190 protein-coding genes, 2 tRNA genes, 2 rRNA genes and 2 pseudogenes (1 of these 196 cut by a window edge) are annotated in these 227,428 nt (G+C 73.6%); 96 read left to right on the forward strand and 100 right to left on the reverse strand.

Annotated features, from left to right (window positions below; translation table 11 throughout):
• Together ACFVVA_RS03795 and rrf are read left to right on the forward strand one after the other, a co-directional pair.
• A 23S ribosomal RNA gene (locus ACFVVA_RS03795) occupies window positions 1-377 on the forward strand; the annotation flags it as partial.
• An 81-nt stretch (window positions 378-458) separates the two neighbouring features.
• Window positions 459-575, forward strand: a 5S ribosomal RNA gene (gene rrf / locus ACFVVA_RS03800).
• A gap of 63 nt (window positions 576-638) precedes the next feature.
• Here the strand turns inward: rrf and ACFVVA_RS03805 are convergent.
• A complete protein-coding gene (locus tag ACFVVA_RS03805) occupies window positions 639-1,100 on the reverse strand; it encodes a GNAT family N-acetyltransferase (RefSeq protein ID WP_359910530.1) in 462 nt (153 codons plus the stop codon).
• A 99-nt stretch (window positions 1,101-1,199) separates the two neighbouring features.
• The gene (locus ACFVVA_RS03810) at window positions 1,200-1,991 is read right to left on the reverse strand and encodes a VOC family protein (protein WP_387685380.1); all 792 of its coding nucleotides are present in this window, start codon (window positions 1,989-1,991) and stop codon (window positions 1,200-1,202) included.
• A 182-nt stretch (window positions 1,992-2,173) separates the two neighbouring features.
• Between ACFVVA_RS03810 and ACFVVA_RS03815 the strand changes: the two genes are divergently transcribed.
• The 3 genes from ACFVVA_RS03815 (at window position 2,174) to ACFVVA_RS03825 (ending at window position 7,203) form a co-directional block, all read left to right on the forward strand.
• Entirely contained in the window at window positions 2,174-4,411 is a 2,238-nt protein-coding gene (locus tag ACFVVA_RS03815) for an ATP-dependent RecD-like DNA helicase (RefSeq protein WP_387685383.1), read from the forward strand.
• Window positions 4,412-4,636: 225 nt separating this feature from the next.
• The gene (locus ACFVVA_RS03820; RefSeq protein WP_359910538.1) at window positions 4,637-5,926 is read left to right on the forward strand and encodes a citrate synthase; all 1,290 of its coding nucleotides are present in this window, start codon (window positions 4,637-4,639) and stop codon (window positions 5,924-5,926) included.
• Window positions 5,927-6,483: 557 nt separating this feature from the next.
• Complete coding sequence (locus ACFVVA_RS03825) at window positions 6,484-7,203, forward strand: SDR family NAD(P)-dependent oxidoreductase (RefSeq protein ID WP_387685386.1); 720 nt, start codon at window positions 6,484-6,486, stop codon at window positions 7,201-7,203.
• A 69-nt stretch (window positions 7,204-7,272) separates the two neighbouring features.
• Here ACFVVA_RS03825 and ACFVVA_RS03830 read toward each other — a convergent pair whose 3' ends face one another.
• The gene (locus tag ACFVVA_RS03830; protein ID WP_387685388.1) at window positions 7,273-9,531 is read right to left on the reverse strand and encodes a heavy metal translocating P-type ATPase; all 2,259 of its coding nucleotides are present in this window, start codon (window positions 9,529-9,531) and stop codon (window positions 7,273-7,275) included.
• 66 nt (window positions 9,532-9,597) lie between these two features.
• Window positions 9,598-9,816 carry a heavy-metal-associated domain-containing protein gene (locus ACFVVA_RS03835; RefSeq protein ID WP_380550273.1) on the reverse strand — a complete coding sequence of 73 codons (219 nt, stop codon included), beginning with the start codon at window positions 9,814-9,816 and terminating at the stop codon, window positions 9,598-9,600.
• A gap of 182 nt (window positions 9,817-9,998) precedes the next feature.
• Here ACFVVA_RS03835 and ACFVVA_RS03840 point away from each other — a divergent pair, with 182 nt between their 5' ends.
• On the forward strand, window positions 9,999-11,171 hold the full coding sequence (locus ACFVVA_RS03840) for a PP2C family protein-serine/threonine phosphatase (RefSeq protein WP_387685390.1): 1,173 nt from the start codon (window positions 9,999-10,001) through the stop codon (window positions 11,169-11,171).
• Window positions 11,172-11,508: 337 nt separating this feature from the next.
• Here the strand turns inward: ACFVVA_RS03840 and dhaL are convergent, their stop codons facing one another.
• Both dhaL and dhaK read right to left on the reverse strand, forming a co-directional pair.
• Window positions 11,509-12,135, reverse strand: coding sequence for a dihydroxyacetone kinase subunit DhaL (gene dhaL, locus ACFVVA_RS03845; protein ID WP_387685392.1), 627 nt, complete (start codon window positions 12,133-12,135; stop codon window positions 11,509-11,511).
• Between the two features lie 20 nt (window positions 12,136-12,155).
• On the reverse strand, window positions 12,156-13,148 hold the full coding sequence (gene dhaK / locus ACFVVA_RS03850) for a dihydroxyacetone kinase subunit DhaK (protein WP_359910555.1): 993 nt from the start codon (window positions 13,146-13,148) through the stop codon (window positions 12,156-12,158).
• Between the two features lie 157 nt (window positions 13,149-13,305).
• Between dhaK and dhaM the strand changes: the two genes are divergently transcribed.
• Entirely contained in the window at window positions 13,306-13,698 is a 393-nt protein-coding gene (gene dhaM / locus ACFVVA_RS03855; RefSeq protein WP_359910558.1) for a dihydroxyacetone kinase phosphoryl donor subunit DhaM, read from the forward strand.
• A 45-nt stretch (window positions 13,699-13,743) separates the two neighbouring features.
• Here dhaM and ACFVVA_RS03860 read toward each other — a convergent pair whose 3' ends face one another.
• Window positions 13,744-15,456: a bifunctional 3'-5' exonuclease/DNA polymerase gene (locus ACFVVA_RS03860; protein ID WP_387685394.1), complete on the reverse strand. Its 1,713-nt coding sequence runs from the start codon at window positions 15,454-15,456 to the stop codon at window positions 13,744-13,746.
• Between the two features lie 242 nt (window positions 15,457-15,698).
• Here ACFVVA_RS03860 and ACFVVA_RS03865 point away from each other — a divergent pair, with 242 nt between their 5' ends.
• Complete coding sequence (locus ACFVVA_RS03865; RefSeq protein ID WP_387685396.1) at window positions 15,699-17,723, forward strand: M3 family metallopeptidase; 2,025 nt, start codon at window positions 15,699-15,701, stop codon at window positions 17,721-17,723.
• 54 nt (window positions 17,724-17,777) lie between these two features.
• Here ACFVVA_RS03865 and ACFVVA_RS03870 read toward each other — a convergent pair whose 3' ends face one another.
• Together ACFVVA_RS03870 and ACFVVA_RS03875 are read right to left on the reverse strand one after the other, a co-directional pair.
• Window positions 17,778-19,235, reverse strand: a complete 1,458-nt coding sequence (locus ACFVVA_RS03870; protein ID WP_387685399.1) for a cellulase family glycosylhydrolase — start codon at window positions 19,233-19,235, stop codon at window positions 17,778-17,780.
• Between the two features lie 119 nt (window positions 19,236-19,354).
• The gene (locus ACFVVA_RS03875; RefSeq protein WP_387685401.1) at window positions 19,355-19,978 is read right to left on the reverse strand and encodes a TetR family transcriptional regulator; all 624 of its coding nucleotides are present in this window, start codon (window positions 19,976-19,978) and stop codon (window positions 19,355-19,357) included.
• Window positions 19,979-20,112: 134 nt separating this feature from the next.
• On the opposite strand from ACFVVA_RS03875, the gene ACFVVA_RS03880 reads away from it, so the two are divergent.
• Entirely contained in the window at window positions 20,113-21,339 is a 1,227-nt protein-coding gene (locus ACFVVA_RS03880) for an acyl-CoA dehydrogenase family protein (RefSeq protein ID WP_387685403.1), read from the forward strand.
• Between the two features lies 1 nt (window position 21,340).
• Here the strand turns inward: ACFVVA_RS03880 and ACFVVA_RS03885 are convergent, their stop codons facing one another.
• The 3 genes from ACFVVA_RS03885 to ACFVVA_RS03895 form a co-directional block, all read right to left on the reverse strand.
• Complete coding sequence (locus ACFVVA_RS03885) at window positions 21,341-21,952, reverse strand: phosphatase PAP2 family protein (protein ID WP_387685405.1); 612 nt, start codon at window positions 21,950-21,952, stop codon at window positions 21,341-21,343.
• Window positions 21,953-22,043: 91 nt separating this feature from the next.
• Window positions 22,044-22,853: an enoyl-CoA hydratase/isomerase family protein gene (locus ACFVVA_RS03890; protein ID WP_387685407.1), complete on the reverse strand. Its 810-nt coding sequence runs from the start codon at window positions 22,851-22,853 to the stop codon at window positions 22,044-22,046.
• A 35-nt stretch (window positions 22,854-22,888) separates the two neighbouring features.
• Window positions 22,889-23,578 (reverse strand): TetR family transcriptional regulator, encoded by a 690-nt coding sequence (locus ACFVVA_RS03895; RefSeq protein WP_359910581.1) that lies wholly within the window; start codon window positions 23,576-23,578, stop codon window positions 22,889-22,891.
• Window positions 23,579-23,765: 187 nt separating this feature from the next.
• Between ACFVVA_RS03895 and ACFVVA_RS03900 the strand changes: the two genes are divergently transcribed.
• On the forward strand, window positions 23,766-25,370 hold the full coding sequence (locus tag ACFVVA_RS03900) for an MFS transporter (protein WP_387685411.1): 1,605 nt from the start codon (window positions 23,766-23,768) through the stop codon (window positions 25,368-25,370).
• Window positions 25,371-25,473: 103 nt separating this feature from the next.
• Here ACFVVA_RS03900 and ACFVVA_RS03905 read toward each other — a convergent pair whose 3' ends face one another.
• Window positions 25,474-26,028: a GNAT family N-acetyltransferase gene (locus ACFVVA_RS03905; RefSeq protein WP_387685413.1), complete on the reverse strand. Its 555-nt coding sequence runs from the start codon at window positions 26,026-26,028 to the stop codon at window positions 25,474-25,476.
• A gap of 75 nt (window positions 26,029-26,103) precedes the next feature.
• Between ACFVVA_RS03905 and ACFVVA_RS03910 the strand changes: the two genes are divergently transcribed.
• A complete protein-coding gene (locus tag ACFVVA_RS03910; RefSeq protein WP_359910590.1) occupies window positions 26,104-26,709 on the forward strand; it encodes a TetR/AcrR family transcriptional regulator in 606 nt (201 codons plus the stop codon).
• A gap of 278 nt (window positions 26,710-26,987) precedes the next feature.
• Here the strand turns inward: ACFVVA_RS03910 and ACFVVA_RS03915 are convergent.
• Window positions 26,988-27,063 (reverse strand) — tRNA-Arg (locus tag ACFVVA_RS03915).
• A 657-nt stretch (window positions 27,064-27,720) separates the two neighbouring features.
• On the opposite strand from ACFVVA_RS03915, the gene ACFVVA_RS03920 reads away from it, so the two are divergent.
• The 5 genes from ACFVVA_RS03920 (at window position 27,721) to ACFVVA_RS03940 (ending at window position 33,389) form a co-directional block, all read left to right on the forward strand.
• On the forward strand, window positions 27,721-28,332 hold the full coding sequence (locus tag ACFVVA_RS03920; RefSeq protein WP_387685416.1) for a single-stranded DNA-binding protein: 612 nt from the start codon (window positions 27,721-27,723) through the stop codon (window positions 28,330-28,332).
• A gap of 357 nt (window positions 28,333-28,689) precedes the next feature.
• The gene (locus ACFVVA_RS03925; RefSeq protein WP_387685418.1) at window positions 28,690-30,144 is read left to right on the forward strand and encodes a Cys-Gln thioester bond-forming surface protein; all 1,455 of its coding nucleotides are present in this window, start codon (window positions 28,690-28,692) and stop codon (window positions 30,142-30,144) included.
• 272 nt (window positions 30,145-30,416) lie between these two features.
• On the forward strand, window positions 30,417-32,081 hold the full coding sequence (gene ettA, locus ACFVVA_RS03930) for an energy-dependent translational throttle protein EttA (RefSeq protein WP_359910599.1): 1,665 nt from the start codon (window positions 30,417-30,419) through the stop codon (window positions 32,079-32,081).
• A 142-nt stretch (window positions 32,082-32,223) separates the two neighbouring features.
• Window positions 32,224-32,667: an acyl-CoA thioesterase gene (locus ACFVVA_RS03935; protein WP_387685420.1), complete on the forward strand. Its 444-nt coding sequence runs from the start codon at window positions 32,224-32,226 to the stop codon at window positions 32,665-32,667.
• Between the two features lie 29 nt (window positions 32,668-32,696).
• Window positions 32,697-33,389, forward strand: a complete 693-nt coding sequence (locus ACFVVA_RS03940) for a hypothetical protein (protein WP_387685422.1) — start codon at window positions 32,697-32,699, stop codon at window positions 33,387-33,389.
• Between the two features lie 119 nt (window positions 33,390-33,508).
• Here the strand turns inward: ACFVVA_RS03940 and ACFVVA_RS03945 are convergent, their stop codons facing one another.
• From ACFVVA_RS03945 to ACFVVA_RS03990, 10 genes are all read right to left on the reverse strand, one after another.
• Entirely contained in the window at window positions 33,509-33,913 is a 405-nt protein-coding gene (locus ACFVVA_RS03945; protein ID WP_387685424.1) for a globin, read from the reverse strand.
• 90 nt (window positions 33,914-34,003) lie between these two features.
• On the reverse strand, window positions 34,004-35,140 hold the full coding sequence (locus ACFVVA_RS03950; protein ID WP_359910609.1) for an ABC transporter permease: 1,137 nt from the start codon (window positions 35,138-35,140) through the stop codon (window positions 34,004-34,006).
• Entirely contained in the window at window positions 35,137-36,054 is a 918-nt protein-coding gene (locus tag ACFVVA_RS03955) for an ABC transporter ATP-binding protein (protein WP_359910612.1), read from the reverse strand. Before ACFVVA_RS03955 ends, ACFVVA_RS03950 begins: the two co-directional genes overlap by 4 nt.
• A gap of 168 nt (window positions 36,055-36,222) precedes the next feature.
• Window positions 36,223-37,383 (reverse strand): FHA domain-containing protein, encoded by a 1,161-nt coding sequence (locus tag ACFVVA_RS03960; protein ID WP_387685427.1) that lies wholly within the window; start codon window positions 37,381-37,383, stop codon window positions 36,223-36,225.
• A 346-nt stretch (window positions 37,384-37,729) separates the two neighbouring features.
• Window positions 37,730-39,085 (reverse strand): VWA domain-containing protein, encoded by a 1,356-nt coding sequence (locus ACFVVA_RS03965; RefSeq protein ID WP_387685430.1) that lies wholly within the window; start codon window positions 39,083-39,085, stop codon window positions 37,730-37,732.
• 108 nt (window positions 39,086-39,193) lie between these two features.
• Entirely contained in the window at window positions 39,194-40,546 is a 1,353-nt protein-coding gene (locus tag ACFVVA_RS03970; RefSeq protein ID WP_387685432.1) for a protein phosphatase 2C domain-containing protein, read from the reverse strand.
• A 3-nt stretch (window positions 40,547-40,549) separates the two neighbouring features.
• The gene (locus tag ACFVVA_RS03975) at window positions 40,550-43,219 is read right to left on the reverse strand and encodes a tetratricopeptide repeat protein (RefSeq protein ID WP_387685435.1); all 2,670 of its coding nucleotides are present in this window, start codon (window positions 43,217-43,219) and stop codon (window positions 40,550-40,552) included.
• A gap of 5 nt (window positions 43,220-43,224) precedes the next feature.
• Window positions 43,225-44,592: a hypothetical protein gene (locus ACFVVA_RS03980; RefSeq protein ID WP_387685437.1), complete on the reverse strand. Its 1,368-nt coding sequence runs from the start codon at window positions 44,590-44,592 to the stop codon at window positions 43,225-43,227.
• 277 nt (window positions 44,593-44,869) lie between these two features.
• Complete coding sequence (locus tag ACFVVA_RS03985; protein WP_387685440.1) at window positions 44,870-45,823, reverse strand: glutamate ABC transporter substrate-binding protein; 954 nt, start codon at window positions 45,821-45,823, stop codon at window positions 44,870-44,872.
• A 20-nt stretch (window positions 45,824-45,843) separates the two neighbouring features.
• Window positions 45,844-47,376 carry a hypothetical protein gene (locus tag ACFVVA_RS03990; RefSeq protein ID WP_387685442.1) on the reverse strand — a complete coding sequence of 511 codons (1,533 nt, stop codon included), beginning with the start codon at window positions 47,374-47,376 and terminating at the stop codon, window positions 45,844-45,846.
• Between the two features lie 336 nt (window positions 47,377-47,712).
• Between ACFVVA_RS03990 and ACFVVA_RS03995 the strand changes: the two genes are divergently transcribed.
• On the forward strand, window positions 47,713-48,288 hold the full coding sequence (locus ACFVVA_RS03995; protein WP_359906674.1) for a nucleosidase: 576 nt from the start codon (window positions 47,713-47,715) through the stop codon (window positions 48,286-48,288).
• 142 nt (window positions 48,289-48,430) lie between these two features.
• On the opposite strand, the gene ACFVVA_RS04000 is transcribed toward ACFVVA_RS03995, so the two are convergent.
• Window positions 48,431-49,351: a sigma-70 family RNA polymerase sigma factor gene (locus ACFVVA_RS04000; protein WP_387685887.1), complete on the reverse strand. Its 921-nt coding sequence runs from the start codon at window positions 49,349-49,351 to the stop codon at window positions 48,431-48,433.
• 367 nt (window positions 49,352-49,718) lie between these two features.
• Between ACFVVA_RS04000 and ACFVVA_RS04005 the strand changes: the two genes are divergently transcribed.
• Window positions 49,719-50,249 (forward strand): hypothetical protein, encoded by a 531-nt coding sequence (locus tag ACFVVA_RS04005; RefSeq protein ID WP_387685444.1) that lies wholly within the window; start codon window positions 49,719-49,721, stop codon window positions 50,247-50,249.
• Here ACFVVA_RS04005 and ACFVVA_RS04010 read toward each other — a convergent pair.
• The gene (locus ACFVVA_RS04010; protein WP_387685446.1) at window positions 50,239-50,835 is read right to left on the reverse strand and encodes an isochorismatase family protein; all 597 of its coding nucleotides are present in this window, start codon (window positions 50,833-50,835) and stop codon (window positions 50,239-50,241) included. The genes ACFVVA_RS04005 and ACFVVA_RS04010 overlap by 11 nt on opposite strands.
• 72 nt (window positions 50,836-50,907) lie before the next feature.
• Here ACFVVA_RS04010 and ACFVVA_RS04015 point away from each other — a divergent pair, with 72 nt between their 5' ends.
• Window positions 50,908-51,867, forward strand: coding sequence for a GlxA family transcriptional regulator (locus tag ACFVVA_RS04015; protein WP_387685448.1), 960 nt, complete (start codon window positions 50,908-50,910; stop codon window positions 51,865-51,867).
• An 81-nt stretch (window positions 51,868-51,948) separates the two neighbouring features.
• On the opposite strand, the gene ACFVVA_RS04020 is transcribed toward ACFVVA_RS04015, so the two are convergent.
• Both ACFVVA_RS04020 and ACFVVA_RS04025 read right to left on the reverse strand, forming a co-directional pair.
• On the reverse strand, window positions 51,949-53,535 hold the full coding sequence (locus tag ACFVVA_RS04020; protein ID WP_387685450.1) for an AMP-binding protein: 1,587 nt from the start codon (window positions 53,533-53,535) through the stop codon (window positions 51,949-51,951).
• A gap of 201 nt (window positions 53,536-53,736) precedes the next feature.
• Complete coding sequence (locus ACFVVA_RS04025; protein ID WP_387685452.1) at window positions 53,737-54,252, reverse strand: hypothetical protein; 516 nt, start codon at window positions 54,250-54,252, stop codon at window positions 53,737-53,739.
• 136 nt (window positions 54,253-54,388) lie between these two features.
• Between ACFVVA_RS04025 and ACFVVA_RS04030 the strand changes: the two genes are divergently transcribed.
• A complete protein-coding gene (locus tag ACFVVA_RS04030) occupies window positions 54,389-55,090 on the forward strand; it encodes an alpha/beta hydrolase (protein ID WP_387685454.1) in 702 nt (233 codons plus the stop codon).
• A gap of 119 nt (window positions 55,091-55,209) precedes the next feature.
• Here ACFVVA_RS04030 and ACFVVA_RS04035 read toward each other — a convergent pair whose 3' ends face one another.
• From ACFVVA_RS04035 to ACFVVA_RS04055, 5 genes are all read right to left on the reverse strand, one after another.
• Window positions 55,210-56,082, reverse strand: a complete 873-nt coding sequence (locus tag ACFVVA_RS04035) for a ribosome-inactivating family protein (RefSeq protein WP_380357627.1) — start codon at window positions 56,080-56,082, stop codon at window positions 55,210-55,212.
• A gap of 190 nt (window positions 56,083-56,272) precedes the next feature.
• Window positions 56,273-57,199 carry a ribosome-inactivating family protein gene (locus ACFVVA_RS04040; protein ID WP_387685456.1) on the reverse strand — a complete coding sequence of 309 codons (927 nt, stop codon included), beginning with the start codon at window positions 57,197-57,199 and terminating at the stop codon, window positions 56,273-56,275.
• Window positions 57,200-57,826: 627 nt separating this feature from the next.
• Entirely contained in the window at window positions 57,827-58,690 is an 864-nt protein-coding gene (locus ACFVVA_RS04045) for an alpha/beta hydrolase (protein WP_387685458.1), read from the reverse strand.
• Window positions 58,691-58,807: 117 nt separating this feature from the next.
• Window positions 58,808-59,368: a hypothetical protein gene (locus ACFVVA_RS04050; RefSeq protein ID WP_387685460.1), complete on the reverse strand. Its 561-nt coding sequence runs from the start codon at window positions 59,366-59,368 to the stop codon at window positions 58,808-58,810.
• Window positions 59,369-59,380: 12 nt separating this feature from the next.
• Window positions 59,381-59,791 carry an ATP-binding protein gene (locus tag ACFVVA_RS04055; RefSeq protein ID WP_387685462.1) on the reverse strand — a complete coding sequence of 137 codons (411 nt, stop codon included), beginning with the start codon at window positions 59,789-59,791 and terminating at the stop codon, window positions 59,381-59,383.
• A gap of 188 nt (window positions 59,792-59,979) precedes the next feature.
• Here ACFVVA_RS04055 and ACFVVA_RS04060 point away from each other — a divergent pair, with 188 nt between their 5' ends.
• Both ACFVVA_RS04060 and ACFVVA_RS04065 read left to right on the forward strand, forming a co-directional pair.
• Entirely contained in the window at window positions 59,980-60,927 is a 948-nt protein-coding gene (locus ACFVVA_RS04060; RefSeq protein ID WP_387685464.1) for a Scr1 family TA system antitoxin-like transcriptional regulator, read from the forward strand.
• On the forward strand, window positions 60,884-61,027 hold the full coding sequence (locus ACFVVA_RS04065; RefSeq protein ID WP_387685467.1) for a DUF397 domain-containing protein: 144 nt from the start codon (window positions 60,884-60,886) through the stop codon (window positions 61,025-61,027). The genes ACFVVA_RS04060 and ACFVVA_RS04065 overlap by 44 nt, the downstream gene beginning before the upstream one ends.
• A 69-nt stretch (window positions 61,028-61,096) precedes the next feature.
• Here ACFVVA_RS04065 and ACFVVA_RS04070 read toward each other — a convergent pair whose 3' ends face one another.
• Window positions 61,097-61,687, reverse strand: a complete 591-nt coding sequence (locus tag ACFVVA_RS04070; protein WP_387685469.1) for a CGNR zinc finger domain-containing protein — start codon at window positions 61,685-61,687, stop codon at window positions 61,097-61,099.
• A 97-nt stretch (window positions 61,688-61,784) separates the two neighbouring features.
• On the opposite strand from ACFVVA_RS04070, the gene ACFVVA_RS04075 reads away from it, so the two are divergent.
• The 5 genes from ACFVVA_RS04075 (at window position 61,785) to ACFVVA_RS04095 (ending at window position 65,640) form a co-directional block, all read left to right on the forward strand.
• Window positions 61,785-62,852 carry an alcohol dehydrogenase catalytic domain-containing protein gene (locus tag ACFVVA_RS04075; RefSeq protein ID WP_387685471.1) on the forward strand — a complete coding sequence of 356 codons (1,068 nt, stop codon included), beginning with the start codon at window positions 61,785-61,787 and terminating at the stop codon, window positions 62,850-62,852.
• A gap of 6 nt (window positions 62,853-62,858) precedes the next feature.
• Window positions 62,859-63,857 carry an alpha/beta hydrolase gene (locus ACFVVA_RS04080; RefSeq protein WP_387685473.1) on the forward strand — a complete coding sequence of 333 codons (999 nt, stop codon included), beginning with the start codon at window positions 62,859-62,861 and terminating at the stop codon, window positions 63,855-63,857.
• Between the two features lie 117 nt (window positions 63,858-63,974).
• A tRNA-Leu gene (locus ACFVVA_RS04085) sits at window positions 63,975-64,058 on the forward strand.
• A gap of 134 nt (window positions 64,059-64,192) precedes the next feature.
• Window positions 64,193-64,792 carry a hypothetical protein gene (locus ACFVVA_RS04090; protein WP_387685475.1) on the forward strand — a complete coding sequence of 200 codons (600 nt, stop codon included), beginning with the start codon at window positions 64,193-64,195 and terminating at the stop codon, window positions 64,790-64,792.
• An 11-nt stretch (window positions 64,793-64,803) separates the two neighbouring features.
• Window positions 64,804-65,640 carry an aldo/keto reductase gene (locus ACFVVA_RS04095; protein ID WP_387685477.1) on the forward strand — a complete coding sequence of 279 codons (837 nt, stop codon included), beginning with the start codon at window positions 64,804-64,806 and terminating at the stop codon, window positions 65,638-65,640.
• A 161-nt stretch (window positions 65,641-65,801) separates the two neighbouring features.
• Here ACFVVA_RS04095 and ACFVVA_RS04100 read toward each other — a convergent pair whose 3' ends face one another.
• Both ACFVVA_RS04100 and ACFVVA_RS04105 read right to left on the reverse strand, forming a co-directional pair.
• A complete protein-coding gene (locus ACFVVA_RS04100) occupies window positions 65,802-66,071 on the reverse strand; it encodes a hypothetical protein (protein ID WP_387685479.1) in 270 nt (89 codons plus the stop codon).
• 331 nt (window positions 66,072-66,402) lie between these two features.
• Entirely contained in the window at window positions 66,403-66,672 is a 270-nt protein-coding gene (locus tag ACFVVA_RS04105) for a hypothetical protein (RefSeq protein ID WP_387685481.1), read from the reverse strand.
• 670 nt (window positions 66,673-67,342) lie between these two features.
• Between ACFVVA_RS04105 and ACFVVA_RS04110 the strand changes: the two genes are divergently transcribed.
• Entirely contained in the window at window positions 67,343-70,303 is a 2,961-nt protein-coding gene (locus ACFVVA_RS04110) for an AAA family ATPase (protein WP_387685483.1), read from the forward strand.
• Between the two features lie 48 nt (window positions 70,304-70,351).
• On the opposite strand, the gene ACFVVA_RS04115 is transcribed toward ACFVVA_RS04110, so the two are convergent.
• The 3 genes from ACFVVA_RS04115 to ACFVVA_RS04125 form a co-directional block, all read right to left on the reverse strand.
• Window positions 70,352-71,647, reverse strand: coding sequence for a hypothetical protein (locus ACFVVA_RS04115; RefSeq protein ID WP_387685485.1), 1,296 nt, complete (start codon window positions 71,645-71,647; stop codon window positions 70,352-70,354).
• Complete coding sequence (locus tag ACFVVA_RS04120) at window positions 71,647-72,867, reverse strand: hypothetical protein (protein WP_387685487.1); 1,221 nt, start codon at window positions 72,865-72,867, stop codon at window positions 71,647-71,649. Before ACFVVA_RS04120 ends, ACFVVA_RS04115 begins: the two co-directional genes overlap by 1 nt.
• 352 nt (window positions 72,868-73,219) lie before the next feature.
• Complete coding sequence (locus ACFVVA_RS04125) at window positions 73,220-73,504, reverse strand: hypothetical protein (RefSeq protein ID WP_380545651.1); 285 nt, start codon at window positions 73,502-73,504, stop codon at window positions 73,220-73,222.
• A 235-nt stretch (window positions 73,505-73,739) separates the two neighbouring features.
• Here ACFVVA_RS04125 and ACFVVA_RS04130 point away from each other — a divergent pair, with 235 nt between their 5' ends.
• Together ACFVVA_RS04130 and ACFVVA_RS04135 are read left to right on the forward strand one after the other, a co-directional pair.
• Window positions 73,740-74,960 (forward strand): histidine kinase, encoded by a 1,221-nt coding sequence (locus ACFVVA_RS04130; protein WP_387685489.1) that lies wholly within the window; start codon window positions 73,740-73,742, stop codon window positions 74,958-74,960.
• Complete coding sequence (locus tag ACFVVA_RS04135) at window positions 74,957-75,649, forward strand: response regulator (protein WP_387685491.1); 693 nt, start codon at window positions 74,957-74,959, stop codon at window positions 75,647-75,649. Before ACFVVA_RS04130 ends, ACFVVA_RS04135 begins: the two co-directional genes overlap by 4 nt.
• A gap of 105 nt (window positions 75,650-75,754) precedes the next feature.
• On the opposite strand, the gene ACFVVA_RS04140 is transcribed toward ACFVVA_RS04135, so the two are convergent.
• The gene (locus ACFVVA_RS04140) at window positions 75,755-77,185 is read right to left on the reverse strand and encodes an amidase (protein WP_387685493.1); all 1,431 of its coding nucleotides are present in this window, start codon (window positions 77,183-77,185) and stop codon (window positions 75,755-75,757) included.
• Window positions 77,186-77,347: 162 nt separating this feature from the next.
• Between ACFVVA_RS04140 and ACFVVA_RS04145 the strand changes: the two genes are divergently transcribed.
• The 6 genes from ACFVVA_RS04145 to ACFVVA_RS04170 all read left to right on the forward strand — a co-directional run bounded on the left by ACFVVA_RS04145 (window position 77,348) and on the right by ACFVVA_RS04170 (window position 84,647).
• Window positions 77,348-77,977: a TetR/AcrR family transcriptional regulator gene (locus ACFVVA_RS04145; protein ID WP_387685495.1), complete on the forward strand. Its 630-nt coding sequence runs from the start codon at window positions 77,348-77,350 to the stop codon at window positions 77,975-77,977.
• 164 nt (window positions 77,978-78,141) lie between these two features.
• A complete protein-coding gene (gene aroA, locus ACFVVA_RS04150) occupies window positions 78,142-79,389 on the forward strand; it encodes a 3-phosphoshikimate 1-carboxyvinyltransferase (RefSeq protein WP_387685497.1) in 1,248 nt (415 codons plus the stop codon).
• A gap of 108 nt (window positions 79,390-79,497) precedes the next feature.
• On the forward strand, window positions 79,498-80,520 hold the full coding sequence (locus tag ACFVVA_RS04155; protein WP_387685499.1) for an RNA ligase family protein: 1,023 nt from the start codon (window positions 79,498-79,500) through the stop codon (window positions 80,518-80,520).
• Window positions 80,521-80,731: 211 nt separating this feature from the next.
• Complete coding sequence (locus ACFVVA_RS04160; RefSeq protein WP_387685501.1) at window positions 80,732-81,784, forward strand: alpha/beta hydrolase; 1,053 nt, start codon at window positions 80,732-80,734, stop codon at window positions 81,782-81,784.
• A 201-nt stretch (window positions 81,785-81,985) separates the two neighbouring features.
• Window positions 81,986-82,897, forward strand: a complete 912-nt coding sequence (locus tag ACFVVA_RS04165; RefSeq protein ID WP_387685504.1) for a diiron oxygenase — start codon at window positions 81,986-81,988, stop codon at window positions 82,895-82,897.
• A 58-nt stretch (window positions 82,898-82,955) separates the two neighbouring features.
• Entirely contained in the window at window positions 82,956-84,647 is a 1,692-nt protein-coding gene (locus tag ACFVVA_RS04170; RefSeq protein ID WP_387685506.1) for an FAD-dependent oxidoreductase, read from the forward strand.
• A gap of 698 nt (window positions 84,648-85,345) precedes the next feature.
• On the opposite strand, the gene ACFVVA_RS04175 is transcribed toward ACFVVA_RS04170, so the two are convergent.
• The gene (locus tag ACFVVA_RS04175; RefSeq protein ID WP_387685508.1) at window positions 85,346-86,398 is read right to left on the reverse strand and encodes an alpha/beta hydrolase; all 1,053 of its coding nucleotides are present in this window, start codon (window positions 86,396-86,398) and stop codon (window positions 85,346-85,348) included.
• A 113-nt stretch (window positions 86,399-86,511) separates the two neighbouring features.
• On the opposite strand from ACFVVA_RS04175, the gene ACFVVA_RS04180 reads away from it, so the two are divergent.
• Entirely contained in the window at window positions 86,512-87,132 is a 621-nt protein-coding gene (locus ACFVVA_RS04180) for a TetR/AcrR family transcriptional regulator (RefSeq protein WP_387685510.1), read from the forward strand.
• 113 nt (window positions 87,133-87,245) lie between these two features.
• On the opposite strand, the gene ACFVVA_RS04185 is transcribed toward ACFVVA_RS04180, so the two are convergent.
• The 6 genes from ACFVVA_RS04185 to ACFVVA_RS04210 all read right to left on the reverse strand — a co-directional run bounded on the left by ACFVVA_RS04185 (window position 87,246) and on the right by ACFVVA_RS04210 (window position 97,801).
• Window positions 87,246-87,659 carry a PPOX class F420-dependent oxidoreductase gene (locus tag ACFVVA_RS04185; RefSeq protein WP_387685512.1) on the reverse strand — a complete coding sequence of 138 codons (414 nt, stop codon included), beginning with the start codon at window positions 87,657-87,659 and terminating at the stop codon, window positions 87,246-87,248.
• A 34-nt stretch (window positions 87,660-87,693) separates the two neighbouring features.
• Window positions 87,694-92,454 carry a DNA repair ATPase gene (locus ACFVVA_RS04190; protein WP_387685514.1) on the reverse strand — a complete coding sequence of 1,587 codons (4,761 nt, stop codon included), beginning with the start codon at window positions 92,452-92,454 and terminating at the stop codon, window positions 87,694-87,696.
• A 128-nt stretch (window positions 92,455-92,582) separates the two neighbouring features.
• Window positions 92,583-94,613, reverse strand: a complete 2,031-nt coding sequence (locus ACFVVA_RS04195) for a flotillin family protein (protein WP_387685517.1) — start codon at window positions 94,611-94,613, stop codon at window positions 92,583-92,585.
• Between the two features lie 90 nt (window positions 94,614-94,703).
• Window positions 94,704-95,453, reverse strand: coding sequence for a hypothetical protein (locus ACFVVA_RS04200; protein ID WP_387685519.1), 750 nt, complete (start codon window positions 95,451-95,453; stop codon window positions 94,704-94,706).
• 376 nt (window positions 95,454-95,829) lie between these two features.
• Complete coding sequence (locus tag ACFVVA_RS04205; RefSeq protein ID WP_387685521.1) at window positions 95,830-96,945, reverse strand: PucR family transcriptional regulator; 1,116 nt, start codon at window positions 96,943-96,945, stop codon at window positions 95,830-95,832.
• An 88-nt stretch (window positions 96,946-97,033) separates the two neighbouring features.
• The gene (locus ACFVVA_RS04210; protein WP_387685523.1) at window positions 97,034-97,801 is read right to left on the reverse strand and encodes a GntR family transcriptional regulator; all 768 of its coding nucleotides are present in this window, start codon (window positions 97,799-97,801) and stop codon (window positions 97,034-97,036) included.
• Between the two features lie 396 nt (window positions 97,802-98,197).
• Between ACFVVA_RS04210 and ACFVVA_RS04215 the strand changes: the two genes are divergently transcribed.
• Both ACFVVA_RS04215 and ACFVVA_RS04220 read left to right on the forward strand, forming a co-directional pair.
• On the forward strand, window positions 98,198-98,953 hold the full coding sequence (locus ACFVVA_RS04215) for a tyrosine-protein phosphatase (protein ID WP_387685525.1): 756 nt from the start codon (window positions 98,198-98,200) through the stop codon (window positions 98,951-98,953).
• A gap of 227 nt (window positions 98,954-99,180) precedes the next feature.
• Window positions 99,181-99,744 carry a DUF4291 domain-containing protein gene (locus ACFVVA_RS04220; RefSeq protein WP_387685527.1) on the forward strand — a complete coding sequence of 188 codons (564 nt, stop codon included), beginning with the start codon at window positions 99,181-99,183 and terminating at the stop codon, window positions 99,742-99,744.
• Window positions 99,745-99,753: 9 nt separating this feature from the next.
• On the opposite strand, the gene ACFVVA_RS04225 is transcribed toward ACFVVA_RS04220, so the two are convergent.
• Together ACFVVA_RS04225 and ACFVVA_RS04230 are read right to left on the reverse strand one after the other, a co-directional pair.
• The gene (locus ACFVVA_RS04225; RefSeq protein ID WP_387685529.1) at window positions 99,754-100,599 is read right to left on the reverse strand and encodes an ABC transporter permease; all 846 of its coding nucleotides are present in this window, start codon (window positions 100,597-100,599) and stop codon (window positions 99,754-99,756) included.
• The gene (locus ACFVVA_RS04230) at window positions 100,596-101,507 is read right to left on the reverse strand and encodes an ABC transporter ATP-binding protein (RefSeq protein WP_387685531.1); all 912 of its coding nucleotides are present in this window, start codon (window positions 101,505-101,507) and stop codon (window positions 100,596-100,598) included. Before ACFVVA_RS04230 ends, ACFVVA_RS04225 begins: the two co-directional genes overlap by 4 nt.
• Before the next feature lie 134 nt (window positions 101,508-101,641).
• Between ACFVVA_RS04230 and ACFVVA_RS04235 the strand changes: the two genes are divergently transcribed.
• Window positions 101,642-102,928, forward strand: a complete 1,287-nt coding sequence (locus ACFVVA_RS04235; RefSeq protein ID WP_387685533.1) for a sensor histidine kinase — start codon at window positions 101,642-101,644, stop codon at window positions 102,926-102,928.
• Complete coding sequence (locus ACFVVA_RS04240) at window positions 102,925-103,590, forward strand: response regulator transcription factor (RefSeq protein WP_359914785.1); 666 nt, start codon at window positions 102,925-102,927, stop codon at window positions 103,588-103,590. Before ACFVVA_RS04235 ends, ACFVVA_RS04240 begins: the two co-directional genes overlap by 4 nt.
• A gap of 152 nt (window positions 103,591-103,742) precedes the next feature.
• On the opposite strand, the gene ACFVVA_RS04245 is transcribed toward ACFVVA_RS04240, so the two are convergent.
• The 9 genes from ACFVVA_RS04245 to ACFVVA_RS04285 form a co-directional block, all read right to left on the reverse strand.
• Window positions 103,743-104,843 carry a hypothetical protein gene (locus ACFVVA_RS04245; protein WP_387685535.1) on the reverse strand — a complete coding sequence of 367 codons (1,101 nt, stop codon included), beginning with the start codon at window positions 104,841-104,843 and terminating at the stop codon, window positions 103,743-103,745.
• Window positions 104,844-105,202: 359 nt separating this feature from the next.
• On the reverse strand, window positions 105,203-105,889 hold the full coding sequence (locus ACFVVA_RS04250; protein ID WP_387685537.1) for a hypothetical protein: 687 nt from the start codon (window positions 105,887-105,889) through the stop codon (window positions 105,203-105,205).
• A 148-nt stretch (window positions 105,890-106,037) separates the two neighbouring features.
• Window positions 106,038-107,057: an N-acetylglucosamine kinase gene (locus ACFVVA_RS04255; protein ID WP_387685539.1), complete on the reverse strand. Its 1,020-nt coding sequence runs from the start codon at window positions 107,055-107,057 to the stop codon at window positions 106,038-106,040.
• A 172-nt stretch (window positions 107,058-107,229) separates the two neighbouring features.
• Window positions 107,230-108,510 carry a 6-phospho-beta-glucosidase gene (locus tag ACFVVA_RS04260; protein WP_387685889.1) on the reverse strand — a complete coding sequence of 427 codons (1,281 nt, stop codon included), beginning with the start codon at window positions 108,508-108,510 and terminating at the stop codon, window positions 107,230-107,232.
• Window positions 108,511-108,518: 8 nt separating this feature from the next.
• Window positions 108,519-109,445 (reverse strand): carbohydrate ABC transporter permease, encoded by a 927-nt coding sequence (locus ACFVVA_RS04265; protein WP_387685541.1) that lies wholly within the window; start codon window positions 109,443-109,445, stop codon window positions 108,519-108,521.
• Between the two features lie 20 nt (window positions 109,446-109,465).
• Window positions 109,466-110,479, reverse strand: a complete 1,014-nt coding sequence (locus tag ACFVVA_RS04270) for a carbohydrate ABC transporter permease (RefSeq protein ID WP_387685543.1) — start codon at window positions 110,477-110,479, stop codon at window positions 109,466-109,468.
• 25 nt (window positions 110,480-110,504) lie between these two features.
• On the reverse strand, window positions 110,505-111,860 hold the full coding sequence (locus ACFVVA_RS04275; protein ID WP_387685545.1) for an ABC transporter substrate-binding protein: 1,356 nt from the start codon (window positions 111,858-111,860) through the stop codon (window positions 110,505-110,507).
• Window positions 111,861-111,964: 104 nt separating this feature from the next.
• Complete coding sequence (locus ACFVVA_RS04280) at window positions 111,965-113,155, reverse strand: ROK family protein (protein WP_387685547.1); 1,191 nt, start codon at window positions 113,153-113,155, stop codon at window positions 111,965-111,967.
• A gap of 245 nt (window positions 113,156-113,400) precedes the next feature.
• Window positions 113,401-114,576 carry a mechanosensitive ion channel family protein gene (locus ACFVVA_RS04285; RefSeq protein WP_387685549.1) on the reverse strand — a complete coding sequence of 392 codons (1,176 nt, stop codon included), beginning with the start codon at window positions 114,574-114,576 and terminating at the stop codon, window positions 113,401-113,403.
• A 494-nt stretch (window positions 114,577-115,070) separates the two neighbouring features.
• Between ACFVVA_RS04285 and ACFVVA_RS04290 the strand changes: the two are divergent.
• Window positions 115,071-115,574: pseudogene (locus ACFVVA_RS04290) on the forward strand (HNH endonuclease); the annotation flags it as partial.
• 316 nt (window positions 115,575-115,890) lie between these two features.
• Here the strand turns inward: ACFVVA_RS04290 and ACFVVA_RS04295 are convergent.
• On the reverse strand, window positions 115,891-119,856 hold the full coding sequence (locus tag ACFVVA_RS04295) for a beta-N-acetylglucosaminidase domain-containing protein (RefSeq protein ID WP_387685551.1): 3,966 nt from the start codon (window positions 119,854-119,856) through the stop codon (window positions 115,891-115,893).
• Window positions 119,857-120,237: 381 nt separating this feature from the next.
• On the opposite strand from ACFVVA_RS04295, the gene malQ reads away from it, so the two are divergent.
• Window positions 120,238-122,400: a 4-alpha-glucanotransferase gene (gene malQ / locus ACFVVA_RS04300; RefSeq protein WP_387685553.1), complete on the forward strand. Its 2,163-nt coding sequence runs from the start codon at window positions 120,238-120,240 to the stop codon at window positions 122,398-122,400.
• A 20-nt stretch (window positions 122,401-122,420) separates the two neighbouring features.
• On the forward strand, window positions 122,421-122,651 hold the full coding sequence (locus ACFVVA_RS04305) for a hypothetical protein (RefSeq protein ID WP_387685556.1): 231 nt from the start codon (window positions 122,421-122,423) through the stop codon (window positions 122,649-122,651).
• Between the two features lie 99 nt (window positions 122,652-122,750).
• Here ACFVVA_RS04305 and pepN read toward each other — a convergent pair whose 3' ends face one another.
• Together pepN and ACFVVA_RS04315 are read right to left on the reverse strand one after the other, a co-directional pair.
• Complete coding sequence (gene pepN / locus ACFVVA_RS04310) at window positions 122,751-125,330, reverse strand: aminopeptidase N (RefSeq protein ID WP_387685558.1); 2,580 nt, start codon at window positions 125,328-125,330, stop codon at window positions 122,751-122,753.
• Window positions 125,331-125,574: 244 nt separating this feature from the next.
• The gene (locus ACFVVA_RS04315; RefSeq protein ID WP_387685560.1) at window positions 125,575-127,239 is read right to left on the reverse strand and encodes a PQQ-binding-like beta-propeller repeat protein; all 1,665 of its coding nucleotides are present in this window, start codon (window positions 127,237-127,239) and stop codon (window positions 125,575-125,577) included.
• A gap of 482 nt (window positions 127,240-127,721) precedes the next feature.
• Here ACFVVA_RS04315 and ACFVVA_RS04320 point away from each other — a divergent pair, with 482 nt between their 5' ends.
• The 3 genes from ACFVVA_RS04320 to ACFVVA_RS04330 all read left to right on the forward strand — a co-directional run bounded on the left by ACFVVA_RS04320 (window position 127,722) and on the right by ACFVVA_RS04330 (window position 132,827).
• Complete coding sequence (locus ACFVVA_RS04320; RefSeq protein WP_387685562.1) at window positions 127,722-128,900, forward strand: ROK family protein; 1,179 nt, start codon at window positions 127,722-127,724, stop codon at window positions 128,898-128,900.
• A gap of 344 nt (window positions 128,901-129,244) precedes the next feature.
• Window positions 129,245-131,152, forward strand: a complete 1,908-nt coding sequence (gene dxs / locus ACFVVA_RS04325) for a 1-deoxy-D-xylulose-5-phosphate synthase (RefSeq protein WP_359910914.1) — start codon at window positions 129,245-129,247, stop codon at window positions 131,150-131,152.
• Window positions 131,153-131,300: 148 nt separating this feature from the next.
• Complete coding sequence (locus tag ACFVVA_RS04330) at window positions 131,301-132,827, forward strand: ArnT family glycosyltransferase (RefSeq protein ID WP_387685565.1); 1,527 nt, start codon at window positions 131,301-131,303, stop codon at window positions 132,825-132,827.
• A gap of 188 nt (window positions 132,828-133,015) precedes the next feature.
• Here the strand turns inward: ACFVVA_RS04330 and ACFVVA_RS04335 are convergent, their stop codons facing one another.
• From ACFVVA_RS04335 to ACFVVA_RS04355, 5 genes are all read right to left on the reverse strand, one after another.
• Window positions 133,016-135,163 carry a 3-hydroxyacyl-CoA dehydrogenase NAD-binding domain-containing protein gene (locus ACFVVA_RS04335; protein ID WP_387685567.1) on the reverse strand — a complete coding sequence of 716 codons (2,148 nt, stop codon included), beginning with the start codon at window positions 135,161-135,163 and terminating at the stop codon, window positions 133,016-133,018.
• A 2-nt stretch (window positions 135,164-135,165) separates the two neighbouring features.
• Window positions 135,166-136,410, reverse strand: a complete 1,245-nt coding sequence (locus ACFVVA_RS04340) for a thiolase family protein (protein ID WP_387685569.1) — start codon at window positions 136,408-136,410, stop codon at window positions 135,166-135,168.
• A gap of 273 nt (window positions 136,411-136,683) precedes the next feature.
• A complete protein-coding gene (locus ACFVVA_RS04345; protein WP_387685571.1) occupies window positions 136,684-137,928 on the reverse strand; it encodes an HRDC domain-containing protein in 1,245 nt (414 codons plus the stop codon).
• A gap of 439 nt (window positions 137,929-138,367) precedes the next feature.
• Entirely contained in the window at window positions 138,368-139,084 is a 717-nt protein-coding gene (locus tag ACFVVA_RS04350; RefSeq protein ID WP_049651279.1) for a response regulator transcription factor, read from the reverse strand.
• A gap of 320 nt (window positions 139,085-139,404) precedes the next feature.
• A complete protein-coding gene (locus tag ACFVVA_RS04355; protein ID WP_387685574.1) occupies window positions 139,405-140,067 on the reverse strand; it encodes a DUF3000 domain-containing protein in 663 nt (220 codons plus the stop codon).
• Between the two features lie 236 nt (window positions 140,068-140,303).
• Here ACFVVA_RS04355 and hemE point away from each other — a divergent pair, with 236 nt between their 5' ends.
• Entirely contained in the window at window positions 140,304-141,317 is a 1,014-nt protein-coding gene (gene hemE / locus ACFVVA_RS04360; RefSeq protein WP_359914397.1) for a uroporphyrinogen decarboxylase, read from the forward strand.
• Window positions 141,318-141,353: 36 nt separating this feature from the next.
• Here hemE and ACFVVA_RS04365 read toward each other — a convergent pair whose 3' ends face one another.
• Window positions 141,354-141,794: a DUF523 domain-containing protein gene (locus tag ACFVVA_RS04365; RefSeq protein ID WP_359914356.1), complete on the reverse strand. Its 441-nt coding sequence runs from the start codon at window positions 141,792-141,794 to the stop codon at window positions 141,354-141,356.
• 234 nt (window positions 141,795-142,028) lie between these two features.
• Here ACFVVA_RS04365 and hemG point away from each other — a divergent pair, with 234 nt between their 5' ends.
• Window positions 142,029-143,459 carry a protoporphyrinogen oxidase gene (gene hemG, locus ACFVVA_RS04370; protein WP_387685577.1) on the forward strand — a complete coding sequence of 477 codons (1,431 nt, stop codon included), beginning with the start codon at window positions 142,029-142,031 and terminating at the stop codon, window positions 143,457-143,459.
• Window positions 143,456-144,175 carry a hydrogen peroxide-dependent heme synthase gene (gene hemQ / locus ACFVVA_RS04375; RefSeq protein WP_387685579.1) on the forward strand — a complete coding sequence of 240 codons (720 nt, stop codon included), beginning with the start codon at window positions 143,456-143,458 and terminating at the stop codon, window positions 144,173-144,175. Before hemG ends, hemQ begins: the two co-directional genes overlap by 4 nt.
• Window positions 144,176-144,235: 60 nt before the next feature.
• Here the strand turns inward: hemQ and ACFVVA_RS04380 are convergent, their stop codons facing one another.
• The 4 genes and pseudogenes from ACFVVA_RS04380 to ACFVVA_RS04395 all read right to left on the reverse strand — a co-directional run bounded on the left by ACFVVA_RS04380 (window position 144,236) and on the right by ACFVVA_RS04395 (window position 148,323).
• On the reverse strand, window positions 144,236-144,850 hold the full coding sequence (locus ACFVVA_RS04380; RefSeq protein ID WP_387685581.1) for a hypothetical protein: 615 nt from the start codon (window positions 144,848-144,850) through the stop codon (window positions 144,236-144,238).
• 44 nt (window positions 144,851-144,894) lie between these two features.
• Entirely contained in the window at window positions 144,895-145,677 is a 783-nt protein-coding gene (locus ACFVVA_RS04385; RefSeq protein WP_387685583.1) for a TIGR04222 domain-containing membrane protein, read from the reverse strand.
• Between the two features lie 92 nt (window positions 145,678-145,769).
• Entirely contained in the window at window positions 145,770-146,855 is a 1,086-nt protein-coding gene (locus ACFVVA_RS04390; protein ID WP_387685586.1) for a TIGR04222 domain-containing membrane protein, read from the reverse strand.
• Between the two features lie 74 nt (window positions 146,856-146,929).
• A pseudogene (locus tag ACFVVA_RS04395) lies at window positions 146,930-148,323 on the reverse strand (DUF692 domain-containing protein).
• A 327-nt stretch (window positions 148,324-148,650) separates the two neighbouring features.
• Here ACFVVA_RS04395 and ACFVVA_RS04400 point away from each other — a divergent pair.
• From ACFVVA_RS04400 to ACFVVA_RS04430, 7 genes are all read left to right on the forward strand, one after another.
• Window positions 148,651-149,610 carry a GNAT family N-acetyltransferase gene (locus tag ACFVVA_RS04400; protein WP_387685588.1) on the forward strand — a complete coding sequence of 320 codons (960 nt, stop codon included), beginning with the start codon at window positions 148,651-148,653 and terminating at the stop codon, window positions 149,608-149,610.
• Window positions 149,611-149,844: 234 nt separating this feature from the next.
• Window positions 149,845-150,855: an MBL fold metallo-hydrolase gene (locus ACFVVA_RS04405; protein ID WP_387685590.1), complete on the forward strand. Its 1,011-nt coding sequence runs from the start codon at window positions 149,845-149,847 to the stop codon at window positions 150,853-150,855.
• An 87-nt stretch (window positions 150,856-150,942) separates the two neighbouring features.
• The gene (locus ACFVVA_RS04410; RefSeq protein ID WP_387685593.1) at window positions 150,943-152,928 is read left to right on the forward strand and encodes an ATP-binding protein; all 1,986 of its coding nucleotides are present in this window, start codon (window positions 150,943-150,945) and stop codon (window positions 152,926-152,928) included.
• Window positions 152,925-153,356, forward strand: coding sequence for a roadblock/LC7 domain-containing protein (locus tag ACFVVA_RS04415; RefSeq protein ID WP_387685596.1), 432 nt, complete (start codon window positions 152,925-152,927; stop codon window positions 153,354-153,356). Before ACFVVA_RS04410 ends, ACFVVA_RS04415 begins: the two co-directional genes overlap by 4 nt.
• Complete coding sequence (locus ACFVVA_RS04420) at window positions 153,353-153,706, forward strand: DUF742 domain-containing protein (RefSeq protein ID WP_387685598.1); 354 nt, start codon at window positions 153,353-153,355, stop codon at window positions 153,704-153,706. The genes ACFVVA_RS04415 and ACFVVA_RS04420 overlap by 4 nt, the downstream gene beginning before the upstream one ends.
• Before the next feature lie 70 nt (window positions 153,707-153,776).
• Window positions 153,777-154,349 carry an ATP/GTP-binding protein gene (locus ACFVVA_RS04425; RefSeq protein ID WP_359914400.1) on the forward strand — a complete coding sequence of 191 codons (573 nt, stop codon included), beginning with the start codon at window positions 153,777-153,779 and terminating at the stop codon, window positions 154,347-154,349.
• Window positions 154,346-155,539: a cytochrome P450 gene (locus tag ACFVVA_RS04430; RefSeq protein ID WP_387685601.1), complete on the forward strand. Its 1,194-nt coding sequence runs from the start codon at window positions 154,346-154,348 to the stop codon at window positions 155,537-155,539. Before ACFVVA_RS04425 ends, ACFVVA_RS04430 begins: the two co-directional genes overlap by 4 nt.
• A gap of 121 nt (window positions 155,540-155,660) precedes the next feature.
• Here the strand turns inward: ACFVVA_RS04430 and msrB are convergent, their stop codons facing one another.
• The 4 genes from msrB to ACFVVA_RS04450 all read right to left on the reverse strand — a co-directional run bounded on the left by msrB (window position 155,661) and on the right by ACFVVA_RS04450 (window position 158,944).
• Window positions 155,661-156,071 carry a peptide-methionine (R)-S-oxide reductase MsrB gene (gene msrB, locus ACFVVA_RS04435; protein WP_380630987.1) on the reverse strand — a complete coding sequence of 137 codons (411 nt, stop codon included), beginning with the start codon at window positions 156,069-156,071 and terminating at the stop codon, window positions 155,661-155,663.
• 36 nt (window positions 156,072-156,107) lie between these two features.
• The gene (gene murC, locus ACFVVA_RS04440) at window positions 156,108-157,496 is read right to left on the reverse strand and encodes a UDP-N-acetylmuramate--L-alanine ligase (protein WP_387685893.1); all 1,389 of its coding nucleotides are present in this window, start codon (window positions 157,494-157,496) and stop codon (window positions 156,108-156,110) included.
• A gap of 143 nt (window positions 157,497-157,639) precedes the next feature.
• The gene (locus tag ACFVVA_RS04445; RefSeq protein WP_359915318.1) at window positions 157,640-158,101 is read right to left on the reverse strand and encodes an indole-3-glycerol phosphate synthase; all 462 of its coding nucleotides are present in this window, start codon (window positions 158,099-158,101) and stop codon (window positions 157,640-157,642) included.
• Window positions 158,102-158,152: 51 nt separating this feature from the next.
• A complete protein-coding gene (locus tag ACFVVA_RS04450; RefSeq protein ID WP_387685606.1) occupies window positions 158,153-158,944 on the reverse strand; it encodes a pyrimidine reductase family protein in 792 nt (263 codons plus the stop codon).
• A gap of 126 nt (window positions 158,945-159,070) precedes the next feature.
• On the opposite strand from ACFVVA_RS04450, the gene zapE reads away from it, so the two are divergent.
• The 6 genes from zapE to ACFVVA_RS04480 all read left to right on the forward strand — a co-directional run bounded on the left by zapE (window position 159,071) and on the right by ACFVVA_RS04480 (window position 164,866).
• A complete protein-coding gene (gene zapE, locus ACFVVA_RS04455) occupies window positions 159,071-160,117 on the forward strand; it encodes a cell division protein ZapE (RefSeq protein WP_387685895.1) in 1,047 nt (348 codons plus the stop codon).
• Between the two features lie 3 nt (window positions 160,118-160,120).
• Complete coding sequence (locus ACFVVA_RS04460; RefSeq protein WP_387685609.1) at window positions 160,121-160,270, forward strand: hypothetical protein; 150 nt, start codon at window positions 160,121-160,123, stop codon at window positions 160,268-160,270.
• Window positions 160,267-160,575 carry a helix-turn-helix domain-containing protein gene (locus ACFVVA_RS04465; protein ID WP_380668710.1) on the forward strand — a complete coding sequence of 103 codons (309 nt, stop codon included), beginning with the start codon at window positions 160,267-160,269 and terminating at the stop codon, window positions 160,573-160,575. The genes ACFVVA_RS04460 and ACFVVA_RS04465 overlap by 4 nt, the downstream gene beginning before the upstream one ends.
• Window positions 160,576-160,619: 44 nt before the next feature.
• On the forward strand, window positions 160,620-162,710 hold the full coding sequence (gene uvrB / locus ACFVVA_RS04470; protein ID WP_387685612.1) for an excinuclease ABC subunit UvrB: 2,091 nt from the start codon (window positions 160,620-160,622) through the stop codon (window positions 162,708-162,710).
• 266 nt (window positions 162,711-162,976) lie between these two features.
• The gene (locus tag ACFVVA_RS04475) at window positions 162,977-163,555 is read left to right on the forward strand and encodes a TerD family protein (RefSeq protein WP_359915324.1); all 579 of its coding nucleotides are present in this window, start codon (window positions 162,977-162,979) and stop codon (window positions 163,553-163,555) included.
• A 330-nt stretch (window positions 163,556-163,885) separates the two neighbouring features.
• Window positions 163,886-164,866: a TerC family protein gene (locus ACFVVA_RS04480; protein ID WP_387685615.1), complete on the forward strand. Its 981-nt coding sequence runs from the start codon at window positions 163,886-163,888 to the stop codon at window positions 164,864-164,866.
• A gap of 119 nt (window positions 164,867-164,985) precedes the next feature.
• Here ACFVVA_RS04480 and ACFVVA_RS04485 read toward each other — a convergent pair whose 3' ends face one another.
• Window positions 164,986-165,639 (reverse strand): MBL fold metallo-hydrolase, encoded by a 654-nt coding sequence (locus tag ACFVVA_RS04485; protein ID WP_359912905.1) that lies wholly within the window; start codon window positions 165,637-165,639, stop codon window positions 164,986-164,988.
• Window positions 165,640-165,684: 45 nt separating this feature from the next.
• A complete protein-coding gene (locus tag ACFVVA_RS04490; protein ID WP_387685617.1) occupies window positions 165,685-166,437 on the reverse strand; it encodes a maleylpyruvate isomerase family mycothiol-dependent enzyme in 753 nt (250 codons plus the stop codon).
• Window positions 166,438-166,716: 279 nt separating this feature from the next.
• Between ACFVVA_RS04490 and uvrA the strand changes: the two genes are divergently transcribed.
• The 11 genes from uvrA (at window position 166,717) to ACFVVA_RS04545 (ending at window position 179,784) form a co-directional block, all read left to right on the forward strand.
• Complete coding sequence (uvrA, locus tag ACFVVA_RS04495; RefSeq protein WP_359912911.1) at window positions 166,717-169,629, forward strand: excinuclease ABC subunit UvrA; 2,913 nt, start codon at window positions 166,717-166,719, stop codon at window positions 169,627-169,629.
• Window positions 169,630-169,749: 120 nt separating this feature from the next.
• Window positions 169,750-170,187 carry a Rieske (2Fe-2S) protein gene (locus ACFVVA_RS04500; protein ID WP_387685619.1) on the forward strand — a complete coding sequence of 146 codons (438 nt, stop codon included), beginning with the start codon at window positions 169,750-169,752 and terminating at the stop codon, window positions 170,185-170,187.
• A gap of 84 nt (window positions 170,188-170,271) precedes the next feature.
• Window positions 170,272-172,341 carry an excinuclease ABC subunit UvrC gene (uvrC, locus tag ACFVVA_RS04505; protein WP_387685621.1) on the forward strand — a complete coding sequence of 690 codons (2,070 nt, stop codon included), beginning with the start codon at window positions 170,272-170,274 and terminating at the stop codon, window positions 172,339-172,341.
• A 118-nt stretch (window positions 172,342-172,459) separates the two neighbouring features.
• A complete protein-coding gene (gene rapZ, locus ACFVVA_RS04510; RefSeq protein WP_359912919.1) occupies window positions 172,460-173,344 on the forward strand; it encodes an RNase adapter RapZ in 885 nt (294 codons plus the stop codon).
• A 63-nt stretch (window positions 173,345-173,407) separates the two neighbouring features.
• Window positions 173,408-174,505 (forward strand): uridine diphosphate-N-acetylglucosamine-binding protein YvcK, encoded by a 1,098-nt coding sequence (gene yvcK, locus ACFVVA_RS04515; RefSeq protein ID WP_380548970.1) that lies wholly within the window; start codon window positions 173,408-173,410, stop codon window positions 174,503-174,505.
• Window positions 174,496-175,476 (forward strand): DNA-binding protein WhiA, encoded by a 981-nt coding sequence (gene whiA, locus ACFVVA_RS04520; RefSeq protein WP_049649611.1) that lies wholly within the window; start codon window positions 174,496-174,498, stop codon window positions 175,474-175,476. The genes yvcK and whiA overlap by 10 nt, the downstream gene beginning before the upstream one ends.
• A 326-nt stretch (window positions 175,477-175,802) precedes the next feature.
• On the forward strand, window positions 175,803-176,810 hold the full coding sequence (gene gap / locus ACFVVA_RS04525) for a type I glyceraldehyde-3-phosphate dehydrogenase (protein ID WP_387685624.1): 1,008 nt from the start codon (window positions 175,803-175,805) through the stop codon (window positions 176,808-176,810).
• A gap of 154 nt (window positions 176,811-176,964) precedes the next feature.
• Window positions 176,965-178,176: a phosphoglycerate kinase gene (locus ACFVVA_RS04530; protein WP_387685626.1), complete on the forward strand. Its 1,212-nt coding sequence runs from the start codon at window positions 176,965-176,967 to the stop codon at window positions 178,174-178,176.
• A 5-nt stretch (window positions 178,177-178,181) separates the two neighbouring features.
• The gene (gene tpiA / locus ACFVVA_RS04535; RefSeq protein ID WP_359912928.1) at window positions 178,182-178,967 is read left to right on the forward strand and encodes a triose-phosphate isomerase; all 786 of its coding nucleotides are present in this window, start codon (window positions 178,182-178,184) and stop codon (window positions 178,965-178,967) included.
• 87 nt (window positions 178,968-179,054) lie between these two features.
• Complete coding sequence (secG, locus tag ACFVVA_RS04540; RefSeq protein ID WP_359817184.1) at window positions 179,055-179,291, forward strand: preprotein translocase subunit SecG; 237 nt, start codon at window positions 179,055-179,057, stop codon at window positions 179,289-179,291.
• Between the two features lie 205 nt (window positions 179,292-179,496).
• Window positions 179,497-179,784: an RNA polymerase-binding protein RbpA gene (locus ACFVVA_RS04545; RefSeq protein WP_223245297.1), complete on the forward strand. Its 288-nt coding sequence runs from the start codon at window positions 179,497-179,499 to the stop codon at window positions 179,782-179,784.
• A gap of 91 nt (window positions 179,785-179,875) precedes the next feature.
• On the opposite strand, the gene pgl is transcribed toward ACFVVA_RS04545, so the two are convergent.
• The 5 genes from pgl to tkt form a co-directional block, all read right to left on the reverse strand.
• Complete coding sequence (pgl, locus tag ACFVVA_RS04550) at window positions 179,876-180,664, reverse strand: 6-phosphogluconolactonase (protein WP_387685628.1); 789 nt, start codon at window positions 180,662-180,664, stop codon at window positions 179,876-179,878.
• Window positions 180,661-181,761 (reverse strand): glucose-6-phosphate dehydrogenase assembly protein OpcA, encoded by a 1,101-nt coding sequence (opcA, locus tag ACFVVA_RS04555; protein ID WP_387685630.1) that lies wholly within the window; start codon window positions 181,759-181,761, stop codon window positions 180,661-180,663. The genes pgl and opcA overlap by 4 nt, the downstream gene beginning before the upstream one ends.
• Entirely contained in the window at window positions 181,758-183,347 is a 1,590-nt protein-coding gene (gene zwf, locus ACFVVA_RS04560) for a glucose-6-phosphate dehydrogenase (protein ID WP_359912954.1), read from the reverse strand. Before zwf ends, opcA begins: the two co-directional genes overlap by 4 nt.
• 61 nt (window positions 183,348-183,408) lie before the next feature.
• Window positions 183,409-184,551, reverse strand: a complete 1,143-nt coding sequence (gene tal, locus ACFVVA_RS04565; protein ID WP_387685632.1) for a transaldolase — start codon at window positions 184,549-184,551, stop codon at window positions 183,409-183,411.
• An 89-nt stretch (window positions 184,552-184,640) separates the two neighbouring features.
• Window positions 184,641-186,740: a transketolase gene (gene tkt / locus ACFVVA_RS04570; protein ID WP_387685634.1), complete on the reverse strand. Its 2,100-nt coding sequence runs from the start codon at window positions 186,738-186,740 to the stop codon at window positions 184,641-184,643.
• Window positions 186,741-187,203: 463 nt separating this feature from the next.
• Here tkt and ACFVVA_RS04575 point away from each other — a divergent pair, with 463 nt between their 5' ends.
• Window positions 187,204-188,151, forward strand: coding sequence for a heme o synthase (locus ACFVVA_RS04575; protein WP_387685636.1), 948 nt, complete (start codon window positions 187,204-187,206; stop codon window positions 188,149-188,151).
• 50 nt (window positions 188,152-188,201) lie between these two features.
• Here ACFVVA_RS04575 and ACFVVA_RS04580 read toward each other — a convergent pair whose 3' ends face one another.
• Window positions 188,202-188,843, reverse strand: coding sequence for a DUF2461 domain-containing protein (locus tag ACFVVA_RS04580; RefSeq protein ID WP_387685638.1), 642 nt, complete (start codon window positions 188,841-188,843; stop codon window positions 188,202-188,204).
• Window positions 188,844-188,915: 72 nt separating this feature from the next.
• Between ACFVVA_RS04580 and ACFVVA_RS04585 the strand changes: the two genes are divergently transcribed.
• Window positions 188,916-189,248, forward strand: coding sequence for a hypothetical protein (locus tag ACFVVA_RS04585; protein WP_387685640.1), 333 nt, complete (start codon window positions 188,916-188,918; stop codon window positions 189,246-189,248).
• 70 nt (window positions 189,249-189,318) lie between these two features.
• On the opposite strand, the gene ACFVVA_RS04590 is transcribed toward ACFVVA_RS04585, so the two are convergent.
• Window positions 189,319-190,290, reverse strand: a complete 972-nt coding sequence (locus tag ACFVVA_RS04590; RefSeq protein WP_387685643.1) for a heme A synthase — start codon at window positions 190,288-190,290, stop codon at window positions 189,319-189,321.
• Between the two features lie 245 nt (window positions 190,291-190,535).
• On the opposite strand from ACFVVA_RS04590, the gene ACFVVA_RS04595 reads away from it, so the two are divergent.
• Together ACFVVA_RS04595 and ACFVVA_RS04600 are read left to right on the forward strand one after the other, a co-directional pair.
• Window positions 190,536-191,846, forward strand: a complete 1,311-nt coding sequence (locus ACFVVA_RS04595) for a choice-of-anchor A family protein (protein WP_387685646.1) — start codon at window positions 190,536-190,538, stop codon at window positions 191,844-191,846.
• A 373-nt stretch (window positions 191,847-192,219) separates the two neighbouring features.
• Window positions 192,220-192,897, forward strand: a complete 678-nt coding sequence (locus ACFVVA_RS04600; RefSeq protein WP_387685648.1) for an LAETG motif-containing sortase-dependent surface protein — start codon at window positions 192,220-192,222, stop codon at window positions 192,895-192,897.
• Between the two features lie 73 nt (window positions 192,898-192,970).
• On the opposite strand, the gene ACFVVA_RS04605 is transcribed toward ACFVVA_RS04600, so the two are convergent.
• Together ACFVVA_RS04605 and ACFVVA_RS04610 are read right to left on the reverse strand one after the other, a co-directional pair.
• The gene (locus ACFVVA_RS04605) at window positions 192,971-193,747 is read right to left on the reverse strand and encodes an ABC transporter permease (protein ID WP_387685651.1); all 777 of its coding nucleotides are present in this window, start codon (window positions 193,745-193,747) and stop codon (window positions 192,971-192,973) included.
• A gap of 20 nt (window positions 193,748-193,767) precedes the next feature.
• Window positions 193,768-194,694, reverse strand: coding sequence for an ABC transporter ATP-binding protein (locus tag ACFVVA_RS04610; RefSeq protein ID WP_387685653.1), 927 nt, complete (start codon window positions 194,692-194,694; stop codon window positions 193,768-193,770).
• A 163-nt stretch (window positions 194,695-194,857) separates the two neighbouring features.
• Between ACFVVA_RS04610 and ACFVVA_RS04615 the strand changes: the two genes are divergently transcribed.
• Genes ACFVVA_RS04615 through ACFVVA_RS04650 form a run of 8 tightly spaced genes read left to right on the forward strand, consistent with a single transcriptional unit; the run spans window position 194,858 to window position 201,648 of the window.
• Window positions 194,858-195,700 (forward strand): helix-turn-helix transcriptional regulator, encoded by an 843-nt coding sequence (locus ACFVVA_RS04615; protein WP_387685656.1) that lies wholly within the window; start codon window positions 194,858-194,860, stop codon window positions 195,698-195,700.
• A 9-nt stretch (window positions 195,701-195,709) separates the two neighbouring features.
• A complete protein-coding gene (gene sufB / locus ACFVVA_RS04620; RefSeq protein ID WP_387685659.1) occupies window positions 195,710-197,125 on the forward strand; it encodes a Fe-S cluster assembly protein SufB in 1,416 nt (471 codons plus the stop codon).
• A 56-nt stretch (window positions 197,126-197,181) separates the two neighbouring features.
• Complete coding sequence (gene sufD / locus ACFVVA_RS04625; RefSeq protein ID WP_387685661.1) at window positions 197,182-198,411, forward strand: Fe-S cluster assembly protein SufD; 1,230 nt, start codon at window positions 197,182-197,184, stop codon at window positions 198,409-198,411.
• A gap of 5 nt (window positions 198,412-198,416) precedes the next feature.
• Complete coding sequence (locus ACFVVA_RS04630; RefSeq protein WP_359905302.1) at window positions 198,417-198,734, forward strand: bifunctional 3-phenylpropionate/cinnamic acid dioxygenase ferredoxin subunit; 318 nt, start codon at window positions 198,417-198,419, stop codon at window positions 198,732-198,734.
• Between the two features lie 6 nt (window positions 198,735-198,740).
• On the forward strand, window positions 198,741-199,505 hold the full coding sequence (gene sufC / locus ACFVVA_RS04635) for a Fe-S cluster assembly ATPase SufC (protein WP_380548925.1): 765 nt from the start codon (window positions 198,741-198,743) through the stop codon (window positions 199,503-199,505).
• Entirely contained in the window at window positions 199,502-200,761 is a 1,260-nt protein-coding gene (locus ACFVVA_RS04640; protein ID WP_387685665.1) for a cysteine desulfurase, read from the forward strand. Before sufC ends, ACFVVA_RS04640 begins: the two co-directional genes overlap by 4 nt.
• 19 nt (window positions 200,762-200,780) lie before the next feature.
• Complete coding sequence (sufU, locus tag ACFVVA_RS04645; RefSeq protein WP_380548922.1) at window positions 200,781-201,233, forward strand: Fe-S cluster assembly sulfur transfer protein SufU; 453 nt, start codon at window positions 200,781-200,783, stop codon at window positions 201,231-201,233.
• Window positions 201,234-201,255: 22 nt separating this feature from the next.
• Window positions 201,256-201,648 carry a metal-sulfur cluster assembly factor gene (locus ACFVVA_RS04650; protein ID WP_387685667.1) on the forward strand — a complete coding sequence of 131 codons (393 nt, stop codon included), beginning with the start codon at window positions 201,256-201,258 and terminating at the stop codon, window positions 201,646-201,648.
• A 162-nt stretch (window positions 201,649-201,810) separates the two neighbouring features.
• Here the strand turns inward: ACFVVA_RS04650 and ACFVVA_RS04655 are convergent, their stop codons facing one another.
• The 3 genes from ACFVVA_RS04655 to ACFVVA_RS04665 all read right to left on the reverse strand — a co-directional run bounded on the left by ACFVVA_RS04655 (window position 201,811) and on the right by ACFVVA_RS04665 (window position 203,437).
• Window positions 201,811-202,701 carry a hypothetical protein gene (locus ACFVVA_RS04655; protein ID WP_387685669.1) on the reverse strand — a complete coding sequence of 297 codons (891 nt, stop codon included), beginning with the start codon at window positions 202,699-202,701 and terminating at the stop codon, window positions 201,811-201,813.
• A gap of 144 nt (window positions 202,702-202,845) precedes the next feature.
• On the reverse strand, window positions 202,846-203,277 hold the full coding sequence (locus ACFVVA_RS04660) for an NUDIX domain-containing protein (protein ID WP_387685671.1): 432 nt from the start codon (window positions 203,275-203,277) through the stop codon (window positions 202,846-202,848).
• A gap of 34 nt (window positions 203,278-203,311) precedes the next feature.
• A complete protein-coding gene (locus ACFVVA_RS04665) occupies window positions 203,312-203,437 on the reverse strand; it encodes a hypothetical protein (RefSeq protein ID WP_387685674.1) in 126 nt (41 codons plus the stop codon).
• Between the two features lie 6 nt (window positions 203,438-203,443).
• Between ACFVVA_RS04665 and ACFVVA_RS04670 the strand changes: the two genes are divergently transcribed.
• Together ACFVVA_RS04670 and ACFVVA_RS04675 are read left to right on the forward strand one after the other, a co-directional pair.
• Window positions 203,444-203,680 carry a hypothetical protein gene (locus tag ACFVVA_RS04670; protein ID WP_387685676.1) on the forward strand — a complete coding sequence of 79 codons (237 nt, stop codon included), beginning with the start codon at window positions 203,444-203,446 and terminating at the stop codon, window positions 203,678-203,680.
• Window positions 203,677-204,207 (forward strand): GNAT family N-acetyltransferase, encoded by a 531-nt coding sequence (locus ACFVVA_RS04675; protein ID WP_387685678.1) that lies wholly within the window; start codon window positions 203,677-203,679, stop codon window positions 204,205-204,207. Before ACFVVA_RS04670 ends, ACFVVA_RS04675 begins: the two co-directional genes overlap by 4 nt.
• A gap of 397 nt (window positions 204,208-204,604) precedes the next feature.
• Here ACFVVA_RS04675 and ACFVVA_RS04680 read toward each other — a convergent pair whose 3' ends face one another.
• Window positions 204,605-205,939: an MFS transporter gene (locus ACFVVA_RS04680; RefSeq protein WP_387685680.1), complete on the reverse strand. Its 1,335-nt coding sequence runs from the start codon at window positions 205,937-205,939 to the stop codon at window positions 204,605-204,607.
• 361 nt (window positions 205,940-206,300) lie between these two features.
• Between ACFVVA_RS04680 and ACFVVA_RS04685 the strand changes: the two genes are divergently transcribed.
• Window positions 206,301-207,929, forward strand: a complete 1,629-nt coding sequence (locus tag ACFVVA_RS04685) for a hypothetical protein (protein ID WP_387685683.1) — start codon at window positions 206,301-206,303, stop codon at window positions 207,927-207,929.
• A 40-nt stretch (window positions 207,930-207,969) separates the two neighbouring features.
• Here ACFVVA_RS04685 and ACFVVA_RS04690 read toward each other — a convergent pair whose 3' ends face one another.
• Window positions 207,970-208,473: a VOC family protein gene (locus tag ACFVVA_RS04690; protein WP_387685685.1), complete on the reverse strand. Its 504-nt coding sequence runs from the start codon at window positions 208,471-208,473 to the stop codon at window positions 207,970-207,972.
• A 136-nt stretch (window positions 208,474-208,609) separates the two neighbouring features.
• Between ACFVVA_RS04690 and ACFVVA_RS04695 the strand changes: the two genes are divergently transcribed.
• Together ACFVVA_RS04695 and ACFVVA_RS04700 are read left to right on the forward strand one after the other, a co-directional pair.
• A complete protein-coding gene (locus tag ACFVVA_RS04695; protein ID WP_387685687.1) occupies window positions 208,610-210,007 on the forward strand; it encodes a hypothetical protein in 1,398 nt (465 codons plus the stop codon).
• A 203-nt stretch (window positions 210,008-210,210) separates the two neighbouring features.
• The gene (locus ACFVVA_RS04700) at window positions 210,211-211,701 is read left to right on the forward strand and encodes an alkaline phosphatase PhoX (protein WP_387685689.1); all 1,491 of its coding nucleotides are present in this window, start codon (window positions 210,211-210,213) and stop codon (window positions 211,699-211,701) included.
• On the opposite strand, the gene ACFVVA_RS04705 is transcribed toward ACFVVA_RS04700, so the two are convergent.
• On the reverse strand, window positions 211,689-213,332 hold the full coding sequence (locus ACFVVA_RS04705; RefSeq protein WP_387685691.1) for a PucR family transcriptional regulator: 1,644 nt from the start codon (window positions 213,330-213,332) through the stop codon (window positions 211,689-211,691). The two genes, ACFVVA_RS04700 and ACFVVA_RS04705, sit on opposite strands and share 13 nt — an antisense overlap.
• 437 nt (window positions 213,333-213,769) lie before the next feature.
• Between ACFVVA_RS04705 and pruA the strand changes: the two genes are divergently transcribed.
• Together pruA and ACFVVA_RS04715 are read left to right on the forward strand one after the other, a co-directional pair.
• Window positions 213,770-215,398: an L-glutamate gamma-semialdehyde dehydrogenase gene (gene pruA / locus ACFVVA_RS04710; RefSeq protein WP_387685693.1), complete on the forward strand. Its 1,629-nt coding sequence runs from the start codon at window positions 213,770-213,772 to the stop codon at window positions 215,396-215,398.
• Between the two features lie 162 nt (window positions 215,399-215,560).
• Window positions 215,561-216,490, forward strand: coding sequence for a proline dehydrogenase family protein (locus ACFVVA_RS04715; protein ID WP_359905370.1), 930 nt, complete (start codon window positions 215,561-215,563; stop codon window positions 216,488-216,490).
• 64 nt (window positions 216,491-216,554) lie between these two features.
• Here ACFVVA_RS04715 and ACFVVA_RS04720 read toward each other — a convergent pair whose 3' ends face one another.
• Window positions 216,555-217,115: a Uma2 family endonuclease gene (locus tag ACFVVA_RS04720; RefSeq protein ID WP_387685696.1), complete on the reverse strand. Its 561-nt coding sequence runs from the start codon at window positions 217,113-217,115 to the stop codon at window positions 216,555-216,557.
• Between the two features lie 152 nt (window positions 217,116-217,267).
• Between ACFVVA_RS04720 and ACFVVA_RS04725 the strand changes: the two genes are divergently transcribed.
• Window positions 217,268-217,960, forward strand: coding sequence for an RraA family protein (locus tag ACFVVA_RS04725; protein ID WP_387685698.1), 693 nt, complete (start codon window positions 217,268-217,270; stop codon window positions 217,958-217,960).
• Between the two features lie 5 nt (window positions 217,961-217,965).
• Here ACFVVA_RS04725 and ACFVVA_RS04730 read toward each other — a convergent pair whose 3' ends face one another.
• From ACFVVA_RS04730 to ACFVVA_RS04745, 4 genes are all read right to left on the reverse strand, one after another.
• Window positions 217,966-218,454 carry a GNAT family N-acetyltransferase gene (locus tag ACFVVA_RS04730; protein WP_387685898.1) on the reverse strand — a complete coding sequence of 163 codons (489 nt, stop codon included), beginning with the start codon at window positions 218,452-218,454 and terminating at the stop codon, window positions 217,966-217,968.
• A gap of 100 nt (window positions 218,455-218,554) precedes the next feature.
• The gene (locus ACFVVA_RS04735; protein WP_387685701.1) at window positions 218,555-219,520 is read right to left on the reverse strand and encodes an SGNH/GDSL hydrolase family protein; all 966 of its coding nucleotides are present in this window, start codon (window positions 219,518-219,520) and stop codon (window positions 218,555-218,557) included.
• 172 nt (window positions 219,521-219,692) lie between these two features.
• Window positions 219,693-221,033: a TerD family protein gene (locus ACFVVA_RS04740; protein WP_387685900.1), complete on the reverse strand. Its 1,341-nt coding sequence runs from the start codon at window positions 221,031-221,033 to the stop codon at window positions 219,693-219,695.
• A 169-nt stretch (window positions 221,034-221,202) separates the two neighbouring features.
• On the reverse strand, window positions 221,203-222,555 hold the full coding sequence (locus ACFVVA_RS04745; protein ID WP_387685703.1) for a hypothetical protein: 1,353 nt from the start codon (window positions 222,553-222,555) through the stop codon (window positions 221,203-221,205).
• A 329-nt stretch (window positions 222,556-222,884) separates the two neighbouring features.
• Between ACFVVA_RS04745 and ACFVVA_RS04750 the strand changes: the two genes are divergently transcribed.
• Window positions 222,885-223,385 (forward strand): SsgA family sporulation/cell division regulator, encoded by a 501-nt coding sequence (locus ACFVVA_RS04750; protein ID WP_359905384.1) that lies wholly within the window; start codon window positions 222,885-222,887, stop codon window positions 223,383-223,385.
• Window positions 223,386-223,443: 58 nt separating this feature from the next.
• Here ACFVVA_RS04750 and ACFVVA_RS04755 read toward each other — a convergent pair whose 3' ends face one another.
• The 3 genes from ACFVVA_RS04755 to ACFVVA_RS04765 form a co-directional block, all read right to left on the reverse strand.
• On the reverse strand, window positions 223,444-224,880 hold the full coding sequence (locus ACFVVA_RS04755; protein ID WP_387685705.1) for a GAF domain-containing protein: 1,437 nt from the start codon (window positions 224,878-224,880) through the stop codon (window positions 223,444-223,446).
• Between the two features lie 194 nt (window positions 224,881-225,074).
• Window positions 225,075-226,286, reverse strand: coding sequence for a M48 family metalloprotease (locus ACFVVA_RS04760; RefSeq protein ID WP_387685707.1), 1,212 nt, complete (start codon window positions 226,284-226,286; stop codon window positions 225,075-225,077).
• Window positions 226,283-226,747 carry a BlaI/MecI/CopY family transcriptional regulator gene (locus ACFVVA_RS04765; protein WP_387685709.1) on the reverse strand — a complete coding sequence of 155 codons (465 nt, stop codon included), beginning with the start codon at window positions 226,745-226,747 and terminating at the stop codon, window positions 226,283-226,285. The genes ACFVVA_RS04760 and ACFVVA_RS04765 overlap by 4 nt, the downstream gene beginning before the upstream one ends.
• Before the next feature lie 115 nt (window positions 226,748-226,862).
• Between ACFVVA_RS04765 and ACFVVA_RS04770 the strand changes: the two genes are divergently transcribed.
• On the forward strand, window positions 226,863-227,428 hold the 5' portion of the coding sequence (locus tag ACFVVA_RS04770; protein WP_359905395.1) for a DedA family protein. Its footprint extends 103 nt past the window's final position; 566 of the gene's 669 nt are visible here — the first part of the coding sequence; it begins with the start codon at window positions 226,863-226,865; its stop codon lies beyond the right edge, outside the window.

Raw genomic sequence — 227,428 nt, forward strand, 5'->3', positions numbered from 1 at the left:
GGGCTGGAGTAGGTCCCAAGGGTTGGGCTGTTCGCCCATTAAAGCGGTACGCGAGCTGGGTTTAGAACGTCGTGAGACAGTTCGGTCCCTATCCGCTGTGCGCGTAGGAGTGTTGAGAAGGGCTGTCCCTAGTACGAGAGGACCGGGACGGACGAACCTCTGGTGTGCCAGTTGTCCTGCCAAGGGCATGGCTGGTTGGCTACGTTCGGGAGGGATAACCGCTGAAAGCATCTAAGCGGGAAGCCTGCTTCGAGATGAGCACTCCCACCTCCTTGAGAGGGTAAGGCTCCCAGTAGACGACTGGGTTGATAGGCCGGATATGGAAGCCCTGTGAGGGGTGGAGTTGACCGGTACTAATAGGCCGAGGGCTTGTCCTCAGTTGCTCGCGTCCACTGTGTTGTTCTGAAACAACGACCCGCCCGAATTTTGTCGGGTGTGCGGTGACAGTTTCATAGTGTTTCGGTGGTCATAGCGTGAGGGAAACGCCCGGTTACATTCCGAACCCGGAAGCTAAGCCTTACAGCGCCGATGGTACTGCAGGGGGGACCCTGTGGGAGAGTAGGACGCCGCCGAACAATTATTCAGAAGAACCCCCATCCGGGATCCGGATGGGGGTTCTTCGCGTTTCCCGGCGATTGTCAGAGCTTGAGTTTGAACCCGACGTGCGAGGCAGTGAAGCCGAGCCGCTCGTAGAAGCGGTGCGCGTCCGTGCGCGTCGCGTCGGAGGTGAGCTGGACGAGGTCGGCGCCGAGTTCCCGGGAGCGGTCGACGGCCCAGCGGATGAGGTCGGTGCCCAGTCCGCTGCCGCGTTCCTCGGCGTGGATGCGGACGCCCTCGATGATGGTTCGGGTGGCGCCGGCCCGGGAGAGGCCCGGGACGACGGTGAGCTGCAGGGTGCCGACGGTGCGGCCGGCCCGGTCGGCGACGACCAGGTGCTGGTGGGGGTCGCCGTCGAGGCGGGCGAAGGCGGCGCGGTAGGGGGTGAGGTCGTCGGGGCTCTCGCGGGTGGCGCCCAGAGGGTCGTCGGCCAGCATGGCGACGATCGCCGGCAGGTCGTCGGCGGTGGCCCGTCGGATCGTCAGAACAGCCGTTTCAGTCATGATCAGAGACTAGAAGCATGTGCCGAGGCCACCACACCCTGTCTACGCCCGTAGCACCCCTTCACGGCCCTTCTGAAGGGCCGTGGGCCCCATCGGCCGTCACTCCCCGGGCTTGGTGCTGGTGATGACGGCGAAGACGGCGCCGTGCGGGTCGGCCAGTTGGGCCAGACGGCCGACGCCGTGCACGTCCATGGCCGGGATCCGTACGGTCGCGCCGAGGGTGGCGGCGATGGCGAGGCTGGCGTCGGTGTTGGGGACCTCGAAGTAGGGGAGCCAGTGCGAGCCGGTGCCGCGCGCGGTGTGTTCGGGGCCGAGCTGCATGATGCCGCCGTGGGCGTCGTCGGTGCCGCCGCCAGCCGGGGTGAGGACGGTGTACATCACCTCGCCGAGCGGGACGTCCTGCTCCTGCCAGTCGAAGACGGCGCGGTAGAAGGACTTGGCGCGTTCGGCGTCGACGCTGTAGCACTCGGCCCAGCAGAGGCTGCCCTCCTCGGTGACGAGGTCCAGGCCGCGGGTGTCGTGCGGCTGCCAGACGGCGAAGTCGGCGCCGGTCGGGTCGGTGCAGCCGGCCATCCGGCCCGCGGTGAAGACGTCGAAGGGGGCGTAGCGGACGCGGCCGCCGGCCTGTTCGACCAGGGCGGTGGTGCGGTCGGCGTCCTCGGTGGCGAAGTAGAGCGTCCAGCCGGGCGGGGTCGCCTCGTCGGGGAGCGGGCCGAGGGCGGCGACGGTCCGGCCGTCGAGCTGGAAGAAGCCGTAGCCGCCGGCCTCGGGGCCGGCGGAGTCGAAGGTCCAGCCGAACAGCGTGGTGTAGAAGTCGACGGACGCGCGGGTGTCGGGGCTGCTCAGGTCGAGCCAGTCCGGGGAGCCGGGGCGGAAGTCGGTGTTGAGCATGGCGGCACTGCTCCTCGGACGGGGCCCGGGCGGGCACGGTCGACGGCGGTCCCCCTCGGTTCCTCCCAGCCTGGCACCTCGGCCGGGGCGGTGCACGGCAGGCAACGGTTCCGGGGCTGTCGGTACGGGGCGGTACGGTGCGTAGCGGCATTGATCCACCCGTACCGGTCGAAGGGGGTCCGGTGAGCAAGCAGGCGGCGCAGTCCGGGCAGCAGGTGCCGAGCCAGCTCGCGCAGGTCGAGGGCGTGCTGGAGCGGATCACCTATGCCAACGAGGAGACCGGCTACACGGTGGCCCGGGTGGACACCGGGCGGGGCGGGAACGACCTGCTGACGGTGGTGGGCGCGCTGCTGGGGGCGCAGGTCGGCGAGTCGCTGCGGCTGCACGGGCGGTGGGGTTCGCACCCGCAGTACGGGCGGCAGTTCACGGTGGAGAACTACACCACGGTGCTGCCCGCCACGATCCAGGGGATCCAGCGGTACCTGGGCTCGGGGCTGATCAAGGGGATCGGGCCGCGGTTCGCCGAGCGGATCGTGGAGCGCTTCGGGGTGGAGACCCTGGAGGTGATCGAGAACGAGCCGGGCCGGCTGATCGAGGTGCCGGGGCTGGGGCCGAAGCGGACGAAGAAGATCGCGGAGGCCTGGGAGGAGCAGAAGGCCATCAAGGAGGTGATGGTCTTCCTGCAGGGAGTCGGGGTGTCCACCTCACTGGCCGTGCGGATCTACAAGCAGTACGGCGACGGCTCGATCGGGGTGGTGCGCAACGAGCCCTACCGGCTGGCCTCGGACGTGTGGGGCATCGGCTTCCTGACGGCGGACCGGATCGCCCAGGCGGTGGGCATTCCGCACGACAGTCCGGAGCGGGTGAAGGCGGGCCTGCAGTACGCGCTGTCGCAGAGCACCGACCAGGGGCACTGCTTCCTGCCGGAGGAGCGGCTGATCGCGGACGGGGTGAAGCTGCTCCAGGTGGACGTCGGGCTGGTGATCGACTGCCTGGCGGAGCTGGTGGCGGCGGAGGGGGTGGTGCGCGAGGCGGTCCCGGGGGAGGGCGGCGAGCCGGTGACGGCGGTGTACCTGGTGCCGTTCCACCGGGCGGAGATCTCGCTGGCCAACCAGTTGGTCCGGCTGCTGCGGTCGGACGCGGACCGGATGCCGTGGTTCGGGAACGTGGACTGGCCGGTGGCGCTGGAGTGGCTGGCGAAGCGGACCGGGGCCGAACTGGCGCCGGAGCAGGAGCAGTCGGTGCGGCTCGCGTTGACCGAGAAGGTCGCGGTGCTGACGGGCGGTCCGGGGTGCGGCAAGTCGTTCACGGTGAAGTCGATCGTGACGCTGGCGCTGGCGAAGCGGGCCAAGGTGGTGCTGGCGGCGCCGACCGGCCGGGCGGCGAAGCGGCTGGCGGAGCTGACCGGGGTGGAGGCCTCGACCGTGCACCGGCTGCTGGAGCTGAAGCCGGGCGGGGACGCCGCGTACGACCGGGACCGGCCGCTGGACGCGGACCTGGTGGTGGTCGACGAGGCCTCGATGCTGGATCTGATCCTGGCGAACAAGCTGGTCAAGGCGGTGGCGCCGGGGGCCCACCTGCTGTTCGTGGGGGACGTGGACCAGTTGCCCTCGGTGGGCGCCGGGGAGGTGCTGCGGGATCTGCTGGCCGAGGGCGGGCCGATCCCGTCGGTGCGGCTGACCAGGATCTTCCGGCAGGCCCAGCAGTCCGGCGTGGTGACCAACGCGCACCGGATCAACGAGGGCAGGCCGCCGCTGACGGACGGTCTGGCGGACTTCTTCCTGTTCGCCGAGGACGACGCGGAGCGGGCGGCCGGGCTGACGGTGGACGTGGTGGCGCGCCGGATCCCGCAGAAGTTCGGCTTCGACCCGCGCCGGGACGTGCAGGTGCTGGCGCCGATGCACCGCGGCCCGGCCGGCGCGGGGAACCTGAACACCCTGCTCCAGGCGGCGGTGACGCCGGCCCGGGAGGGGCTGGCCGAACGCCGCTTCGGCGGGCGCACGTTCAGGGTGGGGGACAAGGTCACCCAGATCCGCAACAACTACGACAAGGGGCGCAACGGCGTCTTCAACGGCACAGTGGGAGTGGTGACCGCCCTCGCTGTCGACGACCAGCGGCTGACGGTGCTCACCGACGAGGACGAGGAGGTGTCGTACGACTTCGACGAACTGGACGAGCTGGCCCACGCGTACGCGGTGACGATCCACCGCTCGCAGGGCAGCGAGTACCCGGTCGTGGTGATTCCGGTCACCATGTCCGCTTGGACGATGCTCCAGCGAAATCTGCTCTACACCGCTGTGACCAGGGCGAGGAAACTGGTGGTGCTGGTGGGGTCACGCAAGGCGATCGGGCAGGCGGTCCGGGCCGTCAGCGCAGGTCGGAGGCACACCGCGCTCGATCATCGGCTGACAGCTGGATGATTATCCAACGGGATGGTTGCCTCTAATGTTCTCTTGACGTGAAGAGATTTACGGCAGAGCCTAGGGTGGTGCCGATCTTGTCCGGTTCGTACCGGCTGCGGCGGCAGGTTTTGTAGGGGCGGGCCCTTTCGGGCCACCCCGGGTGCGCGACTGTCCTCCGGATGGGGGATGGTAGAGACAGTCAGGGCACCTTGGAAGAGGATTCATTTCGTCGGTGAGGAAGACGTGAGCGACAACTCGGTAGTACTGAGGTACCAGGACGGCGAGTACGAGTACCCCGTCGTCGAGAGCACTGCGGGCAACTCCGGCTTCGACATCTCGAAGCTGCTCCCGCAGACCGGCCTGGTCACCCTGGACAACGGCTTCGGTAACACCGCCGCGTACAAGTCCGCGATCACCTTCGTGGACGGTGACAACGGCATCCTGCGGTACCGCGGCTACCCGATCGAGCAGCTCGCCTCCGATGGCGGCTTCATCGAGACCGCGTACCTCCTGATCAACGGCGAGCTGCCCAACGCGGACCAGCTGGCGGAGTTCAACCGCGAGATCACCCAGCACACCCTGCTGCACGAGGACGTCAAGCGCTTCTTCCAGGGCTTCCCGCGGGACGCCCACCCGATGGCCATGCTGTCCTCGGTCGTCGGCGCGCTGTCCACGTTCTACCCGGAGAGCCACAACCCGTTCGACGCGGCCCAGCGCCACCTGTCGACGGTCCGCCTCCTCGCCAAGCTGCCGACGATCGCCGCGTACGCGTACAAGAAGGCGATGGGCCAGCCCTTCGTCTACCCGCGCAACGACCTGAGCTACGTCGAGAACTTCCTGCGGATGACCTTCGCCGTCCCCGCCGAGGACTACGAGCTCAACCCGGTCGTCGTCAACGCGCTGGACAAGCTGCTCATCCTGCACGCGGACCACGAGCAGAACTGCTCGACGTCCACCGTGCGCCTGGTCGGCTCCAGCCACGCCAACCTGTTCGCCTCGATCTCGGCCGGCATCTCGGCCCTGTGGGGCCCGCTGCACGGCGGCGCCAACCAGGCCGTGCTGGAGATGCTGGAGAGCATCCAGAAGGACGGCGGCGACGTCGACGCCTTCATCACGAAGGTGAAGAACAAGGAAGCCGGCGTCAAGCTGATGGGCTTCGGTCACCGGGTCTACAAGGCCTTCGACCCGCGCGCCGCCCAGGTCAAGCTGCTCGCGCACGAGGTCCTCGGCCAGCTCGGCAAGAGCGACGAGCTGCTGGACATCGCGCTCAAGCTGGAGGAGCACGCCCTCAAGGACGACTTCTTCATCTCGCGCAAGCTGTACCCGAACGTGGACTTCTACACCGGCCTGATCTACCGCGCCATGGGCTTCCCGACCAGCATGTTCACCGTGCTGTTCGCGCTCGGCCGGCTGCCGGGCTGGATCGCCCACTGGCACGAGATGATCAACGACCCGACCAGCCGGATCGGCCGTCCGCGCCAGATCTACACCGGCACCGCGATCCGCGACTACGTCCCGCTGGACGCCCGCTGACCGTGGCGGAGCCGACCACCGGCCCGCGCGGAAGCTGAGAGGGGCCCGGCCGCTGTCGAGCGGCCGGGCCCCTTCGCGTCCCGGTGGCGCGCCCGAGGGCCCGCGCGGGGACGGAACCGTACGGCGCACGACTCCGGGGTCGGCCGCAGCCGGGGACGGCCGCTCAAAGCGTCCCAGGCCCGCCAGAACCCCGGCGTCGTGCGCGAAGGCCGTCGGGTTCGACGACCGTTCCCGGGGCCCGCCGGAGCCCCGTCGGCGACAGTTCTGGAAGCGCGGGGACACATTGCCGTTCAGCGTGTCCCCGCCCATCGGAAAAACTGCCGCACTACCAACCTAAGACGTATCAGGGTGCGAGAAGTTACGCCCGGGGGGTGTGAGCTGCCTCTCGCCACGCTCCGTGTGCGCGTCGTACCACGCCCATATCACACCTTCGCTCGCGCGGGACGTCACCCTCCCCGCAGTCACGGCAACCGAGCGTGATAGGAATCGTGGCATTCCGGTACGGACCGTCGCGCACATTCGCCGCGCGACGGCGGAACTGGGGAGGGAGTGCGCAGATGGCCAGGAACGTCGTCGTCACCGGCGGTGGCACGGGAATCGGGTACGAAGTCACGCGGCGGTTCGTCGAGGCCGGCGACCACGTGGTGATCGTGGGGCGCCGCCGGGCGGTCCTGGAGAAGGCCGCGGCCGACCTCGGACCGAACGTCACCCCGCTGGTGTGCGACCTCGCCGACCCGGACGCCGTCGAGGCCGCGCTCGCCGAACTGCCCGAGCGCATCGACGTCCTGATCAACAACGCCGGCAGCCGCGAGACCGTGGTCGGCGGCGGGCCGCACGCCCTGCTGGCGCGCTGGCGCGGCGACTTCGAGCGCAACGTGCTGACCGTGGTGCTGCTCACCGAGTCGGTCCGCGACCGGCTCACCCCGGGCTCCGGCCGGGTGGTCACCGTCAGCTCCATCGCCGCCCTGCGCGGGGCCGGCTCGTACGGCGCGGCGAAGGCCTCGCTGCACGCCTGGAACCACTTCCTGGCCGCCCAGTTGGGCACCTCGGGCATCACCGCCAACATCGTCGCGCCGGGCACCGTCGCGGGCACCGAGTTCTTCGGGCCGCGGCTGGACGAGGCCGAGGTCGCCCGCCGGGCCGCCCGCACCCTGCTCGGGCGGATCGGCGAGAGCGGCGAGGTCGCGGCGGCGGTGCACTTCCTGGCCTCGCCCGAGGCCGGGTTCATCACCGGCGAGATCCTGCACTGCAACGGCGGCGAGCTGCTGGGGCGTTGAGCCGCCGGGCGTCGAGACGGACGGCGGGCCCCGACCGGTAACCGGTCGGGGCCCGCCGCACGTACGGGCTCAGGCGGGCCGGAAGCGGCGCAGCCGCAGGCTGTTGGTGACCACGAAGACCGAGGAGAAGGCCATCGCGGCCCCCGCGATCACCGGGTTGAGCAGGCCGGCCGCGGCCAGCGGGATCGCCGCCACGTTGTAGCCGAAGGCCCAGAACAGGTTGCCCTTGATGGTGCCGAGGGTCCTGCGGGAGAGCCGGATGGCGTCGGCCGCCGAGCGCAGGTCGCCGCGGACCAGGGTGAGGTCGCCGGCCTCGATGGCGGCGTCGGTGCCGGTGCCCATGGCCAGGCCCAGGTCGGCCTGGGCGAGCGCGGCGGCGTCGTTGACGCCGTCGCCGACCATCGCGACGACCCTGCCCTCGGCCTGCAGCCGCTTGACGGTGGAGACCTTGTCCTCGGGGAGCACCTCGGCGAACACGTGCTCCGGCGCGATGCCGACCTCGGCCGCCACGGCCGCGGCCACCGCCCGGTTGTCGCCGGTGAGCAGCACCGGGGTCAGGCCCAGCCCGCGCAGCCTGCCGATCGCCTCGGCGCTGGTCGGCCTGACCGCGTCGGCGACCTCCAGCACGGCCCGCGCCTCGCCGTCCCAGCCGACCGCGATCGCGGTGCGGCCGGCCGCCTCGGCGGCGGACTTGGCGCGGGCCAGGGAGGGCGGCAGGTGCTGTGCGCGGTCGGCCAGCAGGGCCTCACGCCCGGCGACCACCGTGCGGCCCGCCACGACCCCCTCCACGCCCCGTCCGGGCACGTTGCGGAAGTCCGTGACGGCGGGCAGTTCGCCGGCCTCGGCGGCGGCCTCGGCGACCGCCCGGGCGATCGGGTGCTCGGAGGCGTGCTCGACGGCGCCGGCCAGGCGCAGCGCCTCGGCCCGGTCCACGCCCTCGGCGGTGTGCACGGCGACCAGGGCCATCCGGCCGGCGGTGACGGTGCCCGTCTTGTCGAGGACGACGGTGTCGACCCGGCGGGTGGTCTCCAGCACCTCGGGGCCCTTGATCAGGATGCCGAGCTGGGCGCCGCGGCCGGTGCCGACCATGAGCGCGGTCGGGGTGGCCAGGCCCAGGGCGCACGGGCAGGCGATGATCAGCACGGCGACGGCGGCGGTGAAGGCCTCGGTGGGGCTGTCGGTGGCCAGCAGCCAGACCACCAGGGTGGCGAGGGCGATCAGGATGACGACCGGGACGAAGACGGCGGAGATCCGGTCGGCCAGCCGCTGGGCGGCGGCCTTGCCGTTCTGGGCCTCCTCGACCAGCCGGGCCATCCGGGACAGCTGGGTGTCGGCGCCGACCCGGGTGGCCTCGACCACCAGCCGCCCGCCCGCGTTGACGGTGGCGCCGGTGACGGCGTCGCCGACGGTGACCTCGACCGGGACGGACTCGCCGGTGAGCATCGAGGCGTCCACGGCCGAGGCGCCCTCGACCACCACGCCGTCGGTGGCGATCTTCTCGCCGGGGCGGACCACGAAGCGGGTGCCGACCGTCAGCCGGTCCACCGGCAGCCGTACCTCCCGGCCCGCCCGCAGGACGGCGACGTCCTTGGCGCCGAGGTCGAGCAGGGCGTGCAGCGCGGCGCCGGCCCGGCGCTTGGAGCGGGCCTCCAGGTGGCGGCCGAGCAGGATCAGCACGGTGACGGCGGCGGCGGTCTCCAGGTAGAGCGTGGCGGAGGCGTCGGTGTCGCCGACGGACAGCGAGAAGGCGTGGTGCATCCCGGGCAGGCCGGCGTGGCCCAGGAACAGGGCCCAGCAGGACCAGCCGAAGGCGGCCAGGGTGCCGAGCGAGACCAGGGTGTCCATGGTGGCGGCGCCGTGCCGCAGGTTGGTCCAGGCAGCGCGGTGGAAGGGCAGGCCGCCGTAGACCACGACCGGGCCGGTGAGCGCGAAGGCCAGCCACTGCCAGTTGTCGAACTGGAGGGCCGGCACCATCGACAGCAGGACCACCGGGACGCTGAGGACGGTGCTGATCAGCAGCCGGTCCCGCAGGGTGTCGGGGCGTCCGGTCGGAGCGGTCCGCTCGGGTTCGGGGGCGGCGGGCGCCGGCGGCGGGGGGACCTCGGCGGTGTAGCCGGTGCGCTCGACGGTGGCGATCAGCTCCTCGACCGTGGTGCCGGGGCCGAAGTCGACCCGGGCCTTCTCGGTGGCGAAGTTGACGGTGGCCTCGACGCCGTCCATCCGGTTGAGCTTCTTCTCGATCCGGGCGGCGCAGGAGGCGCAGGTCATCCCGCCGATCGACAGCTCGACCCGGTCCCGGGCCCCGAGGTCCGGGGTGGACGTGCTCATGCGGATCAGCTCCTCGGTCGGGCGGCCGGCGGGGGCGCCGCGGCGGCCCCCACCGTGCCGGGTGGGTCAGGCGCTGCGGCCGACCAGCTCGTAGCCGGCCTCGTCGATCGCGGCGCGCACCTGCTCGTCGTCCAACGGGGCGGCGGAGGAGATCGTCACGGTACCGGCCGTGGAGTCGGCGGCGACCCCGGTGACCCCGGCCAGGGCGGAGACCTCCTCGCTGATCGCCTTCTCGCAGTGGCCGCAGCTCATGCCGGACACGGTGTAGGTGATGGTGGTGGACATCGGAGGCCTCCGGGAGGTCCGGGCGGCCCGGGTGTTCGTCCGGGACGCGGCGCTGGCAACGACTCTTGCGACAACACCATACCCCTCCAGGGTATTCCCGGAGACGGCGGGGCGGAATGCTCCGCAGCGCGGGGAGCCGGGCCGGTCGGGCCTCCTCCGTGATCGTCCCTTATGTTCGATATGTGTTTCCGCTCCGCCGCGCCCAGTCTCCCTCGGCCCCCACGGCAGCCGGACTGCCGCCGGACCGGCAGCGCGGCGCCCTGCTCGCCGCCGACCTCCAGGACGTCCCGTTCTGGCGGCGCGCCACGCCCGCGCTGATCGCCGTCCTGCTGGTCGGGCTCGCGGACTTCCTCTCCGGCAAGGACCGCTACCTGGCCCCGCTGATGACCGTGGTGCCGACCATCGCGGCGCTGACCCTGAAACCCCGCGAGCTGCTCCTGGTCTGCGCGTTCGGGCTGGTCACCGTGTTCGGGCTCAGCCACTACGACGAGGTCGACAACATCAACGACGCCCGCTTCCTGTACGGGGCGATGGTCAGCTACGTCGTCCTGACACTGTTCTCGGCCTGGGTCGCCAAGATCCGGATGCGGCGCGCGGCGGCCTTCGCGGCCGTCAGCTCCGTCGCCGAGGCCGCCCAGCGGGCGCTGCTGCAACTGCCCGGGCCGACCGTCGGACCGCTGCGGCTCGCGGTGCGGTACGTGTCGGCGGCGGACGCCTCACGGATCGGCGGCGACCTGTACTCGGTGCTGGAGACGCCGCACGGCACCCGGGTCGCGGTCGGGGACGTCCGGGGCAAGGGACTGGCGGCGGTGCAGACCGCGGCCGTGGTGCTGGGCGCGTTCCGCGAGGCGGCGTACGACGAGGCCGGGCTGCGGGGCGTCGCGGCGCGGATCGAGGCCAGCGTCGAACGGCACGTGCCGGACGGGGAGTTCACCACGGCACTGTTCGCGGAGTTCCGTACGCCCGGCGCGATGGAACTGCTGCAGTACGGCCACGTGCCGCCGATCCGGGTGGACCCCGAGGGGCGGGCGCAGGTGCTGCACGCGCCCGACCCCTGGGTGCCGCTGGGCCTCGGCCGGCTGGCGACGGGGGAGCCGACCACCTGGAGGCAGCCGTTCGCCGAGGAGGACGTGCTGGTGCTCTGCACGGACGGGGTGATCGAGGCGCGGCACCGCACGAGCGGGGAGTTCTACCCGCTGGCGGAGCGGGTCGGGCCGCTGGTGGGGGGAGCCGCGCGCTCGGCGGGGGAGCTGGAGGCCGCGGTGGGCCGGGTGTACGCGGACCTGCTGGCGCACACCGGCGGGGAGCTGCGGGACGACGCGTTGCTCCTGCTGATCGCGCGGACGGACGGGTGAGGGGCCCTGCGGGGCGGGCTTGTGGGTGGGGGCTTTCGGGAGGGTGGGGGCGGGGCGGCTCCGGGGGTGGCCGCTCCGAGGGGCTGGATGATTTTCAGACTGCCGACTTTGGGGGTGGGGGTTGGCCGCCGTTGGCAGTCTGAAAATCACCCGCAACGCCCCTCTCCGGGCCACCCCCTGCGCCGCCCCTTCCGCAGCGCGTCCCTCTCGCTGGGTTGGGTGAGGGGGGAGGTGGGTCGGGGGAAGAGGGGGGAGGTGGGTCGGGGGAAGAGGGGGGAGGTGGGTCGGGGGAAGAGGGGGGAGGTGGGTGGGGGTGGTTGCTGTGGGTGGGTGAGGGTCAGGCGGCGGTGACGTCGGCGAGGGTGCGGAAGACGAGGGCCGTGGAGGTGGCGCCCGGGTCCTGGTGGCCGATGCTGCGTTCGCCCAGGTAGGAGGCGCGGCCCTTGCGGGCCCGGAGGGGGACGGTGTCGCGGGCGCCCTGCTCGGCGGCGTCGGCGGCCGCGGCGGCCGAGGCGGGGAGGCCGGCGCCGGTGGCGGCCGCCGCGCGGAACGCGGCGACGGCCGGGGTCCAGGCGTCCACGATGGTCTTGTCGCCGGGTTCGGCCTTGCCGAGGAGGCGGACGGCGTCCAGGCCCGCCGACAGGGCCTCGGCGACGTCGGCCGGACCGGCCGGTTCGGGCAGGGCGGCGCCGATGGCGCGGAAGGCCTTGCCGTAGAGCGGGCCGGAGGCGCCGCCGACCTTGGAGATGAGCGTGCTGCCGGTCCTGGTGAGGACGGCGCCGGGGCCGGCCGGCCGGAGGCCGTCCAGGGCGGTCAGGGCGGCGGCGAAGCCGCGCCGGAGGTTGCTGCCGTGGTCGCCGTCGCCGATCGCGGAGTCCAGCTCGGTGAGCCGGGACTGCTCCTTCTCGACGGCCGCGGCGATCGCTCGGATCCAGGCCTCGGCCAGCGGGGTGTCGAAGTCCATCGGGTCTCCTTCGGTGCGGCTCAGCGCTTGAGGGCGGGGGTGTCGACCGGGGCGTCCCAGAGTTCCAGCAGCTGGGCGTCGGCCTTGGTGAGGGTGAGCGAGAAGCCCGCCATGTCGAGGCTGGTGACGTAGTTGCCGACCAGGCTGCGGGCCACCGTGATGCCGCGCTCGGCGAGCCTGGCGGCGACCTCGCCGTAGACCACGTACAGCTCCAGCAGCGGGGTCGCGCCGAGGCCGTTGAGCAGGGCGATCACCTCGTCGCCCGGGGTCAGGTGGTGGTCGGCCAGGACGGTCTCGACCACCTCGGCGGCCAGCTCGCGGGCCGGGCGGAGCTTCTCCCGCCGGCGGCCGGGCTCGCCGTGGATGCCGACGCCGACCTCGATCTCGTCCTCGGGCAGGTCGAAGCCGGGCTTGCCGGCGGCCGGGACGGTGGCCGCGGTGAGCGCGATCGCGAAGGAGCGGGAGGCGGCGTTGACCCGCTCGCCCAGGGCGGCGACCTCGTCCAGCGGGGCTCCGCGCTCGGCCAGCGCGCCGGCCGTCTTCTCCACCAGCACGGTCGCGCCGGTGCCCCGGCGCCCGGCCGTCCAGGTGGAGTCCTCGACCGCGACGTCGTCGTTGACCAGGACGGTGCGGACCTCCAGGCCCTCCTCGGCGGCGAGTTCGGCGGCGAGCTCGAAGTTCATCACGTCGCCGGTGTAGTTCTTCACCACGAAGACCACGCCGGCGCCGTTCTCCACGGCCTTGGCGGCGGCCAGCATCTGGTCCGGGACGGGCGAGGTGAACACCTCGCCGGGGCAGGCGGCGTCGAGCATGCCCGGGCCGACGAAGCCGCCGTGCAGCGGCTCGTGGCCGGAGCCGCCGCCGGAGATCAGCGCCACCTTGGGGCCGGCCGGGCGGGCGGCCCGGGTGATCACCCGGTTGGGGACGTCCACCGCCAGCTCCGGATGGGCGGCGGCGATTCCGGCCAGCGCGTCCTCCAGGACGCTCTCCGGGGTGTTGATCAGCTTCTTCAACGCTCTTCGCTCCCTTGGTGACCGGGGTGAGGACGCCACGGCGGTCGATGCCGTGGACCCGACGCTACGCCAGACGGGGGTGGGGGGCACGGGGTGCGACACGCGGGATTCCGATCACTCTCCCGGAGCAGTCGGTTCCGGCCGTAAGGTCGGCCGCATGAGTGAGAACGTGGGCATTGTTCTGGTCTCGCACAGCGCCCGGCTCGCGGAGGGGCTGCGCGAGCTGCTCGGCGAACTCGCCCCGGACGGCGTGCGGGTGGTCGTCGCGGGCGGAACCGAGGACGGCGGGCTCGGCACCAGCTACGACCTGATCGCCGGGGCGATCGCGCGGGCCGACGCCGGGGCGGGCGTGGTCGTGCTGCCGGACCTCGGCAGCTCGGTGCTCACCGCCGTCACGGTGCTGGAGGACGAGCCGCGCCCGGGCGTGCGGCTGGCGGACGCGCCGTTCGTGGAGGGCGCGGTGGCCGCCGCCGTCACCGCCTCGACCGGGGCGGACCTGGCCGAGGTGGTCGCGGCGGCCGAGGACGCGCGCGGGTTCAGGAAGCTCTGAGCGTCCGGCGTCCGCTCACCCGGCGTCCGCTCACGTGGAGTCCGCTCACTTGGCGTCCGCGTAGCAGTCCACCACCGCCGTGCTGAGCGGGAAGCGCACCGGGGTGTCGCCGAAGACCAGCCGGCGGGCCTCGTCGGCCGCCTCGGCGACGGCGGCGGCCACCTCGTCGGCGAGGTTCGCCGGGGTGTGCACGATCACCTCGTCGTGCTGGAAGAACACCAGGTGCGGGCGGTCCGCCGGGCCGGACGCCGGCAGGTCGTTCAGCCGGCGGCGCAGCGCGGCGAGCAGGGCCAGCGCCCAGTCGGCGGCGCTGGCCTGGATGACGAAGTTGCGGGTGAACCGGCCGCGGGCGCGGGCGGTGCGGCCGCCGGCCTCGCCCGCGGCGTCCCCCTCGGTGAGGTCGAGGAAGTCGGCGGAGGCCGGCGGGCAGACCCGGCCGAGCCGGGAGGCGACCAGGCCGCCGTCCTCGCCGGTGCGGGCGGCGGCCTCGACGTAGCCCATCGCGGCGGGGTAGCGGCGGTGCAGGGTGTTGAGCAGCGGGCCGATGTCGCCGCTGGTCTGGCCGTACATGGCGCCGAGCAGGCCGAGCTTGGCCTTGTCCCGGTCGCCCTGGAAGGCGTGGGCGGCGAGCGCCTCGTACAGGTCGCCGCCGGCGGCGGTGCGGGCCAGCCCGGCGTCCTGGGAGAGCGCGGCGAGCACCCGGGGCTCCAGCTGGGCGGCGTCGGCGACGACCAGCAGCCAGCCCGGGTCGGCGACCACGGCGCGGCGCAGGATCCGCGGGATCTGCAGGGCTCCGCCGCCGCGGCTGGCCCAGCGGCCGGAGACCACGCCGCCGACCACGTACTCGGGCCGGAAGCGGCCGCCGCGGGCCCAGGCGTCCTGCCAGGCCCAGCCGTGCGCGACGTGGATCCGGGACAGCTCCTTGTAGCGGACCAGCAGCTGCGCGGCCGGGTGGTCGATGCCCTTGAGCTCCCAGGAGCGGGTGGAGCCGAGCTGGATGCCCGCCTCGGCGAAGGCGCGCAGCACCTGGGTGTGGGAGTCGGGGTTGAAGGGCTTGGCGCCGAGCGCCTGCTGGAGGTCGACGGCGAGCTCGGCGAGGATCCTGGGCTGGGTGCCGGGGACGGTCGGGCGGGGGCCGAGCAGCTCGGTGAGCAGGTGGTCGTGGACGTCGGCCCGCCAGGGCAGGCCGTCGTGGGCCATCTCGGCGGCCACCAGGGCGCCGGCCGACTCGGCGGCGACGAGCAGCCGGAACCGCTGCCGGGCGCCCGGGTCGGCGAGGGCGGCGATCCGGCGCTGCTGTTCGGCGTGGACGGCGACCACGGCCGCCAACGGGTCGGCGCCGGGCGGCAGTTGCAGCCGGTCGGGGGCGAACAGGGTGTCCTGGCCGTCGTCGGCGTCGGACAGGCCCGGTTCGGGCAGGTCCGCCGGGACGGGCAGGCCGCGCAGCCGGGCCCAGGCGGCGCCGAGCGACCGGGGCGCGCCGAACCGGCCCTCGTGCGCCAGCAGCAGCGCCTCGACCAGCCGCAGGTCGTGGCAGCGGGCGAGCCGGTCGGGCAGCTTCGGCAGCAGCGGGGCGTACCCGGAGTCGGTGGCGGCCCAGACCCAGCGCGGATGGTCGGCGGCCTCCCGGGCGGCGACGGCGGTGGCGAGGTCGCGGACGGTCTCCGGCGGGCCGAGCGGGGCGCCCGCGTCGTCCAGTGCCTGGAGCCGGCCGCCGGGGCCGTGCGGGTCGGGCGCGAGGGCGGTCCTGGGTGCCACGGGGGCTGCTCCTCTCCGGCGCGCGGTCGGGCGTGCGGGGACGGGTACGGGGGGTGCGGGCCCGCGGGCGGGCGCGCGGCGGCCCGCGACCGACGGGCCCGCGCCGTCGACGTTAACGGGTGGGTGTGACAACGCGCGGCAGGCGGGCACGGCGGCGCCCGGCGGGACGGGCCCCGGCGGGGTGTCCGCAGGGGTGGAGAACCGCGTGGGCAGGGCGGGTGACACGGCGTAGGGTTCGCGAAATGACCGAGAACCCGTTCTTCCAGGCCAGTCCGCTGGTCTACGAGCTCCCGCCGTTCGCCGAGATCCGCGAGGAGCACTACCTGCCCGCGTACGAGCGGGGAATGGCCGAGCAGCTGGCCGAGATCGCGGCGATCACCGCCGACCGGGGCCTGCCGACCTTCGAGAACACCCTGGTGGCCCTGGAGCGCTCCGGGGAGCTGCTGCGCCGGGTCGACGCGGTGTTCCGCAACCAGTCCTCCTCGGACACCACCGACGTGCTGGACGAGGTGGAGGCGAAGGTCAGCCCGCTGCTCGCCGTCCACCACGACGCCATCCACCTGGACCTCGCGCTGTTCGCCCGGATCGAGGCGCTCCACGAGGCCCGCGCCGGGCTCGGACTGGACCCGGAGTCGCTGCGGCTGCTGGAGCGCCGGTACACCGCCTTCGTGCGCTCCGGTGCCCGGCTGGGCGAGGCCGAGCAGGCCCGGCTGCGCGAGCTGAACGCCGAACTCGCGGCGCTCGGAACGACGTTCCAGCAGAACGTGAACGCCGCCACCCGCTCCGCCGCGCTGGTGCTGGACTCCGCCGACGAACTGGCCGGACTGTCCGAGGGCGCCGTCGCCGGGGCCGCGGAGAACGCCCGGGTGCTCGGCCGCCCGGGCGGCTACGTGCTGAGCCTGCGGAGCACCTCCGGCCAGGCCGAACTGGCCCGGCTCGACGACCGCTCGGTGCGCGAGCGGCTGCTGGCCGCCTCGCTCGGCCGGGGCGCCGAGGACAACGGCCCGCTGGCGATCCGGATGGCGGCGCTGCGCGCCGAGCGGGCCGCGCTGCTGGGGTACCCGAGCCACGCCGCGTACGTGGTGGCGGACGAGACGTCCGGCACCGTCGAGGCGGTCTCCGGCCTGCTGTCCCGGCTGGTCGGCCCGGCCGTGGCGATGGCCCGGCGGGAGGCCGGGGAGCTGGCCCGGGCGGCCGCCGCGGACGGGATCGGGGAACTCGCCGCGCACGACTGGGCGTACTACTCGGAGAAGGTCCGGCAGAGCTCCTACCAGGTGGACGCGGCGGTGCTGCGCCCGTACTTCGAGCTGGAGCGGGTGCTGCGGGACGGCGTCTTCTTCGCCGCGAACCTGGCGTACGGAGTGAGCTTCACCGAGCGGCCGGACCTGACGGCCCACCACCCGGACGCCCGGGTCTTCGAGGTGTTCGAGGAGGACGGCAGCCCGCTGGGCCTGTTCATCGGCGACTTCCACGCCCGGGCGTCCAAGCGCGGCGGCGCCTGGATGGACGCGCTGGTCTCCCAGTCCGGGCTGACCGGGCAGCGGTCGGTGGTGCTGAACAACCTCAACATCCCGCGTCCGGCGCCCGGCGAGCCGGTGCTGATGGACTGGGACGAGGTGCGCACGCTGTTCCACGAGTTCGGGCACGCGCTGCACGGGCTGTTCTCGGACGTGCGCTACCCGCTGTTCTCGGGCACCTCGGTGCCCCGGGACTTCGTCGAGTTCCCCTCGCAGGTCAACGAGATGTGGATGGTCCGGCCCGAGGTGCTGGCCAACTACGCCCGCCACCACGCGACCGGGGAGCCGCTGCCGGCCGAGCTGGTCGAGCGGATGACGGCGGCCGAGGGCTTCGGGCAGGGCTTCCGGACGGTCGAGTACCTGGCGGCCACGCTGCTGGACTGGGCCTGGCACACCGTGCCGCAGGGCGAGGAGATCGCGGACGCCGAGGAGTTCGAGGCGCGGGCGCTCGCGGCGGCCGGGATCGCGGTGGACGCGATCCCGCCGCGCTACCGGACGGCGTACTTCCAGCACATCTTCTCCAGCGGCTACAGCGCGGCGTACTACGCGTACATCTGGTCGGAGGTGCTGGACGCCGACACCGTGCAGTGGTTCGAGGGCAACGGGCGCCCGGTGCGGGAGAGCGGCGAGCTGTTCCGGCGGGAGCTGCTGGCGCGCGGGTTCAGCCGGGACCCGCTGGAGTCCTTCCGCGCGGTGGTCGGCCGGGCGCCGGAGACCGGGCCGCTGCTGGCCCGCCGGGGACTGGCATGACCGTCCCGCTCGGTACGTTCACGCAGCTCGGTACGTTCACGCCGCTCGGCCCGATCATCGAGCGGTGAGCGTGACCGTCACGGTTGTGCCCCGGGGGGCGTGCGGGAGCCGGACGCGTACGGTTCCCGCCCGCCCGCCGGTCGGCTGTTCGACCTCGACCCGGGCGCCGGCGGGGGCGACGGTGACACCGGCCCCGTGCGGGAACGCGGCCGGGGGCAGCAGGATCTCGCTGCCGCGCCCGGTGCCGTCCGAGCGCCAGCCCACGGTGGTGGCGGCCGTCCGGACCTCGGTGCCCGCGACGGCCACCGGGTACGGGCCGAAGGCGGGTTCGTCGCCGGGGGCGGGGCGTCCGGCCGGGTCGAGCGCGCAGTAGCCGCCGTTGCCCCGGCACCAGTACCACATCGTCCAAGCCTCGGCGAAGCCGTCCATCGCGGCGACCTGACGGCGGACCAGCTCGGCGTTGCCCGGGGTGCGGGAGTTCGGCGGGCCCCACTCGCCGACCAGGACGGGCAGGCGGTGGGCGGCCGGGTAGCCGGTGATCGCGGCGGTGTACTGCTCCACGAAGCCGCCGGCCGGGTCCCAGTCGGCGCCGCCCTCGACCGCGGTGTCGTAGAAGTGCGGCGCGTAGCCGAGCCGGGGTGCGCCGGGGCGCGGGTCGGCGAAGCCGGGCAGTTGGGTGGGCACGCCCTGGCCGACCAGCACGGTCGGCTCGACGAACAGCCAGGAGCGGGAGTCGACCCGGCGCACGGCCGTGATCAGGCGGCGGTACATGTCGGCGAGCCGGCCCTGTTCCAGGGCGGCGGAGGCGGCGGCCAGCACGGCCGGATCGCTCGGGTCGCCGTCCACCGGGCCGAACGGCTCGTTGAACAGGTCGTAGCCCAGCAGTGAGCTGTGGCCGCGCAGTTCGCGGGCGAGCCGGGTGTAGAAGTCGGCCTGCCAGGCGCGCAGGTCGGGGTCGTCGTAGAGGTGCCGGAAGGCGGCCTGGACGGCGGGCTGGAAGTAGCCGGCGAACCAGTCGTCCGGGTCGGGGGTGAACGGCAGGTCGTCGTCGCGGGTGGCCCAGACGGGTACGCCGTTGGTGCCGCCGCCGAACTTCGGCCCGTAGACGTCCTGGTGGAAGTCGATCAGGACCAGCAGGCCCAGCCGGTCGGCCCGGTCGAGGAGCCGCTGCACGCGGTGCAGTTCGGCGGGGTCGAGGCGGCCGCGCTCGGGCTCCAGCCTCGTCCAGGAGACCGGCAGCCGGACCAGGGTGAAGCCCTGGGCGGCGACGGAGTCGAGGTCGGCGGGGGTGGCCTCGGCGTACTTGTCGAGGTTGAAGCCGCGCAGCCGCAGGTGGCGGCCCTGGGCGTCGGTGAGGGAGGTGCGGCCGTCGGCGGCGGTGGCCGTGCCGGTGGGGAAGCGGTCCGGGGCGGGGGAACGGCCCGGCTGCCCGCCGTGGGCCGAGGCCGGGACGGCGGTGAGGACGGCGGTGGCGGCGAGCAGCAGGGCGACGGCGGTGCGGCGCAGGCGCATCGGGGACCTCGCACGGCAGGGGTGGGGGTGGGGCCCGATGATGCCCGGACTGTCGTGCGCGGCACAAGAGTTCGGTCGGCGGACGCTGTCGGGCGACCGGGTGACCGGGTGGCCGGGCTTCAGTCGGCGGTCGGCTCGGGCGCGGTCGGCGGGACGGCGGTCGGCAGGTCCGCGGCGGCGGCGAGCCGGCCCCAGAGCAGGTCGGCCAGCGCCTGCACCATCCGGGTGCGGGAGCAGGGCCTGGTCTCCAGCCACCAGTCCCCGGCGGCCAGCACCATGCCGGTGATGCCGCGGCCCCAGGCCTCGGCGAGCAGGTCGCGGTCGGCGCCGAGGTCGACCTGGCTCCGCACGGCCCGGGTGATCTCCTCGGCGATCTGCTTGAGCGCGGGGGCGAGCGCGTTGCCCGCGCTGCTGGGGTCGCCGGGCTCGGGGTGGGTGAGCAGCCGGTAGACCTGGGGGCGGGCCTCGATGCCGGCGAGGTAGGTGTCCAGGACGTGTTCGACCCGGTCGCGGCGTTCCAGCGGCTCGGCGAGGGCGGCCCGGACGGCGGCCAGCAGCCCGCCGGTGTGGCGTTCGGTCAGGGCTCTGATCAGGCCGTTCCGGTCGCCGAAGTGGCGGTAGAGGATCGGTTTGGTGATCCCGGCCTCGGCGGCGATGGCGTTCATGCTGGCGCCCGGCCCCTCGCGCTGGATGACCCGGTCGGCGGCGTTGAGCAGCTGCTCGCGGCGGGGCTCTCGGGACATGCGCTGCTCCTCGGGATCGGGTTCGGCGGGGTCTGCCTGGGCGTTGACACCGGTTACCAATCAGTAGCAGACTCCCACGATGTTACCCGAGGTAACACCCCGGTCGGCCGCACACGTCTTCGGAGGCAGGCACCATGAGCAGCACGTTCTCGCTGGACCCGGGCGCGGACCAGCTCGCCGTACGCGACTGGCTGCACGGCTTCGCCGCCGACGTGATGCGCCCGGCCGCGGCCGAGTGGGACGAGCGCGAGGAGACCCCCTGGCCGGTCATCCAGGAGGCCGCCAAGCTGGGCATCTACTCGCTGGACTTCTACGCCCAGCAGTACTTCGACCCCTCCGGCGTGGGCATCCCGATCGCCATGGAGGAACTGTTCTGGGGCGACGCCGGCATCGGGCTGTCCATCGTCGGCACCACCCTGGCCGCCGTCGCGGTGCTGGCCAACGGCACCGACGAGCAGATCGGCACCTGGACCCCGCAGATGTTCGGCACGCCGGAGGACGTCAAGGTGGCGGCCTTCTGCTCCTCCGAGCCGGACGCTGGCTCGGACGTCTCGGCGCTGCGCACCCGGGCGGTGTACGACGAGGCCGCGGACGAGTGGGTGCTGAACGGCACCAAGACCTGGGCCACCAACGGCGGGATAGCCGCCGTCCACGTGGTGGTCGCCACCGTCGACCCGGCGCTCGGTGCGAAGGGCCAGGCCTCCTTCGTCGTCCCGCCCGGCACCCCCGGACTGAGCCAGGGTCAGAAGTTCAAGAAGCACGGCATCCGCGCCTCGCACACCGCCGAGGTCGTGCTGGACGGCGTCCGGGTGCCCGGCAGCTGCCTGCTCGGCGGCAAGGAGAAGCTGGACGAGCGGCTGGCCCGGGCCCGCGAGGGCGTCAAGCGCCCGGGGGGCCGGGGCAACGCGGCGATGGCCACCTTCGAGGCCTCCCGCCCGGCCGTCGGCGCGCAGGCGATCGGCATCGCCCGGGCCGCGTACGAGGTGGCGCTGGACTACGCGAGGACGCGCGAGCAGTTCGGCCGGCCGATCATCGACAACCAGGGCGTGGCCTTCCAGCTCGCCGACATGAGGACCCGGATCGACGCGGCCCGGCTGCTGGTCTGGCGGGCCTCCTGGATGGCGGCCAACAACCAGCCCTTCACGGCGGCCGAGGGCTCGATGTCCAAGCTGTACGCCGGTGAGACCGCCAAGTACGTGACCGCGCAGGCGATGCAGATCCTCGGCGGCAACGGCTTCACCCGGGAGTACCCGGTGGAGCGGATGCACCGGGACAGCGCGATCTACTCGATCTTCGAGGGGACCAGCGAGATCCAGCGGCTGGTGATCGCCCGGGCGATCTCGGGGGTGCCGATCCGCTGACTCAGCGGGCCAGCCAGAAGGTGAGCCCGGCGGTGAGCGCGCCCACCACCGCGCCGACGACCGTCTGCGCGGTGGTGTGGTCCCGCAGCACCACCCGGGACCAGCCGATCGCCGGAACCAGTGGAGCGAGCAGCAGCCAGAGCGGGCCCAGTGCGATGGCGAGGCAGACCACCGCGCCGGTGGCCACGGCGGTGTGGACGGAGACCTTCCACCAGGCGGTGATCACCAGGATCGGGACCAGCGAGGCGAACATCGCCAGGACCAGCGCCGTCAGGTCGGCCGGGGCGTCCAGTCCGATCATCACCGCGAAGCTGAGCAGCACCGAGCCCATGATGAGCGGGAAGACGGTCAGCCGCCGCTGCCGGTGGCCGACGTGGCGGTCCGCCACGGTGCCCTTGCGCATGCCGTGCCGGATGATCAGGGTCGGGACGACGGCGGCGAAGAGGATGGCGAACAGCGCCCAGCCGATGCCCGGCAGGCCGTAGCGGAGGCCGCCCAGCACCGGGAGCAGCGCGACGATCACGTTCTTCGGCTCCAGGCCGTCGGTGATCCGGCGGGCCCAGATCGTCCGGCTGGTGGGGGCGGCGGGCGCGGCCTCGGCCTCGGTCGTCATCGGGGTGGGTGCTCCGGGGGCGTGAAGGGGCGGACGGGTTGGACGGGTTGGACGGCTTCCGGTCGTACAGGTGATGGTGGTGCGGCCCGGCTCAGAACCGGGCGGGGCGGCCCTCCAGGAAGGCCGTCAGGCCCTCGCGGATGTCCGAGCCCTCCCGGGCGCGGAGCAGCCAGGGGGCCAGGACCTCGTCCGCCCGCTCGGGCGGGGCGTCCAGGACGGCCTTGGCCGCGCCGATGGTCTGGGTCGAGCGGAGGGTCAGCACCCGGGCGAAGTCCAGTGCGGCGGCGTCCAGTTCGGCGTCCGGCAGGACGCGTTCGGCGAGGCCCAGCGGCAGGGCGTCCCGGCCGGCCACCAACTCGCCGGAGAACAGCAGGTACTTGGCCCGGGCCGGGCCGATCAGCCGGGACAGCCGTACGGTCGGCACCGCCGAGTAGACCACGCCGAGCTTGGCCGGGGTGATCCCGAGCCGGGCGTCCTCGGCGACGAACCGCAGGTCGCAGGCGACGGCGAGCTGGCAGCCGCCGCCGACGCAGGCACCGTGCACCACGGCGAGGGTCGGGTGCGGGAAGGCCGCCAGCGCCTCCTCGGCGGCGACGTTGGTCGCGTGGTAGGCCTCCGCGTGGTCCGGATCGCCGTACACCTCGGAGAGTTCGGCGATGTCCGCGCCCGCGCTGAAGGTGTTGCCGGCGCCGGTGAGCAGCAGGACGCGTACGCCCTTGTGGCCGGCCAGTTCCTCCAGCACCTTGGGCAGCGCCTGCCAGATCGCCAGGGTCACCGCGTTGCGGCGGTGCGGGCGGGCGAACTCCAGGACGGCGACGCCGTCCTCGCCGACGTACGCGTTGAGGCCTTCGGCCTGCGCGGGCAGGGCGGAGCGGTCCCGCGTGAGCAGCGGCTGGTCCATGCGCACCTCCGGTCGGTCGTGGTGCGCCAACTCTCTCAGGCGGCGCGGGTGCAGTAGTCGCCGAGGCCGTGTTCGAGCAGGGCGAAGGCGCGGCGGGCCTCCTCCAGTGCGGTGGGCAGGGCGTCGGCGGCCCGCTCGCCGGCGAGCATCCGCCGGTGGTTGGCGGCGATCAGCGCGACCCGGACGGCCAGCGCCTGGGCGGTGGCGACCCGGGCGGTGAGCTCGTCGTGGGCCGGGTCCTGGGCGATCAGTTCGGCGGAGAGCGCGGCGTGCGCCAGCAGGTCGAAGCCGTGGGTGGCCCGGGCGGTCAGTGCCGGGGTGCGGTGGATCAGCCGGACCACGTCGAGCACGATCCGGTCGTCGTTCAGCCCGGAGGCCGGGTCGAAGCGTTCCAGCGCGGCGAGGAACTGCTCGCGCAGCGCCGTCGCCGCGGAGCTGCCCGGGGCGCGGTCGCGCACCGCCCGGGCGGGCTCGTCGAGGTGCTGCTCCATCGGGCGCATGACCAGCTCTTCCTTGGTGGGGAAGTAGTTGAAGACGGTCATCTTGGACACCTCGGCGGCGGCGGCGATCTCCGCGACCGAGACCTGGTCGAAGCCGCGCTCGGTGAACAGCGCGATGGCCGTGCGGAAGATCCGCATGCCGGTCTGGAGCTTCTTGCGCTCGCGCAGCGGGAGCGCGTCCAGGTCGACGTCGGAGCCGGGGTCCTGTGCGGGTCGCATCGCCATGCTGGGGACTGTACCAGGCTCAAATGTTGACCGGTCCGAAAGATTGGCCGGGATGAAAGATTGCCCAGGCTGAAAGATTGGTCGAGATGAAGAATTGACCGGGTACAAAAATGCTGCCATGGTGAGGACGCGCCGCCGGCCGTCCCGGCCCCGACGCGAACTCGACCGACCCTGGGGGGACTTGACCATGGCCACCGCCGTACCCGCACCGCCCGGCGCCACCGCGCCGATGACACCCGGCCGACGCAAGGCGGGCATGCTGCTCTGCCTGGTCACGATCGTGCTGGCCGTGCTCGACATGAACATCGTCTCGGCGGCCACCGTGCCGATCGTCCGCGACCTCGACCCGGTCCACGGCGTCGACCGGCTGCCCTGGCTGATCAGCGCGTTCGCCCTCGCCGCCACCGCGCTGCTGCCGCTCTACGGCAAGCTGTGCGACTCCTACGGCGCCAAGCGCGTGCTCCTCGGGGCGGTCGCCACCTTCACGCTCGGTTCGGCGCTGTGCGGAGCGGCGCAGTCGATGGGCCAGCTGATCGCCTTCCGGGCCGTCCAGGGCATCGGCGGCGGCGGGCTGATGAGCGTCACCATGGTCGTCATCGCCCAGTTCAAGGAGCCGGGCGGGCGCGCCAACGCCAAGGGCAGCGCCATGGGCGGGATCGTCGCGGGACTGGGCATGTCGGTCGGCCCGCTGGTCGGGGGGCTGCTCGCCGACCACGTCAGCTGGCGCTGGATCTTCTACGTCAACCTGCCGCTCTGCCTGGTGGTGCTGGTCGGTGTCGCCCTGGTGATCAGGCTGCCCAGGGCGACCGGCCGCGGCGGCCTGGACTTCCTCGGCTCCGCCCTGGCCGCGGCGTTCGCGGTCGGGCTGCTGCTGGTCACCGAGTGGGGCGGCAAGGACTACGCCTGGACGTCCCCGGTGATCCTCGGGCTGGCCTTCGGCACGCTCGCCGCGTTCAGCCTCTTCCTGTGGCGCCAGGCCGTCGCCGCCGCGCCGGTGCTGCCGCTGTCGCTGTTCCGGATCCCGGTGGTGCGGCTGGGCTTCGCGATCCAGGGCCTGGTCGGAATGGGCATGATCGGCGCGATCGTCCAGGTGATGCTCTACCTCCAGCTTGCCCGGGGCGTCGCGCCGACCACCGCCAGCCTGTACCTGATCCCGATGGCGGCCGGGATGACGGTCTCCGGCCTGGCCGTCGGCCGGCTGCTCGCCCGGGGCCACTCGCTGGGGACCTTCCTGCTGGCCGGCGCGGGCTGTGCGGCGCTCGCCCTGCTGCTGCTCGGCCTGAGCGGGCCGACCACCGCGCTGCCCGCGGTGATGGCCGAACTCGCCCTGCTGGGCTGCGGGTTGGGTCAGCTGATCGGCCAGCTGATCGTGGTGGTGCAGCAGGCCGCGCCGGTGCACCAGCTGGGCGTGGCGACCACCGGCATCCGGTTCTTCCAGAACCTCGGCAACGCGCTGGGGGCGGCGGTGTTCGGCACCGTGCTGACCAGGGTCTTCGCGGACGGCGAGCAGGGCCGGCCGCTGGGCGCCGTCCGGACGCTCACCGGGGCCGCGCGCGAGCACGCGGTGCGCAGCTTCACCGACGCCGTGGACGTGGTCTTCCTGTCGGCCGGCGGGGTGCTGGTGCTGGTGCTGCTGCTGGTGTGGCGGCTGCGGGTGGTCGGCGGCGCGGCCCTGGACGGGGACGCGGCCCAGGATGCGGATGCGGTCCCGGGTGTGGGTGCGGGCGAGGCCGCCGAGCCGCCGGCCGGGGTGGCGGCGGAGCGTCCGGCGGTCGGGGCCCGGGCGGCCTGAGCGAGGGGTTCGAGCGGGGCGGCGTCCGAGCTGGACGGTGTCCGAGCGGCGGGGCCCGGTGGCACGGAGGTGTCCACCGGGCCCCGCCGCTGTCGCGGGCGGCTCAGCCCTTGGCCGCGGCCGTCCACTCGGAGGCCAGGATGGCCCAGATCTCCTTGTCGTAGCGGACCCCGTTGTACGGGTACCACTCGCGCAGCACGCCGTCGCGGGTCATGCCGACCCGCTCGGCGACGGCCCGGCTGCGGGCGTTGACGGAGGAGCACCACCACTCGGCGCGGTGCATGCCGCGGGTGGCGAAGGCGTAGTCGAGCAGCAGCTTGACGGCGGCGGTGATCAGCCCGTGGCCCTCGCCGGCCGGTTCCGTCCAGGCGCCGATCTCGCAGACGCCGGACCGGGCGTCGAAGCTCACGAACATCACGCCGCCGACCAGCGTGCCGTCCAGCCAGATGCCGTAGATCCGCTTCTGGTCGGCGTTCTGGCCGTCGGAGTAGCGCTGGAGGGTGGCGCGGGCGGAGTCCAGGTCGACCGAGAAGGTCGCCCAGGGGATCCACGGGTCGGTGTGGGCGCGGGCGCGGTCGAGGTGGGTCAGGAACTCGGGGGCCTGCCAGGGCTCCAGCGGGCGCAGTTCGGCGTTCTCGGTGAGCGGTACGGCAAACACGGGCGGCCTTTCACGGGTGGTGCTGAGGTTGGCGGAACCATTCATAACAAACGTTTGGTATGTACGATAGCCCCCATGACACCGGCCCGTGGAGACCATGACGCCCGACGCTCGGATGTTTCCGAGGGGGTGTGGCGGGTGCTCTCCACCCGGGGCTTCGAGGGGCTGACCCTGCGCGCGGTGGCCGCCGAACTGGGTGCCTCCACCGGGATGCTGACGCACTACTTCCCGAACAAGCGGGCGCTGCTCAGCCATGCGCTGGAGGAGCTGGACCGGCGCTCGCTGGCCCGGCCCCGGCGCACCGACCCGGCCGACGGCCCGCCGCCGGCCGGGCTGGCCCGGGTGCGGGCCTCGCTCCTGGACGTGCTGCCGCTGGACGGCGAGGCCGCGGCCGACAACCGGATCTGGGTCGGCTCCTGGGACCACGCCCTGGCCGACCCGGAGCTGGCGGCCGCGCACGCGGGCCGCTACGCGCGCTCGCGCACCGCGCTCACGGCGCACGTCGCGGACGCCCAGAGGCTGGGGGAGCTCCCGGCGCAGGCCGACCCGGCGGCGCTCGCCGCGGGGGCGCAGGCCTTCGTGCTGGGTCTGGTGGTGCAGGCGCTGTTCGCTCCGGAGGAGTTCCCGGCGGAGCGGCAGGCGGAGCTGCTGGACGCCTATCTGGCCGGGCTGGCGGGCTAGGCGGGCCCGAGCCGGAGTGCGCCGGTCCGGTCCGGTCGGGGTCGACTCGGCCGTCGAAGGCGGCGCATGCTCCGGCCTGTGCGGGGCGGGGGATTCGCCGGGAATTCCGGTTGTTCCGATTGACCCCGTTTTCGGTCCTGTTTCACGGCGGCCGCGATACGCATCGTCACGAGTTCTGCGCGAAGGGTGCGCGGAACGGTTGGTGTACGGGATGACCGGGTGGTCCGGAACGAACACGGATGGTGTTCGTCGGAGCGGTGGCCTGGGCAATTGCCGGATGGTGCCCCCAGCAGGATTCGAACCTGCGACCTACCGCTTAGAAGGCGGGTGCTCTATCCGCTGAGCTATGGGGGCGGGACGGGCGGCGCCCTGGCGGGCGCGACCGTGGCCGGGATCGGGCTGGCGGGCGCCGGGGCGCGCGCTGTCCGGCCCCGTACCTGAGGGTGGGGGTGGGGGTGGTGGGCCCTCGCCCTGTCGGGGACAGGATAAGGGTGACCGCTTCCCCGGCCGGGTGCGACGACACCGCCGTTGGTGTGTCGGTTCGGTGGAGCGGTCCGATAATCGCAGGTGAAGGCCGTGAGTGCAGCGGTCTGGGAGTGTTCCGCGCCGGACGTTGTGCAGTCGTTACGGGGCTGCCTCCTCACCCGTTATGGATTCGGCACGGAGAATGTGCCGCCGACGGAGCGGGTGGGGGGCCTTTATCGCCGTTGCGCCGGTCGGATGACGTGCGCGGACGGCCGTCCGGGTGCGTTCCGGATCCTGTTCCCCGGTGGCTTCCGGGGCGTGCCGGCGGGGCGGCGAGCAGCGGGTTTGTTGTCATGGCCGCGAAGATTCGGGCCATGCAGAGGCTGCGGGAGGCTGAAATTCACCCCTGCGAGTGACAAAAGTTTCCACAGGCCCGAGTTATCCACAGGATTTCGGAACTCGGTGGCTGGGATTTCCCCCGAAGTGCACGCTCAAGGCGCACCGGTCGATTCCGTACGGTGCATCGGCGGGAACGGAGGGTGTGCCGTGAACGAGACGCATGTGACGGTGGTCGGCAATGTGGCGACGGAGGTGAGCTACGGCGAAACCGGCGGCGGGGTGCCGATGGCCAACTTCCGGCTCGCCTGCACGGAACGGCGGTACGACCGGCAGCGCGAGTGCTGGGTGGACGGCGAGACGCAGTGGGTGACGGTGACGGCCTGGCGGGCGCTGGCGGTCAATCTGATCGGCTCGCTGGCCAAGGGCGATCCGGTGCTGGTGAGCGGCCGGCTGCGGGTGCGGGAGTGGGCGGACGGGGAGGTGAAGCGCAGCCGGGCCGAGATCGACGCGCGATCGGTCGGACACGACCTCACCCGTGGTACCACGGCGTTCCGGTGGGCGGCGGGGGTGCGCGGGCAGCCGTCGGGCGGCCCCGGGCCGGCCGGGGCGGAGGCCGGTGACGAGGTGGTGCCGGAGTGGATCGTCAGCGCGGTGGAGGCGCGCAGGGGCTCCGTGCCGCGGCCCGGGGCGGGCTCCCCGGCGGCGGTGGCGGCACCCGCCGTGCGGGCGCTGCCGCCCGGCGGGAGGCCGGTCGCGGGGGAACCGGGGGAGGTGGACGGGAGGGCGCGGGGAGGTGGCGCCGCGGATGTGTCGACCTGACCGGTCGGGTGACCTTCCCTGTCGACAAATATGTTGATCGAGAACGTCGTTGCGCCCGCACGCGCAATCCGACCGCATAACAGAAAACCGTCCGTGAGTTTCTGCCGGGCCGTCAGCTTGTGTGGGACCTGAGGGGATTGATAACGATCCAGATACGGAATCGTCCTGATTTCGCATGGGGGTTTCGGGGCCTCCGGGGCTCAATAGGATTCGTCTGGTTCATACCCGCAGCAGTGCCACAGGGGGCACGCGCGGATCGGCAAGTCGGCGGGGACTGCCCACTCGGTGCGGCCCGGCCCGGAGGGATCCCAGATGTTCCAGAGGCAGGGGCTGAGTCTGTCCCGTATAACCACTGTCATGCTCACGACCAGCTTGGCGCTGGGCGGAGGCCTGTTCGCGGCCGGTGCGGCGGCCGCGGCCGGCGCGGCCGGCGCACCGACCTCGGGCGTGACCGCCGAGGTCCAGAACGAGATGCTCGGCGAGAAGATCGACGTCGAGGGCAAGGGGACCGTCGACGGCGGCCTGTTCACCCTCAAGACGGACGCGGGCGAGAAGCTCCGGACGTACTGCATCGACTTCGACAACCCGGTCTACCTGGACAGCAACGCCAAGTACCACGAGGCGGACTGGGCCGCGAGCTCGCTCAACAGCAACGCGAACGCCCCCAAGATCCGCTGGATCCTGGACAACTCGTACCCGCAGGCCAGCCTGGCCTCCCTGGCCACGGCCATCCACGTCGACGGTCTGAGCGAGGCGGACGCCGCCGCGGGCACCCAGGCCGCGATCTGGAAGTTCTCGGACAACAAGAACGCCGTCCCGCGCAACGACAAGGCCAAGAAGCTCCGCGACTACCTGGTCGGCGACGCCAACAAGGGCGTCGCGGCCGAGCCGAAGCCCTCGCTGACCCTCGCCCCGGACTCGGTCTCCGGCAAGTCGGGCGGCAAGCTCGGCCCGTTCCTGCTGAACTCCAGCGCGAACGAGGTCAAGCTGACCGTCACCGGCGACGCCGCGGACAAGGTCAAGCTGCTGGACAAGGACAACAAGCCGGTCGGCGGCGCCCTGGCGGGCCCGATCAACAAGGACACCCCGCTGTACCTGGACGTGCCGGCCGGCACCCCGGACGGCAAGGCCGCCATCAACGCCACCGCCGAGGCCACCGTGCTCAGCGGCCGGGTCTTCATGAGCAAGGTGGACAACCGCGGTCGCCACAGCCAGACCATGATCCTGGCCGGCTCCACCAAGGTGAACGTCGCGGCCGGCGCCAAGGCCACCTGGAAGCAGGGCAAGGGCGCGCTGATCGACAGCTCCGCCAAGGAGGAGTGCGCCGCCGGCGGCGTGCGGGTGTCCGTCGCCAACACCGGCGACGAGGCGGCCACCGTCACGGTCGGCAAGCAGCAGGTCGCCGTCCAGCCGGGCAAGACCGAGAGCGTGCTCGTCAAGGTCGAGGAGAAGGCGAGCTACGACTTCACCGTGACCGGCCCGAACGGCTACTCCAAGCAGTTCACCGGCGTTCTGGACTGCAAGACCGGCGTGACCCCGACCCCGGCCCCGACCACCCCGGCCACCCCGGCCGCGACCGGCACCCCGTCCGGCGGCCCGTCGGTGACCCCGTCGGGCACCCCGAGCACCGGTGCCGGCCAGCCGACCCCGGCGACCACCAGCGCCGCCCCCGGCACCGGTGGCCTGGCCCAGACCGGTGCCAATGACTCCACCCCGATCCTCGCCGCCGTCGCCGGTGGCCTGGTCGTGGCCGGTGGCGCCGCCGTCTTCGTCCTGCGCCGCCGTGGCCGTCACGGTCGCACCACCGCCTGAACCGACTGAACCGCCCGAGCGGGCCGGGAGGCGCTGACCTCCCGAGACCCTGAGAGCGGAAACCGGCCCGGCTTCCCGCATCCGTGCGGGGAGCCGGGCCGTCGCGTTCCCGGGGTGGGGCGGATGGGGCGCTGGTGGCGGGGCCCGGGCGGGCGGGGAGCGGCTCCGGATACCCCCGTGGGGTCACCTGGGCGGTTCGGGCTCCGGGCCGGGTGCGGCACAATGGAAGGCTGCAAGCCGAATTACTCCCGACGACGCCGGAGCGATCTCACGTGGCGGAATACATCTACACGATGCGCAAGGTGCGCAAGGCTCACGGAGACAAGGTCATCCTTGACGACGTGACGCTCAGCTTCCTCCCCGGAGCGAAGATCGGCGTCGTGGGCCCCAACGGCGCCGGTAAGTCCACCGTGCTGAAGATGATGGCCGGCCTGGAGCACCCCTCCAACGGCGACGCCTTCCTCTCGCCGGGCTTCACCGTCGGCATGCTGCTCCAGGAGCCGCCGCTGGACGAGTCCAAGACCGTCCTGGAGAACGTTGAGGACGGCGTCAAGGAGATCAAGGGGAAGCTCAACCGCTTCAACGAGATCGCCGAGCTGATGGCGACCGACTACTCGGACGCGCTGCTGGACGAGATGGGCAAGCTCCAGGAGGACCTGGACCACGCCAACGCCTGGGACCTCGAGGCCCAGCTGGAGCAGGCCATGGACGCGCTGGGCTGCCCGCCCGGCGACTGGCAGGTCACCAAGCTCTCCGGTGGCGAGAAGCGCCGCGTGGCGCTCTGCAAGCTGCTGCTGGAGGCCCCCGACCTGCTGCTGCTCGACGAGCCCACCAACCACCTGGACGCCGAGTCGGTGAACTGGCTGGAGCAGCACCTGGCCAAGTACGCCGGCACCGTCGTCGCCGTCACCCACGACCGGTACTTCCTGGACAACGTGGCCGGCTGGATCCTGGAGCTCGACCGCGGCCGCGCGATCGGCTACGAGGGCAACTACTCCACCTACCTGGAGAGCAAGCAGTCGCGCCTCAAGGTCGAGGGGCAGAAGGACGCCAAGCGCGCCAAGCGCCTCAAGGAGGAGCTGGAGTGGGTCCGCTCCAACGCCAAGGGCCGCCAGGCGAAGTCCAAGGCCCGTCTGGCCCGCTACGAGGAGATGGCGGCCGAGGCGGACAAGATGCGGAAGCTGGACTTCGAGGAGATCCAGATCCCGCCGGGCCCGCGTCTGGGCAGCGTCGTCATCGAGGTCGAGAACCTCAACAAGGCCTTCGGTGAGAAGATCCTGATCGACGACCTGAGCTTCACCCTGCCGCGCAACGGCATCGTCGGCATCATCGGCCCGAACGGCGCCGGCAAGACCACCCTGTTCAAGATGCTCCAGGACCTGGAGACGCCGGACAGCGGCACGGTCAAGGTCGGCGAGACCGTCAAGATCAGCTACGTCGACCAGACCCGCTCCAACATCGACCCGAAGAAGACCCTCTGGGAGGTCGTCTCCGACGGTCTGGACTGGATCAACGTCGGCCAGGTCGAGATGCCGTCCCGCGCCTACGTGTCGGCCTTCGGCTTCAAGGGCCCGGACCAGCAGAAGCCGGCCGGTGTGCTCTCCGGTGGTGAGCGCAACCGCCTGAACCTGGCGCTCACCCTCAAGCAGGGCGGCAACCTGCTGCTCCTCGACGAGCCCACCAACGACCTGGACGTCGAGACGCTCTCCTCGCTGGAGAACGCCCTGCTGGAGTTCCCCGGCTGCGCCGTGGTCATCTCCCACGACCGCTGGTTCCTGGACCGAGTGGCCACCCACATCCTCGCCTACGAGGGCGACAGCAAGTGGTTCTGGTTCGAGGGCAACTTCGAGTCGTACGAGAAGAACAAGATCGAGCGGCTCGGCGCCGACGCCGCCCGTCCGCACCGGGCCACGTACAAGAAGCTGACCCGAGGCTGACACCCAGCCGTCACAACGGCCCGGCAGACTGCCCCCCGGGGCGGCCTGCCGGGCCGCGGCCCGTCGCCACCGTCCGCCGCGTCGCGTCCCACGCCACCGGCGGTGGACGGCGGCGGGCGACCGGACACCGAGGAGAACTGCCGTGGCTCGCCACATCTACGCCTGCCCGCTGCGCTGGTCCGACATGGACGCCTTCGGGCACGTCAACAACGTGGTCTTCCTGCGCTACCTGGAGGAGGCCCGGATCGACTTCATGTTCACCCAGGCCGCCGCGGCCGGCGCCGGGGAGTTCGCGGGCGGCTCGGTGGTGGCCCGCCACGAGATCGACTACAAGCGTCCGCTGGTGCACCGGCCCGAGCCGGTCACCATCGAGACCTGGGTGACGAAGATCGGCGGCGCCTCGCTGACGGTCTCGTACGAGATCAAGGACGTCGCCGAGGACGGCAGCGACATCGTGTACGTCCGGGCGTCCACCGTGGTCGTCCCCTACGACCTGGCCGAGGGCCGGCCGCGCCGGATCTCGCCGGTGGAGCGGGAGTTCCTCGGCCGCTTCATGGACGTAGAGCCGGCCGTCGCCGCCGTCTGACCCCACCTGACGATTCGAGCTGAACCGCTGTGACCATCACCGCCCGTCTCGCCCTGACCGACACCGGGGAGGCCGCCGACCTCTCCGCCTTCCTGCTGCGCCTGCTGCGCTTCGACCGGGCGGCGGCCGTCCGGCTCCAGGCGGTGGGCCCGGGCGACGGCGACGGCGTGCTGGCGGTCTTCGGACGGCTGCCGCTGGGCGGTTCGGGCGCGCTGGCGGTCCGTACCGTGCGGCTGGGCGGTCTGGACGGCCCGGTGGACCTGACCGTCTCGGCGGGCCAGTTGCTGGACGGGGTGGACGCCGAGGCGGGCGCCGTCGCGCTGCCCGCGCCGGTGACCGGCCCGGCCTGGGCCGGGCTGCTGCCGCCGCGCACCGGCTGGCGGCCGGTGGGCGCCCCGCCGGTGGCCGAGGTGTACCCCGAACTCATGGCCGGGGTACAGGAGTTCCGCGAGCGCAGCGAGGCGGTCCCGGCGCACCACCGCGGCCGCACGGTGCTGGACGCGCTGGCCGACGAGATCTGGTCCCGCCCGGTCACGGTGCTGCCCGAGCTGCCGCTGCGCGCGCTGCACGCCGCGTACGTGATCGGCTTCCTGCGGCCCGGTGCCCCGCTGACCGTGCACCGGGCGGGCGGCTGGCTGCGGCTGAGCGCCCCGGCGGGCTCGGTGGCGGTGCGCACGGTGGCCGCGCCGGGCGCGGGGCTGGGGCTCAGCCCGGTCCGGTAGCCGGGCCCGCGAACCCCGGCCCGCAAGCCCCGGCCCGCAAGCCCCGGCCCGCAAGCCCGGGAAGACCCCGGGGGAAGCCCCCCCCGGGGGAAGACCCAGGGAAGACCCCGGGAACGGCCTCAGCCCGGGGTGTTGATCATCGAGGCGGCGGCGTAGGTCAGGTACTCGAGCAGCTGCTGCTCGTGCTCGGCCGGCAGCTCCAGGCTCGCCACGGCCGCCCGCATGTGGGTGAGCCAGGCGTCGTGCGCGGCCTTGTCGACCTTGAACGGTGCGTGCCGCATCCGCAGCCGGGGGTGGCCGCGCCGCTCGCTGTAGGTGCGCGGGCCGCCCCAGTACTGCATCAGGAAGAGGGCCATCCGCTCCTCGGCCGGCCCGAGGTCCTCCTCGGGGTACATCGGCCGCAGCAACTCGTCCTCGGCGATGCCCTCGTAGAACCGGTGGGCGAGCCGCCGGAAGGCCGGCTCACCGCCGACCTGGTCGTAGAAGGTCTCCTCGCTCAACGTGCCTCGCCGGATCTCTCTCACCCGACCATGGTCGCAGACGCCGACGGGGTCGTACACCGGGACCAAAGGCGTACGACCCCGTCGGGATCGGTGGACGTCGACCGGGGAGGGTCAGTCCTCCCAGCGGAACAGCTTCCAGGAGATGCCGGTCAGCACGGCCGCGAAGAGCAGCAGGCCGCCCATGGTCGGCAGGGCGTCCATGACGCCGCCGCCGCGGGTGAGCACCGACTGGGCGGAGTTGACCAGGTAGTGCAGCGGCATGACCTCGGAGACGGCCTTCAGCCAGCCCGGCGCCCCGTCCAGCGGGAAGAACGAGCCGGACAGGAAGGACATCGGCAGCACGATGATCTGCGAGATGCCGTTGGCCGCCTCCTCGGTCTTGGCGACCGAGCCGGCCAGCAGGCCGATCGACATGAAGGCGAGCGTCGCGCAGGCCACCAGCGGGATGATCAGCCACCAGTTGCCGGTGAGCTTGAGCCCGAAGAAGCTCGTCGCGACCACCAGGAAGACGGCGGTCTGCAGGAACGCGGTCAGCAGCGAGACCAGGATCCGGGAGCTGACCACGGTTCCGGCGTTGATCGGGGCCAGCCGCAGCCGCCGCAGCACCTTGGACTTGCGCCAGTTGACCAGCGTCAGCGCGGCACCGAACACCGCGCCGGTGGCGACGGCCCAGCCGAGCAGGCCGGGGGTGAGGAACTGGATCGGCTTGAGCGACTTGTCCTCGACCTGCTGGGAGTCCAGCACGAAGGCCGGCTTCTGGCCGGTGGCCGCCTGGTTGGCGGTCTGGACGACCGAGTTGAGGATGCCCTGGAGCGCGCCGGCGCGGACCTGGTCGGCGGCGGTGTAGCGCAGCTCGACCGTGCCGTCCGGGCCCTGCTTGATCAGCGCGTCGTAGTCGCCCTTGCGGACCTTCTCCAGCGTGGCGGCCTCGTCGTCGGTCTTCGTGATGGTGAGGACCTTGTCCAGCCCGGCCCGCTCGTCGCCCTGGATCGAGTCGAACAGCTTCACCGCGCCGACCTGGGCCACCTTGGCGTGGGGGCTGCCGGAGCCCTTGGTGACGCTGCCGAAGAACACCAGGAACACCAGCGGGAACAGCAGGATGAAGAAGGTCGCGGTGCGGTCGCGCTTCATCCCGAGCAGCATGGCGCGGGACAGGCTCCAGAACGCGCTGACCCGCTCCCGCTCGTCGGTGGCGGGGCCGCCGCGCCGGGCCGGGGCCTGCGGCTCGGTGGAGGTGCTGGCGGTCATGCGCGGAACTCCCGTCCGGTCAGCTGGAGGAAGACGTCCTCCAGGGTGGCGCCGCGCACTTCCAGGCCGCGCAGCGCGTTCTGCTCGGCGAGGACGCTGAGCACCGGGGCCGGAACGCGGGTGGAGACGGAGAGCGAGACGGTGTCGTCCTCCAGGTTGGCGATGTCCGCGCCGGCCGCGGTCATCAGCTCCCGGGCCCGGGCGAGCGGGAGTTGGCCGGAGGCCACGCTGATCCGGACGGTGTCGTCGATCTCGCGGATCAGCGCCGCCGGGGCGCCGGTGTGGAGGATCTTGCCGTGGTCCATGATCGAGACCCGGTCGCAGAGCACCTCGGCCTCGTCCAGGTAGTGCGTGGTCAGCACGACCGTGCGGCCTTCGGCGTTGATGTCCCGCAGGAGGTCCCACAGGTTGCGCCGGGACTGCGGGTCGAGTCCGGTGGTGGGCTCGTCCAGGAAGACGAGCTCCGGGTCGTGCGCCAGTGCGCAGGCGATCGACAGGCGCTGGGCCTGGCCGCCGGACATCTGGTCGGTCAGGGTCTCGGCCTTGTCCGAGAGGCCGACCCGCTCCAGCATCGCATCGGCCCGCTTGGGGCCGACCCCGTAGAACGACGCGAAGGTGCGGATGGTCTCCCGGGCCGTCAGTTTCCGGAAGAAAGCGGTCGCCTGGAACTGCACGCCGATTCGCGGCAGCAGTTTCGGATTGCGCGGCCAGGGCTCCATGCCCAGCAGCTGGATCCGGCCCTCGTCCGGTTTCCGGACTCCTTCCAGGATCTCCATCGTGGTGGTCTTCCCGGCGCCGTTGGGGCCCAGGATCCCGTAGAACTCGCCGGCCTCGACGGTGAACGACACCCCGTCGACGGCCTGCACATCCCCGTACCGCTGACGTATGCCGTCAGCGGATATAGCAGCAGTCATGTGGCCTGAGCCTAGGGGCTGCGAAGGCTCCTGTGCACATCCGTGCGAGCGAATTTGCGGATATTTTGAAGAGGGGGCAAACAAAGTCGGGCCGGGCGGATGTCGAATTCCGCCCGGCCCGACCGGAGTTGGCACTGACGGCCCATCAGGGAATGATGTGGCGGTCTTTCAGCCGCGGTGCACGGTGATGGTGGTCCAGGCGCCGATGTGGATCCGGTCGCCGTCGTTCAGCGGGATCGCGGTGTGCGGGGTGATCGGCTCCGCGCCGCCGTTCACGGTGGTGCCGTTGGTCGAGTCCTGGTCGACCAGGACCCAGCTGCCGTCCGCCTGTTCGGCGAGCAGCGCGTGCTGGTGCGAGGCGCCCGGGTCCTCCGGCGGGACGGACAGGTCGATCTCCGGCACCGTGCCGCGGTGCTGGCTGCGCCGTCCGATTCGCAGCTGGCCGCGGCCGGTCAGCGGGATCCGGCGCTCGGGGCAGTACGGCGGGAAGAACAGGCCGGCCGCCTCGGGGCCGCTGCGGGCCATCATCTCGGTGAAGTAGTCCCGGTCGGCCGCGACCACGGCGATCCAGTTGGTCCGCACCGGCTCGGCCGGGGCGGGTTCCTGGGGTTGCTGCGGCTGTGCCTGCTGTGCCTGCTGCGGCGGGGCCAGGTTGAAGGAGGTGCCGAAGTCGCCGCCGCGGCTGTTCGGGCCGGGGCCGGCCGGGTGGGCGTAGACCGGCCCGGAGTCCTCGCGCACCGAGGTGTCGGGGAACGCGCCCTCCGGCGTGTTCCCCTCGCCCCCGGCGTGGTGGCCGGGAGGTGCCGTCGGCCCGGTGCCGGGCTGGGCGGGCGGGTAGCCGTAGGTGTGCGGGTGTGCGGGGGCCTGCGGCTGCTGCTGGACGGGCGGCGCGACGGCCTGCTGGGCGGCCGGCGGCTGTCCGAACGGTGACTCTCCGAACGGCGGCTGGCCGGCCGGGGCGTGACCGAACGGCGGCTGTCCGAACGGGGGCTGTTCGAAGGGCGGCTGGCCAGCGGGGGCGTGACCGAGCGGCGGCTGCTCGAACGGCGGCCGGCCGGCGGGCGCGTGACCGGGCGGGGCCTGCGGCGGGGTGCCGCCGTAGGCCGCCGGGATGTTCAGCGGCGGCTGCTGGGCCGGGCCGGGCGGGAGGTGTCCGGCGCCGGGCGCCTGGCGGCGCGAGGGCGTGGAGAGCTCGTAGTCGTAGCCGCACTCCTCGCAGAACCGTCCGGTCTGCGGGCTGCGGCAGATCGGGCAGAAGGCCAGGCCCGTGGTGAGGCCCTGCGGCCCGGCCTGGGGCTGGACGGCCCCGTGCGGGGGCGGGGGCACCATGCCCGGGGGCGGCAGGGGTGCCCCGGGCGGCGGGACGGCTCCCGGGGGGACGGCCCCCGGCGGCATCGGCGGCGGAGGCGGCGGAGCGCCGAAGGACGCGCCGCCGTACCCCGGGTGGTGTCCGGCGTGCGCGCCAGGCGCGGGGTCGGCCCCGGGCGCCCCCGGGTAGCCTCCGTGCGCCCCCGGCGCGGGGGCCGGCGGAGTCATCGGGAAGCCGCAGAAGTCGCACCAGTCCTCGGCCTGCGACTCGTGGCCCCTCGGGCAGATCGGCATCAGGTCCCCCTCGTTTCGGGCCGGCTCGGTGCGGCGTCGCGCCGGGGTGCCGGCCCGGTCACGTCTTCAGCGGTCACTTCTTCACACGTACCGTCTTGGTCGACCGGGTCTCAAGGGTCATCGAGTCGGCCTCGCTCACGTTCTTACGGAACCGAACCGTACCCTCCTTCGGGTCCACCACGTCCACCACCTTCTGGAGCAGCTTGTAGGTGCCCTCGTTCCCGGTCGCGTGGGCGATCCGGACGGCCGCGCCCAGCTTGGAGGTCGCGCGGTCGACGTCCCCGGCCCGGTGGGCCTCCAGGCCCTCCTGGATGGAGGAGGCGAGCTCGGCCTGCCCGGTGTAGTGGGCGACCTGCGGGCTGATCCGGGTGGAGGAGGCCAGGTCGTCGGTCCAGACCGCCTTGACCAGGCCCTGGGTGAGCACCTCCGGGGTGCCGCCGGCGACCTGGTCGGGCAGCACCAGGCTGATCCGGGCGGCCAGCATCTCGTTGCCGACCGAGGCGGCCGGCACCTCGACGCAGACGTGGTAGTCGCGGCTCTCATCGCCCCAGGAGCCGGTGGGGTAGTCGCCGGCCCGGGGCCCGGCCTCGGTGCGGCGGGAGGTCAGGTCCTCGACCGCGGGGGCGACCTGCTTGACGAACCTGACCGTGGCGTTGGCCGGGGTCCAGATCCGCAGGGCGACGTCGGCGACCTGCTTGCCCATCGCCCCGGCCATCATCGAGCGGAAGTCCTCGGCCAGGCCGGAGGGTTCGGCGACGATGTCGGTGGTGCCGAGCAGCGCCGAGGAGATCCTGCGCAGCTCGTCGATCCGCCAGTCGGTGCCCACGCCCCGGCAGTCGGCGGTGAAGTGGCCGGTCACCAGTTCGATGGTGCGGGCCAGGTCCTCGGCGGACTCGTGCTCGTTGTTGCCGTCGGTGAGCAGGACGGCGTGCCGGATGGCGATGTCGCGGCGGGTGAGGAAGAGCTTGTCGGCCTTGGCCAGCCAGGTGCCCATCGCGGTGCCGCCGGCGGCGGTGAGCCGCCGCAGCGACTCCTTGGCCTGCCCGCGGGTGGTGGCGGAGGCGATGGCGAGGGTGCCGTCGCCGGGGTAGATGTCGCGGGCCTCGTGGGTGCCGGCGACCACGGCGAAGGCGGTGCCGTCGCGCAGTGCGTCGATGGCGGCGGCGGTGGCCTCGCGGGCGCCGTTGATCTTGCTCTTGGGGTAGTCCATCGAGCCCGAGCAGTCCACCAGGACGACCACGGCGGCCGCGGTGCCGGTGCCCGCCGGGGTGGCGTCGGCGAAGCCGAGCGGCCGGCCGCCGGAGGTGCCGCCGCCGGTCGCGGTGACGGTGACGATGGCGTTGACCTCGCGGGCGCCGTCGGCCAGGTACTCGTTCTGGAAGATCTCCACGTTGAACCTGGGCAGGTTCGGCTTCGCCAGTGTTGCCATGGGGCGGTCGGCTCCCGTCGGGTGAGGGGTGGACGTGCTCAGGACGGTGGGGCGGCCCGCCGGGCGGGCCGGCGGGCCGTGCTGCCGGGGCGTCCGGCGGGTGGTCGGTCAGGCCGTCGGCGGGTGCGGCGGCTGCGGCGGGACGGGCGGGGCGACGGGCGGGGCGACGGGAGGTGCCGGAGCGGCGGGGACGAGCGGCGGGACGGCCGGCGCCGGGGGCACCTCCGGCGGCGCCGGCGGGACCGGGGGCAGCGGGGGCAGCGGGGCGGCGGGGGAGCCGATCACCGGGAGGTCCGGCAGGGTCGGATCGTGGTCCTCGTCCTCCTCCGCGGCCGGTCGGCCGGCCGGCCGCGGAGCGATCACCGGCAGGTCCAGCGCGGTGGGGCTCTGCTCGGCCTCCTCGACGGCGGCGGCCGGCGGGTCGATCGGCAGCACGGCGACGGTGATGTTGTCGTGGCCGCCGGCCGCGACCGCGAACTTCACCAGGGTCTGTGCGGTGGCGAGCGGCTCGGTGCGGGCGTCCGGGCGCACGTAGTACGCCAGGTCGGTGGCCGCCTCGGCGTAGTTCCACAGCCCGTCGGTGCAGATCAGCACCACCCCGGGGACGTGCGGGGTGAAGTCGAGGGTGTGCGGCACGACCTCCTCGGCGTCGGCGCCGAGCCAGCCGGTGATCGCGTGCGCGCGGGGGTCGGAGTAGGCCTCGGCCTCGCTCATCAGCCCGGCCTCGACCATCCGGGCCGCCCAGGAGTCGTCCTGGGTGAGCCGGAAGGGCTCGGCGGCGGCGCGGTCGTCCGGGATCCAGTACGCCCGGGTGTCGCCGACCCACCCGATGGTGACCCGTCCGCCCGCGGCTATGGCGCTGACGTAGGTGCAGGCGGGCGCGTTGAGGTCGGGGCGGGTGGGGCCGGCGCCGTCGGTGGCGAGGTCGGCGACGGCCTTGGCGGCGTCGGCGATGGCCTGGTGCATCGCCCGGTTCGGGTCCCGGCCGGCCTCCAGGGCGGTCAGCAGCGACTCGGAGGCGGCGTCCACGGCCGTCTCCGAGGCCTCGTCCGGGCGGTCGGAGGAGGAGACGCCGTCGCACACCACGGCGACCACGACCGGCTCGCCGCCGGGCAGCGAGGTCGCGGCGACGGTGAAGGAGTCCTCGTTGCGGTGGTGGCGCACGCCGCGGTCGCTGACCCCGGCGACGCCCCCGAGCGACTTCTCCATGTGGTCGCGCGGGCGCGGCTGGGCGCCGCCGCAGCCCTCGCAGTAGCCGTCCGGGGCGACCTGCGGCTGCCCGCAGTGCACGCAGACCGGCCCGCGCGGCGACGGTACGGCCTCGCCGCGCGCGGCGGCCCAGCTCGTCGGCATCGAGCCGGGGGCCGCCCGGCCGTTCCGGCCGGTCCCGCAGGAGCCGCAGAAGGCGTCCTCCTGGTCCATCGGCTCCGAACAGCTCGGGCACTCGGTCTGCTGCGGCATCTGCTACACCCACGTCCTGGGACGGGCACGGTTGGCCCGTTCCACCATCTCGATCCTGATCTCGGCCCGGTCGGCCAACCGGGCGAGTACCCGGTAGGACTGTTCCAGGGCGAAGCGCAGTTCCCGCTCCTGTGCGGGACGTCCCAGTACCACCAGGTCGGTGGCGCGCCGGCCGGCGGCCGCCTCGGCGCCGACCCAGCCGAGGGCCGCGTCGAGCACCTCGACCGCGAGCTCCTCGCGGCGGCGGGAGTCCAGCCGCAGCGCGGTCAGCTGCGCGGAGCTCGCGCCGAGGTCGACGGCCAGGTCGTCGGTGGCCGGGCGCTCGCGCAGCCGGGCCCGGACGGCGGCGATCCGGGCGGCCGTGTACTGGTTGGAGGTGGCCGGGACGGTCTCCAGGACGCGGACCGCGCCGGTCCGGTCCTCCTCGGCCAGCCGGACCCGGGCCAGCCCGAAGGCGGCGCTCAGGTAGGCGTGGTCGGTGGCCCACACCAGTCGGTAGAACTCGGCCGCGTCGCCGCCGTCGGCGAGCAGTTCGGCGCAGATGGCGAGGGCCAGCTTGGGGGCGGCCTCGCCGGGGAAGGCGTCGTAGACCGCGTCGAAGGCCTCCGCGGCGGCCCGCAGCGCTGCGACTCGCCCGCTCGCCTCCGGGCGCTCCTGGCCCGGCGCCGACGGTCGTCGCTCCGTCGCTCCTGCGTCGCTCCCGCGCTCCTCGCTCTCGGTGCCGACGCGCCCTTCGGTTCGGGGCGGGGCCCCGCTGCCGACCAGCGCGGTCAGGCCGCGGTACCAGACCACCCGCCAGTCGTCCGGCTGGTCCTGTTCCAGTTCGGCGAGGCGGCGCACGGCGTCCGGGTGGCGGCCGAGTTCGAGCAGGGTGCGCAGTTCGCGCAGCCGGCTCTCGACCGAGACGGTGGGCGCGGCGGCCAGCGCGGCGAGCGTCTCCTCGGGGTCGGGGGTGACCAGGACGGCCAGGAAGCCGGCGTTGGGGTCGCCGGGGTCGACCCGGGGGACGGGCAGCGCGAGGGCGGCGGCGGCCGGGTCCAGGGGGGCCACCCGGAGCTGTCCGGCCTGTTCGGTGGGCAGCACCAGCTCGGTGTCGACGACGCGCAGTTCGGGGCCGAACAGGGTGGACGGCGCGGGCCGGGGCCGGTCGTCCTGGAGGGCCATGATCTCCCGCAGCACGCCGGTGAGCTGGTCGGCCATCTCCTCGGCGGAGGCGAAGCGGCGGGCCGGGTCCGGGTCGGTGGCGCGGACCAGGAAGCGGTAGTAGGACTCGTACCGGGCGAAGGCCTCGACCTGCTCGGGGCCGGGCAGCGAGTCGCGGTAGGTGCCGCTGTAGCCCTGGAAGTCGAAGGTGAGCACCGCGAGGGTGCGGGCCACGGTGTACAGGTCGGAGGCGACGGAGGGGCCGTCGGTGGCGATCTCCGGGGCCTGGTAGCCGATGGTGCCGTAGATCGGGCCGTCGTCGTCGAGCCGGCGGACCGCGCCCATGTCTATGATCTTGAGCGTGTCGCCGCTCTGGATCACGTTGTCGATCTTGAAGTCGCAGTACACCAGGCCCCGGCCGTGCAGGTATCCCAGGGCCGGCAGCGCCTCCAGCGCGTAGGCGATCGCCTGCTCGACCGGCAGCGGCTCGCGCCGGCCGTCCGCGGTGCGGCGCTCGTTGGCGATGTCCTTGAGCGACTTCCCGCCGACGTACTCCATCACGATGTAGCCGTCGGTGGCGCCGGTGCGCAGGTCCGGGTGCTCGGCGAAGTTGATGATCCGGACGATGTTCGGGTGGTCCACCTCGGCCAGGAAGCGCCGTTCGGCGACGGCCACCGCGAGCGCGTCCTCGTCGCCGGTGTCCAGCAGGCCCTTGAGCACCACCCACTTGTCGTTGACCCGCCGGTCCACCGCCAGGTAGATCCAGCCGAGCCCGCCGTGCGCCAGGCAGCCCACCACCTCGTACTGCCCGCCGACCAGGTCGCCGCGGCGCAGCTTGGGCGTGAACGAGTACGGCGTGCCGCACTTGGTGCAGAAGCCGTCCGGGCGGCCCGGGCTGCCGTTCTTCTCCCGGCCCACCGGGGCCTCGCACTTGGAGCAGAACCGCTTGCGCTCGGGCACCTCGGGGTTGGCCAGCACGGCCCGGGACGGGTCGGCCGCCTCGACGGTCGGCACGGTGACCAGGCCGGCGCCCAGCCGGCTGCGGGTGCCCGCGGTGCCGCCGCCCCGGGTGGAGCGGACCGACAGCGAGCGGCCGCTGCCGGTGCGGGTGGAGCGGTGCGAGCGGGAGCGGCCGGACATCGTACGGGCCGAGCCGGTGCGGGCCGACATCGAACGGGCCGGGCCGGTGGGGCCGTGGCCGGAGCCGGGGGAGAGCCGGGCGGAGGGGACGTACGGCTGGGTGACGCCGGTGTCGCCGCCGGGCGGGGTCAGGCCGCACTCGTCGCAGTAGCCGTCCGGGTCGATGGTGCCGGAGCAGTCGCGCGGGCAGGGCGAGCCGGGGCCGGCGGAGGCCGGTGCCCCGGTTCCCGGTGCTCCCGTCGCTGCTCCCGTCCCCGCGGTCCCCGTCGTCGCCCCCCCGGGCGTGGCGGTGGCCCTGGCCGCCGGGGCCAGCCCGCACTCGTCGCAGTAGCCGTCGGCGTCGATCCTGCCGCTGCCGGAGCACTCCGGCCGTTCGCACGTCCCGCCCATCAACCTCAGCCCCCCTGAACCTCTCCGTCGGCCGGCGGCCGGCCGGCCGCCTCCTGACCCTGCCCGGTTCCGGCCTCGGTGTGGGCCGGCCGCAGCGACTGCTGGAACCGGGCCACCGCGGCGGCCGCCGCCCGCAGGTCGCAGGGCGCGCTCCACAGCAGCCAGCGCGCCTTCTCGTACCGCTCGATCACTTCCGGGTCCTCGGAGACCCGCAGCCGGGCCGCCATCGCCTTGTAGGCGTCCAGCCGGCCGCGCAGCTCGGCCCGGACGGCCAGCGGCTGGGTCACCTCGGTGAGCGACTGCCGGGCCCGGGTCAGCTCCTTGGCGGCGGCGTCCTCCAGCGTGTCCAGCAGCGGCGCCAGCCGGCCCCACTGCCCGGCCTGGCGCAGGTCCAGCGCCGCGACGATCCGCTCGCGCAGCGCCGAGGTCGGTCCGGGCACCGCCGGGACGTCGCTGGACGCTATCTTCGCCAGCACCTCGCCGCGTGCCCGGCGGGCCTCGGCCAGGGTGGCGTCGGCCCGCTGGAGCAGGTCGCCGACGCCCTGGAGGCGGTCCTCGGCCTCGTCGCGCAGCCGCAGCAGGTCCTCCAGCTCCAGCCGGACGCCGTCCAGTGCCCGCCCGGCCCGGTCGAACCGCTCGGTGTCCACCACCCCGGCCGGGCCGGCGAAGGCCGAGCCCTCCGGGACCGTGCCGCGCTGGGCGGGCACCCGGGCCGGGCGCCACAGCGCCAGCGGGTCCCCGCGCACCTCGGTGCGCAGCTCGGTGAGGTCCTTCTCGAGGCCGGCCAGGTCGTCGCCCAGCGGGTGGGCGCCGGTGCGCACGCCGAGCGAGGCGGCCAGGGTGCGCACCCGCTGGAGCTCGGCCAGCAGCAGGTCGATCCGGGCCGGCAGCGCCGACCAGACCGCGTCGGCGGCGCTGACCACCTCCAGCACGGTGGCGTACCAGGAGTTCATCCGGGTCATCAGCGCGTCCAGGCTGATCCGTTCGACCAGCTTGGCGGGCGCGCCGAGCACCTGCGGGCCGTCCGGCACCACCCCGCCCGGGACGGTCACCGCGTCGCCGGTCAGCAGTTCGCTCAGCTCGGCGAGTTCGGGTGTGCCGGGCTTGGTCTTGCGGGCCCGGACGGCCCGGGCCGAGGCCAGTGCCTCGGAGTAGCGGTCGAACAGCGCCCAGAGCAGCGGCAGTCCCTTGCCGGCGACCGACCAGCGCTCCAGGGTGCGCCCGGACAGCTCGGCGCCGTCCAGCAGCCGCAGGCCCGGGTGGTCCTGGAGGGCGAGCAGCGCCGATTCGACCGCGTCCCGCTCCGCGCCGAGGCGGGCGAGCGCACGGTCGACCTCCTCCCGGCTCAGTACCGGGCCAGCCGATGCCGCCACCGCGGTGTCCTTCCTTCCTCGCGTGCGATCCCGACGTACCTGACGTGCTCGACGTACCGGACGTGCGGTCCCACGACAACCCCCGTGTCCACCACCGGTCTCCCCGTGGTGATCGTCCCGAACCCTAGCCGGTGGCCGTTCGGGCGGAGCGGGCGCGGGGCGTCAACGTGCCGTCGAACGCCCCGCTGACGGATCGTGCGCCACCTCCCCCGCGCCGTCCCGCGCGCCGTCTTGCGCCGTTCCGCACGCCCGCCCCCGGACCTGCCCCGACGCCGGATCAGTGCGGTGCGGGCCAGTAGTGCTCGGCCTCGTTGAGCATGTACGGCTTGAGCCAGTGTTCGTACGAACGGGTCCAGTCGCCGCGCGCGTAGTAGTCGGCCAGGACCTGGTTGACCCGGGCGGTCAGGTCGGTGCTGTCCTTCAGCATGGCGACGCCGATCACCTCCGGCTGGGCCTCGCCGTCCACGATCCGCACGGTCTGGTCCTGTGCGGCCTGGCCGGCCGCCAGGCCGTTGTCGGTCATGGTGGCGTCGACCTTGCCGAGCTGCATCAGGACCAGGCAGTCCAGCTGGTTCTCCACCGTGACGACCTGCCGGGCGGTCTTCTTCTCCTTGACCACGGTCTGCGCGGTGGAGCCGTCGGCGGCGCAGACCGCCTTGTCCTTGATCGCGTCGTCGATGTTCTTCGCGGGCGACGACTTCGGCACCAGGACGCGCTGGCTGATGTTGAAGTACGGCTTGGAGAAGGCGACGTCCTCCATCCGCTTGCAGTTGATCGTCATGGTGCGGACGATCAGGTCGACCCGGCCCTTCTTGATGGCGTCGATCCGGTCGGCCGTGGCCACCGGCTTGAGCACCACCTTGTCCGGGTCGCCCATGACGGCCGCGCCGATCGCCCGGGCGAGGTCGATGTCGAAGCCCTCGATCTGGCCGGTGTTCGGGTTGCGGGCGCCCCAGCGGTAGCTGTTCTGGTCCACGCCGATCACCAGGCTGCGCCGGGCCTTGACGGCCTTCACGGCCGGGCCGTCGTCGCTGCTCGGCGGCACGCTCCGGTAGACGTCGCAGCCGTCGGCCTGGTCCTGCTGCACGGCCAGCGGCGCGGCGGTCGTGGCCGCCGGCGCGGCGCCGACCGGGCCGCCCCCGGTGAGCACGGCCGTGCCGGCCGCCAGCAGCGCGAGCGCGGCGGCGGTCCTGGTCCTTCTCCTCGATCCGCTGGATCCTCTGGTGCGCATTGCGTCTCCCCCTCTGCCCGTCACCGGTACTCGGCCAGTCGCCGGCCCAGGCCCCGCAGCGCGGCGGTCGCGGCCACCAGGCCGAGCAGCGCGGCGGCGACGGCGGCGGCGCGCAGGTCCCCGCCGGTGCCCCCGGCGGCCTTGTCGAAGCGGTCCTGCTCGATGTCGGCGGCCCGGGCGAGCGCCTTGTCGGTGGCGTTGAAGGCGGCGTCGGCGGTGGCCGCGTCGCCCTTGGCCGTCACGGTGGCCTCCAGGGCGCCCTGGTAGTCGGCGCTGTCGACCTCCAGGGTTCGGGCGGCGTCGTGCCGCCGGCGCCACTCGTCGAACTGCTTCGAGGCGTCCACGACGCTCGGCACGGCGGCCGACGGCGCCAGCCGGACGGCCTGCGGCAGGGAGCCGTTGGACCGGTCCGGCGGGAGGTCCTTGGCCCCGGCCAGGTGTTCGGTGGCCTTCGCCCACTGGTCGGCGTACTTGGTGGTCGAGCCGCGGGCGACGAAGTGCAGGTTCTCCGCCAGCCGGGCGGTCAGTACGTCCACCCGGGCGGTGTTGAGCGCCCGCAGCGGGGCCGCGCCCTCGCGGTTGCTCCGCTGGAGCGCCGAGCTGGTGGTCAGCCCGGTGACGGTGAGCCACAGGGCGCCGGACAGGACGGCGGCGGTGGCGCCCAGCAGCCCGATGTTGAACACCCGGTTGGTGCGGCGGAACAGCGTCAGCTGCACCCAGGCCAGCGCGGCCAGGGCGACCAGCGCCAGGCCGTACGCCGCCCACGGCACCGCTCTGGCCTCGGCGTAGTCGTCGGACAGCTCCCGGTTCTCGACGGCGGCCAGTTCGGCGGCGGTCGGCAGCAGGACGGTCTGCATCTGCTCGGAGGCGTACCGCAGGTAGGCGCCGCCGAGCGGTATGCCCTGCCGGTTGTCGGCCCGCGCGGTCTCCACCAGGCCGGCGTACACCGGGAGTTGCTGGTTCAGTCGGGCGAGCGAGCCCTGCGCGGGCGAGGTCGCGGTGGTCCGGGCGGCGGCCTGGGCGATCAGCTTGGCGGCGGTGGCGATGTCCTGCTCGTAGCGGTTGCGGACCTCGTCGGGCTCGGCGCCGGCCAGCAGGAAGCCGCTGGCCGCGGTGGTGGCGGCGTCGGCCAGGTTGCGGTGGATCTCGGCGGCGTCCCGGCTGAGCGGCTGGCTGTACGAGACCACCCGGTCGGCGGCCTGGGCCCTGGTCTCCAGTTGCCAGGCGGTGAGCCCGCCGAAGGCCACGGTGAGCACCGCGAGCACCACGCCGGCCAGCCGCAGCCGACCGGGGGGTGTGCGGGTGGCCTGCGCGAGCCGGGCGCGCACGCCGGTGGCGACGGCCGTCGGAGGGCGCTTCGCGGGCGCCCCGCCGGGTCTGGGCGCTGGGGGCGCCCCGCCGGACTTCGCGAGCGGGGCCGATCCGGGGACGGCCGGTGCGGCCGGTGCCCCCGGTGCGGCCGTCGCCACCGCCGCGCCCGGCGCCCCCGGCAGCTGGTTCGGCCGTGCCGGGAACGCGGCGCCGGACGCGCCGCTGCCTACTGGTGTTGCCACCCGCCTCATCCTCCCCTGGGGCCGGGCCCGTCCCCGGGGCCCGACCGATGGCAGCAGTATGGCCGTGACTCCCCCCGGCCACACCTGACTTGCGCCGATCTTGAGCATGTCGTGCACGTTCCCGGGACGGCCGGTACCACTGGTGCGGCCGGTACCGTTCGTGCGCCCTTGCCGTCGGTCCGGCCCGGGCCGCTCCCACCGGTCGTCCCGAGAGGTGGCGAACCGTCCGACGCGGGCCGCACCCTACGCGGTTCCCCCGGTCGGGCGGAGCGCGGGGGTCCGGTTGAGGGCGCGCAATCCCGGGTGCGGCGACCCCTCGCTCCGTACGATGGAGGTATGCGCCTGCTTGGAACGATCTCGCCCGACCGCCCGCTGCTCGTCGTCGCCGTGCGCGAGGAGGCCGCCCACCTGGACGACCGCCTGCCCGTGCTGCTCACCGGGATCGGGAAGGTCAACGCCGCCGTCGCGCTGGCCACCGTCCTCGCGCAGGGCGAGAAGCCGTCCGAGGTGATCAACCTCGGCACGGCCGGTGCGCTGCGCCCCGGCTGGGAGGGCACCCACCACGTGGTCCAGGTGATCCAGCACGACCTCGACACCGCCGCCCTGCACGCGCTCACCGGGCGTGAGTACGGCGCCCCGCTGGTGATCGGCAAGGGAGACGGCCCGGTGCTGGCCACCGGGGACCTCTTCGTCTCCGACGCGGCCGCCCGCGACCGGCTCGCCGAGCACGCCGACCTGGTGGACATGGAGGGCTACGCCGTCGCCACCGTCGCGCACCGGGCCGGGCTGCCGGTGCGGCTGGTCAAGCACGTCAGCGACGAGGCCGGGGACGGTGCGGAGCACAGCTGGAAGGAGGCGGTGGACGACTGCGCCCGGAAGCTGGCCGACTGGGTGGTCGCCCAGGGCTGGTGACGCCTGCTCAAGGGGGCGCCTGCTCAAGGGGCGCCTGTTCAAGGGGCGCCTGCTCAAGGGCGGCGTCTGTTCAGGGGGCGCAGGGGTGTGGAACGGGGTGGGAGGGCGACGGCCCTCCCACCCCGTTCCGTGCGCCCGCGCGTCACTGCTTTCGGAAGTCCGTGAGGTCCAGGGCCGCCAGCCGCTCCGGGTCGGTGAGCACGTCGATCGCGACGATCGCGCCGTCCACCACGGTGAAGGCCATGACCGACAGCGCCCGGCCGTTGTCGCCGACGACCACCGCGCCGGCGGTGCCGTTGACCAGTGCCGGGCGGGCGAACGGCGACAGCGTGCCCCACAGGACGGCCTGGCCGGCCACCGTGCCGGCGCCCGAGAGCACCACCGTGTGCCGGGCCATCGCCGTGCCGCCGTCCGAGCGCAGCACCACGTCCGGGTCGAGCACGGCGACGAGCGCGTCCAGGTCGCCGTTGCGGGCGGCGGCGAAGAAGGCGTCCACGGCCCGCCGCTGCCGGCCGAGGTCCGGGTCGGGCGCGGGCGCCTGCCCCTGCACCTTGCGCCGGGCCCGGCTGGCCAGCTGGCGGGTGGCGGCGGCGGTCCTCTCGATCAGTGGGGCGATCTCCTCGAAGGGCACCGCGAAGAGGTCGTGCAGCACGAAGGCGACCCGCTCGGCCGGTGACAGCGACTCCATCACCACCATCAGCGCCAGCCCGACCGAGTCCGCGAGCATCACCTCCTGCTCCGGGTCCACGACGCCCTCACGCCGCAGCAGCGGGTCCGGGATGCGCGGCGGGCCCGGCTCGCCGCCCGGCCCGGCGGGTTCCAGCGGCTCCTCGCGGCGCTGGGCGCGGGTGCGCAGCAGGTTCAGGCAGACCCGCGAGACCACCGTGGTGAGCCAGCCGCCGAGGTTGGCCACGTCGGCGGTGTCGGTGCGGTCGTAGCGGAGCCAGGCCTCCTGGAGGGCGTCCTCGGCCTCGCTGATCGAGCCGAGCATCCGGTACGCGACGGCGCGCAGGCGCGGGCGCTGCTCCTCGAAGAGCGCGGCCCGGGCAGAGCTCTCGTCCACCTTCTCGTCCACGTGTCACATTCCTTCGTCGCCGGGGGTCAGGGCAGCAGGAGCCACCCAACAACGGCCGCGGCGGGGAGATCAACTCCCGGCCCGGGACGAAACGGAGACGATCATGACGAAGCACAGCGTGCTGGTCACCGGCGGGACCGGAACCCTCGGCCGGCAGGTGGTCCCGCTGCTGCGCGCGGCCGCAGCCGCCGGCACCTGCCGCTGCGGGTGCCGGGCAGGGGCGGGCGGGCGTACCGGGCGGGGGAGAACCTGGCCCCGGCGGGGGGCCGAGCACGGGCGGCGGACCTGGGAGGAGTACCTGGCGGAGCGGCTGGCGGGCCGAGGAGTGTCCGTAGCGGTCCGTAGGGTGGCCGCCATGTCCCTCCTCGATGCGATCCGCGCCGCCGCCGCCGACTCCGCCGCCGCCGACTTCCTGGCCTGGCCGGGCGACTTCTCCCTCGACGTCTACGAGCACGGCGAGGCGGTCGTGCTCGCCTCGGGCGCGGCCCTGGAGCCGGTGGCCAAGGACGGTGCGGGCGGCACCTTCTTCCTCTGCGGGGAGGGCGGCGAGGAGCGGCCTGTGCTGTACGCCGATTCCGAGGGCGGCGCGGCCCTGCTGGCCGTCGGGGTGCCGGAGCTGGTCCGGCTGCTGCTGGCGGTGCCGTGGTGGCGGGACTGCCCGCGGTTGACGGTCGAGGAGAGCACGAGGGCGGCGGAGGAGTACCTGGAGGACGAGCCCGACCTGCTCGCCGACCGGGACGCGGCGGCCGCCGCGCTCGGGCTCGACGTCCCCTCCCCGGCCGAGGCCCTGGCGCGGCTGCGGGAGCTCGCGCTGGGCTCCGGGGCCTCGTACGTGCTGCTCAACGCGGAGGAGGGCACCGCGTACGAGCCGCTGTTCAGGCCTTAGCCGCCCGGAGCACCTGCTCCGTCGTCACGACCTTGGCGAAGCGCATCGCGTGCAGGGTGGTGGCCGTGGCGCGGGCGAGGTCGGCGGCGGGGACGGTGGTGCCGTCGGGGCCGGTCATGTCGAAGGAGTGCATGGCGTCGACGGGGAAGACCGCGTCGTAGCCGAGGTTGCCGGCCATCCGGGCGGTGGTCTCGTTGCACACGTTGGTGATGATCCCGGTGACCACCACCTGCCGGGCGCCGCGCTCCTGGAGCCAGGCGTGCAGGTCGGGGGTGCCGTAGAAGGCGCTGTTGACGGTCTTGGTGATGTGCAGGGCGGGGGTGACGTCGGCGACGAAGTCCTTCAGCCCGTGCCCCGGGGTGCCCTCGGCGAGCGGGCCGGCCGGGGAGGTGTGCTGCACGGTGACGATCGGGCGGCCGGTGGCCTGCCAGGCGGCGATCAGCTCGGCCATCCGCTGCTCGGCCCGCGGGTTGTCGCGGGGGCCCCAGAAGGCGGTGTCCTCGAAGCCCTTCTGGACGTCGATGAGCAGCAGGACGGCGTCCTGGTCGAGGGTGAGGGGGGCGTCGAAGGCGTCGGTGTTCGTCATGCCGTCCATGGTGGTCGGGGTCGCCGGGCGGGCGTGATGGGCAGCGGGGCCACCCATCGATAGGTTCCTGCCATGCGAACGGTGGGTTGTCTGATCTTCGACGGTGTCCGGGCCTTCGACTACGCGGTGATCGCCGAGGTGTGGGCGAACCGGACCTCCCGGCCCGGCCTGCCCGCCTTCGACCTGCGGGTCTGCGGGCCGGAGGGCGCCCGGGTGCGGCTGGGCGGCGGGCTGGAGCGGGTCCCCGACCACGGGCCGGCGGCGCTGGCCGCCTGCGACCTGGTGGTGGTGCCGGGCGTCGAGGATCCGGCCGCCCGGCGCGGCCCCGAGATCCTGGACGCCCTGCGGGCGGTGGCCGCCGCCGGCGTCCCGGTCGCCTCGCTCTGCGCGGGCGCCTTCGTCCTCGCCGAGGCCGGCCTGCTGGACGGCCGGGAGGCCACCACCCACTGGGCGCTCGCCCCCGAACTCGCCCGCCGCTTCCCGGCGGTGACGGTCCGGCCCGAGGTGCTCTTCACCGGCGGCGACGGCCTGTGGACCTCGGCGGGCGTCGCGGCGGGCATCGACCTCTGCCTCCACCTCGTCCGCACCGCCCACGGCCAGCAGGCCGCCGCGGCCATTGCCCGCGCCATGGTCACCGCGCCCTTCCGGGCGGGCGGCCAGGCCCAGTTCATCCCGTCCCCGGTCCCGGCCGCCGCCGGTGACGATCCGCTGGCCCGGCTGCGGGCCGAGGTCGCGGCCTCCCTCGACGCTCCCTGGACGGTGCGCCGGATGGCCGCCGCCGCCCTGATGTCCGACCGCACCTTCGCCCGCCGCTTCACCGCCACCACCGGGACCACTCCGATGCGCTGGCTCCTCGACCAGCGCGTCCTCACCGCCCAGCGGCTCCTGGAGGAGACCGACCTGCCCGTCGACACCGTCGCCACCCGCTGCGGCTTCGCCTCGGCGGTCTCCCTGCGGCCGGTCTTCACGGACCGGGTGGGCGTCGCCCCGAGGGAGTACCGCCGGGCCTTCCGCGGCCGCGAGGAGGGGTAGCGCGGAGGGCGTGGAGGCAGGGAGGGCCGGGCGCGGGCCGGCGGGGTGGCGGCCCTCGGCGCCGCCACCCCCCGACCGCCCTCAGGCCGTGGCGGCTTCGCGCAGGCGCTTCTTGTCCGGCTTGCCGACGGGCGTCAGCGGGATCTCGTCGACGAGGTGGAGCGCCTCGGGGGCGAAGATCCGGCCCTTGCGCTCGGTGACGAAGGCGCGGAGCTCGTCGAGCCGCGGCCGCTGCCCCGGGGCGGGGACGACGGCGACGTGGACGTGCTCCGTCTCCTGGTCGTCGCGGACGCCGAAGACCGCGCAGCGGGCGACGGTCGGGTGGGTGAGGAGGAGGTCCTCCACCTCGGACGGGTAGACGTGCCCGCCGACCACGATGATCAGGTCCTTGACCCGGTCGGAGAGGTAGAGGTAGCCGTCCTCGTCGAAGTAGCCGACGTCGCCGGTGTTCAGCCAGCCGTCCCGCAGCACGGCGGCGGTGAGGTCGGGCCGCTTCCAGTACCCGGCCATGATGCCGTCGGAGCGCAGGTGGACCTCGCCCTGTTCGCCGGTCGGCAGGTCGGTGCCGTCGAGGGAGCGGATCGCCACCTCGACGCCAGGGACGGGCCGGCCGACCGGGACCTGGGCGCTGTCGGGGCCGATCCGGGCGTGCTCCTGCGGGGTGAGGCAGGAGATCAGCTGCGCCTCCGACATCCCGTAGACGCCGACCAGGACGGGCCCGAACACCTTGAGCGCCTCGCGGATCCGGGTCGGCGAGGCGGCGCTGCCGCCGTAGATGATCTGCCGCAGGCTGGACAGGTCGGTGCGGCCGACCGCCGGGTGGTCGAGCAGTTGGTGGAGCAGCGCCGGCAGCACCCAGAGGTCGGTGATGCGTTCGCGTTCGACGGCGGCCAGGACCGCGCCGGGGTCGAAGGAGCGCTGGAGGACCACCGTGCCGCCGCGCTGGAGGGTCAGGTCGGACATGATCCCGGCGAGGTGGGCGAGCGGGGTGGCGGCGAGGAGGCGGGGCGCGCCGTCGACCGGGTCGCTGCCGACCGGGGCGTCGAAGACGTGGCGGTAGGGCCCGTGCAGGCTGAGGATGCCCTTCGGGATGCCGGTGGTGCCGCCGGTGTGGCGGATGCCGAGGTCGTCCTCCGGGCCGATCCGGACGTCCGGCGGTTCGGCGGGGCGGTGGGCGGAGGCGGCGATGACGTCCTCGCCGAGGGCGCCGGGGGCGTGGTCGGCCGGCCCCGGGCCCAGGGTGAGGACGGTGGGCCCGTCGAGCAGCGGGAGCAAGCGGGCGGCCGAGGCGTACCGTTCGGCGTCCACGAGCAGGAGCGTCGTGTCGACGCTCGCCGTGATCTCGGCCAGGACCGGCTCGCTCATGCCGTCGTACAGGTTCACCACCCGGGCGCCCGCGAGGCCGGCCGCGTACCGGGCGACGAGGGCCTCGGGGGTGTTGCCGGTCAGCAGGGTCACGGTGGTGCCGAGGGCGGCGCCCCGGGCGATCAGCTCGTGGGAGAGGCGGTAGGCGGCGGCGGCGAGGTCGCCGGCGGTGATCCCGGCGCCGTCGGCGGTGACGACGGCCCGCCGGTCGGGGTCGGAGGCGAGGGACCGGAGGATCAGGGCGGGGCCGCTGACGAACTCCGCGCCGCCCATGGCTACTTCTTCCTTGCAGTTTGCAACCATGGCCACAGGCTAACCCCACCCGCACCGTCGTACCGGGGATGTTCTGCCGGTAATTGGCCTGAACACATCTGCAACGGCGCATTCATGACGACGCGTCATGTCGATGGCTCCGCCCGCGTCGCGCGCGCCGCCCGCGTCGCCCGCGTCGCCCGCGTCGCCCCGTCCGGGTGAATCGCGCGGGGGTCCGGCGCGCCGCCCCGCTCAGAACGCCGCCGGGGGCCGCAGGGCGAGGTCGGTGGCGGCGGCCCAGTGCTCGGTGGCGGCGGTGACGATCACGCAGCCCTGCTGGGAGGGGAGCCGGGGGACGAGGGCGCTGCGGCAGCCGTGGCTGTGGTGGACCTCCACCGGGACGCGGACGCCGTGGAGCAGGACCTCGCCCGGGGTGGGCGGGCCGTCGAGCGGGGCGAGGTGGGTGCGCGGGTCGAGGCGGTCCGAATTCGCCAGGAAGGTGGAGAGTTGGGACTGCGGGGTGGTGAGGGAGCCCACCCGGTGGCCGGCCGGAACGGGGCGCGAGGTCTGGACGACGGCGACGAGTTCGCCGTCCAGGTGGTAGTTGAGGTCGAGGTGGCAGAGGTAGCCGCCGGAGGAGAGCCGCCCCAGCAGGAAGGACCACCCGGGCGGAGCGGCGCGGAGTGCGGCGATCTGCTCGCCCCACTCCTCGGCGGTCTCGCGGTGGGTCGGTATGCGGATGCTGCGCGGGCGGGTGTCGCGGAACAAGGGCTTCCCCCAACGAGTGGCCTGCGAATAGTCGTTGGGACGAGTATGCGGGTGTCGCGAGGCGGTTCGGGGGCGGACCGGTCGGTAGGCTCGGGGCGCGGCCCAGAAGTGATCCGTTCCGGACGGGGAGTGATCCGTGGCGACGTACGTTCTGATCCATGGCGCGGCGGCCGATGCCTGGTACTGGGGGCCGCTGGCAGCCGAGTTGCGCGGGCGGGGTCACGAGGTGGTCGCGCCGGACCTGCCGTGCGACGACGACGCGGCCGGGCTCGCCGAGTACGCGGACGCGGCGGTGGCGGCGGTGGCGGCCGTCGGGGACCGGCCGGGCGAGCGCGTGGTCGTCGCGCACTCGTTCGGCGGCTTCACCGGCCCGCTGGTCTGCGCGCGGATGCCGGTGGACCTGCTGGTCATGCTGCACGCCCAGGTGCCGGCGCCCGGGGAGACACCGGGCGCGTGGTGGGAGAACACCGGCTACTGGGCGGCCCGCCGCGAATCCGACCGCAGCAGGGGCGTGGCAGAGGGCGCGGAGGAGGACGAACGCGCCCTGTTCCTGCACGACACCCCCGCTGCGCTGGCCGAGGAGCTCCTCGCGAAGCACGAGCGGCGGCAGTCCGCGACCCCGTTCGGCACGCCGTGGCCGCTGGAGGCCTGGCCGCAGGTCCCGACCAGGTACCTGCTGGCCGCCGGCGACCGGTTCTTCCCGCCCGCGTTCCTGCGGCGGCACGTCGAGGAGCGGCTCGGCTTCCGCCCGGACGAGATGCCGGGCGACCACCTCCCCATGCTCGGCCACCCGCAGGAGCTGGCCGAACGCCTGGAGGCCTACCGGGCCGGGCGGTAGGCCTCCAGGCGTTCGCGCGGGAAGTCGGCCGGGCCGACTTCCCGCGCGAGCTGTGAGCGGTGACGGGCCGTGGGGCTGCCCCGCCGGCCGGTGCCGGTGGGCCGCCCCGGGGCTTCGTCCTACCTGGGCTTGTGCATGATGGCGCCGTTGGCCTCGATGAAGCCGATGTAGTAGAGCACGGCCGCGATGGTGGCGACGGTGTGGCCCATGATGGAGATGGTCGCCGTGGACGGGTCGTTGCGGGCGTTGCGGATGAACTCGCTGATCTGCCCCCACTGGTTCTCCACGTTGGCGGCGAGGATGTTGCCGCGCACCGAGTCGAAGTAGTTCAGCGGCCGGTTCCGGTTGGGGTCCTGGATGTTGCCCCGGACGACGTCGAAGACCACGCCGAAGCGTGCCGCCTCCGAGAAGATCTGGATCGCCGTCAGCAGCGCCCGGCCCGTGGCGTCGTTGTACGCGGTCGCGCGGCCGAGGGTGCGCATGGCGTTGTAGATGTGCTCGGGGCTGAGGACGAGGCTTCCCCGCTCGTTGCCGCCCGGGATGTTGCTGTAGTTGCCGCTGGCGATGCGGCGGTTCGCGGGCACCGTCACGCCCAGCGCGTTCTGGAACTCGCCGAGCCGGTCCTGGAACGCCCAGTGGGAGTTGGTCTGCGGGGCGTAGAAGCCCGCGACGTAGAGGTCGTTCGCCCAGAGGTAGACGGAGACGAGGTGGACGTTGTTGGTGTCGAGGACGCGTACCTGGATCAGGCGGCCGTGCTCGGTGGTGGTCTCGGTGACGCCGTTGAGGCCGGTCGAATCGCCGTAGGTGTACCGGTGGATGGCGTCGATGAGGTTCCAGTAGTTCTGGTGGTTGGTGTTTCCGCCCGCGGTGATGTTCGAGATGTGCCAGTCGATCACCTGGTAGTTGGTCGCGGACGCGGTGCCGCTGAGCGTCGTCACCAGGCCCATCGAGATGGCCAGGGTCAGCAGGGCGGAGCAGAGTTTCTTCAGCACGGTCTTCTCGGTTCTCCTCCGGATCGAGGGTGGGGCGGCCTTGTCGCGCCACGAGGCTAGGACCCACCGGGCCGGCGAATTCCGCTGTCCGTGCACCGCCGTGCGTCCGAGAACGCACGGGAAGTCGGCTGGGCCGACTTCCCGCGCGGCGGCGGGGGATCAGGGGGTGGTGGCGGGCAGGCCGGCGCCGTCAGAGCTCGTCGCGGTTCCAGTCCCCGTTGTCGGAGTGGGCGTGGCCCATGGTCATCTGCACGTACCAGCGCAGGTTGCTGAGATTGTCGACCCTCCCGACGGTCGGGATGTCGACCGGGGTCGCGTTCTGGCCCGCCGAGGCCTGGTTGTAGAAGCGGGACAGGGCGTCCCAGGAGTTCTCCAGGTACTGCTGCTGGATCGGCAGGTTACGGACGGTCCAGTCGTTCATCACCGCGCGGAAGGTGCCCTCGACGTCGTTGAACCGGGCGGCCTCGGAGAGGGCCTGGATCATCAGGCTCAGCGACCGGGCGGTCGCCTGGCGGTTGCCCCACGGGTTGTTCTCGCCCGCCAGGTGCAGGATGGAGCCCCGCATGTCGTTCCAGCTGATGGGCAGGGCCTCCCGGCCCCGGCCGGCTGCCGTGGACAGCGAGTTGTAGTTGGAGCCGAAGTTCAGGGTCTGGACGTTGTGGTTGACCGGCGGCGCCGGGGTGGTGGTCTCCGAGATCCGTGACTGCAGGGCGTTGTTGAGGTCGTTGAACTGGTAGGTGTCGCCGTTCTGGTTGGAGTAGCCCCACAGGTAGAGGTTGGAGGGGTTGATCCAGAGGTCGGTGTGGCGGCGCTGGCCCTGGTCGTTGAGCGCGGTCAGCGAGACCTGGACGAGGCCGACGTCCTCCAGCTGCGTCTCCTGTGCGTTGTAGCCCGACACCGCGGCCCGCAGGCTCGCCAGGAATGTGGAGTACCGGATCCGCTCGTCCCCGCTGGGGCCCTCCGACAGGTCGAACCAGACGTGGGACATGTGGCGCCACTCGGTGCGGGCCTGGGCGGTTCCGGCCCCGCCGAGCACGCCGGTGAGGACCATGCTCAGGCCCATGCCTGCCAGGAGTGCCGAGCGGATCCGTGTGCGGACGGTGGTGTGCCTCTTCATCTTCTTCTCTCTTGCCTGGCGGGTCCGGAGGCCTGACGGCGGGTCGGATCCGGGAGCGACACCGGGGGTGCCGCGGTGGTTCTTCCGGGCAGCATCGTGGCACGGGGAACCCTGTCCGGATCATGTCAATCCGGCCGCGACTGCGACCCGCGGCCGGATGGATCGGACGGTCGATCGGGGTGGGCGCGGGTGGGGTGGAGAGGCGGCTACCGGCTGCATTTGCGATGGTCAAGTCGCTTGACATCGCGCTGAGTTGATCGAAGATCGGCACGGCGCGCAAGGTCGGTTCGTGAGGCAGGCCCCTGGCCCCGCCGCCCGGGGACGGGCGTGCCGTCGCGCGCGGTCGCGCGCCTCCGCAGCTGTGCCGGTTGGGCACAGAGGCGGGCGCTGGCGGTCAAGCCGACGGGACCGTTCGGCCGGCCTCTCCTCGCGGCGGAAGTCACCGTGCCGGCGGGCTCGGCTGTCAGCGGATCGCCCTGTGCCCAAGTGCGCGCAGTCGGCCGAGCGCACAGGAAGTCGGCGGGGCCGACTTCCTGTGCGGGGCTGCGGGCGGGGGCGGTGGTGGGGGCGGTGGCGGCCAGGCCGGAGGGGCGTGGCTGCCACCGCGCGGGAGCCGTTACGGAACGGTCAGGCTTCGGTGGGCAGGAGCGCGGCGAGTTCGGCCAGGACCCGGGCAGCCGGCGCCGGGTCGACCAGCCACTTCAGGTGGCTGCCGGGGAGCGTGCGGACGTCGTAGGGGTTCTCCGGGTTGAGGGCGTCGCCCTCGTGGATCATCCGGTCCTGCATGGCGAGCGGGATGCTGGTGTCGTCGGCCAGCCGCACGTAAGTCTTCGGGATGCGACCCCAGGTGTCGGCCTGGGCCCGGTCGTCCGGGGTGCCGGTGTCGAGGTTCTCGTCGGGCTGGAAGGTGTTGAGGAAGACCATGAACTGGTCGTCCGTGCCGTCGGCGAGGAAGGCCGCCTTGAAGCCCGCGAGGATGCCGGGGTCGGCGGTGCGGAAGTTGACGCGCAGCAGCCCGAGTTCGGCGGGGTTGCCGATGAGCGCCGCCGCCAGCCCCGCGGCGTCGGCCGTGGCCATCTCGGGCTCGGCGTAGTAGGCGCCGACGGGGAGGTCGACGGGGGCCCAGGCGGAGACGTAGACGAGGCGGTCGATCAGGTCGGGCCGCTGGTTGGCCGCGACGGTGGCCGTCAGACCGCCGCGGCTGTGGGAGACGAGGACGACGGGCCCGTTGCGCTTGGCCCGCTCCAGGATCCCGACGAGGTGCGCGACGTTGTCGGCGAGGGTGACGCCCTTGATGGCGCCGGGCGCGGTGGCGAGCCCGTCGAGGTCCTGCGGCGCCTGGTAGGCGGCCGGGTACGTCGCGGCGAATCCGTGCCCCGGGAGGTCGACGGCGACGGACCGGTGCCCGAGGAGGCCGAGTTCGGCTTGAAGCGGCGCGAAGGAGAAGGAGTTCGCGAAGGCTCCGTGGACCAGGACGAACGTCGGTTGCATCTGTCTGCTCACTTTCTGACCTCCGTGCGTCGGCGGCATGCGCGTCGCACGGGGGCAGCCGTCGAACAGCTGCCCAACTGTTCGACGGCACACAGTACTCAGCGAATGATCATCGCACTACCCGGAAAGGCCCTTCGCGGCCTGGGTGCGGCAGTGGGTGAGGGCGTACTTGAGGCGGGTGTCGGGGTTGGGAGCGGTGGTGAGGAGTTCGCCTGCGGTGACGAGGGCGGTCCAGTAGGTGGTGGGGTTTCCGGTGCGGGGCATGGGTCGGGCGGCGGCGAGGGAGAGGTAGGCGGCGGTGAGGTTGCCGGTGGTGAACCAGCGGTGCAGGCCGTGCTGGTGGCCGGGTCGGATGCCGCCCATGGCGTCGATGGCGACGAGGAAGTGGTCGACGACCTTGAGTTCGGTGTCGGTGAGGGAGGCGGGGACGTCGAAGACGCCGAGGGCTTCGAGGAGTTCGCCGGTGTCGGTCTCGGAGTTGGGCCGGGGGTTGGCGAGGAGGGCGTCGTGGCACTCGTGGAGGCGGCGGAGGGTCTCGGCGAGGGGGATGGTGAGGGCGAGGCAGACCGCGCGCGCGGAGGGCACCGGCTTGTGGGTGCGGCGGGCGAGGAGGGCGTAGGTGTCGGCGGGGGTGCGGCCGCGGGAGAGGGCGTGGCCGGCGAGGGTGGTGAGGTGCATGGGGGTGTGCTTTCAGGCGGTGACGAGGGCGGGGCCGGGGGCGGGGGCGACGAGGGCCCAGACGAACTTGCCGATGCCGCCGGGGCGGTTGGCGCTGCCCCAGCGTTCGGCCAACTCGTTGACGAGGAGCAGGCCTCGGCCGTGCTCGTCGTCGGGGGTCGGGGCGTGGAGGGTGGGGTGGTCGGTGCCGGCGTCGTGGACTTCCAGGCGCAGGCGGGAGCCGGTGACGGTGAAGCGGACCTCGATGTGGCAGTCGTCGGGGGCGTCGGAGTGCTGGACGGCGTTGGCGAACAACTCGCCGAGCAACAGTTCGGCGGTGTCCGAGTACCGGTCTCCGGAGGGGAGGGCGGAGAGGTAGGCCTGGAGCAAGTACCGGGCCAGCGGCGTGGACTCGATACGGGAATCGAGGCGCGCGACGAACATGCGGGGGCGACGGTGCGTTTTGAGCATGGGGGTACCTCGGAGGGGGCGGAGGGGGGAGTGCGACAAGAGCGCACGCATTCACGCTGCGCATGCAGATGATTGCGTTCCGGTATCAATGATCGGCCCGTGGGAGTACGGTGACGCCCAGATCCACGTGTTGAGCACGTGACGCACAGCTGGGAGCAGTGATGGCACACCGGAAGATCAAGCGCGGACCGACGGCGAGCTCCGCGATCATGTTCGGCGAAGAGGTCCGCTATGCGCGCGAGTTGGCGTGCCTCACCCAGGAGGAGCTGGGCAAGCTGCTCCACCTCGACCGGACGGTGATCTCGCGGACGGAGAGTGGGCGGCGGAAGCCCTCGGTCGAGGAGGTCGAGGAGCTCGGGCAGTTGCTGAACACCGGCGACCTGCTCATGCGGCTGTACGGGCGGGTCGACTGGAACGCGTCGATCGAGCACCCGGATTGGTTCCAGGAGCGCGCCGAGCTGGAGGCCGTCGCGGTCGGGCTGCGGGTGTACCAGGCCAGCCTGATTCACGGCCTGCTGCAGTGCTGGCAGTATGCGCATGCGCTCTTTGCCAACGGTGCTGCGGTCCTTGGCCCGAAGGAGATCGAGGAGCGAATCCGCGCCCGACTCGGTCGGCAGAGCCGTTTTCTCGTGCCCGATGGGCCGCTGTTGCTCGTCATTCTCGATGAAAGCGCTATCCGTACAGCGGTGGGCGGGCCGAGTGTGATGAGAAGTCAGATGGAACATCTGCTGAGGGTGGCCCAGCTCCCGAACGTCATCATTCACGTGGCGCCGTTCTCGAACCGGCGGGTTGTCTTCAACGCCGCTATGGTGTTGTTGGAGCTGCCGGACGGAGAGCGCTGGGTCTACTCGGAGAGCATCGATCGGGGACATCTGAGTGATGCCTCCGACACCGTGGCCAAGCACCAGCGTCGCTATGATCAGCTCCGTGCCGAATGCCTGTCAGAGGCTGACTCGCTACGGCTGATCGCCGATGCGCTGGAGGGTTACAGAGATGATGAGCAACGAGCTCGCCGCAGCCGCCTGGCGGAAGAGCAGCTACAGCGGGGACAACGGCGGCGACTGCGTGGAGGTAGCCCCCGGATTCCCCGGCCTCGTTCCGGTGCGTGACTCCAAGGACCCGCAGGGCCCGGCCCTCGTCTTCCCCGACTCCTCGTGGGGCTCGTTCATCAGCGCCGTCCGGGCCGGTGAGTTGCCGATCGAGGGCTGATCCACTCCTCCACACCCCTCGGGGCGGGGCGCCGACCGGCGCCCCGCTCCGCCGCGTCTCCTGCCCCGGCTACTTCGCCTTCGCCCGGTAGGCCCGCTTCTTCACCAGCGCGCCACAGGTCTTCATCGAGCACCAGCGCCTCGCGCCCGCCCGGGACGTGTCCACGAACGGCGTTCCGCAGTCCGGGTTTCCGCAGATGCGGACGCGCGTCCGCTGCTCCGATCCGCAGAGTTCGATCAGGTCTCGCGCGACCATCGACAGCACCGCCGCCACCCCCTCCCCGTCCCACTGCACGGACTCCGCATCCGCCGAGAGCGCGGGCACCGAAGTCGGTTCTGCCGCCGCCCCGTTGACCACTGCGACGTCCTCGTGATCAGCCGGCGCGCCCTCCGCCAGTGCGACGCCGATCCGCTGGATCGCCTCGCGCAGCCGCCGCGCACCCTCCAGTTCGGCCTCATTGCAGCTCGGCGCCACCGTCGTGCAGCCGCTCTCCACGCCCCACCGGCTCAGGTCCTCCGGCCCGGCCAGCCGTTCCACCTGCACGTCCTTGCCGCGGTCGGCCAGTGTGCCGGCGAAGGCGAAGCACAGTCGTGCGTCGTCGAACCGGAAGTCGGTCCTGGCGCGCTGGCGCCCTTCTCGTCGGCCGTCCCCATCGCTCATGTCCACCACTCTATGCGGTTGACACGACTCCTCGCCTCCACATAGCTTCCAAGTCCACCGCTTCAACCGGTGGACATTTACCGAGGAGGTCGCGTCCATGCGCGCCGCAGTCATCGAAGAACTCCACAAGCCCCTCGTCGTCCGCGAGGTGCCCGACCCGGTCTGCCCGCCGGACGGCGCGATCGTGCGCGTCGGCGCCAACGGCATCTGCCGCACCGACTGGGCCCTGTGGGCCGGGGACTTCTGGACCGGAGGGCCGCAGGTCCAGCCCCCGTTCGTGCTCGGCCACGAGTTCGCCGGCACCGTCGTGGAGGTCGGCCGGGACGTCCGCGACTGGCGGGACGGTGACCGCGTCATCTTCCCGATGAACCCCGGCGAGGGGTCCTGCGAGATGTGCCGCAGCGGCAACCAGCACGTGTGCGAGCACGTGGACTCCCTCGTGCCCGGGGTGTCCTACTGGGGCGCCTTCGCCGAGTACGTCATGGTCCGCTTCGCCGACGTCAACCTGGTCCGGGTTCCCGACACCGTCGGCTTTGTCGATGTCGCCGCCCTCGCCTGCCGCTACATGACCGCCTTCCACGGCGTCGTCGACCAGGCCCGGGTGCGCGGCGGCGAATGGGTCGCGGTGTACGGGGCCGGCGGCGGCATGGGGCTGTCCACGGTGGAGATCGCCGCGGCCACCGGCGCCAACGTCATCGCGATCGACATCTCCGACGAGAAGCTGGAGGCCGCGCGCGCCCTCGGCGCCGTCCACACCGTCAATGCGGCCGTGGACGAGCCGACCGAGGCCGTCAAGACCCTCACCCGGGGCGGCGCCCACGTGTCCGTCGACGCCGTCGGGATCGCCGAGGCCTGCCGGAACTCCGTGCTCTCCCTGCGCACCCGCGGCCGCCACCTCCAGCTCGGGCACACCACCGGCGCCGAGCGCGGCGACGTCCCGCTGCCGATCGACGTCATGATGGTCAAGGAACTGGAGATCCTCGGTGCCTTCGGCATGCAGGGGCAGCGGTTCGGCACGATGCTCAACATGATCGAGACCGGCCGCCTCAACCCCGGCAGGATCGTCACCCGCACCGTCGGCCTCCACGAGGCGGGCTCGGTGCTGGAGTCCCTGGAGACGTACGGGCCGACCGGTGTGGTCGTCATCGACGAGTTCCGGGGCTGAGCGGCCATGGCAACGGACACCACCGGGCCCGCCCCCCGCCTGCTGATGGACCCGGAACTGCGCCGGGCCCTCGACGGCGTCCCGATGACCCCCCACGGCGCCTTCGACCTCACCGACATCGCCGCGACCCGCGAGACCCTCCGCTCCTTCGCCGCGGCCGTCGCCGCCGCCGCGCCCGACGAGCCGGCGGTCACCGTGGAGGAACACCTCGCGAGCCGGGCGGACGGCGGACCGGACGTGCCGGTCCGCCTGCTGCGGCCCACCACCGCGACCGGGCCGCTGCCGGTGCTGCTCTGGTTCCACGGCGGCGGACAGGTGCTCGGCTTCGCCGCCCAGGACGACCCCTGGCTCAAGCAACTGGCCGCGCGGCTCGGCTGCGCCGTCGCCGCCGTCGACTACCGGCTCGCCCCCGAGACCCCCGCCCCCGGCGCCGCCGAGGACGGCCACGCCGCCCACCGGTGGCTCGTCCGCGAGGCGTCCGCGCTCGGCCTGGACGGCGCCCGGATCGGCATCGCCGGCCAGAGCGGCGGCGGAGGGGTCGCGGCGGCCACCGCCCTGCTGGTCCGCGACCGCGGCGGCCCGGCGCCGCTGTTCCAGGCGCTGATGTACCCCATGCTCGACGACCGCGACCGGACCGCGTCCAGCCGTGAGATCACCGACATCGGCATCTGGGACCGCGCCACCAACCGCCTCGCCTGGCAGGCGGTCCTCGGCGACCGCGCCGGCACCGACGACGTCAGCCCGTACGCCGCCCCCGCCCGCGCGGAGGACCTCGCCGGGCTGCCGCCCACCTTCATCGCGGTCGGCGAACTGGACTGCTTCCGCGACGAGGACCTCGACTACGCCATGCGCCTGCGCGCCCACGGCGTCCCGGTCGAACTCCACCTGTACCCCGGCGCGTACCACGCCTTCGACCTGTTCGCGCCCGAGTCGCAGCTCGCGGAGAGCTTCCAGCACACCTGGACCGGCTACCTCGCCCGCCACCTCCGGGCCCCGACGCCGTAGCCCGCCCCGGCCGCCGCCCCGCGCCCTCCCCGCGTGCGGGGCGGCTCCCGCCCGTTCGCCCCGGGGTGGTCGGAGGCACCCCACCAGATGGTCTATAGTTTTCCTCATCACCCAGATGCGCGGGTGGCGGAATAGGCAGACGCGCTGGATTCAGGTTCCAGTGCCCGAAAGGGCGTGGGGGTTCAACTCCCCCCTCGCGCACAGCGAACGGCCGGTTGATCTTCGGATCGACCGGCCGTTTTGTCGTCCGGAGAAGTAGGTGGCCCCTCACGGGTTCGTGAGGGGCCACCTGTGGTGAGGGGAGCTGACCGGAAGTGCACGACAGGATCATCGAAATGATGGACGCACAACGTCGAGCGAAGGGGTTCCGGACGCTCGCCGAGACGGCCGCCCTCGCCGGGACGAACACCGTCCTCGACCCGTTCTCGACGCTGATCGCCACCGAAGCCGTGATCGGAGAGGGCAACACCTTCTTCCCCGGCGTGGTGGTCCAGTGCGACGGCGGGACGTGCTCCATCGGCAGTGGCAACACCTTCCACCCGTCCACGCTGATCGCCGCCGCCGACGGCGGAAGGGTCGTCGTCGGCGACGGGTGCTCGTTCGGGCCGGGCGGCGTCCAGGTCAAGGCCAACCAGCCCGGATCGGTCCTGTCGATCGGCGACCGCGCGCGGCTGCTCAACGGCGCCGAGATCGTCGGCTCCAGCACCATCGGCAACGGCGCCCAGATCATCGGCGCCATCTCGGCCCAGAGCGTCCGGCTGGCAGGGGGCGACGACTTCACCGGGCCCGACCCCGACCGCCGTGGTGCCGTGCTCAAGGGGGCGGGACTCGCCCGCGGGATCCGGCTCGAAGCCGGCGACGTCGTGAACGGCCTCGGCGACTTCGCCACGGCCGCCGTCGAGCGCCAGCTCGCCTACCACCCGCGGGGCAAGTGATGGACAGGGCGATGGGCGACCGGATCCGAGGGGTCGAACTCGGGCTCGGCCTGATCGGCATCGGCCGGCCGTGGCCCGCCCCGGACTCCGCGGTGTGCCTCCCCGAACAGGCCCGGGCCCTGCTGGACCGGGCGATCGAACTGGGCATCCGCTTCTTCGACACGGCCGCCGCGTACGGCCGGAGCGAGGCGGTGCTCGGCGAGTACCTCGCGGACCTGCCCGCCGGCCGACGCGACGACCTGGTGATCGCCACCAAGTGCGGCGAGACCTGGCCGGCCCCGGAGGGTGCCCGTCCGGACCACTCGCCCGGAGCCCTGGAGACGAGCTTCGAACGGTCCCGCCGGCTGCTGGGGCGCGTCGACCTCCTGCAACTCCACAAGTGCGCGGTCGAGGACCTGCGGGACGAGCGCCTCCTCGCCTGGTTCGAGGGCCTGCGGGCCTCCGGGGAGGTGGGAGCGGTCGGAGTCAGCGTCTCCTCCGAGGAGGCCCTGCGGGCGGCGCTCGCCGTCGACCTCTTCGACACCGTCCAGTTCCCGGCGAACCCCGCCAACGCCGGCTTCGCCGCCGCGTACGGCGAGGCCGGGCGTTCGCACCTGCCCCTGCTCAACCGGCCGATGGCGTCCGGTGCGCTCGCCGGCACCGGCAACCCCTTCGCCTTCCACGCGGCGGCCTTCCGGCGCGCGGTCGTCCTGACCGGCACCACGCAGGTCGGCCATCTTGAGGCGAACGCCACGGCATTCGCCTCGGCGGCGACCGCGGCGACCGCGGCGACCGCGACGGCCGCGGTGGTCTCGGACCAGGATCGGCACCGGTGCCCCGGTTCTCCTTCGATCCCTCAACATCCTTAGCCCACAGGCAATGTCGCCCTGACGGAACCGGGCCGCGGCGGCCCGGCCGGGGGAGGGCAGCCGAACGGCCGGTCGACCTCGCGGTCGACCGGCCGTTTCGTCGTTCCAGGGACCGGATCAGGCCCGGCCTGGAGCCCGCACCCCCGGTGGGGCGGGGTTCGTCAGCCCTCCTGCCAGGTGGCGCCGGAGCCGGTGAACGCGCCGGAGACACCGGTGTCGTCGGACCAGATCCAGAAGTCGGCGTGCGAGACGCCCTCGGGGCTGACCGAGGACTCGGCGGCCGCGACCCCGGCGCCGTTCTGGTTGACGATGAACTGGCCGCTGCCCCAGCTCGCGTCCAGGCCCTCCTGGGCCGACGCCAGGCCGGCGGTGCCGATCACGAGCGGGACGGTGAGGGCGCTGACGGCCAGGACACGCTTGAGGGCACGCATGATGGTCTCCTCCATGAAGTGCGGGACAACAGGTGGCAGTGCCGGTCGGCCCTGCCGCAACCAGACAGCCATGTGCCGCCGGCCCCCGCAATCGGCGCCGCCATCCGAACAGACCTGACGAGGTGTCAGGCTCGCCGCGCCGACCTGCGGAAATGGCCGATCGGGTGATCGTATTGAGGGATCGTCCGGGCGGAGCAGACGCTCTTCGGGTGGGCCCATGGGAACGGCCGGTCGACCTCGCGGTCGACCGGCCGTTTCGTCATTCCAGGATCCGGATCAGCGGCGGCCCTGTCCCGGGGTCGCCCCGTACGTCCAGTGGTGCAGGGTTTCGTCAGCCTTCGTGGCTGGTGGCGCCGGAGCCGGTGAACGAGCCGGTGACGCCGTTGTCGTCGGCCCAGATCCAGAAGTCGGCGTGCTCGACGCCGTCGGGGCCGACGTGGGATTCGACGGCCGCGAGGCCGGCGCCGTGCTCGTTGGCGGTGAAGAAGCCCTTGCCGTAGTTCGCGTCGATGCTGCCGTGGGCCGAGGCCAGGCCGGCGGCGCCGATCACGAGCGGGACGGTGAGGGCGCTGACGGCCAGGACACGCTTGAGGGCACGCATGATGGTCTCCTCCAGGGAGTACGGGGTAACAGGTGGCAGCGCCGGTCGGCCCTGCCAGAACCAGACAGCCATGCCCCGCCGGCCCCCGCAATCGGCGCCGCAATCCGAACAGACCTGATGGCGTGTCAGGCTCGCCGTGCCGACCTGCGGAAATGGCCGATCGGGTGATCGTATTGAGGGATCGTCCGGGCGGAGCAGGCACCGACCCGCCGACGGCGGACGGCCGGTCGGTCCGTGGGTCGACCGGCCGCCGGGCTCACCGGGCCGCGCAGGTCGCGGAGCCGTCGTCCGGACCGATCGGGGAGTGTCCGTATCCCGCATTCGGGCCCGGTGACATTGCTCACGCGCGGCCGTCGAATGGCGCATTTCGGCAGAGGCGCGACGCATCGAACGGAACCGCGGGCCCAACCGTGATTCACCGCGGCAAGTGGGCGCATTGCTCATTCGGCTGCGAGAACCGCGCGGCCGATCGCATCGGCGCAGGTCGGGCCGTGTGTCGTGGCGGCGGACGAGAAGTGCGGCAGGCAGCTGGAAATGGACCGTCAAGTCCGGAACTTGACCATTCTTTTTCCGTCATAATGGATACGGTCGGGGGGCGATCACGGCCGCATCGTGGGCATTTCCGCGCGGCGGACCGAACTTCGGCGCGCGCGTGACCGTGGGCCGAATCATGGGGAGGGGAACGGTCGTGGTGGGCGGGAACGGGCCCGGCGCACCCGGCGCCGCAGGCCTGCTGGTCGGCCGGGACGACGACCTGCGGCTGGTCCGGGAGCGGCTGGGCATCGGGGCCGACGGCGGGGCGCTGCTGCTGGCCGGCCAGGCCGGCGTCGGCAAGAGCGCCGTCCTGGACGCCGTCGCCGCGTCCGCCCTCGCGGACGGCGCCCGGGTGCTCAGGGCCTCGGGAGTGGAGTTCGAGGCCGACTGCGGCTACTCCGGCCTCAACCAGATCCTCTTCCCGCACCTGGGCGCCCTGGACCAGCTCGACGCCGCGCTGCGCGACGCCCTGCGCGTGGCGCTCGGCTTCGACAGCGGGCCGCCGCCGGAGCAACTCGTCGTCTGCAACGCCGTCCTGCGGCTGCTCCAGACCATCGCCGGCGGGCAGCCGCTGCTGCTCGTCGTCGACGACCTGCACTGGGTCGACCCGGCCAGCACCACCGTGCTCGGCTTCGTCGCCCGGCGGGTGACCGGCCTCGGCGTCGGCTTCGTGGCGGCGGCGCGCTCCGGCGAACTGGGCCCGAGGGAGAGCAGCGCCTTCCCCGCGTACGAACTCCCGCCCCTCGACGACGAGTCCGCGGCCCGGCTGCTCGCCGACCGGTACCCCGGACTCGCGCGCGGAGTGCGCCGACGGCTGCTGGCCGAGGCGGGCGGCAACCCCCTGGCACTGCTCGAACTGCCCGCGGCCGTGCAGCCGGCCGCCGCCGGATCCCCGGCCGTGCCACCCCTCAGCAGCCGGCTGGAGACGCTGTTCGGAGCGCGGATCGCCCGGCTGCCCGCCGCCTCCCGGCACCTGCTGCTGCTCGCGGCCCTGGAAGGCACCGGCGACCTGGGCGTGCTGCAGGCGGCCGCCCGCCGCGCCACCGGCTCGTACGGCCTGGACGACCTCGCCCCGGTCGAGCGCGAACGGCTGGTGCACATCGAGGAAGGCCGACGGCGGCTGAGGTTCCGTCACCCGCTCATCCGGTCCGCGGTGGTGCACCACGCCCTGAGCGGCGAACGGCGCGCCGCGCACGCGGCCCTGGCCGAGGCCCTGGCCGACCGGCCCGAACGCGGCGCCTGGCACCTCGGCGAGGCCACCCTCGAACCCGACGAGGAGGTCGCCGCACTGCTGGAGCACGCCGCCGGCCTCACCCTGCGGCGCGGCGACGCCTCGGGGGCCATGCGGACCCTGATCCGGTCCGCCTCCCTCTCCCCGGAGGGGCCGAACCGCCGCCGCCGGCTCGCCGAGGCCGCCTACCTGGGGGCCGAGTCCACCGGGGCGCTGTCCAGCGCCCGCAAGCTCCTCGACGACGCGCGGCAGGCCGCCCCGGAAGGGGAGGACTCGCTGCACTCGGCCACGGCCTCGGCCCTGCTCGTGCTCAACGGGGACGCGCCGGGCGGGGACGTGTTCCGTGGGGACGCGCCCGGCGGGGACGTCTTCCCCGGGGACGCGCCGGGCGGGGGCGTTTCGGGTGGGGGCGCTTCGGGCGGGGACGCCGAAGCGGCCGCCGCGGGCGGCGACGTGGGCACTGCCCACCGGCTGCTGACCACGGCCATCGAGTCCGCGGCCGGTGCCCACGGGTACCGGGCCGACGACAAGGCGCTCGTCGACGCGCTGCACGTCCTCGCCGTGATCTGCTTCTTCGGCGCCCGGCCCGAACTGTGGCACTCCTACGACCGGGCCGTGGAACGCCTCACCCCCGAGCCGCCCGCCATCCTGACCGTCCTGGGCCGCACCTTCGCCGACCCCGCGCGCACCGGCGCGGCCGCCCACGGACAACTCGACGCCCTCATGGGCGCGTTGGGCGAGGAGGCCGACCCCGTACTGATCACCAGGGTCGGCACCGGCGCCCTCTACCTCGACCGCCTCGGCGAGGTCCGCGACACCGCCTGGCAGGTGGTGCGGGCCGGGCGCGAGGGCGGACCGGCCCGGCGGTACCTCTCCGCGCTCATCCACCTGTGCCTGGAGGACTACCTCACCGGGCGGTGGGACGAGGCGCTCGACCTCGCCGCCGAGGGGCTGCGCGCCTGCGAGGAGCACGGGTACCGCGCCTTCGCCTGGTACTTCCTGTACATCAGGTCCATCGTCCTCGGCGCCCGCGGCCACACGGACGAGAGCCTCGCGACGGCCCGCCACGTCATCGACTGGGCCGCGCGCCACGGCGCCCCCTGCGCAGCACACTACGCCCACCACGCCGCGGCCGTGGCGGCCCTGGGCCGCGGGGACTTCGCGCTCGCCTACCGGCACGCCGACGCCGTCAGCCCCGCCGGCACCCTGGCCTCCCACGTCCCCCACGCGCTCTGGGTGGCCGCGCACCTCGTCGAAGCCGGCGTCCGCAGCGACCATCGGGCCGAGGCCGCCGCGCACGTCCGGGCCATGCGCGAGGCCGGGCTCGGCGCCGTGTCCTCCCGGCACGCCATGCTCCTGGAGGCCTCGGCCGCCCTGTGCACCGACGACGACCAGGAGGCCCTGCGCCGCTTCGCCCGCGCGCTGGACACCCCCGACGGCGACCGGTGGCGCTTCGACCACGCGAGGGTCCGGCTCGCCCACGGCGAACGGCTCCGCCGAACCCGGGCCACGGCCGAGGCCCGGGCCCAACTCGGCGCCGCACTGGCCGCGTTCGAGGAGCTGGGCGCCCGGCCGTGGGCCGAGCGGGCGAGGAACGAGCTGCGGGCGACGGGCCGCAGCAGACCGGGACCCGACGCCTCGAACACCCACGGCCTGAGCGCCCAGAAGCTCAAGATCGCCCGCCTCGCCGCCTCCGGACTCACCAACAAGCAGATCGCCGACCGGCTGTTCATCTCGCACCGCACCGTCGGCGCGCACCTGTACCAGATCTACGAGAAGCTGGGCATCACGTCCCGCACCATGCTGCGCGACGCCCTCGGGCCGGCCGTCGAGGACGGCGGCCCGCCGGTACCCGGGCGCGGTTGAGGACGGCCGTCCGGTCCGAGGACCGGCCGGCCGTCCGCCGTCGGACCGTCAGGACGTCCAGACGATCACATGGGCCGCGACCGGCTCGCCGGCCGCGTCGAGCGCGACGGCGTTCCCGGCGACCACCCCGGCGTCGTTGACGAACAGCGCCTGGGCGTACGGGCTGAGCGGGGACGGCGGGAGAGGCACGGCCGTCCCGTCGGGCCTCCACAGCAGGGCCGTGGTGCGGTTCCAGTCCGGGCCCTGCGCCTCGCCGACGGCGGTTCCCGCGCCGTTGACCGCCATCGCCTCGCTCTGCCGGCCCGGCGGGCCGCCGAGCAGGGTCTGCGTACCGTCCGGGTTCCAGCGGGCGGCGAAGGTGGAGCGGTGGGCGTCGAACGTCGCCCCGACCACGGTGCCCGCGCTGTTGACGGCCCTCGTCCGACCGTAACCGGCGTCGCGGACGGCGCCGCCGGGCGTCCACACCAGCACCCGGTCGAACTCCGTGTCTCCGGTGCGCCGCCCGTGACCGAGCACCACGCCGTCGTCGGTCATCCCGTCCACCCGGGCCCCGTCGAGGCCCGGCGGCAGCGGGAGCGCGGACACGGCGCCCCCCGGGCTCCAGAGCACCGGAGTCTCCCGGGAGCGGCCGTCGCCGAGGCTCCGCTCGGAGGTGCCGGCGACGACGCCCGCGTTGGTGACGGCGGCGGCCGAGCCCGCGGTGTCGCCGGGCAGCAGCGGCAGATCCACCCTGGTGCCGTCGGCCTGCCACTTCAGGGGCTTGGACCGGTACGTGTCGTCGTACGAGCCGCCGGCCACCACACCGGCGTCGTTGACCGCGGCCGCGCCGCCGCCGCGGACACCGGCCGGCAGCGCCAGCGCCGTGGCGGTCCCGTCCGGGGCCCAGCGGACCGGGTGGTTGTCGGACATCGTCCGGTAGGAGGACCCGACCACGGTGCCCGTGCCGTTGAGCCCCACCGGGCGGCTGGACAGGTCGCCGGTCAGCGGCGCCAGGACGGTGTAGCCGAGATGGTCGGGATGCCAGCGGACGGCGCGCGGGGTGAGCTGGCCGGAGACGTCCGCGTAGTACTCGCCGACGACGGCGCCGTCGCGGCTCAGGCCCCGCGCCAGGCTGTAGGCGGTGCCCGGCGGCTCGGGAAGGAACCGCGGGGCCGGCAGCGGTGCGGCCGGAGCGGCCACCGTGGCCGCCGTGGCCGCCGTGGCCGCCGTGGCCGTGGGCACCGGGCCGAGCAGCAGGGCGGCGGACGCGGCGGTGGCGACGAGGGCCGCTGCGGCGACGAGGGCCGCGGGGCGCGAGGGGCGCGAGTCGGTCGGCCGGTGGAGGTGGAGGCGGGTCGCGGCCATCAGGGCTTCCAGACCATCGCGCGCGGGAGATCCTGCGCGTTCGGCGCGTCGTACCAGGTGGCATCCCCGGCGATCACCCCGGATTCGTTGACGAGGAGGGCCCGGGCGTAGGGGCTGAGCGAGGACGGCGGGAGCGGCACGGCCGTGCCGTCGGGCCGCCACAGCACCGGCGTGCGGCGGTACGGGGTCGGGCCCTCCGCGAAACCGACGGTCGTGCCCGCGGCGTTGATTGTGCTCGCCCAGGCCTGCCGGCCCGCCGGGGCGTCGAGCAGCGTCAGCGTGCCGTCCAGGGTCCAGCGCGCGGCATGCTCGGAGCGGTCGGCACCGAACGTCGTTCCGACGATGGTGTTCGCGGTGTTGACGGAGCTCAGCCGGCCGTGGGCGACGTCCCGGGCGGTGCCGTTCGCGTCCCAGGCCACCACCCGGTCGAACCCGGTGCCCCCCGCGCGCCGCCCTTGGCCGAGGATCACGCCGTCGTTGGTGATCCGGACGACCCCGGCCGCGTCGATCCCCGGGGGGAGCGGAAGCGCCGTCACGTCACCCGCCGGGCTCCAGATCACCGTCCGGGTCCGGGACTCGCCGCCGACCGACCCCGAGGACCAGCCGATGACGAAGCCCGCGTCGTTGATGAACGAGACCGAGCCGGTGTCGTCGCCGGGCAGCAGCGGCAGGTCGACCCGGGTGCCGTCGGCCTGCCACTTCAAGGGCTTGGGCCGGTAGCCGGAGTCGTACGAGCCGCCGATCACCACACCGGCGTTGTTGATCCCGGACGCGCTGCCGCCGCGGACCCCGGCCGGCAGCTCCAGCGCGGTCGGGGTGCCGTCCGCCGCCCAGCGGACCGGGTGGTCCTCGGTCAGGCCGGCGAAGGAGACCCCGACCGCGACGCCCGACGCGTTCAGGGAACCCGGGCGGGTGGCGACCTCGCCGGGCAGCGGTTCCAGGGTGGTGACGCCGGACCGGTGCGCGTTCCAGCGGAGCGCGCGCGGGGCGAACCGGTTGGGGATGTTCAGGTAGGTCTCGCCGAGGATGTCGCCCGCGTTGTTCAGGCCGTACACCGAGCTGAGCGGGGCGGCGTTCGCGGGCAGCGGCAGCAGGTACGGGGTCGGCACCGGTGCGCCCGGGTCGGCCGCCGCGGCCGTGGGCACCGGGCCGAGCAGCAGGGCGACGGCCACCGCGGCGGCGGCCGGGGCAGCTCTGCGAAGGGTGGGGGAACCAGCCATCCGGAAACTCCTGTCGTGTCAACGATCAAGTGGATCAAGAGAGTTGATGCTCCGTCGGAGTCGGGTCGGTCGGGTTCCCGGTCCGACGGCCAAGTCTCATCCACGGTCGGTTCGTTGGCAGGCCGATCGCCGAATCGGCCGGAATCACACCCCTTTTGGGCGCGTCCGCGGGGTGGCGGCGGAGCGGTTCCGAACGGTTTGGGGCGGTCTCGTGGGATGTCGGACGGGTGTGGCGGGTGCCCGGGCGGCGGGTGCCCGCGCGGCCCTCCCGGCGCGCGTCGCCGGCCGGGGGTGCGGTGGCCGGGGTGGCGGGGGTGTGCTGCTCCCCGCCCTCCTCGGCGCGCGGGTTGCGCTACCGGGCGGCGACCGGCGGGCCGTCGTCGCCCTCGGTGCCGCCGCCACCGGGCCGACCGTCCCGGCCGGACGAGCCACCGCCGGGACCCCGGGCGTACACGGTGAAGGAGGTCAGGCCGGCGGGCAGCGCCCAGGCCCCGGCACTCCGGATGGACACCTTGTAGCGGTGCGGGCCGTCGTCCCGCTGGACGGGTGCGGCCTGGGCGGCCGTCGCGGCCAGTGCCGCGACGGTGGAAGCGGTCGCCAAAAGGCCTTGTCGGAAGAGCTTTTGATTGATCGTCATTCATGCGATGGTCTGGAACTCCGGCGGCCTGGCGGCGGCTTCGACCCGTATTCACGCGAACGGGTGGTCGCGATCCGGCCGAGTTCGCGGAGGCCCCCGCCGACCCCCAATCGCCCCCGTCGACCCCCACCGGCGACCGCCGATGTGCTGTCGACGGGTCGCCGGGGGAGGCCGCCGGAGCTCCTCCCTCGATCGGGGGAGGGCGGGGGCCGGGAGGCCGGTGATACTGGCGAACATGATCAAGGGAATGCGGTTGCTGCTGCGCAGGTCGACGTACACGGGGGTGCTGTTCGCGGTACTCGGAGCGCTGGCCGGGCTGCCGGTGGCGATGGTGGCGCTCGGGATGACGCTCGGGGTGTCCGGGCGGCCGGACTCGGTCTGGCTGGCGCTGCCGCTGTGGGTGGTGCTGCTCGCGGCGGCCGGGCTGCCCCGAGTGGTGCGCCGGGTGCTGGCGGCGGGCGCGCGGCGACTGCTGGGCGTCGCGGTGCCCGCCCCGGTGAAGGGGGCCGCGACGGAGCGCTGGCGGACGCCGGCGTTCGTGGTGGCCCACGTGGCGCTGGGGTGGACCGTGCTGATCGGCGGCAGCACGTTCCTCGTGATGGCCATGACGCTGCCGGGGCGATGGGTGGAGGGCTCGGCCCGGATCAGCCTCTTCGGCTGGGGCGCGGACGTGACCGGCGTCTGGTCGTGGGTCATCGGGGCGCTCAGTCTGGTCCTCGCGGCGGTGCTGCTCGCCGGGGCGTCGGGGGCGCTGCGGTGGCTGGCGCCGCGACTGCTCGGACCCTCGCCCGCCGAGCGGCTCGCCCTGGCCGCCGAGCGGGAGCGGCTGATGGCCGAACGCAACCGGCTGGCCCACGAGTTGCACGACTCCATCGGGCACACCCTGACCGCCGCCACCATCCAGGCGGCCGTCGCGGGCGAGGTGCTCGCCGACGACCCGGCGGCGGCGCGGGCCGCCATGCGCAGCATCGAGGAATCGACCCGGGCCGCGCTGGAGGACCTCGACTACGTGCTCGGCGCACTGCGCGAGGAGCAGACCGGCACCGCCCCGACCCGCACCCTCGCCGACCTGCCCGAGCTGATCGACCGGCTTCGGCACGCGGGCGCCGTCGTGGCGCCGCGGACCACGGGGGACCTGGCGCAGGTGCAGGGCACCCTCTCCCGGGCCGCCTACCGGATCGTCCAGGAAGGGCTGACCAACGCGCTGCGGCACGGCAACGGCGGGACGATCGAGCTGCGGGTGACGGCGGGACCGGAGGAACTGGAGCTGACCGTGGTCAACGCGGTGGCGGGCGCGGCCGCCGGACCGGGCGCGAGCGGCTTCCCGACCTCCGGGCACGGCCTGCCCGGGCTGGCCGAGCGGGTGAGGCTGCTGCACGGCGAGTTCGAGGCCGGCCCGTCCGGCGACGGGCAGTGGCGGCTGGCGGTCCGGCTGCCGATGCGGTGGTCGGCGTGAGCGGCGCCGGCCCCGACACGGGCGCGCCGTCCGACGTCACCGTCCTGATCGCCGACGACGACCCCCTCACCCGCAGCGGCCTGGGCACCCTGCTCGGTGCCCAGCCCGGCATCACGGTGGTCGGGAAGGCCGCCGACGGCGTCGAGGCGGTCGAGCAGGCCCGGCTGCTGCGGCCGGACGTGGTGCTGATGGACGTGCGGATGCCGCGCCGCAACGGCATCGACGCCACCCGCGAACTGCTGCGGGAGCACGCCGACCCGCCCAAGGTCGTGGTGATCACCACCTTCGAGAACGACGCCTACGTCACCGCCGCGCTGAGCGCCGGCGCCAGCGGCTTCGTGCTGAAGCGGCGGCCCGTCCCGCAGATCGCCGAGGCGGTGCGGGTGGCGGCGGCGGGGGAGGCGGTGCTGTTCCCCGCCGCGCTGAGCCGGATGGTCGCGGCCCGGCCGCTGGACTCGGCCGAGGCGCTGCCCCGGGCGGCGCTGACCGGGCGGGAGGAGGGCGTGCTGCGGCTGATGGCGACCGGACTGTCCAACCCGGAGATCGCGCAGGCGCTCGCCGTCAGCCAGGAGACCGTCAAGACGCACGTGGGGAACGTGCTGGGCAAGCTCGGCGCGCAGAACCGGACCCACGCGGTGGTGATCGCGTACGAGAGCGGGTTGGTGGTGCCGGGGCTGCCGGGGGCGTAGCCGGCGGGGCGCGGCGCCGGGCCACGGCGCCGGGCCGCGCCGCGCCGGAGCCGCCACGGTCCCGGAGCCGCCACGGTCCCGGAGCCGCGACGGCCCCGAGGGCCGCTACCGCACGGGGTCGATCGGGGTGAGGGTGCCGAGGCGGTCCTCGACGGCCTGGGCGGCGGCCAGGCACAGGTCCTCCCGGAAGGCGCGGCCGACGAGCTGGACGCCGGTGGGCAGGCCGTCCGCGGCGAGGCCGGTGGGGACGGCGACGGCCGGCACGCCGACGAAGCTGGTCACCGAGCAGAGCCGCATGGCCGAGTCGACCCGGTCGCGGCCCGCCTGGTCCCGGGACTCCAGTCCGGGCTCGACCGGCGGCTCCGTGAACACCGGGCCCAGCAGCAGCGGGTACTCGTGCAGGAACTCCGTCCAGGAGCGGCGGATGCTCATCCAGACGCTCATCAGCCGGATCAGGCCGGGGGCGTCCACGGGCCGGGCGCCGTGCATCATCAGCTCGATGTAGCGGTCGCCGCCCTCGCCGAGCAGCTGCCGCACGACGGGCCAGCTCGGCGCGAACTCGGTGACGGCGAGGCGGTGGTAGGCGTCGAGCGCCTCCTCCATCCGCGGGACGTCGGGGACCTCCCGGACGTCGTACCCGGCGTCGCGCAGCGCGTCGGCGGCGGTCTCGACGGCGCGGCGGACGGTGGGGTGGACCCCGTGGCCGCCGTGGCTGCCGTGACCGCCCGGATCGGCGACGACGGCGACCTTGATCGGACCGGCGAGCGGTTCCCCGTACAGCGGGACGGGCACGGCGCGCGGGTCGCGCGGGTCGGTGCCCGCCAGCGTCTCGTAGGCGAGCCGCAGGTCGGCGACCGTACGGGCCAACGGGCCGTCGGCGACCAGGACCTGGGAGGCCGGGCCGGGGTCGTCCGGGCCGATCAGGCGCTGGTCGGCGGGGAACCGGCCGGTGGTCGGGTTGAGGGCGGCGACCCCGCAGAAGGAGGCGGGGACGCGGACCGAGCCGCCGGAGTCGTTGCCGAGCCCGAGCGGGGCCATGCCGGCGGCGACCGCCACGCCGTCCCCGCCGCTGCTGCCGCCGGGGGTGCGGCCCGCGTCCCACGGGTTGCGGGTGTCGCCGTACAGCTCGCTGCGGGTGTGCATCCCGGCGAGGATCAGCGTCGGCAGGTTGCTGTGGCCGATCGGGATCGCCCCGGCCGCGCGCAGCCGGGCCACCGGGACGGCGTCGGCGGCGGCGACGTGGTCGCGGAAGCGCGGGCTGCCGAAGGTGGTCGGCACGCCGGCGATCGGGGTGCACTCCTTCACGGTGAACGGCACGCCCGCGAGCGGACCCAGTTCCTCGCCCGCGGCCCGGCGGCGGTCGGTCTCCCGGGCGGCCGCGCGGGCCCGGTCGGCGAGCAGCTGGGTGACGGCGTTCAGGTGCGGGTTGACGTCGGCGATCCGGTCCAGGTGGTCGTCCACCACGTCCAGGGCCGACACCTCGCCCGTGCGCACGGCGGCGGCGAGTTCGGTGGCGGGCTTGCTCCACAAGGGCATGGGAGTTCTCCTCGGCTCTCCTCGGCCTGGTTCTGATGCGACCGCATCGGAACAGGGCCACCATAGCCCGGGAGCCGATACGCTTGCATCGAAATAAAACGAGGGCCAACGAGGACCGACAAGGACCGACAAGGACCCAAGGAACGCGGAGGGAGACCGGGGATGCCCAAACAGGTGGACCACGAGGGCCGGCGCCGGCGGATCGCCGAGGCCGTCTGCCTGCTGGTGGACGAGCACGGGCTGGAGGGCGTCACCCTGCGGGACGTCGCCGCCCGGGCGGAGGTCTCGATGGGAGCCGTCCAGCGCTGCTTCCGCACCAAGGAGGAGATGCTCCTGTTCGCGCTCACGCACATCGGCGCGCGGGTCTCCGAGCGGGTGCGGAGCCGGCTCGCGGCCGGCCCGGCGCAGTCGGCGGCCAGCGAACTCGGACTGGTGGCGGGCGAGGTGGCGCTGCTCCGCGAGGAGCACCGGGCCGAGGCCAGGATCTGGCTCGCCTTCGTCGCCGGGGCCGCCGTCAACCCGGCGCTGGCGGCGACCCTGCGGAGCAGCTACGCGGCGCTGGAGGAACTGATGGTGCGGCTGGTCACGGAAGCCGCCGGCGGGGCGGCCGTCGGCGGATCGGTGATCGGCGGGGCGGCCGCGGGCGGGGCCGTCGTCGCGCGGACCGAGGCCCGCGCGCTGCTCGCCCTCGCCGACGGGCTCACCACGCACGTCCTGGTCGGGCACCGGACGGTGGGGGAGGCGGAGGAGGTCCTGCACGCGCACCTGGCCGGGCTCTGGGCGCGCTGCTGACCGGAGGCCGCCGATCCGTCGCCCGCCGATCCGTCGCCCGCTGTTGTCGCCCGCGTCACCGTCCAGTCCGTGGAAGGCCGGCGAAGGCGGCGGCCGGGTGCGGCAGGATCGGGCCCGACGTCACCGGAGACGCCTGTCGGACACTCGTGTTGGGAGAGCCTGCCGTGACCTCTGTGGAGATCCCGGGATCCAAGTCCATCACCGCCCGGGCCCTGTTCCTGGCCGCCGCCGCCGAGGGCGTGACCACCCTGCGCCGCCCGCTGTCCTCGGACGACACCGAGGGCTTCGTGCAGGGCCTGGACACCCTCGGGTACCGGATCGAACGGACGGCCGACACCTGGCGGGTCGAGGGCCGCCCGTCCGGGCCCGCCGTGCCGGACGCCGAGGTGTACTGCCGGGACGGCGCCACCACCGCGCGCTTCCTGCCCACCCTCGCCGCCGCCGGCCGCGGCACCTACCGCTTCGACGCCTCCGCCCAGATGCGCCGCCGCCCGGTCGCCCCGCTCACCCGGGCACTGCGCGAGCTGGGCGTGGAACTGCGGCACGAGGAGGCCGAGGGGCACCACCCGCTGACGGTCGTCGCCGACGGCGTCCGCGGCGGTGAACTCACCCTGGACGCCGGGCAGTCCTCGCAGTACCTGACCGCGCTGCTGCTGCTCGGCCCGCTCACCCGGGACGGCCTGCGGATCACCGTCACCCGGCTGGTCTCCGCCCCGTACATCGGCATCACCCTGGCGATGATGCGCGACTTCGGGGTCGAGGTGAAGCGGGAACGGACCCCCGCCGGCGAGGTGTTCGAGGTGCCCGCCGGCGGCTACCGGGCCGCCGACCACCCGATCGAACCGGACGCCTCCACCGCCAGCTACTTCTTCGCCGCCGCCGCCCTGGCCGGCCGCGAGGTCACCGTCCCGGGCCTCGGCCGGGACGCGCTCCAGGGCGACCTGCGGTTCGTGGACGTGCTGCGGCGGATGGGCGCCCGGGTGGACATCGGCGGCGACCGCACGACCGTGGCCGGTGACGGCCGGCTCGGCGGAATCACCGTCAACATGCGGGACATCTCCGACACCATGCCCACACTCGCGGCCATCGCCCCGTTCGCCACCGGCCCGGTGCGGATCGAGGACGTCCACAACACCCGGGTCAAGGAGTGCGACCGGCTGGAGGCCTGCGCCGACAACCTGCGCGCGATGGGCATCACCGTGGCCACCGGGGACGACTGGATCGAGATCCGGCCCGGCACCCCGCGCCCGGCCGAGATCACCACCCACTCCGACCACCGGATCGTGATGTCCTTCGCCGTCACCTCGCTGCGCACGCCCGGCATCACCTTCGACGACCCGGGCTGCGTGCGGAAGACCTTCCCGGGGTTCCACGAGGTCTTCGCGGAGCTGCGGGCGGCCTGGGGGATCTGACCCCCGGCGGCGGCGCGGCGCCCCGACGCCGCCGGTCGCCCGCCGGAATCCCGGTCGCCCCGGAATCCCGGTTGCCGGGCGGCGGGCCCGGCGGCGAGGATGCCGTTCGTGTCCGAGACGGTTTTCGAGACGGAGTCAGACGGGCCCGAGCTGCGGCCCTACCCCAAGATCCCCGCGCGCGGCCGCTCCGGCGGGCCCGGCAGCCGGGAGTGGACCGCGGCCGAGAAGGTGCACGGGGCGCACTTCGCGGTGGTCTGCGAGGGCGGCTCGGTGCGGGCCGCGAAGCGGCGTGAACTGCTGGACGACGAGGGCCTGGACGCCTTCTTCGGCGTCAGCCGGATCTGGCCCGAACTGTCCGTCGCGGCGGCCCGGTTCGCCGCCGCGGTGCGCGGTACCCGGGACGGTGCCGCGGTGACGATCTACGGGGAACTGGCCGGCGGCCGCTACCCGCACCCCGGGGTGCCCGCCGCCCCCGGGGTCGACCCGGTCCAGACCGGCGTCTGGTACGCCCCCGGCCTGCGCTGGCTGCCGTTCGACGCCACCGTCGAGACGCCCGAGGGCCGTCGGTGGATCGCCGACCGCACCCTGCGCACGGCCGCGCGGGCCGCCGGGCTCACCTGCGTGCCCCTGCTCGGGCACGGCCCCCTGACCACCCTGCACGACCTGCCGGTGCGCTACCCCACCCGGGTGCCCGCGCTGTTCGGCCTGCCCGAACTGCCGGACAACCTCGCCGAGGGGTACGTCCTCAAACCCGCCGGCGAGTGGCACGAGTCCGGCCCGGCCCGTCCGCTGGTGAAGGTGAAGCAGCAGGCCTTCGCCGAGGACGACCGCTACGACGGCGCCCGCCCGTACCTCCCCCCGCCCCGGGGCGCAGCCGGCGTCCCGGCCTGGCTCCTCGTCCAGGCCTCCGCCCTGCTCACCCCCGCCCGGGCCGCGGCCGCCGTCAGCAAACTGGGGCCCCGTACGGCCGCGGACGCCGTGGCCGAGGAGATCGCGGCGGACGTGGCGGAGGAACTCGCCGAGGCCGTGGGCGGGTTGGAGGCGGACGTGCTGGCCGCACTGCGCCGGGCGCTCGAACCGGGCGCGCGCACGCTGGCGTCCTTCGACGCGCAGGACCGGCGCGGCGCCTGAGCGGGCGGGCCGACGGCGCGCGGCGGGGGCGGGGGCGTGGTCGAGCGCGGGGTCGAGGGCGGGTTCAGACGGTGTCCAGGAGGCTTCCACGTCCGGGGGGAGGGGCCCATCATGGGCTCCCGGTCCCGGCAGAACCGCCCCGACACCGCCCCGACACCGCCCCGACACCGTTCCGGGGCTGTTCCGGGGCCGCCCTCAGGAGGCAGAAGAGATGACGATCCCACCGCCCGTCCGGATCCAGGCCGCCGTCGTCCGCGCCGCGTACGCCCTGCCGGAGGGCCTGCGGCGGGCCATCGCGGGCAGGCCGGTGGTCCGCGACGGGCAGACGCTCGCGCTGGACGCGCAGCTGATGCTCAAGCTCCAACGGCTGTCCAAGGCGGCCCTGGTGATGCCGGGCGGGGTCGGGTCGTCGCGGGCCGCGATGGAGCACGCGCGGCACCTGGTGGGCGGGCCGCAGGACCGTGCGGTGGCCGCGCGGAGCGTCGGCATCCCGCGGGAGCACGGCGAACTGGCCGCCACGCTGTACACCCCGGACGGGCTGGCGACGGGCTCCGGCCTGCTGGTCTTCCTGCACGGCGGGGGCTGGGTGGTCGGCAGCCGGGCCAGCCACGACCACGTCGCCCGCTTCCTCGCCCGGCGGGCGCGGGTGCGGGTGCTGTCGGTGGAGTACCGGCTGGCGCCCGAGCACGTGTTCCCGGCGGCGGCCGAGGACGCGCTCGCCGCCCTCGACCACGCCCACGCCGAGGCGGCCGAGCTGGGCGCGGACCCGGAGCGGATCGCGGTCGGCGGGGACAGCGCGGGCGGCAACCTGGCCGCCGTCGTCGCCCAGCAGGCCGTCCGGCGGGGCGGGCCCGCCCCGGTGTTCCAGCTGCTGCTCTACCCGGCGACCGACGCCTCGGTCCGGCGCCCCTCGCGCGGGCTGTTCGCCGACGGGTTCTTCCTGACCGACGCGGACATGGACTGGTTCGCCGACCGGTACGCGCCCGCGCCCGCCGACCGCACCGACCCGCGGCTGTCGCCGCTGCTCGCCGAGGACCTGTCCGGCCTGCCGCCCGCGTACATCGGCACCGCGGGCTTCGACCCGCTGCGCGACGAGGGCGAGGCGTACGCGCGGGCGCTGCAGGAGGCTGGGGTCGCGGTGCGGCTGAGCCGGCAGCCGGACCTCATCCACGGGTACGCCAACTACCTCGGAATCGGGGGCCGCTTCCGGGAGGCGACGGCCGAGGCGGCGGAGGCGCTGCGGCAGGCGATCGGCGAGGCGTAGCGGACGCGGCGCAGCGGCGCGGACAGGGAGGGACGCGGAACGGACGCGGAACGGACGCGGGACGGACCCGGGGCGCGAACCATACGGTCGCGCGCCGGGTCGTTGCCGCACGGGGGGTTCTCGGCGACCGGCTCTTATTGTACTGTCCGTCTAATAAGCGGGTGAGCGGGAGCCCGCGGAGACAGGCACCTGGAGGCAGCCATGGCGCTCACCCGGCAGACGGGGCACGGCCACACCGAGGCCGACGACGACGTCTCGAAGCGGCTGCTGGAGTCGGCCGCCACCCTCTCCTACGACCCCTCGACCGAGATCGACTGGGACGCCCCGCTCCCGGAGGACCACTACGGCCTCAACCCGGAGTGGAGCACCCTCTACGGCACCCGGCTGTGGGACGAGATGACCGAGCGGCAGCGGGTCGTGCTCACCCGGCACGAGGTCTGCTCGATCATGAACACCGGCATCTGGTTCGAGATGATCCTCCAGCAGATGGTGCTGCGCGACCAGTACCTCAGGAACCCCGCCGACGCCGCGTTCCAGTTCGCGCTCACCGAGATCGCCGACGAGTGCCGCCACTCGATCATGTTCGCCCGGGCCTGCGCCAAGATGGGCGTCCCCGCCTACCGCCCGCACAAGCTGATCGCCCAGGCCGGCCGCGCCTTCAAGGCGCTCGCCAAGGGCGAACTCGCCTACGGCGGCATCCTGGTGGCCGAAGAGGTGCTCGACGTCATGCAGCGCGACTGGATGCGCGGCGAGAACGTCCTGGAGATCGTCCGCGGCACCTCCCGGATCCACGTGGTCGAGGAGTCCCGGCACATGAAGTTCGCCCGGCAGGAGATCCGCGAGCGGATGCGCCACGCGAGCCCCGCCCGCCGGCGCGCCTCCGCCACCGGCATCGCCGTGGGCGCGTACGTCATCGTCACCAGCATGGTGCACCCGGGCGTCTACAAGGCCGCCGGGCTCGACGTGCAGCGGGCGCTCGCCGAGGTGCGGGCCAGCGAGCACCGCAAGGCGATGATGCGCACCAGCTCCCGGCACCTGATGGCCTTCCTCGCCGAGACCGGACTGCTCACCAGCCGCTCGGCGGCCGTCTATCGCCGGGTGCACATGCTCTGACGGACCGTCGCCACCAAGCCGCCCCATCCCCCACGCGCAGCGAGGACCCCACCCGGCCATGGCCTACGCGATCACCCAGACCTGCTGCAACGACGCCTCGTGCGTGTCCGTCTGCCCGGTCAACTGCATCCACCCGACCCCGGACGAGCCGGAGTTCGGCACCACCGACATGCTCTACATCGACCCGCGGGCCTGCATCGACTGCGGCGCCTGCGCGGACGCCTGCCCGGTGGACGCGGTGTACCCGGTCGACCGGCTGCGCGGGCCCGACGCCGTGTTCGGCGACCTCAACCGCGACTGGTTCCGCGACCACCCCAGCGACCACGCCTGGGGCGCGCCCAGCTTCCCGCGCAGCCTGCCGGACGAGCTCGGCGCGCTGCGGATCGCGGTCGTCGGCACCGGCCCCTCCGCCGGGTACACCGCACAGGAACTGCTGCGCGGCACCAGCGCCGAGATCACCATGATCGACCGGCTGCCGGTCACCGGCGGCCTGCTGCGGCACGGTGTCGCGCCCGACCACCAGTCCACCAAGCGGATCGCGGAGAGCTTCGCGAGCGTCTTCCGCGACCCCCGGCTGCGGATGCACCTCAACGTGGAGATCGGCACGGACCTCACCCACCAGGAGCTCGCCGCGCACCACCACGCGGTGGTGTACGCGGTCGGCGCGGCGGCCGACCGGCGGCTCGGCGTCCCCGGCGAGGACCTGCCGGGCAGCCTGCCCGCGACCGCGTTCGTCCGCTGGTACAACGCCGAACCGACCGTGCCCGCCGACGCGGTGGAGCTGTCGGCCCGGCGCGTGGTGGTGATCGGCAACGGCAACGTCGCGGTGGACATCGCCCGCATCCTGCTCACCGACCCCGACCGGCTCGCCGCCACCGACATCGCCGACCACGCCCTGGCCGCGCTGCGCCGCAGCCGGGTCCGGGAGGTCGTGCTGCTCGCCCGGCGCGGGCCCGGACAGGCGGCGTGGACCAGGGCGGAGTTCCTGGCCCTGCGGCAGCTGCCGGGTGTCGAGGTGGTGGTCGAGGACCACCCGGAGGTACGGGCGGCGATCGAGGCGGCGGGAGCGGAAGCGGGATCGGGGTCCGGCGCGGGGTCGGGCACGGCGGCGGGAGCGGGGCTGCTCACCGGGCTGCCGCTGGTGCCGTTCGACGGGTCCGCGGAGCCCGGGCCGGGACGGCGGATCGTGCTGCGGTTCCTGTCGGCGCCGGTCGAACTCTCCGGGGACGGCCGGGTCGAGGCCCTGACCGTCGAGCGGACCACCCCGACGGCGGACGGCCGGGTCGAGGGCACGGGGGCGACGGACGTGCTCCGGGCCGGGCTGGTGGTGCGCTCGATCGGACACCGGGGCGTACCGCTGCCCGGGCTGCCGTTCGACGAGCGGGCCGGGACGGTCGCGCACCGGAACGGGCGGGTCGTCGACCCGGCGACCGGACGGCCGCTGCCAGGGACGTACGTGGTGGGCTGGGCCAAGCGCGGGCCGTCCGGCGGGATCGGCGCCAACCGGGCCTGCGCGCGGGAGACCGTGGACGCGCTGCTGGACGACGCGGCCGCCCGGGCGCTGCCCGTCCCGGAGGCGGGCCGCAAGGACTTCGAGCGGCTGGTGCGGCACCGGCGGCCGGACGCGGTGGGGCTGCGGGAGCTGCGGGCGGTGGAGCGCGCGGAACGCGAGCGCGGCGAGGCCGAGGGGCGGCCCCGGGTGAAGCTCGCCAGCGTGCCCGAGCTGCTGGCGGCGGGGCGGCGGCGGTAGCGGGGAAGACCCGGGCCCGGGCGGGAAACCCCGGAGCCTCGCCGGGAAGAACCCACGGGCCGTGCCGGGACATTGGGGAGGCCACGAGGTGCGCTGGATGGGGGGTGGGCCGACTTCCTGCGCACCCGGCCGCGCTCCGCAGGGGGTTGACCTGCGGAGCGCCGGGTTGACCCGACCGTGTCCCGGCGCGGGCGGGGTGCGTTGGGTGGGTGTGAGTGGATTCGGGTGGCTGCCGGTGCCGGAACGGCAGCCGGGTGAGGAAACGATCCTGCGCGGCATTCCGGACAGGCCTCCGGAACCGCCGTCGGCACCCCCGACGCCCGAGCCGCGGGGGCCGACGGAACCGCCGGTGCGGGAGCAGTGGGTGACGGAACGGCCGGTGGCGGAACCCGGCCCGGAAGCGCCCATCTACGCCGAGCTGGCCCGGCGTTGGCAGGCCGAGGGGCGGGCCGTCCCCGGGCTGCCCGATCCCGTCTGGGACGCGCTGGCCGCACCGGCGGCCCGGGACCGGCCGGCGGTGCCCGGCCCGGGCCGGAGCCCCGGGCGGAGCCCTGCGCGGGGCCCGGGGTGGAACCCGGGGTGGGACCCGGCTGCGGGCCCGGAGCGGAGTCCGGGGCCGGGCCCGGGGCACTGATCCACTCGGCCGGATCGTCGACACGCGCGGATACCCCGACGGGGGGACCCGTGCGGTGGTCGGACTATCCCAGGAGAGTGGTCCTCAGCCAGGGGACGATCAGCGCCATCGCCTCGTCGAACCTCGAAATGGCGCAGTGCCCGGTGTCCGGGATCAGTTCGACCCGGGTGTCGCGGCGGCCGGCGAACACCAGGGTGTCGTGCTGCGGGACGTGGACGTCGTCGGCGCCGTTGAGCACCAGCATCGGCGCCTGGTCGCCCCGGTCCAGCAGCGGGCGCAGGCCGAAGGAGCCGAAGGCCCGGCCCAGGACCGCCCGGTCCGGTGCGGCGTCGAAGCCCAGGGCGTTGCCCACGATGCCGTCCATGCCGAAGTCGAAGCCGCGGTCCGGGTCGAAGGAGTGCTCGACCGGGCCGCCGAGCACCACCGCCGCGTCCACGGCGCCGGTCAGCCCGGTACGCGCGGAGTAGTAGCCGCCCATCGAGATGCCGAAGTGGCCGACCCGGCCGTCGCCGAGCGTACGGGCGAAGGCGATCAGGCCCTCGATCACCTCGGTGCCGCCGTCCGGGGTCATCGGCAGGTGGGAGGTCTCGCCGGTGCCCGCGAGGTCGAACAGCAGCAGCCGGACCGGCAGGGCGAGCGCGAGCTGCTCCCACATGCCGTGCAGGTCGGTCTTCCAGGAGTCCACCCCGCCGCTGGCCAGCACCACCGGGGCGGCGGCGGGCAGGCCGGGCGCGGCCATCAGGTGGACCGGGACCGCGGCCTCGCCGCCGCAGTGGGGGACGGTGAGCGTGCGGCGCTCGACGTCGACCGGGAAGCCGGGCGAGGCGAGCAGGTACTGCTCGACCTGGCGGGCCAGCGCGGTGCGCTTCGGAGCGTCGGCGAGCGAGGGGAACTTGGCCCAGCCGTACGCCTGGGCGGCCTGGCGGTGGCGCCCGGCGCCGGCGTGCCGGGCGGCGAGGGCGGACCACTCGTACACCCAGCCGCCGGGCCGGTCGGCCCACATGTCGGTGACGGTCGCGCGGACCGCGTCCACCTCGGCGGCGGGCAGGCCGAGGGTCATCTGCGGGTAGCGCTCGACGAACAGGTCCTGCGGGTCCAGGGGCCAGGTGAAGGACATGGCGATGCCTCCTGTCGCTCTTAAAGCCGGAACTCTTGCATTAGCGACTATGCGCCGGGGGATCGCTTAATGCAAGTGCTCCTGCGTTAAGGTGGTGGCGAGGTGATCGACACATGACCGAGGAAGAGCCGGACCCGATCCGCCGCCGTCCGGGCGGCCGGGCCGCCCGGGTGCGCCGGGACGTCCTGGCGGCCGCCATGGAGGCGCTGGCCGAAGGGGGCGTCGCCCGGCTCACCATCGCCGACGTCGCGGCCCGGGCCGGCGTCAACGAGACCACCGTGTACCGGCGGTGGGGCAGCCGGGAGAAGCTGGTGCTGGACGCCATGCTGACCGCCAGCGACGAGGGCATCCCGGTCCCCGACACCGGGGCCGTCCGCACCGACCTGACCGCCTTCGCCCGCGCGCTCGCCGCGTACCTGGCCACCCCGCTCGGCCGGGCCGTGGCCCGCGCGGCCGCCCTCGGCTCCGAGGACCCGGCCCTCGCCGAGGCCTGGCAGGTCTTCTGGGACTCCCGCCTCGCCCAGGCCGGCGCCGTCGTCCGGCGCGCCGTCGACCGCGGCGAACTCCCGGCCGGCACGGACGCCGACCTCGCCCTGGAACTGCTCAGCGCACCCCTCCAGGCCCGCGCCCTGCTCGGCCACCGCGAGATCGGCCCCGAACTCCCGGAGCGCCTCGCGGACCTGATCCTGGACGGCCTGCGGGCCCGGGACCGGCACGCACGGGACGACGGCTAGCGCACACGGCACGGCGGCCGGCGCACACGGGACGACGGCCGGCGCACACAGCACGGCGGCGCCCCCGGCCGGGGAGGCAGGGGGCGCCGCGGAGGGTGCGGGGGCCGGCCGGGTCAGCCGACGTCCCGGGCGGTGGAGCCCAGCGACTCCAGGTTCCAGGTGATGATCCGCCGGGGGTGCACCCGGATGACGTCCCGGCTGAACCGGTCGGGCGCCACCGGCGGGACGTCCACGGCGAGCACCTCCGCCCGGCCGCGGATCTCCACGCCGCGCCCCCAGCCGCCCGCGACCGGATCGTCGGCGGGCGCCAGGTCGTCGATCAGGACGGAGACCTCGGGGCGGTCCCGGGCGTTGCGGTACTTGCGGCTGCCGGCGTTGTCCGGCCCGCCGATGTCGATGGTGCCGTCGTCGTTGAGCCGGAAGCCCACCGGCCGGACCTGCGGGGAGCCGTCCGGGCCGAGGGTGGCCAGACGGGCCAGCGGTTGGCCGGTGAGATAGCCGCGTTCGCGTTCGGTGAAGTAGCCCATGCGGCCGAGGCTAGGACCTCAAGCGCCCTTCAGGTCAAGGGCGTTCGGCGGCGCGCCCGCGCTCCTGCCAGGACCGCTTCAGCTCCGCCCAGCGGGCCGCCTGCTCGGGTGTCAGGGTGCCGCGGAGCTCGGCGAGCTTGAGGAGCTGGGCCTCGGCCTCGGCGCCCAGGGGCTGGGCCTCGGCCCGGTAGTGGTCGGTGAGCAGGGCGTCCAGCTCGGGGCGGGTGAGGGCGGGGTCGAGGCGCTGGGCGAGCTTGGCCATGTTGCGGTAGGAGCCCTGGAGCAGGAAGGGGGGCTCGGTGCGGGTCCGGTCGTCCTGGGCGGCGGAGGCCAGGTAGGCGCGGTTGACGGCCAGGACGGTGGAGCGCAGGTGGAGCAGGCCGGCCAGGACGGCGGTCATCCGCTCGACCTCGGCGGCGGGCCAGGCGCCGGCCAGGGTGCCGCCGGGCAGGCCGCCGGCGCGGGCGAGCAGGGTGTCGAGGTCGGCGCGCTCGGCGGTGGCGAGCGGGGCCAGGTGGGGGCCGGCTGGCAGGGCGTTCTCGACGAAGCTGAGCGCGAAGAGGTCCTCGCGCCCGGCGACGGCGTCGCCGAGGTTCCACACGTCGGCGCGGTTGGCGAGCATGTCGGGCAGCCGGAAGAGGCGGCCCGACTCGGTGTACGGGTTGGCGGCCATGACCACGGCGAAGCGCTTGCCGCGCAGGTCCCACTCGCGGGCCTCGCCGTCCCACACGCCGTCGATCCGGCGCTGGGCGTCGCACAGCGGGATGAAGCGCTGGAGGAACTCGGGCGAGGTGTGCTGGACGTCGTCCAGGTAGAGCAGCACGTTGTCGCCCACGTGCAGGGCGAAGTTGAGCTTCTCGACCTCGCGCCGGGAGGTGGCGTCGGGGGCCTCGGCCGGGTCCAGCGAGGTGACCCGGTGGCCGAGCGCGGGGCCGCTGACGGAGACCAGCAGCAGCCCGAGCCGCTCGGCGAGGTACTCGACCAGGGTGGTCTTGCCGTAGCCGGGCGGGGAGACCAGCAGCAGCAGGCCGCTGCGGTCGACCGGCCCGCCGGCGGCGGCCGTGCCGAGCTGCTTGGCGAGGTTGTCGCCGACCAGCGGCAGGTACACCTGGTCGATCAGCCGGTTGCGGACGAAGCCGTTGAGCGGGGCGGGCCGGTACTGGTCGAGCCGCAGCCGGGCGTGCTCGGCGGCCAGCAGTTCGCCCCGCAGCCGCTGGTAGGCCCGGTGGCCGGGCATCTCGACCTGCTCGAACTCCCGCACCCTGGCGAGCAGTTCGTCCAGCCGAAGGTCGAGCGCCCCGCCCGCGAGCCGCGGGTGGTCGCCGAGCAGTCCGGTGATCCGGGCGCCCACGGCCCCCTCGGCGGGCCGGCGCGGCAGCGACGGGCAGAGCAGGACGGCGGCCGCTTCGGCGAGGTCGGCCGGGTCGGCGTCGGCCGCTCCCGACTCCAGCCAGGCCGTGGCCAGTTGGCGCCGTACCGGCAGCAGCCCGGGCTCCTCGGGCAGCGCGGCCAGCGCCTCGGTGAGGCCGGCCGACTCGGGTGCCGCACGGAACTTGTCGACCAGCGCGGCGGCGCCCGGGGAGTGGGCGAAGCTGGGTGCGGCGGCGGCCAGTTCGGCCACCAGGTAGGGACCGGAGGGCTCCGCCCCCGGAACGAACTCCGAGACGGCGGCGGAGAGTTCGGCCTCCAGCGCGGTCAGCGCCGCCAGCGCGGCCGACGCCGGGGCGCCGCCGAAGGCGTCCCGGGCGAGGCCCAGCGAGCGGGCCCGGGTGTGCCAGAGCAGCCGCTGCCGCTCGTCGGCGCCGTGCGCCCAGTACAGCTGGGCGGCCGCCCGGGCGCCCGCCGGATGGCGCAACAGCCCGGCCCCGGCGCCGAGCCGGAGCAGGGCGCGGAGCAGCAGCGCGGCGTCATGGTCGTGCACGCCGCGCTGGTAGCCCTCGTCCGGGCGCTGCTCGGCGGCCCGCCGGACGTACTCCAGCAGCTCGCCGTCGGTGCGCGGCGCCCCCGCCTCGGCGGCCGGCAGCAGGCTCGCCGCCAGGTACTCGGCGCGGTACAGCCGCGGGGTCTCCGAGGGCAGCGGGCGGTCCCAGTACCGCTCGGTGGCGGCGAAGGCCGGGTCGGTGACGGGGGAGCGGTAGTCGGTGCCGGTGAGGGTGAAGGCGGGGCGTCCGCGCCAGGGCACCAGGGCGAGTTCGGGCCGCCGGGTGGTGACGGCGAACAGGTGGCGGCCCAGCCGCAGGGTGCCGGGGCCGTCCCCGGCGAGTTCGGCGCGGTCGCGCAGGGCCCGCTGGGCGCGGCCGCGCGCCGCGCGCAGCCGTCCGGTCAGCTCCTCGGCCCGGACCCGGTCGCCGAGCACGGTCAACTGCCCCGCCAGGTCGCGGAGTTTGACGGCGGTCGGGTCGGCGGCGAAGGCCGCCTCGATCTCCTCGGCGGTGTCCAGCGCGGCCAGCCGGCGGTGCAGGGTGTCGAGGATGCGCCCGGCGGAGGCGACCAGCCGGTCGGCACGCCGGGCCCGCTCCTCCAGCAGGTGCTGGCGGCGGGCGGTGAGCGCGTCGTGGAGCTCGGTGCGCCGGGCGGTGAGCTGCTCGCCGAGGGCCGGGTCGGCGTCGGCGAAACGGGTCTCCAACTGCTCGATCCGCAGCAGCAGCCGGCCGAGCTGCTCGTCGCAGTCCTCGGGGGTGTCGGCGGCGGCGAGCGCGGCGGTGGCGGCCTGGCCGAGCAGGGCGGTCTCGGCGGCGAACTCGGCGGCGGCCTCGCGGGTGCGCAGCTCCCGGCGGCGCACGGTCAGCGCGGACCGGGCCCGGTTGAGCAGCCCGAGCACGTCGGCGAGCCGGTCGAGGATCGCGGTGCGGGTGGTGGCGTCGGCCAGGTCGAGGGTGCCGACCAGCTCCGAGACGGTCTGCAGGGCCTCGCTCTGGGCGGCCAGTTCGAGACCCAGCGGTTCGGCCTCGGCGGCGGTGGCGATCGCGGCGCACCGCTCGGCCAGCTCGCCGGCCCGCTGCCGGTGCGGCTCGAAGGCGGTCGGCTCGGCGAGCTGGACGACGGCGCGGTCGGCGGCCCGGGCCAGGCCCTCGGCGAGGTGCGCGGCGAGCGCGTCGATCCGCCCGGCGTCGGCGCGCGGCAGGTCGCGCAGCGCCTCGACGCGGCCCTGGGCGCGGCGCAGCCCGGCCAGCCGGTCGACCCACTCGGCGGCGTCGGCCAGGGTCTCACCACGGGCGGTGCGCAGCAGGCCCTCGACGTGCTCGGCGGTCTCGTCGGTCCGCCGGGCGGCGTGCGCGGTGAGCTGGGCGACGGCCTCGTACTCGGCGACGACCTGCCGGGCCGTGTCGCGGATCTCGGCGAGCGGCGCGGCGAGGTCGCCGAGGCCGCTCTGGCCGAGCCAGTGGTGCCGGTCGGCGGTGCGGGTGCAGGCGGCGAGGACGGCCCGGTGGCCGGCCGGGGTGTCGGCGCCGGCCGCGGCCAGCCGGGCCAGGGCCAGGCAGTCGGCCAGGCCGCGGACCAGGTCGGCGTTGCCGATCCGGGCCAGCGGCCCGCTGCCGGGCGGCTGTTCGGCGGCGAAGCGCTCGCTGGTGAACGGGCTCTGCCAGAGCTGGACGGGGTGCAGCCGGGTCGGCCCGTCCTCGGCCGGGCGCAGCGCGATCAGAGTGCCGTCGGCGAGCAGCGCGTAACCCTGGCAGGGCAGCGGGGCGGCGGCCTCCTGGCGCACGCTGTTGTACGGCTGGAGCAGGGCGCGGCCGTCGGCGGGGGAGCGGAACTCGTACAGCACGTCCTCGCCGTTGGGCGACAGGACGGTGCGCTCGTGCACCAGGCCGTCGACCGGCTGGTCGAAGACGCGCACGGTGCCGTCCACCAGGTGGCACCCGCCGGGGAAGGCCACGCCCTGGTCGGCGGGCAGCCGCAGGCAGGCCTGGCCGAGCGCGTCGATCCGGGTGACGGTGCCGGTGGGCAGGTGGACCACCAGGTGCCGGTCGGTCTCCTCCTGGTACGGGCGCACCCGCACCAGCAGCAGGGTGCCGAGCCGGGCGTGGGCGATCCGGGCGTCGGCGAGGGTCTGCAGGGCCTCGGCCAGCGGTTCGCGGTGCAGCTCCCGGCCGTCCGGGGCGGCGATGGTCAGCCGGCCGCCGTCGACGCCGATCAGCAGTTCGCCGGCCAGGTCCGCGCGGGGCGGGCGGCCGGGGCCGGCGGGCAGCTGGTCGTCCCGGGTGACGGCGGTCCAGGGCAGCTGCTGCCCGTCGGCGGGGACGTGGTCGCGCTCGCCGCGCCCGTCCAGGTAGGACGGCTGGGCGTCGTCGGCGGAGCCGCCGTCCAGGCGCCAGCGCAGCACCCGGACGTCGGTGGCGGCGGGGCCGGTGCGGAAGACGGCGAGCAGTCGGCCGTCCACCGCGCGCAGCCGCTCCAGCCGGGCGTCGCGGAAGTAGCGCCGCAGATCGGCGAGGTCCTGGCGCAGCCGCGGGTCGTCCAGCAGGGTGCCCTCGGCGGGCGCGGGGGAGAGGTCGGGGTGGTGCAGGCCGAGGACGTCGGTGAAGTCCCCGGCGCCATCGGCGGATTCGGTCGGCCGGGTGGCGAGCAGCAGCAGCCCGCCGGCGGTGGTGAGGTCCTGCGGCAGGCAGGCCCGGTCGGTGGTGAGCCGTCCGGTGCCGGCCAGCCGCAGCTCCCCGCCGCCGAACTCGTCGACCCGGCGGGCGTTCAACGCCTGGGCCCGGTCGGCGAGTTCGGCGGCGGCTCGGGCGAGCCGGTCGCGCAGGACCTCGTAGGTGCCGGCGTCGAGCCGGGCGTCGAGGGCGTCCACGGTCACGGTCACGTTCCTCGGTCTGATCGGTCTGATCGGTCTGATCGGTCGGGTCGGTCGGGTCGGGCGGTTCCGGCGGGTCGGGCGGTCCGGCGGGTCGGTCGGCGGGCCGGACCGCCCGGTCGCTCAGCGGGTCACTTGGAGCCGTTGGCCGAGGCGAGGCCGCCGGCCAGGACCCCGAGCGGGGTCTCCGCGACGCCCAGCTGCCGCGCCGACTCCAGCAGCCGGCGCAGCTGCCCGGCCTGGTCGCCGGCGCCCGAGCCGATCAGCTTCATCAGCAGGGCGGAGACCGTCAGGTTCTGCACGTCCGCCGTGGAGACCGAGGAGAGCACCCTGGTGAGGTCCTCGGTGAAGCTGGCCCGCCCGTCCAGCCAGGGCCCGGCCAGGGTCTGCGCGGTCTGCGAGTGGCCGACGAAGGCGTCCAGGCTCTTGCCGGCCGACACCGACTGCACCAGCCTGTCGAAGAAGACCGAGTCCCCGCCGACGATGTCGATCTTCGCCTTCTCCAGCCCGGCCGCGACCAGCGCCGCCTGGGCCTCGGCGATCTGCCGCTGGGTGTCCAGCCCGGCCAGCCGGACGTCCTTCTCGGCGGCCAGCCGCAGACGGTACTCCTCGTGCCCGCGCGAGGCCTCGTCCAGCTTGGCCATCGCCGCGGCCTTCTCGGTCAGGCCCTCGGCCTCGGCCTTCAGCCTGCCGCCGACCTCCAGCGCGGCGGCCTTGGCCTTCTCGACCTGGACGACGGCCTCGGCACGGCCGACCTTCTCCACCGCCGCGGCCTCCTGCTCGCGGACCTGGACCCGGGCCAGGCCCTCGGCGGCGGCCTCCGCCCGGATGCCCTCGGCCATCCGGATCTTGGCGGCCGCGTCCAGCTCGGCGGCCCGCTGCCGGGCCTCGGCCAGCACCAGCGCCTCGCGGGCCTTGTGCGAGGCGGCCTGCTCGGCGGCCTCGGCGGCCTTGATGTCCTTGACGAGCTTCTCCTGCGCCTCGGCCTCGGCCTGGATCACGACGGCCTTGCGGACCCGCTCGGCCTCCTCGGTGGCGCGCAGCGTCTTGACGGCCTCCTCCTGCTCGGCGACGGTGCGGTCCACCGCGACCCGCTCGCGGACCACGTCGGCGACCTCGCGCTTGGCGGACTCGACCTCCTTCTCCTTGGCGATCGTGGCGAGCTGGGTCTCCCGCTCGCGGCCGACGACCTCCAGCAGGCGGTCCTTCTCGATCCGCTCGTTCTCCACCGCGATCACCCGCTCGCGGTTCTTCTGCGCCACCGCGACCTCGCGGGCCTGGTTCTCCCGCTGCACCCCGAGCAGCTCCTCGGTGCGCAGGAAGGCGGTCTGGGCGTTGAGCCGCTCCTCCTCCTGCACCCGGGCGATCACCGCGTCCTCCTTGGCCCGCAGGGTCTCGATCTCGCGGCGCTGGCGGATCTCGGCGTCGGCCTGCCGGCGCTCCAGCTCCAGGACGGCCTCCCGGGCGTCCACGTTCTGCCGGGTGATCTCCTTCTGCTCGTTGCGCTGGTACTCGTTGGTGCGCACGTGCTCGATCGCCGTCAGCTCGGTGATCTTGCGGATGCCCTGGGCGTCCAGGATGTTGTCGGAGTCCAGCTGGCTCATCGGCGTCTGTTCCAGGTGGTCGATGGCCGCGTCCTCAAGGGTGTAGCCGTTGAGGTCGGTGCCGATGACCGCGATGATCTGGTCCCGGAACTCGTGCCGGTGGGTGTACAGGTCGGTGAAGTCCAGCTGCTTGCCGACGGTCTTGAGCGCCTCGGCGAACTTGACGGCGAAGAACTCCTGGATCGCCTGCGGGTCGCTGGCCCGGGCGGTGCCGATCGACTGCGCGACCTTGATGACGTCCTCGACGGTCTTGTTGACCCGGACGAAGAACGAGATCCGGATGTCCGCGCGGATGTTGTCCCGGCAGATCAGGCCGTCCCGGCCGGCCCGGTGGATCTCCACCGTCTTCGCGGTGATGTCCATCAACTCGGCCTTGTGGAGCACCGGGAGGACGATCGCGCCGGTGAAGGTCACATCCACCTTCTTCGTCCGGGAGACGATCAGTGCCTTGCCCTGCTCGACCTTCTGGAACAGACGGCCCACGAACAGCAGCATGGCGAGCACGATGAGCAGCACGACGGCGACGAGCACGCCGAAACCCACGGCGATGGTGTCCATCACGGAGTCCTTTGACGATGGCGAGTTGGTGCGAAGGGAAGTGCGGTGAGGGCGGGCGAAAACGCGTGACGCGGCGTCAGTGGACGGGCGTCAGTGGACGGCCGGCGGGTCGAAGGGCGCCACCAGGAAGTGCTCGCCCTCGGCGTCGTAGTCGAAGATCAGGGCGGTCCGCCCGGCCGTCAGGGCCGGTTCGGGCGTCGCCGTACGGACCTGGACGGTCGCGGTGGAGCCGTCCTCCGCGGTGACCTCGGCCTGCCCGAAGTCGGCCGTCACCCGGCCGGTCCGGATCACGCAGACCCGGCCGACGAAGTCCCCCCGGGTGACCGGCCGGTCCTGCGGGAACAGCCGCGACAGCGGCCGGACGAGCACCCGGGTGCCCGCCCAGGAGGCGACCAGCGCGACGACGAACACGCCGCCGCGCGCCGGTGCCCCCGACGTGAGGACGGTGCCGGCCAGGCTGACGAACCAGGCGAGCGCGACCAGCAGCGACACCGCCACCGTCACGGGCACCCCGCCCAGCCCCAGCGCGTCCAGCACGCCCGTGTGGTGGCCGGTGCCCTGCCGGCCGGACCCGTCGTCGGCGCCGTGCCCCCCGGCACTGTGCCCCCCGCCGCCGTGCCCCCCGTGTCCGAGGTGCCCGGCGTGCCCCCCGTGCCCGGCACCCAGGTGGTGCCCCGCGTGTCCGACGTCCACCTGGTGCCCGCCGCCGTGCCCCCCGTGCACGGCGCCCGGAACCAGGCCGCCGAACAGCATCAGCAACCAGTACCCGACCACCACCACCAGCGCGAAGCTGAACAGCGCCGTCGGGAAGGCCAGCGCGGCCGCGAAGAATCCCCCCATCCCGGCCACGCTCCCCCGTCCTCCCGCCGGCGCCGCGCTTCGGCGCCGGGGAGATCATGACAGTGCCGCGGCCCCCCGCACATTGCCAGGATCCGGCAATCTTTACGCCCTCTTGACACCCTGGTACGCACGGCCCGCGTGACACTGCAACAGCTCGGCAACAGGACGGCCGCCGGACGGTTCCGGCGCCGCCCCGCGGGTTTGGGGCGGTGGGACTCCCGTGGCGGGACGGCGGCGGTCGTATCGCGCACTACAGCCGTGGTGCCGCGTACTGCAGCCGTCGTGCCGCGAACCGCAACGGTGGCGCCGTGCACTGCAGCCGTGGCGCCGCGCACTACAGCCGTCGTGGCGCGTACTACAGCCGTGGTGCCGCGTACTACAGCGGCTGTTCCGGCCAGTTCAGCAGCCGCGCACCCATCGCCGCCGTCTCCAGGGTGAAGCGCTGGAGCGCGTCCGCCGGGTCGTACCCGGTGAGCGCCTTGATCCGCTCCAGCCGGTAGCCCAGCGTGCGCACGCTCAGGCCCAGCCGGCGCGCCGCCTCCGCGTTCACGTACGCGGCCTCCGCCTGCACCGCGATGGTGTCCAGCAGCGGACGGGCGCCGCCGCGCGCCTCGGTCAGCGGGCCGAGCACGCTGCGCACCAGGTCGGCCATGGCGGCCCGGTCCCGCATCAGCACCGGGAAGACCAGCAGCTCCTCGGCCCGCAGCTGCCGGGCCGGCAGGTCCAGCCGCTGCGCGTAGTCCAGAGCGTCCAGCGCCTCCTCGTAACTGCGCAGCACCCCGCTCGGCCCCGAGTGCCGGCGGCCGGTGGCCACCCGCCGCACCGGGCGGTAGCCGGGGCCGGGGCGCAGCGTCAGCTCGGCGAAGGCCTCCAGCACGGCCCGCTCGGAGTCCGGGGCGATGCACACCAGCCGGCCGTCCTTGCTGGCCAGCAGCACGTCCCGCTCGCCGAACCGCCCGGCCAGCTCCCGCTCCACCCGGTGCACCAGCGGATGGACGTCCGCGAACGGCTCTTCGCCCACCGCGACCGCCACCGTGTACGAGCCCGCCAGCCGCAGCCCGAACCGCTCCGCGCGCTCGGCCAGCAGCCCGAGGTCGCTGCGGCCGAACAGCAGGTCGTCGATGAACTCCCGGCGGGCCGCCTCCTCCTGGCGGACGGCCAGGCGCTGGGCCCGCTCGTGGCCCTCGCCCAGCGCGGCCAGCGCGGCGTCGGTGGCGGCGAGCACCGCGTCGCCCGTGCGGCGCAGCTCGGTGACGCTGCTCGCGGCGGCCGTCCCGGGCAGGGTCTGCCAGGCCCGCCGGGCCGCGGCCAGGCACTGCGCCACCACCTCGCGCAGCCCGTACCCGGCCTCGGCGCAGTGCTCGCCGAGCTTGCGCAGGCGCTCCAGCTCCTCGCGGCGCGGCAGCCGCCCGGTGCGGGAGACGTCGGCGAGCAGGACGAGGTAGACCTCGGCCAGCTCGCCGGGTATGTCGTAGTCGATCTCCTCGATCACCGTGCTCTGCCCGCCCCCGTACGGCCTGGTGTTTCGGCGCTGAATTTATCAGGGGCGCTCCGGCCGGGGGCGGGCGCGGCGGCCTTCGCTACCGGTCGCGGAAGTGCAGGACGAAGCGCGCGCTGCTGCCGTCGATCCGCCGCCGCACGTACAGCGCCGGGGCGCCGTCCGGGGTGCAGCTGACGCCCTCGCGCACCAGCAGCGCGGTGCCCGGCGGGACGCCCAGCAGCTCGGCGTCCGCGAGGTCCGCGCCGACGGCGCCGAAGGCCCGCCAGTCGTACTCCAGCTCCACCCCGGCGGCCCGCGCCAGGTCCGGCACCAGGTTCCCGGAGCGGCCCGGCCGGACCAGCTCGGCGGGCAGCGGGCCGAACGGCACCCAGTAGCTGCACGCCGCCCGGGCCCGCCCGCCCAGCCGGATCACCGAGTCCACCCGGGACAGCTCCGCCGGGCTGCGGCCCAGCTGCCGGGCCGCCTCCGCGTCCTGCGGCGAGCCCGTGACGGGCGGAGCGGCCACCACGAACTCGCCGTCGGTGCGCTCCTCGTTCGGCAGTGCGGTGGGCACGCTGCCGAGGTCGAAGCGCTGGCTGCGCGGGTCCACGGCGATCGACACCCGGACGGCCGGCGGGCGGACGAAGGTGCCCACGCCCCGGCGGATCTCCACCACGGCGGCCCGCTCCAGCTCCGCCACCGCCTGCCGCACGGTCAGCCGGTTCACGCCGAACTCGGCGCTCAGCTCGGACTCGCTGGGCAGCCGGGTGCCGGCCGGGTAGGCGCCGGCGTCGACGCGCTCCTGGATCCGGCGGGCCAGGCGGCGGTACACCGGGGTGTTCGGGGAGCTCGGGGGGTTCGTCGCCACGGGCCCGATCCTACGGAGCCCGCCCGCGCCCCCGGGGTCGGTCCGCGCCGCCGGGCCCGCGTCCCCGGGGTCGGTCCGCGCCGCCGGGCCAGCTTCCCCGGGGTCGGTCCGCGCCGCCGGGCCAGCTTCCCCGGGGTCGGTCCGCGCCGCCGGGCCCGCGTCCCCGGGGTTGGTCCGCGCCGCCGGGCCCGCGTCCCCGGGGTTGGTCCGCGCCGCCGGGCCAGCTTCCACCGCCCGGGTCGCCGTGGCCCGCCGAGGGGAGTGGGATGGAGGGATGCACCGATCGAGGCTTGCCCGGCGACCCCGGAACGGGTTACACATCTAGACGTCTAGATGTCTCCGCTCCGGATCTTCCCCGTCCCGTCCCGGGTGCGGCTCCACCGAAAGGCCTCCCGCATGTCCCTGGTCAACTTCCGTGACGCCGCCGTCCTCGGCGACCCCGAGGGCCGACGGGTCCGTCCCGGTGTGCTGTACCGCTCCGCCCAGCCGTTCCCGGCCGCCGACGAGGCCACCGTCGCCCAACTGCGCGGCTGCGACATCCGCACCATCGTGGACCTGCGGGACCCGCGCGAGACCGACCCCGAGGACTGGGCCGCCGCCGAGGCCGCCGGGATATCCGTCGTCGCCGCCCCGGTGAACCCCGCCACCGACGCCCTCACCGCGCGGATGAGCACCATGGCCACGGCCGCCGACCTGGGCGACTTCTACGTCCTGCTGGCCGAGTCCGCGCCCGAGGCGGTGGCCGCCGCCGTCGACGCCACCGTCCGTCCCGGCGCCGTCCTGCTGCACTGCGCCGCCGGCAAGGACCGCACCGGCCTGCTGACCGCCCTCCTGCTGGACCTCCTCGACGTCCCCGCCGAGCACATCGTCGCCGACTACACCCGCACCGCCGACGCCCTCCCGCAGATCTTCGCCGGCCTCGCCGAACGCCACCGCACCGCCCTCAACGACCGCACCACCTCCCGCGTCACCGACTCCCGGGGCCACAACCTCACGATCCCCGCGCCCCTCCTGGAGGCCCCGGCCGAGGCCATGTCCGTCTTCCTCGACCGCGTCCGCGCCCACCACGGCGGCGCGGCCTCCTTCCTCCCCGGCTGCGGCGTCCCGGCCGCCACCCTCGGCGCCTTCCGCGCCAAGGCCGCCGCGGCCTGAGGCGGGTCGCACGGCCCGAGCCGGGCGTCTCGGGTCCACGGTCCCAGGAGGCCACGGTCCGAGGAAGCCGGGGTCCGAGGAGGCCGGGGTCCGAGGAGGCCGCGGCCCCGCCCGGTAATCCCGTTGCGCCGGACGGGCCCGCGCTGGCAGCGTGCCGGGGGAGTGCCGGGGGGCGAAGAGCGTGCCGGGGGCGGAGGGGACACCGGGGGCGAAGGGGGTGCCGCGAGATGACCGCACTGCGCGAGATCCGCGCCGACCACGACGCGCGGACGATCGTGGTCTACCAGGCGTACCCGCCGGCCGTCGCCGACGCGGCGCTGGCGGCGGGCCGGTTCACGGCGCCCTTCGGCTTCCACCGGATGACGTGGATCAAGCCCTCGTTCCGCTGGCTGATGCACCGCAGCAACTGGGCGCAGAAGGCCGGGCAGACCAGGGTGCTGGCGGTCCGGATCACCCGGGAGGGCTGGGAGGAGGCGCTCGCCCGCGCTGTCCTGACCACCGCGCACCCGGACGAGGTGGCCCGCGCCGAGGTCCACGTGCAGTGGGACCCGGAGCGGTCGCTGCGCGGGGCGGCGCTGAACCACTACAGCATCCAGGTGGGCATCGGCCGCTCGCTGATCCGCAGCTACGCCGAGGAGTGGGTCGTCGGACTCACCGACCTCACCCCGCAGGTGCGGCGGATCGCCGCGCTGGTCCGCGACGGGCAGCCGGCGAAGGCGCAGCGGCTGCTGCCGCCCGAGCGCCCGTACCGGCTGCCCGCCGCGACCGCGCGGCGCCTCGGCCTGGGGTAGCCCAGGGCCTCACACGTCCCGGCGCCGCACCACGAGCAGCGTCGCCACCAGCGCGGCCAGGCCCCACAGCCCCATGGTGATCCACGAGTCGAGCACGCTCGGCGCGTACTTCCCCATCGTGGTCGTGGAGTGCGGGGTGATGGTGAGCCGCTGCACGGTGGCCAGGGGCAGGTGGGTGCCGATCTCCTTCAGCCACCGGTAGCGGTCCCCGCCGAACATCATCGGCAGGATGAACATCAGCATCACCAGCGAGACGATCGAGGCGGTGGCGTGCCGCAGCAGCGCGCCCAGCGCCATGCCGATCAGCGCGCAGACCGGCACGATCGCCGCGTAGCCGAGCACGGCCCGCAGGCAGCCCTCGTCGGCGAGGGAGAGCCCGACGTGCCGGGAGGCCAGCATCGCGTTGACGGTGAAGAAGGAGACCGCCGACACCACGAGCCCGGCGAGCGCGGTGATCCCGCCGATCAGCAGCACCTTGGCCGCGATCACGCCCCGGCGGTCCGGCACGGCGGCGAAGGTGGTGCGGACCAGTCCGGTGGTGTACTCGCCGAACACGGTGATCGCCCCGAGGCTGCCGGCCGCGACCGCCATCAGGTCGCCCGCGATGCTGCCGAGGCCGTGGAACAGCGGGTCGTAGGTGTACGGCGACTGGCCGGGCATCCGCGGCGGCGGGTGGTCGATGTACGGCAGGTCGGTGTGGACGGCGTTCACGTTGACCGCGATCGCCACCAGCGAGGCCAGCGCCAGCACCCAGTAGGTGGAGCGCAGCGAGCGCAGTTTGATCCACTCGGCGGCGAGCAGGTCGAGGAACCGGGGTGCGGGTTCGACGGTGGAACCCAGGGTCGCGGTGTTCATCGGGCCTCTCCAGCCGGGTACTCGACACTGTCGGCGGTCAGGGACATGAACGCCGACTCCAGCGACGACGTCCGGGCGGCCAGTTCGTGCAGCACCACGCCGTGGCGCAGCGCGAGTTCGCTGATCCGCGCGGCCGGCATCCCCGTGACGATCCCGAGGTGCGGCTCCGCCAGCCGCACCTCGGCACCCTCGGCGCGCAGGGCCTCGGCCAGCGCGGAGAGTTCGGGCGCCCGGACGGCCACCGAGGAGACCGCGTTGCGGGCCGAGAACTCGGCGAGGCTCTCGTCCGCGATCAGCCGCCCGCGCCCGATCACCACCAGCCGGTCCGCGGTGTGCTCCATCTCCGCCATCATGTGGCTGGAGACGAACACCGTGCGGCCCTCGTCCGCGAGCCGCCGGAACAGCCCGCGCACCCAGAGCACGCCCTCCGGGTCCAGCCCGTTCAGCGGCTCGTCGAACAGCAGCACCGGCGGGTCGCCGAGCAGCGCGCCGGCGATGCCCAGACGCTGCTTCATGCCCAGCGAGTAGCCGCCGATCCGCCGCCCGGCCGCCTTGCCGAGGCCGACCTCCGCCAGCACCTCGTCCACCCGCCCGAGCGGGATGCGGTTGCTGCGGGCCAGCGCCGACAGGTGGGCCCGGGCGCTGCGCCCGCCGTGCACGTCGCCCGCGTCCAGCAGCGCGCCGACGTGCCGCAGTCCGCGCGGCCGGCCGGCGAAGGGCACGCCGGCCACGGTGGCGGTGCCCGCGGTGGGGGTGTTGAGGCCCAGGATCATCCGCAGCGTGGTGGACTTGCCCGCGCCGTTGGGCCCGAGGAAGCCGGTCACGGTGCCCGGCCGGACGGTGAAGGTCAGTTGGTCGACGGCCGTGGTGGCGCCGTACCGCTTGGTCAGTCGCTCGATCTCGATCACGGGGACAACGCTGCCGGTCGGCCCCCGTCCCGGGCATCGGGCCGCGGGCCACAACCGCGGGTCGCCGTACTGGCCCCGGGGATTACGCCCCCGGGCCAATGCGCCGCCGGCCGGGCCGCCGATACCATCGCGCCATGATCACCGAACCTCGTCCGCCGCTGCTCAGGCGCCTGCCCGCGGGCGTGTGGGTGGCGGCGCTGTGGACGGCCCTGGTGGGGTTCCGGTTCCTCACCCGCGAGGACGAGCTGCGCCACCTGTTGAAGTACCACGGCAACCCCGAGGACATGCCGATGGTGGTCACCGCGGTGGTCACCACCCTGGTCGCGGCGCTGCTGGTCCGCTTGCCGCTGCTCGCCGTCGTGGTGGCGCTCGGGGGCGGGATGTTCGCGCTCGGGATGTGGGGCGTCCCGGAGGCGGCGCCGCTCCAGTTCCTGATCGCCGACGCGGTGGTCGGCTACTGCGCGGCCACCCGCTCCCGCCGGGTCTCGCTCACCGCCCTGGCGCTGCCGCTCGCCACCCTCGCCGGGCTGCTGATCTGGGGCGCCGTCAACGACTACCCCGTCAACCCGCTCGCCTACGGGGGCTTCGCCGCCACCGTGCTGATCGCCTGGCTGATCGGCAACACCGTGCACCAGGGCCGCGTCCACACCGAGGCGCTGCGCGGCCGGGCCTCCGAGCAGGCCATCACCGCCGAACGGCTGAGGATCGCCCGCGAGCTGCACGACATGGTCGCCCACAGCATCGGCATCATCGCGATCCAGGCCGGCATGGGCAGCCGGGTCATGGACACCCAGCCCGCCGAGACCCGCAAGGCGCTGGAGGCGATCGAGGCCACCAGCCGGGAGACCCTGGCCGGCCTGCGCCGGATGCTCGGCGCGCTGCGGCAGAGCGAGGGCGAGTCCGCCCCGCTCGAAGTGGCGCCCGGGCTGGGCGAGTTGGACCGGCTGGTGGAGAAGGCGGCGGGCGCCGGGGTGCGGGTGGCGCTCACCCGGCACGGTACGGTCGGTCCGCTGCAGCCCGAGGTCGACCTCGCCGCCTACCGGATCGTCCAGGAAGCGGTCACCAACGTGGTCAAGCACTCCGGCACCCGGGACTGCCACGTCACCGTCGCGTACGGTCCGCGGGAACTCGCCGTCACGGTGGTCGACCTGGGCGCCGGAGCGGCGGTTGGCGCTCCCGGCACCGGCTACGGGCTGGCCGGCATGCGCGAGCGGGTCGCCCTGCTGCACGGCGAGTTCAGCGCGGGCCCGCGCCCCGAGGGCGGCTTCCTGGTCGCCGCCCGACTGCCGCTCCCCGAGGAGCCCCCCGGCGAGACCCCCGCCGGGACCCCTGTCGAGCCCGCCGTCGAGCCCGCCGTCGGGACCCCTGTCGAGCCCGCCGCCAGGACCGCCGTCGAGACCCCCGTGGAGGTGGGACCGTGATCCGCGTCGTCCTGGTCGACGACCAGCCGCTCATCCGCACCGGCCTGCGCGTGCTGATCGCCGACGCCCCCGACCTGGAGGTGGTCGGCGAGGCCGGCGACGGCGCCGAGGCCGTCGAGCTGGTCGCCCGGCTGCGCCCCGACGTCGCCGTGATGGACATCCGGATGCCCGGTACGGACGGCATCGAGGCGACCCGCCGGATCACCGCCGACCCGGACCTGCCCACCCACGTCCTCGTCCTCACCACCTTCGACGACGACGACTACGTCTACGGCGCGCTGCGGGCCGGGGCCAGCGGCTTCCTGGTCAAGGACCTCGCCCTGGAGACCATCCTGGACGGCATCCGGGTGGTCGCCGCCGGGGACGCCCTGCTCGCCCCCGGCATCACCCGCCGGCTGATCGGCGAGTTCGCCGCCCGCCCGGACGCGGAGGCCGCCGCGGCCCGGCCCCGCCGACCCGTCGCCGAGGCCGTCACCGAGCGCGAGCGCGAGGTGCTCGTCCTGGTCGGCCGGGGCCTGTCCAACGCCGAGATCGCCGCGGAGCTCACCATCAGCGTGGCCACCGCCAAGGCCCACGTCGCCCGGCTGTTCACCAAACTCGACGCCCGCGACCGGGTCCACCTGGTCATCCAGGCCTACGAGTTCGGGCTGGTCGCCCCGTAGTCCCGCAGCCCCGCGACCCCGTGGCCCCGTGGCCCCGTGGCCCCGTAGTCCCGCAGCCCCGCGACCCCGCAGCCCCGGCACGCGGAAGTGCGCCGGAGCGGGCCCGCACGGCCCGCTCCGGCGCTGGGCGAGGCCCCACCCCCGCCCGGTCGTCAGTGCACGATCGCGTGCGAGACCTGGCAGCCGTTGACCCCGTTCGACCAGGTGCCCTGCATCGCGAAGGAACCCGTCGCGAAGCTCACGTTCTGCGCGCCGCCCGTCCCGCCGACGCCGTTCCAGGAGCACTTGTCGGCGTTCTCGTACCCGGTCGAGTCGGTCCAGCCGCCCGCCGGGTTCTGGTCGGTGATGGTCTCCGAGTACTCGTGGCCGTACACGATGGTCACGCCGTCCAGGGTGCCCGCGCTGCCGCTGTTGACGTAGTTCTGGCCGCAGGAGCTGCCCATGTCGGTCACGTACGGGTCGTTGGTGAACGCCACGTCACCGTAGGGGGAGGAGGCGGCGCCACCGCTCAGGGTGGTGTCGCCGTTCCAGTCGTGCCAGGCGCAGAAGCCTCCGTTCGGGGTGTTGAAGCCGTCCGGGTGGGTGCCGGTCGGCGACAGCACCACGTACTGCACGTTGCGGTTGGAGGCGGCGGTGGTGTTGCCGAAGTGGCCGGCGGCCTTGACCGCCTCGGCGGCCAGCTGGTGGCCGGTGGCCTGGCCGGGGGCGGCGGCGGACTCGTCGACCCAGACGCCGGCCAGCGCGCCGCCGGTCGGGTAGCCGACGTGCGCGGAGCCGGACGGGCAGCTGGTCGCGCCCGCGGCGACGCCCTCGCAGTACTGCGTCATGACGCCGGACCAGGTCTCGCTGTTGGTGCCGAGGCCCTTGAACAGCTGCTGCGCCCGGACGGCCTCGCCCTTCGGGTCGCCGGTCAGGGTGGTGTAGCCGCTGGAGTTGGTGCCCTGGGTGCCCCACTGGGTGCCCCAGAAGACCAGGTAGACCTTCGGCGCGCCGGTGGTGACGCCGATGCCGTCGACACCGCCGCCGTAGCTCAGGTTGTTGCTCGCCGGCTTGGCCGCGTTCCCGGCCTCCTTGGTCGGGTGCGCGCCGTGCCGGTAGGGGTGGGGCTGTCCGGCGAACTCGCCGGCCGGCCGGTTGTCCTGGGCGGCCTGGGCCGCCGGGGCGGCGGCGAAGCCGGCGGCGGCCAGCGCCAGGGCGCTGAGCCCGGTCAGGGCCCGCAGCCGCATCCGGCGGGAGGTGGGGGAGATGCCCATCGTGAGGGTTCCTCTCTGGTGCCGGGCGCGCCCGGGTACGGCGCGGCGGCACTGTGGGGGACAAATGGGGGCGGCGGCAGCGCGGAGGTGCCGACGGTTCGCCATGAACCGTCGGTGGTGCGGGGGTCGGGAGCCGGTTACCGCCGACGGCCGGAAGCAAAGCACCGCCGCCGAAACCGGGTCAACGACGGAGAAGGTAAGACCCGCCCCAAGGAAGGCCCCCACGGACGTAGCGAACGTCAAAAGCCCCCAGCGGACGGCCGGTCGATGCGCGTAGCACAGCCGAATGCCAACAGTTGAGAGCCGTTCTTACACCGTATGCGCGCGCCGGGCAGCTGCCGAGCGGACGTCAGCGGACGTCAGGGGCCGTCGACCTCGCCGATCCGCATGATCCGGCCGTGGGAGTCCAGCACCACGTCGTAGGCGTTGCCGTGGCAGCCGTACGGGTCGGCCGGCTCGCGCTCGGCCAGGCAGTCGTCGATGTGGGCGATCAGCTCGCCGAGGGGGACGGTCCGGGCCGGGTCGTCGTGCGGGCCGTCGACCAGGGTCGCGGCCACGCCGGCGCCCGCGAAGCCGTAGTGGACGGGGCTGCCGGCGGGCTCGTAGCGGGCGGAGCCGCAGCTGAACCGGGCGGACCGGGCCGTGAGTTCGGCCGGACCGGCGGCGACGACGAGGAAGATCTCGTGACCGGGGCGCGCGGTGGGGGTGGCGCATCCGGGGCCGGCCGAGGGCCCGGCGGGAGGCCCGGCGAAGGGCTCCACGGAAGGCTCGACGGAGGCGGAGGCGGAAGCCGCGGCGGAAACGGACGCTTCGGCGGTGGCGGCGGGCACGGAGGGGTCGTCCGCGGCGGAGTAGAACTCCTCGTCCTCCTCGTAGAAGAGGTCGTCGTCCTCCTCCAGCAGGTCGTCCGGGCCCTCGTCGGCCAGGGCGGCGGCCGAGGCCTCGGCCACCGTGGAGCCGGAGTCGGCGGGGGTGCAGCCGGTGAGGGCGGTGGCGGCGCCGCAGGCCAGCAAGGCGGCGGCGAGAAGCGTGCGGGGCGTGGCCATGGCACCAGTCTCCCCGGGAGGCGGCGGTGGTCGGTACCCGCTTGACACGACCGGGGCCCGGCCCGCGGTTCCCGTCGAGGCCGTCCGCCGGTTCCCTCCCCCGCCGGACGTGCGGATCCGGCGGGGGAGGGGGGCTGTTGAGCGGCGGTCAGGCCGCCACCGGCCGGCCGGCCTCGTAGGCCTCGCGCACCCGGGCCTGCGCCCGCTCGCCCGCCGCCAGGTGGTCGAGGCCGAGCAGCGCCGCGCCGAGCACCGGCGGGGCGACGACGACGCGCGGCTCGGCCAGCGGCGCGGCCGCGGCGAGCCGGGCGGTCAGGTTGTCCAGCAGCAGCGGGTGGCGGGAGGCGAGCACGCCGCCGCCCAGGACCACCGGGGTCGGGGTGTCCAGCAGGTCCAGGCGTCGGAGGGCGACCACCGCGAGCCGGACGATCTCGTCGGCCTGGCGGTCGATCAGCTCCAGCGCCACCGGGTCGCCCTCGGCCCCGACGGCGAACAGCACCCGGGCGATCTCGTGCAGCCGGTCGTTCGACAGGTGCCCGAGGTGGACGGCCTCGGCGACGGCTCCGGCGCTGGGCAGGCCGAAGTGCTCGGCGATGGCCCGGGCGAGCCCGGTCGGGCCGCCGCGTCCGTCCTCCGCGCGGACGGCGTGCCACATGCTGGCGACGGCCAGCCCGGAGCCGCCGCCCCAGTCGCCGGTGAGCTCGCCGAGGGCGGGGAAGCGGGCGGTGCGGCCGTCCGGCAGCAGGCCGACGCAGTTGATCCCGGCGCCGCAGACCACCGCGACGCCGCGCGGGCCGTCGGTGCCGGCCCGCAGCAGGCCGAAGGTGTCGTTGACGACGGTGTTGCCGGCCCCCCAGGGGTGGGACTCCAGCGCCACCCGCAGGGCCTCCTCCTCGACCGGCAGGTCGGCGTTGGCCAGGCAGGCGCTGACGTGGCTGGTGAGTACGCCGTTCCAGGACGGGTGCCCGGCCTCGGCGGCGGCCTGCTCGACCAGCGGGGCGAGGCCGGCGACCGCGGCCGCGCCGCCGATCCTCTGCGGCGCGAAGCCGCCGCCGCGGGCGGTGCCGAGGATGCTGCCGTCGGTGCCGATCAGGGCGACGTCGGTCTTGGAGTTCCCCGCGTCGATGGCGAGGACGCCGGGCAGGAGTGGTTCGGGCTGGTGGGTCATCAGGTCCCCGCGGCTCGTACGTGGCCCGGGCCGTGGTCGTCGGCCGGGTGCCCGGCCGTGGTCCCGGCCGGGGTGCCCGGCCGAAAGGTCCCCGGCCGGGGGTGGACGGTCTCCTCGCGGAGCCCGCCCGGCGACCTCCTCCGGTCGCCGGGCGGGCGCGTCGCGGGCCGGATCAGGCCCAGGCGAGGTGCTCGCGGTTGTGGGCGAGCAGCCGGTCCGTGAGCTGGTCGGCGAGCTCGATCTGGCCGACCAGCGGGTGGGCGAGCAGGGCGTCGAAGACCCGGTCGCGGCCGCCGTGCAGGGCGGCGTCGAGGGCGAGGTGCTCGTACGAGGTGACGGCGGCGATCAGGCCGGCGTACAGCGGCTCGACGGGCCGCTGCGGCAGCGGGCGCACGCCCCGCGCGTCCACCTCGGCCGGCACCTCGATGACGGCGTCGTCCGGCAGGAAGGGCAGCACGCCGTCGTTGCGGGTGTTCACCACCTGTACGGACGTTCCGCCGCCGGTGCCGAGCAGGGCGGCGATCAGCTGGACGGCCGCCTCCGAGTAGAAGGCGCCGCCGCGCTTGCCGAGCAGCTCGGGCTTGGTGTCCAGGTTCGGGTCGGCGTACAGCTCCAGCAGCTGCCGCTCGATCTCGGCCACCTGGGCGGCCCGCGAGCCCTGCTCCTTCAGTTCCGCCACCACCGCGTCGTGCTGGTAGAAGTACCGCAGGTAGTAGGACGGCACCACGCCGAGGCGCTCGATGACGGCCTGCGGCAGGTGGAGGTCCTCGGCGATCTCCTTGCCGTGCGAGGACAGCAGCTCGGGGAGCACCTCGCGCCCGGTCGCGGCGCCCGGGGCGTCGAGCAGGGTCACCCCGCGCTCCCAGCTCAGGTGGTTGAGCCCGACGTGGTCGAGCCGGACCCGCTCCGGGTCCACGCCCAGGTGTCCGGCGAACTTGCGCTGGAAGCCGATCGCGACGTTGCACAGCCCGACGGCCTTGTGGCCGGCTTCCTGCAGGGCCCGGGTGACGATGCCGACCGGGTTGGTGAAGTCCACGATCCAGGCGTCCGGGTTGGTCCGGCGCACCTGTTCGGCGATGTCCAGCACCACCGGGACGGTGCGCAGCGCCTTGGCGAGGCCGCCGGCGCCGGTGGTCTCCTGGCCGACGCAGCCGCACTCCAGCGGCCAGGTCTCGTCCCGGTCGCGCGCCGCCTGCCCGCCGACGCGCAGCTGGAGCAGGACGGCGTCGGCGTCCGCGACGCCCGCCACCAGGTCGGTGGTCACCGTGACGACCGCGGCGTGGCCCTGCCGGGCGAAGATCCGCCGGGCGAGGCCGCTGATCAGCTCCAGGCGTTCGGCGGCCGGGTCGATCAGCACCAGTTCGCCGATCGGCAGGGTGTCGCGCAGCCGGGCGAAGCCGTCGATCAGCTCCGGGGTGTACGTCGAACCGCCGCCGACGATTGCCAACTTCAGTGCGGACATCAGCCCTTGACCCCTGTCAGTGTCACGCCTTCGATGAAGGCCTTCTGAGCGAAGAAGAAGAGGACGATCACCGGGGCCATCACCAGCAGGGTGGCGGCCATGGTGAGGTTCCAGTTGGTGTGGTGGGCGGCCTTGAAGGACTCCAGTCCGTAACTGAGCGTCCAGGCGTCGTGGTTGTTGCTGGCGTAGATCTGCGGGCCGAAGTAGTCGTTCCAGCAGTAGAAGAACTGGAACAGCGCGACCGCCGCGATGGCCGGCTTGGCCATCGGCAGGACCACCCGCAGCAGGGTGCGCAGGTCTCCGCAGCCGTCGATCCGGGCGGCCTCGATGTACTCCTTGGGGATGGTCATCAGGAACTGGCGCAGCAGGAAGATGGAGAACGCGTCGCCGAAGGCCATCGGGATGATCAGCGGCCAGAGCGAGCTGCCCAGGCCCATCTGCTTGGTCCAGAACAGGTACATCGGGATGACGGTGACCTGCGGCGGCAGCATCATCATCGCGATGACGGCCATCAGGGCCAGGTTGCGGCCGCGGAAGCGGAACTTGGCGAGCGCGTAGGCCACCGGGAGGCTGGAGACCACGGTCAGCAGGGTGCCGAGCCCGGCGTACAGCAGGGTGTTGCGCCACCAGCTGAGGAAGCCGGGGACGGCCCAGACCTTGCCGAAGTTGCCCCATTCCCAGCTGGTCGGCCAGTAGTCGGTGGTGAGCGCCTGCCGGTCCGACATCACCGAGGTGAGGAGGACGAAGACGAAGGGCAGCAGGAAGAACAGCGCGGCGGCGATGGCCAGCGCGTGCACGGCCACCCAGTGGAGCACCGCGCGGCGCCGGGCGGCCCGGGCGGCGGGGCTGCCGGACCGGGGGGACCGGGAGCGGCGGGAGGGGCCGGTCGCGGCCGGCGCCTCGGTGAGTGTGGTGCCAAGAGTCATGATCGGGTCCTCACGGGCCGCTAGTCGTCGCTCGCCATGAAGCCGGACCGGCGGCGGAGCAGGATCGAGGTGACGGCCATTGAGATGGCGAACAGCACCACGGCGACGACGCAGGCCGCGCCGTAGTTGAAGCTCTGGAAGCCGAGCTTGTAGACCATCTGCGGCAGGGTCCAGGTGGAGCCGCCCGGGTAGCCGGGCTCGAAGGGCTGGCCGGAGCCGCCCGCGATGCCGCTGGCGACCTTCCCGGCGACGATCGCCTGGGTGTAGTACTGCATGGTCTGGATCACCCCGGTGACCACCGCGAACATGATGATCGGCGAGATATTCGGCAGGGTGACGTACCGGAACCGCTGGAACGGGCCGGCGCCGTCCAGTTCGGCCGCCTCGTACTGGTCCCGGGGGACGTCCAGCAGCGCGGCCATGAAGATGACCATCAGGTCGCCGACGCCCCACATGGCGAGCAGGGTGAGCGCGGGCTTGGACCAGTCCTCGGAGGCGAACCAGCCGGGCTGCGGCAGGCCGAGCTCGCCGAGCAGGTGGTTGACCGGGCCGGTGCCGGGGTTGAACAGGAAGGCGAAGGCGACCGTGGCGGCCACCGGCGGGGCCAGGTACGGCAGGTAGAAGGCGGTGCGGAAGAAGCCGGCGCCGGTCTTGACCTTGGTGATGAGCATCCCGATGCCCAGGCCGAAGGCGACCCGGAGGCTCACCATGACGACGACCAGCCACAGGGTGTTGCGCAGGCCCTGCCAGAAGCTCGGCAGCTCGTTGAAGACGTAGTTCCAGTTCTTCAGGCCGCTGAAGGTCGGGCTGCCGAAGCCGTTGTAGGAGGTGAAGGAGAAGTAGACGGTGGAGATCAGCGGGTAGGCGAAGAAGACGCCGAAGCCGATCAGCCAGGGGGAGAGGAAGGCGAGGGTGCGGGCCGCCTCCCGGCGGCGCTTGCGACGCAGCAGGTGCTGCGTGCCGGGCGCCGCCGGGCCGGTCGGTCCCGCGTCGGCCTCGTCGTTCCCCTTGCGGGTGCCGAACGCGAGTGACATGGGAGCTCCGTGGACCGTTCCCGGGCTACTTGGCCTGGGCGATGTCGGTGTCGATCTGCTTGGCCGTGGCGGCCAGGCCCGCCTGGAGGTCGGTCTGCTTGCCGGACTCGTAGTCGTAGCCGAGGTTCTGCAGGGTGGTGATGTAGCTGCCGCCGTTGACGGCCGGCGGGGTGGTGCCGGAGTGGGAGTTCTTGGCGACGTTCAGGAAGGTCTTGAAGTTGTCGTCGCTCACCAGCTTCGGCGAGTCGAGCGCCTCGAAGGTGCTCGGCACGTTGTGGATCGCGTTGGCGAAGCCGACCACCGCGTCGGTGTCCGTGGTCAGGTACTTGACGAACTCCCAGGCGGCGGCCTGCTTCTTGCTGGTGCTGGCGATGCCGACGATGGTGCCGGTCTGGTAGCCGCGGCCGTAGGTGTCGGCCTGGTCGTCCGGGACGGGGAAGGCGGCGGTGGCCCACTCGAAGTCGGGCTTGTCCTTGGCGAGCGAGGCGGTGCGCCACTCGCCGTCGAGGATCATCGCGAGCTGGCCGGTGTGGAAGGGGTTCTTGGCGCTGAACTCCTCGCCGAAGGTCGCGCGGTACTTCTCCAGCTTGGTGTAGCCGCCGAGCTGGTCGACCAGGCCCTTCTGCCACTTGAGCATCGCGGCGACCTTCGGGTCGCCGGCGATGTCCGACTTGCCGTCGGCGCCGAAGTAGGTGGGGCCGTACTGGCCGAGGTAGTGCTCGGTGGTGGACTCGTAGCCGTGGTACAGCGGCATGAAGCCGAGCTGCTTGTACGAGTCGCCGTCGGGGACGGTCAGCTTGGCCACGTCCTCGGCGAACTCGCTGAAGGTCTTCGGCGGGTTGGCGATGCCGGCGTCGGCGAAGGCCTTCTTGTTGTAGTACAGGCCGTACGCGTCGCCGAGCAGCGGCAGCGAGCACTGGTTGCCCTGGAACTGGGTGTAGTTGAGCATCGTGGCCGGGAAGGTCTTGGCCGGGTCGATGCCGCTTTTCTGGAGCATCGGCTTGAGGTCGACGAAGGCCTTGGTCGAGCAGAACATGCCGACGTTGTTGGTGGTGAAGGAGGAGACCACGTCCGGCGCGTCGGCGCCGCCGGCCCGCAGGGCCTGGTTGACCTTGTCGTCCGCGAGGCTGTCCACGGCCTTGACGTGGATGGTGGGGTGGGTCTTCTCGAAGGCGGCGATGTTGTCGTTGATCGCCTTGATCTCGTTGTCCTGGCTCCAGCCGTGCCAGAAGGTGATGGTGACGTCCTTGCCGCCGGCCGATTCGTCGGAGCCGCCCGTGTCGCTGGAACCGGTGCAGGCGGAGGCGAGCAGCGCCAGGACGGCGCTGCCGGCGACGGCGGCGACGGTGCGGCGGCCTCTGCGGGAGGTGGTGGCGTGCACTTCGGGATCCTCCTGGGGGTGCGCGGGCAGGCCTCGTTGCCTCGGTTCCCGCGTTCGGGGGTTGGGGAGAGGTGGGTGCAGGTGGCGAGGTGACAGGGGGAGCGTCAGTGGGTGGAGAAGACCGCCTCGCGGGCGTCGGACAGGGCACGTTGCAGGGCGCCGAGCAGGACCGGTGAGCCGGACAGGGCACTGCTGCGGACCTCCGGCCGGGCGATGGAGATCCGTGCCAGTTCGTCCTCGACGAGAGCGCGCAGCCGCTCGCCGCCGGCGCTCGGCACCACGCCGGAGAGGACCACCAGTTGGGGGTCGACGACGGCGACGATCACCGCCAGCCCGACGGCGAGCCGCCCGGCCAGCTCGGCGAGGAAGGCGTCGCCGGCGCCCGGGAGGGCCAGCGCCTTGGCGATGGACTCCTGCGCGGTGGCCGCGCCGAGCCCGTGCTCACGGGCCAGGGCCCGGACGGCGGGAGTGCCGACCAGGGCCTGGAACCCGCCGAACTTGCGGCGGCGGGCGTCCCATTCGACCGGCGAGTCGGGCAGCGGCATGTAGCCGACCTCCCCGGCGCCGCCGGTGAAGCCGCGGTGCAGCCGCCCGGCGATCACGATCGCCGCGCCGACCCCCGCCCCGGCCCAGAGCAGGACGAAGTCCTCGAAACCGGCCGCGGCGCCCGAGGAGCGCTCGGCGACGGCGGCCAGGTTCACGTCGTTCTCGATCGACACCGGCGCGCCGATCGCCTCGGTCAGCTCCTCGACGAGTCTCGGCGAGTGCCAGCCCGGCAGGTGGGAGGCGTAGCGCAGCTTGCCGGTGACCGGGTCGGGGGCGCCGCCGACGCCGATCGCGGCGGTGCGCAGGACGCCCTCGGGCAGGCCGGCGGCCCGGACGGCCTCGGCCACCGCGGTGGCGACGGCCGGGACGGTCCCGGCGGCCGGGACGCCCTTGGTGGGCACGGTGTGCTCGGCCAGCGTGGTGCCGGTGATGTCGGCGACGGCGACCCGGATCTCGCTGTTGGTGACGTCCAGTCCGGCGACGTACCCGGCGGCCGGATTCACCTGGTACAGCCGGGCGTTGGGGCCGGGGCCGCCCGCCGTGGTGCCGACCGGCAGGACCAGCCCGGCCGCCTCAAGCCGGGCCAGCAGCTGGGAGGCGGTGGGCTTGGACAGCCCGGTGAGGGAGCCGATCTGGGTGCGCGAGAGCGGCCCGTTCTCCAGCAGGAGTTCGAGGGCGGCACGGTCGTTGATGGCGCGCAGCAGGCTGGGGGTGCCGGCGAGGGGGGCCCTGGCGGTGTTCTTGGTCATGCCCGGAATCCTCCCCTTTCGGCTGGTCGGGACGGTCCGCGGGTGTCCCCGGAGCGGGGAGCGGGCGGGCTTCGGACGAACTGTTAGGAAACTTTCCAGTCGCTTGGGAAGGACCGTAGGGCCGTGTCGGCGGAGTGTCAATGGTGGGTGGAGCGGAGGATGCCGAAGCGTTACCGGACACGACGCAAGCCCCGCACCCGGCGTACCGGGAGCGGGGCTTGCGTCGTGTCCGTACGGTCGCCGGGCTACGGCTTCGCCGCGTCGTCCGCCCCCTTCGCCGCCGGGATCGGCTCGGTCGCCCGGTAGCGCGGCGAGGCCGGGTCGGCCAGCGCGGACGGCGCGGCCTGCTCGGCGGCCGGCACCGGCGAGGGCGCGATCACCACGCCGGTCGCCCCGGCGGCGGCCGCCGGGACCTCCTCCTTGACCTTGATCCCGGCCCGGTCGAAGGCCGCCTTCAGCCGCTGGCGCAGCGCCCGGGAGACGGCGGCCGCCTTGCCCGGGGCGGTCCGGGCCTCGATCCGCAGCACCACCGAGTCCGAGGCGACCGACTCCACGCCCAGGATCGACACCGGCGCCCAGACCAGCTCGTCGTACGGGGCCTCCTTGGCCATCTCCTCGGCCGTGGCCAGGATCAGGTCCTCGACCCGGAGCAGGTCCTCCTTGTACCCGACCTGCACGTCCACCGAGGCGGTCGCCCAGCCCTGGCTCATATTGGCGATCCGCTTCACCTCGCCGTTGCGGATGTACCAGATCTCGCCGTTCGCCCCGCGCAGCTTGGTGACCCGCAGGCCGACCTCCAGCACGGTGCCGGTGGCCACCCCGGTGTCGATCTCGTCGCCGACGCCGTACTGGTCCTCCATGATCATGAAGACCCCGGAGAGGAAGTCCGTGACCAGGTTGCGGGCGCCGAAACCGATCGCCACACCGGCCACACCGGCGCTCGCCAGCAGCGGTGCCAGATTGACCCCCAGCGCGGACAGCACCATCAGCGCCGCCGTACCCAGGATCGTGAAGGAGGCGACGCTGCGCAGCACCGAGCCGATCGCCTCCGAACGCTGCTGGCGCCGCTCGGTGTTCACCACCCCGGTGTTGGCCAGCAGCCCGCCCAGCCGGCTCTCCTCCTGGTGCTCGGAGGTGCGCGCCATCCGCCCTATCAGCTGGGTGATGAGCTTGCGCACCACGGCCCGCAGCACCAGGGACAGCACGATGATGAAGACGATCCGCAGCCCCGAGGCCAGCCAGCCCTGCCAGTGGGTGTCGAACCAGCTGGCGGCCTGCCGGGTGGTCTCGGAGACCTCCTGCGCGCTGGTCGGGATCCGCAGGTCGAGCTCGGGCAGCTGCGCGGTGGGGCTTGGGGCCGGCGTCGGAGTGGTGAGCGTCGAGGACGCGTCGGACGGACCGGTGGCACCGGAGCTGAACACGTGCAGGCCTTCCTTGCCGGGTGAGTGGCGGGCCCGCACCGCCGAGGAGCGGCCCGCGGACCGTGAGCGTCAGCCTATCCGCCGCCGCATGCCCGCCCGGACCGGCCGGGAACCTCCCACGAGCGTGCCCGCGGGCGTACGGAGCGTCCCGAACGCCCCGTCAACGCCCCCGTACGCTCCCCCCGCACCCGGGCGCCGAGGCCCTCCAGGGCAGTCGGGACACTGCTCCGGACGGCCGAACCCTGCCCCCGGAGGGCCACCCGGCAGGGTCACCGGGGCGCGCCGCACCGCCACCCGGGTGCAACCCGACCTTCCCCCGGGCATACCGGCTATGACAGAGACCACACCCGGAGTTCACGTCAGGTCCGTTACACAGGAGTGGTGGCGCCGTACAAAGGCGTAAGGCGACACTGGGGGAGATCGCGCACGCGTGGCGCGATCCAACCGCTCGTCCCGGCGCGAGCCACGCGCCGCAGGCGTCCAAGGAGGCATCCGTGCCGCATGTCCTGGTCCTCAACGCGTCCTACGAGCCACTCGGCGTCGTATCGATGCGCCGCGCACTCATCCTGGTCCTCAACCACAAGGCGGTCAGCCTGGAGGACTCGGGAGTCACTCTGCACAGCGCCACCAGCGCCCTTCCGGCGCCGTCCGTCGTCCGCCTGACCCGCTTCGTGCGGGTCCCCTTCTGCGGGCCCGTCCCGCTCACCCGCCGGGCGCTGTTCGCCCGCGACCACGGCCGCTGCGTCTACTGCGGGGCCGCCGCCACCAGCGTCGACCACGTCATCCCGCGCAGCCGCGGTGGCCAGCACCGGTGGGACAACGTCGTGGCGGCCTGCCGCCGCTGCAACCACACCAAGGCCGACCGCCACCTCACCGAACTCGGCTGGCGGATGAAACGACCACCCGCGCCGCCCAGCGGCCTGGCCTGGCGCATCATCGGCACCGGGATCAAGGACCCGCGGTGGCGGCCCTACCTGGAGCCCTACGGCGGCGGCGACCAGCTGCGCGCCCCGCAGTGGGGCGAGTACGAGCACCGCGACCATACCGAGCAGCCGGTCCACCCCGTCCCGCTCGGCCGGGCGCACCCCGGCCACCCCGCCCCCGTCCGCCGCGGCGAGCAGCCCGAACCGCTCTCCGCCTGACCCCAGCTCCACAAGGGCCCGCCCGTCACACCGTCGGTACGCGCCTCATGGGCCGCCGAGCCCCCCGCACCGGGGAGCCGGCGGCCCGCCGCGTTCCGGGGCCGCCTCTTCCGAGGCCTCCCCGTCCGAGGCCTCCACCGCCGGGCCCGACCCGGCCGCTACGGCTTGGCGGCTACGGCTTGGCGGCCGCCGGGGGCGCCGCGGGGACGCCCGGCACGCCGCCGGGCTGGACGGGCTGGGCGGGCTGCCCTGCCGGAGGCTGCGGTGCGGCCGGCGGGGTCACGGCGTACAGCTCGACACCCCACAGCGAGTAGCCGTACTTGGTCGCCCGCGCCACGCCCTGCACCCGGACGTACCGGACCCCGGGCGCGTCGAAGCGCACCGTCTCGTCGCCGCCCTTGCCGTTGTCCACCGTCGCGGCGTCCGTCCAGGAGTTCCCGTCCGCCGAGACCTGGATCCGGTACGAGGCGGCGTACGCGGCCTGCCAGTGCAGCACCGCCGCGCCCAGCCGGGTCGCCTGCGGCAGCTCCAGTCGCACCCAGGCGTCGTCCTTGGGCGGCGAGGACCAGCGGGTCTTCGGATCGCCGTCGGTCACCGCCGAGGCCGGGAAGTTCGCCGTCTCGTCGCCCGAGGAGGTGGCCTTCGCGCCGGCCGCCAGGTCCGGACCGCCGGTGGGCGGCACCACGTGCACCTGGAGCACCTGCCGGACGGTGGTGGTGCCGGCCACGAACTGCACCGGCACCCGGTACGTCCCGGACGGCGTCTCCGCGGAGGCGCCCACCAGCAGCGGCACGCCCACCCGGCCGCCGCGCGGCACGGTCACCGGGCCGGCCGGGGTCACGGTCAGGCCCTTCGCGGCGGCCGGCACCTCGGTGCGCAGCTCGCCGGTGGTGCCCTCGGGGCGGCCGGCCTCCACGGTGGCCCGGGTCGTCACCGGCGCGGAGGCGCCGGTGACCACGTCCAGGGCCGGGTCGGAGAGGCTCAGCCGGGCCGCCGGGGCGTCCGAGTACCACGGGATCACCTGGTTGACCACCGGCGGGTCGCCGCCGGGCTTCCAGGTCAGCCGGAACGCGTCGGCCGGCTGCCCGCCGGCCGGCAGCTCGTTGTAGCCGGGCTGCACGGTGCCGATGTCGGCCCAGGTGCCGTCGGCCCGGCGCACCGCGACGGTGGCGGTGGCGCGCACCGCCGGGTCGGTCAGCACGGTGAGCCGGTCCAGCGGGCGGGCCGCGCCCAGCTCGACGACCAGCGGCTCGTCCAGCGCGGTCGGCGCCTTGGCGGCCCGGTACGCGGTGTCCGGGTTGCCGTCCAGCACGGCGGCGGCGGAGGAACCGGGCGCCGCGTCGGGACCGCCGCTGACGCTGGCCGGCGACTCGTCCGGGGCGGTGACGGTGAACTCGCGCACCGCGACGGCGGTCTTCTGCGCGGCGGTGGCCCGCAGCCGCACCGCCCGCACCACGGTGCCCGGCGGCAGTTGGGCGCTGACCGTCCTCTGGTTCCTGACAGTGGCGAGCTGCTTCCAGCCTCCCTCGCCGGTCGAGTACTCCAGCACCCCGTCGCGGATGTAGTCGTCCGCGGCGGACCGGGCGTCCGGGCCGTTGCCCCAGCCGCCCATCAGCACGGTCACGCCGCTGACCGGGCGGCCCGCGCCGAGGTCCAGGCCGACCGCGTCGCCGGGCTGCGGGGGAGCGGAGCTCCAGTAGAACGTGTCGGCCACGCCGTCGGTCATCAGCGCGGGCAGGTGGTCCTGCGCGGTGCCCATGGTGGTGGTCGGGGTGAGCCCGCCGCCGCCCACGCCCGCCCAGTTGTCGGCGGCGCGCACGGCGCGGTCCAGGAACGGGCCGAGCACCCCGGCACCGACAGTGGCCGGGGCCCGGTCCAGCTGCTCGCGCAGCCGGTTGAGCTCGACCCGGGCCTTCCAGGCCGCGGCGCCGTCGCCGCCGTGCTGCGCCAGCACCATGTCGAGGGCGGCCTGCCCGGCCAGCCCGTAGTCGCGCAGCGGGCCCAGCCAGGGCGCGGCCTCGCCGGCCAGCTGGGCGGTGGCCGGGGTGCCGGCCAGGGTCTGCTGGGCGGTGGCCATGGCGGCGAGGGCCTCCCGCAGCGGGGCGGCGGCCTCGATCAGCCGGGCGAGGTCGGGAGTGGCGCCGGAGGTGGGCTCGGCGGCCGCCCAGAACCGGTCCAGCAGCGGCGTCAGATAGCCGGACTCCTGCTTGGACAGCGGCGAGGAGGTGCTGTTGCCGGCCAGCGCGAGGACCGCGGACAGCGCCGTCCCGGCGGGCGTCGGGGCGGCGCCGGTCAGCCCGGCCAGCGAGCGCACGGCGGCCTGCCAGGACTCCTCCGGCTTGTACCCGGCCGGGTTCCAGGCGAAGTCGCCGGCCGTCGAGACGGCGATCCGGGAGGCCACCGGCTGCTGCATCGCGCCGGTCAGCAGCACCGCCGAGCGGGTGGCCACCTCCGGGTCGCGCCCGGTGTAGGCGCCGAGGAAGAGCCGGTCCGGGGTGGCGTCGTTGACCGGGTAGTTGTCCATGGTGAGCAGCGGGCGCCCGTACAGCCCGGCGGTGTCCGAGGCCTGGGCACCGGTGATCTTCTCCGGGATCACCCCGACCCCGCTCCAGGCCACCTGCACGCCCTCCGGCAGCGCCGCCGCCAGCGCCTTGCGGTACGGGGTGGAGCCCTGCTGGTGGTACTCGGTGGGGACGACGGACAGCGGCGCCAGGCCCGGGTTCCGCGCGATCAGCCGGTCCTGCACCTTCCGCACCAGCGCGGCCTGCGCCTTGGCGGCCGCGGCGGGCCCGGTGCCGTACTCGTCGCGGTCGTCGCCGCAGTGCCACTCGTCGTAGCTGACGTCCAGGAACTGCAGCTGGAAGGCGGTGAAACCGAGCCCCCGCAGCCCGTCCAGCTTCTTCACCAGCGCGTCCACGTCCTTGCCGGAGCTGAAGCAGAAGGACTGCCCCGGGTCGATCGCGTAACCGAGCACCACGTGGTTCTGCCGCGCCCGGAAGCCCAGTTCGCGCAACTCCTCGGCCTGGGCGGCGGGGTAGGCGTTGCGCCAGCGGGAAAGACGGTACGGGTCGTCACCGGGGGCGTAGAGGTAGAAGTTCTGCTTGGAGCGGCCCAGGAAGTCGACCTGCTCCAGGCGCTGCTGGGCGGTCCACGGGGTGCCGTAGAAGGCCTCCGCGGTGCCGCGCACCGGCGCGCCGGTCGGCCAGTCCCGCAGCGTGACCCCGGGCAGGCCGAGCCCGGCCGCACCGGGCGCCTGCCCCTGCCCGGCCGGTACGGCGGCGAGCAGCTGACGCAGGCTCTGCGCGGCGTAGAAGGTGCCGGTGGCGTCCACGCCGGCCAGCACCACGGCGCCGTACGTGCCGCCGCCCTGGGCGGGCAGCTGACCGGCCGACAGCACGTACCCGCCGGCCGGCATCCCCGCGGTCGTCGGCCCGGTGCCGTCCTTGCCGCCGGCCGCCGCGGACAGCTGCCGCAGCACCCGGTCCACCTCGCCGCCAGCGCCCTCGGCGGGCCCGCCGACGTACACCACCAGCGAACCGGCGGCCGGCGTCCCGCCGTCCGGCTGCGGCGTCACATCGCGCGCCCCGGCGACCTCCAGCACCTCGTGCACGGCCCGCACCGCGCCCTGGTCCACCTTGGGCGCGGTCACCACCGTCACGGCCGACGGCACCGTGACGGGCTTGCCCGCCACCGTCTGCTGCTGCGGCTTCGGGAACACCCTCGGGTCGGTCACGCTGCCCAGCGGCGTCTGCGGCGCGGCGCTCACCGCGTCCGGCGCCGAGACCGCCGAAGCCGCCGCGTACGCCGTCGACGGCAACGAGCCGGCCAGCAGCCCGCCGACCACCGCCGCGGCCGCGACCCCGGCCGCGATCTGCATCGTCCGCCGCCCCGGCCGGCCCGCGGCCCGCCCGGCCCGATCCGCCCGCTCCTCGCGCACCGAGGCCAGCAGCGGCTCCGTGCCCTTGAGGTCGGCGATCAGCCGGTCCGCCGTCCGCGGCGCCAGCTGACGGCACGTCCGCGCCGTCGCCCGCCGCGCCACCACCGCCGCGGGGTGCTGCAGCACCTCCCGCAACGCCGGACTCTGCTCCAACTGCGACCGCAGCCGCCGCCCGGCCGCAACGGACACTCGGGCTTGCACAGGAGCCTCCTCGCCAGGCCGGAACCACATCCCGGCAACCCCACCAGCTGGCCAATCCGGTGTCAATGTCACCGACAGCTACGCCTGGATTGCCCTGCTTCATTCCCTTGTGGAGGCCGGGGCCGACCCCTGGTGCGGAGCGGCCGTGACCAGCAGAATCGGCGTCACGATGCGACACCGTGTCAATCGTGGCCGGGGGGAAGGAACAGCGGATGGTTCCACCGTCACCGCGCCGGTGGCTGCCGGCCCTGATCGCGGTCGGCCTGATCCCCCGGCCGTTCCGTCCGGCACCGTCGTGTCGCGCTGGGTGATCGTGGTGTCACGCGGGTAGGACTGTGGCTGTCCCGACCGGGCGTTGCCGAGACATCGCAGGAGCCGCGAGTGGCCGCTTACCACGACAGTGACGGAGCCGAGCAGGTGCCGGCGCAGGACGCTCCGCCGCCGCCCGCCGAACTGGTGGCGCTGGCGCAGGCGTACGGGGTGGACACCCGGTACCCGGGGGCCGGCGGGCAGACGGTGGGGGCGCGGACGCTGGTCGCGGTGCTGGGGGCGATGGGGGTGGCGGCCGGGACGCCGCAGGAGGCGCGGGAGGCGCTGGAGCGTCACCGGGCCGGGCAGCGGGCCCGGTTGCTGCCGCCGTGCGTGGTGGTGCGGCAGGGGAGGCGGGCGGCGCTGGACGTGCCGGCGGACGCCCGGCTGCGGGTGGAGCTGGAGGACGGGGGCAGCTGGGAGCTGCCGCGGGGGCACTCGCACTGGGTGCCGGGGGACCTGCCGCTGGGGCGTCACGTGCTCACGGCGCGGAGCGGCGAACGGACGGCGAGGGCCGCGCTGATCGTCGTCCCCGAGCGGCTGCCCCAGCTGCCCGGCCGCAGCTGGGGGTTCCTCGCCCAGCTGTACTCGGTGCTGTCCGAGCGCTCGTGGGGCATGGGCGACCTCGGCGACCTGGTCGAGCTGGCCCGGTGGGCGGGGGCGGGCCTCGGCGCGGGCTTCGTGCAGATCAATCCGCTGCACCAGGCGCTTCCCGGCGCTCCCTCCGACCCGTCCCCGTACCGCCCGTCCTCGCGCCGTTTCGCCGACCCGGTGCACCTGCGGGTCGAGGACGTCCCCGAGTACGCGTACCTGACCGCAGAGCAACGGCAAAGGGCCGAGGAGCCGGCCCGGCGCGCCGCCCGGCTGCGCGAGGAGGTCCTCGGCCACGACGCGCTGATCGACCGGGACGCCATCTGGCAGCTCAAGCGCGAGGCCCTGGAGCTGCTGCACGAGGTGCCGCGCGGCCCCGGCCGCCAGGCCGAGTACGAGGCGTACCTGCGCCGTGAGGGCGAGTGGCTGCGCCGGCACGCCCTGTGGAACGCCCTCGCCGAGGAGCACGGCCCGGACCGGCAGCACTGGCCGAAGGGCCTGCGTCACCCGGACGGCGCACAGGTCGAGCAGGCGGAGAAGGAGCTCGCGGAGCGGGTCGAGTTCCACCGCTGGCTCGCCTGGCAGGTCGACCAGCAGCTCGCCCACGCCCAGCGGGCCGCCCGCGGGGCCGGCATGCCGGTCGGTCTGATCCACGACCTGGCCGTGGGCGTCCATCCGGACGGCGCGGACGCGTGGGCGCTGCAGGACGTGCTGGCCGACGGCATCTCGGTCGGCGCCCCGCCGGACGCCTTCAACGCCCACGGCCAGGACTGGGGCCTGCCGCCCTGGCGCCCGGACGCGCTCGCCGAGGCCGGTTACGCCCCGTTCGCGGAGCTGCTGCGGGCCACCGCCCGGCATGCCGGGGCGCTGCGGATCGACCATGTCATGGGCCTGTTCCGGCTCTGGTGGGTGCCGAAGGGCCATCCGCCGACCGAGGGCGCGTACGTGCGCTACGACGCGGAGGCGATGCTCGGGGTGCTGGCGCTGGAGGCGCACCGGGCCGGTACGGCGGTGATCGGCGAGGACCTCGGCACGGTGGAGCCGGGTGTGCGGGAGGAGCTGGCGGAGCGCGGGGTGCTGGGTACGTCCGTGCTCTGGTTCGAGCGGGACTGGCAGGCCGGCGGCGCGATCCTCGGCCCGGACCGCTGGCGGCCGGGCTGCCTGGCCACCCTCACCACCCACGACCTGCCCAGCACCGCGGCCCGGCTCTCCGGCGAGCACGTCGAGCTGCGGCACCGGCTGGGCCTGCTGGCCCGGCCGCTGGGGGAGGAGCAGGAACAGGCGGCGGCGGAGCTGGCGGACTGGCGGGCCGAGCTGGCCGGGCTGGGGCTGCTGGGCCCGGACGAGCCGCTGACGATGCCCGTGCTGTACCGCTTCCTGCGGGCCACCCCGGCGGAGCTGGTCGGGGTCTGGCTGCCGGACCTGGTCGGCGACCCGCGCCCGCAGAACCTGCCCGGCACCTGGGACCAGTACCCGAACTGGCGCCTGCCGGTCGCCGACGGCTCCGGCGGGCCGGTCACCCTGGAACGCCTCGCCACCGCCCCCGCCGCCGGGCTGCTGGCCCAGCTCCTCGCCCTGCCCGACTTCCTGCCCGGCTCCCTGCCCGACTCCGCCAGGCGGACCCCGACGCGCGCCGTCCCGTAAGCGGCGGGTAAGTTGGAAACGTGGACAAGAGGAATGCTTTGCGAGCCGGCGCGGTCAGCGCAACGGTCACGCTGATGATGCTGCTGTCGTCGCCCGCCATGGCCTTCACCAGGGACGACGGTGACGACCCGGGTTCCGGCCTGAGTGTCGGTGAGACCATCGGCCTGTACGTGGTGGTCCCGCTCGTCGCCTTCGCGATCATCGCCGCCCTGGCCGGTATGCCGTACGGCAGCAAGGCCAAGAAGAAGTAGCTCCTCGTAGAGGCGAGCGCCGCGTCCACCAGGACCCGCACGACCCCGAAGGGGCGCCGGACGATCCCGTCCGGCGCCCCTTCGGCTGTTAGCGCACCGTCAGCGGGCCCCCGCCGCACGGTCGGCGTCCTGGGCCTTGAGGGCGCGCTCGACGCCCGCCCGCGCCTCGACGACCTGGCGCCGCAGCGCCGGCGCCGGCTCGGCCGAGGCCAGCCACGCGTCCGTGGCCTCCAGGGTCGCGGCCGTTACCTGCAGGGCCGGGTACAGCCCGACGATGATCTGCTGCGAGATCTCGTGGCTGCGGGTCTCCCAGACGCCCTTGACCGCCGCGAAGTACTTCGCCGCGTACGGCGCGAGCAGCTCGCGCTGGTCGGACTGCTGGAAGCCGGCGATGACGGCCTCCTGCACATAGTTCGTCAGCTTGTCGGACTCCACCACCGACGCCCAGGCCTGCGCCTTGGCCTCGGCGGTCGGCCGGGCGGCGCGGCAGGTGGCCGCGTGCTCCTGGCCGGCCGCGGTGTTGTCCCGCTGCAGCTCGGCGGCGATGGCGGCCTCGTCGGCCCGGCCGGTGGCGGCGAGGCGCACCAGCAGGGTCCAGCGCAGCTCGGTGTCGACCGCGAGGCCCTTGATCTCGACCGAGCCGTCCAGCAGCCCGGCGAGCAGGCCCAGCTGACCGTCCGTACGGGCGACCGAGGCGAGGGCGCGGGCCCAGGCCAGCTGGTGGTCGCTGCCGGGCTCGGCGGCGCGCAGGTGCTCCTCCGCGGCGGCGGCCCAGCGGTCGAGGCCCTGCTCGCGCCACTGCGGGTCGGCGTAGGCGTCGAGGGCGAGCTTGACCTGGCGGTGCACGGACTGCACCACGCCGATGTCGCTCTCGCGCCCGATGCCGGACAGCGCCAGCGCCAGGTAGTCGCGGGCGGCCAGCTCGCCGTCGCGGGTCATGTCCCAGGCGGAGGCCCAGCACAGCGCGCGCGGCAGCGAGTCGGCGAAGCCGCCGAGGTGCTCGGTGACGACGGCCAGCGAGTCCTCGTCGAGCCGGATCTTGGCGTACGAGAGGTCGTCGTCGTTCAGCAGCACGACGGCCGGGCGGTGGCGGCCGACCAGCTCCGGCACCTCGGTGCGCGGGCCGTCGACGTCCAGCTCGATCCGGTCGGTGCGCACCAGCGCGTCGCCGTTCAGCTCGTACACGCCGATCGCGATGCGGTGCGGCCGCAGCACGGCCTCGCCCTTGGCGCCGGCGGGCAGCGCGGGGGCCTCCTGGAGCACCGCGAAGGACTCGATGTCGCCGTCGGTGTTCACCGTGATCGAGGGCCGCAGCACGTTGATGCCGGCGGTCTCCAGCCAGGCCTTGGACCAGGCCTTGAGGTCGCGGCCGCTGGCCTCCTCCAGGGCGCCGAGCAGGTCGCTGAGCCGGGTGTTGCCCCAGGCGTGGCGCTTGAAGTACGCCTGCACGCCCTGGAAGAACGCGTCCTGGCCGACGTACGCCACCAACTGCTTGAGCACCGAGGCGCCCTTGGCGTAGGTGATGCCGTCGAAGTTGACCTGGACGTCCTCCAGGTCGTTGATCTCCGCCATGATCGGGTGGGTGGACGGCAGCTGGTCCTGCCGGTACGCCCAGGTCTTCATCTGGTTGGCGAAGGTGGTCCAGGAGTGCGGCCACTTGGAGCCGGGGGCCTCGGCCTGGCAGACCGCCTCGGCGTAGGTCGCGAAGGACTCGTTCAGCCAGAGGTCGTTCCACCACTCCATGGTGACGAGGTCGCCGAACCACATGTGGGCGAGCTCGTGCAGGATCGTCGCGGCGCGGGCCTCGTAGGCGGCGTCGGTGACCTTGGAGCGGAACACGTACTGGTCGCGCAGGGTGACGGCGCCCGCGTTCTCCATCGCGCCGGCGTTGAACTCCGGGACGAAGAGCTGGTCGTACTTGGCGAACGGGTACGGGAAGTCGAACTTCTCCTGGAAGTAGTCGAAGCCCTGCTTGGTGACCTCGAAGACGGCCTCCGGGTCCAGGAACTCGCGCAGCGAGGGCCGGCAGTAGACGCCCAGCGGCACCTTCTGCTCGCCGTTCTCGTAGGTGTCGAAGACCCCGACGTACGGGCCGGCGACGAGCGCGGTGATGTAGCTGGAGATCCGGCCGGTGGGCTCGAAGGTCCAGACCCGGGTGTCGCCCTCGCCGACCGGTTCCGGGGTCGGCGAGTTGGAGACCACGACCCAGCCGTTCGGCGCGGTCACGGTGAACGCGAACGCGGCCTTCAGGTCGGGCTGCTCGAAGTTGGCGAAGACCCGGCGGGCGTCCGGCACCTCGAACTGGGTGTACAGGTAGGTCTCGCCGTCGACCGGGTCGACGAACCGGTGCAGGCCCTCACCGGTGTTGGTGTACTCGCAGGTCGCGACGACCCGCAGCTCGTTCTCGGCCGCCAGGCCCGGCAGCGGGATGCGGCTGTCGGCGAAGCTCGCCGGGTCGAGCCGCACGCCGTTGAGGACGACCTCCTCGACGCTCGGGGCGACGAGGTCGATGAAGGTCTCCGCGCCGGGGGTGGTGGCGGTGAACCGGACCACGGTGGTGGACCGGAAGGTACCGCCTTCACGGGCCGAACCGAGGTCGAGCTCGATGTCGTACGCGTCCACGTGGAGGAGGTCGGCCCGGGTGCGGGCCTCCTCACGGGTCAGGTTTGTGCCGGGCACTCGCTGCACTCCTTTGTCAGACTGATGCTCCGAATCCTCGCACGTCCAACGGACGGGGCGGCCGAAAAATCGCGGGCGGGGCGGGCCCGGGCGATCAGCCCGTTCCCGCCCCGCCCGCGTGGTCCGCGACGAGGGGTCATGCCCCGGTCGTCACCCGGTCGTCACCCCGGTCACCCCGGTCGTCAACCCGGTCACCCCGGTCAACCGGTTCGCCCGGGGCACCGGTCGGTTCGTCGGCCCGGCGTCACTTCTTCCACTTGGTCAGCGGACCGTCGCTGGCGCTGAAGCGGCGGAACGCGTAGACCGCGGCGCCGTCGTCCGAGATCAGGTACTCGGAGCTGCTGCTGCCGATGCCCATGCTGCTCGGCATGGTCATGGTGCCGAGGTCGGACAGTGAGCCGTCGGTCGGCGAGAGCGTCACCAGCCGGGCCGGCTTGTTGTAGCCCTGGTCGACGACCGCGCGGACCTTGCCGTCCTTGTCGGTCCCGGCCACCAGGCGCATGTCGTTGCTCGTCGAGCCGGAGGTGGCCGCCCACAGCCGCTTGCCGGTGGTCAGGTCGTAGGCGTTGATGCCCGGCTTGCCGCCGCTGACCTGGACGTACAGCGTGGTGCCGCTGACCACGTTGCGGGTGACGGCCTCGTCCTGGCCGGAGAGGCGCAGGCTGTCCGCACCGGGCTCCTTGACGGACATCTGGTTGCCCGGCTTGTTGTCCTTGTCGAACGGCAGGATGTAGTCGCCCTGCGGGCCGCTGGACATCAGCAGCACCAGCGGCTTGTCCTGGACGACCGAGTCGACCTGCTCGATGCTGCCGGTGAGGGTGATCGGGGCGCTGGTCGGCTTGCCGGTCTCGGCGTTGACGACGACCAGCTGCGACTTCGGGCCGGTGGTGCCGTAGCAGCGGTCGCTGACCGCGATCTGGACGCCGGCCGCCTTGCCGCGCACGGAGCAGTCCTTGTCGCGCGGCTGGAACTGCCAGGCCGGCTGGCCGTTGGCGATGTTCAGGGCGCCGACCATGTTGCCGCCGACGGCGACCACGTTCTCGGTGACGCTGAGGGTCGGCGAGGACATCCGGTCGGCCGAGACCTTGACGCTCCAGAGCAGCTTGCCCTGGGTCAGGTCGACGGCGCCGACGGTGGAGCAGTCGCTGTCACCGGTGTTGAAGGAGACGGCGGCGACGCCCTTGGAGTTGGCGCCGTAGGAGGCGGTGCACAGCTCCTTGCTGCCGGCCGGGACGGGAACGGTCCAGGCCTCCTTGCCGTCGCTCAGGTTGTAGGCCTTGATACCCGAACCGTCGACGCGCACGGCGAGCTTGTCGGTGCCCCAGACGCCGAGCAGCTGGGTCGAGGTGTCGGCGCCGGCCGGCTTGGGGACGCTCCAGGCGACGTTGTAGCTGCCGCCCTTGGGCCCGGGGCCGGGGGTCGGGCCGCTGCTGGTGCCGCCGTTGTCGGTGGTGCCGCCGCTGTCTGCGGCGACCGGGCCCGGGGCCGGGTCGGGGGACGGGTCGGGGTCCTTGAGCAGGACGACCAGGGCGACCACGATCGAGATCGCCAGCACACCGCCGATGATCCCGCCCCACAGCATCACGGGGTTGCGCTGCTTGGGCGGCACGGGCGCGACGGGGTAGCTGTACCCGGGCTGCTGCTGCGGGTAGTTGTAGCCGCCGGTGTTGTAGGCCTGCCCGGCGTTCGGGGCGCCGTACGGGGAACCGGGGACCGGGTCGTACGGGCCGAGCGGGGCGGCGCCGGGCGGCGGCGGGGCCTGGCTGGGGAACCCGGCCGCGGTCGGCGCGTACGCCGCGTACTCCGGGCTGCCGGCGGGCGGCTGCGCGGGCGGCGTCGGCGGTTGGGCGGGCGGCGGGCCCGCGGGCGCGGCCGGGCCCGGGACGGCCGCGCCGTCGAGCTGCGTCATCTGGTCCGCGACGGCGGCCGGATCCACACCGCCGCCCGGCGGGCGCCCGAACGAGACGCCCCGGTTGTCCTGCGGACCGTTGCCGGGCGTTTCGCCTGACCCCGGCGTAGGGTGATCCCCTGCCATCTGATTCCCCGTCATGTCTGGAAGCGTCCCCTTGCCGGTGCCGTCCACGGCTCCGAGGGGACGGGTGAGAATTGGGCACCATGCTAATGGTGTGTCGTTTTCGGCCGCCGCCAGGAGAGCCGATCCCCGTCTCCGCAGGTCCGGGCCGCGCAACACCTTCACCCCCCGATCACCGCGCCGCCACGCCCGCGCCCCGGCGCTCCGGTCCGCGCCGGTCGGCCGCCGTCCGCGCCCGGGGCCCCGCCCGCCCCGGCCGGGACCACCGGCCGGGACCCCTGCCCGGGCCCCCGGGCCGTACCCTTCAGGAGTTGAAGGGGACGCCCGGCGGAGGGGTCCCCGCCCTGGGAGGGTGGATCATGTCGACGGACACACCGGGCTCGCAGTCGTCGCTGCACCGGGCGAACCTGGAACGGGTGCTCCGCGCGGTGCGGATGGCCGGCTCGCTGACCCAGGCCGAGATCGCCCGCGGCACCGGACTGTCCGCGGCCACCGTGTCCAACATCGTGCGGGAGTTGAAGGAGAGCGGCACCGTCGTGGTCGCCGACACCTCCTCCGGCGGCCGCCGCGCGCGCAGCGTCTCGCTCAGCGGGGACGCCGGCATCGTGGTCGGCATCGACTTCGGCCACACCCACCTGCGCGTCGCGGTCGGCAACCTGGCCCACCGGGTGCTGGCCGAGGAGAGCGCCCCGATCGACGTCGACGTCTCCGCCCAGCAGGGCTTCGACCGCGCCGAGGCGATGGTCGAGCGGCTGCTGGCGCAGGCCGGGTTCCGCCCCGACAAGGTGATCGGCGTCGGCCTCGGGGTGCCCGGCCCGATCGACCTGGAGACCGGCGCGCTCGGCTCCACCGCGATCCTGCCCGGCTGGACGGGCATCGCCCCGGGCCGGGAGCTGACCGAGCGGCTCGGCATGCCGGTGCACGTGGACAACGACGCCAACCTGGGCGCGCTCGGCGAGCTGGTCTGGGGCGCCGGCCGCGGGCTGAGCGACCTCGCCTACATCAAGGTCGCCAGCGGCGTCGGCGCCGGGCTGGTGGTGAACGGGCAGATCTACCGCGGGCCGGGCGGCACCGCGGGTGAGATCGGGCACATCACCCTGGACGAGGCCGGGCCGGTCTGCCGCTGCGGCAACCGTGGCTGCCTGGAGACCTTCGTCGGCTCCCGCTACCTGCTCTCGCTGCTCGTCCCCACCCTCGGCCCGGACCTCAGCCTGCCCCGGGTGGTCGAGCTGGCCCAGCAGGGCGACCTCGGCTGCCGCCGGGTGATCGCCGACGCGGGCCGGCAGATCGGCACCGGCGTCGCCACCCTGTGCAACCTGCTCAACCCGCGCCGGGTGATCCTCGGCGGGGACCTCGCCGAGGCCGGCGAGCTGGTGCTCGCCCCGATCCGCGACTCGGTGGCCCGCTACGCGATCCCGAGCGCCGCCCGTCAGCTCTCGGTCGTCCCCGGCACGCTCGGCGGCCGGGCCGAGGTGCTCGGGGCGCTGGCCCTGGTGATGAGCGAGATGGGGGAGTCCGGCCCGCTCGGCCGCGCCTGACGCCGCCGGCCGGCGCACCTCGGTCGGCGCACCGTGGCCGGCGCACCGTGGACGGGGGCGTCCCGGACGTCCCGTCCTGAACGTCCCGTCCCGGACGGTCGGCTCCGCCCGGATAAGCATGGTCGAACGCCAGTGCGTCAATCCGGCGTGACCCGCCTCCCCCGCCCGACCTCCCGGAATGGCGGTAACCGAACCGTGGCACCGGGCGCGCCGCTCGGCGTCCGGGAGGCGGACATTAGACTCGACCGGTCGGCCCCGGCCGGGACCGCCGGCGTGGCACCGGACCGGGCAGCGACGCCCGTCGGACTTTCCGTGGTCCGCGAACACTGAACGAGGAGGAACGGGTGGCCCTGCTGACCCGCATTCGGGGACCGCGCGATCTCGACCGGCTCACGCCCGGACAGCTGGCCGCACTGGCCCAGGAGATCCGGACCTTCCTGGTGACCGAGGTCTCCAAGACGGGTGGCCACCTCGGGCCCAACCTCGGCGTGGTGGAGCTGACCATCGCGCTGCACCGGGTCTTCGACTCGCCGCGCGACCGCATCCTCTTCGACACCGGCCACCAGAGCTACGTCCACAAGCTGCTCACCGGCCGCCAGGACTTCTCCCGGCTACGGATGAAGGGCGGCCTGTCCGGCTACCCGTCCCGCGCCGAGTCCGAGCACGACGTGATCGAGAACTCGCACGCCTCCACCGTCCTCTCCTACGCCGACGGCCTGGCCAAGGCCAACCAGATCCTGGGCAAGAACGACCCGGTCGTCGCCGTCATCGGTGACGGCGCGCTCACCGGCGGCATGGCCTGGGAGGCGCTGAACAACATCGCCGACGCCGAGGACCGCCCGCTCGTCATCGTCGTCAACGACAACGAGCGCTCGTACTCGCCGACCATCGGCGGCCTGGCCAACCACCTCGCCACCCTGCGCACCACCCAGGGCTACGAGCGGTTCCTGTCCTGGGGCAAGGACGCGCTCCAGCGCACCCCGGTGGTCGGCCAGCAGCTGTTCGAGACGCTGCACGGCGCCAAGAAGGGCCTCAAGGACTTCATCGCCCCGCAGGGCATGTTCGAGGACCTCGGCCTCAAGTACATCGGCCCGATCGACGGCCACGACATGACCGCCCTGGAGTCCGCGCTGACCAAGGCGCGCGGCTTCGGCGGCCCGGTGATCGTGCACTGCCTCACCGAGAAGGGCCGCGGCTACCACGCCGCCGAGAACAACGACGAGGACCGCTTCCACGCGGTCGGCAAGATCCACCCGGAGACCGGCCTGCCGATCCAGAGCGGCGGCGGGCGGAGCTGGACCTCGGTCTTCGCCGAGGAGATGGTCGCGCTCGGCCACGAGCGCGAGGACATCGTCGGCATCACCGCCGCCATGCTCCACCCGGTGGGCCTGGCCCCGTTCGCCGAGGCCTTCCCGGACCGCATCTTCGACGTCGGCATCGCCGAGCAGCACGCCGTCACCAGCGCGGCCGGCCTGGCCACCAACGGCCTGCACCCGGTGTTCGCGGTCTACGCGACCTTCCTCAACCGGGCCTTCGACCAGGTGCTGATGGACGTCGCCCTGCACAGGCTGGGCGTCACCTTCGTCCTGGACCGGGCCGGCGTCACCGGTGACGACGGGGCCTCGCACAACGGCATGTGGGACATGTCGATGCTGCAGCTCATCCCGTCCCTGCGGCTGGCCGCCCCGCGCGACGCCGAGCAGGTCCGCGCCCAGCTGCGCGAGGCCGTCGAGGTCAAGGACGCCCCGACCGTGGTCCGCTACTCCAAGGGCACGGTCGGCCCGGCCGTCCCCGCGGTCGGCCGGATCGGCGGCATGGACGTGCTGCGCGCCGCCGAGGAGCCCTCCGGCGCCCACCGCGCCGACGTGCTGATCGTCTCGGTCGGTGCGATGGCCCCCACCAGCCTGGAGGTCGCCGACCTGCTGGCCGCCCGGGGCATCACCGCCACCGTGGTGGACCCGCGCTGGGTCAAGCCGGTGGACCGGGCCCTGCCGGGCCTGGCGGCCGAGCACCGGGTGGTCGTCACCATCGAGGACAACGGCCGGGTGGGCGGCGTCGGCGCGGCCGTGGCGCAGGCGCTGCGGGACGCGGACGTGGACCTGCCGGTGCGCGACTTCGGCATCCCGCAGGAGTTCCTGGACCACGCCAGCCGGGCCGAGATCCTGGCCGAGATCGGCCTGAACGCCCCGGACATCGCCCGAAAGGTGACGGCGCTGGTCGCCAAGCTGGACGCGGCGCCGGTCGAGGCCTGACCGGAGGCCGTCCGAGCGGAGCGGTCCCGCTCCGTTGACGACCATTTGTCGTAACTCCGTAACAGTTCGTCACGGAACAAGCTGACAATCGCACTGAAAGGCGGGACCGGCGCCATCGGCGCCGATCCCGCCCGGTAGGTTGTCATCCGTGCCGACCCCCACCCGCCTCCGCCTCACCGGACTGGCCGAGCGCCTGCCCGAGCGCGTCCGTACCCGTCTGCTGACCGGGTACTGGACCAGGCTGGTGCCGGTGCTCGCGCTGGTCGCGCTGGTCACCCACATCCCCTCCTTCGCCCGGCCCGTCTGGAGCCCGGACGAGGGCTTCCTGGCGACCCAGGCCCGGATGCTGGCGGACGGCGGCGTGCTGTACGACACCGTGGTGGACCGCAAGCCCCCGCTGCTGCCCTGGCTCTACCAGGCCTGCTTCGCGGTCTTCGGCTCAGCCTCGCTCTGGCCGCTGCGCACCCTGGCGGTGGTGGCCCACCTGGTCACGGCGATCCTGCTGGCCTCGATCGCCCGCGGCCGCTGGGGCAACCGGGCCGGGGCCGGGGCCGGACTGCTCTACCTGCTGGTCTCCATCGGGCTCTCCCCGGAGGACACCCAGGCGGCGACCTTCGAGGTCTTCATGCTGCCCGCCATGGTGGCCGCCTTCCGGTACGCCGAACGGCGCCGCTGGCTGGCCGCGGGCATCGCGGTCGCCCTGTGCTCACTGACCAAGCAGACCGGCGGCGCGGTGCTGCTGCCGGTGCTCTGGATGCTCTTCCAGGACACCCGTCGGCGCGGGGTGCGCTGGCCGCCCGCGCTGTTCAAGATCGGGTTCGGCTTCACCCTGCCGATAGCGCTGGTCGCGGTGATCCTCACCAAGCCCAAGGGCTTCCTCTTCTGGGTGGTCACCGGCAGCGGCGACTACGCCTCCTTCGGCGGAGCCTGGCTCCAGATGCTCGGCCGGGCCCTCGGCAACTCGGCCATCCTGGTCGGGGCCGGCCTGGGGTTCCTGCTCCCGGTCGGGCGCAGGCTCTGGCTCAAGTACCGCCACCGCCCGCTGCCGGTGGCCGGCGAGGAGCACGGCTCGACCACCGACCTGTGGGTCTGGCTGCTCTCCTCGGTGGTCGCGGTCAGCGTGGGCTTCCACTTCTTCGGCCACTACTACCTCCAGCTGATGCCGCCGCTGGTGCTGCTGGGCACCGGGGCGATCGCCACCTCGGCGATCCGCTGGAAGCCCGTCCTGGCGTACACCACGGTCGCCGCCACGGTGTTCTGGAGCCTGGCACTGGCCTGGCCGGGGGAGCGGCTCAACCGCACCACCGAGGTCGCCACCGCCGTCGCCGCCCAGACCACCCCCAAGGACACCGTCCTGGTCTGGGGCATGCACCCCGAGCTGTACTGGCTGGCCGACCGCAAGCCCGCCACCCGCTACCTGACCGCGGGCTTCCTCACCAACTACAGCGGCGGCAAGGACGGCAACCAGAACGTCGGCGAGCAGTTCAGCGTCGCCAACGCCTGGCAGACCTTCGACAAGGAGCTGGCCAACGGCCTGCCCGAGGTCGTGGTCGACGACTCCGGCATCGCCCCGTACCAGCCGGTCATGGTCCCCCGGATCGAGAACCTGCTGGACACCCACTACGAGATGGTCGGCGTCTTCGCCGACACCGTGGTCTACCGCCTCAAGCACTGAGACGCCCGCGTCCGGGCGGCCGGGCGGCAGCGCCGTCCACACCCGCTCCAGCGGCGACGCCGTGCACAGCCCCGTCTCGGCGGCAACCCCGTACACAGCGTGCCCCGGCGGCAACCCCGTACACACCGAGGAGCCCCGGTGACCAGCTGGTCACCGGGGCTCCTCCGTGTTCCGGGTACGGGCCGCGCCTAGGCGGGCACCGAGGCCACGCCGGGGGCGAGGAAGGTCTTGCCGTTCACCCGCTCCGAGACGCCCTCACGGTCCAGGTACGGGGTGATCCCGCCCAGGTGGAAGGGCCAGCCGGCACCGGTGATCATGCAGAGGTCGATGTCCTGCGCCTCGGCGACGACACCCTCCTCCAGCATCAGGCCGATCTCCTGCGCCACGGCGTCCAGGGCGCGGGCGCGGACCTGCTCCTCGGTGAGCACCGAGTCGCCGAAGGAGAGCAGCTCCAGCACCTCGGGGTCGAGGACCTGCTGCCCGTCCGTCCAGGTGTAGAAGCCGCGCTTGCCGGCCTTGACCACCTTGGCGAGGTTCTCCGAGACGGTGAACCGCTCCGGGAAGGCGCCGTGCAGGGTCTCCGAGACGTGCAGGGCGATGGCCGGGCCGACCAGCTCCAGCAGCACGATCGGGGACATCGGCAGGCCGAGCGGCTCGACGGCCTTCTCGACGTCGGCGATCGGGGTGCCCTCGTCGATGATGCCCTGGATCTCGCCCATGAAGCGGGTCAGGATCCGGTTCACCACGAACGCCGGGGCGTCCTTGCAGAGCACCGAGGTCTTCTTCAGCTTCTTCGACACGGCGAAGGCGGTGGCCAGCGCGGCGTCGTCGGTGCTGTCGCCGCGGACGATCTCCAGCAGCGGCAGGATCGCGACCGGGTTGAAGAAGTGGAAGCCGACGACCCGCTCGGGGTGCTTCAGCTTCGAGGCCATCTCGGTGACCGACAGCGAGGAGGTGTTGGTCGCCAGCACGCAGGTCGGCGAGACCACGTTCTCCAGGTCCGCGAAGACGGCCTGCTTGACGCCCATCTCCTCGAACACGGCCTCGATGACGAAGTCCGCGTCGCCGAAGGCGGCGGCCTTGTCCAGCGAGCCGGAGACCAGGCCCTTGAGGCGGTTGGCCTTGTCCTGGCTGATCCGGCCCTTGCCGAGCAGCTTGTCGATCTCGGCGTGGACGTAGCCGACGCCCTTGTCGACACGCGCCTGGTCGATGTCGGTGAGGACCACCGGCACCTCCAGACGGCGGGCGAACAGCAGCGCCAGCTGCGAGGCCATCAGACCGGCGCCGACGACGCCGACCTTGGTGACCGGGCGGGCCAGCGACTTGTCCGGCGCGCCGACCGGGCGCTTGGCCCGGCGCTGCACCAGGTTGAAGGCGTAGATGCCGCTGCGCAGCTCGCCGCTCATGATGAGGTCGGCCAGGGCCGTGTCCTCGGCGTCGAAGCCGGCCTGCAGGCTCGCCTTGTCGGCGAGGTCGAAGTCCTTGGCGGCGGCGATGATGTCCAGCGCCCGGTACGCGGCCGGAGCGGCGCCGTGCACCTTGGCGTCGGCGACCATGCGGCCCCAGAGGACGGCGTCGTCCCAGGCCTTGCCGCGGTCGATCGCCTCGCGCTCGACGACGACGTCGCCCTTGAGGACCTTGGCGGCCCAGAGCAGCGACTGCTCCAGGAAGTCGGCCGGCTCGAAGATCGCGTCGGCGATCCCCAGCTCGAACACGTCCTTGCCCTTGAGCTGCTTGTTCTGGTTCATCGAGTTCTCGATGATGACCTTGACGGCGTTACCAGCACCCACCAGGTTCGGCAGGATGGTGCAGCCGCCCCAGCCGGGGACGAGGCCGAGGAAGACCTCGGGCAGCGAGAAGGCCGGGACGCCCGCCGACACCGTGCGGTAGTCGCAGTGCAGGCCGACCTCGACGCCGCCGCCCATCGCCGCGCCGTTGTAGAAGGCGAAGGTGGGGACGGGCAGCGAGGCGATCCGCTTGAAGACGTCGTGGCCGCCCTTGCCGATGGCCAGCGCGTCCGCGTGCTCCGTGAGCAGCTCGACGCCCTTGAGGTCGGCGCCGACCGCGAAGATGAACGGCTTGCCGGTGATCGCGGCACCGACGATCGCGCCCTCGGCGGCCTCGGCCTCGACCTGGTCCAGCGCCTCGTTCAGCTTGAGCAGCGAGCCCGGGCCGAAGGTGGTCGGCTTGGTGTGGTCGAAGCCGTTGTCCAGGGTGATCAGGGCCAGCCGGCCGGCCTGCAGCGGCAGGTCGAGGTGGCGGACGTGCGCGGTCGTGACGACCTCGCCCGGGAAGAGCTCGGCGCCGCGGGTCAGCAGCTCAGTGGTGTTGGCCATGGTCACTTACCACCCTCGACCTGAGACGACGTTTCCGCTCCGCTCCAATGCGGGTTCTCCCAGATGATCGTGCCGCCCATGCCGAAGCCGATGCACATCGTGGTGAGGCCGTAGCGGACCTCCGGGCGCTGCTCGAAGCGGCGGGCCAGCTGGTTCATCAGGCGCACGCCGGAGGAGGCCAGCGGGTGGCCGAAGGCGATCGCGCCGCCGTACGGGTTGACCCGCTCGTCGTCGTCCGCGATGCCGAAGTGGTCCAGGAAGGCCAGGACCTGGACGGCGAAGGCCTCGTTGACCTCGAAGGCCTGGATGTCGTCGATGGTCAGACCGGCCTTGGCCAGCGCCTTCTCGGTGGCCGGCACCGGGCCGACACCCATGACCTCGGGCTCGACGCCCGCGAAGGCGAACGAGACCAGGCGCATCTTCACCGGGAGGCCGAGCTCCTCGGCGACGTCCTCGGCGGCCAGCAGCGAGGCGGTGGCACCGTCGTTCAGACCGGCCGAGTTGCCCGCGGTGATGTTGCCGTGCGGGCGGAACGGGGTCTTGAGGCCCGCCAGGTTCTCCATCGTGGTGCCCGGGCGCATCGGCTCGTCCACGGTGGCCAGGCCCCAGCCGGTCTCGCCGACCTCGGGGTTGGTGTTGCGGATCGTGATCGGCACCAGGTCGGGCTGGATGTCGCCGTTGGCGTACGCCTTGGCGGCCTTCTCCTGCGAGCGCACGGCGTAGGCGTCGCAGCGCTCCTTGGTCAGGTGCGGGAACCGGTCGTGCAGGTTCTCCGCGGTCATGCCCATGAACAGGGCGGACTCGTCGACCAGCTTCTCGGAGACGAAGCGCGGGTTCGGGTCGACGCCCTCGCCCATGGGGTGGCGGCCCATGTGCTCGACGCCGCCGGCCACGACCACGTCGTACGCGCCGAAGGCGATGCCGCCCGCGGTGGCGGTCACGGCGGTCAGCGCGCCGGCGCACATGCGGTCGATCGAGTAGCCCGGCACGGACTTCGGCAGGCCGGCCAGCAGGGCTGCGGTGCGCCCGATGGTCAGACCCTGGTCGCCGATCTGCGTGGTGGCCGCGACGGCGACCTCGTCGATGCGCTCGACGGGCAGGTTCGGGTTACGGCGCACGAGCTCCCGGATGCACTTGACGACCAGGTCGTCGGCGCGGGTCTCGTGGTAGATGCCCTTCGGGCCGGCCTTGCCGAACGGGGTGCGGACGCCATCGACGAAGACGACGTCCCTCGCGGTACGAGGCACGGGGGCTCTCCTCCCAGGGACCAACATTTAGGTGGGCGGGCTGCCGCCGTCGAAGACCCGAGCGGCGCCGCATCACGGCCATGCTACCCGCCGGTAACCAACCTGCCCAGGCCCCTCGGAGGGATCTGACCATGTGTCTCCCGACACGTTCCCCGGCCGTCCGACCAGGAGCGCCGTTCCCGGGTACGGCGAAGGGGATGTCGCCCGTACGGACGACATCCCCTTCCCGTGTTGCCGGATCGGCCCGGACCGCGACCGGCCCGCACGCCGTGATCAGTCCTGGGCGACGACCGCCGCGGCGAAGGCGGCGGCCACCGCCGGTGCCACCAGGTCCACCTGCCACTGCCGGGCGCCGAGCCCGCGCAGCGCGGCGGCCACGCCCTCCGGGCCCGGGTCGGCCGGCGGCTGCCAGGAGACCCGCCGGACCAGGTCCGGGGTGATCAGGTTCTCGGCCGGCAGGTGGTGGCGCTCGGCCAGCTCGCCGATCGCGCTGCGCGCGCCGGAGAGCCGGGCGGCGGCCACCGGGTCCTTCTCGGCCCAGGCCCGCGGCGGCGGCGGTCCCTCGTGCGGCGCGGTGGCCGGCGGCAGCTGGTTCTCCGGGATCTCCCGGCCGCGCTGCACGGCCGCCAGCCACTGCTCCAGCTGGCGCCGGTGCACCCGGGGGCCGAAGCCCTGGACGGCCTGCAGGGAGGCGATGTTCAGCGGCATGGCCAGTGCGGCGTTGACGATCGCCGCGTCCGCGAGCACCCGGCCGGGGGAGACGTCGCGGTCCTGCGCCATCCGGTCGCGGGCGAGCCACATCTCGCGCACCACGGCCAGCTGACGGCGGCGGCGGACCTTGTGCAGCTGCGAGGTGCGGCGCCACGGGTCGGTGCGCGGGGCCGGGCGGGGCGCGGCGGCGATCGAGGCGAACTCCTCCATCGCCCAGCCGAGCTTGCCCTGGGCGTCCAGCTCCCGTTCGAGTGCGTCGCGCAGCTCGACCAGCACCTCGACGTCCAGAGCGGCGTAGCGCAGCCACGGCTCGGGCAGCGGGCGGGTGGACCAGTCGACCGCGGAGTGCTCCTTGGCGAGGCTCAGCCCGAGCACGTTCTCGGTCATCGGCCCGAGGCCGACCCGGGCGAAGCCGGCGATCCGCCCGGCCAGCTCGGTGTCGAACAGGCGCCGGGGTCTCATGCCGACCTCGGCGAGGCAGGGCAGGTCCTGGCTGGCCGCGTGGACCACCCATTCGGCGTCCTCCACGGCCCGGCCGAGCGCACTGAGGTCCGGGCAGGCGATCGGGTCGATCAGGGCGGAGCCGGAACCCTCGCGGCGCAGCTGGATGAGGTAGGCGCGCTGCCCGTAGCGGTAGCCGGAGGCCCGTTCGGCATCGACGGCCACCGGTCCGGTGCCCCCCGCGAAGGCGGCGACGACGGCGGCCAGCGCCCGGTCGTCCGCCACCACGGATGGGATCCCGTCCTTCGGTTCGAGGAGCGGGACCGGGGCTGCTTCTTCTGGGATGGCTGCTACGGCGTCGGTCACCCCCCAAGGGTACGACGGTCCTCGCGGCCGGGAGTGTTGTCGGACTGGTCAGACTGTTGATCGCCGGGGGATCGCCGAGGGATCGCGGGGCGGGCCGCACCGGACCGCGCGGGGGTCGTACGGGGCTTCATGGGGGGCGCCGTGGGGGTGACACGGGGGGCGGTGCGAAGACCCGGCCGCCCGGCCGTCCCCGGGCGGGCTGCGCGCACCGGGAGGCCGGGGGCCGCACGGCGGCGGGCGGGGGGGGGAGGTACACCACCGCCCCCCCCCCCGGGCCGCGCCGCCCGCCCCCGGGGGGGTTGCGGGGGGGGGGCGGCCCCCCCGCGCCCCCCGGGCGGCCGGGGGGGGGGGGGGGCCCCGGGGGGGGGGGGGGCCCGCGGGCGGGGCGCGTGGGTCACGGGACCCCCGCCCCCCGCCGCAGCGGTCCGGAGCGCCCGGCTCAGTGGATGATGCCGGTGCGCAGCGCGACCGCGACCATGCCGGCGCGGTCGCCGGTGCCCAGCTTGCGGGCGATCCGGGCGAGGTGGCTCTTGACGGTGAGCGCCGACAGGCCCATCGCCACGCCGATCGCCTTGTTGGACTGTCCCTCGGCGACCAGTCGCAGCACCTCGACCTCGCGGCCGGAAAGCTCGCGGTAGGCGGCCTGCTGCGCGCCCGGCGCACCAGGTGCTCCGGGGGCGCCCGGCGCACCGGCCGCGCCCGGCATGCCCGGCATCCCGGGGCGGCGCATCCGGCCGGCCAGCCCGGCGGCGCCGAGCGGCATCCCGGGGCGGCCCGGCATCGCGACGTTCGTCCGGGTACCGGTCACCACGTATCCCTTGACACCGCCGGCCAGTGCGCTGCGGACCGCGCCGATGTCGTCGGCGGCGGACAGTGCCAGGCCGTTGGGCCAGCCCGCGGCGCGGGTCTCGGCGAGGATGGTCAGCCCGGAGCCGTCCGGGAGGTGCACGTCGGCGACGCAGATGTCGCGGGGAGTGGAGACCCGGGGGCGGGCCTCGGCGATGGAGGACACCTCGATCACGTCGCGGACGCCGAGTGCCCACAGGTGGCGGGTGACGGTGTTTCGGACACGGGGATCGGCGATGACCACCATGGCGGTGGGCTTGGTCGGCCGGTAGGCGACCACGTTTGCGGGGTGCTCAAGAAGGACCGACACCAGGCCTCCTGCGGGGAGTGGCGGACGGAACCCCGATGGGGGCGGTCGGAGTGTTCCGCGTTCGGAAAGGGTCACAGTCTGCTTCGGCAGCAACCGTGCCCGGCTTTAGCGAAAGATCACGATCTAGTGAGTAACAATACGGACAAATCGCGCAAATGATTGATGCGACATGCCCGGTATTCGCACAAAATCGATCAGATTCGGTGTCGATCGGTCGGTGTCGACCGGTGAATTGACGAAGAGCGGATCCGAAGTCACACTCCGTCAGCCCTGGGGGTGGCGTCCGGCCCCCGGGCGCCGTCGGGCCCGCACACCACCCGTCAGTGCGACCGGGGGCGTCGCCGGGCCGGCATCGGGACCACTCCACCGAGTGAAGGAACCTCGGCGGGCCCCTGCGGGGCCGGGGCGGCCGGCGGCAGGCCGGCGCTGACGCACAGCAGGTCCGCCCAGGCCGCCAGGTGCCGCTCGAAGCGGCCGTCGGCCGGGGTCCAGGAGGCCCGGATCTCGATCTCGGTCGAGGACGGGCGGTCCGCCAGGCCGCCGAAGTACTGGGAGGAGGCCAGGCTCACCGTGCCGGACGGCTCCGCGTACCCGGCGCCGTGCGCCTGCAGAGTGTCCAGCAGCCAGGACCAGCCCACCTCGGAGACCATCGGGTCGCCCGCCATCTCCGGCTCCAGCTCGGCCCGGGTCATCGTGACCACCCGGAACTCCCCGTTCCAGGCCTCCTGCCCGGCCGGGTCGTACAGCAGCACCAGCCGTCCGTCCGCCAGCTCCTCGCCGTCGACCTCGACCGAGGCGGTCACCGCGAACGAGTACGGGGCGAGCCGGCGCGGCGCCGGCGAGGGGGAGAGCTGCACCTCGGGCCGCAGCCGGGCCCCGTCCAGGGCCGCCACGGCCGCCCGGAACTCGCTCGGCACCCCCTCGTGCCCCGCTCCGCCACCTGCTCCGCCACCCTGTGCGGGGTGCCCTCCGACCGCTGCCATGCCCCGAAGACTAGGTCGAAGAACGGGGTTATCGCCGCAACTTCTCTCCCAGCGGCGTGCCGGAACGGCAAACCCGGACAGATCTTGGAGGAACCGACGAGACCGGCCGGGAAACCGGGCCCGGCACGCGTGCGAAGATTTGACGCGTGAGCGAGACAACGGCAGACACCACGGCGCCCACCCGCGGCGGCCAGACCACCCCCCGGCGTCGCGGCGCCGCGCACGACTCCGCGTTCCTGCGCGCCTGCCGGCACGAGCCCGTGCCGCACACGCCGGTGTGGTTCATGCGCCAGGCCGGCCGCTCGCTGCCCGAGTACCTGAAGGTCCGCGAGGGCATCCCCATGCTGGAGTCCTGCATGCGGCCCGAGCTGGTCAAGGAGATCACCCTCCAGCCGGTGCGCCGGCACAAGGTGGACGCGGCGATCTTCTTCAGCGACATCGTGGTGCCGCTCAAGGCCGTCGGCATCGACGTCGACATCAAGCCCGGCATCGGCCCCGTCATCGCCGACCCGATCCGCACCGTCGAGGACCTGAAGCGGCTGCGCCCGCTGGAGCCGGACGACGTCCCCTACATCACCGAGGCCGTCGGCCTGCTGGTGGACGAGCTCGGCGAGACCCCGCTGATCGGCTTCGCCGGGGCGCCGTACACGCTGGCCAGCTACCTGATCGAGGGCGGGCCGTCCAAGAACCACGAGAACACCAAGGCCATGATGTACGGGCAGCCCGAGCTGTGGGCCGCCCTGGTGGACCGGCTCGCGGACATCACCTCGGCCTTCCTCAAGGTCCAGATCGAGGCCGGCGCCTCGGCCGTCCAGCTGTTCGACTCCTGGGTCGGCGCGCTCGCGCCGGACGACTACCGCCGCTCGGTGATGCCGTCCAGCACCAAGGTCTTCGACGCCGTCGCCGAGTACGGCGTGCCCCGGATCCACTTCGGCGTCGGCACCGGCGAACTGCTCGGCCTGATGGGCCAGGCCGGCGCGGACATCGTCGGCGTCGACTGGCGGGTGCCGCTGAACGTCGCCGCCGAGCGGGTCGGCCCGGGCAAGGGCCTGCAGGGCAACCTCGACCCGGCGGTGCTGTACGCGCCCACCGCGGTGGTGGAGACCAAGGCCGCCGAGGTGCTGCGGGCCGCCGAGGCGCTCGGCACCAGCGGCCACATCTTCAACCTCGGCCACGGCGTGCTGCCGTCCATGGACCCGGACGCGCTCAGCCGCCTCGTCGCCTTCGTCCACGAGGCCAGCGCGCGCTGACCTCCCGGTGGCGGGCCCCTGCCGCTCCGGGGCCCGCTACCCGGCCGTGACCTCGATCCCGGCCCGGCGCAGCAGCGCCGCCGTCACCCCGTCGCCGGGGCGCAGCTCCCCGGTGAACGACCCGTCGTACACCTGCCCGCAGCCGCAGGACGGGCTGCGCGCCATCAGCACCGCCCGCCGGGCCCCCGCCTCCTCGGCGGCGGCGAGCGCCGCCCGGGCGCCGGCCAGGAACTCCGCGGTGCAGTCCGCCCCGGTCGCGTCCACCACCCGGGCCCGCCCGTCCAGCACGTCCGCGCCGTCCCCGCCCACGATCTCCGCCGGCGGCCGCGGCGTCGGCAGCCCGCCAGCCCCCTCCGGGCACACCACCACGGCCCGCCCCCGCTCGACCAGCCGCACGGCGTCGTCGGAGGTCTTCGCCCGCCCGTCGTACCGACAGGGGATCCCGGCCAGACACGCACTCACCATGATCGGTTCCATTGCACACACCCTAAGGGGCGGCTCTCCAACCCCCTGAGCTCGCTACCTTGGGCCATGTCATGAAGACCAATGCTCCATCGATCAGTTCGGAACCGCCCCGAGCCGGACCTTCTTGTCGTCAGGGCCGACACTTCCGCGGCAGACTGGAACGCCCGGTGCCGTTCCCGATCGTGATCGACCTCGGGCGTGCAGGGGATTGAGGGTCCGGCGTAAAGACCTGCGAGACTGCGGAGCATGTCGGAAGCACAGGTCGTCGTCGTCGGTGGTGGGATCGCGGGGCTGGCCGCGGCCGCTTTCCTGAGCGGTGCCGCCGGGGGGTCCGCGCGGGCGCGGGTCACGCTGCTGGAGGCGTCCGGGCGGGTCGGCGGGAAGCTGTGGGGCGGAGAGGTCGGCGGGGTCCGGGTGGACCTCGGGGCCGAGTCGGTGCTGGCCCGGCGGCCGGAGGCGGTGGACCTGGCACGGGCGGTCGGGCTCGGCGAGGAACTGGAGCCGCCGACCACCGCGAAGGCCGCGATCTGGACCCGCGGCGCGCTGCGGCCGCTGCCCGGCGGGCAGGTGATGGGCGTCCCCGGTGACCTGGAGGCGCTGGCCGCCTCCGGCGTGCTGACCGACGAGGGGCTGGAGCGGGCCCGGAACGAGCGGCCCGGCGAGATCGGCGAGGACGTCGCGATCGGCCGCTACGTCGCCGACCGGCTGGGCCAGGAGGTCGTGGACCGGCTGGTCGAGCCGCTGCTCGGCGGCGTGTACGCCGGCCGCGCCGAGGAGATCTCGCTGCGCGCCGCCGTCCCGCAGCTGCTGTCGATCGCGCGCGGCGGCGGCTCGCTGGTCGAGGGGGTGCACGAGCTGGCCTCCCGGCCGAAGGTGGTCGGCACCCCGGTGTTCCAGGGCCTGCGCGGTGGCCTCGGCACCCTGCCCGGCGCGGTCGCCGCGGCCTGCGTGAAGGCGGGGGTGGACCTGCGCACCGATGCCCCGGTGGACGAGCTGCGCCGCACCCCCGACGGCTGGCGGGTGGTGACCGGCGGCGAGGTGCTGCACGCGGACGCCGTGGTGCTGGCCGTCCCGGCCCCCGTCGCGGCCCGGCTGCTGCGCGAGGACGCCCCGGCGGCCGCCACCGACCTGGACGCCGTCGAGTACGCGGGCATGGCCCTGGTGACCCTGGCCTTCCGCCGCGCAGACCTGGCCGAGCCGCCCGGCGGCAGCGGCTTCCTGGTGCCGCCGGTGGACGGGCGGCGGATCAAGGCCTCGACCTTCTCCTCCAACAAGTGGGGCTGGCTGGAGCGTTCCGCGCCGGACGCGTTCCTGCTGCGCACCTCGCTGGGCCGGTACCGCGAGGAGGAGGCGCTGGGGCTGCCGGACGAGGAGCTGGTGGCCCGCTCGCTGGCGGACCTGGAGGAGGCGATCGGGCTGACCGCCCGGCCGTACGACACCTTCGTCTCCCGCTTCACGGCCGGTCTGCCGCAGTACCCGGTGGGGCACCTGGACCGGGTGGCCCGGGTGCGGGCCCAGGTGGCGCGGGTGGGCGCGCTGGCGCTGTGCGGCGCCGCGTACGACGGGGTGGGCATTCCGGCGTGCATCGGTTCGGCGGCCGCCGCGGCGGCCGCCGTCGACAGACTGTTGACCCCGGCGACCGGGGAAGGCTCCACGGAGAGGACAATGGGCGCATGACTGAGAGCGTTGAGCGGGAGCAGCAGCCCGAGAAGAAGAAGGCGCGCGACCTGAACCAGGTCATCCGCTACACGATGTGGTCGGTGTTCAAGCTCAAGGGCGCCCTGCCCGAGGACCGCACCGCGCTGGCCGCCGAGGTGGACGAGCTGTTCGCCCAGCTGGACGCCAAGGACGTGACCGTGCGCGGCACGTACGACGTCTCCGGTCTGCGCGCGGACGCCGACATCCTGGTCTGGTGGCACGCCGCCGACTCGGACGACCTCCAGGAGGCGTACAACCGCTTCCGCCGCACCGGCCTCGGCCGGCTGCTGAAGCCGGTCTGGTCGAACATGGCGCTGCACCGCCCGGCCGAGTTCAACAAGTCGCACATCCCGGCCTTCCTGGCCGACGAGCGCCCGCGCGACTACGTCTGCGTGTACCCGTTCGTCCGCTCCTACGAGTGGTACCTGCTGCCGGACGCCGAGCGGCGCGCGATGCTCGCCGAGCACGGCCAGATGGCGCGCGGCTACCCGGACGTGCGGGCCAACACGGTGGCCTCGTTCGCGCTCGGCGACTACGAGTGGCTGCTCGCCTTCGAGGCGGACGAGCTGCACCGGATCGTCGACCTGATGCGCGATCTGCGCCCCTCCCGGGCCCGGCTGCACGTCCGCGAGGAGGTGCCGTTCTTCACCGGTCGGCGCAAGCCGGTCAGCGAGCTGCTGAACGGCCTGGTCTGACGGTTCCGCGGTTCCTCCCGGAGGCCGGTTCCCCCGACGGGGAGCCGGCCTCCGGCGTCGCTACGGGCGCGGCCCGGCGAACTCGCGCAGCACGGAGGTGTAGTGGTCGCCGAGGTCGACCCGGGTGACGTCCTCGAAACGGAACTTCGTCGGCTCCGGGTGCCAGCGCGCCTCGGGGTCGACCTCGTGCAGCCGCAGCGAGGCGGGGCGCAGCGCGGTGACCGTACCGACCCAGCAGGCGCCGGGGTCGCGGCGCTCGGTGTGCAGGGCGATCAGACCGTACTCGGCGCAGGCGGCGGTGAGCAGGCCGGGCAGGTCGTCCAGCGGCAGGTCGGCGCCGGGCGGGCGGACCGGCCACAGGCCGCGGCGGCGCAGCGCCCGTACGGTCAGGCTCTCGGGGCCGCCCCGGTCGCGGACCTTGTGCAGGTCGGCGGTGCGGACGGCGCTCCAGCCGTCGAGGCGGTGGTCGGTGCAGGTGGCGAGCAGGGTCCAGACCGGGCCGGTGCCGAGGACGAAGCCCTCCAGTCGGTCCGCGCCGGGGATGGAGCGGCGCAGCCGGACCGGGCGGCCCTCGGAGCGGGCGCGCTCCAGCGTCGCGAGGCCCTTCCGGCCGAGGGCCGGCGAGTCCGGGGCGCGGTCGGCGGGGTCCTGCTCGGCGGGGTCGGGTGCGTCCATGGGTGGGAGTCTGCCCTGGTCGCAGCGGTCGGCGCAGCCGGTTTTCAGGTCCGGTGCGGGCGCAGGGCGGCGCGGAGCCGGGCGTCGGGCAGGACGGCCGGGCCGTTCATGGCGACGGCGGTGAGCAGTTCGCGTTCCTCGTCGTCGGCCAGGCCGCGCTGGCGGGCCGGGCGGACCTCGCGCAGTACCTCCTGGCCGACCGGGGAGGCCCAGCGGGTGTACGGGTAGACGTCCACCCGGGCCATCAGCAGGGTGCCCGAGGTGAGCGCCACCGGCAGGGAGAACCAGGCCAGCGGGGCGAGGGTGTCACCCCCGGTGAAGCCGCCGAGGGCCAGCGAGGCGGCCAGCAGGACCAGTGTCAGCAGCAGCGCGTGCCGGACCTGCCGGACCACCACCACGGTGTTGCGCTGCACCAGGGCCGGGGTGGCCAGGCCCGCCAGGGTGAGCCGGGCGCCGATCTCCAGCACGGTGGGGTGCTCGGCCATCGCCCGGCGCAGCTCGTCGGTCCGGCACTGGACCTCGGGGCCGACGGTGGCGATGACCGCCCGCTCCAGGCGGCTGCGGCCCCTGGGGTCGACCACGGTGGTCCAGCCGGTGTGCGCCAGGTGCAGCCGCCCGCGTCCGGTCATCAGGACGAGGGCGAGTTCGACCACCCGGTCCGGGCCGCCGGCCAGGTAGGCGGTCTCGTACAGGCCGATGCCGACGGCTTCGGGGGGCCGCAGGCCGGCCTGGTCGGCCAGGGCGTCGGCGGTGGCGGTCATCCGGACCAGTCGGAGGCAGGACAGGACCGCCGCGACACAGGCCGGTATGAGGAACAGCAACCACATGGGCTTGTTGTATGCCTGCGTCGACGGCGGGCGGAACGTCTTCCCGGTCCGCGATACCGAACTGTGACGTCCGGCGGCGCGCCCGGCGGATCTCAGGAGCCGCCGCAGCCGCCGCCACAGCTCGACCCGCAGCTGGAGGAGGACGAGGATCCGCAGCTGGAGGAGGACCCGCAGCTCGACGAAGAGGATCCGCAGCTCGACGAGGAGGACCCGCAGCTGGACGAGCCGCAGCCGGAGCCCGAGGAACCGGAGTCGGAGGACCCGCACCAGGAGGCGGAGCCGCCGTCGGAGCCCGAGGAACCGGAGGAGCACGAGGACGCCGACGACGCCGACGACGAGGACGAGGACGACGACGAGGAGGCGTTCGCGGCGACCGCCTGCCGTACGGCCTCCTCCTCGGCCGACGCGGTCAGCATCGCGGCCTCCAGCTCCGGGTTGTCCAGCCCGGCGGCGGCCAGGCCGCCGAGCGCGAGCGCGCCCAGCAGCGCGCCGCCGGCCAGCCGGGGCGGCATCCCGGCGTTGGGCTTCCACGGGGTGCCCTGCATCAGCGAGAGCTGGCGCTGCCCGGCCGGGGTGATCCGGCCCTTGACCGGCACGGTGGCGAGCAGCGCGGTGAGGCCCCCGAACAGCAGGAGGCCCGGGACCCAGAGGTTCGGGCGGTCGTGGCCGGCGGCGCCGTCGTCGAGCAGCAGGGAGGCCACCGCGGAGGCCACCACGAGCAGCAGCGCGAGCCAGAGCAGCCGACGGGCGGTGCGGGCCCGCCGCAGCCGCTCGGGGCGGCGCAGCAGGCCGCGGTCGGCGAGCCGGTCACCGATCTCCTGGACGGCGGCGGAGCGCATCACGGTGTGGCGCAGCGAGCCGAGTTGACGGCTGCCGGTCGGACCGACCGCGTCCTGGACCGCCTTGTCGACGGCGTCGTACGGCTTGGATCCGGTGAGCGTGACCAGACCGGAGCGGCTGATCACGACCTGCTCGCTCATGTGCATCCGGACCACGGCGGTGTCGAACACCCGCCCCGGCCCGCCGGACAGGAACGCGGTGTCGAGCAGCGGCAGACCGCGGCCGGGCAGGCCCTTGGCGTAGCGGACCCGGCCGATGTGCTGCCGGGTCCGGGCGGCGTACAGGGCGGCGGCCGCCAGCAGGACGGCCGGGACGATGAAGTAGCTGTTGTGCCACATGGGCTGTTCCCCCGAGATGGTGACGGTGCGTCAGGATCAGGTGCCGCCGGGTTCGCCGGCGGCCCGGCCGCCGGCTAGCGGCGCGGGGCCGGGCGCAGGGCCCGGCGCAGGCGCGCGAGCGGGCCCGGCGGCCGTACGGGTGCCGGGTGGAGCCACTGCTCCAGGGCCCGGCGGTGGTCGTCGGCGAGCGGGCCGCCTTCGGTGAGCGCCCACTGCGCGAAGGCCCGGGCGTCGGCCCGGTAGCCGCCGGTCTGCGGGTGGGAGCGGGCGTAGCCGAGGAAGAGCGGCCCGTACTGCGCCCCGAGCGTCCGGGGCAGGTCCGGGGCGACCTTGGCGGTGGTGTCCCGCCGCTTGGCGGCCAGGCCGGTGGACTGGGCGCGGACCTGCCGCTCGTCGAAGCCGGGCGGGACGGGCCCGCCGGCCACCAGGGCGGCCAGCAGCTCCTCCTGGCGCCGGGCCAGGCGCCGCCGGGCGGCGGCGAGGTCCTGCTCCGTGAGGTCCTGCTCGGCGGGACCGCGCTCGGCGGGACTCTTTTCGGCGGGGCCCTGCGCGGCGGGGTCGTGGTCGGTGGCGGGACGCGGGCCGCTGTTCTCCCGCGCCGTCCTCGTCAGGTCGCTCATCGCCGGGTGCTCCCCTCCAGCACCCGGCGGATGGCGTCCAGTTCACCGGCCAGCTCGCTGGGCGGCGGGAAGTTGGCGTCCCGCTCCAGCAGCACCCCGGGCGGGGCGACCCGCGCGCAGAGTTCGGCCAGCACCTCCAGCACCGGTTCGGTGACGGGGTGGGCGTGGGTGTCGTGCCAGACGCCGTCGACCAGGGTGCCGCCCGCGACGTGGACGTAGGCGAGCGCCTCCAGTGGCAGGCGGTCGAGCTCGGCGGCCGGGTCGATGCCGAGGTTGACCCGGTTGGTGTGCAGGTTGGCGACGTCGATCAGCAGCCGGACGCCGGTGCGCTCGACGAGCTCGGCGAGGAACTGGCCCTCGGTGAACTCGTCGTCCGGCCAGGCGAGCTGGGCGGCGATGTTCTCCAGGGCGAGCGGCACCGGCAGGTGGTCCTGGGCGATCCGGACGTTCTCGGCGATCACCCGCAGCGAGTCCCGGGTGCGGGGGACGGGCAGCAGGTGGCCGGCCTCCAGGCCGCCGGCCCGGACGAACGCCAGGTGTTCGCTGACCAGCGGGGAGTCGAGTGCCAGCGCGGCCTCGGCGAGCCGGTCGAGGCGGCCGGGGTCGGGCAGGCCGGCGCCGCCGAGGCCGAGGCCGACGCCGTGCGGGACGACGGTGACGCCGCGTCCGCGCAGCACGGTCAGGGACTCGGGCAGGTGGTCGGCGCAGATGTTCTCGGCGACCACCTCGACCCAGTCCAGGCCGGGCCGGCTCTCGACCACGGTGTCGATCTCGCTGCGCCAGCCGAGGCCGACGCCCAGACGGGGCGCGGCCTCCCGGGACGCGGCTTCTCGGCGCGCGGTTCCCAGGGGTGCGGCTCCTCGGCTCGCGGTGGCGGAGGCAGGCAGTTCCAGGGCAGGGGAAGTCATCGGTTCGCCCCCTTCGGAGGGCCGGGTGGGAGGGCCGTCGAGCGGTGCGGGCGTCGTCGCCGGAACCGCGCGGCCGTGCTGCTGAGAATGTCCCCGGGCGGGGTGGCTGCCAAGCCTCGCCCGGTCTTCTCAGAGCATTATTTGAGCATGTCGTACCGGTCGTGAGGGACTTTGGTCCCGAGCCCGGGCCGTCCGCGCAGGTGGGGCGCCCTTCCGGCGGGAAAACCGGAGGCGCCGGACGGGCCGGCGGGGCTAGCGTGGGAATCCATGACTTCTTCGAATTCCTCCTCCGTGACGATCCGTGACTTCCGCCCCGAGGACGCCGTGGCCGTCGCCGCGGCCCACCGGGCCGGGCGCGAACACCTGGTGCTCTCCGCCGAGACGCTGGTCTGGTTGAACGCCCAGCCCAGCCCCGAGGAGCACTTCCGCACCTTCGTCGCCGAGCTGGACGGCCGGGTGGTCGGCGCGGTGCGCTGCGGGGTGGTGCTCGGCACGACGACCACGGGCGTCGGCCACGCCAACGGCAGCGTGCTGCCGGAGTACCGGCGGCGCGGCGCGGCCACCGCCCTGCTGGCCGCGGCCGAGCGGCACCTGACCGGGCACGGCGTGACGGAGCTGCACACCTGGCTGGACGACGAGCCCGCCCCGCAGGCCTTCGCCACCGCCCGGGGCTACCGGATCGGGCGCACCATGCAGTTCGCCGGACGGAACCTCGCGCTGCCGCTGCCGCCCGCCCCCGTACGGCCGGCCGGTGTCGAGCTGCGCCCGGCCGCCGACTGGGCGGACGACCCGTACCCGGTGTTCCTGGTCGAGGCGGACGCCATCCTGGACGAGCCCGGCAGCGAGGTGCCGATGGACGCCCTCACGTACGAGGACTGGCTGCGCAACGACTGGGCCAGGCCGGACCGGGACGCGGCGCTGAGCGTCGTCGCCGTGGTGGACGGACGGCCGGCCGCGTTCAGCATGGTGCAGACCGACGGCGTGGACCGCTACTGGTCCGCGTTCACCGCCTGCCGCCGGGAGTTCCGCGGCCGGGGGCTGAGCAAACTGGCCAAGCTGGAGTCGCTGCGGCTCGCCGCGGCGGCCGGCTACCGGCACGCGTACACCAGCAACGACACGACCAACGGGCCGATGCTGGCGATCAACGCCTGGCTCGGCTACGAGCGCTGCGCGGGGGAGCGCAAGGGGATCAAGCAGCTGGAGCGGTCGGCGGAGCAGGGGATCTGACGCTCCCCCCGGAACCGGACCCCGGACCGAATCCCGGGCCGGACCCCGGCCCGGCACGGACCGATCCCCGGCCCGGCGCGGACCCAACCGGGGCCCGGGCCGGGCCACTTCGGCCAGATGTGGTCCAGACCACGTGGGACGAATCGGGACAGCTCGGGTTGCTTCGGGCGCTAAGTGGCTTGAACTGTAATGGTTTTGCTCCACTCCTGTCACGACATGGGCATAATCGCGCACATGACGATCAGCCGTGCGAACGTGAGCGCGATTGCCGAGGACCTGTACGTGTGGCTCCCGCCGAAGCGGGGCTGGGGCCTGGCCAACTGCGGGCTGCTGGCCTCGGAGACCACCGCGCTCTGGATCGACACGCCGTACGACCCCTCGATGGCCGGGGAGTTCCTCGCCGCGAGCCGGCGGCTGCTGCCGGACGGCGTCGGGATCGACCGGGTGGTCGTCACCCACGCCAACGGGGACCACCTGTGGGGCGCCGGGGTGCTGCCGGACGCCGAAGTGATCGCCACCCGCGAGGCGCTGGAGCACATCCACTGGGAGCCCACCCCGCAGCAGCAGCACGCGCTGGTCGTCAACAGCGACCCGCAGTCGGCGCTCGGCGGCTACCTGAGGGAGCACTTCGGGCAGTTCGACTGGTCCGGCACCGCGCCGGTGCGCCCCGACACCGTCTTCACCGGCGAACTGGAGCTGACCGTCGGCCGCTACCCCGTGCGGATCACCAGCCTGCCCGCCGCCCACACGGGCGGGGACCTCATGGTCCACCTCCCGCACCAGCGCGCGGTCTTCACCGGCGACGTGATCTTCTCCTCGACGCCCGAGCAGCCCGGCGACCACCCCTCGCACTGGGCCGGACCGCTGGAGAACGTCATCGGCGCCTGCGAGCAGGCCCTCGCCACCGGCGCGGAGATCTTCGTGCCCGGCCACGGCCCGGTGCTGGACCGCGACGGCGTCCGGGAGCACATCGGCTACCTCGCCTACGTCCGCGAGCGCGCCCACGCCCTGCACGCCGCAGGCATACCCGCGCTGGACGCCGCCCGGCGGGTGATCGCCGAACAGCGCCACCCCGAACTCGGCCTGCCCGAGCGACTGGTGCTCACCCTCGCGGCCGAGTACCGGCACCTGGACGGCTCCGCGGCCCCCGGCGCCCTGGAGGCCATGGGCCAGGTCGCCCTGGTGGCCCGGGAACTGGCCGAGGACGCCGCCCGCTCCCCGCGCCCCCGCGCCGCCGGGAACTGACCCCGCCCGCGCTCCCGGAACGCGCCCCTCCCGGCAGGTCCGGCCGCACCACCCGGTCCCACCCGCAAGCACCCCCCGAGGACTTCGATGACGCAGATCGCGCTGATCGTCCTGGCGCTGGTCGCCGCCGTGGCCGCGGCCGTGCTCGCCCGCGGCCGGGCCGGGGCCGTCGCCCGGGCGACTGCCGCCGAGACCGCGCTCGGCCGGAGCGAGGAGCGCACCCGGGCCGCCGAGGGCAGGCTCGCCCGCGCCGAGCAGCAGCAGCGCGAGGCGCAGGAGGCCGCCCGGCGCTCCGCCGAGGAGGCCCAGCTGGCGCAGGAGCGCACCCGCGCCGCCGAGGACAGCGTCCGCGAGGCTCAGGAAGCGGCCCGGCACGCGCAGGACACCGTCCGGGACGCCCTGCAGCAGGGCGCCGCCGCGACCGACCGGGCCGAGCGGGCCGAGAGCGCGCTCGCGGCCGCCGAGGCGCGGGCGACCGCGTTGCTCGCCGAGATCGGCCACCTCGCCCAGGAGCGGATCGCCGCCACCGCCGTACGGCTCACCCACGGCAATGCCCCGCTGGTCGGCCCACTGGACCCGCAGGCCGTCGGCCCCGAGGCGGTCCGGGCGCTGCAGGCCGTCCTGGACGCCGCGCACGCCGCCCTCGCCGACGAGCGCGAGCGGGTGGACGCCGCCGCCCGCGCCGCCATGCGCGGCGCCACCTCCCGGATCCAGACCCTGCTGTACCAGATCCAGAGCCTGGTCCAGCAGCTCCAGCACGAGCACGACGACCCGCGGCTGCTGGAGGTCGACTTCCGCAACGAGGTCGCGCTGCGCCGGATCCAGACCATCGCGGTGCTCTGCGAGGCCTGGCCGGGCCTGGCCCGCACCGACTCGCCGCTCGCCGAGGTGGTCGTCGGCGCGCTCTCCCGGGTGCCCGGCTACGCCCGGATCAAGGTCGCCAACCACCTGCGCGAACAGCGCCTCGCCGTGGTCGCCCGGGCCGCCGAGCCGATCGCCGTCACCATCGCCGAGCTGCTCGCCAACGCCACCGCCTACTCCCACCCGGAGACCGATGTCCCGGTCACCGTCCAGCAGGGCGGCCGCGGCGCGCTGGTGATCATCGACGACAGCGGCATCGGCATGGACGAGGACCAGCTGCGCCGCGCCCGCCGACTGCTGGCCGGCCCGCCCGACATGCTGCTCACCGAGCTCGGCAACCCGCCCAAGACCGGCTTCGCGGTGATCGGCAAGCTGGCCCGCCAGTACGGCTTCTCCTGTCACGTCGAGCCCTCGCCGTACGGCGGCATGCGGACCATCCTGCGCATCCCGGCCGCGCTGGTGACCGTCGTGGACGACGAGCAGCCGCTGTCGGTGCTCACCCCGCTGCCGCTGCGGGCCGGCGCCGGGCCGGCCCCGGCGCCCACCGTCGCGGCCGTCCCGCCGATGCGCGACGCGGACGAGCAGGACGGCCCGCAGCTCGCCGACCGCCACAACCAGCCGGGCCCGCACCCGGCCCCGGCCATCCGGGTGGTGCCCGATCCGGTGGCGTCCGATCCGGTCGCGGACGGCCGGACGGATGGCCGGACGGATGGCCAGGCAGACGGCCGGACGGACGGCGCGACGGCAAGGGGTGACGAGCCGGCCGGCGATGCGCCGCTCGGCGCCACCCCGAAGGACGGTGCGACGGCCGGTGCGACGGCCGGTGCGCCCGCGGCGGACACACCCATGGCCGACGACGGCACCGGCCTGCCCACCCGGCGGCGCCGCCGTCCGCTGGCCGCCGAGCAGCCGCCCGGCACGAGGCCCGTCCCCGTTCGCGCCCCGGCGTCCGACCGCACCGCGGCGTCCGACCGTGCCCCGGCGTCCGCCCGCACCCCCGAGCAGGCCGCCGCCCACTGGCAGGCGCTGCAGCAGGGCACCGACTCCGGCCGGGCCGCCGTGGCCCGGGCCGCCCGCGAGGAGACCGGCGCCGCCGGCACCCCCGCCGCCCCCGGCGGCACCACCCCCGGCCACGACCCCGGCGACACCACCGCCGGCCACGACCCGGGTGACCAGAGCGCCGGTCAGACCTTAGAAGGAGCCGAGCAGTGAGCAGCACGCCCAGCCCGACCACCACCGACGAGATCTCGTGGGTGCTGACCCCGTTGCTGGAGCTGCCGGGGGTGCTGCACGCGGTCATCGCCACCGGGGACGGCCTGGTCGAGGGCGCCTCGGGCGGCCTGGAGCGCGCCTCGGCCGAGCGGGTCGCCGCGATGACCGCCACCGTGCACGCCGCCGCCCGGGCCTTCACCGCCGCGTTCACCGACGCCGAGCGCCCCAGGCTGGCCCAGACCGTGGTGGAGTCCGACCTCGGCTACGCCATCGTGGTGCCCGCCGGGGAGAACACCTCGCTCGCCGTGTTCACCTCGCCGGACGCCCAACTCGGCAACGTGGCCTACCAGATGCAGCTGCAGGTCGCCGCCCTCGGTCGCGCGCTCGCGAGCCCGACCCGGCGGCAGGACGACGACGGCCGGTCATGACCGCCGCCCCCCGCAGGCGGATGGTGCCCGCCTACCTGGCCACCGGCGGCCGCAGCCGCCCCGGCACCAAGGGCTTCGAGCGGCTGACCGTGCTGTTCGCCGACCGCGCCGACCCGCCGACCGCGCTCGAACCCGAACACCGCCGGCTCTGGGAACTGCTGCGCCCCGGCGCACTGACCGTGGTGGAGGCCGCCGCGCACCTGCGCCTGCCGGTCAGTGCCACCGTCTTCCTCGCGGCCGATCTGGTCGAGTCGGGCTGCCTGCACGCCCGCGCACCGATCCCGCGCGCCCAGCAGACCGACCGCTCCATCGTCGAGAGGCTCCTCGTTGGACTCCGTGCGCTCCGGTGACCCGGCCGCCCGGCCGGACCCGGAAGACCAGAGCCGGGTGGGCTACCTGCCCGACCGGGACCAGACGCTGATGAAGCTGGTGGTGGCCGGCCCGTTCGGGGTCGGCAAGACCACCCTCATCCGCACCCTCTCGGAGATCGCCACCCTGCACACCGAGGAGGCGATGACCGAGACCGGCCGCCCGGTGGACGATCTGGCCGGCCTGCCCGAGAAGGCCACCACCACCGTCGCCGTCGACTTCGGCCGGCTCACCCTGCCCGGCAACGTCGTGCTCTACATGTTCGGCACCCCCGGCCAGCGGCGGTTCTTCCCGCTCTGGCAGGACATCGCCCGCGGCGCCGTGGGCGCCCTGGTGCTCGCCGACACCCGCCGGCTGGCCGACTCCTTCGAGATCATGGACATGGTCGAGGAGCAGGGCCTGCCGTACGCCGTCGCCGTCAACCGCTTCCCGGACGCGCCGGAGCACGCGGTCGAGGTGCTGCGCACCCACCTGGACCTGCACGCCGCGACCCCGTTGCTGCTCTGCGACGCCCGCGAGCGCGACAGCAGCCTGGACGCGCTGATCGCGCTGGCCGAGCACGTCCTGGACGCCCTGCCCGCCGCCCCCGCCACCTCGGACCCCGCCACCCCGGAGCAGCCGTGACCGTCGAGTCCCGCCCGACCCCGATCCACGGCCCGGTCTTCGCCGCCGACCCCCAGCTGGTCTACGAGCGGCTGCGGCGGCACGGCGCGGTCGCCCCGGTCGAGGTCGCGCCCGGCGTCGAGGCCCTGCTGGTCACCGACTACCAGGCCGCACTGGACCTGCTGCGCGACACCGACACCTTCTCCAAGGACTCCCGGGCCTGGCAGCGCACCGTCCCGCCGGACTCCCCGCTGCTGCCGGTGCTCGGCTACCGCCCGACCGCGCTGTTCAGCGACGGCGAGACCCACGCGCGCTACCGGGCGGTGATCACCGACGCCCTCGCGCTGTTCGAACCGCACCGGCTCCAGCGCCAGGTCGCCGGGACCGCGCACCGGCTGATCGACCGCTTCGCCGCCGTCGGGCACGCCGACCTGATCGCCGAGTACGCCCGCCGGCTGCCCGCCTTCGCGCTCACCACCTGGTTCGGCGTGCCGCAGGAGCAGCGCGAGGAGGTGGTGGACGCGATCACCGGGCTGATCGAGTCCACCGCGCGGGCCGGCGCCTCGTACGGGAAGCTCCTGGCGGTGGTCACCGCGATGGTCGCCGAGCGCCGCGCGCGCCCCCGGAACGACCTCACCTCGATGTTCGTCACCCACCCGGTCGGGCTGGACGACGACGAGGTGATCCGGCAGATCACCCTGACCCTGATCGCCGGGCACGAGCCGACCACCAACCTGATCGGCAACGCCCTGCTGCGGCTGCTCACCGACGCCCGCTACGCCGGCTCGCTGTTCGGCGGGGCGATGACCGCCCACCAGGCGATCGACGAGGTGCTCTGGCACGAGCCGCCGATGGCCAACCTCTCGGCCCACTACCCGCGGTACGACATCACCTTCCACGGCCGCGAGATCAAGGCGGGCACGCTGGTCCTGGTCTCGTACGCGGCCGCCAACTCCCAGGCCGCGCCGCCCACCGACGACGGCGGGCTGCGCAGCGGGGAGAGCGCCCACCTGGCCTGGGCGGCCGGCCCGCACGCCTGCCCGGCCCGGGACCCGGCCCTGCTGATCGCGATCACCGCCATCGAGCAGCTGGGCAGCCGCCTCAGCGACCTCGAACTCTCCACCCCCGCCGAGGACCTGCTCTGGCGCCCGGGCCCGTTCCACCGGGCGCTGATGCACCTTCCGGTCCGCTTCGCACCGGTCGAGGGGTAGGCCCGGACACGCCCGCCCGGACAGCACGCAGGCCCGGGACAGCACGCACGCCCGGGCACTCGGGCCCGAACGGCAGGAGGCCCGGACACCGTACGTGTCCGGGCCTCCTGCCGTTCGTCGCTCAGCCCTGCTCGGCCGGCTTCAGCGTCAGCGAGACGCTGTTGATGCAGTACCGCTGGTCCGTCGGTGTGCCGTAGCCCTCGCCCTCGAAGACGTGCCCGAGGTGCCCGCCGCAGCGGGCGCAGCGCACCTCGACCCGGCGCATGCCGAGCGAGGTGTCCTCGATGTACTGGACCCGGTCCCCGGCCAGCGGCGCGTAGTAGGACGGCCAGCCGCAGTGGCTGTCGAACTTGGTCTCGGAGCTGAACAGTTCGGCCCCGCAGGCCCGGCAGCCGTAGACGCCGACCGTCCTGGTGTCGGTGTACTCACCGGTGAACGGGCGCTCGGTGCCCGCCTCGCGGAGCACGTGGTACTCCTCGGGGCTGAGCTCGGCGCGCCACTCGGCCTCGGTCTTCTCGATCTCGTAGCTCATCACGGCTCCCGGTCGCGGCGTACGTGCGTGCGTGTGTCAGACGTTGGAAGCAACGTTCGCGAGGTGCTCGAGGATTTCCGGGCCCAGGTTGGTGACGTCCCCGGCGCCCATCGTGAGCAGCAGGTCGCCCGGGCGGGCGAGGCCGGCCAGCACGGCGGGAGCGGCGGCGAAGGAGTGCTCGGCGGCGACCTCGGCGCCGGCCCGGCGGGCGGCGTCGACGATCAGCTCGCTGGTCACGCCAGGGATCGGGTCCTCGCGGGCCGGGTAGATGTCCAGCACCACCGAGGCGTCGGCCAGCGCCAGGGCCCGGCCCATCTCCTCGGAGAGCTGCTGGGTGCGGCTGAACAGGTGCGGCTGGAAGACCACCAGCACCCGGCCACCGCCGGTCAGGCCCTCGCGGATCGCCTCCAGGTCGGCGGTCATCTCGGTGGGGTGGTGGGCGTAGGAGTCGATCACCTGGACCCCGGCGGCCTCGCCCTTGAGCTGGAGGCGGCGGCGCACGCCGGTGTAGGCGCCGAGCGCCTTGGCCAGGTCGGCGGCCGGGACGCCCAGCGCGACGCCGGCGGCCAGCGCGGCCACCGCGTTGTGGGCGTAGTGCCGGCCGGGCACCGAGACGGTGAACGCCAGCTCGGCGCCGTCCAGCAGCACGGTCACCTCGCTGGTCATGCCGCGGGCGACCACCGACAGCACCCGCAGGTCGGCGTCCTCGGCGGAGCCGACCGTCACCACGTTCAGGTCCTCGCGTCCGGCCACCCGGGAGGTGAGCTCGCGGGCGCCGTCGTGGTCGGCCGAGACCACCAGGGTGCCGCCGGGGACGATCCGGCCGACGAAGGTCTCGAAGGACTCGTAGATCTCCTCGATCGACGCGTAGTTGGCGTGGTGGTCCAGCTCCACGTTGAGCACGATCGCCACCTCCGGCGCGTACTTGTGGAAGCTGCGGTCGCTCTCGTCCGCCTCGGCGACGAAGATCTCGCCGGTGCCGTGGTGGGCGTTGGAGCCGGGCGCGTCGAGGTCGCCGCCGATCGCGTAGGACGGGTCCAGGCCCAGCTCGCCGAGGGCGACGGCGAGCATGCTGGTGGTGGTGGTCTTGCCGTGGGTGCCGGCCACCGCCAGCGCCCGCCGGCCGCCCATCAGCGCGGCCAGCGCGTCGGAGCGGTGCACCACCGGGATGCCGCGCTCGTGGGCGACGGCCAGCTCCGGGTTGTCGGCGCGGATCGCGCTGGAGACGACCACGCTGCTGGTGCCGTCCGGCACGTGCTCGGCGGCGTGGCCGACGTGCACGGTGGCACCGAGGGCGCGCAGCGCGAGGACGGTCTCGGACTCCTTGGAGTCGCTGCCGGAGACGCTGGCCCCGCGCACGGCGAGGATCTTCGCCAGGCCGGACATCCCGGCGCCGCCGATGCCGATGAAGTGCGGGGCGTGCAGGTCGTGCGCGGCGTCGTTCAAGGCGTGGCTCCGTAGGGGCGGGGGCAGACAGGGCGGGCGGACGGGACGGGAGGACGGAATCGTCCTCGCGGGCGGACCGCAAGGACGATTCTGCACCACCGCCGCGCCGGGCCAGGAGTCGCTCAGGAGTCGCTGGCGAACAGCCTGAGCACCGGGACCCCCACCTTGTGCCGGGCCTGGGAGGCCCAGTCGCGGTGGAAGAACTCCTCCACGAAGTGCGGGGAGGTGAGCACCACCACCTCGTCCGCCCGCTGCTCCTCGACGACCGCGCGCAGCCGCTCCAGCGGCCTCTCCTCGACCAGCTCGCCCACCGCCCCGGCCCCGGCCGTGCGCAGGTGGCGCAGGCTGTGCTCCAGCGACTCGGTCGCCACCGTCGGCGCGTTCCCGGACTCGTCGTGCTCGTGGACCACCTTGTCGAGGTGGCCGAGGGCGACGTCGTCGAGCGCCCGCAGCAGTTCGTCCTGCCTGCCGCGCGGCTGCATCAGGACGACGAAGGACACCTCCTCCTCGCCGTGGAGCGTGGTGACGAGTTCCACGTCCGCGTCGGAGAGAGCCTTTTCGATCATCAGTACCGTCTTGAACACGTGAGTCCCTTCCAGTGGCCGGCCCCCGGGCCCCGGCATCGCATAACGGGATCACGATCGGGGGGTCACGGGGTCATCCGAACCCAGGTGACGCAGGTAGCGAGTGAAGAGGAATCCTTTCTGCTCGATCAATGAGACCAGCTCCATCCGCTGCACGTCCGGCATTCCGGCATCGTGGAGGATGCGCGGCGCGTCGCCGCCGGTGAGCAGCGGGGCCAGCGACAGGCACAGCTCGTCCAGCAGGCCGGCCGCCGCGAACTGCCCCAGCAGACGCGGGCCGCCCTCGGTCAGCAGCCGGGTCCAGCCCCGCTCGGCCAGGGCCGCCACGCCCGCCCGCAGGTCCACCGAACCCGTGCCCGCGAGCACCAGGTCGGCCACCTCGGCCACCGCCCGACGACGCTCCGCATCGGCGTCCTCGGTGGTGATCACCACCGTCCTGACCAGCGGTTCGGTGAACAGCGGCGCGGACAGGTCCAGCCGCAGCGAGCGGCTCACCACGGCGATCACCGGGGCGGGCGCCTGGCCCGCCGCCGCCCGGGCCGCCGCGAACTCCCGGCGCGCCCGGGCCGGCCGGTAACCCTCGGCGCGGACCGTCTCCGCGCCCACCACTACCACGTCCGACAGGGCCCGCAGCACCCCGAAGATCCGCTTGTCCGCGTCGCCGGAGAGGCCCTCCGAGAGCCCGTCCAGCCTGGCCCCGCCGTCCAGGCCGGACACCATGTTGGCGCGCAGCCAGGGGCGCCCCTGATTCACCTGTTCGGGGTACGCGTAGACGGCGGCGAGCGATTCCAGTGCGGCCGGATCCGCGGGCCGGCCGCCCAGCGGGCTGATCAACTGTTGCATGATCCCAGTCTTCCACCGCCGGCCGTGCTCCGTCCGGGGCCGCGGGTCGTTCGGACGGCGTACGGGGCAGGCGTACCCTCTACTGATGTGCCCGCAGCCTCCCACTCCGCAACCGCGAACGAGCCGATAGCCGCCGCACTCGTGTCCGGCTCCCCGATCGCGCTCACCTCCCGCCGTCCCGTCGTGCCCGCCGAGCGGCTGGTCGCCGAGATGGTCCCGCCGCCCCGGTTCGCCGACGTGAGCTTCGGGACGTACATCCCGGACCCGACCCAGCCGAGCCAGTACGAGGCCGTCCAGGTCCTGGAGCAGTTCGCGGCCACCCTCGGCGGAGGAAACGGTTCGCCGCCCAAGCGCAGCTGGTTCCGCCGCTCCGCCCCCGCGCCCACCGGCCCCGCCGGGGTCTACCTCGACGGCGGCTACGGCGTCGGCAAGACCCACCTGCTCGCCTCGCTCTGGCACGCCGCCCCCGGCCCCAAGGCCTTCGGCACCTTCGTCGAGCTGACCAACCTGGTCGGCGCGCTCGGCTTCCAGCAGGCCGTGCGAACCCTCTCCGGGCACACGCTGCTCTGCATCGACGAGTTCGAGCTGGACGACCCGGGCGACACCGTGCTCGTCTCCACCCTGCTCGGCCGGCTGGTCGAGAACGGCGTGAAGCTGTGCGCCACCTCGAACACCCTGCCGGAGAAGCTCGGCGAGGGCCGCTTCGCCGCCGCCGACTTCCTGCGCGAGATCCAGGGCCTGTCCGCGCACTTCCGCCCGATGCGGATCGACGGCCAGGACTACCGCCACCGCGGCCTGCCGGACGCCCCGCCGCCGTACTCCGACGAGGCCGTCGGAGACGTCGCGGACCGCACCCCCGGCGCCTCGCTGGACGACTTCGACGCCCTGCTCGCCCACCTCTCCGCCGTCCACCCCAGCCGCTACGGCGCGCTGCTGGACGACGTCACCGCGGTCTGCCTGCGCGGCGTCAAGCAGGTCGACGACCAGTCCACCGCGCTGCGCCTGGTCGTCCTCGCCGACCGCATGTACGACCGCGAGCTGCCGATCACCGCCTCCGGCCTGCCCTTCGACCGGGTCTTCCCGGAGGAGATGCTGCGCGGCGGCTACCGCAAGAAGTACCTGCGCGCCATCTCCCGCCTGGTCGCCCTCGCCCGGGACAGCGCCAAGGCCTGACCCGTGACCCTCCCCCTCGCTCGGCAGTTGTTCCCACTGCCGGGCGAGGAGACCGATCAGGTCGAACGGGCACGCCGCGCGCAGAAGGTTTGCGAGGCGGAGCACCGGCCCGCCGCCGATCACGAGATCTACGACCGGGAGGAGCAGCGATGAGCAGCGGCTACCACACCCGCTGGACCGTGCCGGCGGAGCACCGGGAGAGCGAGGAGTACCGCGCGGCCGGGCGGCGGATGGCGCTGGCCGAGGCCGTGTACGCCCGGCGCTCCGCGCTCGGGTGGACACTCGCCGAGCTCGCCGAGCGGACCGGGCTGGACGAGGAGACCGTCGAGGGCATCGAGGAGAGTGGGGTCGATCCGACCCTTCCGCTGATCGAGCGACTCGCCGCCGCCTTCGACTCCGTCGTGCGGATCGACCCCGCCCGGGAGCCGGCCATGAGCTTCGAGGCCCACGCGGCCTGATCGAACCGGCCTCGCTTGTCAGTGGTGGGTCGTACCGTTGAGTGGTGCGTCCCATCACGAGTATTGAGCGGTCCGTGGCGCCCTTCGAGGTCGTCAGTCCCTTCCAGCCGAACGGCGACCAGCCGGCGGCGATCGCCGAGCTGGAACGGCGGATCAGGGGAGGGGAGAAGGACGTCGTGCTGCTCGGTGCCACCGGCACCGGCAAGTCGGCCACCACGGCCTGGATGATCGAGAAGCTGCAGCGCCCCACCCTGGTGATGGCGCCGAACAAGACGCTGGCCGCGCAGCTGGCCAACGAGTTCCGCGAGCTGCTGCCCAACAACGCCGTCGAGTACTTCGTCTCGTACTACGACTACTACCAGCCCGAGGCGTACGTCCCGCAGACGGACACCTACATCGAGAAGGACTCCTCGATCAACGAGGAGGTCGAGCGGCTGCGCCACTCGGCGACCAACTCGCTGCTCACCCGCCGGGACGTCATCGTGGTCGCCTCGGTCTCCTGCATCTACGGCCTCGGCACCCCGCAGGAGTACGTCGACCGGATGGTGCGGCTCAAGGTCGGCCAGGAGATCGACCGGGACGACCTGCTGCGCCGCTTCGTCGACATCCAGTACGCCCGCAACGACGTGGCCTTCACCCGCGGCACCTTCCGGGTCCGCGGCGACACCATCGAGATCTTCCCGGTCTACGAGGAGCTCGCCGTCCGGATCGAGATGTTCGGCGACGAGATCGAGGCGCTGTACACCCTGCACCCGCTCACCGGCGAGATCATCAGCCAGGACGAATCCGTCCACGTATTCCCCGCCTCGCACTACGTGGCCGGCCCCGAGCGCATGGAGCGCGCGATCACCGGCATCGAGAAGGAGCTGGAGGGGACGCTCGCCCGGCTGGAGAAGCAGGGCAAGCTGCTGGAGGCCCAGCGGCTGCGGATGCGCACCACCTACGACATCGAGATGCTGCGCCAGATCGGCACCTGCTCGGGCGTCGAGAACTACTCGATGCACTTCGACGGCCGTGAGCCCGGCTCCCCGCCGAACACCCTGCTCGACTACTTCCCGGACGACTTCCTCCTGGTCATCGACGAGTCGCACGTCACCGTCCCGCAGATCGGCGCGATGTACGAGGGCGACGCCTCGCGCAAGCGCACCCTGGTCGAGCACGGCTTCCGGCTGCCCTCCGCGATGGACAACCGCCCGCTGAAGTGGGAGGAGTTCCTGGAGCGGATCGGCCAGACCGTCTACCTGTCGGCGACGCCCGGCCCGTACGAGCTGTCGCGCGGTGACGGCCAGGTCGAGCAGATCATCCGCCCGACCGGCCTGATCGACCCCGAGGTGATCGTCAAGCCGACCGAGGGCCAGATCGACGACCTGGTGCACGAGGTCCGTCAGCGGGTGGAGCGGGACGAGCGCGTCCTGGTCACCACGCTGACCAAGAAGATGGCCGAGGACCTCACCGACTACATGCTCGGCCTGGACATCCGGGTCCGGTACCTGCACAGCGACGTGGACACGCTGCGCCGGGTGGAGCTGCTGCGGGAGCTGCGGGCGGGCCGGTACGACGTGCTGGTCGGCATCAACCTGCTGCGCGAGGGCCTGGACCTGCCCGAGGTGTCGCTGGTGGCGATCCTGGACGCGGACAAGGAGGGCTTCCTGCGCTCCGGCACCTCGCTGATCCAGACGATCGGCCGTGCCGCCCGCAACGTCTCCGGCCAGGTCCACATGTACGCGGACAGGATCACTCCCTCGATGGAGAAGGCCATCGACGAGACCAACCGCCGCCGGGCCGTGCAGCAGGCCTACAACAAGGAGCACGGGATCGACCCGCAGCCGCTGCGCAAGAAGATCGGCGACATCCTGGACACCCTCGCCCGCGAGGACGTGGACACCGACGAGCTGCTCTCCACGGGCTACCGCAACCAGGGCAAGGGCAAGGCCCCGGTGCCGTCGCTGGGCGCGGAGCGCAAGCCGGCCAAGTCCCTGCCCGCCGCCGAACTGGCGGACCTCATCCAGGAGATGACCGACCGGATGCACACGGCCGCCGCCGACCTCCAGTTCGAGGTCGCGGCCCGGCTGCGCGACGAGGTCAAGGAGCTGAAGAAGGAACTGCGGCAGATGCGCGAGGCGGGTGTGGCGTAGGTGCCCCGCGCGAGCGCGCCCGCGCGGTGACCGGGCTTGGCCGGAATGGCACCGGTCAAGCCCGCGGGTGTCTCAGGCTTGCCACAAACGGGGAAACCCGGGGGAGGGCGGGGTGCCGCAGGGCCTAGGCTGGCCTGCGGCATCGTGCCCTCGGGACGGGGTTGCGGGCCGTACGCAGAGGGGGCCTCAGCCGGGGGACGGCGACGGGGTGTTCCACCGTGGAGCCGTGCGGGTGTGACCGCGCGGCCGGCAGAGAGGACAACGTCGTGTCGGTGAACCTGGCCAAGGGGCAGCGGGTCAGCCTCCAGAAGGGTCAGGGCGCCGCCCTGACCGTGGTCCGGATGGGCCTCGGCTGGCGGGCCGCCCCCAAGCGCGGGCTGTTCGGCAGTCGCACCCGGAAGATCGATCTGGATGCCTCGGCGCTGCTGTACGCCGAGCGGACCCCGTCCGACGTGGTGTTCTTCTCGCACCTGGAGAGCAACGACGGCTCCGTGCGGCACACCGGGGACAACCTGGAGGGCGGCTCCGGGGCCGAGGACGACGAGGCGATCCTGGTCGACCTGGCGCACGTGCCCGTGCACATCACCCAGGTGGTGTTCACGGTCAGCTCGTACACCGGGCAGACCTTCGCCGAGGTGCAGCGGGCGCACTGCCGGCTGGTGGACGAGACCACCGGGCTGGAGCTGGCCCGCTACGAGCTGGCGGGCGGCGGGCCGCACACCGGGCAGATCATGGCCAAGGTGGTCCGGGACGGCGACGGCGGCTGGGAGATGCAGGCGATCGGCGCGCCGGCCAAGGGGCGCACCTTCCAGGACCTGCTGCCGGCGATCGAGCCGTACCTGTAGCCCGGGCGGCTCCCGCCCCTCCCCGCAGGACCCACCACTCCCCGCTCCCGCGGTACTCGCGGCACCCGCGGCACCCGCGGCACCCGCCGCCCCGGCTCCCAGGGCTCCCAAGCCCCCCGGGTTCCGGTGGCCCGCCTTGACGGTCTTTACCTTCTTTACCTTTCTTTGGAGAAGCTGTTACTCTCGTTGGCAGCGGAGGGGAGTATTCCTCGACAGCCGACCCCGTCATCACGGGTGCCCGTCGCGGCACCCCGGGGCGCTGGCCCGATGGGCGGAAGAGACCTCCGGCAGTGACGATGACTGTCTCGCCTACCTGCCGGAGGAGCAGTAGTGGACGTTTCCATGACCATGTGGGTCTCCACGATCCTGGTGCTGATCGCACTGATCGTGGCGGACTTCTTCATCGGAGGGCGCAAGCCGCACGAGGTCTCGATCAAGGAGGCCGGGATCTGGACGGCCGTCTGGGTCGTCCTGGCGGTCCTCTTCGGTGGCTTCCTCTGGTGGCACTCCGGTGCGCAGCCGGCGGGTGAGTTCTTCGCCGGCTACATCACCGAGAAGTCGCTCAGTGTCGACAATCTCTTCGTGTTCATCCTGATCATGGGCAAGTTCGCGGTGCCCAGGATCTACCAGCAGCGCGTGCTGATGTTCGGTGTGATCATCGCGCTGGTGCTCCGGGCGGTGTTCATCGCCGGCGGCGCCGCCCTGGTCTCCGAGTTCTCCTGGGTGTTCTTCATCTTCGGCGGCTTCCTGATCTGGACGGCCTGGAAGCTGATCAAGGAGGCCCGCGCCGAGGAGGAGGGCGAGGAGGAGTTCGAGGAGAACCGCGTCCTCAAGTCGATCACCCGCCGCTTCCCGGCCACCGAGGACTACCGCGGCACCAAGCTCTTCGTCCGGGAGAACGGCCGCCGGCTGATCACCCCGATGCTGATCGTCATGCTGGCGATCGGCACCACCGACGTGCTGTTCGCACTGGACTCGATCCCGGCCATCTTCGGCCTGACCCAGGACCCGTACGTGGTCTTCACCGCCAACGCCTTCGCCCTGATGGGTCTGCGCCAGCTGTACTTCCTGATCGGCGGCCTGCTGAAGAAGCTGGTCCACCTGTCGTACGGCCTGTCGGTGATCCTCGGCTTCATCGGTGTGAAGCTGGTGCTGCACGCCGCCCACGAGGCGGGCGCGGACTGGGCCCCGGAGATCGGCATCCCGTTCTCGCTGGGCTTCATCGTGGTGGTCCTGGCGATCACCACCTTCACCAGCCTGCGGGCCTCGAAGAACGCCGAGCAGGCCGAGCGCGAGAAGCTCGACGCCTGACGCCCGACGCGCCTGATGCCCGACGCGCCCTGATGCCAGGGGCGCCGGGCCGGTGCACCGCCGAGGCCCCCGCGACCGGAAACGGTTGCGGGGGCCTCGGCCGTTCGGCGGGGGCGGGGCTACCAGCCGCGCTCGCGCCACTCGTCGAGGTGCGGGCGCTCGGCGCCCAGGGTGGTGTCGTTGCCGTGGCCGGGGTAGACCCAGGACTCGTCGGGGAGGACGTCGAAGATCTTCTCGGTGACGTCGCGGTAGAGCGTCCGGAAGGCTTCCGGGTCGCCCCAGGTGTTGCCCACGCCGCCGGGGAAGAGGCAGTCGCCGGTGAAGACGTGCGGGTGGCCCTGGGGGTCGTCGTAGACCAGCACGATCGCGCCGGGGGTGTGGCCGACCAGGTGGCGGACGGTGAGCTCGACCTCGCCGACCCGCAGCCCGGCACCGTCCGCGAGCAGCAGCTCGGTGGGGACGTCGATGCCCTCGGCGTCGTGCTCGCCGGCGGCCGTCCGGGCGCCGGTGGTGGCGACCACCTCGGCCAGCGCGCCCCAGTGGTCGTGGTGCCGGTGGGTGGTGACCACCGTTTCGAGGTCGTCCCCGACGGTCTCCAGCAGCACCGGCGCGTCGGCGGCCGCGTCGATCAGGAGCTGTTCGTCGGTGGCCCGGCAGCGCAGCAGGTAGGCGTTGTTGTCGTACGGTCCGACGGCGACCTTGGTGATGATCAGGTGGGCCAGCTCCCGCACGTCCGGCGCTCCGCCGACCTTGACCGCTCCGTGGTACGTCATCCGTTCGCTCCCTCTCCAGTGGTTCCTGGGATCATCCTCGCGCCGTCAGCCCATCGGGGGAAGCCGGGGGAGGGTGGTGCCGGGGGCGTGGCGCAGGCCGTCGCCGGTGGAGCGGCCGGAGAGCCACGCGGTCAGCGCGCGGACCGGGCCCTCGACGGTCAGGGCCGGGGTGCCGGTGCCGATCACGGCGCGGTCCTCGGTGTCGTCGGCGACCAGCTCCACGGCGGGCAGGCCGGCCTCCCCGGCCAGTTCCTCGGCGAGCCCGCGGAACCGGCTGACCGCGAACTCCTGCGGCCAGTGCGCCGGGGTGTAGCCGCCGTCCAGGTCGACGTGGTGGAACTCCAGCTCCACCACGCGCTTGCCCGGGATGTCGAAGGCCGGGAAGACGTAGCCGGAGCGGTGCCTGACCCCGACGGCCCAGGCCTCGGGGTCCATCAGCGCGGCGGCCGCCAGGAAGCGCTCGTGGGACTCCCGCAGGTCGGCGAGCTGGACCTCCAGCGGGCGCGTCGCGTCGCGCTCGATGTCCTGGTCGCGGGCCTCGTTGCTGGCGTACTGGGGGACGTCGGTGCCGGTGCGGGCGCCGGTCAGCAGGTTGACCAGGGAGTCGGCGTTGCGGGCGAGGTGGGCCAGCACGTGGCCGCGGGTCCAGCCGGGCAGCGCGGAGGGCTCGGCGAGGGCCTCGGGCTTCAGCTCGGCCGCGGTGTGCAGCAGGTGCCGGGTGCTCTCCTCGACCCGGGCCAGGTGCCGGGCGGCGGCTGCGGCGGCGGAGTGCGGGTCGGTCGGCTGCGGGTCGGTCATCGAATCCGCCTTCTGTGACGAGAGGGTGCGTTGCCCGTGGGGGCTTCGCTCGTTGACCATGTGACGCTACCGCCGGATCGGGGCTCTGAGCAGGGGGTTTTCGGCTATGCGCGCCGTGCGGGTACGGACGGCCCCGGGGTGGCCCTCACTCGTTCGGGTGGTCTCCGCTGGACAGAGTCGATATTCGAACGTCTGAGCTATAGGCTGGCTGCCGCATCCTGGAAGAAGTACAGATACTCACCGCAAGCCCTCTCGCCCCGGAGAAAGGCGCCAGAAGCAGTGGCCGACCGCCTCATCGTCCGCGGTGCTCGCGAGCACAACCTCAAGAACGTCTCGCTCGACCTGCCCCGCGACTCCCTCATCGTCTTCACGGGCCTCTCCGGCTCCGGCAAGTCCTCGCTCGCCTTCGACACGATCTTCGCCGAGGGCCAGCGCCGCTACGTCGAGTCGCTGTCCTCCTACGCCCGCCAGTTCCTCGGGCAGATGGACAAGCCCGACGTGGACTTCATCGAGGGCCTCTCCCCGGCCGTCTCGATCGACCAGAAGTCCACCAACCGCAACCCCCGTTCGACCGTCGGCACCATCACCGAGGTCTACGACTACCTGCGCCTGCTGTTCGCCCGGATCGGCAAGCCGCACTGTCCGCACTGCGGCCGGCCGATCGCCAAGCAGTCGCCGCAGGCGATCGTGGACAAGGTGCTGGAGCTCGCCGAGGGCACCCGCTTCCAGGTGCTGAGCCCGGTGGTGCGCGAGCGCAAGGGCGAGTTCGTCGACCTCTTCGCCGACCTCCAGTCCAAGGGCTACTCCCGCGCCCGCGTCGACGGCGGGACGATCCAGCTCGCCGAGCCGCCGAAGCTCAAGAAGCAGGAGAAGCACACCATCGAGGTGGTGATCGACCGCCTGACCGTCAAGGACAGCGCCAAGCGGCGGCTCACCGACTCGGTGGAGACGGCCCTGCGCCTGTCCGGCGGCATGGTCGTGCTCGACTTCGTCGACCTCCCCGAGGACGACCCGGAGCGCGAGCGGATGTACTCCGAGCACCTCTACTGCCCGTACGACGACGTGTCGTTCGAGGAGCTGGAGCCGCGCTCGTTCTCCTTCAACTCGCCGTTCGGCGCCTGCCCGGACTGCTCGGGCCTGGGCAACCGGATGGAGGTCGACCCGGAGCTGGTCGTGCCCGACGTCGAGCGCTCGCTGGACGAGGGCGCGATCCACCCGTGGTCGGCCGGGCACGCCAAGGAGTACTTCCAGCGCCTGATCGACGCGCTCGCCGGGGAGCTCGGCTTCCGCACCGACATCCCCTGGGCCGGGCTGCCCGCCCGGGCCAGGAAGGCGCTGCTGTACGGGCACAAGCACCAGGTGGAGGTCCGCTACCGCAACCGCTTCGGCCGGGAGCGCTCGTACAGCACCGGCTTCGAGGGCGCGATCCCGTTCATCCAGCGCCGGCACACCGAGGCGGAGAGCGACAGCAGCCGCGAGCGCTTCGAGGGCTACATGCGCGAGGTGCCCTGCCCGACCTGCCAGGGCACCCGGCTCAAGCCGGTGGTGCTCGCGGTCACCGTCGAGGGCAGGTCGATCGCCGATGTCTCCTCGATGTCGATCAGCGACTGCTCCGAGTTCCTGGGCGCGATGAAGCTGAACGCCCGGGACAAGCAGATCGCCGAGCGGGTCCTCAAGGAGGTCAACGAGCGGCTGCGCTTCCTGGTCGACGTCGGCCTGGACTACCTCTCGCTCGACCGCGCGGCCGGCACCCTGTCCGGCGGCGAGGCCCAGCGCATCCGGCTGGCCACCCAGATCGGCTCCGGCCTGGTCGGCGTGCTGTACGTGCTGGACGAGCCGTCCATCGGCCTGCACCAGCGGGACAACCACCGGCTGATCGAGACGCTGGTGCGGCTGCGCGACATCGGCAACACCCTGATCGTCGTCGAGCACGACGAGGACACCATCAAGACCGCGGACTGGGTGGTCGACATCGGCCCGGGCGCCGGCGAGCACGGCGGCAAGGTGGTGCACTCCGGCTCGCTGAAGCAGCTGCTCACCAACAAGGAGTCGCTGACCGGCCAGTACCTCTCCGGCAAGCGGTCCATCCCGATCCCGGCCTCCCGCCGCGAGCGGGACAAGAAGCGCCAGCTGACCGTCCACGGCGCCCGCGAGCACAACCTCAAGGACGTCACGGTCGGCTTCCCGCTGGGCACCTTCACCGCGATCACCGGCGTCTCCGGCTCCGGCAAGTCGACGCTGGTCAACGACATCCTGTACACCCACCTCGCGCGGGAGCTGAACGGCGCCCGCAGCGTGCCCGGCCGGCACACCCGGATCACCGGCACCGACCAGGTGGACAAGGTGGTGCACGTCGACCAGTCGCCGATCGGCCGCACCCCGCGCTCCAACCCGGCCACCTACACCGGCGTGTTCGACCACGTCCGCCGGCTCTTCGCGGAGACGCAGGAGGCCAAGGTCCGCGGCTACCTGCCCGGCCGGTTCTCCTTCAACGTCAAGGGCGGCCGCTGCGAGAACTGCTCGGGCGACGGCACCATCAAGATCGAGATGAACTTCCTGCCGGACGTCTACGTGCCGTGCGAGGTCTGCCACGGCGCCCGGTACAACCGGGAGACGCTGGAGGTCCACTACAAGGGCAGGTCCATCGCCGAGGTGCTGGACATGCCGATCGAGGAGGCCCTGGACTTCTTCGAGGCCGTCCCGGCGATCGCCCGGCACCTGCGCACGCTCAACGACGTCGGCCTCGGCTACGTCCGGCTCGGCCAGTCCGCGCCCACCCTCTCCGGCGGTGAGGCGCAGCGCGTCAAGCTCGCCTCGGAGCTCCAGAAGCGCTCCACCGGGCGGACGGTCTACGTGCTGGACGAGCCCACCACCGGCCTGCACTTCGAGGACATCAGCAAGCTGATCAAGGTGCTCAGCGGGCTGGTGGACAAGGGCAACACGGTGATCGTCATCGAGCACAACCTCGATGTGATCAAGACCGCCGACTGGGTCGTCGACATGGGCCCCGAGGGCGGCTCCGGCGGCGGCACGGTGGTCGCCGAGGGCACCCCGGAGCAGATCGCCGCCGTCCCGGAGAGCCACACCGGCAAGTTCCTGCGGGACATCCTGCCGGCCGACTTCACGGACGCCCCGGTCGCCGCCCCGGCGAAGAGGGCGCCGCGCAAGCGCGCGGCCGCCGCGAAGAAGTAGTCCCGTCCGGCCACCCCGCCGCTCCCCGCCGCCGCACCCCGGGCGGCCCGGGAGCGGCGGGGTGGCGCGGCATAGAATTCCGTGGTCCCTCGCCGCAGCAGCAACCGTAGGAGCACACCGATGTCCGAGGCCCCCGAGACCAGCCCCACCGCCTCCCGCCGCACCCTGCTCTGCGGGGCCGCGGCCGTCCTGGCGGCCGGCGGCACCGTGGCGGTCACCGGGTGCAGCTCCTCCTCATCCTCCGGCAGCAGCGCCCCCAAGGGCCCGGTCGACCTCGGCCCGGCCTCGGCCGTGCCGGAGGGCGGCGGCAAGGTCTACCGCGAGCAGAAGATCGTGGTGACCCAGCCCACGGCCGGCCAGTACAAGGCGTTCAACGCCCGGTGCACCCACGCCGGCTGCCTGGTGGACCAGGTGAAGAACAACCAGATCCAGTGCCCCTGCCACGGCAGCCGCTTCGCCATCACCGACGGCGCCGTGCAGGACGGACCGGCCCCCTCCCCGCTGCCCGCCTACACCGTCACGGTCGAGGGCGGCAACCTCAAGGTGACCCCGAGCTGACCCAGTTGACCGCCTTCCGACCGCCACGGTCCTCCCCGACGATCTCCGCCCCGCGGCCCCGGCCCCACTCGGTACGGTGGACCCATGGCTGACCCGAGCACCTACCGCCCCGCGCCCGGTGCGATCCCGACCTCCCCCGGCGTCTACCGGTTCCGCGACGCCCACGGCCGGGTCATCTACGTCGGGAAGGCCAAGAGCCTGCGGCCGCGCCTGTCGTCCTACTTCCAGGACCTGGCCGGTCTGCACCCGCGCACCGCGACGATGGTCACCACCGCCGCCTCGGTGGAGTGGACCGTGGTCGGCACCGAGGTCGAGGCGCTCCAGCTGGAGTACTCCTGGATCAAGGAGTTCGACCCGCGGTTCAACGTCAAGTACCGCGACGACAAGAGCTATCCGGAACTCGCCGTCACCCTCGACGAGGAGTACCCGCGGGTCCAGGTGATGCGCGGGGCGCACAAGAAGGGCGTGCGCTACTTCGGCCCGTACGGGCACGCCTGGGCGATCCGCGAGACGGTCGACCTGCTGCTGCGCGTCTTCCCCGTCCGCACCTGCTCCAACGGCGTCTTCAAGCGCGCCCGCCAGGTCGGCCGGCCCTGCCTGCTCGGCTACATCGGCAAGTGCGCCGCGCCCTGCGTCGGCAAGGTCTCGGCGGACGAACACCGCGCGCTGGCCGAGGACTTCTGCGACTTCATGGCCGGGCGCACCGGCAACTACCTGCGCCGGCTGGAAGAACAGATGCGGGAGGCCGCCGAGGAACTGGAGTACGAGAAGGCGGCCCGGCTGCGGGACGACATCGGTGCCCTCAAGCGCGCGATGGAGAAGAACGCCATCGTGCTCGCCGACGCCACCGACGCCGACCTGCTGGCCCTCGCCGAGGACGAGCTCGAAGCCGCCGTGCAGATCTTCCACGTCCGCGGCGGCCGGGTGCGCGGCCAGCGCGGCTGGGTCACCGACAAGGTCGAGGACGTCGACACCGCCGGCCTGGTCGAGCACGCCCTCCAGCAGCTCTACGGCGGCGGCGAGTCCGTCCCCCGCGAGGTGCTCGTCCCCGCCCTGCCCGACCCGGCGGAGCCGGTCCGCGAGTGGCTGAGCGGCCTGCGCGGCAGCCAGGTCGACCTGCGCGTCCCCCAGCGCGGCGACAAGAAGGACCTGATGGCCACCGTGCAGCGCAACGCCCAGCAGGCGCTCGCACTGCACAAGACCAAGCGCGCCTCCGACCTCACCACCCGCAGCCGCGCCCTCCAGGAGATCGCCGACGCGCTGCAGCTGGACTCCGTCCCGCTGCGCATCGAGTGCTACGACATCTCCCACCTCCAGGGCGAGGACGTGGTCGCCTCCATGGTCGTCTTCGAGGACGGCCTGGCCCGCAAGAGCGAGTACCGGCGCTTCCAGATCAAGGGCTTCGAGGGCCAGGACGACGTCCGCTCGATGCACGAGGTGATCGGCCGGCGCTTCCGCCGCTACCTCCAGGAGCGCGAGCAGACCGGCGAGTGGGCCGTCCCGGAGGAGGACGACACCGGCACCGGCCCGGGCGGCGGCACCGACCCGGACACCGGTACCGGCGGCACCCGGGACGAGGACGGCCGCCCCAAGCGCTTCGCCTACCCGCCGCAGCTGCTGGTCGTCGACGGCGGGCAGCCGCAGGTCGCCGCCGCCAAGCGCGCCCTGGACGAGCTCGGCATCGACGACGTCGCGCTGTGCGGCCTGGCCAAGCGCCTGGAGGAGGTCTGGCTGCCCGGCGAGGACGACCCGGTGGTGCTGCCCCGCTCCAGCGAGGGCCTCTACCTGCTCCAGCGGGTCCGCGACGAGGCGCACCGCTTCGCGATCAGCTATCAGCGCAACAAGCGTTCCAAGCGACTCACCGCCGGGGAACTGGACTCCGTCCCGGGCCTCGGCGAGACTCGCCGCCGGGCGCTGCTCAAGCACTTCGGCTCGCTGAAGAAGCTCCGGGCCGCCACCGTGGACGAGCTCTGCGAGGTACCCGGCATCGGACGCCGCACCGCGCAGACTGTTGCGGAGGCGTTGTCGTCCCGTACACCCGTCGCACCCGCGGTCAACACCGCGACCGGCGAGATCATCGAGGACGGGGCCGAGCAGGCCGCCGAGCCGGTGGCAGCAGCACCCCAGACCGCACCATCCCAGGAGACGCCATGACGGCCGACGCCGCCCGTCAGCCGGTGTGCCCCGGCCCCGCCCGCCTGCCCGGGCCGGGGAAGGGCGGCCGAGCCGTACGCGTTCTCCCCAGCAGAAAGACCGAGAGCGGGGAACCGAAGTGACCGTGTCAGACGTGGCCGAGAACGCGCCGGAGCTGGTGATCATCTCCGGGATGTCCGGAGCCGGCCGCTCCACCGCGGCCAAGTGCCTGGAGGACCTCGGCTGGTTCGTGGTGGACAACCTGCCGCCGGCCCTGATTCCTACCATGGTCGACCTGGGCGCGCGCTCCCAGGGCAACGTCGCCAGGATCGGCGTGGTCGTGGACGTCCGCGGCCGGCAGTTCTTCGACGACCTGCTCACCTCGCTGGACGAGCTGGAGAAGCGCGGGGTCCGGCTCCGGGTCGTCTTCCTGGACTCCTCCGACGAGGCGCTGGTGCGCCGCTTCGAGAGCGTCCGCCGCCCGCACCCGCTGCAGGCCGACGGCCGGATCGTGGACGGCATCGCCCAGGAGCGCGACCTGCTGCGCGACCTGCGCGGCGAGGCCGACCTGGTGATCGACACCTCCAACCTCAACGTGCACCAGCTGCGCGCCAAGCTGGACGCCCAGTTCGCCGACCACGACGAGCCCGAGCTGCGCGCCACCGTGATGTCCTTCGGATTCAAGTACGGCCTGCCGGTCGACGCCGACCTCGTCGTGGACTGCCGCTTCCTGCCCAACCCGCACTGGGTGCCCGAACTGCGGGCCCGCACCGGCACCGACGCGGACGTCGCCGACTACGTCTTCCAGCAGCCCGGAGCCAACGAGTTCCTGGACGGTTACGCCCAGCTCCTGCGCATCATCACCGAGGGATACCGCCGCGAGGGGAAGCGCTACATGACGCTTGCCGTAGGCTGCACCGGTGGCAAGCACCGCAGCGTCGCCATGTCCGAGCGTCTGACCAAGCGTCTCATCGCCGACGGAGTCGAGACGGTGCTCGTCCACCGTGACATGGGACGGGAGTAACCGCCGCCTCCCTGCCGGGCCCGCCGGCGGAGCGGTCGGCGGGCCGAGGAACGCGAGGTGAGTGTGGCGGGATACGTGCCCGGGCGACAGCCGCAGAGCAGGACCGGTGACCGGGCGGGCAGCCCGGCCCGGCCCACGGCGCCGGGCCGTCCCCGCAGCAGCCCCGCCCGCGCCAATCCGGCGCCCAGGATCACCGCGCTCGGCGGCGGGCAGGGCCTGTCCGCCTCGCTGTCGGCGCTGCGCCGGCTCACCAGCGACCTCACCGCGGTGGTCACCGTCGCCGACGACGGCGGCTCCAGCGGCCGGCTGCGCGAGGAGCTGGGCGTGCTGCCCCCGGGCGACCTGCGCAAGGCGCTGGCCGCGCTGTGCGGGGACGACGACTGGGGCCGCACCTGGTCCGAGGTGATCCAGCAGCGCTTCACCGGCAACGGCGAGCTCGGCGGCCACGCGGTGGGCAACCTGCTGATCGTCGCGCTCTGGGAGAAGCTGGGCGACCCGGTGGCGGCACTGGACTGGGTCGGCCGGCTGCTCAACGTGCAGGGCCGGGTGCTGCCGATGTCGGCGGTGCCGCTGGACATCGAGGCGACCGTCCGCGGCCACGACCCGCTGCGGCCCGGCGAGGTCACGGCCGTGCGCGGCCAGGCCGACGTCGCGGTGACCCCGGGCACCGTGCAGTCGATCCGGCTGCTGCCGGACGAGCCGCCCGCCGTCCCGGAGGCGGTCACCGCCGTCCGGGAGGCGGACTGGGTGGTGCTCGGCCCCGGCTCCTGGTTCACCAGCGTGCTGCCGCACCTGCTGGTGCCCGAGCTGGCCGCGGCGCTCACCGAGACCCGCGCCCGCCGCCTGCTCACCCTGAACCTGGCCCCCCAGCCGGGGGAGACCGAGGGCTTCACGCCGCAGCGTCACCTGGAGGTCATCGCCGACCACGCTCCGGACCTCGCCGTGGATGCGATCCTGGTGGACGAGCGCGCCGTCACCGGCGGGGCCTTCGGCCAGGCCGACCTGGACGGACTGGAGAAGGCCGCCGAGCGGATGGGAGCGGCTCTGGTGCTCGGCTCGGTGGCCCGCGCCGACGGGACGCCGCGACACGACCCCGAGCTGTTGGCGGCAGCGTACGACCGGATTTTCCGGACACATGGAAGGATCGGGCCATGGCGATGACTCCAGCGGTGAAGGACGAGATCAGCCGGCTCCCGGTCACCCGGGCCTGCTGTCGCAAGGCGGAGGTGTCGGCGATCCTGCGGTTCGCGGGCGGGCTGCACATCGTGAGCGGCCGCATCGTGATCGAGGCGGAGCTCGACACCGGAGCGGCGGCACGGCGGCTGCGCAAGGACCTGCTGGAGATCTTCGGGCACTCCTCGGACCTGGTGGTGATGGCCCCCGGCGGACTGCGCCGGGGCAGCCGCTTCGTGGTCCGGGTGGTCAAGGACGGCGAGCTGCTGGCGCGCCAGACCGGGCTCGTGGACGGCCGAGGCCGTCCGATCCGGGGCCTGCCCCCGGCGGTCGTCTCCGGGGCCACCTGCGATGCCGAGGCGGCCTGGCGCGGGGCCTTCCTGGCGCACGGCTCGCTCACCGAGCCGGGCCGCTCCTCCTCGCTGGAGATCACCTGCCCCGGCTCGGAGGCCGCCCTCGCCCTGGTCGGCGCCGCCCGCCGGCTCGGCATCCCGGCCAAGGCCCGCGAGGTGCGCGGCGTCGACCGGGTGGTGATCCGCGACGGCGACGCGATCGGCGCCCTGCTGACCCGGCTCGGCGCGCACGAGTCGGTGCTCGCCTGGGAGGAGCGCCGGATGCGGCGCGAGGTGCGCGCCACCGCCAACCGGCTGGCCAACTTCGACGACGCCAACCTGCGCCGCTCGGCCCGCGCCGCGGTGGCGGCCGGCGCCCGGGTGGCCCGCGCGCTGGAGATCCTCGGCGACGAGGTGCCCGAGCACCTGGCCGCGGCCGGCCAGCTGCGGATGCAGCACAAGCAGGCCTCGCTGGAGGAGCTGGGCGCGCTCGCCGACCCGCCGCTGACCAAGGACGCGGTGGCCGGGCGGATCCGCCGCCTGCTGGCGATGGCCGACAAGCGGGCCTCCGAGCTCGGCCTGCCGAGCACCGAGGCCAGCCTCACCGACGAGATGGCGATGAACTGACCGGGATGGCGATGAGCTGACGCCCACGCTCACGCTCCGTGATCACGACAGGCCGGTGCCCGGACTTCCGGGCGCCGGCCGCGGTCGTTTCCGGACAGCCCCGGCACTCCCGAATTGGTAGAGACCACTGACCTGGGACCAACTGCCCGGCGGGCCAGGGCCGGACGGCCTGAAATGGGGTTTGGGGCACGCCACGCCCGGTCTCACCAGGCGGCGCGATGTGCCGTCCCAGGCCCCGGAGGGGTAGGGTCATAGGCGGTCGGGGACTTCCCAAATCTCATCCCGCCGGGCCTCGCGCCCGGCGTACCTAACGAGGAGATCGGTTCGTGACGATCCGGGTAGGCATCAACGGCTTCGGCCGCATCGGCCGCAACTTCTTCCGCGCGGTCAAGGCCCAGGGCGCGGACATCGAGATCGTCGGTGTCAACGACCTCACCGACACGAAGACCCTGGCTCACCTGCTCAAGTACGACACCACCCTGGGTACCCTCCAGGCCGAGGTCTCGCACACCGAGGACAGCATCACCGTCGACGGCCACACCTTCAAGGTGACCGCCGAGCGTGACCCCGCGAACCTTCCGTGGGCCGCCCTGGGCGCCGACATCGTCGTCGAGTCCACCGGCATCTTCACCAAGGCCGAGGCCGCGAAGAAGCACCTCGCCGCCGGCGCGAAGAAGGTCATCATCTCGGCGCCCGCCACCGACGAGGACGTCACCATCGTCCTGGGTGTCAACGACGAGAAGTACGACGCCGCCAACCACCACATCATCTCCAACGCCTCCTGCACCACCAACTGTGTGGCGCCGATGGCGAAGGTGCTGAACGAGAGCTTCGGCATCGTCAAGGGTCTGATGACCACCGTCCACGCGTTCACCAACGACCAGGTGACCCTGGACTTCCCGCACAAGGACCTGCGCCGTGCTCGTGCGGCCTCGCAGAACATCATCCCGACCTCGACCGGTGCCGCCAAGGCGACCGCCCTGGTCCTGCCGGAGCTGAAGGGCAAGCTGGACGGCACCTCGCTGCGCGTCCCGGTCCCGACCGGCTCCATCACCGACCTGGTCGTCACCCTGGAGCGCGAGGTCACCAAGGACGAGGTCAACGCCGCCTTCCAGAAGGCCGCGCAGGAGGGCCCGCTCAAGGGCATCCTGGCCTACACCGAGGACCCGATCGTCTCCTCGGACATCGTGAACGACCCGGCCTCGTGCATCTTCGACAGCCAGCTCACCATGGTCCAGGGCAACCAGGTCAAGGTGCTCGGCTGGTACGACAACGAGTGGGGCTACTCGAACCGCGTCGTCGACCTGGTCACCCTCGTCGGCGGGCAGCTCTGACGTTGCGGGAGCTGACGTGATGTAGGGGCGAGGGCCCGGACGGCGTACGGTGCCGACCGGGCCCTCGTTCCGCGCTCAAGGACTTCTCAGGCGGCCCCTGCGCCGTGCCGCCTCACTGCGCATCAACCATCTCCCCAGGAGAAACCGAATCCCCGTGAAGACCATCGAAGAGCTCATCGAAGCCGGTGTCGAAGGCAAGCGCGTCTTCGTGCGCGCCGACCTGAACGTGCCGCTGGACGGCGACACGATCACCGACGACGGCCGCATCCGCGCCGTCGCGCCGACCATCGCCAAGCTGGCCGCGGCCGGTGCGAAGGTCGTCGTCGCCTCGCACCTCGGCCGCCCCAAGGGCGAGCCGGAGTCGCGGTTCTCGCTCGCCCCGGTGGCCGGGCGCCTCGGCGAGATCCTCGGCAAGGACGTCGCCTTCGCCACCGACACCGTCGGCGACAGTGCCACGGCCACCGCCGCCGCGCTGGCGAACGGCGAGGTCGCGCTGCTGGAGAACCTGCGCTTCAACGCGGGCGAGACCAGCAAGGACGACGCCGAGCGCAAGGCCTTCGCCGAGCAGCTGGCCGCGCTGGCCGACCTGTACGTGGGCGACGGCTTCGGCGCCGTGCACCGCAAGCACGCCTCGGTCTACGACCTGCCGGCCCTGCTGCCGCACGCCGCGGGCGACCTGATCGCCACCGAGGTCGGCGTGCTGAAGAAGCTCACCGAGGACGTCGCCCGCCCGTACGTGGTGGTCCTCGGCGGTGCCAAGGTCTCCGACAAGCTCGGTGTGATCGACAACCTGCTGAAGAAGGCCGACCGGATCCTGATCGGCGGCGGCATGGCGTACACCTTCCTCAAGGCCAAGGGCCACGAGGTCGGCATCTCGCTGCTGCAGGAGGACCAGGTCCCGACCGTCCTCGGCTACCTGGCCGAGGCCGAGCAGCGGGGCGTCGAGTTCGTGCTGCCGACGGATGTCCTGGTCTCCGCCGAGTTCCCGGACCTCAAGACGAAGGCCCCGGCGAACCCCACGACCGTCGATGCCGACGCCATCCCGGCCGACCAGGAGGGCCTGGACATCGGCCCGAAGACCCGCGAGCTGTACGCGGCCAAGCTGGCCGACGCGGGCACGGTGTTCTGGAACGGCCCGATGGGCGTCTTCGAGCACCCGGACTACGCGAACGGCACCAAGGCCGTCGCGCAGGCCCTGCTCGACAGCGACGCGTTCACCGTGGTCGGCGGCGGCGACTCCGCCGCGGCCGTCCGCATCCTGGGCTTCGACGAGAACGCCTTTGGACACATTTCGACCGGCGGCGGCGCCAGCCTCGAGTACCTGGAGGGCAAGACCCTCCCCGGTCTCGCCGCACTGGAGGACTGACACACATGACCGACCGTCTCCCGCTGATGGCGGGCAACTGGAAGATGAACCTCAACCACCTTGAGGCCATCCAGCACACCCAGAAGCTGGCCTTCGCGCTGGCCGACAAGGACTACGAGGCCGTCGAGGTCGCCGTCCTGGTGCCGTTCACCGACCTGCGCTCGGTGCAGACCCTGGTCTTCGGCGACAAGCTGAAGATCAAGTACGGCTCGCAGGACATCTCGCAGCACGACGGCGGGGCCTACACCGGCGAGGTCTCCGGGCCGATGCTGGCCAAGCTCCAGTGCACCTACGCGGTGATCGGCCACTCCGAGCGCCGCCAGTACCACGGCGAGAACGAGGAGATCGTCAACGCCAAGGTGAAGGCCGCCTACCGGGCCGGGGTCACCCCGATCCTGTGCGTCGGCGAGCCGCTGGAGATCCGCAAGGCCGGCACCCACGTCGAGTACACCCTGGCCCAGCTGGACGGCGGCCTGGCCGACGTCCCGGCCCACCAGGCCGAGTCGATCGTGGTCGCCTACGAGCCGGTCTGGGCGATCGGCACCGGCGAGGTGGCCACCCCGGAGGACGCGCAGGAGGTCTGCGCCGCCATCCGCAAGCGGATCGCCGAGCTGTACGACGCCGAGCTGGCCGGCAAGGTCCGGGTGCTGTACGGCGGTTCGGTGAAGTCGTCGAGCGCGGCCGGTCTGATGGCCAAGCCCGACATCGACGGCGGCCTGGTCGGCGGTGCCTCGCTGGACGCCGACGAGTTCGTCAAGATCGTGCGCTACCGTGAGCAGGCAGTAGGCTAACGCCGCCGCAGCAACGTAGGCTTTGGGGCCGGACCGCCGTACGCGGCCCGGCCCCTTCGCCGAAGATACGAGAGAGTTGGTCCCGTCGTGGTTCTCGGGTTCTCGATTGCCCTGATCATCTTCAGTCTTCTGATGATCCTGCTGGTGCTGCTGCACAAGGGGAAGGGCGGCGGCCTGTCGGACATGTTCGGCGGTGGCGCGATGTCCACCGGCGGCGGTTCGGCGGTGGCCGAGCGCAACCTGGACCGCATCACCATCGTGGTCGGCGTGGGATGGTTCGCGTCCATCATCGTCCTTGGCCTGCTGATGAAGACCTCGGTCTGACGTATCCCTGACGCCCCGTCGCCCGAGCGCCTATCCTGGGACGGTCGGGTGCGGAGGCGATGGTGGCGGATGCTTAACTCCTGCTTACACTAGGACGACTTTCGCCACCGACGCGCACCGCGGCGGGTCGGCGCACCAGTACGCAGGGAGTCAGACCGTGGCAAGTGGCAATGCCATCCGTGGCAGCAGGGTCGGGGCCGGCCCGATGGGCGAGGCGGAGCGCGGCGAGTCCGCCCCGCGCAACCGGATCTCCTTCTGGTGCGCGAACAAGCACGAGACCCGTCCCAGCTTCGCCGCCGAAGCGGCGATCCCGGAGACCTGGGACTGCCCGCGCTGCGGCTTCCCCGCGGGGCAGGACCAGCACAACCCGCCGGCGCCCTCGCGCAACGAGCCCTACAAGACCCACCTCGCCTACGTCCGCGAGCGGCGCACCGACGCCGACGGCGAGGCGATCCTGGCCGAGGCGCTGGCGAAGCTCCGCGGCGAGATCTGAGCCCGTCGCAACGGTCCGAACGCAACGGCGAGAAGTACGAAGGGCGCCACCCGTCGAGTGACGGTGGCGCCCTTCGGCATCGCCGGGCCGGCTACGCGGAGGCCGGCGGGTAGAGCTGCGGCGGGATCCGCTCCGCGGCGGCGCGGTCCAGCAGCCACAGGGTGCGGCTGCGGCCGTACGCGCCGGAGGCGGGCGCCTGGAGCTCGCCCGGGCCGGACAGCGCCAGCGCGACCGCGCCCGCCTTGTCCTCCCCGGCGGCCAGCAGCCAGACCTCGCGGGCGGTGCGGATCGCCGGGAGGGTGAGCGAGATCCGGGTCGGCGGGGGCTTGGGGGCCCCGCGCACGCCGACCACGGTCAGCTCGGTCTCCCGCACGCCCGGGTGCTCGGGGAAGAGCGAGGCGACGTGGGTGTCCGGGCCGACGCCGAGCAGCAGCACGTCGAAGGCCGGGACGCCGAGCCGGTCGCCCGGGCCGGCCGCCTTCGCCAACTCCTCGGCGTAGCGGGCGGCGGCGGCCTCCACGTCCGAGCCGTCCACCCCGTCCGAGGCGGGCATCTCGTGCACCCGCGCCGGGTCGAGCGGGACGGCGTCCAGCAGTTCGGCGCGCGCCTGGACGGCGTTGCGCTCCGGGTCGGCGGCGGGCAGGAAGCGCTCGTCGCCCCACCAGAGATCCAGCCGGCCCCAGTCGACCGCGTCGCGCGCCGGGGAGGCGGCGATCGCGGCCAGCAGGGCGTTGCCGTTGCGGCCGCCGGTGAGCACCACCGAGGCGCTGCCGCGGGCGGCCTGGGCGTCCACGATCCGGGTGATCAGCCGGGCCGCGGCCGCCTGGGCCATCAGCTCCTTGTCCCGGTGGACGACGAGCTGGGGGGTCGCGTTGGTCATGCGCCGTCCTTGCCGGCGCGCTTGCCGGCGGCCTTCCGGGCGGGCTTCCGGTCCGCCGTCCCGGCGGTCACCCGGTCCGGGTTGGCCACGGCGGCCTCGGCGGCCTCCTCGACGGCGTCCTCGGCGACCTCCCGGGCGACCCGCTCCGCCGCCGCGGTCTCGGCGTTGGCCGGCTCGTGCAGCTGGTCGACGGGCGTGCGCACGGCCGTCGCGTAGATGTCGTCCGGGTCCAGGCGGCGCAGCTCCTCGGCGATCAGCTCCGAGGTCTCGCGCCGCTTGAGCGCCACCTGGCGGTCCGGCGAGCCGGGCATGGAGAGCGTGCCCAGCAGGCCGTCCGGGCGGTCCAGGGTGATGTCCCCGTCCTTGGTGCGCAGGTGCACCGCGGTGATGCCGGGGCCGTTGGTGACGACCCGCTCGACCGGCACGTGCAGCCGGTTGGTCAGCCAGAGGCCGAGCAGCTCGACGCTGGGGTTGTAGGACTCGCCCTCGACCACCGCGGAGACGATCGTGGACGGCCGCTGGTCCAGCGCGGCGGCCAGCATCGAGCGCCAGCCGGTGACCCGGGTCCAGGCCAGGTCGGTGTCGCCCGGGGTGTAGCTCTGCGCGCGCTGGGCGAGCTGGCCGACCGGGGACTCGGCCGTGACGGCGTCGGTGATCCGGCGCTGGGCGATCGAGCCCAGCGGGTCCTGCGCCGGGTGCAGCGGCGCGTTGTCCGGCCACCAGACGACGGTCGGGGCGTCCGGCAGCAGCAGCGGCAGGACCACCGACTGGGCGTGCGCGGCGAGTTCGCCGTGCATCCGCAGGACGACCGTCTCGCCGGAGCCGGCGTCCGAGCCGACCAGGATCTCGGCGTCCAGCCGGGTCTCGGCGCGGGCCCGGGGCGAGCGCCCGGCGCGCTTGATCACCGCGAGGGTGCGCATCGGGTGCTCGCGGGAGGCGTCGTTGGCGGCCTTGAGGGCGTCGTAGGCGCTGCCCTCGTCGGTCACGATCACCAGGGTGAGCACCATGCCGGCGGCGCCGGAACCGCGGGCCCGGCGCGCCTCCATCAGCGCGGCGTTGATCTTGCTGGACGTCGTGTTGGTGAGGTCGATCTTCATGGCCGGCGCCAGCTCCTGCCGTCTCGTGCGAGCATCTCGTCCGCCTCGACCGGGCCCCAGGTCCCCGCCGCGTACTGGGCGGGCTTGCCGTGGGTGTCCCAGTACTTCTCGATCGGGTCGAGGATCTGCCAGGAGAGCTCGACCTCCTGGTGGCGCGGGAACAGGTTGGCGTCGCCGAGCAGCACGTCGAGGATGAGCCGCTCGTACGCCTCCGGGCTGGACTCGGTGAAGGACTCGCCGTAGGCGAAGTCCATCGTCACGTCCCGGACCTCGAAGGAGGTGCCCGGCACCTTGGAGCCGAACCGCACGGTGACGCCCTCGTCCGGCTGGACCCGGATGACCAGGGCGTTCTGCCCCAGCTCCTCGGTCGCGTAGGAGTCGAACGGCAGGTACGGGGCGCGCTGGAAGACGACCGCGATCTCGGTGACCCGGCGGCCCAGGCGCTTGCCGGTCCGCAGGTAGAACGGGACGCCCGCCCAGCGGCGGTTGTTGATCTCCAGCTTGATGGCCGCGTAGGTGTCGGTCTTGGAGTCCGGGTCGATCCCGTCCTCGTCCAGGTAGCCGACGACCTCCTCGCCGCCCTGCCAGCCGGACGCGTACTGGCCGCGCACGGTGTGCCGGCCGAGGTCGGCCGGGAGCTTGACGGCGCTGAGCACCTTGAGCTTCTCGGCCACCAGCGCCTTGGGGTGGAAGGACGCCGGCTCCTCGATGGCGGTGAGCGCCATCAGCTGGAGCAGGTGGTTCTGGATCACGTCACGGGCGGAGCCGATGCCGTCGTAGTAGCCGGCCCGGCCGCCGATGCCGATGTCCTCGGCCATGGTGATCTGCACGTGGTCGACGTACGACCGGTTCCAGATCGGCTCGAACATCTGGTTGGCGAAACGCAGCGCCAGGATGTTCTGGACCGTCTCCTTGCCCAGGTAGTGGTCGATCCGGAAGACCTCGTCCCGGGGGAAGACCTCGTGGACGACCTTGTTGAGCTCCTGCGCGCTCTCCAGGTCGTGGCCGAAGGGCTTCTCGATGACCGCGCGGCGCCACGAGGTCCTGCCGGTCCCCTCCTGCCCGTTGGCGGGCGAGGAGGGCGGGTCGGCCAGGCCGTGCTTCTTGAGCTGCTGGACGACGGTGGGGAAGAACTTCGGCGGGACGGACAGGTAGAAGGCGAAGTTGCCGCCGGTGCCCTGGGCCTTGTCCAGCTCCTCGATGGTCTCGCGCAGCTTGTCGAAGGCGTCGTCGTCGTCGAAGGTCCCGTGGACGAAGCGCATGCCCTTGGCGAGCTGCTGCCAGACCTCCTCCCGGAACGGGGTGCGGGCGTGGTCCCGGACGGCGTCGTGGACCTCCTTGGCGAAGTCCTCGTCGTCCCACTCGCGGCGGGCGAAGCCGACGAGGGAGAAGCCCGGCGGAAGCAGACCGCGGTTGGCCAGGTCGTAGATGGCCGGCATCAGCTTCTTGCGGGACAGGTCGCCGGTGACCCCGAAGATGACCAGACCGGACGGCCCCGCGATGCGCGGGAGCCGTCGGTCGGAGGGGTCACGAAGCGGGTTGACGGGGGTGGGCGGGAGATCGTCCGCGTCCGATTCCGGTGTCAACTCGGGGAAATCAGTGCTCACTTGATGGGCTCCGCTTTCGTGCGCTGGCTGTGAGCAGGGGTCACTTCTCGTCGGCGAAGGAGGCGAGCGAGGCGGTGACGGTGTCGAGCAGCTCGTTCCAGGACTGCTCGAACTTCTCGACGCCCTCGTCCTCGAGCAGCTGGACGACGTCGTCGTAGTCCACGCCGGCCGCGGCGATCGCGTCCAGCACGGCCTTGGCGTCGGCGTAGTTGGGGACGATGGTGTTGCCGGTGACCACGCCGTGGTCGCCGGTGGCCTCCAGGGTGGCCTCGGGCATCGTGTTGACGGTGCCGGGGGCGACCAGCTCGGTGACGTACAGGGTGTCCGGCAGGGCCGGGTCCTTGACGCCGGTCGAGGCCCACAGCGGGCGCTGCGGCTTGGCGCCGGCGGCCTCCAGGGCGCTCCAGCGGGCGCTGCCGGCGGTCTTGCCGTCGACGCTGCCGAAGACCTCCTCGTACGCCTGGTAGGCGAGGCGGGCGTTGGCCAGCGCGGCCTTGGAGCGCAGGTTCCTGGCCTCGCCGCCGATCTTGTCCAGGCGCTTGTCGATCTCGGTGTCCACGCGGGAGACGAAGAAGGAGGCGACCGACTCGATCTGGGAGAGGTCCAGGCCCTTGGCCTTGGCCGTCTCCAGGCCGGTCAGGTAGGCGTCGATGACGGCCTTGTAGCGCTCCAGCGAGAAGATCAGCGTGACGTTGACGCTGATGCCCTTGCCGATGACCTCGGCGATCGCGGGCAGGCCGGCCTTGGTGGCGGGGATCTTGATGAAGACGTTCGGGCGGTCGACCAGCCACCACAGCTGCTTGGCCTCGGCCACGGTGGTGGCGGTCTCGTGCGCCAGGCGCGGGTCGACCTCGATGGAGACCCGGCCGTCGCGGCCGTTGGAGGCGTCGTAGACCGGGCGCAGCACGTCGGCCGCGTCCCGCACGTCCGAGGTGGTGATCATGCGGATCGCCTCGTCGGTGGTGACCTTGCGGACGGCGAGGTCGCGCAGCTGGCCGTCGTAGGAGTCGTCGCCGGAGCCGGCGATGGCCTTCTGGAAGATGGTGGGGTTGGTGGTCACGCCCACCACGTGCTTGTTCTGCACCAGTTCGGCCAGGTTGCCGGAGTTCAGCCGCTTGCGGCTGAGGTCGTCCAGCCAGATCGCAACGCCTTCGTCGCTGAGGCGCTTCAGTGCGTCAGTCATGGTGCTTCAGTCCCTTTGTTCTTCTGCTTCGTGGGGTGGTCGAAGGGCCGGGGCGCCGATGTGCGGTCGGCGGCCCCGGCCGGGTGCCGCTAGCGGTTGACGGCCTCGAGGGAGCGCAGGGCGTTGTGGGCCTCGGCCACCACGCGCTCGGCGGTGATGCCGAACTCCTCGAAGAGCACCTTGTAGTCGGCGGAGGCGCCGAAGTGCTCCAGCGAGACGATCCGGCCGTGGTCGCCGACCAGCTCGCGCCAGCCCTGGGCGATGCCGGCCTCGACCGAGACGCGGGCCTTGACCGACGGCGGCAGCACGCTGTCGCGGTAGGCCTGGTCCTGCTCCTGGAACCACTCGAAGGACGGGACCGAGACCACGCGGGTGGCGATGCCCTCGGCCTCCAGCACCTCGCGGGCCTGGACGGCCAGCTGGACCTCGGAGCCGGTGCCCAGCAGGATCACCTGCGGGTCGCCGGTGGAGGCCTCGGCCAGCACGTAGGCGCCCTTGGCGGTGCCCTCGGCGGAGGCGAAGACCTCGCGGTCGAAGGTCGGGACGTTCTGGCGGGTCAGCGCGAGGCCGACCGGGCCGGGGTGGCTGGTCTGGCGCTCGATGACGGTGCGCCAGGCGACGGCCGTCTCGTTGGCGTCGGCCGGGCGGACCATGGCCAGGCCCGGGATGGCGCGCAGCGAGGCCATGTGCTCGACCGGCTGGTGGGTCGGGCCGTCCTCGCCGAGGCCGATCGAGTCGTGCGTCCAGACGTAGGTGACCGGCAGCTTCATCAGCGCGGCCAGGCGGACGGCCGGGCGCATGTAGTCGGCGAAGACCAGGAAGGTGCCGCCGTACACGCGGGTCCGGCCGTGCAGGGCGATGCCGTTCATGGTCGAGCCCATGGCGTGCTCGCGGATGCCGAAGTGGATCGTCCGGCCGTACGGGCTCGCCGACTTCAGCGGGTTGCCCTCGGGGAGGAAGGAGCTGTCCTCGTCGATGGTGGTGAGGTTGGACTCCGCGAGGTCGGCCGAGCCGCCCCACAGCTCCGGGATCACCGCGCCGAGCGCCTTGAGGGTCTCACCGGAGGCCTTGCGGGTGGCGACGTCCTTGCCGGCCGGGAAGGAGGGGACGGCCTTCTTCCAGCCCTCGGGCAGCTCGCCGGCCTGGATGCGGTCGAACTCGGCGGCCCGGTGCGCGTCGGCGGCGCGCCAGGCGTCGAAGCCCTGCTGCCACTGGTCGCGGGCGGCCTTGCCGCGCTTGATGACCAGCCGGGCGTGCTCGATGACCTGGTCGCTGACCTCGAAGGTCTTCTCCGGGTCGAAGCCCAGGACCTTCTTGGTGGCGGCGATCTCGGCGGCGCCGAGCGCGGAGCCGTGCGCCTTGGCGGTGTTCTGGGCGTCCGGGGCCGGCCAGGCGATGATCGTGCGCATCGCGATCAGCGACGGGCGGGCGGTCTCGGCCTTGGCGGCGGCCAGCGCACCGGCGAGGGCCTCGACGTCGATGTCGCCGTTGGCCTTCGGGGTGACGCGCTGCACGTGCCAGCCGTACGCCTCGTAGCGCTTGAGGACGTCCTCGGAGAAGGCCGTCTCGGTGTCGCCCTCGATCGAGATGTGGTTGTCGTCGTACAGGGCGACCAGGTTGCCCAGCTTCTGGTGGCCGGCCAGCGAGGAGGCCTCGGCGGAGATGCCCTCCTCCAGGTCGCCGTCGGAGACGATGGCCCAGACGGTGTGGTCGAAGGGGGACTCCCCGGCCGCCGTCTCCGGGTCGAACAGGCCGCGCTCGTAGCGGGCGGCCATCGCCATGCCGACCGCGTTGGCGATGCCCTGGCCGAGCGGGCCGGTCGTGGTCTCCACGCCGGCGGTGTGGCCGTGCTCGGGGTGGCCCGGGGTGCGGCTGCCCGCCACACGGAAGGCCTTGAGGTCGTCCAGCTCCAGGCCGTAGCCCGAGAAGTACAGCTGGGTGTAGAGCGTCAGGCTGGTGTGCCCGGGGGAGAGGACGAAGCGGTCGCGCCCGACCCACGACGGGTCCGTCGGGTCGTGGCGCAGGAATCGCTGGAAGATCAGGTACGCGGCCGGGGCCAGCGACATGGCCGTCCCGGGATGTCCGTTGCCGACCTTCTGGACAGCGTCCATGGCCAGGACCCGCGCGGTGTCAACCGTGCGCTCGTCCAGATCGGTCCACTCGAATGCGTTCGTCGGCGCAGTGCTCACCCTGTCTCAGGGCTCCTTCCATTGTGAAGAGTGACCCCGTGAATGGGGACCGGGTCGGCCACGGCGCTGTGGTCCCGACGCTGGGTGGTGCCGGTCACGGAGGGTAGATCCCGCTTCTGCGTGCGAGCCTACCGTCCGGGTCGGGGCTCACCCTCCGTGCTGGGACAACCGGCAATTCCCCCTGCAGATTCCCACCGGGAACGCCGGGAGGGATTTGTCCCAGACTCTCCCGAATCGCGGCTCCGCGCCGCTCCGGTGGTCAGGACGGGCTAGCGGACCTCCCCGGAGGCCTCCGGGGGCGTCGCCCGGGCGGTTCACCCGGGGGTGTGCGTTCCGCCTCGCCGGGGGACCCCGGAGCCGGATGCGATATATGGAACGTCTATGGTGTCGTGGTACGCGCAGAGCGGACGATTCGGGACCCTTCGTTCCTGTGGACGCCTGCGAGGATTCATCTTCAGTTGGGGTGTTAGTGACCGCCGTCGAAACCCGTCCCGCCGGGGTCACCGGGGCGACTCCTGCGCACCGGCCGTTCGGGGCCCGTGTCGGCGCGTTCGTCGCACTGACCAAGCCGCGGATCATCGAGCTGCTGCTGATGAGCACCGTGCCGGTGATGTTCCTGGCTCAACAGGGCGTGCCGAACATGCTGCTGGTGCTGAAGGTCGTCATCGGCGGCTACCTCTCGGCCGGCGGCGCCAACGCCCTCAACATGTACATCGACCGGGACATCGACGCGATCATGTCGCGCACCGAGCGGCGGCCGATCGTCACCGGGATGGTGTCGCCGCGCGAGGCGCTGGTGTTCGGCGTCGTGCTCGCGGTCGTCTCGACCCTGTTGCTGGGCTTCGGGGTCAACTGGCTGTCGGCCGGGCTGGCGCTGGGCGCACTGCTGTTCTACGTGTTCGTCTACACGCTGGGGCTCAAGCGGCGCACCTCGCAGAACATCGTCTGGGGCGGCATCGCCGGCTGCATGCCGGTGCTGGTCGGCTGGTCCTCGGTGACCAACTCGATGTCCTGGGCCGCGATCGTGCTGTTCCTGGTGGTGTTCTTCTGGACGCCGCCGCACACCTGGGTGCTGTCGATGAAGGTCCGCGACGACTACGCGCGGGCCGGCGTGCCGATGCTGCCGGTGATCAAGGGCAACGTGGCGGTCGGCAAGCAGGTCGTCATCTACTCCTGGGTGATGGTGGCGGTCTCGCTGGCGCTCTGGCCGCTGGGACACATGAGCTGGCTGTACCCGGTCGTCGCGGTGCTGCTGGGCGCGGCCTGGCTGCGCGAGGCGCACGCGCTGTACGGGCGGGCCAAGGCCGGGATCGTGGGCGCGAAGCTCAAGGAGATGCGGCTGTTCCACTGGTCGATCACCTACCTGTCGCTGCTGATGGTGGTCTGCGCGATCGACCCGTTCGTGAAGTAGAGGCTGACGAGAAGAGCCCCGGTCCAGGCGGACCGGGGCTCTTCTCGTTCTCAGCGGGCGGGCAGTCCGGACGGGCCGACGTGGTCGTCCAGCCAGTCCCGCAGCGGCTGCGAGGCGTGCAGGAAGCCGGTGATCCGGGTGTGGGCGGCGCGGGTGCCCAGCCACTTCGCGGGCTCCCACTCCTGCCAGGCCACCAGGCCCTTGTGGCGCAGCAGCCCGATCCTCGGGTGGTCCTTGGAGTAGCCGCGCGGGGCCGACTTGAGGGAGTCCCGGCCCACTACCAGCGGGCCCTGTTGCTCCACCCGGGCGATCACCCGCTCCAGCTCCGCGCCGGTGACGTCCTCCGCGACGGCGGCGCGGTAGCGCTCCAGCTGGTCCGGGGCGAGCTGGTAGAAGCCGTTGCCGCAGGCCAGCCCGTCGGCGGAGAGCTGGATGTAGCCGCCGCTCTCCAGATGGGCGCCGATGTGGGTCTTGTACGGGGACTTGTCGGCGCTGAACCGGACGTCGCGGTTGGGCCGGAAGATCTTCCCCGGCCCGAACTCCGGCTCCAGTTCGGCGAGCAGCAGCTCCATCGGGGCCCGGACGACGCCGTCGTAGACGTCCTTGTGGGCCTGCCAGAAGGTCTTGGAGTTGTCGGCTTCCAGGTGCTCGTAGAAGTCGAGCGCCTCGGCCGGCCAGCCGGAGAAGGTCACCCCTCCAGTATGTGGCCCGGTGCACAGGGTGCTCCCGTCGCCAGCGGCGCTACCGGTGGGTAGCATGCGGGCATGAGCAGCGTTGAGACCGCCACCGCGCCGGACGCCCGTACCGAGCGCCGTGCCAAGCGCATCGCCAAGCACCTGACCAGCTTCGCCCGCGAGCACGGCGGCAGCGCCGACGCGGTCGTCGAGTACGTCGGCTCCGTGGCCACCCGGATCGTCGTGGTGGGCGCGGACGGCGCCTGGGGCGACCAGGTGGCCCCCAGCTACGCCGTCGGCCGCCGGGCCGCGGAGCTGGCCGGGCTGACCCTGCACGAGGACTTCGAGGGCGAGCTGGGCCTCAAGGTGAAGACCGGCGTGTACGAGTGGAAGCGGATGGCCGGCATCCAGCTCGGCGGCTGAACCCGGCCCGGACACGGCGACGGCCCGGCTCCTCCGTGCGGAGGAACCGGGCCGTCGGTGCTGCCGGGGGTCAGACCGAGGCGGTCTGCGGAGCCTGGGCGGGCAGCTGGTCGGCGGTCGCCGCGTCCGCGCGGGTGCGCAGGGCGAGCGGGACGCGCAGCGCGGCGATCCAGGTGAGGGCGGCGAGCAGCATGTGCAGGCCGACCATGAGCTCGGGCGCGTCGGTGAAGTACTGGACGAAGCCGAGCACGCCCTGCAGCAGCAGGACGGCGAGCAGTTCCTTGGCCCGGGCGCGGGCGGGCTGCGGGGCCTTGACGGCGGCGAAGACGAAGATCACCGCGATGGCCAGGCCGACCGAGACGAACGCGAAGTCGGCGTGGAACTGGGCGAGGCGGTCGTAGTCGATCGGGATGCGCGGGACGATCTTGTTGTCCTTGGGCGTGCCGGGGTGGTGGCCGGCGCCGGTCACCAGGGTGCCGGCCGCGACGAGCAGGCCGATCACGGTGACCAGGACGTAGGACAGCTGGTGGACCGGGCGGGGCACCACGAGGCGGGGCGGGCCGTCGCCCTCCTTGGACCGCTCCCACATCAGCAGCGCGACCCAGACCAGGGCCATCGCGGCGATCATGTGCAGCGCCACCGTGTACGGGTTGAGGCCGGTCAGCACGGTGATGCCGCCGAGTACGGCGTTGCTCATCACCAGCCAGAACTGCGCCCAGCCGAGCCGGGTCATGCTGTGCCGCCAGGGCCGGTGGCAGCGGGCGGCCAGGATGGCCCAGCCGACGGCGGCGCTCAGCACGTAGGTGAGCATCCGGTTGGTGAACTCGACGACGCCGTGGAAGCCCATCTCGGCGGTGGGCGTCAGGCTCTCGTCGGTGCATCGGGGCCAGGTCGTACAGCCGAGGCCGGAGGCGGTGAGCCGGACGGCGCCGCCGGTGACGACGATCACCACGCTCATCACCAGCGCGGCGAACGTGGCGCGGCGGACCATCTCGGCGGATGGCTGCCAGCGCTCGGCGAGCAGGGAGAAGGGGTTAGGCACGGGGTCAATCGTAGGCGGCCTTACAGGCGATCTTGGGGCGGGGCACGGTGGCGCGCGGCCGTGGGCGGCGGAGTCCGGGGCCGGCGACACGCCGGGACGGGACACGCGGACAAAAGGGGTGAATCCCTCAAGATGCGCATTGGTCTTGACCAATTGTGGTTCGGGTGGAGAGAGTGCGCCTCTGGTCCATACCTTTTTTCGGACCTCTCTCCCACCTCCTCCCGCACGTAAGCGGAGACCTGCACATGCGCATATCCACTTCCGCCGCCGCGCTCGCCGTCGGTGGCTCTCTCGCACTGGCCGGCCTCATCGCGCCGGCCGCCCAGGCCGTCGGCGCCGACCAGGAGTGCCGCGGTCTCGGGGTCGCCAACCTCTACGGCGAATTCATCGAGGGCGACGACACCCACACCCCCGACGCCGAGGGCGCGGTCGCGGTCGGCGGCAACGCCGACTTCACCGGCGGCTTCTCGGTCGGCCAGGAGCTCACCGCGGCCCAGGTCGACGCGCTGCCCGGCAAGAACGCCCTGGTCGTGGCGGGCCGGATCACCGGCCACAACACCCAGGTGATGAAGGGCAACGGCGTCTTCGGCTCCAAGGCCGACGGCGCGGTGGCCCAGGCCCACGCCGGCACCGTCAACCAGGGCCCCTCGCCGATCGACTTCAAGGCCGAGTTCGCCAAGCTGCGCGCCGCCGCGACCTCGCTGGCTGCCGTGCCGCAGACCGCCGGCGCCACCGTCCAGGCCGAGGGCGCCAAGCTGACGTTCACCGGCGGGGACGCGAAGTACAACAGCTTCACCGTCGACGCGGCGAAGCTGCAGGGCGCCAAGGACGTCTTCCTCAAGGTGCCGGCCGGCTCGGTGACGGTGGTCAACGTGACCGGCGGCTCGTACGACATGGCGGCGGCCGGGACGACCGGCTTCCACCTGTGGGACGAGGGCAAGAAGGCCTTCGTGCTGGACGACAAGCTGCAGAGCGCCGCGGGCGGGGCGATCCGGGCCAAGCTGCTCTGGAACTTCCCGACCGCCACCAAGGTGGTCAAGAACAGCCAGGCCGCCTGGGCCGGGACCGTGCTCGCGCCGAACGCCGCCTTCGACCTCGGCAGCGGCGGTCCGGTCAACGGCTCGGTGATCGCCGCCTCGCTGACCGGCAAGGGCGGTGCGGAGACGCACCACTACCCCTTCACCGGCTGCCTGCCGGGCACCGTGCCGACGCCGTCCGGCACGCCGACGGTGCCGCCGACCGTGCCGAGCGGCTCGCCGTCGGCCACGCCGAGCGCCTCGACCTCCCCGAGCGCTTCGGCGAGCCCCTCGGGCGGCCCGTCCGCCCCGGCGACCGGCACGCCGGGCGCGAGCGGTTCGCCCAGCGCGTCCGCCACCGGCGCGACCACCGCCCCGTCGGCCTCGGGCAGCCCGTCCGCCCAGCCGGACGCGGGCGGCAACCTGGCGCACACCGGCTCCGGCCCGGTGCTGCCGCTGGCGATCGGCGGTGCGGTCGTGCTCGCGGCCGGCGGCGCGATCGTGGTGGCCGCCCGGCGCAAGGCGGCCAGGAAGGCCTGAGCCGGTCGAGCCCGCCCCGGCGGCGGCCCCCGGCCGCGGAGGGGCGGAATCGACGGAAAGGCCGGAATGGCCCGCTGTTCGTCGGCTGACTGAATCGGAGCCCTCGGTGATTGAACCCGATCACCGAGGGCTCCGTTCTGTCTTGAAGGTGACGAAGTCCATTCAGCTTTGTCGAATCCGCGTTCCGCGAGGTGACGGCTGTGATGGGCTGGTCATGCACATCGGAAGACGGACGGACAGTCGATATCCGGTCGTACGGCGGGGTGTGGCGGGGTGCGGGAGTGCCGGTAGAGTCCCCCGGACAGTCGTAGCGGGCCACCGCGAACCACTCAACACGCCTGCTGCACAAGACCGTTCGGAGGGGAACAAAGTAATGGCACGACAGCAGCGGCACTTTGCGATCGGTGCGACGGCGCTTGCCGGAACGGCTGCGGCCGGTTTTCTCCTGCCCCTGGCGCTGGCCACCAATGCCTCGGCGCACGTGCCGAGTTGGACGGTGACCTGCGACAAGATCGTGATCGATCTGATCAACTACAGCGGCAACGAGACCGTGAAGAACACCGTCAGCCTCACCATCGACGGCGAGAAGGTCCTGGACGGCAAGATCTTCCCGAAGGAGTACCACGGCACCTTCCCGGTGAAGGATCACAACGCCCCGATCAAGGCGAACCTGGTGGTCACCACCACGGAGAACCCGAACGAGAAGGGCTGGAACATCAACGAGACCAAGACCATCGAGCCGTGCCACACGCCGACTCCCACCCCCACGCCCACCCCCACCAAGACGCCGACCCCGACGCCGACGCCGACCGCGACCCCGACCCCCACGCCGTCGACCACGCCCCCGGCCACGCCGACCCCGTCGGCCACGCCCACCCCGAGCAAGACCCCGACGCCGACCCCGACGCCCACCACCAGTGCGCCGGCGCTCGCCCAGACCGGTAGCAGCGACTCGACCCCGATCATCGCGGCGGCCGGCGGTGGCGTGCTGCTGGTCGGCGGCGCGCTCGTCCTGCTCGCCCGCAAGCGCCGCGGCGGCAGCGAGAGCTGACACCCGGCCCGATGACCACGACGCCCCCCGGCCCGAAGCGGCCGGGGGGCGTCGTTCGTCGGTAACCGCCGACCTACTCCCAGCGGAAGAAGCGGGCGGCCGCGGCCAGCCCGAGCACCGACCAGCCGGCCAGGATGCCGAGGTCGGCCCACGGCACCCCGGCGCCGTTCTGGAGCACCGACCGCAGGCCGTCCGAGAGCGCCGAGATCGGCAGCAGCTCCAGCACCGACCGCACGGCCTCGGGGAACCTGGTCAGCGGCACGATCACCCCGCCGCCGAGCAGCAGCAGGACGAACACCAGGTTGGCGCCGGCCAGGGTGGCCTCGGCCTTCAGCGTGCCGGCCATCAGCAGGCCGAGCCCGGAGAAGGCGGCGGTGCCGAGGAAGAGCAGCGCGGCGACGGTCAGCGGGTCGCCGTGCGGGGACCAGCCGAGGGCCAGCGCGATCACCGACAGCAGCGCCACCTGCAGCGCCTCCGTCACCAGGACGCAGCCGGTCTTGGCGGTCAGCAGCGCCCAGCGCGGCAGCGGGCTGGCGCCGAGCCGCTTCAGGACGCCGTAGCGGCGCTCGAACCCGGTGGCGATGGCCTGGCCGGTGAAGGCGGTGGACATCACGGCCAGCGCCAGCAGGCCGGGCGCCAGGAAGTCGACCCGCTTGCCGGGGCCCTCGACCGCGACGACGTCCACGGCGGAGAACAGCACCAGCAGCACGGTCGGGATGACCACGGTGAGCAGCAGCTGCTCGCCGTTGCGCAGCAGCATCCGGGTCTCGAACGCGGTCTGGGCGAGCAGCATCCGGCCGACGGGCGCGGGGCCCGGTGCGGGGGAGTAGTCGGTGGTGGTGGCGCTCATGGTTCCCTCACTCCGTTCGCTCACGAGCGCAGCTCCCGTCCGGTCAGGTCGAGGAAGACGTCCTCCAGGCTGCGGCGCTGGACGGACAGCCGTTCGGGCAGGACGCCGGAGGCCGCGCACCAGCCGGTGACGGTGGCCACCAGCCTCGGGTCGACGGGCGCCTCGACGCGGTAGCTGCCGGGGGCGGTCTCGGTGGCCGTGGCGCCCTCGGGCAGCTCCTTGAGCAGCGGGCCGAGGTCGAGGCCGGGCGGGCCGTCGAAGCGCAGGGAGTCCTCGGCGCCGCCGCGGCACAGCTCCTCGACGGTGCCGTCGGCGATCACCCGGCCGCGGTCCACGACGGCGACCCGGTCGGCGAGCTGCTCGGCCTCGTCCATGTGGTGGGTGGTGACGACCACGGTGACGCCGTCCCGGCGCAGGTCGCGCACCAGCTCCCAGGTGGCCCGCCGGGCCTGCGGGTCGAGGCCGGCGGTGGGCTCGTCCAGGAAGACCAGCTCGGGGCGGCCGACCACGGCCATCGCCAGGGCGAGCCGCTGCTGCTGGCCGCCGGACAGCCGCCGGTAGGCGGTGCGGCCGCAGGAGCCGAGGCCGAGGCGCTCGACCAGGGCGTCCACGTCCAGCGGGTGGGCGTGCAGTTTGGCGGTGTGCCGCAGCATCTCGACGGCGCGCGCGCCCGCGTACACGCCGCCGGACTGCAGCATGACGCCGATCCGGGGCCGCAGCGCGGCGCTCTGGGCGACCGGGTCGAGGCCGAGGACCCGGACGGTGCCGGCGTCGGGGCGGCGGTAGCCCTCGCAGGTCTCGATGGTGGTGGTCTTGCCGGCGCCGTTGGGGCCGAGGACGGCGGTGATTGCGCCGGCCGGGATGGTGAGGTCGAGGCCGTCCACCGCGAGCTTGTCGTCGTAGCGTTTGACCAGCCCGGCGATCTGGACCGCGGGTTCGGAGTGCATACCGGCGAGTGTAAGAGGGCCTGACGCGCGGGCCGGACGGCGGCTCGATGATCGTTTTTGCAGGTCAGGTAAGGCTAACCTGCGTGACAGATGACACCGGTGAGGCCTGGATCACGGCTTGTCGCGGCGGAAGGAATTACGCAACACTGGTGTTGTGAAAAACATGCGCGAGCACGCCCAGCAGCAGGAGGCCGAGACGGCCTCCTCCTGCGACGTGCCCGTGACGGCGGCCGAGGTGCTGCTGGAGGGCCACCGGGCCACCCGGGACCGGGTCGCCCGGTCGATCCTGGACCACGGTCCCTCCTCCGCCGCCGACCTGGCGAACCGGCTCGGCCTCACCGCCGCCGCCGTCCGCCGCCACCTCGACGGGCTGGTCGCCACCCGTCTGGTCGAGTCCCGCGAACAGCGGGTCTACGGAAGCCGCGGCCGGGGCCGTCCGGCCAAGGTCTTCGCCCTCACCGACGCCGGCCGGGACGCCTTCTACCAGGCGTACGACCAGCTCGCCGCCGACGCGCTCCGCTGGATCGCGGACTCGGTGGGCGGCGGCAAGGCGGGGGAGGAAGCGGTCGCCGCCTTCGCCCGCGCCCGGTTCGGCCAGCAGGCCGAGAAGTACCTGGAGGCCCTGCGCATGGCCGCCGCCGGGGAACGCACCGAGGCGCTGGCCCAGGCGCTGAGCGCGGACGGGTACGCTGCCACGGTGCGGCGTGTCCCGTCGGCCGCGGCCAAGGCCCCGGCGGGCGCCCAGCTCTGCCAGCACCACTGCCCGGTCGCGCACATCGCCGAGCAGTTCCCGCAGCTCTGCGAGGCGGAGACCGAGGTCTTCTCCCGGCTCCTGGGCACCCATGTGCAACGGCTGGCCACGATCGCCCACGGCGACGGGGTCTGCACCACCTATGTGCCGGCACCCGGTGCCGCATCGTCGCCCGCCCAGCCCCCGGCGGGACGCGGCTCCGATGCAGTGCCGACTGCCGGTACGTCCACCGAAGATTCAGCGTCCGCGCGTTAGGAAGCTCGCATGACTGACACCGTTTCGCACCCCGAGCTCGAAGGCCTCGGCAATTACGAGTACGGCTGGGCCGACCCGGACACCGCCGGTGCCGCGGCCAAGCGCGGGCTCAGCGAGGAGGTCGTCCGCGACATCTCGGCGAAGAAGAACGAGTCCGAGTGGATGCTGAACCTGCGGCTCAAGGGCCTGAAGCTGTTCGGCAAGAAGCCCATGCCGACCTGGGGCTCCGACCTCTCCGGCATCGACTTCGACAACATCAAGTACTTCGTCCGCTCCACCGAGAAGCAGGCCGAGTCCTGGGAGGACCTGCCCGCGGACATCAAGGCCACCTACGACAAGCTCGGCATCCCGGAGGCGGAGAAGCAGCGCCTGGTCGCCGGTGTCGCCGCCCAGTACGAGTCCGAGGTCGTCTACCACCAGATCCGTGAGGACCTGGAGGAGCAGGGCGTCATCTTCCTGGACACCGACACCGCGCTGCGCGAGCACCCGGAGATCTTCAAGGAGTACTTCGGCACCGTCATCCCGGTCGGCGACAACAAGTTCGCCGCGCTGAACACGGCCGTGTGGTCCGGCGGCTCGTTCATCTACGTGCCGAAGGGCGTGCACGTCGACATCCCGCTGCAGGCCTACTTCCGGATCAACACCGAGAACATGGGCCAGTTCGAGCGGACGCTGATCATCGTCGACGAGGACGCCTACGTCCACTACGTCGAGGGCTGCACCGCCCCGATCTACTCCTCCGACTCGCTGCACTCGGCGGTCGTGGAGATCATCGTCAAGAAGGGCGGCCGCTGCCGCTACACGACCATCCAGAACTGGTCGAACAACGTCTACAACCTGGTCACCAAGCGCGCCGTGGCGTACGAGGGCGCGACCATGGAGTGGGTCGACGGCAACATCGGCTCCAAGGTCACCATGAAGTACCCGGCCGTCTACCTGATGGGCGAGCACGCCAAGGGCGAGACCCTGTCGATCGCCTTCGCGGGTGAGGGCCAGCACCAGGACGCCGGCGCCAAGATGGTGCACATGGCGCCGAACACCTCCTCCAACATCGTCTCCAAGTCGGTGGCGCGCGGCGGCGGCCGGACCTCCTACCGCGGCCTGATCGAGATCGGCGAGGGCTCCAAGGGCGCCAAGTCCAACGTGCTGTGCGACGCGCTGCTGGTGGACACCATCTCCCGCTCGGACACCTACCCGTACGTGGACGTCCGCGAGGACGACGTGTCCATGGGCCACGAGGCGACCGTCTCCAAGGTCAGCGAGGACCAGCTCTTCTACCTGATGAGCCGCGGCATGACCGAGTTCGAGGCGATGGCGATGATCGTCCGCGGCTTCGTCGAGCCGATCGCGCGCGAGCTGCCGATGGAGTACGCGCTGGAGCTCAACAGGCTGATCGAGCTGCAGATGGAGGGCGCGGTCGGCTGACCCAGGCCGCCGCCGCCGTCCACTCATTTCCGAGGAAGAGAGCACTACGAACAGCCATGGCTGAGCAGAACACCACCGGCTCCACCACCGCCGGGTCGATCGAGGTCGGCACCGCCGGCGCGGGCGCGCAGCTCGCCGGCCCCGGCACCGGCCGCACCGCGGTCCAGCAGCCGATCGACGCGCGCGTCGCGGTCAAGCCGTCCTTCGACGTGAACGACTTCCCGGTGCCCACCGGCCGCGAGGAGGACTGGCGGTTCACCCCGCTGCACCGCCTCGGCGGGCTGCACGACGGCACCGCCGCCTCCGCCCCGCGCGGTGAGGACAAGGTCGAGTTCACGCTGCCGGACGGCGTCACCGCCGAGACCGTCGGCCGGGACGACGCCCGCCTGGGCAAGGCCGGCAAGCCGGTCGACCGGGTCGCCGCGCAGGCGTTCAGCGCCTTCGAGCAGGCGCTGGTGGTCACCGTCCCCAAGGAGTCGGTGCTGGCCGAGCCGGTCAGGATCGACGTGCGCGGCGAGGGCGGGGTCCGCTTCGCCCACGTGGTGATCGACGTCAAGCCGTTCGCCGAGGCCGTCGTGGTGCTGAACCACGAGGGCACCGGCACCCGGGCCGCCAACGTCGAGCTGCTGGTCGGCGAGGGCGCCAAGCTCACCTTCGTCTCCGTGCAGGACTGGGAGCGCGACGCCGTCCACGCCGCCCAGCACAACGCGCTGATCGGCCGGGACGCCTCGTTCAAGTCCGTGGCCGTCACCTTCGGCGGCGACCTGGTCCGCCTGCACCCGCGGGTCACCTACGCGGGCCCCGGCGGCGAGGCCGAGCTGTTCGGCCTCTACTTCGCCGACGCCGGCCAGCACCTGGAGCACCGCCTGGTGATCGACCACGACACGCCGCACTGCCGGTCGAACGTGGCGTACAAGGGCGCGCTCCAGGGCCAGGACGCGCACGCGGTCTGGGTCGGCGACGTGCTGATCCGCGCCGCCGCGGTCGGCACCGACACCTACGAGCTCAACCGGAACCTGGTGCTCACCGACGGCGCCCGGGTCGACTCGATCCCGAACCTGGAGATCGAGACCGGCGAGATCGTCGGCGCCGGCCACGCCTCGGCGACCGGCCGCTTCGACGACGAGCAGCTGTTCTACCTGCAGGCCCGCGGCATCCCGGCCGACGAGGCCCGCCGCCTGGTCGTGCGCGGCTTCTTCGCCGAGCTGCTCCAGCAGATCGGCGTGGCCGAGGTCCAGGACCAGCTCATGGAGAAGATCGACGCCGAGCTGGAATCGGCGGTCTGAACGCGATGACCTTCCTCCGTGCCTGCGCGCTGAGCGACCTCCAGGAGGACGTTCCCAAGCGCGTGGACCTCAACGGCGTGCCGGTCTCCGTCGTCCGCACCGACGAGGGGGTGTTCGCGGTCAACGACACCTGCTCGCACGCGAACGTCTCGCTCTCCGAGGGCGAGGTCGAGGACTGCATGATCGAGTGCTGGCTGCACGGCTCCAGCTTCGACCTGCGCACCGGCAAGCCGTCCGGCCTGCCCGCCACCAAGCCGGTCGCTGTCTACCCCGTAAAGATCGAAGGGGACGATGTGCTCGTCTCCGTCAACCAGGAGTCCTGAGTACACATGGCAACCCTTGAAATCCGCGACCTGCACGTCTCCGTGGACGCCGAGAACGGCCCGCGCGAGATCCTGAAGGGCGTGGACCTGACCGTGAAGCAGGGCGAGACCCACGCCATCATGGGTCCGAACGGCTCCGGCAAGTCCACCCTCGCCTACTCGCTGGCCGGCCACCCCAAGTACACCGTCACCGGCGGCTCGGTGCTGCTGGACGGCGAGGACGTCCTGGAGATGTCCGTCGACGAGCGTGCCAAGGCCGGCGTCTTCCTGGCCATGCAGTACCCGGTCGAGGTCCCCGGCGTCTCGGTCAGCAACTTCCTGCGCACCGCCGCCACCGCCGTCCGCGGCGAGGCCCCCAAGCTGCGGCTGTGGGTGAAGGAGGTCAAGGAGGCGATGGCCGCCCTCCAGATGGACCCGGCCTTCGCCGAGCGCAACGTCAACGAGGGCTTCTCCGGCGGTGAGAAGAAGCGCCACGAGATCCTCCAGCTGGAGCTGCTCAAGCCGAAGATCGCGATCCTCGACGAGACCGACTCCGGCCTGGACGTCGACGCGCTGCGCATCGTCTCCGAGGGCATCAACCGGGTCCGCTCGACCGGCGAGGTCGGCACCCTGCTGGTGACCCACTACACCCGCATCCTGCGGTACATCAAGCCCGACCACGTCCACGTCTTCGCGGGCGGCCGCATCGTCGAGTCCGGCGGCGCCGAGCTGGCCGACAAGCTGGAGGAAGAGGGCTACGAGTCGTATGTGAAGGGGGGCGCGTCCGAGTGACCCATCCGTTTGCGGGACTGCTCGACACCGACGCGATCCGCAAGGACTTCCCGGTCCTCCAGCGGGTGCTGCACGACGACAAGCCGCTGGTCTACCTGGACAACGCGGCCACCTCGCAGAAGCCGCGCCAGGTGCTGGACGCCCTGAACGCCTACTACGAGCGGCACAACGCCAACGTCCACCGCGGCGTGCACGTGCTCGCCGAGGAGGCCACGGCGCTGTACGAGGGCGCCCGGGACAAGGTCGCGGCCTTCGTCAACGCGCCGAGCCGCAACGAGGTGATCTTCACCAAGAACGCCTCGGAGTCGCTCAACCTCGTCGCCAACATGCTGGCCTGGGCCGACGAGCCCTACCGGGTGGACGCCGACTCCGAGATCGTCATCACGGAGATGGAGCACCACTCCAACATCGTCCCGTGGCAGCTGCTGTCGCAGCGCAGCGGCGCGAAGCTCAAGTGGTTCGGGCTGACCGACGAGGGCCGGCTCGACCTGTCGAACATCGACGAGCTGATCACCGAGAAGACCAAGGTGGTCTCCTTCACCCTGGTCTCCAACCTGCTCGGCACGATCAACCCGGTCGAGACGATCGTCCGCAAGGCCCAGTCGGTCGGCGCCCTGGTCGTCATCGACGCCTCGCAGGCCGCGCCGCACATGGTGATGGACGTGCAGGCGCTGGAGGCCGACTTCGTCGCCTTCACCGGCCACAAGATGCTGGCCCCGACCGGCATCGGCGTGCTCTGGGGCCGCCAGGAGCTGCTGGAGGACCTCCCGCCGTTCCTCGGCGGCGGCGAGATGATCGAGACCGTCACCATGGGCTCGTCCACCTACGCCCCGGCGCCCCACAAGTTCGAGGCCGGCACCCCGCCGATCGCCCAGGCGGTCGGGCTCGGCGCGGCCATCGACTACCTCCAGGGCATCGGCATGGAGAAGATCGCGGCGCACGAGCACGCGATCACCGAGTACGCCGTCGAGCGGCTGCTGGAGGTCCCGGACCTGCGGATCATCGGCCCGCGCACGGCCGTGGACCGCGGTGCCGCGATCTCCTTCACCCTCGGCGACATCCACCCGCACGACGTGGGTCAGGTGCTGGACGAGCAGGGCATCGCCGTGCGCGTCGGCCACCACTGCGCGCGGCCGGTGTGCCTGCGGTACGGAATTCCGGCGACCACGCGGGCGTCGTTCTATCTGTACTCGACGCCGGGCGAGGTCGACGCGCTGATCGACGGCCTGCACCACGTCCGGAACTTCTTCGGCTGAGGGACGGGGCAGGACGACCATGAAGCTCGACTCGATGTACCAGGACATCATCCTGGACCACTACCGCAACCCGCACGGCAAGGGGCTGCGGGACGGCGACGCCGAGGTGCACCACGTCAACCCGACGTGCGGCGACGAGATCACCCTGCGGGTGAAGCTCGACGGCGCCACCGTCACCGACGTCTCGTACGAGTCGCAGGGCTGTTCGATCAGCCAGGCGAGCGCCTCGGTGCTCAACGACCTGGTGGTCGGCAAGACCGTGGGCGAGGCGCAGGCGGTCCAGGAGGCCTTCCTGGAGCTGATGCAGAGCAAGGGCCAGGGCGAGGGCGACGAGGAGGTGCTGGAGGACGCGGTCGCGTTCGCCGGCGTCTCCAAGTACCCGGCCCGGGTCAAGTGCGCCCTGCTCAGCTGGATGGCCTGGAAGGACGCCACCGCCCAGGCGCTCGCCCAGAACCCCGCCGTGAACGACTGACCCCGCAGAGGAGGACAAGACCATGAGTGACGAGAGCACCACCACCGGCACCGAGGCCCCCGCTGCGGAGCAGCAGACCGGTCTCATCGTCGGCACCACCGCCGGCACCGTCTCGGTCGAGGACCTGACCGAGGCCCTGATGGACGTCGTCGACCCCGAACTGGGCATCGACGTCGTCAACCTGGGCCTGATCTACGGCATCCACATCGACGAGTCCGACGTGGCCACCATCGACATGACGCTCACCTCGGCGGCCTGCCCGCTGACCGACGTCATCGAGGACCAGGCCAAGACCGCCACCGACGGCCTGGTGCAGGACCTGCGCATCAACTGGGTCTGGATGCCGCCGTGGGGCCCGGACAAGATCACCGACGACGGCCGCGACCAGCTCCGCGCCCTCGGCTTCAACGTCTGAGGACGTTCGTCGATCGTCAACCTGCTGCCGCGCGAACCGAGGGGTTCGCGCGGCAGCGGCGTTTCCGGGCCCCGCTTCGCCCGCCGCCGGGTGCCCGCCCCGGCCCTCGCCGCGCGCCGCCCGGCCAGGCGGCGCGGCGCTGATGGAGCAGGGCGACGTGGTTCAGGCGGCGATGTGTGCAGGTCGACTGCCGGTCATCGCGGAGCGCAGTGCGGTTCGGACCCGGGCGGCACCCGCGGCTGCCACGTCCGCACCCTGGCCGACCGTGAGGGACCGGGTTGCCAGGCCGGCGCACGGGCGGCAGATGCCCGGTCGGGGCACGGGGTCGTGGCACTTGGCGCACTCGGAGTACCGGGCCGGTGGCCGTGCGGCGGGCCGCGCGGGCGGCATCTTGTGCTCCAGGCGGTAGCGGAGCACGGCGGCCGCCGAGTGCACCGGGGTGGGCAGGCCCGGCAGCAGGGCCTGGGCCAGGTCGGCGTGGGCCGCGCCGCGTTGCAGCCACTGTGCGACGAGGGGCGCGAGTTCGGCGGCTTCGGCCTCGCCCAGGCGCAGTCGGGGCTCGGGGCGGATCACCCGGAACAGCGTGGCGACCGCCTCGCGGACCTCTTCGGTCTCGAAATCCTCCTCCCGTCCTTCTGATTCGGCGTCATCGGCCGGACTCGCGGGGAGGGTGGGTTCTTGCTGCCGGTCCTTTACAACAGGGCTGCCAGCGCGCCCGGTGGCCGCTCCACCGGGAGCCGGACGGGTGGCATCCGGCGCGAACCATGGTGTGTCGTACACGTGGGTCTCGGTGCGGATGGTGCCGTCCGGCATGCGGATCTTCTCAACGCGGTAGAAGCCCGCGTCGGTCAGCTCCTTCAGGGCCTTGCGGATCGCTCCGCGCCCCTGCGGGCTGGAGTCGGCCATGTGCCGACCGTCCTCCCGCCAGCCGTCGGGTCGGGAGAGGAGGTCCGCGAGCAGGCCTCGGGCGGTGTAGCTCAACCGCCGGTACTGAAGCACGGCGTTGGGCAGCACGGTGAAGTTGCGCACGTGGGCGCTACGATGGACACGCATCGGGAGTTTTGGCTCCTGTTGCCGGACCCCGGGGTGTTACCAGCACCGCCGGGGTCGCCTGTTTTCGATTGGATTACGGAACGTATCACGGCAATTGACACTGCGTGAGGCGTTTGGGGTCGATGAGCAGCTGCCGACTTGCGGTTACCTGGCGGTCAGGAGGTCCCCGCCTTCGACGGCCGCGCGCAGGACGGTGGCGAAGTCCCGGGGCAGGAGGTTGACCGCGTCGAGGGCTTCGGTGGTGAGGGGGATTTCCTCCAGGAGGTACTCGCCTCGGCCTTCCTGGCTGAACTCGGGACCGGTGCGGTCCTCGAAGCTCCACTTCTCGACGGTGGCGAGGTAGAAGTCCTGGCGCTCGTCGCCGGTTTCGACGGTGTGGAGGAGGCGGACGATCTCGGCTTCGCCGGCGATCTCCTCGCGGACCTCGCGCAGCAGGGCGTCCTCGGGGCCGGCGTCGGTCGGCTCGATCCTGCCACCGACGATCACCCAGTACGGGGCGATGCCGGGGCGGATGCGCTTGATCAGCAACATGGTGTCGTGCGGGGTGAGGAGTACGGCTCGGACGCGGTGCTGCATGGTGGCTTGCTTCCTGTTCGGTGGGATGGGCCGGTCAGTGGAGGAGCCAGCCGCCGTCGACGTGCAACGACTGGCCGGCGATGAAGGACGTACTGGGGTCGGCGAGGAAGGCGATGTCCTCGGGGCGGCCCCGGTCAAGGAAGGCCGGGGCCGCCGGCACGACACCATGCAGAGGTCCCGAGCGATCACCGCAGTCCGGCTCGCCCGCGCCCAGCTCGGGCAGGGCGATCTGGAGCCCGCGATCGCAACCGCCATGTTCGTCCCGGTCGAGGACTCCGCGCATCCCCGCGTCACCTGGATGCTGGCCGCCTTCGGCAAGTCGCTGAACGAGCGGGCCGGCGGCAGTGGCCCGGACCACACTTGGACGGCGTACGCCCACAACACCTGGAGGACCACCGCGTGACCGTCGAACTCCGTCACCACACCACCCTGCCCCCCGGGGCCCGGCAGGACCTGCTGGACGTGTACAGCGACGTGCGGGCCCCACTGCTGCACCTGCCGAACTACCGCGTCGACGTGTTCGCCGAACGCCTCGACCGGCATGCCACCGAGCCCGGCTTCGAGCTCGTCCTCGGCTACGACGGTGAGGTACCCATCGGCTACGCCTACGGCAACACGGTCGAGGCGGGCGACCGCTACTGGAAGCGCATGACCGAGCCCCTTCCGGACGGCTGCACCGAAGCCCCGGCTCTGGCCATCAAGGAAATCGGCGTCCGGACCGGCTGGCGCGGCACGGGTACCGCCCGCCGGATCCACGACGACCTGCTGCGCCGCCGCATTGAGGGCCGTGTCACCCTCCTGGTCAACCCGCTCGCCGGAGACGGCAAGGTCCAGCGACTCTACGAGACCTGGGGCTACCAGGCGTTCAATGCGCAACAGCCCTCTCCGGAGTCGCCCCGGCTGACCGCGATGATCCGCCCGATCCACTGAGCCTGAGGCGGTGGAGCCGGGCGAAACGCCGCAAGCAACCGACTGCCGGTCACAGCCGCGGGTGCCGTCCGGGTCCGGACCGCTCTGCGCTCCGCGATAACCGGCGGTCGGCCTGCGCACATCGCCGCCTGAGACACGCTGTCCCATCGGTCCGAAGGGGCTCCGGAGGCTACGTCGCCCGGCTCCGCCCTCGCCGCGTGCCGCCTGGCGGGGCGGCGCGCGGTGAGGGCGGGGGCGGGAACCCGCCGGCAGGCGGGTGGGGGGTGGATGGTGGGGAACGGCGGTGGACTTGTTCAACGAAGCAGATGATGCGCGGGTGTTCACCCGGTGGCGGAAGCGTCGCTGCCCGGGACTTCTTCGGAAGTCCCGGGCAGCGGCGTTTCGGTGTTCGAGGGGGTCAGGCTGTTGCCCCGGGTTTGCGGGCGACGGCCATCGCGAGGGCGGTGCAGGCGACGGCGGCGACGGCGGCGAAGCCGCTGACGGAGGGGAGGAGGCCGTAGGTCTGGACGAGGGCGCCGAGGGCGATGATGGGGGCGGAGCTGCCGAGGTAGACGATGACCCAGAGGGTGCTCAGCTCGGAGCCGCGGCGTTCCGGGTTCATCGCGCCGACGGCGGCGGTGAACAGGGAGCGGAAGGCCACGCCCTGGGAGATTCCGCCGAGGACGCTGCCGATGAAGAGCAGCGCCGGGGTGCCGGTGTACTGGGCGGCGACGACCAGGCCGAGGCCGGCGGCCAGGCCGGCCATGCCGAGGGCGGTCACCACGCGGTCCGAGGTCGGCGGGACGAGCAGCTGGGTGGCGGCCGAGGAGCCGAGCAGGAGGGCCGCCACTATCGCGCCGACCAGTTTGGAGTCGGTGTGCAGCAGTTGGGCGGCGAAGGCCGGGGCCAGGCTGAGGTAGACGCCGAACACCGCGTAGGAGATGAAGCCGGCGGTGGCGGCGAGCAGGAATTCGCGGCGCCCGGTGCGGGGCAGCCGCAGGCGCTGCGGGCGCAGGTGGGCCGGGGTGGTGATGCGGGGCGGGGAGGCCGGCGGGCGGCTGCGGCCGGGCATCCGGGGGTGGAGGAGGGCCAGCGGCACGCAGAGCGCCAGCAGGGCGACGGCGTGCAGCAGGAACGGGGTGAGCAGCGGGTCGGAGCCGCCGGCCAGCAGGGCGCCGACCACCGGGCCGAGCGCGACGCCGCCCGCCGAGCAGGCCAGGGTGATCTTGGCGGCCTGGGTCGGCCGGTCGGGCAGCAGGTCGCCGAGGGCGGCCCCGGCGGCGCCGGTGGACAGGCCGACGGCGATGCCCTGGACGGCTCGGCCGGCGGCGAGCTGCCAGAAGCTGCCGGAGGTGGCGAACACGACGTCGCCGGCGGCGGCCAGCGCGACGGCGGGCAGGATCAGGGCGCGTCGGCCGAGGTGGTCGGACCAGTGGCCGACCACGGCCAGCACCGGGACCAGCGCCAGTACGTAGATCGCGAACAGGACGGTGGTGTCGAGCGCGGTGAGGTGCAGCCGCTGCTGGAGGAGCGAGTAGATCGGCGTCGCGAGGTTGGCGCCGATCAGCATCAGCAGCAGGGCGGCGGCCACCAGGCCGACGCGGACGCCGCGCAGCGCGTTCCAGCGGCTGATCGCGGCGAGCTGGAGCTGGGCGCGTGGCGCGAGCTCCAGGGGAAGCAGGGCCTCCGACAGTCGGCGTCCGTCGAGCTGCGCGGTGCGCAGGCCGGAGCCGGCGGGGGAGAGGTCCGCCATGGCAGGGGTCTCCTGTGGCCGGGCACCACCGGGGTCGGCGGGGTTGTGCCGGCGCGCCCGTCCGGAGGCGCTGTGGTGGTGGCCGCGGGTACGGGCTCCCTGGTGGGGCGAGGTGAGCTGAAGAGGGCCCCTCCGGCCCGGGGTCGGGCGGAGGGCGGTTGGGCTTCGTTGCCCCGGTGGCAGGCGCGGGGTGTGCGCGCTACCAGACCGAAGGATAAGGGGTGGGCGCACGTCCATGGCGCGCGCCCCTGGGTGCGCCCCGTACGGCCGGGCATCGGGGGTGCCCGGCCTATACGCTGAGGTGATGGATCGGTACGCGGCGCTGTTGGGCTGACCGCTGGCTGAGGGAGAGCGCACAACGATGGCCGGACGACGTCGCAAGAACACCGGGGCTTCGGCGGGGGAGGGCGCGGCGGAGGCGGTGCTGCCCGCGGACCTGGAGCTCCAGGACCTCTACGGGGCGTTCGCCGCGCACGGGCTGGACGACGAGGACCTGGACGACGCGGCCGTCCTGGTCCCGCCGGTGAAGCTGCCCGCGGAGCGGGAGCTGGCCGAGCAGGCGAAGGCCGTACCGATGTTCGGGTACGCGCTGGTGCTGGCCCGCTGGGCCGCCCCGCACCGGGAGGTGGACGAGTTCGGCGACCTGGTCGAGGCGGACCGGGCACCCGCGGCCCGGCTGCTGGGCCTGGCCCCGGCCGAGGGCGAGGTGCCCGAGGAGGCCGAGGTCGAGGCACTGCGGGCCTGGTCGCTGGCCTGCGACCTGGACCTGGTGGAGCTCGGCACGACCGCGGACGGCGAGCACGTCGCCGTCCCGGGCCCGGACCTGGAACCCGCCGAGCAGGGCGACCCGGAGACCGTCCTGGAGCTGTGGCTGACCGCCGCCGGGATCGTCCGGGAGCTGGCCGTCGAGGCGGACTCCGTCCCGGAGGGGGCCGAGGGCGGGGCGGAACCGGCCGGGGACGGCGCGGACGAGGAGGAGGACGAGGACGGGCTCTCCGAGGTCGAGGAGGCCCGCGACGAGGCCGCCGAGCTGCTGGACGAGGCCCTGCAGGTGCTCTACGAGACCACCGCCTTCGCCGAGCCGGGCAACGAGACCGTGCCGCTGGGCGTGCTGGCCGCCCTGCTGGTCGTCCCGGAGGGCGAGGAGCCCAGCGAGGAGCTGCTCGGCGACATCACGGACGTGATGGTCGCGCTGGACCCGATGCTGGGCGACCTCGCCGAGCTCGGCCTGCTGGACTACCGCCCGATCGACCCCGAGCTGTTCGACGAGGAGGACGGCGAGGAGCCCGCCGCGGTCGGTGAGGAGCCGCTGGACGAGGAGGAGTCGGCCCGCTTCGGGCTGGTCCGGCTCACCCCGCTCGGCCAGTACGGCATCCGGCAGTGGCTGCTGGAGGACGGCTACGACGCCCCGCTGGTCGGCGACCTGGCCCGGGGGAACGCGGCCGAGCTGCTGCGCGGGGTGTGCGAGTCCGCCAACGTGCTGCCGGAGGAGGAGCTGCGGGTGTGGACCGCCGACCGGGAGCCGGTGGCGGCGGCGCGCGAGCTGCTCGCGGCGGCGCGCGGTACCGACGGCTACGGCCCGCTGCGCCGGATGCTCTGCGTCTCGGCGCTCAACCTGCTCGGGCCGGACGCGGAGCCGGCCGTCCGGGAGGCCATGGACGACCCGGAGCTGGGTGGCGCGGCGCGGGCCTGGCTGGCCGCGCAGGGCGCGACGGACGTGCCGGTGCCGGACCGGGCGATGGCGCTGTGGACGGTGGTCGACACCTTCGCCGCCCAGCTGCTGGACAACGGCGGGGACGCCGAGCTGCTCCGCGAACTGATCACCGACCTGCCGGTGAACGGCGATCCGGCCGGGTGGTTCGGCGAGCTGTGGCGGGTCGACCACCCGTACACGGCGGACGTCCTGGAGGCGATCGGGGAGCTGCACCCGGATCGGGCGCTGGCCAAGGAGGCGCGCAAGGCCGCCTTCAAGGCGCGCTCCAGGAGCTGAGCCTCCCGGCCTTCACGGAGTGGGCCGAGCCGGGCCCGGGTCACGGAAGGTCCAGCGAGCCGTCCTCGGTGAAGGGGAAGAACGGGTTGTGGGCCAGCTCCCAGAGGTGGCCGTCCGGGTCCTCGAAGTAGCCGGAGTAGCCGCCCCAGTCGGTCGGGACCGGCGGCTTGACCACCACGGCGCCGGCCTCCACCGCCGTCCGCAGCGCGGCGTCCACCAGCGTGGGGGACTCCAGGTTCACCGCGAGGGTGACGCCGCGGAAGGAGGGCTCGCCGGCGGGGGGCAGGCCCGCGTCGGCGGCCAGCTCCTCGGTGGGGAAGAGCCCGAGCGCCGAGTCGGCGGTGCGGAACCAGACGATCTCAGGGCTGGAGGCGGCGGAGCGCTTCCAGCCGAGCGCCTCGTAGAAGCGGGCGCTGCGGTCGAGGTCGGTCACCCCGAGGGTGACGATGCTGATCCGGGCGGGGAAGGCGCCCGGCCGGGTCCGGTCCTGGGCGGCGCCGTCGTGCGCCGCCCCGTTCTGTGCTGCCGCGTTCTGTGCTGTCATGCCGCCAGGTTAGGGAGGGCCGCTGACAACCGGGCGTCCTGACACGGCCACCACCCCCGTCCGGAGGCGGAGCTGATGACCCGGCAGCTGCGGACACGTAAGGTGGCGTCAGCGGTGCGGGTGCGAGGAATCGGGGGTGCGGCACAGGATGATGCGGGAGAACGGCGGCAGGCACCAGAAGCGGAACACCGGGCCCTCGGGGTCCGTCCCGGCTCCGGACCGGCCGGTCCGGGAGGACCGTTTCGCCGGTCGGCCCGCGGAGCGCGGCGCGGACCGGAGCGCGGACCGGAGCGCGGAGCAGCCCGCCGACCGGCCGTCGGGCCGGGCGGCCGAACCGCCCGTGGACCGGGCCGCCGGCCGGCCCGTCGACCCATTCGCCGACCAGGAGGCGTTCTCCCGCCGGACCCTGGCGGCGGCCGACTTCCCGGTGTACGGCGTGGTCGCCGGTCGAGCGGTGGCCGGGGACGTGCGGACCGGTGGACCGGCGGCCGGTGACGGGGCCGAGGATGACGCGGTGGACGGTGAGGCGCCGGACGGTGAGGCGCTGGCCGCCTTCGAGACCTCCGGCGGCGAGCTGCGCTGGGTCGAGGTCCAGTGCGGTGACTGGCGCTCGGCGGCCGGCCCGTACGTCACCGTGCGCACCTACCGGCCGGGCGCCGATCGGGGCGAGCGGCTGCCCGAGCTGGAGGACCTGGTCGAGGACGAACGGGACCGCGTCTACGAGCAGTTGGGCATCGACGAGGGCGACGGGCCGGGCCGGGTACGGGCGTTGCGCGCGTGGATCACGGTGGACGGCGAGCCCTGCGCGGTGGAGGTGCACGAGGACCGGCCGGTGCCGGAGCCCGGCGCCCCGGCGGCGCCCCGGCCGGAGGCGGTGTGGGCCGGGCGACTGCGGGTCGGCGGGCTGACCGTGACGGTCTGCGGGCGCGGGGTGGCCCCCGGCGCGGTGGAGCTCGGCTCGATCGGCGACTTCGAGCGCTGCCTGCGCGGACGCACCGGACTGCTGCGCGACCTGGCCGCCCGACGGGCCCGCCACGTGCCGGTCGAGGAGCGCGAACTGCCGCCCGCCGTCGGGATGGAGGCGCACCGGGCGCTGATCGCGCAGACCGTCGCCGAGTCCGCCGCGATCGAGGCGCAGGTGCGGGTCGGGCGTACGCCGCGGTTGCCGCGCGGGCTGCGCGGGGACATCGGCGCGGTGCGCTGGGAGACGGCGGTGCGCCAGCAGATGCGGCTGGCCACCGAGACCCGGGAGGAGGCCGCGGCGGCGGTCACCTCGATGGTGAACCACCTCGACCGGCTGTCCCAGCAGACGCATTGGCTGGTCGGCACGGCGGAGGGCGAGGCTGCCGTCGAGGAGGTGGTCCGGTACACGGTGTTCGCGAGCGAGGTGGCGAGCCTGCCGGCGCAGCGGGCCTGGGCGCAGCTGTGGCGGGAGCGGCCGGGCGGCGGCGGGGCGGGCGTGTGGGAGGAGCAGCGGCTGTCCGAGCAGCTGTGGCTGGCGGCCTGGGAGCAGTGGCGGGCGGCGCGGCACTGACGGGCTGTCGGCCCGCGCGGCGTCCGACGGAGCTCCCCTCCGGCGGGTGCCGGCGTAAAGCCGAGGTCATGTGAAGGTCATCGGTCGGCAAATGGCCGCCTGGGCGTGAGGTGGACGTCATACCGGGTTCACCCGCCCGGCGGAGCCTGCTGGGCGTCGGCATCCCGCACCGACGCCCCCGCTCATCCTCAGGAGTTGCTGCCATGTCGCTGTCCCGCCGGGACTTCGTCAACCGTTCCACCCTCGTCGGGGCCGGCGTGCTGATCGCCGGCAGCGCCGAGGCGCTGGCCAGCGCCCCGGGCGCGATCGCCGCCCCGGTCGGCGGCGAGGCCCCGGTCGCCGCGGCCGCCGGGACCAACTCGGCCGCCGGCACCGCGGTCGGCTACGGCCCGCTGGTCCAGGACCCGGGCGGCCTGCTGTCCCTGCCGAAGGGCTTCTCGTACAAGGTCCTCAACCGGGCCGGCGTCACCAAGCTGCGCACCGGCGAGTTCACCCCGAGCAACCACGACGGCACCTCCGCCTTCGAGGACGAGCGCGGCGGCAACTACATGGTCGTCAACCACGAGCTGGCCGGCGCCCGCGCCAACTGGCCGCACCCGGTGCCGCTGACCGAGGGCCACGTCTACGACCCGGGTGCGGCCGGCGGCTGCACCATCGTGCACGCCAAGCGGGACGGCTCGGTCGAGCAGTGGGTCGGCATCGCGGGCACCGCCACCAACTGCGCCGGCGGCGTGACCCCGTGGGGCACCTGGCTGTCCGGCGAGGAGACCGAGGACAAGGCCGGCAAGAACGGCTTCACCAAGGACCACGGCTACATCTTCGAGGTCGACCCGTTCGACGACGACTACAACCGCGACCCGCAGCCGGTCAAGGCCTTCGGCCGCTACGCCCACGAGGCCGTCGTGGTGGACCCCAAGCGCGGCCAGGTCTACCTGACCGAGGACGCCTCGAACCCGAACGGCCTGCTGTTCCGCTGGACCCCGCCGGCCGGCTTCAAGCACGGCCGCTACAAGCTGCGCCAGCTGGCCGCCGACGCCGGTGTGCTGGAGGCCTTCAAGGTCTTCGACGCGCAGGGCAAGTTCATCGACGACCTCTCCCGCGCCACCGCGGTCGGCACCACCTACGGCGTGGACTGGGTCAAGGTCGCGGACCGCGACGCCAGGACCGTCTCGGTGCGCAAGCAGTTCAAGGACGGCGAGGTCACCCGCGCCCGGAAGCTGGAGGGCATGTGGTGGGGTGACGGCGGCTTCTACTTCGTCTCCAGCTTCGCCCGCTCGGAGAGCCCGCTCCAGCACGACGGCCAGGTCTGGTTCTACAACCCGGCCCGCCGCACCATCACCCTGAAGGTCCTGCTGGGCGTCAACACCGACGTCTGGGGCGACCACGACAACTTCGACGGCCCGGACAACATCACCGTCTCGCCGTACGGCGGCATCGTGATCTGCGAGGACGGCGAGGGCGTCTCGCACCTGTTCGGCGCCACCGAGGAGGGCCTGGTCTTCCCGATCGCCCGCAACGAGCTGAACATCGGCACCGCCGAGAAGCCCGAGTTCAGCGAGTTCACCGGGGTGACCTTCTCGGACGACGGCAAGACCCTCTTCGCCAACATCCAGACCCCGGGCATCCAGCTGGCCATCAGCGGCCCGTGGCGCCGGCTGAACGAGCACAAGCGCGGCCAGGGCTACGGCGAGTGACCCTCCGAGCGTGAAGGGCTGCCCGCGGACCACTCGTCCGCGGGCAGTCGCAGTTGCAGCATGGCCAGCAGGCGCTGCTGCGGCTGGGCGAGGTCGATGCCGGTCAGCTGCTCGGCCCGGCGGACCCGGTAGCGCAGGGTGTTGGGGTGGATGTGCAGGGCGTCCGCGGCCACCCGGACCTCGCCGAGCGCGTCCAGCCAGGCCAGCACCGACTCGGCGAGCCGGGTGCCGTGCCGGCGGTCGTACGCGGTGAGTGCGGTCAGCCGCGGGTCGCGCAGGCCGGAGCGCTCCTGGAGCAGCGCCAGCATCTCGCTGACCAGCACCTCCGCCTGCACGTCGATCAGCGCCGCGACGTCGAGGTCCACCCCGCCGCGGCCCATCGCGTCCAGGATCCGGTCCGCCTGCGCGCGGGAGTCGGGCACCTGGGCCAGGCCGTCGACGGTCGAGCCGATCGCGGCGCGCAGCGGGACGCCCAGGTGCTCGCGGGCGGCCGTCACCACCTCGGAGGCCCAGTCGCGCACGGTGGTCATCGGCAGGCCGGGCGGCAGCTCGGGCAGCAGCACGTACACCCGGGACTCGATCGGGGCGAGCAGCGCGGTGCGGTGCCGGGCCGCGGTGTGCACCGAGATCAGGCCGGTGACGTCGGAGCGGTGCAGCGCGTCCGTGGTGCGCGCGCTGTAGGCCAGCACGGTGGCCGGGCGGCGCAGGTCCAGGCCGAGGTGGGTGGCGAGCGACTGGGGGCCGGTGGAGCCCTCCAGCAGGCCGGTGAGCAGGGTCTGGGTGAGCCGGACGTCGGCGGACAGCTCCCGGCGGCGGCGCACCAGCTGGGCGGCCGCCACCCGGGCGGCGCCGACCAGGGACTGCTCGGCCAGCGGGGCCAGCGGCTGGGCGCCCTCCTGCACCCAGATGGTGCCGAGCGGCTGCGCCCCGGCCCGGATGCCGATCGCCAGGCGGCGGCGCAGGCCCAGCTCGGGGTGCGGCTCGACCGCGATCGGGGCGTCCGAGCTGCGCAGGTGCTGGAAGATGCCCCACTCGCGGAGCTTGGAGAGGTACGGCTCCGGGCCCTGCCAGCCGAGGATGGACAGCCGGCGCAGGTCGTCGACCTCGTCGGAGTCGGAGGAGCGGGAGTAGGCCAGCACCCGGCTGGAGGTGTCCTCGATCGAGACGATGCCGTTGGTGAGCACGGCGACGGTCTGGGCGAGGGAGAAGAGGTCGCCGGCGTTGGGTTCGGGGGAGCCGGGGGCGTCCGGGGCGTCCGGGCCGGCGATGATCGCCCGGGCGAGCGAGTCGAGGTGCTCCCAGCGGGTCTCGCGGCGCACCGAGAGCAGGGCGACTCCCGCGTCGGTGGCGGCCTCGCGCAGCGCGTCGGCCTGGCCGGGGCCGTCCAGCTTGACCGCGACGGCGGCGGCCCCGGCCCGGCCGGCCGCGCGCAGGGCGGGCAGGGCGGCCCGGCCGCGGGCGCCGATCGCGAGGACGAGTTCGCCGGGGGCGGCGGTCGGCGGGTCCTCCGGGTCGAGGATGGCGACGTCGCGCACCGCGACGTCCAGGCCCTGCGGGGCGGCCTGCAGTTCGACCAGCGGTTCGCCGAGGGACATCAGGAGTTGACGGAGCGGCAGGCCGGAGGTGGTCACGCCGGTCCTCCTTCATCCGCCCGGACAACGTTTCGCGGTCGATTTTAGCCGGGCGGACAGCGTTCGGGGCTGTCGTCGGGCGGAGGGCCGTCCGTGACCCCGCCGGCGCACCGACTGCGCCGTCCGCGCCCCCTTCGCCGTCCGCGCCCCCTTCGGCGGCCGAGCGCCGTTCGGAGTCCGAGCGCCGGAGTGCGAGCCGGTGGCCGGGGCCAGGAGCGTGAGCCGGTGGTGCACGGAGGTGTGAACCATGGGGTGGGAGGGGACGGTTCGTGACCGCGGCGTGACCAGGTTCGTCGGGCCGGACAACGCCGTACGGGGGAATTTAGCCGCGCGGCCAATCAAGTGGCCCGGTAGCCAGGAATAGCGTTCGTGCTGTGGTCGGCGTGCAACCCGCGCCGGCAGTCCCCCCGCACTGAACGAAGGAGAGCGTGCGCTCTATGGACGCTGTGACCCAGGTCCCCGCGCCGGTGAACGAGCCGGTCCACAGCTACGCCCCCGGGAGCCCGGAACGGGCTCGCCTGGAGGCCAAGCTGAAGGAGCTGGGCGGCCAGGAGCCGGTCCAGCTGACCATGACGATCAACGGTGAGCGCCGGATGGGCGGCGGCACCGAGATCCACGTCGTCCAGCCGCACAACCACGCGGCTCGGCTCGGCACCCTGCGCAACGCCACCCAGGCCGACGCGCAGGACGCCATCGACACTGCCCTGGCCGCTGCCCCGGCCTGGCAGGCGCTCTCCTTCGACTCGCGCGCCGCGATCTTCCTCAGGGCCGCCGACCTGCTGGCCGGCCCCTGGCGCGAGACCCTGGCCGCCGCCACCATGCTCGGCCAGTCCAAGACCGCCCAGCAGGCCGAGATCGACACCCCCTGCGAGCTGGTCGACTTCCTGCGCTTCAACGTGCACTTCGCCCGCCAGATCCTGGCCGAGCAGCCGATCTCCTCGGACGGCGTGTGGAACCGCAGCGACCACCGCCCGCTGGAGGGCTTCGTCTACGCGATCACCCCGTTCAACTTCACCGCGATCGCCGGCAACCTGCCGACCGCGCCCGCGCTGATGGGCAACGTGGTGCTGTGGAAGCCCTCCCCGACCCAGCAGTTCTCCGCGCACCTGCTGATGCAGCTGCTGGAGGAGGCCGGCCTGCCCAAGGGCGTCATCAACATGGTCACCGGCGACGGCCTGGCCGTCTCCGAGGTCGCGCTCAAGCACCCGGCGCTGGCCGGCATCCACTTCACCGGCTCCACCGCCACCTTCCAGCACCTGTGGCGCGAGGTCGGCAACAACATCGCCGGCTACCGCACCTACCCGCGGATCGTCGGCGAGACCGGCGGCAAGGACTTCCTGGTCGCCCACCCGTCCGCCGACCCCAAGGTCCTGAAGACCGCGATGACCCGCGGCGCCTTCGAGTTCCAGGGCCAGAAGTGCTCGGCGCTGTCGCGGGCCTACGTCCCGGCGTCGATCTGGGCCGGCCTCAAGGACGAGTTCGCCGCCGAGGTCGAGGGCCTCACCATGGGCGACGTCAGCGACCTGAGCAACTTCATGTCGGCCGTCATCGACGACCGCTCCTTCGCCAAGAACAAGGCGGCCATCGACCGCGCCCAGGCCGACCCGCAGGTCGAGGTCCTCGCCGGCGGCACCTACGACGACTCGGTGGGCTACTTCGTGCGCCCGACCGTCCTGGTCTGCCAGGACCCGGCGAGCGAGTACTTCAAGGACGAGTACTTCGGCCCGATCCTGGCCGTGCACGTCTACGAGGACGAGAAGTACGAGGAGATGCTGACCCAGATGGAGTCGGTGTCCCCGTACGGCCTGACCGGCTCGATCATCTCCCAGGACCGCGCCGCGGCCCAGGACGCGATGAACAAGCTGCGCTTCGCGGCCGGCAACTTCTACATCAACGACAAGCCCACCGGCGCCGTCGTCGGCCAGCAGCCCTTCGGCGGCGGCCGGGCCTCGGGCACCAACGACAAGGCGGGCGCCAAGCAGAACCTGGCGCGCTGGACCTCCACCCGCTCGGTCAAGGAGACCTTCGTCCCGCCGACGGACTACCGCTACCCGCACATGGGCTGACCAGCCCCGTGCCGCTGATCGTACGGCTCGTCCAGTAGCCACCGGTCACCCGCGACGCCCGGTCCCGCAGCCGGGCGCCGCCCGCCGGGGCGGCGGGGCCACCCCCGTACCGCCGCCCCGGCCCTTCTGCCACCCTTGGAAACACCAGCTCCAGGAGTCACGATGCTCCGTTCCGCCCTTCTCGCGGCCTCCCGGTCCCCGCAGGTCCGCACCGTGGTCGAGAAGTTCCCGCCGACCCACGCGATAGTCGAGCGCTTCGTCGCCGGCGACGTCCTCGACGACGCCGTCACCGCCACGGACGACCTGATCGCCACCGGCCGCAAGGTCACCCTGGACCACCTCGGCGAGGACACCCAGGACGCCGCCCAGGCCGCCGGCACCGCCGAGGCCTACGAGCACCTGCTCAAGGCCCTCAAGGACACCGGCCTCGCGGCCGGCGCCGAGGTGTCGGTCAAGCTGTCGGCCGTCGGCCAGTTCCTCCCGGTGGACGGCGAGAAGATCGCGCTGGAGAACGCCCGCCGCATCTGCGAGGCCGCCGCCGACGCCGGCACCACGGTGACCCTCGACATGGAGGACCACACCACCACCGACTCCACCCTCGCCATCGCGCGCGAGCTGCGGGCGGACTTCCCCTGGCTGGGCGTCGTGCTCCAGGCCTACCTGCGCCGCACCGAGGCCGACTGCCGCGACTTCTCGGGCGAGGGCTCCCGCGTGCGCCTGTGCAAGGGCGCCTACAAGGAGCCCGAGTCGGTCGCCTTCCAGGGCAAGCACGAGGTCGACCTCGCGTACGTCCGCGCCCTGAAGGTCCTGATGGCGGGCGAGGGCTACCCGATGATCGCCTCGCACGACCCCAACATGATCAAGATCGCCGGCCAGCTGGCCCAGTGGAACGGCCGCAAGCGGGACTCCTTCGAGTACCAGATGCTGTTCGGCATCCGCCCCGAGGAGCAGCTGCGCCTCGCCGGCGAGGGCAACACGATGCGCGTGTACCTCCCGTACGGCCAGGAGTGGTACGGGTACTTCATGCGCCGCCTCGCGGAGCGCCCGGCCAACCTGACCTTCTTCCTGCGCGCCATGGCCACCCGCGGCTGACCCGGCGCCCCAGGCCACGGCCCGCACCCCTGACGGGGGGTGCGGGCCGTCCGCGTTCCCGGCGTCAGAGGAAGGGCTTGGTGTCGAGGTCGAACACGAACGGCGCGGGGATGGCGAGCGGTTCACCGAAGGCGGCGAGGTGGACCTCGGTGTACTCCTCGCGATGCGGTTTGCCGAAGAGGCTGACCTGGGACTTCTCGCGGTCGATCAGCAGGTAGAGCGGGATGCCGGCCCGCGCGTAGCAGTGCCGTTTGGTGATCCGGTCGAGGTCGGGCTTGCTCGATGTGACCTCGGCGACCATGGCCACGCCGTCCGGCCCCATCCACGGCGGGGCATCCCGAAACAGACGGAGGTGCTCCGGGACGAACGTGGCCCGAGGGATGACGTGATCCGGCGGGCCGTGCCCGCCGGCGGCGAGGCGGAGTCCCTTGTTCTCCGACATCTGCATCTCGGTGGCCGACCCGCGCCACACCTGATCGGCCAACTCGCTGATGAGGTGGCAGTGGTAGCCGTCAGCGGGGAGCCCGATGAGGATCTCACCTTCGACGAGTTCGGCCCGCAGACCCTCGGGTGTGTCCAGGGAGAGAAACAGCTCCACCAGGATCTCGTTGTCCGTTGTGTGCATGGATGACCTTTCGACCGGGTGCGTCGGAAGGCTATGTGTGGTGCGCACAGGAGGAACGGGGATGGCGTGATCGTCACTCGATGGTGTGGGTCCGAGGGCGGGCCTAGGATCTTCCTGCTGGTGAACTGGCTTTTCGAGCGGAGGAGTTGGCGATGCTGAAGGCTTTCGCGGAGCTGTCCACGCCGTTGGTGGCGGACGCCTGTGTGCGGCTCGGGGTGGAGCCGCGGGTGGCGCCGGTGGGGGTGGGGGCGGTGGTGGCCGGGGCCCGGGTGGCGGGGCGGGTGCTGCCGGTGCGGCACTACGGGAGCGTGGACGTGTTCCTGGAGGCGTACGGCGCGGCCCGGGACGGGGACGTGCTGGTGGTCGACAACGGCGGGCGGACCGACGAGGCCTGCATCGGGGACCTCGCGGTGCTGGAGGCGCGGGCCGCCGGGGTGGCCGGGATCGTGGTGTGGGGGCTGCACCGGGACACGCCCGAGCTGCTGGAGATCGGGCTGCCGGTCTTCAGTTACGGGGCGCTGCCGCTCGGCCCGGTGCGGCTGGACGGCCGGGAGCCGGAGGCGCTGCTGACGGCGAAGTTCGGCCCGCACCCGGTGAGCGCCGAGGACGTGGTGTTCGCCGACGCGGACGGGGTGCTGTTCGTGCCCGCCGACCGGGTCGCCGAGGTGCTGGAGACGGCCGGCGCGATCGCCCGGACCGAGCGCGCGCAGGCCGGGCGGATCGCGGCCGGGGACACGCTGCGGCGGCAGACCGCCTTCGACGAGTACCTGCGGCGCCGCGCCGCGGACCCGGCGTACAGCTTCCGGCAGCACCTGCGGCGGGTCGGCGGGGCGATCGAGGAGTAGGACGGTTACAGCGGCCGGTGCATGACGTGCAGGCCGACGTAGCCGTCCACCGGGTGGTGGAAGGCCTCGGGGACGGTGCCGACGATCTCGAAGCCGAGCGATCGGTAGAGCTTCACGGCGTGGTGGTTGCCGGCGACCACCGCGTTGTACTGCATGGCGCGGAAGCCGGCCCGGCGGGCCCAGTCGAGGGTGTACTCGACCAGGGCCCGCCCGATGCCCTCGCCGTGGTGGGCCGGGTCGACCATGTAGCTGGCGCTGGCCACGTGCGAGCCGTTGCCGGGGCGGTTGCGGTTCATGTTGGCGGTGCCGAGGACCCGCCCGTCCTCGTCCACCGCGACCACTGTGCGGTTAGGGGCGGCGAGCATCCACCACTCGCGGCCCAGCTCGGAGGGCATGTCCAGGGGGTAGGGGAAGGTCTCGCCGGCGGCGACGACGGCGTGGAAGAACGGCCAGATGGCGGGCCAGTCCTCGGGGGTGGCCTCGCGGATGTCGATGGGCATCGGACCAGGATGATCCCCGGCGGGCGGGCGGGCCACCGGTTTTCGGTGGTCCCGCCCGTCGGGCCGGTCGTCGGGGGCCGCGTCGCGGGGCGGGTCAGCCGTCGAGGAGGGCGTCCTCGACCAGGGCGGCGGTGTGGGCCTGGCCGAGGGCGTTGGGGTGCACCACGGCGTATTCGAGGGGGATGACGCTGGTCAGCACGCCGTCCAGCCAGTGGTCGGCGTCGCAGACGCTGTGGCCGGCGCTGGCGGGGTAGAGGTTCACGAAGGTGTCGCCGCGGGCGGCGGTGTCCTGGGCGATGAGCGCGTTGAGCGGCTCCAGGAGCGCGGTGCGGGCCCAGGCGAGGTCGCCGGTGGTGAAGGTGCCGAACTGCAGGGGGTTGCCGAACTGGCAGAGGGTGGCGTCCTCGGGGACGAGGTGCGGGTAGCCGACGGTGAGGACCCTGGCGGACGGGGCCTTGGCGTGCAGCGCGGTCAGCATCCGGGCGTAGTCGCCGCGCAGCCGGTTCAGGCGGTCGGGCAGGCTCGCGTCGAACTTGTTCTTGCAGGGCGTGCCCCGGCCGAGCTGGACGGCGCCGAGTTCGATGCAGCTCTTGAGGATCTCGGCGAAGCCGAGGTCGTTGCCGCCGATCCCGACGGTGACCAGGTCGGTGGCCGGGTCGACGGCGTCGATCTGCGGCGGGACGGACGGGTAGGGGCCGTTGGGGTCGGTGCCGAGCGGCGGGAGCGGCCGGCCGAGCGGGGACTGCGCGCCGGTGTCGACGCTGCCGGTGGTGGCGCCGCTGCAGCTGACGTTGCGCAGGGCGACCAGGGAGCCGAGGTCGCGGCGGAGGATCTCGGGATAGGAGTCGACGGTGCGGGCGCAGCCGTCACGCGGTTCGGTCTCGTCGCCGGTGGCCACGACGACCCCGGCGGTGTAGGAGTCGCCGAGGGCCGTCCACCGCAGTGCGGCGGCGCGGTCGCCGGGCCGGGCGGCGGCCTGGGCGGTGGTCGGGGTGATCAGTCCGGCGGCGAGCGCGGTGGCGGTGCCGGCGACGGCGAGGCGGGACAGGAAGTGTGGCACGGCTCTCCTCCTCGGGGTGCGGGGGAGAGAGCGGATTCACCCCCCTGAGAGTCAATCGAGTCGCCGTGGTGGCGACTTGATGCCTCAAGGGGGTGAATTCACGGGCGCGGACGTGACGTCGGGAGGTCGTCGCGTGGTGTCGTGGCCTCGCGGGACCGGCGGCGGTGTGCGGCTACAGCGCCGCGGCGGCGGGCTCGATCATCGCCCGCGCGGTCTTGCCGTCGACGTACTCGCCGAGTGCCGTCATCTCCCACTCGCCGCCCGGACGGCGGACCAGCTTGCACATCATCACACCGGTGTGGGGCTCGGAGTTGGTGAGGTCGAAGCGGACCAGCTCCTCCTCCGTCCGGGCGTCCAGCAGACGGCAGTAGGCGTCGCGCACGTCGGTGAACTTCTGGCCGGAGAAGGAGTTCACGACGAAGACCAGCCCGTGGACCTCCGCCGGCAGGCCCTCCAGGTGGACGGTGATCGCCTCGTCGTCGCCGCCCTCGCCGCCGACCAGGTTGTCGCCGGAGTGGGAGATCGCGCCGTTGAAGATGCTCAGCTTCATGAACCAGGCCGTCTCCAGCCGCTTGTGCCGGGCGTCGAAGGCGAGGCAGGAGGCGTCCAGGTCGATGTCACGGCCGCGGCCGGCGGACTTCCAGCCGAGGGCCATCCGGACGGAGGAGAGGAACGGGCGGCCGTTCTTGACCAGGGAGACCGAGCTGCCCTTGACCAGGTTGACCCGGCCCTTGTCCAGGGTGATCTTGGCGGGGGCGGCCGGGGCCGCGGGCGCGGCGGGGGCCGGGGGAGCCGCGGGCGGGGCCGGGACGGCGGTCTGGCCGGTGGCGAGGGCGATCCGCGGGTCGACCGGGGTGCCGACCGGGGTGGCGGCCGGGGGCCCGGCCGGTGCGGGCGGGGCGGCCGGCGGAGCCGGGAGCTGGACGGTGCGGTCCACCGGGGCCGGCGGCGCGACCGGCGCGACCGGCGCTGCGGGGGCCTGGGCCGCCGGGACCGGGGCCGAGGAGGCGGCGGCCGGGGAGTCCTCGACACTGACGCCGAAGTCGGTGGCGATGCCCGCGAGGCCGTCGGCGTAGCCCTGTCCGACGGCGCGCACCTTCCAGGCACCGCCCCGCAGGTAGACCTCGACCACGATGAGCGCGGTCTCCAGGCCCAGCCGGGGCGGGGTGAAGGTGACCAGCACCTCGCCGGTGTCGGCGTCGCGGACGGTGGCGGTGGGCTCCATCCCGGCGAAGGTGGAGACCTGGTCGGCGGGGCTCGCGGTGACCACGATCTTGGTGATGCCGGCCGGGACGGCCCGGGTGTCGACGGTGATCGCGTCGGGGGTGCCGGCGGTGGCCGGGCGGTGGCTGACGCCGGGGCCGTTCGGGGCGTTGAAGAAGACGAAGTCGTCGTCCGAGCGGACCTTTCCGGCATCGGTCAGCAGCAGGCCGGAGACGTCCAGCGCCTTGGGCGCGGTGACCTCGACGCTCACTCGCGCGGCGGTCAGCGGTGCGTTGCCGCCTTGGGTCAGGACGGTGGACACGGACTCCTCCTCGGGTGCGGAACGGCGGCCCGGCCGGGGCCGTCGGGGCGCCGGGCCGGGGTGCTGCCCACAGTAACGAACGAGGTTCGGGGATGTGCCCGTCCGGAACGGCCGACCGTGGATCGTCGAACGACCGTTACACCCGGCCGTCGGCAGGTCAGCGCGCCGCGGTGGCAGGGGCGGTGGGCGGTGCGGAGCCGGGGGAGGGGGCCGGTGCGGGGGCCGTTGCCAGGGCCGGGCCGTCGGCCGGTCCGGGGAGCGGCGAGGCGGCCCGGGCGCGGGGCGCGCACGGCTCGGCGGGCAGTGGCTGCGCCGGGCCGAAGCCCCCGAGCGCGGCGACCGCGCGGGGGTGGTCGAGGGCGAAGGCGGAGACGCTCCAGCTCTCCGCCGGGGCCGCCTTGCGCGCCGCGGCGGACGGCTCCGCGGCCGGACGGGCACCGCGGACGCCGAAGGTGTAGTGGCCGGGCCGGACGTCGGTGCCGGGCGGGGTGGTGAAGCGGTAGACGAGGGTGCCGCGCTCCTGCTGGGCGGTGACCACGGCGCCCGGCAGGTCGGTCCAGGCGGCGCCGGCGCCGGGTGCCGACTCGCCCGGGGCGAGCCGGAACTCGGCCTGGAACGCTGTGACCGGCTCGGCCACCGAGAGGGTGAGCCGGTGGCGCAGGCCGTCCCGGCCGAGCGGGGAGAGCAGGGCGGTACCGGACAGCGCGTGGTCGGTGTCCGGGGCGCTTCCGGGGTCGGCCGGGCCGGCGTCCTCGACGGGGCCGGTGGGCCCGGTGGGCCCGGTGGGCGCGGTGGGCGCGTCCTTCCCCGGGGCGCCCGCGGCGCCGACGTCCGGGAGGGACGCGGCCGGCGGCGGCGCCGGGTGGCCGGGCACGGTCGGCCGCAGCCCGGGGATGTTCGGTCCCTGGCCGGGGGCGGAGGGGTCGTAGCCGGGCTGCTGGGCGTTCCAGGGCGGGGCCGGGACGGAAGGGGAGGGCGAGGGGCCGGCCGGGGCGTCGGTGCCGGTGCCGGTGCCGGTGCCGGTGAGCTGGGTGCCGTGGGCCGGCGCGTCCTGCCCGGCCGAGGCCTGGCCGCCGGTCTGGGGCGTGCCCGGGCCCGCCGTGCGGGACGCGGGCGGGGTGGCGGCGACCGGCGCGGGTCCCGACGGGCGTGCCGAGAGGTGCGAGGAGGGGGCCGTCGAGGGGTGGCCCCCGGCGGCGGGGGCGGACGACAGGCCGTCGGTCGGGGTCTGCTCCGAGGCCGCCTCGGCCTGGTCGGTGGCGCCCGGCGTGGGCGGCGGGGTGGAGCCGACCCGGGCGACGCCGGCCCGGCGGCCGATCCCCTGCTGCTCGTTGAGCAGCAGGGTGGTGGCGATGCTGATGCCGACCACGGTGGACATCGCCATCGCGGCACCGGACAGGCGCAGGGTGGGCAGCCGGAACAGGCCGCCGAACGGGCGCGGCCGCCCGTGCCGACCCTGCCGTGCGGGCTCGTGGTGCACGTCCCGCGCGGTGTCCTCGCGCACAGCCACCGGACCCCTCCCTCCCCGAAGCCGCCGTCGCGTCGCCGTATTCTCCCACGCGTCGCCGCCGGGTCCGGCTCCGGCCGTCGAGGGCCGGTTCCGCGCGGGCCCGCCCGGGGAGAGGGCAGAGCGTACCAGTGGGTGATCACCTCCCGGTCGGCCCCCGTCCATTTCGTGGACGCCCTTTCGACACACGGAAGTTGACGATCCGTCTGACAAGGGCGGGCAAGGAGCGGCCGCCCCGGACGGGCGTTATTGCAACCCCCTTGCAACCCTTGCCCGGTGCGCCGGGCGTGACGCAGGCTGAGGTCATCCCACGCCGTCCCGGAGAGACCGTCATGCCGCCCGACCCGCTGTCCGCAGCCTCAAGTGCACCCCTCGCCGCCACCCCCACGGGCGGCGATGGGGACGGCTCCACCGCCGCTCCGGCGGCGGTGGAGGAGGTGCTGATCCTGCGGATCTCGCTGGGAGAGGAGGTGGTCGGCGAGGTGCGCACCCGGTTCCGGTTCGTCGCCGCGCGCCCGTACGAGGTCCTGCTGACCTTCCACCTGGGGCGGCCGGACGAGGCCGACTGGGTGTTCTCACGCGAACTGCTGCGCGACGGGCTGCGCGCGCTGAGCGGCCAGGGCGACGTCAAACTGTGGCCGGCGTACTGCCCGTGTCACGGCGCGACGCTGCACCTGGCGCTCGAATCCCCGCACGGCAGCGCACTGCTGGAGGCCTCCAAGCCCCGGGTGCAGGCCTGGCTGGACCGCACCTACGCGCTGGTCTCCGAGCACCAGGAGCGCCGCTGCGGTCCCACCGACGCCGAGCTGGCCGCGCTGCTCGCGAACGGCTGACGACGGGGCGCCGGATCCGCTCCGCGCGGCCGGGGGCGGAGCGTCCGGGGGCGGAGCGTCAGCGACGCTCCGTCGGTGCGGCGACGCGCGGCGGCGGCAGGGGCGGCGCACCGGGCAGCCGGGCCGTCCCCGCGGCCAGCGCGGCCCGCAGGCGCCGCACGGCCGGGGCCGAGGAGGAGGGCAGCAGGTCGTACGGGTCGTCCGGCCCGTCCACGGTGACCAGCACCGACTCGGCGATCCGGTACGGCCGGTGGGCCAGCAGCCCGCCCAGGTAGCGGCGCAGCCGGGAGAGCTCCGCGCGCACCGTCACCGTCCGGCCCGGGTCGCCGAACAGCGCGTCGGCGAGCTGGGCGGCCGTGCTGCCCTCGCGTCCGGTGGCGAGCAGCAGCAGCAGTTCGGCGTGGCGCGGGCTGAGCGGGTGCGACCAGCTGTCGGCCGCGCCCCGGACGGACAGCCCGGGGCGGTCCGGGCGGCGCAGGTCCAGCCGGAGGCGGGCGCCCTCGGCCTGTTCGGCGGTCACCGTGCCCGAGCCGTTCTCCCCGGGCGGCCGGACCGGGCGCACCAGCCAGCCGTCGGCGAGCGGCTCCAGCGCGCACTCGCCGAGGCCCGGCACCCAGTGCACGGCGGCCGGGGTCCAGCCCTCGCTGGGCACCCGCAGCCGGCTGGGCGGCGGCAGCCCGGCCGCGGCGGCGGTCCAGCCGGCCGCGTCCACCACCAGCGCCGGGCCGCCGACCCGGGCGAGCAGCGGGGCGGCCAGGGTGCGCAGCTGGTGCAGCGCCTCCAGCCGGTGGGCGCGCAGCTCGGTCTCGGCCAGCCGGGCGGCGGTCGCGGTGAGCTGGAGCAGGTACGGGCGGATGCTGTGCGCCGGGCCGCTCAGGTTGATGGCGCCGACCAGCTGCCCGGTGCCGGGGTCGCGCACCGGTGCGGCCACGCAGGTCCAGGAGTGGTGGCTGCGCAGGTAGTGCTCGGCGGAGTGGACGTGCATCGGGCGCCGGGCGCGCAGCGCGACCGCGATGCCGTTGGTGCCGACGCTCTCCTCGATCCAGCGGGCGCCGGTGATGAAGCCGATCCGGTCGGCGCTGCGGCGCAGGCCGCGTTCGCCCTCCTGCCAGAGCACGTGGCCCTCGGCGTCGGCGACGGCCAGCAGCAGCGGGGCGGTGCCGCCGGTCTCCACCAGGGTCTCGCGCAGCACCGGCAGGACGGTGTCGAGCCCGCTGGTGCGGCGCCGCTGTTCGATTTCGCCGGGGCCCAGCAGGACGGCGGCGGCGCCGGTGTCGGGGTCGAGGCCGAGGCGGCGCAGCCGGGCCCAGGAGTCGCCGATCTCGGGCCGGGGTTCGAGCAGGCCGGGGCCGCCGGTCTCCTCGGCGCGGGCGGGGGTGGACAGTTCCCGGGCGGCGGCGTCGGCGAGGGTGCGGTCGTGGACCTTGGCCAGCTCCGTCGCGGACGGCGGGGTGCGGCGCTCTGGTCGTCGGGACTGCCGTCCGGTCTGCCGCACTCGCTTCGCTCCTCGCCGCCGTTCGAGGACGCGTCGGGGCCGACGCGCTGACGAAAGCGTACGGGTGCGGTGGGCCGCTGGGGACGGGGTCGGGCAAGTCGGCATACCGGGCGGTACGGAACGCGGGTCCGGCCCAGGGCCCGGCCGTGCCCGCCGGGGTGCGGGGCCCGACCCCCGGCGGGCACGGCCGGCGGTCAGCGCTGGGCGCCGGAGCCCTGCTGGGCCGCCTCCACGGTGTGGTGCAGGTCGGCGGTGGCCTCCAGGGCGGCGCCGGTGCTCAGCGCCAGGCAGGCGGCCAGGGCCACGGCGGCGGCCCGCAGCCAGGTGCCCGGGGCGGGGGCGGGACGGGGCCGGAGCAGCGCGGCGACCCGGCGCGGGACCGGGCCGGAGTGCGCGGTGGCGACCGTCCGGGGGCGGGCCGGCCAGGGGGAACGGCTCGCGGCCAGGGCCGCCCGGCCGACCGCGCGGGCGGTCACGGCGCGGTCGCCGACCCGGGCGGCCGCGACCTCGTCGGCCCAGCGCTCCAGGTGGTACCCGAGGGGTGCGCGCAGCGGGCGCAGCGCCGGATGGACATCGGCGGCGTGCTCGGCGAGGGCGAGGAAGAGGTGGTGGCGGGCGGTCAGGTGGGCCCGTTCGTGGGCGAGCAGGGCGGAGCGCTCGGGGCCGTCGAGGGCGCGCAGCATGCCGGAGGTGACCACGATCCGGCCGGGCTCGCCCGGTCGGCCGGGGCGGCCCAGGCGGCCGGGCAGGGCGAAGGCGTCGGCGCAGTCGTCGTCCAGCACGGTGAGCGGGTGGTCGGCGGGCCGGAACAGCGCGGCGGGCCGCAGCAGGGCGACCGGCCGCAGGCGGGCGGCGAGCCGGGTCAGCGCGGGCGGCCATGCCGAGGGGCGTGACCGGCGCACGGAGGCGCACGGGGGGCGCATGTCCGAATGCTGGGCAGGGGAGGGGGCGCGGCCCGGCCGGTGGGCGCCGGTCCGGTCCGTCCGGTCCGTCCGGTGGCGGTCGGTGCCGCCGGCGCCGTCGGTGGGTCGGTCGGGGTGGTCGTGGGCCGGGAGCGCGGCCCGGGCGGTGCGCAGCTCCCGCTGCCGCCGGTGGACGGTGCGCACCGCCAGTGCGCCGAGCGCGAGGAGCGCCAGGGCGGCGAGCGCGGCCGCGAACGGCGCGCCGGGCGAGGCCGCGGTGAGCCAGGGCAGCGAGAGGTGGCCGAGGGCGGCGACGGGCGGGAGCTGGAGCAGCCCGTCGGCGGCGAGCAGGCCGAGCGAGCAGAGCGTGCCGCCGGCCAGCACGGCGGTGGTCGCGGCCAGCATCCAGGCGGCGGCCCGCGGCGGCAGCGCCTCGGCGAGGCGGCGGGCCAGCGGGGCGGCCAGGAACGGCAGCAGCAGCGGGACCCAGACGGCGAGCATCATCGGCCGGCCGCTCCCGGGGTGCCCCGGCCCGGGGGGTACGGGCCCGCGGCGTCCGGGCCCCCGGCGCCGCCCCCGGTCGTCTCCGCGCCCGGGACGCCGTCGCCGAGCAGTTCGCGCAGCAGCTGCTCGTCCTCGGCGGAGAGGTCGGAGACGAAGCGGGCCAGCACGGTGGAGCGGTCGGACTCGCGGCCGAGTTCGGTGTGCATCCGGCGGGCGGCGAGCCCCGCGGTGTCCTGGACGGTCGGGGTGTAGGCGTAGGCCCGGCCGGCCCGGGTGCGCACGACCGTGCCCTTGTCGAACAGCCGGCCGAGGATCGTCGCGATGGTGGTGCGGGCGAGGTCCCCGCCGAGCGCGGCCTGGACGTCCTGCGGCGTCAGCGGCTGCCGGGCGGACCAGAGGGCGGCCAGCACCTCGGCCTCCAGCTCCCCGGCGGGCCGGCGGGCGGACGGTACGTCGGGCATGGCGGCGCTTCCTCCAAGTTTCGTCTACAGTCATGTAGACCGTCTACGCAACTGTAGACGGTCCGGGCGGGTTCCGATGCGAACCGCCCCCCAACGTACGGGAGGTCCGTCGGCCTTGCTCCAGTTCCTCGCCGATCCGGCCGTTCACCTCGCGGTGAACCCGCTGGACGCGTCCTCACTGCTCGCCGCCTTCGGCGCGCTCGGCATCGCCGTGGTGCTGTTCGCCGAGACCGGCCTGCTGGTCGGCTTCTTCCTGCCCGGTGACTCGCTGCTGTTCACCGCCGGACTGCTCTGCGTCCCCGGCGCCACCAAGGGCCCGCAGCTGCACCTGTGGCAGGTGCTGCCCGCCGCCCTGGTCGGCGCGCTCGTCGGAGCCCAGGTCGGCTACCTGATCGGCCGCCGCGGCGGCCGGGCGCTGCTGGCCCGGACCCGGCGCAAGAGCCTGCTGGAGGGCGTGGCGCGGGCCGAGGAACTGCTGACCAAGTACGGGCACGGCAAGGCGATCGTGCTCGCCCGGTTCATCCCGGTGGTCCGTACGGTGCTGAATCCGCTCTGCGGCGTACTCGACGTGCCGGTCCGCTCGTTCACCCTCTGGCAGGTGCTCGGAGGCGTGGTCTGGACGGTCGGCGTGGTGCTCGCCGGATACGGGCTCGGCTCGTCCGTCCCCAGCATCGACCGATA

This window comes from Kitasatospora sp. NPDC058048 (genome assembly GCF_042885555.1).
Taxonomy (GTDB): Bacteria; Actinomycetota; Actinomycetes; order Streptomycetales; family Streptomycetaceae; genus Kitasatospora; species Kitasatospora lactacystinica.

What these genes read in the sequence shown, in the direction of transcription:
- ACFVVA_RS03805 (WP_359910530.1), bottom strand. Translation starts at nt 1,100, where the DNA reads ATGACTGAAACGGCTGTTCTGACGATCCGACGGGCCACCGCCGACGAC.
- ACFVVA_RS03810 (WP_387685380.1), bottom strand. Translation starts at nt 1,991, where the DNA reads ATGCTCAACACCGACTTCCGCCCCGGCTCCCCGGACTGGCTCGACCTG.
- ACFVVA_RS03825 (WP_387685386.1), top strand. Translation starts at nt 6,484, where the DNA reads ATGGCCAGGAACGTCGTCGTCACCGGCGGTGGCACGGGAATCGGGTAC.
- ACFVVA_RS03830 (WP_387685388.1), bottom strand. Translation starts at nt 9,531, where the DNA reads ATGAGCACGTCCACCCCGGACCTCGGGGCCCGGGACCGGGTCGAGCTG.
- ACFVVA_RS03835 (WP_380550273.1), bottom strand. Translation starts at nt 9,816, where the DNA reads ATGTCCACCACCATCACCTACACCGTGTCCGGCATGAGCTGCGGCCAC.
- dhaL (WP_387685392.1), bottom strand. Translation starts at nt 12,135, where the DNA reads ATGGACTTCGACACCCCGCTGGCCGAGGCCTGGATCCGAGCGATCGCC.
- dhaM (WP_359910558.1), top strand. Translation starts at nt 13,306, where the DNA reads ATGAGTGAGAACGTGGGCATTGTTCTGGTCTCGCACAGCGCCCGGCTC.
- ACFVVA_RS03865 (WP_387685396.1), top strand. Translation starts at nt 15,699, where the DNA reads ATGACCGAGAACCCGTTCTTCCAGGCCAGTCCGCTGGTCTACGAGCTC.
- ACFVVA_RS03870 (WP_387685399.1), bottom strand. Translation starts at nt 19,235, where the DNA reads ATGCGCCTGCGCCGCACCGCCGTCGCCCTGCTGCTCGCCGCCACCGCC.
- ACFVVA_RS03875 (WP_387685401.1), bottom strand. Translation starts at nt 19,978, where the DNA reads ATGTCCCGAGAGCCCCGCCGCGAGCAGCTGCTCAACGCCGCCGACCGG.
- ACFVVA_RS03880 (WP_387685403.1), top strand. Translation starts at nt 20,113, where the DNA reads ATGAGCAGCACGTTCTCGCTGGACCCGGGCGCGGACCAGCTCGCCGTA.
- ACFVVA_RS03885 (WP_387685405.1), bottom strand. Translation starts at nt 21,952, where the DNA reads ATGACGACCGAGGCCGAGGCCGCGCCCGCCGCCCCCACCAGCCGGACG.
- ACFVVA_RS03890 (WP_387685407.1), bottom strand. Translation starts at nt 22,853, where the DNA reads ATGGACCAGCCGCTGCTCACGCGGGACCGCTCCGCCCTGCCCGCGCAG.
- ACFVVA_RS03895 (WP_359910581.1), bottom strand. Translation starts at nt 23,578, where the DNA reads ATGGCGATGCGACCCGCACAGGACCCCGGCTCCGACGTCGACCTGGAC.
- ACFVVA_RS03900 (WP_387685411.1), top strand. Translation starts at nt 23,766, where the DNA reads ATGGCCACCGCCGTACCCGCACCGCCCGGCGCCACCGCGCCGATGACA.
- ACFVVA_RS03910 (WP_359910590.1), top strand. Translation starts at nt 26,104, where the DNA reads ATGACACCGGCCCGTGGAGACCATGACGCCCGACGCTCGGATGTTTCC.
- ACFVVA_RS03925 (WP_387685418.1), top strand. Translation starts at nt 28,690, where the DNA reads ATGCTCACGACCAGCTTGGCGCTGGGCGGAGGCCTGTTCGCGGCCGGT.
- ACFVVA_RS03950 (WP_359910609.1), bottom strand. Translation starts at nt 35,140, where the DNA reads ATGACCGCCAGCACCTCCACCGAGCCGCAGGCCCCGGCCCGGCGCGGC.
- ACFVVA_RS03955 (WP_359910612.1), bottom strand. Translation starts at nt 36,054, where the DNA reads ATGACTGCTGCTATATCCGCTGACGGCATACGTCAGCGGTACGGGGAT.
- ACFVVA_RS03960 (WP_387685427.1), bottom strand. Translation starts at nt 37,383, where the DNA reads ATGGTGCCCCCGCCCCCGCACGGGGCCGTCCAGCCCCAGGCCGGGCCG.
- ACFVVA_RS03965 (WP_387685430.1), bottom strand. Translation starts at nt 39,085, where the DNA reads ATGGCAACACTGGCGAAGCCGAACCTGCCCAGGTTCAACGTGGAGATC.
- ACFVVA_RS03970 (WP_387685432.1), bottom strand. Translation starts at nt 40,546, where the DNA reads ATGCCGCAGCAGACCGAGTGCCCGAGCTGTTCGGAGCCGATGGACCAG.
- ACFVVA_RS03975 (WP_387685435.1), bottom strand. Translation starts at nt 43,219, where the DNA reads ATGGGCGGGACGTGCGAACGGCCGGAGTGCTCCGGCAGCGGCAGGATC.
- ACFVVA_RS03985 (WP_387685440.1), bottom strand. Translation starts at nt 45,823, where the DNA reads ATGCGCACCAGAGGATCCAGCGGATCGAGGAGAAGGACCAGGACCGCC.
- ACFVVA_RS03995 (WP_359906674.1), top strand. Translation starts at nt 47,713, where the DNA reads ATGCGCCTGCTTGGAACGATCTCGCCCGACCGCCCGCTGCTCGTCGTC.
- ACFVVA_RS04005 (WP_387685444.1), top strand. Translation starts at nt 49,719, where the DNA reads ATGTCCCTCCTCGATGCGATCCGCGCCGCCGCCGCCGACTCCGCCGCC.
- ACFVVA_RS04010 (WP_387685446.1), bottom strand. Translation starts at nt 50,835, where the DNA reads ATGACGAACACCGACGCCTTCGACGCCCCCCTCACCCTCGACCAGGAC.
- ACFVVA_RS04015 (WP_387685448.1), top strand. Translation starts at nt 50,908, where the DNA reads ATGCGAACGGTGGGTTGTCTGATCTTCGACGGTGTCCGGGCCTTCGAC.
- ACFVVA_RS04020 (WP_387685450.1), bottom strand. Translation starts at nt 53,535, where the DNA reads ATGGTTGCAAACTGCAAGGAAGAAGTAGCCATGGGCGGCGCGGAGTTC.
- ACFVVA_RS04040 (WP_387685456.1), bottom strand. Translation starts at nt 57,199, where the DNA reads ATGAAGAGGCACACCACCGTCCGCACACGGATCCGCTCGGCACTCCTG.
- ACFVVA_RS04045 (WP_387685458.1), bottom strand. Translation starts at nt 58,690, where the DNA reads ATGCAACCGACGTTCGTCCTGGTCCACGGAGCCTTCGCGAACTCCTTC.
- ACFVVA_RS04050 (WP_387685460.1), bottom strand. Translation starts at nt 59,368, where the DNA reads ATGCACCTCACCACCCTCGCCGGCCACGCCCTCTCCCGCGGCCGCACC.
- ACFVVA_RS04055 (WP_387685462.1), bottom strand. Translation starts at nt 59,791, where the DNA reads ATGTTCGTCGCGCGCCTCGATTCCCGTATCGAGTCCACGCCGCTGGCC.
- ACFVVA_RS04060 (WP_387685464.1), top strand. Translation starts at nt 59,980, where the DNA reads ATGGCACACCGGAAGATCAAGCGCGGACCGACGGCGAGCTCCGCGATC.
- ACFVVA_RS04070 (WP_387685469.1), bottom strand. Translation starts at nt 61,687, where the DNA reads ATGAGCGATGGGGACGGCCGACGAGAAGGGCGCCAGCGCGCCAGGACC.
- ACFVVA_RS04075 (WP_387685471.1), top strand. Translation starts at nt 61,785, where the DNA reads ATGCGCGCCGCAGTCATCGAAGAACTCCACAAGCCCCTCGTCGTCCGC.
- ACFVVA_RS04080 (WP_387685473.1), top strand. Translation starts at nt 62,859, where the DNA reads ATGGCAACGGACACCACCGGGCCCGCCCCCCGCCTGCTGATGGACCCG.
- ACFVVA_RS04090 (WP_387685475.1), top strand. Translation starts at nt 64,193, where the DNA reads ATGATGGACGCACAACGTCGAGCGAAGGGGTTCCGGACGCTCGCCGAG.
- ACFVVA_RS04095 (WP_387685477.1), top strand. Translation starts at nt 64,804, where the DNA reads ATGGGCGACCGGATCCGAGGGGTCGAACTCGGGCTCGGCCTGATCGGC.
- ACFVVA_RS04100 (WP_387685479.1), bottom strand. Translation starts at nt 66,071, where the DNA reads ATGCGTGCCCTCAAGCGTGTCCTGGCCGTCAGCGCCCTCACCGTCCCG.
- ACFVVA_RS04105 (WP_387685481.1), bottom strand. Translation starts at nt 66,672, where the DNA reads ATGCGTGCCCTCAAGCGTGTCCTGGCCGTCAGCGCCCTCACCGTCCCG.
- ACFVVA_RS04110 (WP_387685483.1), top strand. Translation starts at nt 67,343, where the DNA reads ATGGGGAGGGGAACGGTCGTGGTGGGCGGGAACGGGCCCGGCGCACCC.
- ACFVVA_RS04115 (WP_387685485.1), bottom strand. Translation starts at nt 71,647, where the DNA reads ATGGCCGCGACCCGCCTCCACCTCCACCGGCCGACCGACTCGCGCCCC.
- ACFVVA_RS04120 (WP_387685487.1), bottom strand. Translation starts at nt 72,867, where the DNA reads ATGGCTGGTTCCCCCACCCTTCGCAGAGCTGCCCCGGCCGCCGCCGCG.
- ACFVVA_RS04125 (WP_380545651.1), bottom strand. Translation starts at nt 73,504, where the DNA reads ATGACGATCAATCAAAAGCTCTTCCGACAAGGCCTTTTGGCGACCGCT.
- ACFVVA_RS04130 (WP_387685489.1), top strand. Translation starts at nt 73,740, where the DNA reads ATGATCAAGGGAATGCGGTTGCTGCTGCGCAGGTCGACGTACACGGGG.
- ACFVVA_RS04140 (WP_387685493.1), bottom strand. Translation starts at nt 77,185, where the DNA reads ATGCCCTTGTGGAGCAAGCCCGCCACCGAACTCGCCGCCGCCGTGCGC.
- ACFVVA_RS04145 (WP_387685495.1), top strand. Translation starts at nt 77,348, where the DNA reads ATGCCCAAACAGGTGGACCACGAGGGCCGGCGCCGGCGGATCGCCGAG.
- ACFVVA_RS04160 (WP_387685501.1), top strand. Translation starts at nt 80,732, where the DNA reads ATGACGATCCCACCGCCCGTCCGGATCCAGGCCGCCGTCGTCCGCGCC.
- ACFVVA_RS04165 (WP_387685504.1), top strand. Translation starts at nt 81,986, where the DNA reads ATGGCGCTCACCCGGCAGACGGGGCACGGCCACACCGAGGCCGACGAC.
- ACFVVA_RS04170 (WP_387685506.1), top strand. Translation starts at nt 82,956, where the DNA reads ATGGCCTACGCGATCACCCAGACCTGCTGCAACGACGCCTCGTGCGTG.
- ACFVVA_RS04175 (WP_387685508.1), bottom strand. Translation starts at nt 86,398, where the DNA reads ATGTCCTTCACCTGGCCCCTGGACCCGCAGGACCTGTTCGTCGAGCGC.
- ACFVVA_RS04180 (WP_387685510.1), top strand. Translation starts at nt 86,512, where the DNA reads ATGACCGAGGAAGAGCCGGACCCGATCCGCCGCCGTCCGGGCGGCCGG.
- ACFVVA_RS04185 (WP_387685512.1), bottom strand. Translation starts at nt 87,659, where the DNA reads ATGGGCTACTTCACCGAACGCGAACGCGGCTATCTCACCGGCCAACCG.
- ACFVVA_RS04195 (WP_387685517.1), bottom strand. Translation starts at nt 94,613, where the DNA reads ATGGACACCATCGCCGTGGGTTTCGGCGTGCTCGTCGCCGTCGTGCTG.
- ACFVVA_RS04200 (WP_387685519.1), bottom strand. Translation starts at nt 95,453, where the DNA reads ATGGGGGGATTCTTCGCGGCCGCGCTGGCCTTCCCGACGGCGCTGTTC.
- ACFVVA_RS04215 (WP_387685525.1), top strand. Translation starts at nt 98,198, where the DNA reads ATGTCCCTGGTCAACTTCCGTGACGCCGCCGTCCTCGGCGACCCCGAG.
- ACFVVA_RS04220 (WP_387685527.1), top strand. Translation starts at nt 99,181, where the DNA reads ATGACCGCACTGCGCGAGATCCGCGCCGACCACGACGCGCGGACGATC.
- ACFVVA_RS04225 (WP_387685529.1), bottom strand. Translation starts at nt 100,599, where the DNA reads ATGAACACCGCGACCCTGGGTTCCACCGTCGAACCCGCACCCCGGTTC.
- ACFVVA_RS04235 (WP_387685533.1), top strand. Translation starts at nt 101,642, where the DNA reads ATGATCACCGAACCTCGTCCGCCGCTGCTCAGGCGCCTGCCCGCGGGC.
- ACFVVA_RS04245 (WP_387685535.1), bottom strand. Translation starts at nt 104,843, where the DNA reads ATGGGCATCTCCCCCACCTCCCGCCGGATGCGGCTGCGGGCCCTGACC.
- ACFVVA_RS04250 (WP_387685537.1), bottom strand. Translation starts at nt 105,889, where the DNA reads ATGGCCACGCCCCGCACGCTTCTCGCCGCCGCCTTGCTGGCCTGCGGC.
- ACFVVA_RS04255 (WP_387685539.1), bottom strand. Translation starts at nt 107,057, where the DNA reads ATGACCCACCAGCCCGAACCACTCCTGCCCGGCGTCCTCGCCATCGAC.
- ACFVVA_RS04265 (WP_387685541.1), bottom strand. Translation starts at nt 109,445, where the DNA reads ATGACTCTTGGCACCACACTCACCGAGGCGCCGGCCGCGACCGGCCCC.
- ACFVVA_RS04270 (WP_387685543.1), bottom strand. Translation starts at nt 110,479, where the DNA reads ATGTCACTCGCGTTCGGCACCCGCAAGGGGAACGACGAGGCCGACGCG.
- ACFVVA_RS04280 (WP_387685547.1), bottom strand. Translation starts at nt 113,155, where the DNA reads ATGACCAAGAACACCGCCAGGGCCCCCCTCGCCGGCACCCCCAGCCTG.
- ACFVVA_RS04315 (WP_387685560.1), bottom strand. Translation starts at nt 127,239, where the DNA reads ATGACGCAGCTCGACGGCGCGGCCGTCCCGGGCCCGGCCGCGCCCGCG.
- ACFVVA_RS04320 (WP_387685562.1), top strand. Translation starts at nt 127,722, where the DNA reads ATGTCGACGGACACACCGGGCTCGCAGTCGTCGCTGCACCGGGCGAAC.
- ACFVVA_RS04335 (WP_387685567.1), bottom strand. Translation starts at nt 135,163, where the DNA reads ATGGCCAACACCACTGAGCTGCTGACCCGCGGCGCCGAGCTCTTCCCG.
- ACFVVA_RS04355 (WP_387685574.1), bottom strand. Translation starts at nt 140,067, where the DNA reads ATGGCAGCGGTCGGAGGGCACCCCGCACAGGGTGGCGGAGCAGGTGGC.
- ACFVVA_RS04365 (WP_359914356.1), bottom strand. Translation starts at nt 141,794, where the DNA reads ATGGAACCGATCATGGTGAGTGCGTGTCTGGCCGGGATCCCCTGTCGG.
- hemG (WP_387685577.1), top strand. Translation starts at nt 142,029, where the DNA reads ATGTCGGAAGCACAGGTCGTCGTCGTCGGTGGTGGGATCGCGGGGCTG.
- hemQ (WP_387685579.1), top strand. Translation starts at nt 143,456, where the DNA reads ATGACTGAGAGCGTTGAGCGGGAGCAGCAGCCCGAGAAGAAGAAGGCG.
- ACFVVA_RS04380 (WP_387685581.1), bottom strand. Translation starts at nt 144,850, where the DNA reads ATGGACGCACCCGACCCCGCCGAGCAGGACCCCGCCGACCGCGCCCCG.
- ACFVVA_RS04385 (WP_387685583.1), bottom strand. Translation starts at nt 145,677, where the DNA reads ATGTGGTTGCTGTTCCTCATACCGGCCTGTGTCGCGGCGGTCCTGTCC.
- ACFVVA_RS04390 (WP_387685586.1), bottom strand. Translation starts at nt 146,855, where the DNA reads ATGTGGCACAACAGCTACTTCATCGTCCCGGCCGTCCTGCTGGCGGCC.
- ACFVVA_RS04400 (WP_387685588.1), top strand. Translation starts at nt 148,651, where the DNA reads ATGACTTCTTCGAATTCCTCCTCCGTGACGATCCGTGACTTCCGCCCC.
- ACFVVA_RS04405 (WP_387685590.1), top strand. Translation starts at nt 149,845, where the DNA reads ATGACGATCAGCCGTGCGAACGTGAGCGCGATTGCCGAGGACCTGTAC.
- ACFVVA_RS04410 (WP_387685593.1), top strand. Translation starts at nt 150,943, where the DNA reads ATGACGCAGATCGCGCTGATCGTCCTGGCGCTGGTCGCCGCCGTGGCC.
- ACFVVA_RS04420 (WP_387685598.1), top strand. Translation starts at nt 153,353, where the DNA reads ATGACCGCCGCCCCCCGCAGGCGGATGGTGCCCGCCTACCTGGCCACC.
- ACFVVA_RS04425 (WP_359914400.1), top strand. Translation starts at nt 153,777, where the DNA reads ATGAAGCTGGTGGTGGCCGGCCCGTTCGGGGTCGGCAAGACCACCCTC.
- msrB (WP_380630987.1), bottom strand. Translation starts at nt 156,071, where the DNA reads ATGAGCTACGAGATCGAGAAGACCGAGGCCGAGTGGCGCGCCGAGCTC.
- ACFVVA_RS04450 (WP_387685606.1), bottom strand. Translation starts at nt 158,944, where the DNA reads ATGCAACAGTTGATCAGCCCGCTGGGCGGCCGGCCCGCGGATCCGGCC.
- ACFVVA_RS04465 (WP_380668710.1), top strand. Translation starts at nt 160,267, where the DNA reads ATGAGCAGCGGCTACCACACCCGCTGGACCGTGCCGGCGGAGCACCGG.
- ACFVVA_RS04485 (WP_359912905.1), bottom strand. Translation starts at nt 165,639, where the DNA reads ATGACGTACCACGGAGCGGTCAAGGTCGGCGGAGCGCCGGACGTGCGG.
- ACFVVA_RS04490 (WP_387685617.1), bottom strand. Translation starts at nt 166,437, where the DNA reads ATGACCGACCCGCAGCCGACCGACCCGCACTCCGCCGCCGCAGCCGCC.
- ACFVVA_RS04500 (WP_387685619.1), top strand. Translation starts at nt 169,750, where the DNA reads ATGTCCGAGGCCCCCGAGACCAGCCCCACCGCCTCCCGCCGCACCCTG.
- uvrC (WP_387685621.1), top strand. Translation starts at nt 170,272, where the DNA reads ATGGCTGACCCGAGCACCTACCGCCCCGCGCCCGGTGCGATCCCGACC.
- whiA (WP_049649611.1), top strand. Translation starts at nt 174,496, where the DNA reads ATGGCGATGACTCCAGCGGTGAAGGACGAGATCAGCCGGCTCCCGGTC.
- tpiA (WP_359912928.1), top strand. Translation starts at nt 178,182, where the DNA reads ATGACCGACCGTCTCCCGCTGATGGCGGGCAACTGGAAGATGAACCTC.
- ACFVVA_RS04545 (WP_223245297.1), top strand. Translation starts at nt 179,497, where the DNA reads ATGGGCGAGGCGGAGCGCGGCGAGTCCGCCCCGCGCAACCGGATCTCC.
- pgl (WP_387685628.1), bottom strand. Translation starts at nt 180,664, where the DNA reads ATGACCAACGCGACCCCCCAGCTCGTCGTCCACCGGGACAAGGAGCTG.
- opcA (WP_387685630.1), bottom strand. Translation starts at nt 181,761, where the DNA reads ATGAAGATCGACCTCACCAACACGACGTCCAGCAAGATCAACGCCGCG.
- tal (WP_387685632.1), bottom strand. Translation starts at nt 184,551, where the DNA reads ATGACTGACGCACTGAAGCGCCTCAGCGACGAAGGCGTTGCGATCTGG.
- ACFVVA_RS04585 (WP_387685640.1), top strand. Translation starts at nt 188,916, where the DNA reads ATGAGCAGCGTTGAGACCGCCACCGCGCCGGACGCCCGTACCGAGCGC.
- ACFVVA_RS04595 (WP_387685646.1), top strand. Translation starts at nt 190,536, where the DNA reads ATGCGCATATCCACTTCCGCCGCCGCGCTCGCCGTCGGTGGCTCTCTC.
- ACFVVA_RS04600 (WP_387685648.1), top strand. Translation starts at nt 192,220, where the DNA reads ATGGCACGACAGCAGCGGCACTTTGCGATCGGTGCGACGGCGCTTGCC.
- ACFVVA_RS04605 (WP_387685651.1), bottom strand. Translation starts at nt 193,747, where the DNA reads ATGAGCGCCACCACCACCGACTACTCCCCCGCACCGGGCCCCGCGCCC.
- ACFVVA_RS04610 (WP_387685653.1), bottom strand. Translation starts at nt 194,694, where the DNA reads ATGCACTCCGAACCCGCGGTCCAGATCGCCGGGCTGGTCAAACGCTAC.
- ACFVVA_RS04615 (WP_387685656.1), top strand. Translation starts at nt 194,858, where the DNA reads ATGCGCGAGCACGCCCAGCAGCAGGAGGCCGAGACGGCCTCCTCCTGC.
- sufB (WP_387685659.1), top strand. Translation starts at nt 195,710, where the DNA reads ATGACTGACACCGTTTCGCACCCCGAGCTCGAAGGCCTCGGCAATTAC.
- sufD (WP_387685661.1), top strand. Translation starts at nt 197,182, where the DNA reads ATGGCTGAGCAGAACACCACCGGCTCCACCACCGCCGGGTCGATCGAG.
- ACFVVA_RS04630 (WP_359905302.1), top strand. Translation starts at nt 198,417, where the DNA reads ATGACCTTCCTCCGTGCCTGCGCGCTGAGCGACCTCCAGGAGGACGTT.
- sufC (WP_380548925.1), top strand. Translation starts at nt 198,741, where the DNA reads ATGGCAACCCTTGAAATCCGCGACCTGCACGTCTCCGTGGACGCCGAG.
- sufU (WP_380548922.1), top strand. Translation starts at nt 200,781, where the DNA reads ATGAAGCTCGACTCGATGTACCAGGACATCATCCTGGACCACTACCGC.
- ACFVVA_RS04650 (WP_387685667.1), top strand. Translation starts at nt 201,256, where the DNA reads ATGAGTGACGAGAGCACCACCACCGGCACCGAGGCCCCCGCTGCGGAG.
- ACFVVA_RS04655 (WP_387685669.1), bottom strand. Translation starts at nt 202,701, where the DNA reads ATGCGTGTCCATCGTAGCGCCCACGTGCGCAACTTCACCGTGCTGCCC.
- ACFVVA_RS04660 (WP_387685671.1), bottom strand. Translation starts at nt 203,277, where the DNA reads ATGCAGCACCGCGTCCGAGCCGTACTCCTCACCCCGCACGACACCATG.
- ACFVVA_RS04670 (WP_387685676.1), top strand. Translation starts at nt 203,444, where the DNA reads ATGCAGAGGTCCCGAGCGATCACCGCAGTCCGGCTCGCCCGCGCCCAG.
- ACFVVA_RS04680 (WP_387685680.1), bottom strand. Translation starts at nt 205,939, where the DNA reads ATGGCGGACCTCTCCCCCGCCGGCTCCGGCCTGCGCACCGCGCAGCTC.
- ACFVVA_RS04685 (WP_387685683.1), top strand. Translation starts at nt 206,301, where the DNA reads ATGGCCGGACGACGTCGCAAGAACACCGGGGCTTCGGCGGGGGAGGGC.
- ACFVVA_RS04690 (WP_387685685.1), bottom strand. Translation starts at nt 208,473, where the DNA reads ATGACAGCACAGAACGCGGCAGCACAGAACGGGGCGGCGCACGACGGC.
- ACFVVA_RS04700 (WP_387685689.1), top strand. Translation starts at nt 210,211, where the DNA reads ATGTCGCTGTCCCGCCGGGACTTCGTCAACCGTTCCACCCTCGTCGGG.
- pruA (WP_387685693.1), top strand. Translation starts at nt 213,770, where the DNA reads ATGGACGCTGTGACCCAGGTCCCCGCGCCGGTGAACGAGCCGGTCCAC.
- ACFVVA_RS04715 (WP_359905370.1), top strand. Translation starts at nt 215,561, where the DNA reads ATGCTCCGTTCCGCCCTTCTCGCGGCCTCCCGGTCCCCGCAGGTCCGC.
- ACFVVA_RS04720 (WP_387685696.1), bottom strand. Translation starts at nt 217,115, where the DNA reads ATGCACACAACGGACAACGAGATCCTGGTGGAGCTGTTTCTCTCCCTG.
- ACFVVA_RS04725 (WP_387685698.1), top strand. Translation starts at nt 217,268, where the DNA reads ATGCTGAAGGCTTTCGCGGAGCTGTCCACGCCGTTGGTGGCGGACGCC.
- ACFVVA_RS04750 (WP_359905384.1), top strand. Translation starts at nt 222,885, where the DNA reads ATGCCGCCCGACCCGCTGTCCGCAGCCTCAAGTGCACCCCTCGCCGCC.
- ACFVVA_RS04760 (WP_387685707.1), bottom strand. Translation starts at nt 226,286, where the DNA reads ATGATGCTCGCCGTCTGGGTCCCGCTGCTGCTGCCGTTCCTGGCCGCC.
- ACFVVA_RS04765 (WP_387685709.1), bottom strand. Translation starts at nt 226,747, where the DNA reads ATGCCCGACGTACCGTCCGCCCGCCGGCCCGCCGGGGAGCTGGAGGCC.